The 166,596-nt window shown below is 38.7% G+C and carries 153 protein-coding genes, 4 tRNA genes, 1 rRNA gene, 3 pseudogenes and 4 riboswitches (1 of these 165 running past the window's edge); of the genes and pseudogenes, 125 read left to right on the top strand and 36 right to left on the bottom strand.

The annotated features are described in order from the left end of the window. From ACAN53_RS14600 to dnaA, 7 genes are all read right to left on the bottom strand, one after another. Positions 1-73 (bottom strand): 16S ribosomal RNA (locus tag ACAN53_RS14600); the annotation flags it as partial. A gap of 364 nt (positions 74-437) precedes the next feature. Next, positions 438-2,900, bottom strand: a complete 2,463-nt coding sequence (gyrA, locus tag ACAN53_RS14595; protein WP_379970850.1) for a DNA gyrase subunit A — start codon at positions 2,898-2,900, stop codon at positions 438-440. A 55-nt stretch (positions 2,901-2,955) separates the two neighbouring features. Then, positions 2,956-4,878: a DNA topoisomerase (ATP-hydrolyzing) subunit B gene (gyrB, locus tag ACAN53_RS14590; protein WP_379970883.1), complete on the bottom strand. Its 1,923-nt coding sequence runs from the start codon at positions 4,876-4,878 to the stop codon at positions 2,956-2,958. Positions 4,879-4,929: 51 nt separating this feature from the next. Further along, positions 4,930-6,042 (bottom strand): DNA replication/repair protein RecF, encoded by a 1,113-nt coding sequence (gene recF, locus ACAN53_RS14585; protein WP_379970849.1) that lies wholly within the window; start codon positions 6,040-6,042, stop codon positions 4,930-4,932. Positions 6,043-6,055: 13 nt separating this feature from the next. Further along, positions 6,056-6,271, bottom strand: coding sequence for a S4 domain-containing protein YaaA (yaaA, locus tag ACAN53_RS14580; protein WP_379970848.1), 216 nt, complete (start codon positions 6,269-6,271; stop codon positions 6,056-6,058). A gap of 242 nt (positions 6,272-6,513) precedes the next feature. After that, entirely contained in the window at positions 6,514-7,659 is a 1,146-nt protein-coding gene (dnaN, locus tag ACAN53_RS14575; RefSeq protein ID WP_379970847.1) for a DNA polymerase III subunit beta, read from the bottom strand. A gap of 172 nt (positions 7,660-7,831) precedes the next feature. After that, positions 7,832-9,178, bottom strand: a complete 1,347-nt coding sequence (dnaA, locus tag ACAN53_RS14570; RefSeq protein WP_379970846.1) for a chromosomal replication initiator protein DnaA — start codon at positions 9,176-9,178, stop codon at positions 7,832-7,834. Positions 9,179-9,725: 547 nt separating this feature from the next. Here dnaA and rpmH point away from each other — a divergent pair. The 9 genes from rpmH (at position 9,726) to ACAN53_RS14525 (ending at position 18,334) form a co-directional block, all read left to right on the top strand. Next, positions 9,726-9,860 carry a 50S ribosomal protein L34 gene (gene rpmH / locus ACAN53_RS14565; protein WP_379970845.1) on the top strand — a complete coding sequence of 45 codons (135 nt, stop codon included), beginning with the start codon at positions 9,726-9,728 and terminating at the stop codon, positions 9,858-9,860. Between the two features lie 74 nt (positions 9,861-9,934). Then, positions 9,935-10,306: a ribonuclease P protein component gene (gene rnpA, locus ACAN53_RS14560; protein WP_379970844.1), complete on the top strand. Its 372-nt coding sequence runs from the start codon at positions 9,935-9,937 to the stop codon at positions 10,304-10,306. A 31-nt stretch (positions 10,307-10,337) separates the two neighbouring features. Further along, a complete protein-coding gene (gene spoIIIJ, locus ACAN53_RS14555; RefSeq protein WP_379970843.1) occupies positions 10,338-11,099 on the top strand; it encodes a YidC family membrane integrase SpoIIIJ in 762 nt (253 codons plus the stop codon). 383 nt (positions 11,100-11,482) lie between these two features. Then, on the top strand, positions 11,483-12,859 hold the full coding sequence (gene mnmE, locus ACAN53_RS14550; RefSeq protein ID WP_379970842.1) for a tRNA uridine-5-carboxymethylaminomethyl(34) synthesis GTPase MnmE: 1,377 nt from the start codon (positions 11,483-11,485) through the stop codon (positions 12,857-12,859). Between the two features lie 20 nt (positions 12,860-12,879). Further along, positions 12,880-14,769: a tRNA uridine-5-carboxymethylaminomethyl(34) synthesis enzyme MnmG gene (mnmG, locus tag ACAN53_RS14545; protein WP_379970841.1), complete on the top strand. Its 1,890-nt coding sequence runs from the start codon at positions 12,880-12,882 to the stop codon at positions 14,767-14,769. A gap of 21 nt (positions 14,770-14,790) precedes the next feature. After that, positions 14,791-15,510 carry a 16S rRNA (guanine(527)-N(7))-methyltransferase RsmG gene (gene rsmG, locus ACAN53_RS14540; RefSeq protein ID WP_379970840.1) on the top strand — a complete coding sequence of 240 codons (720 nt, stop codon included), beginning with the start codon at positions 14,791-14,793 and terminating at the stop codon, positions 15,508-15,510. Between the two features lie 97 nt (positions 15,511-15,607). After that, positions 15,608-16,465 (top strand): nucleoid occlusion protein, encoded by an 858-nt coding sequence (gene noc, locus ACAN53_RS14535; protein ID WP_379970839.1) that lies wholly within the window; start codon positions 15,608-15,610, stop codon positions 16,463-16,465. 269 nt (positions 16,466-16,734) lie between these two features. Next, on the top strand, positions 16,735-17,496 hold the full coding sequence (locus ACAN53_RS14530; protein ID WP_379970882.1) for a ParA family protein: 762 nt from the start codon (positions 16,735-16,737) through the stop codon (positions 17,494-17,496). After that, the gene (locus ACAN53_RS14525; protein ID WP_379970838.1) at positions 17,489-18,334 is read left to right on the top strand and encodes a ParB/RepB/Spo0J family partition protein; all 846 of its coding nucleotides are present in this window, start codon (positions 17,489-17,491) and stop codon (positions 18,332-18,334) included. The genes ACAN53_RS14530 and ACAN53_RS14525 overlap by 8 nt, the downstream gene beginning before the upstream one ends. 48 nt (positions 18,335-18,382) lie before the next feature. On the opposite strand, the gene yyaC is transcribed toward ACAN53_RS14525, so the two are convergent. After that, a complete protein-coding gene (yyaC, locus tag ACAN53_RS14520; RefSeq protein WP_379970837.1) occupies positions 18,383-18,997 on the bottom strand; it encodes a spore protease YyaC in 615 nt (204 codons plus the stop codon). Positions 18,998-19,166: 169 nt separating this feature from the next. Between yyaC and ACAN53_RS14515 the strand changes: the two genes are divergently transcribed. The 32 genes and pseudogenes from ACAN53_RS14515 (at position 19,167) to ACAN53_RS14360 (ending at position 45,511) form a co-directional block, all read left to right on the top strand. Further along, positions 19,167-20,048 (top strand): mechanosensitive ion channel family protein, encoded by an 882-nt coding sequence (locus ACAN53_RS14515; RefSeq protein ID WP_379970836.1) that lies wholly within the window; start codon positions 19,167-19,169, stop codon positions 20,046-20,048. A gap of 20 nt (positions 20,049-20,068) precedes the next feature. Continuing rightward, positions 20,069-20,272 carry a DUF951 domain-containing protein gene (locus ACAN53_RS14510; RefSeq protein ID WP_379970835.1) on the top strand — a complete coding sequence of 68 codons (204 nt, stop codon included), beginning with the start codon at positions 20,069-20,071 and terminating at the stop codon, positions 20,270-20,272. 233 nt (positions 20,273-20,505) lie between these two features. After that, positions 20,506-21,606, top strand: coding sequence for a redox-regulated ATPase YchF (gene ychF, locus ACAN53_RS14505; RefSeq protein ID WP_379970834.1), 1,101 nt, complete (start codon positions 20,506-20,508; stop codon positions 21,604-21,606). Positions 21,607-21,845: 239 nt separating this feature from the next. Then, on the top strand, positions 21,846-22,133 hold the full coding sequence (rpsF, locus tag ACAN53_RS14500) for a 30S ribosomal protein S6 (protein ID WP_379970833.1): 288 nt from the start codon (positions 21,846-21,848) through the stop codon (positions 22,131-22,133). A gap of 32 nt (positions 22,134-22,165) precedes the next feature. Further along, entirely contained in the window at positions 22,166-22,669 is a 504-nt protein-coding gene (gene ssb / locus ACAN53_RS14495) for a single-stranded DNA-binding protein (RefSeq protein WP_379970832.1), read from the top strand. A 30-nt stretch (positions 22,670-22,699) separates the two neighbouring features. Continuing rightward, a complete protein-coding gene (rpsR, locus tag ACAN53_RS14490) occupies positions 22,700-22,936 on the top strand; it encodes a 30S ribosomal protein S18 (protein WP_379970831.1) in 237 nt (78 codons plus the stop codon). Between the two features lie 144 nt (positions 22,937-23,080). Next, positions 23,081-24,013 carry a YybS family protein gene (locus ACAN53_RS14485; protein ID WP_379970830.1) on the top strand — a complete coding sequence of 311 codons (933 nt, stop codon included), beginning with the start codon at positions 23,081-23,083 and terminating at the stop codon, positions 24,011-24,013. 59 nt (positions 24,014-24,072) lie between these two features. Then, a complete protein-coding gene (locus ACAN53_RS14480; RefSeq protein WP_379970829.1) occupies positions 24,073-26,046 on the top strand; it encodes a DHH family phosphoesterase in 1,974 nt (657 codons plus the stop codon). Next, positions 26,043-26,489 (top strand): 50S ribosomal protein L9, encoded by a 447-nt coding sequence (gene rplI / locus ACAN53_RS14475; protein WP_379970828.1) that lies wholly within the window; start codon positions 26,043-26,045, stop codon positions 26,487-26,489. Before ACAN53_RS14480 ends, rplI begins: the two co-directional genes overlap by 4 nt. 74 nt (positions 26,490-26,563) lie before the next feature. Next, positions 26,564-27,916: a replicative DNA helicase gene (gene dnaB / locus ACAN53_RS14470; RefSeq protein WP_379970827.1), complete on the top strand. Its 1,353-nt coding sequence runs from the start codon at positions 26,564-26,566 to the stop codon at positions 27,914-27,916. 246 nt (positions 27,917-28,162) lie between these two features. After that, positions 28,163-29,452, top strand: a complete 1,290-nt coding sequence (locus ACAN53_RS14465) for an adenylosuccinate synthase (protein WP_379970826.1) — start codon at positions 28,163-28,165, stop codon at positions 29,450-29,452. Positions 29,453-29,611: 159 nt separating this feature from the next. Continuing rightward, positions 29,612-29,686: transfer RNA gene (locus tag ACAN53_RS14460), tRNA-Lys, on the top strand. Between the two features lie 7 nt (positions 29,687-29,693). Beyond that, positions 29,694-29,765: transfer RNA gene (locus ACAN53_RS14455), tRNA-Glu, on the top strand. A gap of 2 nt (positions 29,766-29,767) precedes the next feature. After that, a tRNA-Asp gene (locus ACAN53_RS14450) sits at positions 29,768-29,843 on the top strand. A 39-nt stretch (positions 29,844-29,882) separates the two neighbouring features. Continuing rightward, a tRNA-Phe gene (locus ACAN53_RS14445) sits at positions 29,883-29,955 on the top strand. A gap of 217 nt (positions 29,956-30,172) precedes the next feature. Next, on the top strand, positions 30,173-30,880 hold the full coding sequence (gene yycF, locus ACAN53_RS14440; RefSeq protein ID WP_379970825.1) for a response regulator YycF: 708 nt from the start codon (positions 30,173-30,175) through the stop codon (positions 30,878-30,880). A gap of 3 nt (positions 30,881-30,883) precedes the next feature. Next, positions 30,884-32,805: pseudogene (gene walK / locus ACAN53_RS14435) on the top strand (cell wall metabolism sensor histidine kinase WalK). Next, positions 32,802-34,148, top strand: a complete 1,347-nt coding sequence (locus ACAN53_RS14430) for a YycH family regulatory protein (protein ID WP_379970824.1) — start codon at positions 32,802-32,804, stop codon at positions 34,146-34,148. The pseudogene walK and the gene ACAN53_RS14430 overlap by 4 nt, the downstream one beginning before the upstream one ends. After that, a complete protein-coding gene (locus ACAN53_RS14425) occupies positions 34,129-34,944 on the top strand; it encodes a two-component system regulatory protein YycI (protein WP_379970823.1) in 816 nt (271 codons plus the stop codon). The genes ACAN53_RS14430 and ACAN53_RS14425 overlap by 20 nt, the downstream gene beginning before the upstream one ends. Next, positions 34,941-35,735 (top strand): MBL fold metallo-hydrolase, encoded by a 795-nt coding sequence (locus ACAN53_RS14420; RefSeq protein WP_379970822.1) that lies wholly within the window; start codon positions 34,941-34,943, stop codon positions 35,733-35,735. Before ACAN53_RS14425 ends, ACAN53_RS14420 begins: the two co-directional genes overlap by 4 nt. A 57-nt stretch (positions 35,736-35,792) precedes the next feature. Continuing rightward, complete coding sequence (locus ACAN53_RS14415) at positions 35,793-36,998, top strand: S1C family serine protease (protein ID WP_379970821.1); 1,206 nt, start codon at positions 35,793-35,795, stop codon at positions 36,996-36,998. Positions 36,999-37,215: 217 nt separating this feature from the next. After that, positions 37,216-37,695 (top strand): 23S rRNA (pseudouridine(1915)-N(3))-methyltransferase RlmH, encoded by a 480-nt coding sequence (gene rlmH / locus ACAN53_RS14410; protein WP_379970820.1) that lies wholly within the window; start codon positions 37,216-37,218, stop codon positions 37,693-37,695. Between the two features lie 459 nt (positions 37,696-38,154). Beyond that, a complete protein-coding gene (locus ACAN53_RS14405) occupies positions 38,155-38,283 on the top strand; it encodes a hypothetical protein (protein WP_379970819.1) in 129 nt (42 codons plus the stop codon). 10 nt (positions 38,284-38,293) lie between these two features. Beyond that, positions 38,294-38,449 carry a hypothetical protein gene (locus tag ACAN53_RS14400; protein WP_379970818.1) on the top strand — a complete coding sequence of 52 codons (156 nt, stop codon included), beginning with the start codon at positions 38,294-38,296 and terminating at the stop codon, positions 38,447-38,449. Positions 38,450-38,888: 439 nt separating this feature from the next. Then, positions 38,889-39,593, top strand: a complete 705-nt coding sequence (locus ACAN53_RS14395; RefSeq protein ID WP_379970817.1) for a hypothetical protein — start codon at positions 38,889-38,891, stop codon at positions 39,591-39,593. Then, a complete protein-coding gene (locus ACAN53_RS14390) occupies positions 39,586-41,061 on the top strand; it encodes a putative sodium/potassium/calcium exchanger (protein ID WP_379970816.1) in 1,476 nt (491 codons plus the stop codon). The genes ACAN53_RS14395 and ACAN53_RS14390 overlap by 8 nt, the downstream gene beginning before the upstream one ends. Before the next feature lie 261 nt (positions 41,062-41,322). Next, positions 41,323-41,511, top strand: a complete 189-nt coding sequence (locus ACAN53_RS14385) for a hypothetical protein (protein ID WP_379970815.1) — start codon at positions 41,323-41,325, stop codon at positions 41,509-41,511. Between the two features lie 43 nt (positions 41,512-41,554). Beyond that, positions 41,555-41,782, top strand: a complete 228-nt coding sequence (locus tag ACAN53_RS14380; protein WP_379970814.1) for a hypothetical protein — start codon at positions 41,555-41,557, stop codon at positions 41,780-41,782. Between the two features lie 303 nt (positions 41,783-42,085). Next, positions 42,086-42,304 carry a hypothetical protein gene (locus tag ACAN53_RS14375; RefSeq protein WP_379970813.1) on the top strand — a complete coding sequence of 73 codons (219 nt, stop codon included), beginning with the start codon at positions 42,086-42,088 and terminating at the stop codon, positions 42,302-42,304. A gap of 75 nt (positions 42,305-42,379) precedes the next feature. Beyond that, positions 42,380-42,616 carry a hypothetical protein gene (locus tag ACAN53_RS14370; protein ID WP_379970811.1) on the top strand — a complete coding sequence of 79 codons (237 nt, stop codon included), beginning with the start codon at positions 42,380-42,382 and terminating at the stop codon, positions 42,614-42,616. Positions 42,617-43,399: 783 nt separating this feature from the next. Continuing rightward, positions 43,400-44,248: a hypothetical protein gene (locus ACAN53_RS14365; protein WP_379970810.1), complete on the top strand. Its 849-nt coding sequence runs from the start codon at positions 43,400-43,402 to the stop codon at positions 44,246-44,248. A gap of 486 nt (positions 44,249-44,734) precedes the next feature. After that, positions 44,735-45,511, top strand: coding sequence for a hypothetical protein (locus tag ACAN53_RS14360; protein ID WP_379970808.1), 777 nt, complete (start codon positions 44,735-44,737; stop codon positions 45,509-45,511). Positions 45,512-45,682: 171 nt separating this feature from the next. Here the strand turns inward: ACAN53_RS14360 and ACAN53_RS14355 are convergent, their stop codons facing one another. The 3 genes from ACAN53_RS14355 to ACAN53_RS14345 form a co-directional block, all read right to left on the bottom strand. Further along, positions 45,683-46,930, bottom strand: coding sequence for a DUF4153 domain-containing protein (locus tag ACAN53_RS14355; protein ID WP_379970807.1), 1,248 nt, complete (start codon positions 46,928-46,930; stop codon positions 45,683-45,685). Between the two features lie 71 nt (positions 46,931-47,001). Then, entirely contained in the window at positions 47,002-47,223 is a 222-nt protein-coding gene (locus ACAN53_RS14350) for a helix-turn-helix domain-containing protein (RefSeq protein WP_379970806.1), read from the bottom strand. Positions 47,224-47,233: 10 nt separating this feature from the next. Beyond that, complete coding sequence (locus ACAN53_RS14345; RefSeq protein ID WP_379970805.1) at positions 47,234-47,713, bottom strand: DUF2975 domain-containing protein; 480 nt, start codon at positions 47,711-47,713, stop codon at positions 47,234-47,236. 254 nt (positions 47,714-47,967) lie between these two features. Continuing rightward, positions 47,968-48,053: riboswitch (cyclic di-GMP riboswitch) on the top strand. A 100-nt stretch (positions 48,054-48,153) separates the two neighbouring features. On the opposite strand from ACAN53_RS14345, the gene ACAN53_RS14340 reads away from it, so the two are divergent. The 16 genes and pseudogenes from ACAN53_RS14340 (at position 48,154) to ACAN53_RS14265 (ending at position 62,451) form a co-directional block, all read left to right on the top strand. Further along, a complete protein-coding gene (locus ACAN53_RS14340; RefSeq protein WP_379970804.1) occupies positions 48,154-48,498 on the top strand; it encodes a DUF192 domain-containing protein in 345 nt (114 codons plus the stop codon). A gap of 19 nt (positions 48,499-48,517) precedes the next feature. Then, positions 48,518-48,685 (top strand): Flp family type IVb pilin, encoded by a 168-nt coding sequence (locus ACAN53_RS14335; protein WP_379970802.1) that lies wholly within the window; start codon positions 48,518-48,520, stop codon positions 48,683-48,685. 118 nt (positions 48,686-48,803) lie between these two features. Then, on the top strand, positions 48,804-49,307 hold the full coding sequence (locus ACAN53_RS14330; protein ID WP_379970800.1) for an A24 family peptidase: 504 nt from the start codon (positions 48,804-48,806) through the stop codon (positions 49,305-49,307). Then, positions 49,261-49,701 (top strand): TadE/TadG family type IV pilus assembly protein, encoded by a 441-nt coding sequence (locus ACAN53_RS14325; RefSeq protein ID WP_379970881.1) that lies wholly within the window; start codon positions 49,261-49,263, stop codon positions 49,699-49,701. The genes ACAN53_RS14330 and ACAN53_RS14325 overlap by 47 nt, the downstream gene beginning before the upstream one ends. Positions 49,702-49,720: 19 nt before the next feature. Then, positions 49,721-50,665 carry a pilus assembly protein TadG-related protein gene (locus ACAN53_RS14320; protein WP_379970799.1) on the top strand — a complete coding sequence of 315 codons (945 nt, stop codon included), beginning with the start codon at positions 49,721-49,723 and terminating at the stop codon, positions 50,663-50,665. A gap of 11 nt (positions 50,666-50,676) precedes the next feature. Continuing rightward, entirely contained in the window at positions 50,677-51,348 is a 672-nt protein-coding gene (gene cpaB, locus ACAN53_RS14315) for a Flp pilus assembly protein CpaB (protein WP_379970798.1), read from the top strand. Continuing rightward, on the top strand, positions 51,349-52,179 hold the full coding sequence (locus ACAN53_RS14310) for an AAA family ATPase (protein WP_379970796.1): 831 nt from the start codon (positions 51,349-51,351) through the stop codon (positions 52,177-52,179). It begins immediately after the preceding gene. A 323-nt stretch (positions 52,180-52,502) separates the two neighbouring features. Beyond that, positions 52,503-53,783 carry a CpaF family protein gene (locus ACAN53_RS14305; RefSeq protein ID WP_379970880.1) on the top strand — a complete coding sequence of 427 codons (1,281 nt, stop codon included), beginning with the start codon at positions 52,503-52,505 and terminating at the stop codon, positions 53,781-53,783. Positions 53,784-53,788: 5 nt separating this feature from the next. Further along, positions 53,789-54,781: a type II secretion system F family protein gene (locus tag ACAN53_RS14300; protein ID WP_379970795.1), complete on the top strand. Its 993-nt coding sequence runs from the start codon at positions 53,789-53,791 to the stop codon at positions 54,779-54,781. A gap of 4 nt (positions 54,782-54,785) precedes the next feature. Further along, a complete protein-coding gene (locus ACAN53_RS14295; protein WP_379970794.1) occupies positions 54,786-55,706 on the top strand; it encodes a type II secretion system F family protein in 921 nt (306 codons plus the stop codon). Between the two features lie 182 nt (positions 55,707-55,888). Then, positions 55,889-55,960, top strand: a riboswitch (cyclic di-GMP riboswitch). A gap of 132 nt (positions 55,961-56,092) precedes the next feature. After that, positions 56,093-56,713, top strand: coding sequence for a DUF3298 and DUF4163 domain-containing protein (locus ACAN53_RS14290; RefSeq protein WP_379970792.1), 621 nt, complete (start codon positions 56,093-56,095; stop codon positions 56,711-56,713). Positions 56,714-57,168: 455 nt separating this feature from the next. Further along, on the top strand, positions 57,169-58,467 hold the full coding sequence (locus ACAN53_RS14285) for an Ig-like domain-containing protein (protein ID WP_379970791.1): 1,299 nt from the start codon (positions 57,169-57,171) through the stop codon (positions 58,465-58,467). A 48-nt stretch (positions 58,468-58,515) separates the two neighbouring features. Beyond that, positions 58,516-59,121, top strand: a complete 606-nt coding sequence (locus ACAN53_RS14280; protein ID WP_379970790.1) for a WxL domain-containing protein — start codon at positions 58,516-58,518, stop codon at positions 59,119-59,121. Between the two features lie 139 nt (positions 59,122-59,260). Next, positions 59,261-60,277: a DUF916 and DUF3324 domain-containing protein gene (locus ACAN53_RS14275; protein ID WP_379970789.1), complete on the top strand. Its 1,017-nt coding sequence runs from the start codon at positions 59,261-59,263 to the stop codon at positions 60,275-60,277. A 143-nt stretch (positions 60,278-60,420) separates the two neighbouring features. Then, positions 60,421-60,687, top strand: a pseudogene (locus ACAN53_RS14270) (EamA family transporter); the annotation flags it as partial. Positions 60,688-60,894: 207 nt separating this feature from the next. Next, a complete protein-coding gene (locus ACAN53_RS14265; protein WP_379970787.1) occupies positions 60,895-62,451 on the top strand; it encodes an MFS transporter in 1,557 nt (518 codons plus the stop codon). A 197-nt stretch (positions 62,452-62,648) separates the two neighbouring features. Here ACAN53_RS14265 and acsA read toward each other — a convergent pair whose 3' ends face one another. Next, positions 62,649-64,370, bottom strand: a complete 1,722-nt coding sequence (acsA, locus tag ACAN53_RS14260) for an acetate--CoA ligase (protein ID WP_379970786.1) — start codon at positions 64,368-64,370, stop codon at positions 62,649-62,651. A 352-nt stretch (positions 64,371-64,722) separates the two neighbouring features. On the opposite strand from acsA, the gene ACAN53_RS14255 reads away from it, so the two are divergent. Both ACAN53_RS14255 and ACAN53_RS14250 read left to right on the top strand, forming a co-directional pair. Beyond that, a complete protein-coding gene (locus ACAN53_RS14255) occupies positions 64,723-67,575 on the top strand; it encodes a GW domain-containing glycosaminoglycan-binding protein (RefSeq protein ID WP_379970785.1) in 2,853 nt (950 codons plus the stop codon). 186 nt (positions 67,576-67,761) lie between these two features. Next, positions 67,762-68,511: a CPBP family intramembrane glutamic endopeptidase gene (locus ACAN53_RS14250; RefSeq protein WP_379970784.1), complete on the top strand. Its 750-nt coding sequence runs from the start codon at positions 67,762-67,764 to the stop codon at positions 68,509-68,511. A 158-nt stretch (positions 68,512-68,669) separates the two neighbouring features. On the opposite strand, the gene ACAN53_RS14245 is transcribed toward ACAN53_RS14250, so the two are convergent. Then, positions 68,670-69,242, bottom strand: a complete 573-nt coding sequence (locus ACAN53_RS14245) for a DUF1836 domain-containing protein (RefSeq protein ID WP_379970783.1) — start codon at positions 69,240-69,242, stop codon at positions 68,670-68,672. A gap of 182 nt (positions 69,243-69,424) precedes the next feature. Here ACAN53_RS14245 and trhA point away from each other — a divergent pair, with 182 nt between their 5' ends. From trhA to ACAN53_RS14215, 6 genes and pseudogenes are all read left to right on the top strand, one after another. After that, entirely contained in the window at positions 69,425-70,075 is a 651-nt protein-coding gene (gene trhA / locus ACAN53_RS14240) for a PAQR family membrane homeostasis protein TrhA (protein ID WP_379970782.1), read from the top strand. A gap of 1,205 nt (positions 70,076-71,280) precedes the next feature. Continuing rightward, complete coding sequence (locus ACAN53_RS14235; protein WP_379970781.1) at positions 71,281-72,093, top strand: MetQ/NlpA family ABC transporter substrate-binding protein; 813 nt, start codon at positions 71,281-71,283, stop codon at positions 72,091-72,093. A gap of 21 nt (positions 72,094-72,114) precedes the next feature. Next, the gene (proC, locus tag ACAN53_RS14230; RefSeq protein WP_379970879.1) at positions 72,115-72,918 is read left to right on the top strand and encodes a pyrroline-5-carboxylate reductase; all 804 of its coding nucleotides are present in this window, start codon (positions 72,115-72,117) and stop codon (positions 72,916-72,918) included. Then, positions 72,915-73,682 carry a VOC family protein gene (locus ACAN53_RS14225; RefSeq protein WP_379970780.1) on the top strand — a complete coding sequence of 256 codons (768 nt, stop codon included), beginning with the start codon at positions 72,915-72,917 and terminating at the stop codon, positions 73,680-73,682. The genes proC and ACAN53_RS14225 overlap by 4 nt, the downstream gene beginning before the upstream one ends. A 96-nt stretch (positions 73,683-73,778) precedes the next feature. After that, positions 73,779-73,991, top strand: a pseudogene (locus ACAN53_RS14220) (sugar-binding domain-containing protein); the annotation flags it as partial. A 158-nt stretch (positions 73,992-74,149) separates the two neighbouring features. Next, positions 74,150-74,875 carry a CAP domain-containing protein gene (locus ACAN53_RS14215; protein WP_379970779.1) on the top strand — a complete coding sequence of 242 codons (726 nt, stop codon included), beginning with the start codon at positions 74,150-74,152 and terminating at the stop codon, positions 74,873-74,875. 120 nt (positions 74,876-74,995) lie between these two features. On the opposite strand, the gene ACAN53_RS14210 is transcribed toward ACAN53_RS14215, so the two are convergent. After that, entirely contained in the window at positions 74,996-75,172 is a 177-nt protein-coding gene (locus tag ACAN53_RS14210) for an H-type small acid-soluble spore protein (RefSeq protein WP_379970778.1), read from the bottom strand. A gap of 186 nt (positions 75,173-75,358) precedes the next feature. Beyond that, a riboswitch (TPP riboswitch) is annotated at positions 75,359-75,471 on the top strand. 160 nt (positions 75,472-75,631) lie between these two features. Here ACAN53_RS14210 and thiC point away from each other — a divergent pair. The 3 genes from thiC (at position 75,632) to ACAN53_RS14195 (ending at position 80,857) form a co-directional block, all read left to right on the top strand. Further along, positions 75,632-77,395 (top strand): phosphomethylpyrimidine synthase ThiC, encoded by a 1,764-nt coding sequence (thiC, locus tag ACAN53_RS14205; protein WP_379970776.1) that lies wholly within the window; start codon positions 75,632-75,634, stop codon positions 77,393-77,395. Positions 77,396-77,928: 533 nt separating this feature from the next. Further along, on the top strand, positions 77,929-79,350 hold the full coding sequence (fumC, locus tag ACAN53_RS14200; protein WP_379970878.1) for a class II fumarate hydratase: 1,422 nt from the start codon (positions 77,929-77,931) through the stop codon (positions 79,348-79,350). A gap of 313 nt (positions 79,351-79,663) precedes the next feature. Beyond that, positions 79,664-80,857, top strand: a complete 1,194-nt coding sequence (locus ACAN53_RS14195) for a class I SAM-dependent rRNA methyltransferase (protein ID WP_379970775.1) — start codon at positions 79,664-79,666, stop codon at positions 80,855-80,857. Positions 80,858-80,916: 59 nt separating this feature from the next. Here ACAN53_RS14195 and ACAN53_RS14190 read toward each other — a convergent pair whose 3' ends face one another. Beyond that, positions 80,917-81,387: a hypothetical protein gene (locus ACAN53_RS14190; RefSeq protein ID WP_379970774.1), complete on the bottom strand. Its 471-nt coding sequence runs from the start codon at positions 81,385-81,387 to the stop codon at positions 80,917-80,919. Positions 81,388-81,499: 112 nt separating this feature from the next. Then, positions 81,500-82,732, bottom strand: a complete 1,233-nt coding sequence (pepT, locus tag ACAN53_RS14185) for a peptidase T (RefSeq protein ID WP_379970773.1) — start codon at positions 82,730-82,732, stop codon at positions 81,500-81,502. Positions 82,733-82,948: 216 nt separating this feature from the next. Between pepT and ACAN53_RS14180 the strand changes: the two genes are divergently transcribed. The 8 genes from ACAN53_RS14180 to ACAN53_RS14145 all read left to right on the top strand — a co-directional run bounded on the left by ACAN53_RS14180 (position 82,949) and on the right by ACAN53_RS14145 (position 91,321). Then, the gene (locus ACAN53_RS14180; protein WP_379970771.1) at positions 82,949-83,584 is read left to right on the top strand and encodes a TetR/AcrR family transcriptional regulator; all 636 of its coding nucleotides are present in this window, start codon (positions 82,949-82,951) and stop codon (positions 83,582-83,584) included. A gap of 12 nt (positions 83,585-83,596) precedes the next feature. Continuing rightward, positions 83,597-84,490 carry an ABC transporter ATP-binding protein gene (locus ACAN53_RS14175; RefSeq protein ID WP_379970770.1) on the top strand — a complete coding sequence of 298 codons (894 nt, stop codon included), beginning with the start codon at positions 83,597-83,599 and terminating at the stop codon, positions 84,488-84,490. Next, on the top strand, positions 84,487-85,284 hold the full coding sequence (locus tag ACAN53_RS14170; RefSeq protein ID WP_379970769.1) for an ABC transporter permease subunit: 798 nt from the start codon (positions 84,487-84,489) through the stop codon (positions 85,282-85,284). The genes ACAN53_RS14175 and ACAN53_RS14170 overlap by 4 nt, the downstream gene beginning before the upstream one ends. A 40-nt stretch (positions 85,285-85,324) precedes the next feature. Further along, positions 85,325-86,122, top strand: coding sequence for an ABC transporter permease subunit (locus ACAN53_RS14165; protein ID WP_379970768.1), 798 nt, complete (start codon positions 85,325-85,327; stop codon positions 86,120-86,122). Positions 86,123-86,396: 274 nt separating this feature from the next. Further along, positions 86,397-87,179: a Cof-type HAD-IIB family hydrolase gene (locus ACAN53_RS14160; protein WP_379970767.1), complete on the top strand. Its 783-nt coding sequence runs from the start codon at positions 86,397-86,399 to the stop codon at positions 87,177-87,179. Between the two features lie 42 nt (positions 87,180-87,221). Continuing rightward, positions 87,222-88,361 (top strand): hypothetical protein, encoded by a 1,140-nt coding sequence (locus ACAN53_RS14155; protein WP_379970766.1) that lies wholly within the window; start codon positions 87,222-87,224, stop codon positions 88,359-88,361. A gap of 388 nt (positions 88,362-88,749) precedes the next feature. Then, positions 88,750-89,766: a PTS sugar transporter subunit IIC gene (locus ACAN53_RS14150; RefSeq protein WP_379970765.1), complete on the top strand. Its 1,017-nt coding sequence runs from the start codon at positions 88,750-88,752 to the stop codon at positions 89,764-89,766. Between the two features lie 223 nt (positions 89,767-89,989). Further along, positions 89,990-91,321 (top strand): APC family permease, encoded by a 1,332-nt coding sequence (locus tag ACAN53_RS14145; RefSeq protein WP_379970764.1) that lies wholly within the window; start codon positions 89,990-89,992, stop codon positions 91,319-91,321. Between the two features lie 37 nt (positions 91,322-91,358). On the opposite strand, the gene ACAN53_RS14140 is transcribed toward ACAN53_RS14145, so the two are convergent. Together ACAN53_RS14140 and ACAN53_RS14135 are read right to left on the bottom strand one after the other, a co-directional pair. Beyond that, a complete protein-coding gene (locus ACAN53_RS14140; protein WP_379970763.1) occupies positions 91,359-93,308 on the bottom strand; it encodes a glycosyltransferase family 2 protein in 1,950 nt (649 codons plus the stop codon). Positions 93,309-93,554: 246 nt separating this feature from the next. Beyond that, a complete protein-coding gene (locus ACAN53_RS14135; protein ID WP_379970762.1) occupies positions 93,555-95,111 on the bottom strand; it encodes an ABC-F family ATP-binding cassette domain-containing protein in 1,557 nt (518 codons plus the stop codon). A 287-nt stretch (positions 95,112-95,398) separates the two neighbouring features. Between ACAN53_RS14135 and ACAN53_RS14130 the strand changes: the two genes are divergently transcribed. The 4 genes from ACAN53_RS14130 (at position 95,399) to ACAN53_RS14115 (ending at position 101,699) form a co-directional block, all read left to right on the top strand. Next, positions 95,399-96,709 (top strand): cytochrome P450, encoded by a 1,311-nt coding sequence (locus tag ACAN53_RS14130; RefSeq protein ID WP_379970761.1) that lies wholly within the window; start codon positions 95,399-95,401, stop codon positions 96,707-96,709. A 147-nt stretch (positions 96,710-96,856) separates the two neighbouring features. After that, positions 96,857-98,284, top strand: coding sequence for an ArnT family glycosyltransferase (locus ACAN53_RS14125; protein WP_379970760.1), 1,428 nt, complete (start codon positions 96,857-96,859; stop codon positions 98,282-98,284). An 11-nt stretch (positions 98,285-98,295) separates the two neighbouring features. Beyond that, positions 98,296-99,492, top strand: coding sequence for a class I SAM-dependent methyltransferase (locus ACAN53_RS14120; protein WP_379970759.1), 1,197 nt, complete (start codon positions 98,296-98,298; stop codon positions 99,490-99,492). A 26-nt stretch (positions 99,493-99,518) separates the two neighbouring features. After that, complete coding sequence (locus tag ACAN53_RS14115) at positions 99,519-101,699, top strand: DNA topoisomerase III (protein ID WP_379970758.1); 2,181 nt, start codon at positions 99,519-99,521, stop codon at positions 101,697-101,699. 125 nt (positions 101,700-101,824) lie between these two features. Here the strand turns inward: ACAN53_RS14115 and ACAN53_RS14110 are convergent, their stop codons facing one another. Together ACAN53_RS14110 and ACAN53_RS14105 are read right to left on the bottom strand one after the other, a co-directional pair. Then, positions 101,825-102,475, bottom strand: coding sequence for a trimeric intracellular cation channel family protein (locus tag ACAN53_RS14110; RefSeq protein WP_379970757.1), 651 nt, complete (start codon positions 102,473-102,475; stop codon positions 101,825-101,827). A 155-nt stretch (positions 102,476-102,630) separates the two neighbouring features. Next, positions 102,631-103,905, bottom strand: coding sequence for a glycosyltransferase (locus ACAN53_RS14105; RefSeq protein ID WP_379970756.1), 1,275 nt, complete (start codon positions 103,903-103,905; stop codon positions 102,631-102,633). A 250-nt stretch (positions 103,906-104,155) separates the two neighbouring features. Here ACAN53_RS14105 and ACAN53_RS14100 point away from each other — a divergent pair, with 250 nt between their 5' ends. The 16 genes from ACAN53_RS14100 (at position 104,156) to ACAN53_RS14025 (ending at position 122,769) form a co-directional block, all read left to right on the top strand. Then, positions 104,156-104,596 carry a MarR family winged helix-turn-helix transcriptional regulator gene (locus tag ACAN53_RS14100; RefSeq protein WP_379970755.1) on the top strand — a complete coding sequence of 147 codons (441 nt, stop codon included), beginning with the start codon at positions 104,156-104,158 and terminating at the stop codon, positions 104,594-104,596. Positions 104,597-104,618: 22 nt separating this feature from the next. Next, on the top strand, positions 104,619-105,254 hold the full coding sequence (locus ACAN53_RS14095; protein ID WP_379970754.1) for a nitroreductase family protein: 636 nt from the start codon (positions 104,619-104,621) through the stop codon (positions 105,252-105,254). A 267-nt stretch (positions 105,255-105,521) separates the two neighbouring features. Continuing rightward, positions 105,522-106,868: an O-antigen ligase family protein gene (locus tag ACAN53_RS14090; protein ID WP_379970752.1), complete on the top strand. Its 1,347-nt coding sequence runs from the start codon at positions 105,522-105,524 to the stop codon at positions 106,866-106,868. A gap of 80 nt (positions 106,869-106,948) precedes the next feature. Then, positions 106,949-108,043 carry a glycosyltransferase gene (locus ACAN53_RS14085; RefSeq protein ID WP_379970751.1) on the top strand — a complete coding sequence of 365 codons (1,095 nt, stop codon included), beginning with the start codon at positions 106,949-106,951 and terminating at the stop codon, positions 108,041-108,043. 31 nt (positions 108,044-108,074) lie between these two features. Continuing rightward, complete coding sequence (locus ACAN53_RS14080) at positions 108,075-108,821, top strand: WecB/TagA/CpsF family glycosyltransferase (protein WP_379970750.1); 747 nt, start codon at positions 108,075-108,077, stop codon at positions 108,819-108,821. Between the two features lie 528 nt (positions 108,822-109,349). Continuing rightward, the gene (locus ACAN53_RS14075; RefSeq protein WP_379970748.1) at positions 109,350-110,549 is read left to right on the top strand and encodes an MFS transporter; all 1,200 of its coding nucleotides are present in this window, start codon (positions 109,350-109,352) and stop codon (positions 110,547-110,549) included. Between the two features lie 192 nt (positions 110,550-110,741). Then, on the top strand, positions 110,742-111,455 hold the full coding sequence (locus tag ACAN53_RS14070; protein ID WP_379970746.1) for a LytR/AlgR family response regulator transcription factor: 714 nt from the start codon (positions 110,742-110,744) through the stop codon (positions 111,453-111,455). 120 nt (positions 111,456-111,575) lie between these two features. Further along, complete coding sequence (locus tag ACAN53_RS14065; RefSeq protein ID WP_379970745.1) at positions 111,576-113,651, top strand: carbon starvation CstA family protein; 2,076 nt, start codon at positions 111,576-111,578, stop codon at positions 113,649-113,651. Beyond that, on the top strand, positions 113,644-113,847 hold the full coding sequence (locus ACAN53_RS14060; RefSeq protein ID WP_379970744.1) for a YbdD/YjiX family protein: 204 nt from the start codon (positions 113,644-113,646) through the stop codon (positions 113,845-113,847). The genes ACAN53_RS14065 and ACAN53_RS14060 overlap by 8 nt, the downstream gene beginning before the upstream one ends. A gap of 203 nt (positions 113,848-114,050) precedes the next feature. Then, on the top strand, positions 114,051-115,103 hold the full coding sequence (locus tag ACAN53_RS14055; RefSeq protein ID WP_379970743.1) for a diguanylate cyclase: 1,053 nt from the start codon (positions 114,051-114,053) through the stop codon (positions 115,101-115,103). Between the two features lie 73 nt (positions 115,104-115,176). Continuing rightward, positions 115,177-116,178 (top strand): LLM class flavin-dependent oxidoreductase, encoded by a 1,002-nt coding sequence (locus ACAN53_RS14050; RefSeq protein ID WP_379970742.1) that lies wholly within the window; start codon positions 115,177-115,179, stop codon positions 116,176-116,178. A gap of 149 nt (positions 116,179-116,327) precedes the next feature. After that, positions 116,328-117,440, top strand: coding sequence for an alpha/beta fold hydrolase (locus ACAN53_RS14045; protein WP_463323070.1), 1,113 nt, complete (start codon positions 116,328-116,330; stop codon positions 117,438-117,440). Positions 117,441-117,553: 113 nt separating this feature from the next. Continuing rightward, positions 117,554-118,003: a MarR family winged helix-turn-helix transcriptional regulator gene (locus tag ACAN53_RS14040; RefSeq protein WP_379970740.1), complete on the top strand. Its 450-nt coding sequence runs from the start codon at positions 117,554-117,556 to the stop codon at positions 118,001-118,003. Next, complete coding sequence (locus tag ACAN53_RS14035; protein ID WP_379970739.1) at positions 118,000-121,179, top strand: MMPL family transporter; 3,180 nt, start codon at positions 118,000-118,002, stop codon at positions 121,177-121,179. The genes ACAN53_RS14040 and ACAN53_RS14035 overlap by 4 nt, the downstream gene beginning before the upstream one ends. Before the next feature lie 693 nt (positions 121,180-121,872). Beyond that, positions 121,873-122,052, top strand: a complete 180-nt coding sequence (locus ACAN53_RS14030; RefSeq protein WP_379970738.1) for a hypothetical protein — start codon at positions 121,873-121,875, stop codon at positions 122,050-122,052. 21 nt (positions 122,053-122,073) lie between these two features. Then, a complete protein-coding gene (locus ACAN53_RS14025; protein WP_379970737.1) occupies positions 122,074-122,769 on the top strand; it encodes an FHA domain-containing protein in 696 nt (231 codons plus the stop codon). 52 nt (positions 122,770-122,821) lie between these two features. Here ACAN53_RS14025 and ACAN53_RS14020 read toward each other — a convergent pair whose 3' ends face one another. After that, positions 122,822-123,118 (bottom strand): YolD-like family protein, encoded by a 297-nt coding sequence (locus ACAN53_RS14020; protein ID WP_379970736.1) that lies wholly within the window; start codon positions 123,116-123,118, stop codon positions 122,822-122,824. 188 nt (positions 123,119-123,306) lie between these two features. On the opposite strand from ACAN53_RS14020, the gene ACAN53_RS14015 reads away from it, so the two are divergent. The 9 genes from ACAN53_RS14015 (at position 123,307) to ACAN53_RS13975 (ending at position 131,568) form a co-directional block, all read left to right on the top strand. Further along, entirely contained in the window at positions 123,307-123,753 is a 447-nt protein-coding gene (locus tag ACAN53_RS14015; RefSeq protein ID WP_379970735.1) for a hypothetical protein, read from the top strand. Between the two features lie 111 nt (positions 123,754-123,864). Then, positions 123,865-123,966, top strand: a riboswitch (SAM riboswitch). A 93-nt stretch (positions 123,967-124,059) separates the two neighbouring features. After that, complete coding sequence (locus ACAN53_RS14010) at positions 124,060-124,236, top strand: hypothetical protein (protein WP_379970884.1); 177 nt, start codon at positions 124,060-124,062, stop codon at positions 124,234-124,236. After that, positions 124,217-125,122, top strand: a complete 906-nt coding sequence (gene metA, locus ACAN53_RS14005) for a homoserine O-acetyltransferase MetA (RefSeq protein ID WP_379970734.1) — start codon at positions 124,217-124,219, stop codon at positions 125,120-125,122. Before ACAN53_RS14010 ends, metA begins: the two co-directional genes overlap by 20 nt. 291 nt (positions 125,123-125,413) lie before the next feature. Then, on the top strand, positions 125,414-126,709 hold the full coding sequence (locus tag ACAN53_RS14000) for a homoserine dehydrogenase (RefSeq protein WP_379970733.1): 1,296 nt from the start codon (positions 125,414-125,416) through the stop codon (positions 126,707-126,709). Further along, a complete protein-coding gene (gene thrC, locus ACAN53_RS13995) occupies positions 126,709-127,767 on the top strand; it encodes a threonine synthase (RefSeq protein ID WP_379970877.1) in 1,059 nt (352 codons plus the stop codon). Before ACAN53_RS14000 ends, thrC begins: the two co-directional genes overlap by 1 nt. After that, positions 127,764-128,687, top strand: a complete 924-nt coding sequence (thrB, locus tag ACAN53_RS13990; protein WP_379970732.1) for a homoserine kinase — start codon at positions 127,764-127,766, stop codon at positions 128,685-128,687. The genes thrC and thrB overlap by 4 nt, the downstream gene beginning before the upstream one ends. A 172-nt stretch (positions 128,688-128,859) precedes the next feature. Further along, positions 128,860-129,672 carry an SGNH/GDSL hydrolase family protein gene (locus ACAN53_RS13985; protein WP_379970731.1) on the top strand — a complete coding sequence of 271 codons (813 nt, stop codon included), beginning with the start codon at positions 128,860-128,862 and terminating at the stop codon, positions 129,670-129,672. Beyond that, on the top strand, positions 129,669-130,583 hold the full coding sequence (locus tag ACAN53_RS13980; RefSeq protein ID WP_379970730.1) for an ABC transporter ATP-binding protein: 915 nt from the start codon (positions 129,669-129,671) through the stop codon (positions 130,581-130,583). The genes ACAN53_RS13985 and ACAN53_RS13980 overlap by 4 nt, the downstream gene beginning before the upstream one ends. Then, positions 130,576-131,568: an ABC transporter permease gene (locus ACAN53_RS13975; RefSeq protein WP_379970729.1), complete on the top strand. Its 993-nt coding sequence runs from the start codon at positions 130,576-130,578 to the stop codon at positions 131,566-131,568. The genes ACAN53_RS13980 and ACAN53_RS13975 overlap by 8 nt, the downstream gene beginning before the upstream one ends. 32 nt (positions 131,569-131,600) lie before the next feature. Here ACAN53_RS13975 and ACAN53_RS13970 read toward each other — a convergent pair whose 3' ends face one another. Continuing rightward, positions 131,601-132,830: an NADH:flavin oxidoreductase/NADH oxidase family protein gene (locus ACAN53_RS13970; protein ID WP_379970876.1), complete on the bottom strand. Its 1,230-nt coding sequence runs from the start codon at positions 132,828-132,830 to the stop codon at positions 131,601-131,603. 43 nt (positions 132,831-132,873) lie between these two features. Then, positions 132,874-133,350 (bottom strand): nucleoside deaminase, encoded by a 477-nt coding sequence (locus ACAN53_RS13965; RefSeq protein WP_379970728.1) that lies wholly within the window; start codon positions 133,348-133,350, stop codon positions 132,874-132,876. A 78-nt stretch (positions 133,351-133,428) separates the two neighbouring features. Here ACAN53_RS13965 and ACAN53_RS13960 point away from each other — a divergent pair, with 78 nt between their 5' ends. After that, positions 133,429-134,106: a uracil-DNA glycosylase gene (locus ACAN53_RS13960; RefSeq protein WP_379970727.1), complete on the top strand. Its 678-nt coding sequence runs from the start codon at positions 133,429-133,431 to the stop codon at positions 134,104-134,106. Between the two features lie 453 nt (positions 134,107-134,559). Here ACAN53_RS13960 and ACAN53_RS13955 read toward each other — a convergent pair whose 3' ends face one another. Beyond that, positions 134,560-135,384, bottom strand: coding sequence for a Cof-type HAD-IIB family hydrolase (locus ACAN53_RS13955; RefSeq protein WP_379970726.1), 825 nt, complete (start codon positions 135,382-135,384; stop codon positions 134,560-134,562). A 170-nt stretch (positions 135,385-135,554) separates the two neighbouring features. Between ACAN53_RS13955 and ACAN53_RS13950 the strand changes: the two genes are divergently transcribed. Further along, positions 135,555-135,791 carry a YwdI family protein gene (locus tag ACAN53_RS13950; protein ID WP_379970725.1) on the top strand — a complete coding sequence of 79 codons (237 nt, stop codon included), beginning with the start codon at positions 135,555-135,557 and terminating at the stop codon, positions 135,789-135,791. 55 nt (positions 135,792-135,846) lie between these two features. Then, entirely contained in the window at positions 135,847-136,215 is a 369-nt protein-coding gene (locus ACAN53_RS13945; protein ID WP_379970724.1) for a DUF423 domain-containing protein, read from the top strand. 36 nt (positions 136,216-136,251) lie between these two features. Here the strand turns inward: ACAN53_RS13945 and gerQ are convergent, their stop codons facing one another. Together gerQ and hemQ are read right to left on the bottom strand one after the other, a co-directional pair. Then, positions 136,252-136,668, bottom strand: coding sequence for a spore coat protein GerQ (gerQ, locus tag ACAN53_RS13940; RefSeq protein WP_379970874.1), 417 nt, complete (start codon positions 136,666-136,668; stop codon positions 136,252-136,254). A gap of 280 nt (positions 136,669-136,948) precedes the next feature. Further along, positions 136,949-137,692, bottom strand: a complete 744-nt coding sequence (hemQ, locus tag ACAN53_RS13935; RefSeq protein WP_379970723.1) for a hydrogen peroxide-dependent heme synthase — start codon at positions 137,690-137,692, stop codon at positions 136,949-136,951. A 209-nt stretch (positions 137,693-137,901) separates the two neighbouring features. Between hemQ and pta the strand changes: the two genes are divergently transcribed. Further along, positions 137,902-138,876, top strand: coding sequence for a phosphate acetyltransferase (gene pta / locus ACAN53_RS13930; protein WP_379970722.1), 975 nt, complete (start codon positions 137,902-137,904; stop codon positions 138,874-138,876). Between the two features lie 13 nt (positions 138,877-138,889). Here pta and ACAN53_RS13925 read toward each other — a convergent pair whose 3' ends face one another. The 4 genes from ACAN53_RS13925 to ACAN53_RS13910 all read right to left on the bottom strand — a co-directional run bounded on the left by ACAN53_RS13925 (position 138,890) and on the right by ACAN53_RS13910 (position 142,296). Further along, on the bottom strand, positions 138,890-139,456 hold the full coding sequence (locus tag ACAN53_RS13925; RefSeq protein WP_379970721.1) for a DUF1003 domain-containing protein: 567 nt from the start codon (positions 139,454-139,456) through the stop codon (positions 138,890-138,892). Positions 139,457-139,564: 108 nt separating this feature from the next. After that, positions 139,565-140,389, bottom strand: coding sequence for an octanoyl-[GcvH]:protein N-octanoyltransferase (locus tag ACAN53_RS13920; protein WP_379970720.1), 825 nt, complete (start codon positions 140,387-140,389; stop codon positions 139,565-139,567). Between the two features lie 54 nt (positions 140,390-140,443). After that, on the bottom strand, positions 140,444-141,463 hold the full coding sequence (locus tag ACAN53_RS13915; RefSeq protein WP_379970719.1) for a HoxN/HupN/NixA family nickel/cobalt transporter: 1,020 nt from the start codon (positions 141,461-141,463) through the stop codon (positions 140,444-140,446). Positions 141,464-141,618: 155 nt separating this feature from the next. Next, positions 141,619-142,296, bottom strand: coding sequence for an RsfA family transcriptional regulator (locus ACAN53_RS13910; protein WP_379970718.1), 678 nt, complete (start codon positions 142,294-142,296; stop codon positions 141,619-141,621). 203 nt (positions 142,297-142,499) lie between these two features. Between ACAN53_RS13910 and ACAN53_RS13905 the strand changes: the two genes are divergently transcribed. Both ACAN53_RS13905 and ACAN53_RS13900 read left to right on the top strand, forming a co-directional pair. Next, positions 142,500-142,724, top strand: a complete 225-nt coding sequence (locus ACAN53_RS13905; protein ID WP_379970717.1) for a YuzB family protein — start codon at positions 142,500-142,502, stop codon at positions 142,722-142,724. A 164-nt stretch (positions 142,725-142,888) separates the two neighbouring features. After that, positions 142,889-144,175: an HD domain-containing protein gene (locus ACAN53_RS13900; protein WP_379970873.1), complete on the top strand. Its 1,287-nt coding sequence runs from the start codon at positions 142,889-142,891 to the stop codon at positions 144,173-144,175. A gap of 35 nt (positions 144,176-144,210) precedes the next feature. Here the strand turns inward: ACAN53_RS13900 and ACAN53_RS13895 are convergent, their stop codons facing one another. Further along, positions 144,211-144,396, bottom strand: a complete 186-nt coding sequence (locus tag ACAN53_RS13895) for a 2-hydroxymuconate tautomerase (protein ID WP_379970716.1) — start codon at positions 144,394-144,396, stop codon at positions 144,211-144,213. Positions 144,397-144,520: 124 nt separating this feature from the next. Here ACAN53_RS13895 and ACAN53_RS13890 point away from each other — a divergent pair, with 124 nt between their 5' ends. Further along, the gene (locus ACAN53_RS13890) at positions 144,521-145,192 is read left to right on the top strand and encodes a site-2 protease family protein (protein WP_379970715.1); all 672 of its coding nucleotides are present in this window, start codon (positions 144,521-144,523) and stop codon (positions 145,190-145,192) included. Positions 145,193-145,210: 18 nt separating this feature from the next. Continuing rightward, a complete protein-coding gene (locus ACAN53_RS13885; protein ID WP_379970714.1) occupies positions 145,211-145,723 on the top strand; it encodes a YwhD family protein in 513 nt (170 codons plus the stop codon). Between the two features lie 332 nt (positions 145,724-146,055). Here ACAN53_RS13885 and ACAN53_RS13880 read toward each other — a convergent pair whose 3' ends face one another. Further along, positions 146,056-148,092, bottom strand: coding sequence for a transglycosylase domain-containing protein (locus ACAN53_RS13880; RefSeq protein ID WP_379970713.1), 2,037 nt, complete (start codon positions 148,090-148,092; stop codon positions 146,056-146,058). Positions 148,093-148,221: 129 nt separating this feature from the next. Then, entirely contained in the window at positions 148,222-148,953 is a 732-nt protein-coding gene (locus tag ACAN53_RS13875) for a glycerophosphodiester phosphodiesterase (RefSeq protein ID WP_379970712.1), read from the bottom strand. Between the two features lie 201 nt (positions 148,954-149,154). On the opposite strand from ACAN53_RS13875, the gene ACAN53_RS13870 reads away from it, so the two are divergent. From ACAN53_RS13870 to ACAN53_RS13840, 7 genes are all read left to right on the top strand, one after another. Further along, positions 149,155-150,087: a carbohydrate ABC transporter permease gene (locus tag ACAN53_RS13870; protein ID WP_379970711.1), complete on the top strand. Its 933-nt coding sequence runs from the start codon at positions 149,155-149,157 to the stop codon at positions 150,085-150,087. Beyond that, positions 150,084-150,890 (top strand): carbohydrate ABC transporter permease, encoded by an 807-nt coding sequence (locus tag ACAN53_RS13865; RefSeq protein ID WP_379970710.1) that lies wholly within the window; start codon positions 150,084-150,086, stop codon positions 150,888-150,890. The genes ACAN53_RS13870 and ACAN53_RS13865 overlap by 4 nt, the downstream gene beginning before the upstream one ends. A 23-nt stretch (positions 150,891-150,913) precedes the next feature. Then, complete coding sequence (locus ACAN53_RS13860) at positions 150,914-152,269, top strand: ABC transporter substrate-binding protein (protein WP_379970709.1); 1,356 nt, start codon at positions 150,914-150,916, stop codon at positions 152,267-152,269. Positions 152,270-152,703: 434 nt separating this feature from the next. Further along, the gene (speB, locus tag ACAN53_RS13855) at positions 152,704-153,582 is read left to right on the top strand and encodes an agmatinase (protein ID WP_379970708.1); all 879 of its coding nucleotides are present in this window, start codon (positions 152,704-152,706) and stop codon (positions 153,580-153,582) included. Positions 153,583-153,721: 139 nt separating this feature from the next. Then, positions 153,722-154,156, top strand: coding sequence for a YwiB family protein (locus ACAN53_RS13850; protein WP_379970707.1), 435 nt, complete (start codon positions 153,722-153,724; stop codon positions 154,154-154,156). Continuing rightward, a complete protein-coding gene (gene argS, locus ACAN53_RS13845; protein ID WP_379970706.1) occupies positions 154,153-155,823 on the top strand; it encodes an arginine--tRNA ligase in 1,671 nt (556 codons plus the stop codon). Before ACAN53_RS13850 ends, argS begins: the two co-directional genes overlap by 4 nt. A 51-nt stretch (positions 155,824-155,874) precedes the next feature. Then, positions 155,875-156,042 carry a hypothetical protein gene (locus ACAN53_RS13840; protein WP_379970705.1) on the top strand — a complete coding sequence of 56 codons (168 nt, stop codon included), beginning with the start codon at positions 155,875-155,877 and terminating at the stop codon, positions 156,040-156,042. Positions 156,043-156,256: 214 nt separating this feature from the next. Here ACAN53_RS13840 and map read toward each other — a convergent pair whose 3' ends face one another. After that, the gene (gene map, locus ACAN53_RS13835) at positions 156,257-157,000 is read right to left on the bottom strand and encodes a type I methionyl aminopeptidase (RefSeq protein ID WP_379970704.1); all 744 of its coding nucleotides are present in this window, start codon (positions 156,998-157,000) and stop codon (positions 156,257-156,259) included. A 161-nt stretch (positions 157,001-157,161) separates the two neighbouring features. Here map and ACAN53_RS13830 point away from each other — a divergent pair, with 161 nt between their 5' ends. The 4 genes from ACAN53_RS13830 to ACAN53_RS13815 are packed head-to-tail and all read left to right on the top strand — an operon-like array spanning position 157,162 to position 160,507. Further along, the gene (locus ACAN53_RS13830; protein ID WP_379970703.1) at positions 157,162-158,058 is read left to right on the top strand and encodes an ABC transporter ATP-binding protein; all 897 of its coding nucleotides are present in this window, start codon (positions 157,162-157,164) and stop codon (positions 158,056-158,058) included. Beyond that, positions 158,055-158,789 (top strand): ABC transporter permease, encoded by a 735-nt coding sequence (locus ACAN53_RS13825; RefSeq protein WP_379970702.1) that lies wholly within the window; start codon positions 158,055-158,057, stop codon positions 158,787-158,789. Before ACAN53_RS13830 ends, ACAN53_RS13825 begins: the two co-directional genes overlap by 4 nt. Beyond that, entirely contained in the window at positions 158,790-159,908 is a 1,119-nt protein-coding gene (locus ACAN53_RS13820; protein ID WP_379970701.1) for a sensor histidine kinase, read from the top strand. Continuing rightward, on the top strand, positions 159,905-160,507 hold the full coding sequence (locus ACAN53_RS13815; RefSeq protein WP_379970872.1) for a response regulator transcription factor: 603 nt from the start codon (positions 159,905-159,907) through the stop codon (positions 160,505-160,507). Before ACAN53_RS13820 ends, ACAN53_RS13815 begins: the two co-directional genes overlap by 4 nt. Before the next feature lie 53 nt (positions 160,508-160,560). Here the strand turns inward: ACAN53_RS13815 and ACAN53_RS13810 are convergent, their stop codons facing one another. Both ACAN53_RS13810 and cls read right to left on the bottom strand, forming a co-directional pair. Continuing rightward, positions 160,561-163,275 carry a DUF4084 domain-containing protein gene (locus ACAN53_RS13810; RefSeq protein ID WP_379970700.1) on the bottom strand — a complete coding sequence of 905 codons (2,715 nt, stop codon included), beginning with the start codon at positions 163,273-163,275 and terminating at the stop codon, positions 160,561-160,563. A 174-nt stretch (positions 163,276-163,449) separates the two neighbouring features. Beyond that, positions 163,450-164,640 carry a cardiolipin synthase gene (gene cls / locus ACAN53_RS13805; protein WP_379970699.1) on the bottom strand — a complete coding sequence of 397 codons (1,191 nt, stop codon included), beginning with the start codon at positions 164,638-164,640 and terminating at the stop codon, positions 163,450-163,452. Between the two features lie 210 nt (positions 164,641-164,850). Here cls and ACAN53_RS13800 point away from each other — a divergent pair, with 210 nt between their 5' ends. Then, positions 164,851-166,596: the 5' portion of a (Fe-S)-binding protein gene (locus ACAN53_RS13800; protein ID WP_379970697.1), read on the top strand. Its footprint extends 345 nt past the window's final position; 1,746 of the gene's 2,091 nt are visible here — the first part of the coding sequence; the start codon lies at positions 164,851-164,853; its stop codon lies off the right edge, out of view.

Genomic DNA, 166,596 nt, shown 5'->3' with positions numbered 1-166,596 from the left:
GGGTTCGCTCGACTTGCATGTATTAGGCACGCCGCCAGCGTTCATCCTGAGCCAGGATCAAACTCTCCATAAAAGTTAAAGTTTGTCTAAGCTATAAAAAATAAAACTGACGTTTGTTGTTTTGTTTAGTTTTCAAAGTTCAATATCGCGTTTCAGCGACTTTAATAATATAACACATTGTCATAATATCGTCAACTTTTTTTTGTGATTTATATCTAGCTGACTTGTTGACTTGACCTATTATAAAGACTTCTAATGTGAAATGCAACTTATTTCGTATAGAATTTCAAATAAAATATAGATTTCCTTAGAATAGTCTTTCATTTTCTACTTACACTTTCTCACCTATGCTATCCTCTTAAAGAAACGAAAAAAATAGGTCTCTATACATAAATCTGTATAGAAACCTATTTGTATTAAAATTAGAGAGGATACTCCTACTCTTCTTCTTGATCTACCTCAATTGCATCTTCGCGCTGCGCCTTTGTAACAGTTGCCACTTCTTCATTTTCTTTCAAACTAATAAGACGTACCCCTTGCGTATTTCGACCCATACGAGAAATTTGCTCAACAGGTATACGAATTAGAACACCCGCCACTGTAATAAGCATAATATCTTCTTCGCCCTTTACAGACTTTACAGCAACTAACTTCCCGTTTTTGTCATTTACATTACAAGTTTTCAATCCTTTTCCGCCGCGACTCTGAATACGATATTCTTCAATTGGTGTACGTTTACCGAATCCATTTTTTGTAACAATTAAAACATCTACATCTTCTTCGGCAATTTCCGTTCCAACAACTTGGTCATCATCATTCAACTTGATCGCCTTCACACCAGCAGCAGTTCTACCCATACTGCGAACATCTTGTTCGTTGAAGCGTATAAGCAACCCATCGCTAGTTCCAACAATAATATCTTTATCTCCCGTCGTTAATCGAACGGAAATGAGTTCATCATCTTCTCTAAGCGAAATCGCAATTAATCCATTATTACGGATATTGGCAAAAGATGAGAGCGGCGTCCGCTTTGCAATTCCTTGCTTTGTAGAGAAGAATAAATAATCATCATCAGAGAATTCTTGAATTGGAATCATAGCATTGATCCATTCATCTTTTTCAACTTCTAACAAATTGATAATAGGAAGTCCTTTTGCGGTTCTACTATACTCTGGAATTTCATACCCTTTAATGCGATATACTTTTCCTTTATTCGTAAAGAACAAAATATGATTATGAGTAGACGTAGTTAGTAAATGTTCTACAAAATCATCCTCATGTGTTCCCATACCTTGAACGCCGCGACCATTTCTATTTTGACTTCTATAGGTTGAAGTTGGAAGTCTTTTAATATATCCGTTATGCGTTAAGGAAATGACGATATTTTGTTCTGGAATTAAATCTTCGTCCTCAATGAATCCAAATCCACCAGGGACAATTTCAGTTCTTCGTACATCATTGAAGCGTTCTTTAACTTCCAGTAATTCTGTACGAATAATTTCTAGTACTTTTTCTTCGCTTGCTAGAATAGCTTTTAATTCAGCAATCAATTTCTCTAATTCTGCGTATTCTTCTTCAATTTTTTCACGTTCTAAACCTGTTAAACGTTGCAAACGCATATCTAAAATAGCTTGAGCTTGCTTTTCACTTAATTCAAATGTTTCAATTAAGCCATTGCGTGCTATTTCTGCTGTTCTTGAACCACGAATTAAGGCTATAACCTGATCCAAATGATCAAGAGCAATGCGTAACCCCTCTAAAATGTGGGCACGAGCTTCTGCTTTATCAAGTTCAAAAGCAGTTCGTCTTCGAATAACTACTTTCTGATGCTCTAAGTAATAGTATAAGCATTGTTTTAAATTTAAAACTTTTGGCTCGCCGTCAACAAGTGAAAGCATGTTAATTCCAAAGCTTGTTTGCAATGCAGTATGTTTATATAAATTGTTTAGAAGCACATTTGCATTTGCATCTCTCCGTACTTCCATTACAATGTGCATACCGCTACGATCCGATTCATCTCGTAAATCTGTGATTCCTTCAATTCTCTTCTCACGAACAAGCTCAGCAATTTTCTCTATGAGTCTTGCTTTATTTACTTGATAAGGTAATTCTGTAACAATAATCGATTGTTTTCCGTTACCTCGTTCTTCTATCGATACTTTCCCGCGAATTAGGATAGATCCTCGTCCTGTTTCAAAAGCACGACGAATCCCACTTTTCCCAATTATTTGACCAGCAGTAGGGAAATCCGGTCCGGGAATATATTCCATTAACTCTTCAATTGTAATATCAGGGTTTTTGCTAAGTGCTAATACTCCGTCAATAATTTCTCCAAGTTGATGAGGCGGAATATTCGTTGCCATCCCAACCGCAATTCCAGTAGCACCATTGACAAGAAGATTTGGAAATCTTGCTGGTAAAACAATCGGCTCTTTTTCAGAACCATCATAGTTATCTTGATAATCAATCGTATTTTTGGAGATGTCACGTAATAGCTCCATAGATATCTTGGACATTCTTGCTTCTGTATAACGCATAGCAGCAGCGAAGTCACCATCTACAGATCCAAAGTTACCGTGACCATCAATAAGCATATACCGTTGGTTAAAGTCTTGTGCCATACGTACCATCGTAGCATATACAGCTGCATCACCATGAGGATGATACTTACCAATTACTTCTCCAACAATACGAGCTGATTTTTTATGTGGTTTATCAGATACAATCCCTAAATCATTCATTGCATACAGTATTCTTCGATGTACTGGCTTTAATCCATCCCGTACATCTGGTAGGGCCCGAGAAACAATGACACTCATCGCATAATCTAAAAATGATGATCGCATTTCATGACTAATATTTATATCTCGAATCTGGGCTTGTTGCTCGTTATCTGACATCAACTAGCGCCTCCTCTTACATTTCCGTACAAATTAAAAGCAACAAAGTTGCAAATTAAATATCTAAGTTTTTAACGTATCTCGCATTTTCCTGAATGAAGTTACGACGTGGTTCTACTTTATCACCCATTAACATTTCAAATGTTTCGTCGACTTCAATCGCATCTTGTAGATTTACTTGAAGAAGCAAACGTGCTTCTGGGTCCATTGTCGTTTCCCACAGCTGTGCTGGGTTCATTTCTCCAAGACCTTTATAACGCTGAATGCTTGGTTTTGGCTGTGCAGGTATTTCCTTATAAATTTTCTCTAAATCTTTATCATTGTAAGCATATAATATTTTCTTACCTTGCTGCACTTTATATAATGGTGGTTGTGCGATGTACACATAGCCATGTTCAATAATTTTACGCATATAACGATAAAAGAACGTTAATAATAAAGTTCGGATATGTGAACCATCCACATCGGCATCAGTCATGATAATAATTTTATGATATCTTGCTTTTTCAATATCAAATTCTTCTCCAATTCCCGTTCCAATTGCAGTTACAATCGCTCGAATTTCGTTATTGGAAAGGATTTTATCAAGGCGAGCTTTTTCTACGTTGATAATTTTTCCTTTCAGCGGAAGAATTGCTTGGAAATGTCGTTCACGTCCTTGTTTTGCTGAACCACCGGCAGAATCACCTTCAACAATATAAATTTCACTGATAGATGGGTCCTTTGAAGAACAATCTGCAAGTTTACCAGGCAAACTTGAAATTTCCAAGGCATTCTTTCGTCTCGTTAATTCACGAGCTTTTTTTGCAGCTACACGTGCACGGGTAGCCATCATACCTTTATCGATAATCTTTCGAGCTATATCCGGATTTTCAAGAAGGAATTTTTCAAATGTTTCTGAGAAAACGGATTCCGTTATTGTTCTAGCCTCGCTATTGCCAAGCTTCGTTTTCGTTTGTCCTTCAAACTGAGGATCTGGATGTTTGATGGAAACAATAGCTGTTAACCCTTCACGCACGTCTTCTCCAATTAAATTACTATTTCCATCTTTGAAAATACCGCTCTTTCTTGCATAATCATTAATTACACGTGTTAAAGACGTCTTAAATCCTACTTCATGTGTACCGCCTTCATACGTATGAATGTTGTTTGTGAAAGATAAAATATTACTTACGTAGCCTTCGTTGTATTGTAAGGCAACTTCAACATAAATGTCGTCACGCATACCTTCTACATAGACTGGCTCTTCATGAACTACCTCTTTTGAGCGATTTAAGTGTTCTACATAAGATTTAATTCCACCTTCAAAGTGAAATTCTCTCTTTTGCTTGTTTTCTCTACGATCTTCGATTGTAATACGTAGACCACGATTTAAAAATGCGAGTTCACGCAATCTATTTGCTAACGTATCAAAATCATATTCAGTTGTTTCAGTGAAAATTTCAGCATCCGGTTTAAAATGTGTAGTTGTACCGGTCAATTCTGTTTCACCAACTACAGCCAAATCACCGACTGGAATACCACGTTGAAACTTTTGATAATGTATGTTTCCTTCACGATACACATATACTTCTAATACTTCAGATAAAGCATTTACAACAGACGCACCTACTCCGTGCAAGCCGCCAGACACTTTATATCCGCCTCCGCCAAACTTACCACCTGCATGAAGAACTGTCATGATAACTTCAACCGCAGGACGTCCAACTTTTTCTTGAATACCTACAGGAATACCACGACCATTATCCTTTACTGTAATACTGTTATCTTCTTCAATAAATACGTTAATTTCATTGCAATAGCCAGCAAGCGCCTCATCGATACTATTATCTACGATTTCCCATACAAGATGGTGAAGACCTTTCGCGCTTGTAGTACCAATGTACATACCTGGACGTTTTCTAACAGCTTCTAGTCCTTCTAATACTTGAATTTGACTTTCATCATATGCATCTTCTTGTATTTTCTTTTGTTCCATTGTCACAAAAATCACCCACTTTTCCATTTAACGGAAGAAATTAATCATGACTTAATCAATGACTATTCCATTTGTTACTTGAATTGTCTTTGCTTGTTTGAGTGTTTGATGTTCAACGCCATCAACACTAGTTGTCGTTACGAAAGTTTGAACTTTACCTTGTATTGTGTTTAATAAATGAGATTGACGATAATCATCTAATTCCGATAATACATCGTCCAGTAAGAGAATAGGGTATTCGTGTACTTCAGAGTGGATCAATTCAATTTCAGCTAATTTAAGGGAAAGTGCTGTCGTTCGCTGTTGGCCTTGCGAACCATAAATCTGCACGTTTTTTTCATTGACGAAGAAATGTAAGTCATCGCGATGAGGACCAATTAAAGTTGCACCACGAAATAATTCACGCTTTTTAATCGTTTGAAACGCATCATAGTATTCTTCTTTTATTTTCGACAAATCCATGGATTCTGATACATTTATACTCGGTTTATACGCAATTCGAAGTTCTTCTAACCCTCTACTAATGCCGTTATGTATGGGGGCAGCCCATTCTTGTAGCATACGAAGAAATTCAAATCTCTTAAGTAATATTTTCGCTCCATGCTCAACCAACTGAATGGTAAACACATCTAACATTGTTTCATTGTGTTTACTTTCCCCTTGCATCTTTTTCAATAAGTGATTACGTTGAATTAACACTTTTTGATATTGGCTTAATTCGTATAAATAGACAGGTGCAATTTGTCCCAGTTCCATATCGATAAAGCGCCTTCGAACTTGTGGACTTCCTTTTACTAAGTTCAAATCCTCCGGAGCGAACATGACAACATTCATCTCTCCGATGTATTGGCTTAGTTTGGATTGTTCTAATTCATTTACTTTAGCCCTTTTTCCTTTTTTGGAGAGCATAAGCTCTAGGGTGAGGGATGTGTTTCGTTTTTGAAGCTTCCCTTTTATTTTACCATACTCTGCGTCCCATTTGATAAGCTCTCTGTCATTTGAGGTTCGATGAGATTTTGCCATGGCTAATACGAAAATCGATTCAATTAAATTTGTCTTGCCCTGTGCATTCTCCCCGATAATAACATTTACTTTATCTTCAAAAGAGAGTGCAAGTTCCTTATAGTTTCGAAAATTTAGTAGAGCTAGCTCCTCAATATACAAAGGGATGCCTCCCTTACTTCGCCTTCACTTGGAATGTTCCGAATGATGGAACTTCAACCGTATCGTTGTTATAAAGCTTTCTTCCTCGTCTATTATCAGGTTCGCCGTTTATAAACACTTCATGTTCTTGTAAAAACCAACGAGATGCTCCTCCTGTATTTACTAGATCAGCGAGCTTTAAAAACTGTCCAAGCGTAATATACTCTGTAGAAATTGAAATAATTTTCATAAAAATCGCTCACTTTCTAAAAGTGTTCATTCTTTCATTGTACTAAAAAAAATACGTATCAACAATGATTGGGTATACAATTTCATTTTTTATCAATTTAGAAGCAAATTATACAGGATAAAAAACTGACAGACGAAATGGACCGTTACAAGAAGCATGATGTCTCATCATTCTGTAATCGGTCCATTCATATAGCATATTACTACTTCCAAGTGTAAAACTGCGCGAGTTCGATAAAGTAATTAATATGTTCGCACAGGTAATATTAATTGGACTATGCTGTCATTATCTAAAGAACGTATTAAAAACGGTCGCATAGCCCCTGTAAAACTTGTTTTTATTTCTGTACTATCAAGTACTTTTAGTGCGTCCATCATATATTTTGCACTAAAAGAAATTTTTAATTCTTCCCCTTCAATGCTTTCGCAGTTTACTTCTTCTACAACTTTCCCAATTTCAGGCGAATTAGATGAAATTTCAATTTGATTGTCTTCAAGTGTAGAAAGCTTAACGACATTATTTCTACCATCTCTTGCAAGTAAAGAAGCACGATCTATAGCTTGAAGAAATTCTCTTGTATTGATCAAAATGTCTGTTTTGGTTTCAGATGGAATAAGTCGTGATGTATCAGGATAGTTTCCTTCCAACAGACGTGAGTAAAATAGCAAATGCTTAGTTCTAAATAACACTTGATATTCCGTAATAATGATATCTACAGTTTCTTCGGTGTCATCTAATATTTTGCTAAGCTCGTTCAAACTTTTCCCGGGTATAACAACATTCGCTTGAAAGGATGCAGAAAGTGAACTTCCGGAAATAGTTGCTTTGCGAAGGGCAAGTCGGTGACTATCTGTAGCAACGCAAGTCAATTCGTTGTTATACACACTCCAGTTTACACCTGTCAAGATAGGTCTGGTTTCAGATGTAGAAACTGCAAATACGGTTTGACGAATCATATGCTTTAACAAATCAGTAGGGAGCATAAAAACTTGATTTTCTTCCAGTTGAGGAAGAAGTGGATATTCTTCGGGATCGGAACCATTTAAATTAAATTCTGACTTTCCTGATTTAATTTGCGTTGAAAAATGATTTTCTACTTTTATTTCGACGGTATCCTTTGGTAATTTCTTTACAATCTCACTAAAATATTTTGCCTGTAATACGATGCTGCCAGGTTGAATTATTTGTACAATTTCATTTCCATTTTCTTCAGTAGGGATGAAAGATTCAATTGAAATATCAGAATCACTTCCTGTTAAGGTGACACCTTCACTGTTTGCAACAATTTTAATCCCCGTTAAAATCGGAATGGTTGTTCGGACAGATACAGCTTTCATTACATCTTGAACACCTTTAACAAGCTGTTCTTTTTGAATGATAAAATGCATGATAAAAATACCTCCTGCGTATGGAATATATTTAATTAAATAATAATAAAAAATAGTAGTAATAGTAGTAATACTTGTGGATATGTGGATAAGTCCATTTTAGTAAGGAAAAAACAGTCTATCAACATGTGGATAGACTGTGAGTAAATAGTAAACTTTTATTCACATTATTCTATTGCTTCAAAATCTCACAGATTTCTTCAATTTGCTTTTGTAACTGCACATCCGTTTTGGCAAGTCGAGAAATTTTTTCGTGAGCATGGATGACAGTAGTATGATCTCTTCCCCCAAATTCTTCTCCGATTTTAGGAAGAGAGGAATCCGTTAGCTCTCTTGACAAGTACATAGCAACTTGTCGAGGGAACGCTACTGACTTTGTTCGTTTTTTTGCTTTAAAATCCTCTAGCTTTATTTGAAAAACTTGCCCAACTACCTTTTGAATATCATTAATGTAAATGACCTTTGGTTTTGAATTTGGAATAATATCTTTTAATGCCTCTGCCGCAAGATCGGCATTAATATCTTTATTAATTAAAGAAGAATAGGCTACCACTCGTATAAGAGCACCTTCTAGCTCACGAATGTTGCTATCAATTTGATTAGCAATATACAACATCACTTCATTCGGGATATCCAAACCTTCAGCTCGTGCTTTTTTTCGCAATATCGCAATCCGCGTTTCTAAATCTGGAGGTGTAATATCTGTAATGAGCCCCCATTCGAAACGAGAACGCAGCCGATCTTCCAGTGTTGGTATTTCTTTCGGCGCACGATCACTGGAAATGACAATTTGCTTACTTTCTTCATGAAGGGCGTTAAAGGTATGGAAAAATTCTTCTTGTGTTTGTTCTTTTCCAGCTAGAAATTGAATATCGTCAATTAAGAGAACATCAACATTACGATATTTATTTCGAAAATCAACTGCTTTGTTATCCCGAATACTATTAATAAATTCATTTGTAAATTTTTCAGATGATAAGTATACAACCTTTGCATTCGGATTATGCTCTATAACATAGTGACCGATTGCATGCATGAGATGTGTTTTCCCTAGGCCAACACCACCATAAATAAATAGTGGATTGTATGCTTTAGCAGGTGCTTCTGCAACAGCTAACGATGCCGCATGCGCAAAGCGATTGCCTGATCCAATTACAAATGTATCGAATGTGTATTTGGGGTTTAGCATACTTGGCTTAAACTGGTTCGGTTCATCGTTGTTGATCTTCCGTCGATTGGGCGGTGTATAGTCAAAGTCTTCTTCTGTCTGACTTTGTGGAATAATAAAGCGAACATCAAGTTCTTCTCCTGTGACATGATATAACGTTTCTGAAATTAATTCAGAATAATGAGATTCGAGCCAGTCTCTGGCAAATTCGTTCGGAGCGGTTATGGTTAAATCATTTTTTTTAAGAGAATAAGCTTTTGTAGATTTTAACCAAGTTTCGAAGCTAGGCTTACTCACCTTTTTTTGGAGCTGTTGTAAAGTCTGATCCCATAAGTCATCTATATTTTCCAAAGAGGTACCTCCTTCTTTCTATAATGGGTCCGAACTTTGTACAAGTTTTGTACAGAACATATATGAATAAATATTCAAAGTAAGAAAAAATGAAAGTATTGCAATATAACATGGAATACATGTATCGACAAAATACCATGCATGTGGACAAGTTGTTATTCACATGTGAAAAAATATGTCCACATGTTATGCACAGGTTGTGGATAACAACAGACTGTGGAAAACTTGTCCGAAGGTGAAAACACAAATATGATATCAAAAAAAGAGTGTAATATCAATTTGTTTCGTAAAGTTATCCACAAAAAGAACATTTCATACCAATATTTTATCAACAGGGGGGTCTTTTGTGTAAAAATCAAAAAATATCTGTGGATTATTTAATTTTCCTTTTTTTATTATCCACATGAGTATAGAATATTGAGTAAAAGCTTGTGGATGCGTGAAATAATAAAGAAAAGTATATTGGGGCATTGACATTTAGAGGGTATATTAACTATAATTTATTAGACTGTCTTTAACAGTTATTCCTCAGGGAGGTGTCATATACATGAAACGTACGTATCAACCAAATACACGTAAGCGCAGCAAAGTACATGGTTTTCGCAGCCGTATGAGTACTAAAAACGGCCGTAGAGTTCTTGCAGCACGTCGCCGCAAGGGAAGAAAAGTATTATCTGCGTAGGCCACTGATCGTTCAGTGGTCTTTTTTCTAATAATGTATCCTTTCCACTGGCGATATACAGGAGTGTTAAACAGATGAAGAAAAAAAACCGTATAAAAAAAAACGAGGAGTTTCAAAAAGTATTTAAATTAGGAGTATCGAATGCGAACCGCCAATTTGTAATGTATTCTTTACATAAACCAGGTCAAGAACATTTTCGTATCGGACTTTCAGTAAGCAAAAAGTTAGGAAATGCTGTTGTGCGTAATAAAACGAAGAGAATGATACGACAAGTATTTACGGAGTACAAAGATTGCATAGATTCTGAAAAGGATTTTGTTATAATAGCAAGGAAGCCTTGTGTAGAAATGACGTACGAGCAATTTAAGAGTAGTTTATCCCACGTACTTCGTAAATCTGGCATTAAACTGTCATGGCAAGAGCAGAAGAAGGAAGAAATACAATGATAGGACATACTATTAAGGGAGGAAATGGTACGTGAAAAAGAAAATTACTTTTCTGGTCATGATGATCGCACTTGTGGCTGTTGTCAGCGGCTGTAATCAAGTTAACCAGCCGATTACACCAGAAAGCACTGGTATTTGGAATCAGTACTTTGTATATCCGCTTTCTCAAGTTCTTACATTTTTTGCGAATCTCTTTAACAATAATTATGGATTATCGATTATTATTGTAACGTTAATCATCCGTACTGCCTTGCTGCCGCTTATGATTAAACAAACGAAAAGCACGAAAGCAATGCAGGCGTTGCAGCCAGAAATGGTAAAGTTACGTGAAAAACATAGTAGTAAAGATCAAGCTACCCAACAAAAACTGCAACAAGAAACGATGAAATTGTATCAACAAAATGGTGTAAATCCTCTTGCAGGATGTTTACCAATTTTTATTCAAATGCCAGTTTTATTTGCTTTTTACCACGCTATTATGCGTACGGCAGAAATTAAACAGCACAGTTTCTTATGGTTTGGTTTAGGAAGTCCTGATCCTTTTTACATCTTACCGATTTTAGCTGGTGTCACTACATTTATTCAGCAAAAAATGGCTATGACAGGACAAAACAATCCGCAAATGGCAATGATGCTTTGGCTGATGCCAATTATGATTGTTATTTTCGCTATCCAATTCCCGTCTGCACTTTCTTTATATTGGGTCGTTGGGAATATTGTAAGTATTGCTCAAACCTATTTCATTAAAGGTCCTACACCGCAAACTGCTCAAGTTGAGAGCTCTAAAAAATGACTGCATTGATAAACGGTTGAATTAGCAGTTTAAATAGGTTTAGCAGGCTAGGAACTCTGCTACATGAATTATTGCAGTGTTAGATGAAAAGGAAAAAAATTTATTTGTTAAAAAATGTAAAAATCGTTACCTTTCTATTTAGGTAACGATTTTTTTATTCCATTTTTTGTGGAAAAGTAGAAGGAAAATAGGACAGTGACTTATCCACAGTGGATAAGTTTACAGAAGATATCATCAGGATATAATATATTAAGTTAATATTCTTTTTTAGAAGTCATCAGTATGGTATGCTATTTTTTTAGTGGATAAAAATAAACTTAACATAGACAAAGTACGAAAACGTACAATGAGGAAGTTTAAAAGAGGTAGTGAGGTGAAATGAAATGGAACTGGATACGATAGCAGCAATTAGTACGGCACTTGGCGAAGGAGCCATTGCTATAGTACGGGTGAGCGGAGAAGAAGCGATTGCGAAGGTGAATCAGATATTTAAAGGATCAGACTTATTAGAGGCACAGTCCCATACAATCAAGTATGGACATATCGTGGATCCACATACAAATGTCACCGTTGAAGAAGTTATGGTTTCAATAATGCGCGCGCCAAAAACATTTACACGAGAAGATGTAGTAGAAGTGAATTGTCACGGTGGTCTTGTATCAGTAAATCGTGTCTTGCAGCTTATTTTAGCGCAAGGAGTAAGACTTGCAGAGCCTGGTGAATTTACGAAGCGTGCTTTTTTAAACGGGCGCATTGATTTATCTCAAGCAGAAGCGGTCATGGATTTGATTCGTGCAAAAACTGACCGTGCGATGAATGTTGCTATGAATCAAATAGAAGGACGCTTATCAAAGCTCATTCAGAATTTACGGCAACAATTAATTGAAACAGTTGCGCATGTTGAAGTAAATATTGACTATCCAGAGTATGATGATGTAGAGCAAATGACGCACGACGTACTGCTTACAAAAACAGAAGCAGTTCGAGCAGAAATTCGTAAACTGTTAGAAACGGCAAAACAAGGGAAGATTTTACGAGAAGGAATTGCTACTGCCATTATAGGACGTCCCAATGTAGGGAAATCTTCTCTTTTAAATAGTCTTATTCAAGAAAAGAAAGCAATCGTGACTGATATTGCGGGCACAACCCGTGATATAATTGAAGAATATGTGAACGTATTAGGAGTACCTCTCCGTTTAATAGATACTGCAGGTATTAGGGAAACAAAGGATATTGTTGAGAAAATTGGGGTGCAACGATCTAAGGATGTGTTGCAGAAGGCGGATTTAATCTTGCTTGTTCTTAATCAAAATGAGCCACTCTCGCTAGAGGATGTGGAGTTGTTTGCTGCTATTAAAGGAAAAGAAAGCATTGTTATCGTAAATAAAACCGATTTACCCAGACAAATTGATTTAAACCGTGTACAGGAATTATCTGCAGATGCTCCAATTATTGCAACCTCTCTTCTTGAAGAAAAAGGGATTACTGAGCTAGAACAGGCAATAGCCGCAGCTTTCTTTGAAGGAAAGATGGAGTCAGAGGATTTAACATACGTTTCAAATAGCAGACATATTGGACTGTTACAACAGGCCGAAAGAACAATTACGGATGCGATAGAAGCCATACAAAGTGGGATTCCCATTGATTTAGTGCAAATCGATGTTACGAGAACATGGGAGATACTTGGTGAAATTATAGGAGACACCGTACAAGATAGTTTACTTGACCAGTTATTTTCTCAGTTTTGTTTAGGAAAATAACGTAAAGGGAGGAATTCAAAATGGAATATGAAGCTGGTTCATTTGACGTCATCGTTGTAGGTGCAGGTCATGCTGGCTGCGAAGCAGGACTTGCTGCTGCACGTATGGGAGCCAAAACATTATTATTAACAATAAATTTGGATATGGTCGCATTTATGCCATGTAATCCTTCTGTTGGAGGTCCGGCTAAGGGAATTGTTGTTCGTGAAATTGATGCGTTGGGCGGAGAAATGGGACGCAACATTGATAAAACCTACATTCAAATGAGAATGTTAAATACAGGGAAAGGGCCAGCTGTTCGTGCGCTTCGGGCACAGGCCGATAAATTTGCGTATCAGCATGAAATGAAAAATACAATTGAAAATACACCTAATATGACACTTCGCCAAGGTATGGTAGAGCGTCTTATTGTAGAAGAGGGGCAATGTAAGGGAGTCATTACACATACGGGTGCTGTTTACAAATCCAAAACTGTTGTAGTCACTACTGGTACTTACCTTCGTGGTGAAGTAATTATTGGGGATTTAAAATATTCAAGTGGTCCTAACAACCAACAGCCTGCAGTTAAACTTTCACAACACTTAGAAGAACTAGGCTTTGAATTAGTGCGCTTTAAAACTGGTACCCCCCCACGTGTAAATGGACATACAATCGATTATAGCAAAACAGAAATACAGCCGGGTGATGATGTTCCACGTGCATTTTCATTTGAAACAACAACATTTTTGATGGATCAAATTCCATGCTGGCTCACTTATACAAGCGAAGAAACACATCGTTTAATTGACGCAAATCTTCATCGGTCTCCTATGTTTTCTGGTATGATAAAAGGTAGAGGTCCACGGTATTGCCCATCTATTGAAGATAAAATTGTTCGTTTTCACGACAAACCGAGACATCAGCTATTTTTAGAACCAGAAGGTAGAAATACGAAGGAAGTTTATGTACAAGGATTATCTACAAGTCTGCCTGAAGATGTCCAACGTGAAATTTTAAAAACAATCGCAGGTCTTGAAAATGTGGAAATGATGCGAACAGGATATGCCATTGAATATGATGCAATGGTACCAACGCAGCTTTGGCCTACACTAGAAACAAAAAAAGTTCAAAATTTATATACGGCAGGTCAAATTAACGGAACTTCTGGATATGAAGAAGCGGCAGGTCAAGGTATTATGGCTGGTATTAATGCTGGTTGCCGGGCGTTAGGTAAAAAAGAAGTAATCTTAGATCGTTCTGATGCCTACATTGGCGTTTTAATAGATGATTTGGTGACAAAAGGAACGAATGAACCTTACCGACTTCTTACATCTCGCGCCGAATATCGTTTGTTACTTCGTCATGACAATGCTGATTTACGTTTAACGGAAATTGGTCATGAAATTGGGATGATTTCAGATGAACGTTATGAACGTTTTATGGCAAAAAAGGAAAGAATTGAAAAAGAAAAAGCTCGCCTTTCCTCAACAATTATTAAGCCAACACCAGAAGTACAAGAACTTATTCGAAACGCAGGCGGAAGTGAGCTGAAGGATGGTATTCGTGCAAGTGATTTACTACGAAGACCAGAAATGACATACGCACATATCAACGCAATTATTCCTAGTGAAGAGCCAATCGAGGATGAAATCACGGAGCAAGTTGAAATTCAAATTAAATACGAAGGTTATATTGAAAAATCGTTACAACAAGTGGAACGTATGAAACGAATGGAGAATAAAAAAATTCCTTCGAATATTGATTATGAAGCTATCACAGGTATTGCAACAGAAGCTCGTCAAAAATTACAGGCAGTACGACCCTTGTCTGTTGGTCAGGCATCTCGTATTTCGGGAGTAAATCCTGCTGACATCTCAATTTTACTTGTTTATTTAGAACAAGGAAAAATTGCTAGAGTATCTAATCAATAAACAGGTAGGAGATATAAAGAGATGAACATGCAACTTTTCCAATCGATGTTAGAGGAGAAAGGGATTTTCCTTTCTCCTCTGCAGCTTAATCAATTTGAAATCTACTACCAACTGTTAGTAGAGTGGAACGAAAAAATGAATCTAACTGCTATCACTGAAAAAGATGAAGTGTATTTGAAGCATTTTTTTGATTCCATTACAGCTGCCTTTTATTATGATTTATCTAAACCTCTTTCCCTTTGTGACGTAGGAGCAGGTGCTGGGTTTCCTAGCATCCCCTTAAAAATCTGTTTTCCGCAGCTGCGAATTACCATTGTTGACTCCTTACAAAAACGAATTACGTTTTTAAATTATTTAGCATCATCACTTGAACTAGAGAATGTTGCCTTTTATCATGACCGGGCAGAAACATTTGGTAGAAAAGAAGGTATACGTGAATCATTTGATATTGTAACAGCTAGAGCTGTAGCACGTTTGTCTGTTTTGAGTGAGCTTTGCCTTCCTTTGGTAAAAGTAGGTGGCACATTTATTGCCATGAAAGGTGCTGCAGCTAAAGAAGAATTGGAAGCAGGCAAACATGCCATACAAGTTCTTGGAGGGGAAATTCGTGATAGTAGTACCTTCCAATTACCAATTGAAGAAAGTGAGCGAAACATCATCATTATTGAAAAATGTAGAAAAACGCCAAAGAAATATCCACGTAAACCCGGTATGCCAAATAAATTGCCTATTGAAAAGTAAATCTTATTCGAATTATGATGGAATAGTATAAGTAGCGCCCTAATGTTTCACGTGGAACATTTCTTGTTTAGTATTCAATAGGAGGTGGTGGAGTAGTATGAAACATACATTTTCTCGTCTGCTTGGCTTGGGAGATAAGGACGATTTACTAGGGCAAGATGAAAATAAAGACATACTCCGTGATGAAGTCGTTCAAATTCCAATAGAAAATATTATTCCCAATCAATATCAACCAAGAACTGTATTTAACGATGCTCGTATTGATGAACTAGCTTTAACAATTCGAACGCATGGAATGATTCAACCTATTGTAGTGCGAATGTATGAAGAAAATCGGTATGAAATCATTGCTGGTGAAAGAAGATTTCGTGCAGTTTCAAAGTTGGGTTGGGAAACAATACCTGCTATAATTAGAAATATGAACGATACGGAGACAGCTTCTGTAGCACTGATAGAAAATTTGCAGCGGGAAGAACTATCTGCCATAGAAGAGGCAATGGCATATCAAAAATTATTAGATTTACATAATTTAACCCAAGAAGCTCTTGCGCAACGTCTTGGTAAGGGACAATCTACGGTTGCTAATAAACTTCGTCTTTTAAAGCTTCCAGAACGAGTTAAAGAAGCATTATTAGATAAATCAATAACCGAACGACATGCTCGTGCACTTATACCCTTAAAACAAGAAGAATCACAGCTGAAAATTCTTCAAGACATATTAGATTTTCATTTAAACGTAAAGCAAACCGAAGAACGTGTTGCAAAAGTTTTACAGCCAAGTAATCCTAAGCCGAAACAAAAACGTAAGGCCGTAAGTCGAGATATGCGAATTGCAATGAATACGATTCGCCAATCGCTACAAATGGTTGAAGATAGCGGATTAAAGGTTGATTCCGAGGAACAAGAGTATGAAGAATACTATCAAATTACGATAAAAATTCCGAAAAAAAGCTAGTTTCATTCTCTATCGACCTCTTCTTAATAGAAGGGGCTTTTTTTCGATACGTAATAGGCTTACGTATCGATTATATTTTATTGAAATGTATGACAGAAGTTATTTTCTGTTGATGAGGATGATCCTATCATGGAAAGTTTCTAGCTTTTCATGATTTTTAATTGGAAATTTTGAAGTTTTATACAGAATACAACGGAAAATACTCATATTCATGATACAATGGGCTTACATCATACTCGTAGGGGAGAAAGTTGAAGGTAGGTGTTACCATGGGTAAAATTATTTCGATTGCCAATCAAAAAGGTGGAGTTGGAAAGACAACCACCGCCGTTAATTTAGGAGCATGCTTAGCACAACTAGGGAAGAAGGTTCTACTTGTAGATATTGACGCGCAGGGAAATGCTACAACAGGAGTCGGACTCGAAAAATCTGAATTAAAGCAGTGTGTATATAATATACTTGTTGAAGATGAGGATGTACGTGATATCATCAAGCCAACTGTCATGAAGGACTTATTTGTGATTCCTGCAACGATTCAATTGGCGGGAGCAGAAATAGAGCTAGTCCCGACAATTTCTCGTGAAGTGCGTCTCAAAAGAGCTCTTCAGCCAATTCGTGATGAATATGACTATATTTTAATTGACTGTCCTCCATCTCTCGGATTAATAACGATTAATGCACTTACTGCTTCTGATTCGGTTATTATTCCTGTACAATGTGAATACTACGCCCTAGAAGGATTAAGCCAGCTTTTAAATACGGTACGACTTGTTCAAAAACACTTAAATAAGAATTTAGCAATTCAAGGTGTACTATTAACAATGCTAGATGCAAGAACAAATTTGGGACTTCAGGTTATTGATGAAGTGAAAAAGTATTTCAGAGATAAAGTATATCGTTCCATTATTCCTAGAAATATTCGCCTAAGTGAAGCACCAAGTCACGGAAAACCAATTTTGCTATATGATGCTAAGTCCAAGGGTGCTGAAGTATACTTAGATTTAGCGAAGGAAGTGATTGCAGGTGGCTAAAGGACTAGGTAAAGGAATTCAAGCACTTTTCCCTGATTTAGAGGCAAAAGAAGAGGAAATTGTCCAAGACATAGAATTGAACCAAATTCGTCCAAATCCCTATCAACCTCGTAAATATTTTTCGAACGAAGCCATTCAAGAATTAACGGACTCAATCAAAGAACATGGTATTTTACAACCTATTATTGTTCGGAAGAGTATCAAAGGATATGAAATTGTCGTAGGGGAACGCAGATTTCGAGCAGCAAAGGAAGCAGAACTTGAAAATATTCCAGCAGTTGTTCGTGGATTAAATGATCAACAAATGATGGAATTAGCACTATTAGAAAATCTGCAACGTGAAGACCTTTCTCCAATTGAAGAAGCACATGCTTATCAGAAGCTTATGGAGGAACTTAAGCTCACACAAGAACAACTCGCAAAACGATTAGCAAAAAGTAGACCACATATCGCCAATCATATCCGTCTACTCTCTCTTCCTACATACGTTCAGGATTTTATCTCAGAAGGAAAACTTTCAATGGGACATGGGCGAACACTCTTGAGTTTAAAGGATCAATCTAAATTACAAGCTGTTATTAGCCGTATTCAAAAGGAAAGTTTAAATGTTCGACAATTGGAACAATTAATACAGCAAATGAATCAAAATGTTCCACGTGAAACAAAAAAGGTAAAAAGAGAACAGAATATTTATTATGTAGAGCAAGAAACTGTTTTACGTGAACGATTTGGGACAGCTGTAAAAATTAAAGAGAAGGACAACAAAGGTAAAATTGAAATCGACTTTTTTAATAAGGAAGATTTACAACGTATTTTAGATGTATTAGCAGGCGAGTAATATAAGGATGAGACATGCTAGAAAGAGGTGACTCAATGAGTAATTATTTTACTCCTTTTGAATCATCTCTTTCCTTTTTTTTCGAAGAGAAATAGCATAGTCCGTTTTTTGAATACTTGTAGCAATGACATGTGCCATTTTCATAACTAAATGTAATCTTGTATTTTGGAGAACAAAAAACTCCATAAATCCATGGATATTAACGATGCCATGGATGTGTAGGTTTCCTACGGATGGAAGGCTTTTATTCATTGCTGCGCCTGGTTTGCAAGGCCCTTTCCCAATAGAGATACTACCAACATGCTGGGCTTTACCTAAACAGGCATCAATCGCTATAATAAATGGATTGGTGTGCCGCTTTGTTATATGTAGCAAGGTTTCTTCTAAATTTAAAGCATGGACGGGTTTCTCAAGCGTGCCATATAGATGGAAATTTTCCATCTGTCTTTCAATTAACTTTGAACCGACTAAGGGGCCTAACGAATCACCAGTGGAACGATCGCTTCCAATACAAACTAAAACAATAGGTTCTAGTAGTTCGGAAGGAACAAATTCATCTAACGTTTTGCTAAGTCGATCACTCACATCTTGTTCGTCATAATATAGTGAATGGGACTGCTTATCAAGAAACGGAAAGGTAAAACGAAATGATCCTACGCTCACAAACATCCATCCCTTTATAGAATAGTATCATTATATCGGGAATCCAGACTTTTTATACTTCAAATAAGGATGAAAATATAAAAATGCAAACTATTTTAGTACAGAAGAATTAAAAATTTCTGTTACAATTATAAAATGAAATGTTCAAAAACTAAGGAGAGATTACGTAATGAGTTGGTTTGAGACTACCTATAATCAGCTAGTGAGTTTCTTATTAGATACAAAAATTTGGATTAATTTTTCAATAGGTGTTGTGAAAATTATCTTTATTCTTCTGGCAGCAAACATTACTGTACGAGTTGGAAAAGCAATTATCCGAAATGCTTTTAAAATAAACGCAAAGTCTCCACTTTCTATGTCTAAAAGAAGAACAACCACTGTTGCCAGACTGCTACAAAATATCATTACATATGTCGTATATTTCGTAGTTATTATTATGATATTAGGTATACTGGGAATTGAAACGAGAGGGATTTTAGCTGGAGCGGGCGTAATTGGGTTAGCAATCGGGTTTGGTGCTCAAAACTTAGTTCGAGATGTTATTACTGGTTTTTTCATTTTGTTAGAGGATCAATTTTCTGTGGGGGACTACGTAAAGCTTGGTAGATTCGAAGGCGTTGTACAAGAAATTGGATTACGGACTACAAAAATAAAAAGTTGGACGGGTGAGCTTCATATTCTACCGAATGGTGGAATTAAGGAAGTAACCAATTACTCTTTAAGTAATAGCGTAGCGTTTGTTGATGTTAGTATTTCATATGATAGTAATATTCATCATGTAGAGCGTGTATTGGAATCATTACTTGATGAGCTTCCAATGCGTTACGAGCAAATGGTAAAACGACCAGAACTGCTGGGAATTCAAAATTTGGGTGCATCTGATGTTGTTATGCGTATTGTTGCTGAGGTTCATCCTATGCAACATTTTGTAGTAGGGAGAGCACTTCGCAAGGAAATTAAGCTTCGACTTGATGAAGAGGGCATTGAAATTCCATATCCTCACATGATTTTGTATAATCGTCAAGAAGCAGAAAGTCAAAAAGCAAATTGACTGTAAGAGGTGACATTTGTATGGCAGAAAAAGTGTTTGCACTAAATGATATTGTAGAAATGAAAAAGGTACATCCCTGTGGAACCAATCGGTGGAAAATCATTAGAATGGGAATGGATATACGAATTAAGTGCGAGGGATGCGGACATTCCGTACTCATACCACGACGGGATTTTGAAAGAAAGATGAAAAAAATTCTAGTGAAACATGAAAGTGAAGAGTAAGCCATGTCTATGCTTTTCTAATGTTTCTTGCTTTCACTTGTCAAGTAAGTAGTTACTATCTATAATGATGAAAGATTACAAATACGTTTAGCTTTTTCACGAAGGTGCGAATTAGATTGAAATCATGTCGTAGCCCTCATATGTCAATAAAGAAGTATGGATGAGTTGGATTATTTACCATGACTTTGGAAAGACATATCGTGATAGATGCTTTCATTTAGGAGTGAGTGAGGATGGGATTAACAGCTGGTATCGTTGGTTTACCAAATGTAGGGAAATCAACGCTGTTTAACGCAATTACGCAAGCAGGTGCAGAGTCTGCAAACTATCCGTTCTGTACCATAGATCCGAACGTAGGTATTGTTGAAGTTCCGGATTCACGTTTAAATAAATTAACGGAGCTTGTACAACCGAAAAAGACAGTGCCGACCGTTTTTGAATTTACTGATATTGCTGGTATTGTAAAAGGAGCAAGCAAAGGCGAAGGGCTAGGTAATAAATTTTTATCACATATTCGTCAGGTTGATGCGATTTGCCAAGTTGTTCGCTGTTTTGAAGATGAAAATATAACGCATGTATCAGGGAAAGTAGATCCTATTTCTGATATCGAAACCATTAATCTAGAATTAGTTTTAGCAGATTATGAGACGATAGAAAAACGTATAGAACGTGTCGGAAAACTTGCTAGGCAAAAGGATAAGGATGCGGTAGCAGAGTTTAGCATTTTAGAACGATTAAAGGATGCGTTTGAAAACAGTCAACCTGCTCGTACAGTAGAATTTACTGAAGAAGAAATGAAGCTTGTTAAAACGCTTCACCTATTAACGATTAAGCCAATGTTATACGTTGCAAACGTAGGTGAAGACGATGTGATGGACCCTTCTGATAATGAATATGTTAAACGAGTACGTGAATTTGCAGCTATAGATAATGCGGAAGTAATCGTAGTATGCGCAAAAATAGAGGCAGAAATTTCAGAGCTAGAAGAAGATGAAAAGAAAGTATTCTTACAGGAGCTTGGCATTGAAGAATCTGGACTAGATCAATTAATTCGTGCTACTTATCACCTTCTCGGTCTTGCTACCTATTTCACTGCAGGTGTTCAAGAAGTTCGTGCTTGGACCTTTAAAAAGGGAATGAAGGCACCACAATGTGCGGGGGTTATTCATACCGATTTTGAACGTGGTTTTATTCGGGCAGAAACTGTTTCATACGAGGATTTGCTGCAAAATGGCTCTATGAATGCAGCTAGAGAAGCAGGTCGGGTTCGTTTAGAAGGAAAAGATTATGTCGTACAAGATGGCGACGTTATGCATTTCCGCTTTAACGTGTAAGAGTATGATTGTATATGTAAAATAATATTTAACATACAAATAATAAAAGAATGTTAGAAACATTTTGGGAAAATGACGTAAACAAAGAGGTATTTTCTTGTTTTGAGTCATTTTCTTTTTTGTATTAGAATAAAGTTGCTTCTAGTATATGACTATGCTATAATTTAATCTCGTGAGTAATTGATAAATTGCTCCTTGCCCATTAATTGGGCCGTTTAGTCCAAAAGGAGGTGACTGTGATGAAAAAGTATGAAGTTATGTATATCATCCGTCCAAACATTGAAGATGAAGCTAAAAAAGCTTTAGTTGAACGTTTCTCTAACGTGTTAACTGACAATGGTGCGGAAATTACTAACGTTAAGGAATGGGGTAAGCGCCGCTTAGCTTATGAAATTAACGATTTCCATGATGGTATCTACATGATTCTAAAAATCAATTCTGAAGCTCCTGCAGTTCAAGAATTCGATCGTTTAGCTAAGATCAGTGAAGATATTATCCGTCATATTGTTGTAAAAGAAGAAGAATAAGATTAATGAATATATAAGGGGAGTGGGTTCGGTTGATGAATCGCGTTATACTCGTTGGGCGATTGACGAAAGATCCAGACTTACGTTATACACCAAATGGAGTCGCAGTAGCTACTTTTACATTAGCAGTAAATCGACCATTTTCGAATCAACAAGGCGAACGCACAGCTGATTTTATTAACTGTGTTGTATGGCGAAAGCAAGCTGAAAACGTAGCGAACTATTTAAAAAAAGGCAGCCTTGCTGGTGTTGATGGCCGTGTTCAAACTCGCAACTATGAGGGACAAGATGGTAAGCGTGTATATGTAACAGAAATTGTTGCAGAAAGCGTGCAATTTTTGGATACGAAGTCTAGTAGTGATCAACGTGGATCGTACAATTCTCAACCTGCTGGTTCCGATTATGGAAACCAAGGACCACAAAACAACCCATTTGGATCGTCTAGCAACTCTAAATCGGGAAATGCTAAAAACGATGATCCTTTTGCAAATGCAGGTCAACCAATCGATATTTCGGATGATGACCTACCATTTTAACGTTTATAATATAAGAATGGAGGGATTATGATGGCTCCTGGACGTAAAGGCGGTCGCGCAAAACGTCGTAAAGTATGTTACTTTACTTCTAACGGTATTACACACATTGACTATAAAGATGTAGAACTTCTTAAACGTTTCGTTTCTGAACGCGGTAAGATTTTACCTCGTCGTGTAACTGGTACTAGCGCTAAATACCAACGTAGATTAACAATTGCAATTAAACGTTCTCGTCAAATGGCACTTTTACCATATGTGGCAGAATAAGAACTGTGAAAATGCACAGTAGGGAAATATCTCTACTGTGCATTTTACTATGCTCTTTATTAGATAGCTTCCATACTATTCATAGTTAAAATGAAAATAAGGATGGTCATTTTATAGTTTATGATTGAAAGATGAGGGAAAACAATGAAAAATATTAGGTGGATTACTGAAGGTGCCGTTCTTCTTGCATTGTATATTGTTTTACTTCTTGCAACACTTTATATGCCGATTGTTGGCATTATTCTTCCCTTTACGCTTCCAATTCCTTTTCTTATTTTTGCGATGAGACATGAATGGAAATATTCGTTGATTCTCTTAGTAGCAGCATCTCTATTGTCGATTGTAGTGAGCTCCTTACTTACGATTTCAACGGCTATTATGTTTGGTACGACAGGCATTGTTCTTGGAATTATGTATAAGCATAAAAAGAGAGCCTTGCAACTCCTAGTCGCAGGAGCGCTCATTTATACTATAAATTTGGTAGCTCTTTATATCATTAGTGTTACTTTTTTTTCATATAATTTTATTCAACAATCGCAGGAGCTCATTACGCAATCTATTGCATTTTCAGAACAATTTATGCGGGCTACGGGAATGCAAATAAATGAAAATCAGCTTGCGCAAATGAAGCAACTGCCGAAAATTATGGGTTATGCACTCCCGTCCCTAGTCATTATGGGATCCTTTATGATGTCCTGGCTAACGCTTATTATTGCTACGCCGATATTAAAGCGGTTACGGTTTGAAGTGCAACCGTGGCCATTATTTCGTGAAATTCAAATGCCCAAAAGTGTACTCTACTACTATGTTCTCTTTCTAGTTGTAGCAATGTTTATACAAGTACAAGAAGGCTCCTACTTATATATAGCTATCCTTAATTTAAATCTCATCCTGCCGATTATTATGACTATTCAAGGTTTTTCATTTCTGTTCCTTTACTGCTATAAAAAAGAATATCCAAAGTTCATTCCGATAGTTGTGGTTGTATTATCAATCTTTATACCGTTCTTATTTTCTCTTGTGAGTTTCTTGGGTATAATTGATTTAGGTTTTTCTTTGCGAAATCGATTGAAATAGTAATAAAGTAGGGAATGAAGCTGTAGCTTGGGGCAAGTTATCTTATAGGAGTTGAACGTATGCCAGAATTTTATAAGAAACAGAAGTTTCTATATCCTATTTATTCGTTAGCGTTCTTGACTCTCGTTACCATTACTGTACTTACGTATCACAACTGGATAGTCGGGATTCTGGCTTTTGTCATTTTTTGTTTCGTCATTTTCTTTTTAGTGAAGTTTGAACTACTTTTCCGTAAACATTTAAGACAATATACATCTAGCATGATTTCTAGAGTCAAAAAAGTAAACGATGAGGCATTAAACCAAATGCCAATTGGAATTTTACTTTACAACAAAGAGTATATAGTCGATTGGGCAAATCCGTATTTATCATCGTGCTTTGGATATCAACTACTTTCTGGTTGGCATTTATACGACTTATCAGAAACACTACTTCTCCGTGTAAAAGGAGAGACGGATGAAGATATAATTAATTTAAACAAACGAAAATTTCGTATTTTTGTTCGTCGTGAGGAAAAACTCGTTTATTTTTTTGATGTGACAGAGCAAACACAAATTGAGAAAATGTATGAGGAACAAAGAACGGTCCTAGCTGTCATTGTGCTAGATAATTACGATGAGGTTACACAAGGTTTAGATGATCAAGTTCGCATAACTATTACAAGTCACGTCACTTCCTTATTAAACGCTTGGGCGTTAAAATATGGACTGTATTTAAAGCGTGTTTCATCAGAACGATATTTCGCAGTATTAAACGAAAGCATACTTGTGCAGCTTGAAAAGAGTAAATTTGATATTTTAGATCAGGTTAGGGAAGAAACATCTAAGAAAAATATACCACTAACGCTAAGTATTGGATTAGGATCAGGAGCCATTCTTCTGCCGGAGCTAGGAAGTATTGCTCAATCAGGGCTTGATTTAGCACTAGGAAGAGGAGGAGACCAAGTCGCCATAAAACAAGCGGCAGGTAAGGTCAAATTCTACGGTGGTAAAACAAACCCAGTTGAAAAGCGTACGAGAGTGCGCGCACGAGTCATTTCACATGCTCTGAAAAATTTGGTGCTAGAGAGTAATAATGTCATTATTATGGGACATAAGCTCCCTGATATGGATGCAATTGGTGCTGCGATTGGTATATTAAAGGTCGCTGAAATTAATGATCGTGACGGATATATTGTAATCGATGAAAATGGGCTCGACAAAGGCGTAAAGCATCTTATCACTGAAATTAAGAAAAATGAAGATTTGTGGTCACGCTTTATTAGTAGGGATCAGGCTCTAGAACTTGCTTCGAAGGAATCTCTTCTTGTCATAGTTGATACACATAAGCCATCTATGGTTATGGAGGAACGCCTCCTTCACTCTGCTGAGAACGTAGTGGTAATTGATCACCATCGCCGGGCAGAAGAGTTCATAGTAGACCCGATTCTAGTATATATGGAGCCGTATGCTTCTTCTACAGCAGAGTTAGTAACCGAACTGCTAGAATATCAGCCAAATCGATTAAAAATGAATATGTTGGAAGCTACGGCACTTCTAGCTGGTATAATAGTGGATACAAAAAGCTTTACATTTCGAACAGGTGCCCGTACATTCGATGCTGCTTCCTTTCTTCGTTCACACGGAGCAGATACGATACTCGTACAGGAACTATTAAGAGAAGATATGAATCATTATTTGCGAATTGCTAGAACGATTCAACATGCATACATGTATAAAAATGGTATCGCCATTACAAAGGCTGCGGAAAATGAAATCTATGATCAAGTCCACATTGCGCAAGTGGCAGACACGCTTCTTTCTTTAACGAATGTAGTTGCTTCATTCGTCATTGCAAAAAGGGGTGAGCGAATGATTGGCATCAGTGCTCGCTCACTTGGTCAAATAAATGTGCAAATTATTATGGAAAATTTAGGTGGAGGCGGACATTTAACAAATGCAGCCACACAAATACAGGAAATCACGATTGCGGAGGCAGAACAAAGATTGCACCGTGTGATTGATGAGTATATTCAAGGAGGTAAAAGTTCATGAAAGTTATTTTTTTGAAAGATGTTAAGGGAAAAGGAAAAAAGGGTGAAGTAAAGAATGTAGCAGATGGTTATGCCCAAAATTTTTTAGTAAAGCAAGGGTTGGCGATTGAAGCTACAAACTCAAACGTAAATGTATTAGAAGCTCAAAAACGCAAAGAAGAAAAAGAAGCAGAGCTTGAATTAAAACATAGCCAGGATTTAAAAGAAAAGATTGAAGCCATTACGGTAGAATTAAAAGCAAAATCTGGAGAAGGCGGTCGCTTATTCGGCTCCATTTCAAGCAAACAAATTGCTGAAGAATTGCAAAAAGCTCATGGTATTAAAATTGATAAACGTAAACTTGAAATGGAAGACAGCATTCGTTCGTTAGGGGTTATGAATATCGTAGCGAAACTACATCCGAAGGTAACGGCAACGTTAAAGGTTCATGTTGACGAGCAATAAAAGAAAGCGAAATAGTAAAGGAAGTCTACCATCTGTTAGAATTGACTACATTTGCGTGAGAGGAGGAAGTGGTTATGACGGACGTATTTGCTGATCGCACCCCTCCGCAAAATATTGAAGCAGAGCAGGCTGTATTAGGAGCAATGTTTCTGGAGCAAGAAGCTTTAACAGTAGCATTTGAAATACTTTCTGTTGAAGACTTTTATCGTGCTGCGCATCAAAAAGTGTTTCAAGCGATTCTGACACTTTTTGATAAAGGAAAGCCGGTTGATCTTGTTACGGTTACTTCAGAATTAGCTGACCAAAACGTATTAGATGAAGTTGGTGGTGTTTCGTATTTAGCGGAGCTCGCAAACTCTGTTCCAACAGCAGCAAACGTAGAATATTATGCTCACATTATTGAAGAAAAGTCTATTTTACGTAGACTTATTCGAACGGCCACGACAATCGCAACGGATGGATATTCCCGTGAGGATGAAGTCGAGGACTTACTCAATGAAGCAGAGCGCAAAATACTAGAAGTATCACAAAAAAAGAATACCAAAGGCTTTCAAAATATAAAGGATGTGCTCGTCGCCACATACGATAAGATTGAATTGCTTCATAATCGTAAAGGCGATGTAACGGGGATTCCAACTGGGTTTACAGAGCTAGATCGAATGACAGCGGGCTTCCAAAAAAACGATTTGATCATTGTAGCTGCACGGCCATCGGTTGGGAAAACTGCATTCGCTTTAAATATTGCACAAAATGTAGCAACCAAAACAGATGAGAGTGTAGCCATATTCAGCTTAGAAATGGGAGCAGAGCAGCTGGTCATGCGTATGCTCTGTGCAGAAGGCAATATTAATGCGCAGCGTTTGCGTACAGGGGACTTAACTGCTGAGGATTGGGCAAAGCTCACGATGGCAATGGGAAGCTTATCAAACGCTGGTATATATATTGATGATACACCGGGTATTCGGGTAAGCGAAGTCCGTGCAAAATGCCGACGATTAAAGCAAGAAAGCGGATTAAGCATGATTCTCATTGATTATCTGCAGCTCATTCAAGGTAGCGGCAATCGAGGAGAAAATCGGCAACAAGAAGTATCTGATATTTCTCGGTCCTTAAAAGCACTTGCTCGTGAATTAGAAATTCCGGTCATTGCACTATCTCAGTTATCACGGGGTGTTGAATCACGTCAAGATAAGCGGCCGATGATGTCAGACATTCGTGAATCAGGAAGTATTGAGCAAGACGCAGATATTGTCGCCTTTTTATATCGGGATGATTACTACGATAAGGAAACTGAAAAAAAGGATATCATTGAAATCATCATTGCAAAGCAGCGGAATGGCCCAGTCGGTACCGTTGAACTTGCATTTGTTAAAGAATATAACAAATTCGTAAATATGGAACGTAGAATGGAAGAGCCAGGCGCATAACAAGAAGATTTATGTGGTTTGTTTCATTTGTTGGTTTGAAAAGAAGGAACATGTTGCATACTAGGACATGTTCCTTTTTTTATGAAAACAATAATTATAAAATCGCTTTCTTAGAAAATAAATCTTTCGTTCACGAACAAAAAATAAAAATATTTAAATAAATGTTCGTATTTATGTTGACTTCTCTTCTCGGTTTGATAAAATGATATTGTTTGAGTTCGTTTGAAAATAGCGGAGGTGCTAGGAATGTCTTCAGTAGTAGTTGTAGGTACACAGTGGGGAGACGAAGGAAAGGGTAAAATTACAGACTTTCTTTCAGAGCATGCAGAAGTAGTTGCTCGTTATCAAGGTGGAAATAACGCAGGTCATACAATTGTGCTGAATGGAAAGCGTTATAAGCTCCAATCAGTTCCTTCTGGCATTTTCTACAGTGACAAAATCTGTGTAATTGGTAATGGAATGGTTGTAAATCCAAAGGCATTAGTGGAAGAACTTACAAATATTCGTAACTTCGGATTTAGCATAGATAATTTACGTATTAGTAATCGTGCACATGTTATTTTACCGTATCATTTAAAGCAAGATGAGCTAGAAGAAGCAAGTAAAGGCGATGACAAGATCGGAACGACGAAAAAAGGAATTGGACCAGCGTATATGGATAAAGTTGGACGTATCGGCATCCGTTTTGCTGACCTACTAGATCGCGATGATTTTTATGCAAAACTTAAAAGAAATCTTGAAGAGAAAAATTGTTTATTTGAAAAAATATATGGTGCAGAAGGCTTCAAGATTGAAGATATTTTTGAAGAATATTATGAGTATGGACAACAAGTGAAACAATATGTAACAGATACTTCTGTTATATTGAACGATGCAATCGATGCAGGACGTAAAGTGTTATTTGAAGGGGCACAGGGATCTATGCTTGATATAGATCAAGGTACATATCCATTCGTTACGTCTTCTAACCCAGTTGCGGGTGGTGTAACAATTGGTTGTGGTATTGGACCAAATAAAATAAGCCGTGTAGTGGGCGTATGTAAAGCATATACAAGTCGCGTTGGAGATGGCCCGTTCCCAACAGAATTGATGGATGAAACAGGACAACAAATTCGTGAAGTTGGTCGTGAATACGGAACAGTTACAGGCAGACCTCGCCGTGTTGGATGGTTTGATAGCGTAGTTGTAAGACACGCACGTCGCATTAGTGGGATTACAGATTTAAGCTTAAATTCTATCGATGTGTTAACAGGTCTTCCAGTAGTAAAAATTTGTGTTGCTTATAAGCACAAAGGCGAAATTATTGAAGAATTTCCTGCAAGCTTCCGCATTTTATCTGAATGTGAACCAGTTTATGAAGAATTCGAAGGCTGGACAGAAGATATTACAGGTGTGAAGAGTTTCGATGATCTTCCAGCTAATGCGAGACATTATGTAGAACGTTTATCTGCACTAACTGGAATTCAATTATCCATGTTCTCAGTTGGACCAGATCGTAACCAAACAAATATTATTCGTAACGTATACGAAAATTAATATTGAAATGTAAGGAAAAAACAGCTATAGTAAAAACGAAAGAACCCATTGTAAGATGGGTTCTTTTTTGATGGGAAAATAAATAATATTAATACTTGCAATAACTTATTGAGATGTGATATTATAATTCTTGTCGTCATAAAAGAATATGACGTGTATGAGCCATTAGCTCAGTGGTAGAGCATCTGACTTTTAATCAGAGGGTCGAAGGTTCAAGTCCTTCATGGCTCACCAAGTATTTGGCCCGTTGGTCAAGCGGTTAAGACACCGCCCTTTCACGGCGGTATCACGGGTTCGATTCCCGTACGGGTCATTGGTTTCGTGGTGTAGTGGTTAACATGCCTGCCTGTCACGCAGGAGATCGCCGGTTCGACCCCGGTCGGAACCGCCATTTTGTTTTACCACATAGGTGGTTTTACATAGATAGTTTGGCTCGGTAGCTCAGTCGGTAGAGCAGAGGACTGAAAATCCTCGTGTCGGCGGTTCGATTCCGTCCCGAGCCACTTTAAAAGGATGCTAGGTGGGCCCACTTAGCATCCTTTTTCATTTTTCATATAGGTGCTGCGGTGATTTGAACTGTATATGTTTGTTGAATAGGAAAATGATTTCCATTTTACAAATATCGTTGTATCTTTTAGAATATAGAGTAAGACCGCCTCTAGCAGAAGCTAGAGGTTTTTCTATAAAAGGCATGAAATTCTCTTTTGGAGGAATGAATATATGATGGGAAAAAAAATCTTGGTCGTCGATGATGAAAAGCCAATTGCTGATATTTTAAAGTTTAATCTAGAAAAAGAAGGATTTGAAATTATTGTTGCGTACGACGGAGAAGAAGCAATCGAAAAAATAGAGAGCGAACAACCTGACATGGTTCTTTTAGATATTATGTTACCTGGTAAAGACGGTTTAGAAGTATGCCGCGAAGTAAGAAAAAACTATGAGATGCCGATTATAATGCTAACGGCTAAGGATTCAGAAATTGATAAAGTTCTTGGTCTTGAGCTTGGTGCGGATGATTATGTTACGAAACCATTCAGTACCCGTGAACTGTTGGCTCGTGTGAAAGCAAACCTGAGAAGACATCAGCAAGGAGCCGGAGCGGAAAAAGAAGAAACATCTGAAATAACAATTGGGACAATTGTTATTAACCCGAACGCATACAGTGTTACAAAACGAGAAGAAAACATTGAACTCACACACCGTGAATTTGAATTGCTACATTATTTAGCAAATCACTTGGGACAAGTTATGACGCGCGAGCATCTCCTTCAAACCGTATGGGGATATGATTATTTCGGAGATGTACGTACCGTGGATGTAACCGTGCGCCGGCTACGTGAAAAAATTGAAGATAATCCGAGTCATCCTACATTAATTGTTACACGAAGAGGCGTAGGGTATTATCTTCGTGACCCTGAACAGGAGTAACGTATGAAGAAGGTAGGATTTTTTCAATCTATCCATTTAAAATTTGTTTTAATTTATATGCTCCTCATCTTGCTTGCCATGCAAATTATAGGAATTTATTTCGTAAAACAGTTAGAAGATAAATTAGTCAAAAATTTTCAGTCTTCCATTACAAAACGAGCTGATTTATTAGCCTATAATTTAGAGCAAGAGTTTACGAAAGAACGAGATAAATCTGATTCTATTGATGTTGCTATAAAAAAACTGACGATGGAATTTAGCTCTAACGCTAAGGATGAAGTAAAGGAAGTGCGTTTTATAGATGAAAATAGTCGCGTTGTGGCGACCTCAGACCAGAATAATCAAGGAATTGAAGGAAAGAAAACAACAGAACCACTTGTGAAGAGAACCTTTATTTCCGGTGCTGAGGATGAACGAATTGAAGTAGACCCTACAACTGGGCAACGTATGTACGTAAAAGCTGTTCCTGTGAAAGTTAATGGAAGCACAAAAGGTGTTATCTATTCGATTTCATCAATGGAAGGCGTATACGCTCAGATGAAAGATATCAATCAAATTTTTGCTACCGGTACAGTAATTGCTTTGCTAGTCACAGCTTTCCTTGGAATTTTTCTAGCACAGACAATTACAAGACCGATTTCCGAAATGCGCAAACAGGCATTAGAAATGGCAAGAGGAAATTTTTCACGAAAAGTTAAAGTGTATGGATATGATGAAATTGGACAGCTTACACTAGCCTTTAATAACTTGTCAAAAAAATTACAGCAAGCGCGGTCTTCAACAGAGAGTGAACGACGAAAACTTACCTCAGTACTATCTCATATGACCGATGGTGTTATTGCTACGGATCGAAATGGATATATTATTTTGTTAAATGATCCCGCCGAAAAAATGCTGAATGTTTCACGTGAAACAGCTTTGGATCAACCCATTTTAGAAATACTAGGTATTCAAGATGAATATACATTAGATAATTTATTTGAAGAGCCAGATTCGGTTCTACTAGACTTTAGTACACGAGATGAAACGTATATGCTACGTGCGAGCTTTTCTGTTATTCAAAAGGAAACGGGGAAGGCAAACGGGTTAATTGCCGTTTTATATGATGTCACAGAACAAGAGCAAATCAACGGGGAACGAAGAGAATTCGTTGCAAATGTTTCACACGAATTGCGAACCCCACTTACGACCATGCGCAGCTATTTAGAAGCGCTAAGTGACGGAGCGTGGATGGATCCGAATATTGCCCCTAATTTTCTATCCGTCGCACAGGATGAAACAGAACGAATGATTCGACTCGTTAATGATCTTCTACAGCTTTCCAAGATGGATAGCGCTGAATATGTTCTTATGAAGGATTGGGTTGACTTTACCGAATTCTTTAGTAATATTATCGATCGCTTTGAAATGGCTAAGGATCAAAATGTAAGCTTTAAGCGAGCGTTTTCTAAAAAGGAACGTTTTCTTAAAATCGACGAGGATAAAATTACACAGGTATTGTATAACATTATTTCGAATGCCTTAAAATACTCACCAGAAGGTGGAACAGTTACCTACCGTCTTCGTGAACGTGGTGATTTGCTAGAAGTCAGCATTAGTGATCAAGGAATGGGTATTCCAAAGGAAAATGTAGATAAAATTTTTGATCGGTTTTATCGCGTTGATAAAGCGCGATCAAGAAAAATGGGTGGAACAGGTCTTGGCCTTGCTATAGCGAAAGAAATGATTGAGGNCGGTTTTATCGCGTTGATAAAGCGCGATCAAGAAAAATGGGTGGAACAGGTCTTGGCCTTGCTATAGCGAAAGAAATGATTGAGGCACATGGGGGTAAAATTTGGGCCAAGAGTGAAGAAGGAAAAGGAACGACAATTTATTTCACACTTTTAATCGATAAAGAAAATGAAAATGAGGATGACTGGGGATGAATACGGAAACCTTCAAAACCACTATTCTTATTAATTTAGTAGTTATCAGTTTGTTTTTAACCTATAGTTTGTGGACAATCAAACCACCATTAAATGCTGTACAAAGTCAAAAATATATTCAAGATGTTCCCACTATGACGAAAAAGGAAATTGCAAATCTAATCGCTCCTTATCGTATTCTGTATCATAAAGAAAATACACATATTGCAACAGAACAGAGTGCTTATGTTAATGCGATGTATAATGCGTTAGAAAAAGGAGAATTTCAGGATTTTAAAGATATTTCAACAAAAGTCGATAAGAACGCATTTCTTTCCTTTGTACATGGTAAGGATAAATTAGAAATTGTGTTTCCAACTGAAATACCGTTTGATACGATTAAAAAAGTTCAAACGATAAAAGAAAAAAACGTAAGTGATTATAGCTTTGATCGAATTGTTATTTCATTTCAGGGTATGCATGATGATGACATAAAGACGTATTTCGTTTCTTACGATACACAAAAGATATATGAAATGACCTTAAAGAATATTTCTGTAAAGGATTTAGAAAATTTACGAGATCAATACGTATTAAAATCAGGAATAGAATACACGGAGTATGCAACTAATGAAAACCATGCGATATTTTTGCCAAAGGAAAATGTGGAAATGCCGCGCATGCTCTATGTGACCTCGAAATTACAAGAAGATGTATTTCGAGATTCATTATTTAATGATACGCGATACGTAAAGAAGGACACATCCGAAATTGAGGATTCGTACACAGACGGAACGCGGCTGATGAGGATTTCAAAAGGGACACAAATGCTTACCTATATGAACCCTTCCATAACAAATACGATATATGATGATGGCACACTTGTTCAAAAGAGTATTGACTACACGAATAATCATGGTGGATGGTCAGATACGTATCACTTTTATTCAATGAATGCAAGGGAAGGGAAAACAACGTTTCGTTTGTATGCAGATAATAGTTATCCCGTTTTCAGCTCAAGTGGAATGGCAACTTTGCAGCAAGTATGGGGAAATGAGGAGCCGAGTCTATATAATCGTCCCTTATTTAAGCTATCATTTCGTGGGGAGTATGAAAAAACAGAATTACCATCTGGAACGTCCGTTATTTCTCTTTTAGAAAAAATGAAAGATGCAAATATGAATCAAATTACCAACATACAAATTGGTTATGAAATGAACCCGGAATCGAACACGAATAATGTTCAAGTAAGTGCAGTACGTTTAGAACCGATATGGATCATTTCATATGGGAACACGTATAAAAAATTAGATTGGAACCAGAACAATGGAGGAGGAGCTTTAGTTGGATTGGAGCAAAATTAAGATAATTTTCATTCTTACATTTTTTGTCCTAGATCTGGTCCTCCTCGTTCAATTTATTCAAAAACGAACGAGCAATCAGTGGGAGCTGATGGCAGTTACTTCTTTAGATGATCGGTTAGAAGCTGATAAAATTACCTACACCAATTTACCAAAGGAGCCGACAAAAGAATCGTATATTACCGGTAAAAGCAGAGAATTCAAAGAAGAGGAACTGCGTACATTAAAAAACCAATATGCTACTTTAAGTGACTCCAATACAATTATTAGTAAATTCAAAGATCCTATAGTTTTGCCGAAAAATGATAAAGGATATTATTTTGATGAGTTTCTTCGGACGTATGTGATAGATGGTGCAAAGTATAAGTATTGGAATACAGATGAAAAAGAAAAGAAAATATACTTTTTTCAGCAATATCAAACGAAGAATATATTTTATAATAAAAATGCAGCATTAGTCGTGGATTTAAATGATAAAAATGAAATTGTTTCATATACACAAACGATGCTAAGTGATGTAACGGATATGGGAGGGTCTAATACACAGGAGGATATCATTACTTCTGCAAAAGCCCTGGAAACATTATACCTAAAAAACCAAATAGCAGCGGGAAGTAAAATAACAAAGGTAGAAATCGGATACTATACAGTCGTCATCCCTTCATCCTTAGGTGTTCAAGTAATTGCACCAACCTGGCACTTTGTTGTAAACAACGAAAGTGATTATTTTGTTAATGCAATTGAGGGACAAGTCATTAAAAATGGTAAGGACGGCACGCAATGGAGTGAAGTAAAATGAGTTTACAATTTAGCATTCTTGCTAGCGGAAGTTCAGGCAATATTTTATATGTAGGAACCGACAAACAAAAGTTATTAGTAGATGTGGGACTGAGCGGAAAGCAGACAGAAGCACTAATGAACCAAGTACAAGCTAGTCTTTCTGATATTTCCGGAATTTTAGTAACGCATGAGCACAGTGATCATATTAAGGGATTGGGTGTTGTAGCACGTAAATATAAGCTACCCATTTATGCCAATGAAAAAACATGGAAAGCGATGGAATCCCATATTGGCACCATTCCTATGGAACAGAAATTCATTTTTTCAACAGGAACAGTTCAATCATTCGGCGATATTGAAGTAGAATCGTTTGGAGTATCTCATGATGCGGCAGAACCAATGTTTTATACCTTTCATCATGAAGGTAGAAAATTAGCGCTGATTACCGATACAGGATATGTAAGTGATCGAATGAAGGGTGTTATTAAAGGAGCCAATGTGTTTGTTTTTGAAAGCAATCACGACGTAGAAATGCTTCGGATGGGCCATTATCCTTGGAATATTAAACGAAGAATACTAAGTGATGTCGGGCATGTTTCGAACGAAGATGCAGCTCTTGCCATGTCGGATGTGATTACTGATGATACAAAGCATGTGTACTTGGCACATTTAAGTAAAGATAATAATATGAAAGAGCTGGCGCAAATGGCCGTCTCACAAGTATTAGAATCACAAGGTTTGCCAGTGGGACATGAATTTTACCTTCATGATACAGATCCAAATGTACCGACAAAAATTCAATACGTATAATCTATCCTTTTCGTAAACAATAAGAAAAATGTTTGCGAAAAGGATAGGTGAAACCATATGTCTTTCTTTGAAGAAGATGATTCAAATGAGCGAACTGGAAACCGATTTCTACAGAAAAAGGTTATATTCTCTGGGGTTGCCGGATTACTGTTAGGTGCAACATTGTTTGCCTTCATGGTACCTACGTTTACACGTATGGGGTGGATTCAAGAAAATGGGCAAACGGAAGCGAGTGAGTATCGTAACCTTGCCGCGGCTCCGAAATCCCAAAATGGTGTGAATGTAGACATCCGATCCGGCTTTGTCGATGCAGTTGATAAATCATCAGATGCCGTTGTCGGTGTCATTAATATTCAGCATGATAGCTTTTCTGAAAGCGATGCAGAGGCAGGAACTGGTTCTGGAGTGATTTATAAAAAAGAAAATGGCAATGCCTACGTTGTTACCAATCATCATGTAGTAGACGGAGCAACCCGAATTGAAGTAAGTTTAAGTGATGGGAAGAAAGTACCTGTTACGCTGCTAGGTAGCGATATTGTAATGGACTTAGCGGTACTGCAAATGGATGAAAAGTATGCAAGCAAAGTAATCGAGCTAGGCGATAGCAATACGGTAAAGCGCGGAGAGCCTGCAATTGCAATTGGTAATCCACTTGGGCTTGATTTTTCAGGAACCGTTACGCAAGGTATTATTTCTGCCAATGAACGCATTGTCCCTGTGGACTTAGATAAAGACGGTCACTATGATTGGCAAGTCGAGGTACTTCAGACGGATGCCGCCATTAATCCGGGGAATAGTGGAGGAGCCCTTATCAACGCAGCCGGGCAACTCATTGGTATCAATAGTATGAAAATTGCTGCAAAATCTGTCGAAGGAATTGGACTCGCTATTCCGATCACAAGGGCTATCCCGATTATTGATGAACTACAGAAAACGGGTAAAGTGCAGCGACCTTATTTAGGAGTAGAATTGCGCTCGCTTGATGAAATACCCGGTTACTATTGGAAGAAGACATTGCAATTGCCTGACTCGGTTACCTATGGTGTGGCTGTGTTAGATATGCGAAGCCCTTCGCCAGCTGTAACGGGTGGAATGAAGGAATATGACGTAATTGTTGCCGTAGACGGACAACCCGTTCATAATATCACTGAATTTCGAACGCTACTGTACAAAAAGAAGATAGGTGATAAAATGGGGCTGACCTTCTACAGAGGGACAAAGCAGGAGTCCATTACGGTTACACTGGAAAGCGGGAATTACTAATTCACAGGAGAGCTATCTCTCCTGTTTTTTTCTGGGTATAGCAGAAAGAAAAGAAATTCTTCACAGTGTGGATAACTAGGTGAAAAGCTGTGAATATCGTAAAAAACGTGGAATAGATATGGTGCCGAACATAAATTCCTACACAATATGTGGATGAAATCTGTGGATATGTTGATAACTTCTGTGGATAAGATGTTTGTAAAGAGGTGAATGTGTTGTGAATATCACAATTGTATCAGTTGGAAAGTTAAAAGAAAAATACCTAAAACAAGGAATTGATGAGTATAAAAAACGTTTATCTGCATATGCAAAAATGGATTTACTTGAGATATCTGATGAAAAAGCACCAGAAAACCTAAGCGAAGCAGAAATGGAAATCGTAAAAGAAAAAGAAGGCACACGAATTCTAGAAAAAATCGCGGATGACGCATATGTCATCGCCCTAGCAATCGAAGGAAGCATGAAATCATCAGAAGAACTCGCCGAAACCATCGACAAACTCGCTACATATGGGACAAGCAAAATAACCTTTGTCATCGGCGGATCACTTGGACTTAGTAAAGACGTATTAAAGCGGGCGAATGAGAAGCTATCTTTTTCAAAAATGACGTTTCCGCACCAATTGATGCGATTGATTTTGCTGGAGCAGGTGTACCGGGCTTATCGGATTAATCGGGGTGAACCGTACCATAAGTAAATGAGGTTTTTATGCTACAACAAACTTTTTCTATAGAATAATTAAGAAGAATTAATTATTATTAGTAGACCGCTTAAAAAGCTGGAAGAGGAATTATTAGATGAACGTTTGGTTCCCATAGAATCCCAACTAAAGGGGGATAGTAGGCAAAACATATCATTTGAACTTGTCAAAAATGTTATGAATAATTTTGTTGATAGCTATAAAAAGACTATTACAAAGGAACAGAGAAAACCGCTATTATGATTATTGATTAAACAAATAACAATCTCAAAGAACCGAAAGATTGATAAAATACAAATACAGTTGAATAACGCAGTAGTTAAGCATTTAGATATAAAGAAAGAAGGGCAATCATCTGATGAGGATGATTGCCCTTCTTCATTTTGTATATATATTAACTTATAAGCTAGGTAAATGATACGATAATACTAAATATGCGAAGATAGGTGATATAAAATGTTCATGAAGAGATCAACTGTATTTGTGTTTGATACAGAAGAAGAAAGACAAGCTTTTTTAAATTGGGTAACTGGACCTTCTGAACCATCAGAAGGACTAAACAATCTAAAACGCTTAATAGCATAAGCAAAAGCAATTGATGAAAAGCTTTGCTGCAAAACGTGCTTTAGCTTCACAGTTAGATAATCTTCATGACATGTTGAAACATGCAACACCATTACCAGTTGATGAAAACGGTAGTGTGATAGTAGATCCAAATAATCCTGCTCATAGAGATTGGATGGATGAATAAGTCTAGTAATCGAAAGATAACCATAGGTTTATAAAATACAGTAGAAGGCATTTGGCTTATAAGAAAGAAGGGCAATCATTTGATGAGGATGATTGCTCTTTTTCTTTTTCTATATATCGGTCTATAAAAGGTGGTGTGTTTCCAAATTGAATTATTTACAGCAGGGGTATTTTTGGGGATTACAGCCTGCTTTTATCAGAGTGAAGAAAAGGTAGATTAATTCTATGTAGAAAACATTACTTTTTGTTTATACGATGTATTGGTAAATAGGAATTCCTTTGCTGTAGAGTTTTCATGATTTAATGACTATGAACTAACCGATCCAGTAAATTGATAAAGGTAAACCCTAAAAAAGTTGATTTTCCACCCCGAATTCCACTTACTATGGAAGTGTATTTGCTCTACAATTATCTTATCGATATATGAAAGGGGTTATAACATGTCTGTATTCGAAGACAATGGGGAAATGAAACAAGGGATTCCAAGGAAGTGGTTTGCAATAGAATTCGCTAGTCTAGATTTTAATAACGATGAAGAACTTAACAATTTTCTAGAAAGTTGGGAACCGAAATACTCTCTTAATGTTGCATTTCCTGGTGATTGGTACAATATAAGGATGTTTGAATTTATACATAATCAGTTAGATAATGATGAGAAAATGAACTTAGATTGTAAAAGCGTAATTATGAAATATCGTTCTAAATTAATTCCATTCCAGTTGGAGATTCGCTCTTTTATCGATAGTTTTATTCAGACGGCTGAAATTAGTCGGCAGCAAACAGGAATAGTTAAGTTCATTAATATGGTAGCCCCAGAAAAAACTGAAAGATTAAATGAAATATTAAAGAAAATTCGGTTTTCTATTCAACCACAATTACTAGAGGGATATAAGATAGTCCAAGTTATAGCACCAGATTTTAAAGACTTTGAATGCTGTTTATACTACAACTTTATAGAGTATTTAAATACACATCATTCTGTTCTGAAATGTGCACATTGTGGACAGTATATTAGTAATCCAAGTCGCTATCAGTTAGCAAATTCTCAAAAAGGATATCCTACGGTTCACCAAAGTTGTCAAAGAGAATATAAACTTTCTAAAGATAGAAGTAGAAAATCGAAAGGGAGTGGGAGAAATGAATAATGAAAATCTATTCAATACAGGCGCTCATTCCATGAATCAATGGGCAGAGCAAAATGAATGGACAGAGCAAAATGAATGGACAGAGCAAAATGAATGGACAGAGCAAAATGAATGGACAGAGCAAAATGAATGGACAGAGCAAAATGAATGGACAGAGCAAAATGAATGGACAGAGCAAAATGAATGGACAGAGCAAAATGAATGGACAGAGCAAAATGAATGGACAGAGCAAAATGAATGGACAGAGCAAAATGAATGGACAGAGCAAAATGAATGGACAGAGCAAAATGAATGGACAGAGCAAAATGAATGGACAGAGCAAAATGAATGGACAGAGCAAAATGAATGGACAGAGCAAAATGAATGGACAGAGCAAAATGAATGGACAGAGCAAAATGAATGGACAGAGCAAAATGAATGGACAGAGCAAAATGAATGGACAGAGCAAAATGAATGGACAGAGCAAAATGAATGGACAGAGCAAAATGAATGGACAGAGCAAAATGAATGGACAGAGCAAAATGAATGGACAGAGCAAAATGAATGGACAGAGCAAAATGAATGGACAGAGCAAAATGAATGGACAGAGCAAAATGAATGGACAGAGCAAAATGAATGGACAGAGCAAAATGAATGGACAGAGCAAAATGAATGGACAGAGCAAAATGAATGGACAGAGCAAAATGAATGGACAGAGCAAAATGAATGGACAGAGCAAAATGAATGGACAGAGCAAAATGAATGGACAGAGCAAAATGAATGGACAGAGCAAAATGAATGGACAGAGCAAAATGAATGGACAGAGCAAAATGAATGGACAGAGCAAAATGAATGGACAGAGCAAAATGAATGGACAGAGCAAAATGAATGGACAGAGCAAAATGAATGGACAGAGCAAAATGAATGGGCAGAGCAAAATGAATGGACAGAGCAAAATGAATGGGCAGAGCAAAATGAATGGTCTGAACAAGACCTATGTCAAGAAAGGGTAAATAATGTAGAAATTTATGCAGATAAAATGAAAGGCTTTAGTGGTCATAATAGAATATTCCAGTATTGTAGTAATGACGCTAAAAAAGTGCTTGTTGATAACCAAAAAACTAATAATGCTAGCTTTGTGTCTTCTAATAATCCGATGTATCTGGTAGACGGCGTTATTTTTCGGTCTATGGGAGAGGTCCTTCTTTTTGAACCACTTAAAAAGGCTGGGGTTCTATTCTTTCCAAATTGTAGGGCCGTGTTGGGTTCATATAAGCGAGAGCCGGATTATTTGGTCATTCTAGATGGGAAAGCTGCCGTGCTCAACATTGTAAGTGATTGTACACATACAGTAGCTAAAGATGCTATCGCAAATAGGTGGTATCTAAATAGTGGGCTTCATGTGAGATCTTACACTACAGACGAATGTAAAAAATATCCTGACTGGGTCGTTGAGGATTTTCTTCTTTGGTTACGTGGCAATGGGTAAGTTTAAAGGAAGAGCTTCTAGATTGATAGTAGCCAAACAATCACACATACACAACAGAAATTTTGTGTCCACCTTTTGAAAGTGGTAAAAATTATTTATGTGAGAACAAAGGATACAAGTAATCTGAATATGGTATGAATGTTTTAAGTAAAAACATGGTTGTCCTTTCCCTTATTTATACTCGCTTCTCCAAATAAAGTACATGTTATGTATTTAATTTTATATTTCCAAGAAACTGTATGTTGTAGGGGGAGATATGATTTGACTTTGATGGAAATCGTTATTCTAATAACTTCAGTCATGTTTATTTCAATCATATACGTGATTATCATTACGAAAGGGAAGCCATTAGAACGACGATTAGATTTAGCAACTAAAGTTGGTGTTCCTCTTGGTTCCGTAATGTCTATTATCGCTTTTATATTAGTCAGATTTTATATACATATTTAAAAGTTTTCATGGTGTGGTGATAGAAATGAGGAAGAGAAGGAAAATGCGCAAGAAGGTAGTTAGAAAACCTATTCTTCCATCTTATTTAAATCGAAAAGCGCAACGTTCTGTTTCATCAGTAATACGAACACAAGAAATGAATGCTATGATTGCGGATGCATTTAACTTAAAGGAATTATTAAAAGATTCCAGAGTACTTCCAGTTAACGAAAAAGGTCAATATATTCTCGATCCAAACAATGCTTCAGATAGAGATTGGATTGAAGATTAGGTTTATAAAATATAGTTGTTATATAGGCTGCTTTTAATAGAATTAATGGGTTTAGATTATTAAAAACAATTTAGGCTTAATGCAATAGAAAGCAATTAGGCATAAAAAAAGAAGGGCAATTATACATAAGGATGATTGCCCTTCTTCTTTTTGTATATATATCGATCTATGAAAGGGGGTGAGAAGCTGATGTGATTTATTACCACTATACAAAGAACTAGAGATTTTACTTATCTGTAAATCCTGTAATTCTTTCTATTATACAATAGAAGAAACTATTCTATTAGTAGGAGGAGATATTTTTTGGATAATTGGATAATCGTTCTATGCTGCTTGATTATTATATATTCGACTCATTTATATGTAATGTCTATAACAAGAGGAAAGTCTTTTGAACGAAGATTACAATTAGCTACATGGATTGGAGCCACCGTAGGAGGAATACTGGCAGGTCTGGCTGTGCTAATAGGAGAACATTTGGCCCATTGGTCTTACATAACTAAACTACTAGTAGGACATTAATGTTATTTAGGTCATTACATAAACTATTACCACTTATCTGATTGTGAGGGGATGAAAATGAGGAGGAGAAGAAAAATGCGCAATGTTGCTCTTAAAAAGTCGCGATTTTCTTATGCGCCTAGTAAGAGATATAGATCATCATTAGTCAAAGAATTAACAACAGAAGAAACACAACGCATTAACAGAGCATTAGGTGCTCGATTAAATCATTTTGATGAAATGTTTAAAAATATACAACCACTACCATATGATGAACAAGGTATTATATTAGATCCCAATAATCCTGCTCACAGAGATTGGATGGAGGACTAGGTTTATAAGATACAGTTGTAATAAAGAATGCTTTTATTTAACAGAGTTAACAGGTTCAGGATATTGAAACAATCGGGGCTTTGTAAAAGGCTTGTTTTTATATTTAAATTCAAGGCTGGTTGATTTTTACTTTAGAACATGTAGTGGGAATACCCAAATGAATGTAGCTGATTTAAAATCAATAAAATATCTCTACAATTGAATCATGCAGTAGTAAAGCATTTAGGTATAAAGAAAGAAGGGCAATCATCTGATGAGGATGATTGCCCTTCTTCTTTTTGTATATATATCAATCTATGAAAAGGGGGTGAGGTGGTTTGACTCCAATTGAATTATTTACAGCAGGTGTGATTTTTGGGATAACAGCTTATTTTTCGGCAAAGAAGAAAAGATAGATTTGATCTACGATACTAAAAATGAGGTGAAAAAATGGGATATTTCCTATTAGGTGTTGGAGTTGGGATTGGAGTGAGTATTCTAGTAGAAATTGTAGAATCCAGTATCTTAGAAGTAGGGTAAGTGTTTAATATATCTGAGTGCATCGTTATTTTTATTTTTAACGATGCATTTGGAATAATTATATAAAGAATTAACTATGTACGCTAAATAGAACTTTTGAATAATAGTTAAATACGTCAAGTACTGTAAAAACTTGTTTAATAGTGAAATATTGGTTGTTATATTGTTATATTTTGCTAATATTAATATATGCATTGTTATAATGCAATACTAAGTAATATTTGTTGTCAGCAAGGATTATTCTATGGAAATAGGGGAGAAAAAATGAAAAAATTAGTTGTTCTTTTAGGAATCGTACTACTTTTTATAACAGGATGTAGTAATGACACTTTTAATAAGGCAGTAGAACAAGGAAAATTAGCTATAGCAAGCAAGGAATATGATAAAGCGTTAGCATCATTTCAATTAGCATTGGATGAGAAAAAAGATGATAAAGATACAAAAACTTTATATGAACAAACTAAAGAAATGGTACAGGCTATTAAGAGCCAATCAGATTCAAAAGTAGACGATGCAATTAAATCATTTGAACAAGTAGAGAAAACAAGTGGTGGTTCTGATACTTTGAAAATGCAAGCAAAAGATGCAAGGGAAGCTCTAGTAGCTCAAAAACAAAAACAAGACCAATATAATAATCAATTAGCAAAAGCTGACGAATTAAAGGGCAATCAAAAGTATGCAGAGGCAAAGGATATATTGAATACTATTGTGACAGAAACAAAAGATAAAGATTATCTTAAAGCGATTAATCAAAAGGCAACTGAAATGATTACTGCAATAGATCAAGAAGTAGCAAAAGTAGAATCAGACAAAGCAGCAGCTGAAGCTAAGAAAAAAGAAGAAGAGGCTAAGGTGGCTGACGCAGTAAAACAAAAACAACAGCAACAGCAACAACAGGTAGCATTTACAGGAGAGCAAGCTGTTTCATACGCCAAAAAGAAATATGATGATAGTAATGGTGATACATTGTATAGTTATTCTACAGATGTTAAGGAAGAGAACGGAAAGAAATACTACCAAGTTTTCTTAAAGTCGAAGTCTATGCAACAAGCAGGTGGAAATGGGAATCTATTTTTCGTTAAAGTTTTTGAAGACGGTACAATTATTGAATGAAAATTAACTAGATTAAATAAGCTAGTTCTTCTTTTTGTTAATAGATAGCTTAATATCCATTATAGATCTTTTAAAAGGTTTAGAATTTTAGGTCAAAAAAACGAGAGATTGATACAATACAAATACAGTTGAATATTGGGTAGTTAAGTATTTAATACAAAGAAAGAAGAGTGTAATTATCTGATGAAAGTGCCTGAGTTTGTAAATGTATGTAATGAAGTAAAATGTAATTTTTAATCCGTTTGTTTAATGTATCAAGGGGGACTATTTATGAACCAATTTGGAAGTCCTGTAAAGAAAATGATAAACTTGCGGCAATGTTTTATGGTCAAATTCTTTATAAAGTAATGATAGATAGACCTGAATCATGGTTGTTCGGAGATTATCCCCATGCTAAAGGTAAAACTTATTTTAAGCCTTCAACCCCAATTTAGCTCAATAAATTTAGAATTAGGATATAAATAATTCATATGAGAAGAGGATATAATGGCTAACAAGATAATTAAGTTCTTAATTGAATCAGGGGCAGAAATTACGGGTGCTTCAACAGGAGCAATAATTGGTACAACTATAGCGGGTCCAGCCGGTACAGTAATAGGTGCAATGGGGGGACTTGTTGCCGAAAAGGCTTTCACGAAATTAGGTGAAGAGATTCAAGGGAGAGTCTTATCTAAAAGAGAAAGTAAAAAGGTAGGTGCAACATCAACATATGCGCTAGAAAAAATAAGAGATAACTTATCTACTGGTAAGGAATTACGAAATGATGATTTCTTTGATTTAGACCAATCAGACCGTTCGGACGCAGATGAAGTTATTGAAGGAGTAATATTTTCAGCCCAAAGGGAGCACGAGGAAAAGAAATTAAAATACTACGGAAACATGCTTGCTAATATCGCATTCGATGAATCAATCAGCAAAGAGCAAGCAAATCAATTAATTAAAATATCTACTGAATTAACTTATAGGCAATTATGTATTCTACGTATGATTGTAATGAAGGATGCATTATCATTAAGAACAAGCGATTTTAGAGGTACAGGTATTTCAGGATTTCCTCTGATTTCATTATTAAATGAAATTTATGATTTGTATAATAAAGGTCTAATAAATTCTGGTGGGGAAGTTTTGTTGGGAATAACGGATGTAAATCCCTCCAAATTAGAAATTCAGGGTATGGGAGTATTACTTTATAATTTAAAAGAGTTATGGACAATTGAACAAAGTGAAATAATAAAAACAGCTAGTTTACTTTTCAACACTTAATGCAAAAACCTCATTTAGATACACTACGGTGAACCGTACCATAAGTAAATGAGGTGTTAGTTACAAAAATATAATAAGCCAATATACCAAGTTATGTATAAAGCTTGGTATATTGGCTTGTTTAAATTACTGAGTAGGAGACTATGCTTTTGTTACATAAATAGAGCCTTTCTATTTAAAAATGAAAGGAAAGGTAAATGTAACGAAAGCTGCCCAAAGTCCGTAGACCGGTAAATACTTAGTGATGGCATCTTGGATGGCAAAAGGTCCAGTTTTGTTTTGGAGAAAGCGTAAATAGGAGAGCATGATCCAAATAAGATTTGCCCAGATAAGTATGTTTACACCTAAAACAGCAAGTCTGTTGGGCGTTATCCCATAAGAAGAAAGTCTGAACACTATGGCTGACAAAGCCACACTGTCAATAATAAGGGCAAGAACAATTAGGGTAAAGTTTATATAATCTGAAATGTTCTTTTCCTCGTCTGTGTCACTTTCAGTTATGGAAAATATGGTGATGGTCAATACACCAAGGAGTATTCCGTTGAAGGATATAAGGAAATTGCGGTCCAAGAATGGGTTTTTTCCGACCCAAATAATCGTTATAAGATAAACCAACAATGTAGCTAGGACAAGAGGACTAAAAATTTTTGCTAAATATGGTGTAATATTCTTAGCAAGTTTTAGATTGCTTGATACAAGGTGGGTAGCCACAACAGCGAGTCCGGCAGCACCAAATAAAATGACATTTCTAAAATAGAAGTCTTTTATATTCAAGCCAACAAAGCTAAATAACTGCATGGTCAATGCTGCTAGCAGCATTCCGCTAATTGCCATGCTGGCGTATAGTATGCAAAATTCCAAATTAAATTTAAGATAGGCTAATCTTGTGCTGCCTTTTGAATATTCATTTCCTGTAAATGCAAGCCCTGTCAATCCCCATAAGAATATGGGAAGGTGTAAATAAACAAGGATAATACTGTCTTTATTATTTAATGGTAGCATATTAAGATAAAACCCGGAGATTAGGAACAACACGAAAAGGGTATAAAGAACGTTTTTTGGGGGACGATTTTTGTATACAAAATAGGCTGCAATAAAGGGAAGAATACTGAAAGCAAGGTTAATTGGAGCAATTGCTTGCTGTTCGACAAAATGGAAAATGATCCTAGCGCTTATCCCGGATAGAATGGCTAAAATGCACATAAATATGAAACCATTCTGAAGCAAGGAAGGTTTTTTTGTAGTTGTCGTCTCCTTAAAATGCAATCTTTCATACCAAACGGAAAGAACCTGCGAATCAGGGTTTTGCTCCCAAGCTTGCGAGAATGAATTTTTAAAAGCTTTTGGGTCTTTTCTAAACATTCTCTCCAGCTCATGGGGGTTTACAATATTTTCAATAATCAAATTGTTCATGTTCAAATTTATACCTCCTCTAATCATTGTCCTATTAAGTTCTACTTTCCTTTACAATGTTTATTAACCAAACTTTATTACCTTTGATTGTCTTCGTCGCCTTTGTATTCCAAAATATCCCCAGGCTGACATTCTAAAGCCTTGCAAATTGCCTCTAAAGTGGTTAATCGAATCGCTTTTGCTTTACCATTTTTCAATATAGAAAGATTTGCCATTGTGATTCCAACCTTCTCTGAAAGTTCCGTTACGCTCATTTTCCTTTTAGCCAACATCACATCAATATTGATTATAATTGCCATTATTTTCACCTCATATCGTTAAATCATTTTCTGATTTTATATCAATGGCATTTTTTAATAGCTTTTGAAGAACAGCAGCAAAGACTGCAATCACCACTGAAGCAAAAGGAACAACCAATCCGATAAAAATGACACCCGGGGCATCATCTTTATCCGCAAAGAGATAGAAGAGCGGCAAGACTAGCACATGCAAGATGCTGATTGTGATGGCGCAGTGTTTTATTTTCTTTAAGGCTATAACAGATAATTCGGAAAAGGCTTTATTTTTGTCAATATAGAGCAAAAGTTTGAAAGCCTGATATAAAGCAAAGTAAAAAGGTATTGCTGATGCATCAAAAATGAAAGAAACCGGGTATTTTATATAATCAACCTCTGGAAGTAATTTTGCTGCAATAGTAGCTAACTCAGGTACCAAAAATATGCACAAAGCAAGAACTGGAAAACCCAAAAGAATAACAACTAACTTTAAAAATAGTGTTTCTGGTTTCATAAAAAGCACCTCACTTATGTATTTTTTCTTTTGATTTTAACAAGTTATTTATCGATTTACAATAAATTTTTATCGATTTTAAGAATAGATTTTATGGTAATGAAGGCCTAAGTAATTTTTATAAAATCAAAAAATAAGAAAATAAATAAGAAAACAAATATAAAAATTGTGTAAATGTGTAGACATGCTTATATATAATTCATATAATTTAATTAAATTAATAGATTATCGGTTTTGTTTAAAAAAATGCAAAATCTCGATAATGGCAAACCTGGTGAAAACCAGTGACGCAAAGCTATAGGGACTAAAGCGTAAATCGCAATGTCAGCCAGCTACCGAAAGATGGGCGCACGCAATATTTGTGTGGATTTAAGCATGTTTTTTCACCCCCGCTTCGGTAGATGGCGGGGTTGTTTTTATTTTAAGGAGGTGGTGGTAGTTTGCGATTGGTCAACCTAGAGAATGCTCAAAACATTGCCGAATCGATCGAATCTGCGAATACCTTTTTTAAAAGGTTAAAAGGTTTGATGTTTAGGCAGGAATTATCCTCGGGTTCCGGTCTTTATCTTTATCCTTGTAATGCAATCCATACGTTTTTTATGAAATTTCCAATTGATGTCCTGTATATCGACAAAGATTGGAGAATTGTTGGAATGGAAGAACATCTGCAGCCTGGAAAAATAGGAAAAAAGTTTTCAACGGCTACTTCAGTTATTGAATTAGAGAGTGGTAGCATCCGGTTAAACAGCATTCAAAGAGGACAAATCGTAAAACTACTAAAATAAAAGTAAGGGGGAAGTAAACATGATGAAAAAGTTAAAAGAGTTATTTTTAGAAGAAGAAGGACAAGGTATGACCGAGTATGGATTAATTTTAGGCTTGATTGCAGCGGGAGTAGTAACAGTATTACTCGTATTTGGTCCAAAAATTACTAAATTGTTTGAAAATGTAAATAGTCAAGTAAATCCTTAATGAATGTTTCTTTAATTGAAAAATAGTACCGAATTAGATAGATATGATAAAAGCTCTGCGACATGTTGTTGCAGAGCTATTTTAAAAAAGTCCATTTTTTAACATAGGAGATATGTATATGTTCCTTAATCTACTATTAATCATGACGCTTGTGATATCGGTGTATACAGATCTTAAAAGCAGAAAAATATACAATAGGGTTATTTACCCTGTCCTGCTAGTCGCTATTTTTACTCACCTCATTTTTAACGGTGTAGAAGGATTGTACGTTTCCCTTATTGGGTTTTTTACAGGGTTAGGATTATTGATCGTTCCTTTTTTTCTGGGCGGGATAGGAGCAGGAGATGTAAAACTTCTTGCATTAGTAGGGGCTTTTAAAGGATGGGTATTTGTAATTTATACCGGGATTTATATGGGAGTCATCGGAGGACTCATTGCGCTAATCATCATTGCAGTTGGAAAAGGGATGTTAAAAAAAGTTACGCTCTTTCTGTACGGGATAAAAAACAAGCAACAAATGTCGTACCTGTTTAATAGACAAGTCACATATCCTTACGGGGTGGCCATTGCAGCAGGTGCCATTTTCGCCTTTTTCCTCGAAGGGAGAGTGGTGTTATGGTAAAAAATTTGTAAAGCTTGCCAAGCAGGAGCATGGGCAGTCACTTGTGGAATTTGCACTTATTGTTCCCATCTTTTTACTAATGCTGGTTGGTATGATTAATCTTGGCTTTGTGCTCTTTACTTATTTGAGCTTAAACATGACTGCACAAGAAGCCTCCCGCCTGGCAGGCCTCGGCAAAACGGATGCCGACATCATTCAATATGTACAAAATCAATCGACAGTACGTCATCCGGCCAATATTAGAATTACTATTACTCCTGATCAAGCTTCACGTATATCCGGGAGCTATACGACAGTTACTTTATCTTATCCGATGGCTGACATCACGCCGGTATTTGACCAATTTCTATCTCCTTACAACCTTCAGACACAATCCACAATACGTGTAGATTAAAAATAAGGAGGAAAAGAAGATGGATCAAAGGGACTTAGCAACAATAAAAAAAGGAACCATTTCTTTATTGCGAAGTGAAAAAGGAAATATAATCGTCCTTTTTGCATTTTCGATGGTATTGATCTTTGGCATGGTTGGACTTGTTGTCGATATTGGTATGGTTTACAAGGAAAAGAGTGACTTGAAAAAAATAGCAACGACCGCTGCATTGTCCGGTGCCCAAGAGCTGCCTAATGGGGATCCTGCACGAGTACAAGATGTCGTAGGTACCATTCTATCGTCTTATCAAGAACAATCTAGCTTACAAAATCTCCAAATTACAATGGACCAGCAAGTTCGGGTTTCATTAAAAAAAGCAGTACCTTTACTATTTGCTAAAATTTTAGGCTTTAATAGCATGACGGTGCAAGAAAGTGCCACGGCAAAGCTTGATCCAATTGGTAGATTACTTGGTGTTATCCCTCTGGGTATTGACGAATCCACAGCAATTACATATGGTCAAACCGTTTCACTTAAAGTTGGTGCAGGAGATTCGTCGACCGGGAATTTTGGAATTTTAGCACTGGCAGGTCCTGGTGCGCGTACTTATGGAGATACATTAAAATACGGCTATGACAAGATTGTTTCAGTCGGTGATGTTGTGCCTACGCAAACAGGAAATATCGCAGGTGAAACACAGGATAGCGTCAATTATCGTATCAATAAATGCCCGAATCCCAGTGGGGATATTACGGTTCGAAATTGTGATCGAATCGTTCCTGTTATTGTCTATAAAACAAATAGTTCAAATGGTCAAGTAATAGATAGTATCACCGTAACCGGGTTTGCCTTTTTTTATTTACTAGATCCAATGAGCTCCAAGGATACATCTATTAATGGAGAATTTATTGAACGCGTCGATATCGGAACATATGAAGCTGGAAGTCTAAACAGAGGAGCATATATGGCCCGGCTAGTGGAATAGGAGAATGTTAGATGAAAAAAAAGACAATATTTTTGATTTCAATCGTCATGGCTGGGTTGGCAACACTTCTTTTTTATCAATATACGAATCAATTATCACAGCAGTCCGGCCAGATGAAATCTGTTGTCGCAGCAGCTGTACCTATTAAAAAGGATCAGCAAATTACAGCCAAAATGCTGAAGAAAATAAATATCCCTGCAAAGAGTGTTAATGCCGATGCAGTTCAGGACGCCTCAGGTATCATTGGACAATATTCAGCAGACGATATTGCAACAGATGAAGTGATTTTAAAACACCATCTTCAATCATTAGAGGCAGCCACTACAATAGCAGGGAAGCTTAAAAGCGATGATCGGGCAGTAACCATTCCAGGAGGGAAAATAGAAACAGTTGCAAATATGATTAAGCCTGAAGATACGATTGATATTGTTTATACAGGACCTTCCTTGGATGGAGATACTACAAAGCGTGCTGATACAATGGTTTTACAGGAAAATGTAAGGGTTTTGGCAGTTGGAAAACAAATGAAAACAACAGATGCATCCGTCGAGTATGATTCAATAACAGTTGAGGTTCAGCAGAAGGACGCAGTAAATTTGATTAAAGCTGCAAGAAAAGGGGTTCTTAATTATGTTTTACATAGCAAGATGAAAACTGCTGAAACAAAAGTGGAGGGGTCGTAAATGGTAGCTCCGGGTATACAGAAACAAAGCCGGAAAGGAAAAATGGTTGTCATTTGCAGTGCAAAAGGCGGAGTGGGTAAAACAACTTTAGCTGTTAATCTCGCGATTGCTTTATACAAAAAAAAGTTGCAGATTGCATTAATGGACGGTGACTTCCAATTCGGAGATGTAAATGTAGCCATGGATCTTGAATCTTCCTTTTCTATCAGTGATGTTGCTGAAAGGATGGAGATATTAGATTCGTTCAGTTTAAATAATTATATGTACAAACATACAAGTGGTGTCCGTGTTTTGTCAGCCCCGAAAAGACCGGAATTGGCTGATTTAATTACGCCGGAAATTATCGACAAAGTATCGCAATTCATTCTAGAGGATTATCACTATCTTATTGTCGATACTGGGGTCGGAATAAATGACCAAACGCTCACGTTAATCGAAAAAGCAGATGTAATCCTTCTCTTAACGACACTGGAACTAATTTCTATTAAAAACACGAAACGAATGCTGCAAATCCTTCAAACTTTGGAAATGCATGAAAAGGTTAAAGTCGTTTTAAATCGATCTACAATGGAAAGTGTCATTCAAGCAGACCAAGTACCGCAAATTTTACAAATTGAACATCTCTACTTTATTCCAAATAATTTTCAGGTAGCTTCAAAATCGTTAAATCTTGGAATTCCTTTTGTTATTAATCAACCAAGCTGTGATCTTTCCAAAGCAATATTTAAAGTTGCTGAGCATCTAGATTCGAATGAGCCAATGGCAATGCCAAAAAAAAAGACAATACTGGAAAAGATGCTATCAGCAAATAGGCAAAAAAGGAGAGAGTAGGAATGGGACTATTAGAAAAAATGAAAGCAAAAACTAATGGTTCTTCAGCGGTAGGAGAGCAAAGCAGCAGTACGCCGCACGAAAGAATAGAGGAAAAGCAGGATGGAATGGAGTCTTTTCCACAAAAGAAACATGCAGTCGATGAGGGAACTTCCCTAAGTAAGCGATCAGATAAGAATAAAAGTGGCTGTATTAGTGATACAAATCAATCGAAGCAGGAAAAGCAGCCTATATCCGAAAGACAAGGAATAAACGTAAAACTAGAAAAAGAGCAAAAAGAAAAGGCAACGGAAAAAACGTTAAAAACGAAGTTGAATAGTAGTATGCCTACTAGCAGTGCCCCAATAAATGAAAAGAACCAAAAGCTAAAAGAAGAATTACAGAAAAGGATTTTAGAAGGGTTCGAGTATGATAGCAAGGAGGAAATCAATTCTAAACTTGATGGAATGGCAATCGAAATTATTCAGGATGATGAAGCATTGCAAGGGAGTGTTGACCGCCGGCTGGTCATTAATGAGTTAGTAAATGATATTACGGGCTTTGGCCCAATTAATCCTTTGTTAGCAGATCCTGATGTGAGTGAAATCATGGTAAATGGTCCAACCCAAGTATACGCAGAACGAAAAGGAAAGCTAGAAATAACGGAAATCACATTTAGAGACAACGAGCATGTCATGAATATGATTGAAAAAATTGTTGCCCCGTTAGGCAGACGGATTGATGAGAGCAGCCCGATGGTTGATGCGCGCTTGCCAGATGGTTCACGGGTAAATGCTATAGTGCCCCCTCTAGCACTAAATGGTCCGACTGTAACCATTCGGAAATTTGCTAAAGATCCGTTTACAATATCGAATTTAATTCATTTTGGCACACTAACAGAAGAAATGTCAGCATTTATCGAGGCATGTGTCAAAGCAAGGTTAAACATATTTGTAAGCGGAGGTACCGGCTCCGGAAAAACAACAACATTAAATGTATTATCCTCCTTTATTCCAAATGACGAGCGGATCATAACAATAGAGGATGCAGCGGAATTACAGCTTAGCCAAGAACATGTCGTTTCACTTGAAACAAGACCTCCTAATATTGAAGGCAAAGGTGCCATTACTATACGCGATTTAGTTCGTAACTCATTACGGATGAGACCAGAGCGTATTGTTATTGGGGAGGTTCGGGGAGCAGAAGCATTGGATATGCTTCAGGCAATGAACACGGGTCATGATGGTTCTTTGGCTACCGGTCACTCTAATAGTCCACGTGATATGATCTCCCGATTAGAAACAATGGTGTTGATGGCAGGAGTGGACCTGCCCATTCGAGCGATTCGCGAACAAATCGCTGGGGCACTTGATCTGATTGTTCAACAATCTCGGTTAAAGGACGGTTCCCGTAAAATAACGAATATCACCGAGGTGCAGGGAATGGAGGGCGATATTATTGTTCTCCAGGACATTTTTGTTTTCGAGCAGAGGGGTCTGGATGAAGATGGGAAAATCATTGGGAAGCTTGTACCAACAGGAGTGCGCCCTGCTTTTTATGATCGGTTAGAAAATGCCGGAATCCATATACCTTCATCTGTTTTCTTTGAAAAAGAGGAGGGATGATTTGCGTGTTTACCATAAATATATACTATTTTCTATTATTTTCATTGCTTGTTTTCTTCCATTTTTTCTTCTTACTTCAGCTATTTGCACAAAAAAACAAACAATTGGAAAAACGTTTGCATTTTTATTTAATCGAGGATCCTCAACCAGAAAAACTAGACGTGAAGCAAGGGAAAAAGCAGAAAATCATTAGCATAAAGAACATGATAAAAATGTACAACAATCGAATGAAAAAGCTAATGAATAAAAGGAAAACCAATGTAAAAGTAGAGCAGCTGCTCGAAAGTGCCGGGGCTAGTTGGTCGTCAGGGGAATATGTAGTATTTCGTTGGCTTTTTGGAATCATTTTCGGCGGAATTCTTTATTTAATCACGGGCCAGCTATTGGTTGTAGCGATTGGGTTTACTGCAGGGTTCTTGTATCCAAAGTTATTATTGAGTTTTAAAAGAAACAAACGGATTCGTAAATTTAATGATCAGCTGCAGGATATGATTACAACGATTATTAGTTCGATGCGAGCAGGTTATAGTTTTAATCAAGCATTAAAATCTGTAGCAGAGGAATCTTCTTATCCGATGAATAAAGAAATGGAAATCGTACTTAAAGAAATGCAATATGGAATTGGTATGGAAGATACTCTTCATCATTTATATGAAAGAGTGCCCAGCAAGGATCTGGATATAATGATCCAGGCAATTTTGATACAAAGACAGGTTGGCGGGAATTTGGCAACCGTTTTGAGCATTATAGTTGATACGATTCGAGAAAGACAAAAAATCCAAGCTCAAATTAAGACACTCACTGCTCAAGGTAGGATGTCGGGGGTTGTGATTGGAATCCTTCCATTTGCCTTAGGTACATTATTATATATGATCCAGCCTTCTTATATCGGACTATTTTTTACAGATAAGATTGGCATCGTGCTATTGTCTGCTGCACTTGGATCGGGTATATTAGGATTTTTGCTGATTCAAAAGATTATTAAAATAGAGGTGTAGTAATATGCTATATACAGCCTTTTTTTTCGCCATTTTCTTCTTTGTATTTGGAGTGCTGTTCATTCCAATGGACAAAAAGAATCAAGTAAAGCATCGAATGGAGCATTTACTAGGTGAGAATGAAACAAATCATGCAGATCTCGAAGAGAAAAGGAATAAGGAATCCTTTCGACACCGTGTTTTCTTGCCTCTCTGGATGGAAGCAAAAAAAAGTTTGTCCAAACGATTGCCAAGCAAACAAGCAGAAAAGCTGGATAAGCAATTAGTTCAAGCAGGTAATCCTTTTCACATGAAATCAGCCGATTATCGAATGGTTCAGTTGGCTTTTCTGATTGGAATGCCTCTTGTACTCCTTTTTTATGGATTATTACTAGGCTTTCAAGGTACGTCATTAATTATTTTTCCATTCATAGGATCAGTGATTGGTATTGTTTTACCGCGCTATTACATAAAAATGAAAATGGTAGAGCGTAAAAAACGTGCGTCGAAGGAATTACCGGATTTCGTTGATTTATTATCGGTAAGTCTTGAAGCAGGCTTAGGTTTTGATTCTGCGCTAAGTAAAGTAATCGGAAAACAAGATGGTGTACTCGCCAAGGAATTCCGTCGCTGCCTTGAGGAATTGCGGCTGGGCCTAACCCGCAAAGAAGCATTAATGGGCGTACGAGATCGTTTGGATGTAGAGGAAGTTTCCTCCTTTATCAATAGTGTATTGCGAGCGGAGAAGCTAGGTGTCGGAATGGTGCAGGTGCTTCGCATTCTTACTGTGGATGTCAGGGACCGCAGACGTCAAAAAGCAGAAGAAACTGCCATGAAGGCTCCTATCAAAATCTTGTTCCCTTTAGTGTTTTTTATCTTTCCGAGTCTCTTTATTGTTATCCTTGGTCCAGTTGCTATCCAGCTTATTCATCAATTTAATAAGTAGGAAAATTTTCTCTAATTAATATAAATAGATTTTTAGGGTGCGGGGGAGTGTTCTTGCATCCATTTTTTAGATACGAGAAATGACCGACAAATTACTGACGGTGCATGGTACGTAATGAAAAAAAATAATGTTCCTGCCCCTATTCTTCAAAAATACATGTAAGTATGAGTGAATTTTATGCCAAATGAAAAAGGTAAAACCATTGAAAGATGGTGACGCAAAGCTGCGAGCCTAAAGAACTGGCAGCCTTCATAAAATGGAGGCCACCGTTTTCGTTTAAATAGCTTATTGGTCCTTCCTATGGATTACTCCACGCTTTTGCCCTTGGCATACACCTACCTCTTTCAAGAATACAATGAGTATAAAATATTAAAGGATGGTTAAGTATGTCTAATTCATTCTCCGTAAGTATTAAGACGGTTAAAATCAGCAACGGACCGAATAAAACAGTCTTTTATCCCCAAGTAATTGGTATGCAGAATCAGGAATTGGAAAAATCAATGAATCAGACGATTGCCTGCCAAACCCAGCAACTCATCAATCAACAAATTGGGAATATGAAGGAAACAGTGGAGGAAATGATAGGGTTATATGAAATCAAAAACGACCAACGCCAGGTAGTAAGCCTATTACTCTCCAATTATACGTATCACCACCATGCTGCCCATGGTATGACGTATATAAAGTCTTTAACATTTGACCTAAAAAAGGGTAAGGTTTGTGAACTGAAAGACTTGTTTAAGCTTGGAAGTGATTATGTCAAAAGACTTTCACTCTCAATTCATACGCAAATCAAACAACGTGATATCCAGCTTCTCAATAGTTTCACAGCCATTCGGACCAATCAAGAATTTTACATTGCAGACAAAGTGCTTGTTATCTATTTTCAACTATATGAAATTACTCCATATGTCTTTGGTTTCCCAATGTTTCCAATCTCGGTATTTGATATACAAGACATCATTGACGAGGATAGCCCCCTCGGACGAATGGCTATTAATCATTAACCATCCTTCTCTCATGCCGGCTAAAGGTAGTTACAATCCAAAAGTAACAGAAGACTATGATACTCGGCATTTGATGAACGAATATTCTTAGATTAAAAAGCCCTATGAAGTGGAATTTTCCGTCTAGGCCTTTCTTTTTGAGAGGAAAGCCACCTCTGTATAAAAAATAGGAATTATATGTAAAATGCAGTACAAGTATGCCCTACCTTCTTTCGAGAAGCTAGGGTTATTTCCTTTTAGAATAAGTACCAGAGTCTTTAAGTAGAAAAAGAAATATAGTAAGAAGTCAAAATTCTGCAAATATTGTCGAAAATATGAATGAATCTCTAAAATAATATTAAAAATATTATGACAGTTTCAGTCGTAATATTACAAAAATATTAAAAAGGTGTAAAGTTAATATGTAGATTGTTAGTACTTAATAATCTAATCTGCTTTATAAAGGAGGGGTGTAGTTGCATACACTTTACTTTATAAAAAAAGCGATACAACTCTTACTTATGATTGCGTTTGTAATTATCATTGTTCTCACGCCTGCAATGGTATTAAATACCCCGAAATTAGATGGGACAATATTTCCAATTATGGGATATCAACGAGCTTTGGCGGTTGCTAATGTTGGAATTTTAGAAAACCAAACTTTGAATGGTTCCTATAATTCTAGTACTGGAAATCTTTCTTTGGTAATCACCGGAAGCCCACTACTAAATTTAGGCGTACTTAACACGGAAAGATTTGTTTATCAACTGCCGCAAGAATTGAGATTTATTTTGGATGATCCTCGTTTTAAACAAAATGCATGGATTGATTTTGAAGAGACATGGCTTTTAGGTTCAACTAACGATACTATTGATGGCAGTTTATTGACACTAAATGCTGTCGATGGAACTGTAACCGGTGTACGAAATGCTGGGCTCAATCTTTCCCTTGGCGCAACAGTTACTGTTACGCTGACGATTAAGCTAAGCGCTTTAGACGTTGCTAAATTACCACCAAGTCCTGATGGAAAACTGGAGTTTTATGGATTAGCAGCGAAGGATGCACTTATTGATTTAACTGTATTAGCAAGTGAAGGTTCTCTCTATACAATGGGAACGGATGTATTACCACCACCTCCAACAATTAATACCGTGAGTGACGTTGATACAGTGGTATCAGGGACAGGGGAAGCAGGAGCAACAGTAAATATAATCACTCCGGGTGGGAACTATCAAGGGCTAGTAGATGCAGGAGGATCCTACAGTATTACAATTCCAGCACAAGATGCGGGGACAACGATTACGGCAACACAGACTGTAGCAGGAATTGAAAGTGGAAAAGCTTCAATAACTGTAATTGGAGTAATTCTTGAATTTACGGTTCCAAGTGAAATACGATTTCAAAATACAACAATAAAACCGCAGGAAGTTACAATTTTGAGGGAAATATCCAATTGGTCGATTGTTGTTCGAGATACACGAGGACAAGGGTCTAAATGGGTCATAAAAGCGAAAGAAACGCAACCTTTGACGTCAAATAATGGGTATACACTTGACCCCAATGCTCTTGTGTATGTAATCAGTAACAATGTTAATTATTTAAAAGATCAGGTACTTATTTATGAAGGAACTACTGGAGTAGGACAAGACACAACAGTCCAGTGGGGAGAAAATGAAGGAATATTAATTAAAATGTCTTCTGCGGGTCTTTTCGATGCTCGGACAGATGGTGCGTATTCTACCACTATTAATTGGACTTTAGAAAATGCACCATAACACTAAGAAATAATGATTGCTTTTTCATAAAAAGAGGAGGGAGTTTTTATGAAATTATCAAGATCGATATTTATAGCAGCAATACCAATTCTATTCTTACCCATCTACACACAAGGAGCTTTAGCAGCAACAACATCTGCAGCGACAGTCCAATTTAATGCAGATCCTGTCGGTGCACTAAGCCTTGACTCTGTTTCAGATTTAGGTTTCGGCGCACAGGATTCATCTTTAACTGATAAAATTTACGAATCTACAAATCTTACCCCCGGGGTTCAAGTAACTGACGAGCGTAGCATTAACAATGCCACTGGATGGCATGTAACAGTAAGTGCTAGTCCATTTACTAGTACACCCTCTGCCAGTACATTGAACGGGGCAACCATAAATTTCAGTAATGGAGACTCTACTTCAAGCCTCAATTATATTAAACCAACAACAGCCCCTTTTGTATTAACAACAGATGGGGTCACTGGAACTGTTACGGTTGTTTCGGCACAAACAGGCGAGGGCCGTGGTACATGGAACACAAGTTGGCTACCAACTCAAGGCACCCCCGTTACGAATGATAGCGTTACCTTACATGTTCCAGGGGGTATTATGGTACCCGAAGCATATACTTCAACATTGACATGGACACTATTAGACACCCCATGAGGAAAATTTGCGTAAATAAGTCTCGAATAATAAGGTCTATCCTATTATTTGAGACTTATTCATGTAGGAATGAACACTCTATCTGTTAGGGCTTTTCTGTCCTCTGTGATAAATTAGCACGATTGTGAGGTACAATGCGATGAAACTATTTAAAAATATGACGTATATTTTGGCAATCATCATATTCGTTATTTTGGACATACCAATGGCAGTAGTGAATGCAGAGGATGTTGGTTATTCAGTTCGAGCAATTATACCTGAAAATCAGGTTGATAAGAATCAGACCTATTTTGATTTATTAATGAAGCCTAAGCAAAAACAAGTGATTCAAGTTGAAATTTATAATAAAGGAAATGAGGATATTGATATTGATATCCATATTACAAATCCAAATACGAATAGAAATGGATTAATTGATTATACGAATATCGAAACAAATGTCGACGAAAGTCTAAAGATTCCCATTACAAAAGTTGCTTCTATTGAAAAAATGACGGTTAGAGTACCTGCAAAAAAATCTCAAATTGTACCGATTCAACTTGAAATGCCAGAAGCGGAATTTGACGGTATTATTCTTGGTGGGATTTATTTTGAGAAGCATGCAGGTGCCGAGCAAGCGACAAAAGGACAAATTTCTAATAAGTTTGCATACGTAATAGGCTTGAAATTGATTGAAACGAATATAGATGTAAACCCAAATCTTCAATTGAAATCAGTAAAACCAGGTTTGGTTAATTATCATACTGCCATTATTGCAAATATACAAAATAGCGCACCGGTTATTGTCGATCATCTCACTTTAAAGGCAAACGTTTTTAACTCGAATGGTAAAGAGGTAAATCAAGTTAATGTAAAAGACTATAAAATGGCACCAAACTCTAATATGGATTTTGCTATTGACTGGAAAAACAAGGAGCTAAGTCCAGGAAAATATACGTTAAAATTATATGCCGATACAGGTAAACAGAACTGGAATTGGGAGAAAGAGTTTGTGATTCCCGCTAAAGACGCGAAGGATCTTAATAAAGCAGCTGTTGACATCAAAAAAGACTATACATGGTATTTTATTATTGGTCTTTCAATCATTATTTTGATTTTAATCTATATCATTTACCGTTTGATAAGAAAGAACAAACAGCAAGATTTGAAGAGATAATAAACAAAATGGAAGAATATACAATTACAATCCAAACGCCGATTTTTCCTTAATACGGGAAGAATCGGCGTTTTTAATGAAGCTATCAAATTGAATTTGTTCATCTACTATGATTCATTATAGGTTTACGTTGTGCAGGCTGTGCAGTTGGGTTTATCGTGCAAACCACTGCACAAAAGTATACGACACCAACTCATATAGGTCTGATTTTTTCATTAGAACCTGTTTTTGCAGCATTATTTGCATTTGCATTTGCGGGTGAACTATTCAGTGTGAAGGGATACATAGGCGCCAGCATGGTTTTATTAGGCGTAATAACGGCTGAGATCGATGTTAAAAGTTTACTGATGAAAGGGAATGCAGCAAAACGAATCAAGTTTATAGCTAGACAAGAAGAGAGAAAAGCTTAACAATTGCAGGAATTATACGAAAGCAGGAATTCAGAAAAGTCGTTAGCAATGCAGTGTAAAATACACGATAATGGATTTTCTATTACAAAGAAAGTAATAAGAAGTAAATTATTGACAAATAGCTATCTTTCAAAGTACTGTTTTATTAGCTAGTAGCACTTCTCGTTTTACTGATGACTAAATCCAAATATTGAGGAGTTGTTTTGTGTGACCGCTAACGAAAACAGTAAGATGACTTTAGTCATCGTGGCGATGGCTTTAGGTTTGTTTATGTCTTCCCTAGATAACACCATCGTATCTGCTAGCATTAACCAGGTTATTAAAGATATCGGCGGATTTGACAAGATGAGCTGGGTATTTACAGCATACATGCTTGCAACTACTAGCACAATGCTGATTTTTGGTAAAATGAGCGACTTGTTCGGACGCAAGCTGTTTTATTTGATAGGGGTCGGCTTGTTTTTGCTCGGTTCGTCCCTCTGCGGAACGGCACAGACGATTGATCAGTTGATTGTGTACCGAGTGATTCAAGGGGTAGGATCTGGAGCACTATTCCCGATTTCATTTACAATCATTTATGCTGTTTCCACAGACCCTAAACAAGCCGCAAAGATGTCTGGGGTATTTGCGGGTATTTTCGGGATTTCCTCGGTCTTAGGGCCTCAAATTGGAACGTGGATTTCGGAAACCGCTTGGCTCGGCTGGAGATGGTGTTTCTATGTCAATCTTCCATTTGGAATTTTATCATTCCTTGTCCTGATGTTCTCATTGAAAGAGTCTCGTTCTGAAACGAAACCTAAGGTTGATTATCTTGGTACGCTTCTTTTGATTCTTTCTACCGTTTCCTTGCTACTTGCTCTTGAGTGGGGTGGAAAGGATTACCCCTGGAGTTCGACTGAAATTATAGGCTTGTTTTTGTTCTCAGGGATATGCATTGCGTCCTTCTTATTTGTTGAGTCAAAAGCGAAGGAACCTGTTCTTCCACTAGGCATTTTTAAGAACAAAATTGTATCAGGAACAAGTTTCGTCGTGTTTTGCCAAGGGGCAATTATGTTCTCCGCAATCACGTATCTCCCAATTCTGTCTGTAGCAGTAATGGGGAATGCGAACTCTAACAGTGTACTAACACCTCTTATGTTCCCTATTATGATTGGAGCTATTTTAGGAGGGTTTGTGTCTACTAAGGTTTCATTCAGAACCATAATGGCTTTCTCGATGGGAATGGGAGTAGTTGCAGCTTACATGTTAAGCACAATCACTCATAACACGAATAATTTTATCGTGACGGTCGTTATGGTCGTTCTTGGCTTGTTCGTGCTCGGACCGCTTATGAGTGTATCCCAAAATGCAATGGCCCAATCTGTAGATTCGAAATATATAGGGATTGCCTCTTCTGTTGTTGGCTTCTGGCGCAGTATTGGAGGGGTTATGGGGGCAGCCATTACAGCAACGATTGTTAATAGTAATCTGAAGGACAAAATGACAGAATTTATTAAGGTCTCTCATCTACCCCAAGATCAAGTAGCTCAAATGGCAAAGCCAGAAGTATTGATGCAGGCGAAAGACAAACTTCCTCCTGTAGTCTTGGAATTTATACGTAATGCAATGGAATCAGCTCTGCACAATGGATTTATGGTAGGATTGATTGCCTGCTTATTGGGTCTACTTGTTTCACTATTCATTGGCGCCAAGGGTTACCAAGCTCGTAAACTTGAAGAAATAACGGAACCGGTAAAGGGGATACAGTCAGAGCAATCTGTATAGCAGAAAGCCAACAAATAATGGAACACTTACCTAATCCAATTATCGATGAACGCTAGCAATCCACGTAATGGAAAACAGTGCCAAACGTCGTTCTCCATTACGTGGGTCTGCAAGTTTTTATAAAAGTTAAACAAATATAGAATTCTTTAAGTCCCCATTTTCTAGTCTCGGGCCCTTGACCTTTTAAAATAGGAGAATCAATCTTCCATAGTAGATAAATCACCTGTTGGAAGTCCAAGCTCCCATGCTTTTAGAACGCGGCGCATGATTTTTCCTGATCGTGTCTTTGGGATCGTCTTACGTACTTCAAAGATACGAGGTGCTGCGTGAGCAGCAAGCTTTGTTTTTACGAAATTCCGGATATCTTCTAATAATTCTGGGCTTTCCGTATAGCCATCATGTAAAGTAATGAAGGCTTTGATTACTTCACCACGCACAGGGTCAGGTACACCGATAACACCGGCCTCTACAATGGCAGGATGCTCAACAAGCTTGCTTTCTACTTCAAACGGGCCAACGCGTTCTCCGGACGTGTTAATAACATCATCTACCCGTCCCTCGAACCAAAAGTATCCGTCCTCATCCTTATAAGCGGAGTCGCCTGTTACAAACCATCCATGTAAGAAGTATTGTTCATAACGTGCCGGATTGTTCCAAATTGTTCGAACCATCGCAGGCCATTTTGGTTTAATAGCAAGATTCCCCATATGGTTAGGTGGAAGCTCATTTCCGTTATTATCAATAACACTAACCTCAATTCCCGGTAACGGTTTTCCCATTGATCCTGGACGTATTGGATTACAACGGAAATTCGCACAAATCGAAGATCCTGTTTCTGTCATCCACCAATTATCATGAATACGTAAATGTAATGTTTCAAGTCCCCAACGGATTACTTCCGGATTTAATGGTTCACCAGCTGATAAAATGTGACGAAGGCTGGATAAATCATATTTGCTAGGAAGTTCATTTCCATTTCTCATAAGTAAACGGAAAGCGGTCGGTGCACTAAACCATACCGTTACTTTATATTTCTCTATCGTAGCAAACCATTCATCCGCGTCAAATCGTCCGCCACGTAGTACATTTGTTACCCCATTTAACCAAGGAGACCACATTCCGGCTGATGTACCAGTAACCCAACCAGGGTCTGCTGTACACCAATATACATCGTCTTCTTTCAAATCATATACCCATTTACCCGCTACATACTGATGAATCATAGCATCATGAACTTGCAACACGCCTTTAGGTTTTCCTGTAGAACCGGAAGTATAGATCAGCAACATGCCATCCTCACGGTCAACCCATTCGATTACATATTCATCGGAACTTTTTAATAGATCTTGGTATAAAAGTTGATAATCTGCTGTTGTTTCATCGGCTCCAACCAAAATGACATGTTGTAAATCTGGTAAATCCTGAACGGGAATTCTCCTTAAAAGTTCAGGTGTGGTAACAACTGCCTTTGCTCCGCTATCTAGTAATCTATCTTTAATTGCTTCTTCCATAAATGCTTCGAACATTGGCCCTGCAATGGCCCCAATTCTTAAGATACCTAACATTGCAATATATAATTCGGGACTACGTGGCATGAAAATAAAGACCCGATCGCCTTTTTCAACTCCATTTGAGCGAAGTCCATTGGCAAATTGGCAGGATAATGTTCGTAAATCAGAAAATGTATATTCTTCATTACGATGACTGTCACAATAGATAAATGCTTTTTTATCTCCTTTTCCTTCATCGACATGACGATCAATCGCTTCATATACCATGTTAACATTTCCTGTTTTTGACCAAGTAAACTGCTGTTCAATCTGTTTCCAATCCATTTCTTTTACAGTTTCATCATAATTTTTAAGATTTGCATTTGTATCAATTGTTTCTACATCGACTACCTTTAAGATCTCCTTCATTAAATAGCCCCCTAACAATTATTAGAAAATTTGTTATATAACAGATTATAGAATACTTTTATACTATATAACAATAGCCAATCTTAAAAAAAGTAAATTAAATTCTGAAAATTTACTAAGGTAGAATTAATTTTATATAAAAATTGGAATTTATTTAGGAAAAATTGTAGTAAATATATTATAATTGGTAATAATATTCAATTTTTTACATATCTTCTCGACAGTGATCAGTGATCTTATGAAAGAACTTTCTTCTTTTATATGTATGCATTATGGAATATAATTACAAATATAGAGAAATATTGATAGAATAAGAGGATGCAAGTAAAAATTCTACAAGGGGAATGAGCGTTTGAATACTAGGAGGATCAATTCAAAGTGGTGTGGAAAAGCAGTGGCATCGGTACTAGGTGTTACGGGTGCAATGGTAGTATTATCATCACCGGCGCTGGCTGATAGTCAGCCTGTTATAGATTTAACAACCCAGAATGTTCAGAGTACAAACGTACAAGGTGTTAAGGTTCCGCTTACCTTAGATGGGATGGTAACGAATGAAACAACTGTATTGGTAGGACATAATACAGCTGGGTTACAAATACAAGTAAGTAATGCTAATGGAATAAAAATCGGGGAAGGTATGGTTGGGCCGGATGGTACGTTTAAAATCTCGATTCCCAAACAAGTTGCCGGGGGATCCTTACAACTTGTTTCGGTTCATTCGGATTCAGCTGCAAATGAACATGTAAATGCTTCTGTGAAGGACATACACCCGAAAGTAGATCCTGTAACGAGTGATACTATTACGGGAACAGGATTAGTGAATGCAAATGTAACGCTATTTGGTGATAATAATCAGATTATAGATAAGAGTGTAATTGGATCGGATGGTCATTTTTCTCTAAAGCTAGCAACAAAGCCTGCTAGTGGTATAATTACCATTTCCTCTAGTATTACTAATAATAGTATGTTAGAAGAATCGAAGAGTGTTGTGAAGTTAAATAGTAATAATCCAACTTCTACTGATACTGCAGCAGTGCAAACAGCTCCAACTATACAAACTACACAAGCCGCACAAGAGCAAGCCGTTAGTATCGATGCTCTAATCGGTACGAAAACAGGTCATGGTATCTGGACACGACCATATGGCGAGGCAGCTGCAACATACTTAGGTGATGTAAGTTTATATAAAGGGACAATTGTTCATATAACTTCTCTTATTACAAGTGGGAATGTTAAATGGTACTACATACAAGTGAATGGTAAGCCTGTAGGATGGATTGATAGCCGAGCAGTTGATTCTATTCCTACTATAGATTCTATTGATGAAAATCAACTGGTAAGAAGAACGGCAGGTGATGGAATTTGGTCTATTCCCTATGGCTTAGATGGTGCATCGTACATCGGTTCCACGAATGATTATGTGGGAAAAGATATCAAACTATTTCAGAAAATGTCATTAAACGGAGTACAATGGTATCAATTTTCTGTAAATGGTACGGTTATAGGATGGTTAGATGGCCGTGTATTAAGTAGTTTGACCGATATAAAAGATATAAATCAAAATGCTGTTATGGGTGTTACAGGTACAAATGGCATTTGGTCTCTGCCGTATGGTGTAGATGGTGCAGAGTATGTAGATACAACCGATGCATATGCATACGGAGATCTTGTTCTTACAAAGAGTGCCCTAAATGGTTCTGTACAATGGTATCAGTTTTCGCTAGGTGGCAGGGTAATGGGCTGGCTAGATAGCGGGGCGTTAGATCATACCGGTGATGCTAAGGCTGTAAGTTTTTCAGTAACTATTGGAAGTACATATAATAATGGGATATGGTCAACACCTTATGGTATTAGTGCGGCTAGGTATGTTGGTAGTACGAATGACTACGCCTTTGAAAATGTACAGGTTGTGAAGACTTTGCAACGAGGTAATGTTTTATGGTATCAAATTCAAAAGGATGGGCGTCTGTTAGGCTGGATTGATAGTGGCTCGTCTTTGTCTGATATTGGAAATGTAAAAGAAGAGAATCATACGGCAGTAATAGGAGCATCTACAAAAGGTGATGGCATTTGGAGTGTGCCTTATGGGGAATACGGTGCTACTTTTCTTGGCCTTACAGATGAGTTTAGCTATCAACCGATAACCGTTATAAGAAGTATCACCAAAGGAACGACCTTATGGAATAAAATCAAGCTCGGAGATCAAGTGATTGGCTGGATTGATGCAAGTGTGTATTCAAATGTAACAAATGTTACTAATGAAAATAGATTGGCACTACTTGGAGATACAAATGGTAATGCCATATGGACAGCACCTTACGGGGAAAATGGTGCAAACTATGTTGGTGGTGCAAGTGATTATGTCAATCATCCCATTCATATTATTCGAAGCTTGGATAAAGACGGTGTGCATTGGTATTATTTTATGATCGATAATCAAACGATTGGTTGGATCGATTCACGTGCCATTTCAAATGCTACGAATGTTCAAATCATCGATAATATAGGACATGTAAGCAATGCCAGTAATAATGCGGTATGGACCGTGCCGTATGGGCTGCAAAATGCTCATTATGTTGGTTCAGCTGCCAACTTTATGTATAAAAATCTTCATTTAACCACAGTGATTAACTTAAACGGAGTAACATGGTATCAATTTGATTATAACGGTCAGGCAGGTTGGATGGATAGTAGAGCAATCAGCATGGGGGCATTGTATCCATTGCTTAATGTACCGATTATCACACAGCGTGATTTTAATAATCCGCAGCGTGACCTAGTTGCGGGCTGTGAAATTACAGCCGTAACGATGATGCTGCAATATGCAGGTGCAAATGTTGACAAGGTGCAGCTTGCGAATGAAATGCCTCGCTCAGATGATCCAAATCAAGGGTATGTAGGAGATCCTTATGGGAATGGATGGACCATTTATCCGCCAGCCTTAATGAATCTGGTGAGAAAATATGCAGGTAGCGCTGTTAATTTAACGGGTCAAGATGTAGAGAGTCAGCTAATGAAAAATCATCCTGTTGTAGCTTGGATGACGATGCACGGATTTTCGGTACATGCGATTACCTTAACGGGATTTGATGCCAATAACATATATTATAATGATCCTTGGACAGGTGAAAAGAATGCTTCCATGAGTAAGAATGATTTTTATAGCAATTGGTCCACGCAAGACGAACGAGCTATCTCGTATTAAGATAATAGATCCCTTCTTACATCTTAAATCAAACAAAGAAAAATCGTACCTTTTCGGATATAATGGTACGATTTTTCTTTGTTTGGCATGAAAAAAATAACACATGTATTGTGCTACATGGTGAAAGTAGTAGAATTTTAAATGAGATGGTTATGAAATACAATATCAAGACGAAAGGGTGAGGAAATGGGAAATATTTTTAAGTTATTACTGAAAATCTTAGGGTTAGAGTTATTAATTATCTTCTTTTTTACTGTAAACGGAGCTTATGCAACAATCAAAAATCCTTCAAACACATTTATGCAATATATTGGTCTTTTACCATTGGCGATAGGAATTTACTTTTACCTTACAAAAACGAAAAAATGGCGGAACTTCATTTCTAAGGATAGTCTTCGTTTAGATAAGAATAACATCCTACTCTGGTCTCCGATGTTGATAGTATTAGCGATATTATTAATTGGTAATGGAGGAGTACGCGTCACATCTGTAACCGAGTTATTACTGGTATTAGGAACGCAAATTCTCATTGTTGCTTTCATTGAGGAGATGGTTTTCCGAGGATTTATGATTGATATTCTGATTTCAAAGGGGTTCAAGGTTGCAGTTCTCACATCAAGTTTCCTTTTTGCTCTAACTCATTCCTTACAACTTCTTGGTGGACAATCTATTGAGAACACATTATTGCAAATCACCTATGCTTTCTTTATAGGGATGGTTCTTTCCTTGTTAATAGTGAACAATCAATCAATTATTATCGCTATTATTTTTCACGGTTTGAACAACTTTTTTATTATAACGGCACAAATTGATGGCTCTTCAATTTATAATTATGTACTCATCTCTGTTCTTGTTGTGCATTCCGCATTTTTATGGTCCAAAGCTATGCGGACCAATAAAATCAAAATAGATAACGTTAGTAAACCAGTGGTGTAATAAATACTTATTCTCAAATAAAATTCTTCAGCACCAGAAACTGTACTTCCATAAATATTGGAAGTACAGTTTTTTTATAATATCAACATCAAACTATAACAGAGCCTTAAGAAAAAAGAGTAAGTCTGAGTCAAGCTTGTAAAGTTTAATGAATAATGCTACTTTGTTTTCGTAGCATCATTCATTTCATCTACGAGTTTTTCTGCTAACCGTCGATACAAATTACTTATCGTGACGAAGGAGCTTATTAATAAAAATTGGTCTAGCTTTTCATCTTTACATGCTACCGCTTCTTCTTTTACTTCCTCTAGTTTGTTTTGTATATCATGTTTAAAGCTTGCTACGTTTTTTTCTGTGAGCGTTAGGTAACTATTATAGAGAGCATCTAGGTCAAAATCCTCATCACTCATTTGTTTTTGATTTAGTTCGTCGAGTAAGCTTTTAATATCATTAATGGAAAGGGCTCCCTTTAATTGGTGAATGAAGCTAATGAGAATGATATGTTCCTTCGAGTATTTTTTATTTTTTATAGGAAAAAATAATTTTCCCTTTGCATAATTGTTAATCATTGTTTTTGTAAGTACTTTTTCCTCTTCATTCCGAGTTGTCTGCTTATAGCTATTTTCAAATAGCTGCACAACTTGATCTACATATAAATCAACATTCGGAATATGTTCTAGTTTGATAATTTCATCTACATGTAAGGAGTCCATTGTATTTTTAAGTTCCATGTATATCCTCATTTCTATCTGGTGTTTTTGTTAAGTACACATAACCAAGTTTAATTATACTAGCAATCATTTTAATGGTATTACAAAACGTTTTGTTTGTAAATGTTGACTACGAAAACTAATACCTATATAATTTTATGTAGTTATTAAAACTACATGATGATATGTGAGGAGCTGTTATTGTGAATGCTTATGTCAGAGAACCCGTTAATGCATTAACACATTTAGCTGGTGTCATTTTTTCGATTGTTGCTCTTGTTGTCATGATTGTGAAGGCTTCGTTTATGATGCCATCACCTTCTGCTATTGTTTCAGTTATATTGTTTGGTGTGGGAATGTTGCTGCTATATGCTGCTTCTACGACATACCATTCGGTTATTGCAAAGGATCGTGTTATTTACTTTTTTAGAAGGTTAGATCATTCTATGATATTTGTCCTTATTGCTGGAACCTATGCCCCTTTTTGTTTAATAACCTTACGTGACGGAATAGGAACTCTCCTGTTTTGGATCATGTCTGCGATTGCGATTAGCGGAATCCTTTTTAAGATGTTTTGGTTTAATTGTCCAAGATGGCTATCGACAGTTATTTATATAGCTATGGGATGTATTATTGCGTTTTTTATTGGCCCTCTTGGAGAGAAGATGAGTGCAAGTGGTATCTTTTTATTGCTACTAGGCGGGGTGTTTTACATTATTGGCGGCGTTATTTATGCAGTTAAACCTAAATGGTGGATGAAATCCTCCTATATTGGATTTCATGAAATTTTTCATATATTTGTATTACTCGGAAGTCTTGCACATTTTCTTTGCATATATTTTTACGTGATTTAGTCGGCCGACCAGCTAAACAGATAAGATGAGACCAGGACAAAGATTCTGGTTTTTTTTGTTTTCATACCCGTGCATAAAATCAGATTAAGCGAGTGGGTTCAGATATAGATGAATAATACAGAACATACATAATAAAATCATGTAGGACTCAAAATGGATTGGTTTAACCCCCTTTGAGTCCTTTCTTCTTTTTTAACAATTGCAGAGAAAAAAAGATAATTTAATATTTTTACTATATTAAAAAAATATTATCGAGTATTTCTATTTCATTGACAGTTAGGCGTATATCTAAATTTTGTAAGTTTTTTTCACCTGTTCTGGTTGTTTAGCGTCAGAAATGAATACAGTAACGGAATCCTGTGTTACATACTAAGCAAGCACGATATTGAGACACCTCAACGTTTTTTTGCATTAGCAATTTCACGAATTTATCGATTTATGGATCGTATTTTCTCTTCATCTTTTAGTCCATTCATGTGCCAAATGCTTCATCTTTTGGGGTGAATTCCTCTGGAAAATGAATATAGAATAAATCGATATAACCTACTTGAAGTCATTTTAAGCTATGCTCGACACTTTGTATAAAAAAGGTGAATTATCAATTACAGTTTAAAATTTTTAACCAATTTTTAATTTCATTATACTTTTTTTACCATAGAAATATTTAGAAAAATAGGGAATGACATTTTTGTTTAATATACCCTTATTTATAAATTGAATGAAAATTAAATATAATTCTAATATAATATATTACGTGAATTTTTTGATTGACGATTCATTTTAGACGTGCTATTATCCTATTAATCCAATTATATAACTTGGTTTTAATATACAGAGAGGAAATGATTGACGAACTTATGCGGGAGTAAAGAACATCTTTTTACGGTGTAGTATAGCGTCGGTTTCTGTGTAAAAAAGACTAACTTGAAAAAAAAGGAACAAGAATTTTTACACAAACTAATATTCTGAAAAATTGTAAAATTTAGAATGAATTAACTTTCCATGCAATTAAACGTATACAGTTATTCTAGTCTTTTTATTTGACGATATACCTTTTACATAGGGTTTATCTGATTTGATAGATTATGTTTAAATGAAGCAATGTTTCACGAATTTTCTAGACCATATGATCTTATAGTTCTCAATGTAACAGACGAAGCCCTGCAACAATTTCACAATTCTGTATTTAAAAAGGAGACGAAGTGATGAAGAAGTTATTCCTTATTATATTAATTGGACTTGTATTAGTACTAACAGCATGCGGAAAAGATAAAGGTACAGAGGAAAAGAAAACCCTCACAGTAGGTTTTGGAGTTGGAACATATGAAGAGCAGTTCCGTAAAGGTATATTGCCAATTCTAGAGAAGCAAGGTTACAAAGTGAATGTTAAGACATTTTCTCAAAATATGCAGGTGAATCCAGCTATGAAGGAAGGCTCTATTGACGCTAGTGTGTTTCAAAGTACTGCTTATATGGAAGGCATTAATAAGCAATTAGATATGAATATGACTGGAATCACATTTGTTCCAAGTGCCCCACAAGGTCTTTATTCTACAAAGCATAAGTCTCTTAGTGAAGTGCAAGATGGTACAACAGTGGCGGTTCCAAATGATCCAGTAAACCAAGAACGTGCAGTCCGAATTTTAGAAGAACTTGGTTGGGTGAAAGTAAAAGCGGATGCAGGAACAACAACGTTCAGCTTAAACAGTGTAGAACCAGGGAAGTATAAAATCTCATTCAAAGTTCTGGATCCAGCTCAAATTTTAGTTTCTCTTCAAGATGTAGACTATGGTGTAGTAAACGGAAACTATATTGCAAATGCAGGAAAGAAAATTACGGATGCATTGAAAATTGAAAATACACCAAAACAACATCGAATTATTGTATCAGTTAATAAGAAGGACGAAAATACCCAATGGGCAAAAGATGTAAAAGCAGCTTATGAATCAAAAGAGTTTGAAGACTATATCAAATCTCAGCCAAAATATGATGGGTTCATTTTGGTTGATAAAAAATAGTAAGGGATGATTGAGTTGACAGTGAAAATCCATTTTATCGGTGGCGGGCAAATGGCCGAAGCGATAATCCGTGCTGTTGTGAACAACCAGGCTGTATCCGCACAACACATTAGTGTGATAGATATCAATGAAAAACGTATGCAGTTTTTAAGTGAGACATATGGAATTCAAGCACATGCGGGGCAAGAAGCTGCTGTTGCTGAGGCTGATCTAATTGTCATCGCTGTTCGCCCTCAGGATAATTTAAGCGCTATTGGTGAAGTGGTTCAAAAGTTCGCCGCGCCAAGTGCAGCAGTTTTATCAATTGTTGCTGGTGTGACGATTGAAAAGCTTGCCCATTTTTTCGGTGCTAAACGGCCCATTATTCGAATTATCCCCAATACTTTAACGGATACCGGTTTCGGTTATAGCGGGGCAGCATTGAATGCCTATGCTACGAAAGATCAGGTAGATGATTTCCTAAATGGATTCGGGAAAGTGCAATATCTTGACGAGTCACTTATTGATATTTTCACTGGCTTTGGTGTTGCGGGACCGAATTACGTATATTACTTTATTGAATCATTGGCTGACGCAGGTGTACTTGCAGGCTTGCCAAGAGAGCAAGCGTGGCAAGTAGCGCTTGAGAATGTTGCCGGTTCCGCTGCTATGCTGAAGCAAACCGGCCTCCACCCTAGACAATTATTAGATATTAATAATTCGGCAGGGGGCGTAGGTATTCATGCACTATACGAGTTAAACAATAGCGACTTTGCAGCTGGGTTGCAGCGAAGTGTTTTAGCGGCTGTTAAACGAACAACTGAATTAGGAAGGGATAATAAATGACAACCGTAAATTGGGATCATACCGTTCATTATGTAAATGACTTGGACAACGCCATTGAAACGTTTCATAATAATGGATTAATTGCGTTCCAAGGCGGCTCTCATAAGCAATGGGGCACATATAATGCACTTAGTTATTTTGGATTGTCCTACATTGAATTTTTAGGAATTGAAGACCGTGAGTTAGCGAAGAATGCTGATGCATCAAACCTTGTTGTTAAAGATTCGGTTACCTTGTTGCCAGCACATGAAGTGCTTAGCCGCGTTGCCATTCGAACGGATGATATTGATGATACCGCTGCTTCCTTACAAGCAAAAGGGTTAACCTTATCACCCATTATTGACGGAAAGCGTTTGGACACGCATGGACAACTTATACAGTGGCGCATGTTTACGATTGCCGGAGATTATCAGGGTCTTACTTATCCCTTTGTGATTCAATGGAAGGGTACTGATGAGGAGCGGTTGGAAAGTCTTACGAAAAGTGGTATTATTCAGTCTCATCCAGCTGGGAATACAACCATTCAAAGTGGTGTTTTCTACGTATCAGATCCATCAGCAGTCGCAGCGCATTGGCAGGCGCTATTTGGGCTAGCTGTTATAGAGTCCGATGAAACTTCTGTAACACTTGCTATTGGCGACAAGTCCTTTATTTTTAAACAAGGTGATGCTAACCAGTTAACAAAATTGTTGTTTCGTACAGAATCGTATGATCTGAAAGAAAAAACAATTGCAATTGGACAAGGGGAATACGTATTTTTATGATTTATAGTAATACGAGAAGCCTCCTCTAGTGGGAGGCTTCTCGTATTTCACTTAACAATCATTTTTACTTTTACAAATGTATGATGTACCTGTAATTATGGTAAAGATGGAGTGCTAGTCCATACTGGAATATCTGACCGAACAATTACAATTGACCTTGCTAAATTAAAACGGACGCGTTATTCCATTGGTGTTGCAGAATCCCTTAAAAAAGTATCAGGAATGATCGGAGCGCTCCGCGGCGGTTATATGAATGTGTTTGTAACTACAGGAGAGGCAGCCAAATGCATTTTGGAACAGACAGAGTAACACCTTGTTTTCTCTTCTATTATTTCCCCATTCCTGTAGGCTATTCTTTGATTGATTTGCATACATCATTTCCAATTTAGGAGCCACTTACCTAGAATCTCTTCTTCGCTATAGCAAATAATAAAAGTGAAAATAGTTCACGATGAAGGAGGGATTTAGTGAGGAGTTTTTGTTTTTTTTCAAAAATTGCGGTTCTTTCTATTTTTGTACTTGGGGTAAGTGGCTGTGGATATAATGCAAACACTGGAATGAACAATGCAGCCGACAATCGACAAAATATGCCTAGAAATGAGTTGGCACGTCCAGGTATTGATGGTGATAATGTACCAAAGCATGAATACATGCGCTCTAACACAGGTGGAGGATATATAACACCAGTTCCAGTTGCCTATTCTCCTCAAAGTGGTTCGAATACAGGATTATGTCCATGTCAAAATCAAGGAAATGCTATAGCACCAAAAGCACCAACGCCGAGCCAGACACCACCGACACCTTCTAATGCTGCAGTTGATAGTATGGAGGCGAAGGTTGTTCAATTAACAAATGATCAGCGACGTAAAAATGGACTTCCTGATCTTCAACTGGATACTACATTGGCCAGTATGGCTCAAGAGAAATCAAATGACATGCTTAATAAAAATTACTTTTCGCATACCAGCCCAACGTATGGGTCACCTTTTGATATGATGAAAATATTTGGGATTACGTATTCTCATGCTGGTGAAAATCTTGCAAAAGGACAACGCTCCGCAGAGGAAGTTGTACAAGCTTGGATGAACAGCACAGGTCACCGTGCTAACATTTTAAATGTGAACTACACAAAGATTGGTGTTGGTCATTCGTCAAGTCAAGACTATTGGTCACAAGAATTCATTGGGAAGTAAACCACTCACTGTCTTTGCGGATTTAAATATGGAAATGTAGAGTTAAATTATTAATCATTTAAAGATCAGTAACGTATAGAGAAGGACCATTCTACGATAGTAGAATGGTCCTTTTGCTATTTAGTGCTCTACCAAGCTGCTTACCGGGACACTTTGCTCTGCATCTGGCTCATGTAGAGGATAGATCCGAGCCATGGAATTATCATTTACTTCCTGGATATAAACGGGAATTCCATCAAAGGTAACGTTTGCCATAATGGGTGAAGATGCAATCTGTTTTGCTCGTTGATTGTTCAAACTTGTTGCCTCCTTGTATATCGGATATAGAAATCAGTCTAGTTTTTGAGGTTTAGTATGGATGTATACGTAGAACAACTTTTTCCTTATGTTAAAAAGTTATTCATATTGTTTATGTTGAAAATACTATTTCCTTTTTCTGAAAATTATGATATGTTTTACATGCAAACTTAATAGTAATACGTAAAGCTCTACTAGGGGTGCCCAATTGCTTGGACTGAGAAAAGAATGCGTAAATTCTTTGACCCTTTGAACCTGATCTGGATCATACCAGCGTAGGGAAGTAGTACGAAGGCGTCTTCTTTTGTTCAGCACGCCACTACTTTTTGACGATGAATCAGGTTCTGTGTATACAGAACCTTATTTTATTGTCTTTCCTTTACTTGATTGCCACTCAATCAAGCGGAGAAACTATGCTGTAGCTCCTAGGTCACAAAGCCATTTTAAGGAGGAAGTTACATGCAGAAGCAAGATGTAAACGTAGAATTAAAATCACAGTTTATGGGAAGTAAGAAAGTGTACGTGGAAGGTTCCAGAGGAGATATTCAAGTTCCTATGAGGGAAATTGAGTTAAGCCAGACGGTTACGTCCTTCGGGGAAGAAGAAAATGCTCCTGTTCGTGTATATGATACGAGCGGTCCTTACACAGACATAGATTGTGATGTTGACATTAGAAAAGGACTTCCGAAATTACGCAAACAATGGATTTTGGAACGTAATGATGTACAGACGTGTGCAGGGAGAGAAATCAAACCTGTAGATAACGGATACACAGAAGATGATATTCGTGCAAATCTTGAATGGTTTCCAAATCGAACGACAGCACCGCTACGGGCAAAAGAAGGGCAAAATGTAACGCAAATGCATTACGCAAAGCAAGGCGTGATTACCTCTGAAATGGAGTACATTGCGATTCGTGAAAATATGGATCCGGAGTTTGTTCGGGATGAGGTAGCAAAGGGACGAGCCATTATACCAGCAAATATTAATCACCCAGAAAGTGAGCCAATGATTATTGGACGTAATTTTCTAGTCAAAATAAATGCGAACATTGGGAATTCTGCTGTTAGTTCCTCAATCGAGCAAGAGGTTGAGAAAATGACGTGGGCTACAAGATGGGGCGCAGATACGATTATGGATCTATCAACAGGTAAAAATATTCATACAACGAGAGAGTGGATTGTTCGCAATGCTCCTGTTCCGGTTGGTACAGTACCTATTTATCAGGCACTTGAAAAAGTAAATGGCGTAGCAGAGGATTTAACATGGGATGTATACCGAGATACATTAATTGAACAGGCGGAACAAGGCGTCGATTACTTTACGATTCATGCTGGGGTTTTGTTACGCTATGTTCCGTTAACTGCAAAACGCACAACAGGGATTGTATCCCGCGGTGGTTCCATTTTGGCACAGTGGTGTCTAGCGCATCATCAAGAAAACTTCCTATACACACATTTTGAAGAAATATGTGAAATCTTAAAACAATACGATATTTCTGTTTCACTTGGAGATGGATTACGACCAGGATCATTAGCTGATGCCAATGATGAAGCACAATTTGCTGAGCTTGAAACGTTAGGAGAGTTAACGAAAATCGCATGGAAGCATGATGTACAGGTTATGATTGAAGGTCCAGGTCATGTGCCCATGCATAAGATTAAAGAAAATATGGATAAGCAGCTTGAAATCTGTCAAGAAGCACCGTTTTATACATTAGGACCGTTAACAACTGATATCGCACCAGGATATGACCACATTACATCAGCCATCGGCGCTGCAATGATTGGTTGGTTTGGAACAGCAATGCTTTGTTACGTAACGCCAAAAGAGCATCTCGGATTGCCAAATAAAGATGATGTTCGGGAAGGCGTCATTACTTACAAAATTGCTGCTCATGCTGCTGATTTAGCAAAGGGACATCCGGGTGCTATGGACCGAGACAATGCTTTATCGAAAGCACGCTTTGAATTTCGATGGAACGATCAATTTAACTTATCCCTCGATCCAGAACGTGCAAGAGAATACCATGACGAAACGCTTCCAGCTGAAGGAGCAAAAACAGCTCATTTTTGCTCCATGTGCGGACCAAAGTTTTGCTCGATGAGAATTTCTCATGACATTCGAGGAATGGATTGGGAAGGTTCTGAGGGGGAAGCAGAAGAAGGAATGAAACAAAAAGCAAAGGAATTTGTTAGCGATGGATCAAAAATTTATCGATAACAGTAGTTTGAAAGAAATACAGAAAATAAAAAGAGAAATAGAAATCATGCAAAATAGCATTCGTGATATGCAAGAAAAAGTCCATACCATGCAGGAGAACTGTAATCATATATTTATGGAAACTTCTATTATGAGGGTATGCCAGAAATGCGGTTTTTCTGAAAGTATGTATTATTGAGGCAATCTGTTACTAAATGTAGCCACCTTTTCTTAGAAAAGGTGGCTATTTATTTTCTTCATTTCTCCCGTGCGAATTCTACCTAATCTTATATAGTTCAGCAACTTCCCATGAATTGAAAACTCAATACACCTTTGGCTTTTATGGAGTAAGAGAAATAAATTCGATTATTTAACATTACATTATAATAGTTCCAAAGATTGTGTGGAACAATAATCCTATTTGGAACCTGTTATGTAAAATCATACGATCCTTATGGATGGACCGGTTAATCATGATGGGTAGGAAAGGCGGAATCCTGTTGAAATACAATGAAGATAAGGAAAGAAATATTATAAATCATGATGTAGGCGATTTGGTAGAAGGAGGAACATACCGCATTGAGGCTGATTCAATGGGTAAGGTGATGGTGCCAGCAGACCACTTGTGGGGTGCACAAACTGAACGGTCATTGCTTCACTTTTCTATAGGTGATGACCGTATGCCAAAGGCGGTGTACCGAGCTTATGGATATGTGAAGAAAGCTGCAGCCATTGTCAATTCTAATTCAGGTAATCTACAGTCAGAGGAGGCAGAACTCATTATTCAAGTTGCTGATGAGGTGATAACAGGTCAACTTGATAATGAATTTCCATTGTATGTATGGCAGACTGGTTCGGGTACACAGACGAATATGAATGTGAACGAGGTGATTGCAAACCGTGCAATCCAGTTGGCAGGTGGAACTTTAGGGACGAAAGATCCTATCCACCCAAATGATCATGTAAATATGTCGCAATCTTCAAACGATACGTTTCAGACTGCAATGCATATTGCGACGGTGCTAGAATTTGTTAATCACCTTATTCCAAATGTAGAAGCTCTCATTGACACGATGTGGGATAAGGCTGTCCAATGGGTCGAAATCGTCAAAATTGGACGTACACATCTTCAAGACGCTACTCCTCTTACTGTTGGTCAGGAATGGTCTGGTTACGTTACCCAACTTAAGGATTCGTTACAGCTTGTCAAAGCCTCTCTAGATGGATTATACAAGCTGGCTGCCGGCGGAACTGCAGTGGGAACAGGAATTAACACCCCACCAGATTTCGGCCCTGGTATCGCGGATGAGATTGCCCGACTTACTAATCATCCCTTTGTGACAGCTCCAAATAAATTCGCTGCTCAAGGCTCCCTTGATGCAATGGTGAACGCTAGTGCAGCGGTGCGTACACTTGCTGTATCAATAATGAAAATCGCAAACGACATCCGTTGGCTTGGCTGTGGGCCAAGGGCTGGTATCCACGAATTAAATATGCCTGCCAATGAACCTGGGTCTTCAATCATGCCTGGCAAAGTGAATCCAACTCAGGAGGAGGCATTGATCATGGTATGTATTCAGGTTATTGGGAACGACAACACAGTGGCGTTTGCTGGAACACAGGGTCACTTTGAACTGAATACAATGAGGCCAATCATCATTAAGAATGTGTTGCATTCGAGCCAAATCCTCGGTGATGCATGCGAGAAATTCTGTAATTACAGCATTAAAGACCTAACGCTTGATAAGAAAATGATTGATAAATATGTTGGCGAATCACTTATGCTTGTAACGGCACTAAGCCCAGCAATTGGTTATGACAAGGCTTCTGCTATTGCGCACAAAGCATTTGAAGAAAATACAACACTTCGTCAAGCCGCGATTGACAGCGGATACGTAAAAGCAGAAGACTTCGATAAGATTGTAAATCCGAAAAATATGGTAGGAAACCCACGCAAGGATCTTGGATTGATCTAATAAACAACTATTTACCCTACTAAACAATAAACATCCTGTGATACCTTCACAGGATGTTTATTGTTTAGTAGGGAAATTCCCTCTATGAAGGCGCCTTTTATAAATGGAAATACTTATTTCATAGGGGCAGGAATTAGTGAAGTAGCTGATAAGTGGGTACAATGGATGACAAGAAAACGAAAATCTGATGGAAATTGACTTATCCAATCCACCACAGTAATATGATTGAAGTACGAAAACCAATCAGACCGTTATCGTTTACATAAAAGGAAACGCATAGAATATACATACCCTAACAGAATGGATGAACGAAATGAGAAATGAAAAAACTGTACTTATTAAATCAAATTATGGTAATAAAATAAAACGAGGCTATCCGTTGCTGACGAAGGATGCATTTGTAAATAGTCATGCTCTTCTAGAAGAAGGAGAAATTCTTCGTTTGGTGGATGAGAAAAAGAAGTTTCTGGCAAAAGGATATTATGGGAAGCAAAACAAGGGATTAGGCTGGGTTTTGACGGAAAATGAGTCCGAATTAATTAATCAAACGTTTGTTGAAGAAAAATTACGAAAAGCAATTCAGCATCGCGCCGCCTTTTATAAGGATGAACAGACGACAGCATTTCGTGTATTTAATGGAGAAGGCGACGGAATTGGTGGTCTTATCATTGATTATTATGATGGCTATTATGTCATGAGTTGGTATAGCAAGGGGATTTATACGTTTAAAGAAGATGTACTACAGTCCTTGCAAAACATCGTAGAATACAAGGGGATTTATGAAAAGAAGCGGTTTGATACGAAGGGCCAATATGTTAATGATGATGATTTTGTTACAGGTGAAAGAGGGCAGTTTCCTCTTATCGTGAAAGAAAATGGCGTACGCTTTGCCGTTTACTTAAATGATGGAGCGATGGTTGGGGTGTTTCTTGATCAACGGGATGTGAGACGGACGATTCGAGATAAGTATGCGAGCGGAAAAACGGTGTTAAATATGTTCTCGTATACGGGCGCATTTTCTGTGTTTGCTGCGCTTGGTGGTGCGACAAAAACGACGAGCGTTGATTTAGCAAACCGTAGCTTAGCGAAAACAATTGAACAATTTAGTATTAATGAGATCGACTATGAGGCGCAGGATATTATCGTAGAAGATGTATTCCATTACTTTAAGTATGCTGCTCGCAAAAAGTTATCTTTTGATATGGTTATTCTTGATCCGCCTAGCTTTGCAAAATCGAAGAAATATACATTTAGTGCAGCGAAGGATTATACGAATTTATTAAAAGAAACGATTGCTATTACGGCTGATAAAGGAATCATTGTGGCATCTACAAATGCTAGTACCTTTGGCATGCATACCTTCAAGGAATTTATCGATACGGCCTTTCATGAAACAGGTACTACGTATAAAGTTTTAGAAGAATTTTCATTGCCAGCTGATTTTAAAACCATAAGGGAATATAAAGAGGGAAATTATCTTAAGGTTGTATTTATTCAAAAGATGTAAAAGAAAAAAGGGTCGTTCCTTCAAGGAACAATCCTTTTTTGTTACATATATTCTAGCAATTATGAGCGGCGTTTAAATCCCTCTTCATCCAAATAGCCGAGTGCTTGGTTATAAGAGACAAAAGTACCGTCCAGCAGATCTCCAGCATAGACATTCCACATATCCTCTTCTTCTATGAGGATTAGCGTATGACCTTCGCCGTTCACCCATTCTTCTGATTGATGTTCTTCAGTATGCTCTCCGGTAGTAGTAGATTTGGATAGGCCACGAATGGATCTTTCTATGACAGAGTGAAGTTCCTCTTTAGAAAAATCGCGAATGTTTACAAAACCTTTATCATTGGTTGCAAAGCCATGAATATGTTCTGCGTAGACAAAGCCATTTCCGTTTGGATGGAGATGATAGACAACGTTCTTCTTATCTGATGTACTTTCTTCATAATGAAAATTAATTCGTCCGAGTGAAACGTCTTTGCGTTTTAATTCAGGGAACGATGTAATAATAGCAAGTTTTTCTTCAAAAGTTAGCATATTGCCTCCGTTAATTGTGGTATTCAATTGTTTGTTCATTATAGCATATATAGTCTTGCGTGATAAATGAAGCTAGCCCAAATACGAGCTAGCTTCGTTTTATTTTGATTGGTTATGCACGTTTTTCAAACAATTGTGCAATTTCCATCACAACGTTCGTTGCTTTTTCCATCGTATCAACGGAAATGTATTCGTATCGACCATGGAAGTTTTCGCCGCCTGTAAAGATATTTGGCGTAGGAAGTCCCATATAAGAAAGCTGTGCACCATCTGTTCCACCGCGAATTGGACGGATGTTCGGCGTAATGCCTAAGTTTTTCATTGCTTCTGACGCAATGTCGATAATTTCTATTACCGGTTCTACTTTTTCCTTCATGTTGTAATATTGGTCTTTGAGTTCAAGTAGAATGCGGTCTTCTCCGTATTTTTGCTTTAGTTCATTTACAATGGCTTGCATCTGCATCTTTCTTGCTTCAAATTGCTCTTTGTCAAAATCGCGGATGATGTAGTAAAGTTTTGTTTCCTCTACATCTCCGTTGATGGAGAGCAAGTGATAGAACCCTTCATAGCCTTCCGTTGCTTCAGGACTTTCCTCTGCTGGAAGTTTGCTGTTTAGTTCCATTGCAATTTTTGTAGAGTTGATCATTTTTCCTTTGGCTGTACCTGGGTGAACATTCTTTCCTTTTATCGTAATTTTTGCAGAAGCTGCGTTAAAGTTTTCATATTCGAGTTCACCGAGCGGGCCGCCATCAACGGTATAGGCAACCTGAGCGTTAAAGGCTTCCACATCGAATTTATGCGGTCCTCTGCCAATTTCTTCATCCGGTGTAAAGGCAACGCGGATTTTACCGTGTTTGATTTCTGGATGTTGTATTAGATAATTCATTGCTGTCATGATGATCGTAATGCCAGATTTGTCATCAGCACCAAGTAAAGTCGTTCCATCTGTTGTTATTAATGTATGGCCTTTATAATTTGCAAGCTCTGGGAAGTGCTCTGTTGATAAGATAATGCCTTGCTCTTTATGTAAGACAATATCTTTTCCATCATAATTCTGGGTGATTTGTGGGTTCACATTTGTACCAGTAAAATCAGTTGCGGTATCAACATGAGCTAAAAATCCAATGGTCATTACATCTTTATCCGTGTTTGAAGGAAGAGTTGCCATCACATACCCATTTTCATCGATTGTTACTTCTTGCATACCAATTTCTTTTAATTCGTCCACTAGCATGTTGGCAAGTAACAGTTGTCCAGGTGTAGAAGGACAGACTTCATTATTTTCATTGGATTGTGTGTCTACTTTCACATAGGAAGTAAATCTCTCTATTAATTCGCTTTTCATTTTCTTTCATCTCCATTTAAAAAGTATAGGTATATTTTAACATGTTAATGGAATACAAACAGCATATACGAATAGGGGCTCTATGTTAGGATGACTTTCTGCGAAGAGTAACATTCACAAAATTGAAACAGTTAGACATACTGTGGTAATTGACTGAAGTAGTCAATGGAAATATAATGAAATTGACCAAATTGGTCAAAGAGAGCTTGGTGAAATATGGATGAGATGCTTACGAAATTTAGAAATCTGGATCCAGAAAAGCAGGAACGCATATTAAATGCGGCGATAAAGGAATTTGCGTATAAGGGATATGACCTTGCTTCGACGAATGAAATCGTAAAAGAAGCGGGGATTTCTAAGGGGCTACTCTTTCATTACTTTAAAAATAAACAACAGTTGTACTTATTTGTGTTTGATTATTGCGCTGAAAAGAGTGTAAGAGAGCTATACGATCACGTTGATTTTGAACAAACGGATATTTTTGCAAGAGTGCGCGACATTATGAAATTTAAATTGGTACTCCTCGGCAAATATCCAGATATGATGGAATTTTTAAAGAATGCAAGTGTAGATTCATCTGCGGTTAGTAAGGAATACGTAGCGGACCGAACGAGAGAGATGAGTGAGGCTAGCTATTCAAGGCTTTTTGATGGAATCGATATATCTAGGTTCAAAGAAGGAGTTGATTTAGAAAAGGCGATGAACATCATTATGTGGACCTTTGATGGATTTAGCACTGCTGAGCTTGCAAAAATAAAGGAAGCACCGTCCAAGATGATTGATTATGATCGTATATTTGCTGAGGCTGATGTGTACACGACTATGCTACAAAAAGTCATTTACAAAGAGTAGGGAGGTTGTCTTATGAATGTCATCGAACTGAATGGACTAACGAAAAGTTATGGTAAGGCAAGAGGAATCGAGGATGTCAGCTTTCATGTGGAAGAAGGAGAAATATTTGGATTTATTGGCCCGAATGGGGCTGGTAAATCAACAACGATTCGAACTTTGCTCGGACTCATTCATCCAACGAGCGGAAGTGCTACGATTTTTGGTAAGGATAGTGTGAAAGACGCTCCCGAAATTGCAAAGAATATTGGATATTTACCATCGGAAGTATTTTATTACGACAACATGAAGGTAATTGATTTATTAAACTACTCAGCAAGTTTTTATAAAAAAGATTGTAGCAAGCGAATCAAAGAATTAGCTGCCATTATGGAACTTGACCTTACAAAAAAGATTGATGATCTTTCCTATGGAAATAAGAAAAAAGTCGGTATCGTACAAGGTCTACTTCATGAGCCGAAGTTAATTATACTAGATGAACCGACGGGTGGCCTAGATCCCCTTATGCAACAGAAATTTTTTGATTTACTGAAAGGGGAAAATAAGAAAGGTACAACTATTCTGTTTTCCTCCCATATACTTAGCGAGGTACAAAAGCTGTGTGACCGAGTAGCTATTATTAAAGAAGGTAAAATTATAGAAGTAGAGAAAATGAGTACGTTAAAACAAGATACTTACAAAAAAATAAAGATAGAAACGGTATCGGATCAGGATGGAAAGCAATTTGAAGTTCCGGGGGTAACGAAACTTGTACAAGAGGATCATTTCATTAGCTTTCTGTTTAAAGGAAATATCAATCCAATTATGAAGAAAATTGCTGAAATGGAGATAAGAAATGTATGGATTGAAGAACCAAGTTTAGAAGAAATCTTCTTACATTTCTATGAAAAAGAGGAGGAGACGTTATGAATGTCTACTGGCACGAATGGAAGGCTTATCGAAAGTCAACAGTCATTTGGACCATTACATTAGTTGCGTTTCTTGCTTTATTCTTATCTTTATATCCTAGTTTTTATCACGATGCGGCTGATATGCAGAAGTTATTGCAAGGCTATCCGGAACCTGTTAAAAAGGCGCTTGGGCTTTCGGGAATGGACTTTGCTTCTCTTGTCAGCTTCTACTCCTATATTTTCGTGTATATACTCCTTTGCGGAGCAATTCAGGCGATGAATCTAGGAACATCAATACTGTCGAAGGAAGTACGTGAAAAAACGGCTGATTTTCTCTTAACGAAGCCGATAACCCGTTCGTCCATTATAACTGCTAAACTATTAGCCGCAGTAACGTCTATTCTTATTACGAATGTGGTGTATGTTCTATGTGCAACTATACTTGCATCCTTCGTAAAATTAGAAGAGTTTAATATGACTGTATTTTTAATGATTTCAGCATCATTATTATTCGTTCAGCTTATGTTTCTAGCACTAGGCGTTTTTGTATCTGTTGTCGTTTCAAAGATTAAATCTGTTATTTCCGTTTCATTAGGAACAGTATTTACTTTTTTCTTTATAAGTATGTTCAGTTCTGTTATCGGAGATCGTGATATGCGGTATATAACACCTTTTCAGTATTTTAACACGACGTATATTAGTCAGCATTCTTCATACGAAACATCATATGTGCTAGTAGCTCTTGGGTTTATTGTCGTTGCGATAAGTGCTAGCTATATTATCTATTCAAAAAAAGATATCCATTCTGCATAGATTGTTACGTACTTATATGTTAATAAGGAGGGCTTTCGTGATGAATTTATTTTGGAGAGAAATGAGAGCAAATCGGAAATCACTTCTCATTTGGTGTATCGGAATGATCGCCATGATGGCAGCAAGTATGGGAAAATATGCAGGCTATTCATCTTCGACGGGGTCAATCAATGACTTAGTGGCGCAAATGCCTAAGGCTCTGCAGGTCATGTTTAATTTGAATTACTTTGATTTATCGAAGGTAAGCGGATATTACGGCATGTTATTCATTTATTTATTGCTTATGACAACAATCCATGCATCTTTACTTGGGGGAACAATTATTACAAAAGAAGAAGAAGATAAAACTGCAGAATTTTTATTCGTAAAACCTGTTTCCAGAGCAATGATTTTAACATCGAAGTTAGCAGCAGCTATTGTAAATATTGTCATTCTCAATCTTGTTACTTTTTTCTCGTCTATTGTTTTTATTGCCCCGTATCGGAACGGGGAGGTAGTGAATGGAGATATTGCTAAGTTAATGATAGGTATGTTATTGATTCAGCTACTGTTTGTCAGTATTGGTGCAAGTGCAGCGGTATTCAGTAAGCATCCGAAATATGCTTCTTCTCTTTCAACAGGTATTTTGCTCGTTACATTTCTACTATCTCGGGCAATTGAAATCAATAGTAAGCTAGAATTTTTACAATATGTAACGCCGTTTAAATATTTCGAAGCAAAAACGCTTATGTACGGCGGTACATTTCAGCCAGTATTCTTAGCACTCACATGCATTATTATTGGGATATTAGGTATTACGATGTATAGTGTGTATCAGAAAAAGGATTTATTGGTGTAAGAGAGATTTACTTATAGAGTAGCCTGTATACAAAAAACTACGGTATCTTCCGTAGTTTTTTTGTATATGCCTAAGCTAATCAAACGTTTGATTAGTAGGTATTGTATCCTATAAAAGTGGAAGCGATATTTATATCTTGTATGATGAGCGGTATGTTAGAATAGAAATGTTGCTTAGATTTACGTAAACAGATTCGTTTCTAAAAAAATAGATATGGATTAAGTTAGAAAATTTATTCATATAGCGAATCATGCACAAAGGGAGGAATTTCAGTATGAGTTACAAGGCTGTTTTTTTAGACATTGATGGCACGCTTGTACCGCATGACAGAAGTATGTCAGCAGCAACGCAGCAGGCTGTTCAACGTTTAAAAGAAAAAAATCTCCATGTCATCATTGCAACAGGACGTGCACCGTACTTTGCTGAGTCCGTTGTAAAACAATTAGGTATTGATTCATTGATTTTCTTTAATGGTAATTTCGTCCTTCACGAAGGAAAAGTTATCCACCAGGCGCCGATTAAGAAAAATGTGCTTGAAAAATTGAATATACAATCGGATGAAAATAACCATCCACTCACATATCTTGCAGGATCAGAATTTCGTGTGTCACAAACTGAACATCCCTATGTACAAGAGGCGTTTCGAAATGACACGTATAAACCGAAGCAGGCTTCCACCTCATTTTGGTTAGAAAAGGATATTTATCAGCTGTTTCTTCATTGTGAAATAAATGAAGAACGTGCATACCAGCAAACCATTCCTGAATTATACTTTAGAAGATGGAGTCAGCCGGGTATGCGTACGTGTGATGTGAATCTTTCTAATGGAACGAAGGCAACAGGTATTGAGAAAATGCTAAAGAAAATAGGAGTTGCGCCTGATGAAGCTGTAGCATTTGGAGATGGATTAAATGATGTAGAGATGCTATCTGCTGTTGGTATGGGGGTAGCTATGGGAAATGCAAACAAGGAAGTCCAAGCCCATGCCAATATGGTAACGAAATCAGTAGAAGAAGACGGTGTGAAGCACGGATTAGAAATGTTAGGTTTACTATAAGCAAATAAATAATTATTTTTGACTAGTATAAGGAGTGAAACGATGATTGACAACATCCTGTTGCAGAAGCATGATAATTCTGCAACTCGTAAAAGGGTCCCTTTACTTGTACCATTTTTTGTGCATTATCTTATTATTTTGCTTGGAACATTGTTGCCATACTACAAAAATACAGAGAATATTCCGATGGCTTTTAATGCGAGGGCGGATACATGGCTGCAATGGGATAGTCTTTGGTATTTACAAATTGCTCATAAAGGGTACCAAACAACGACATCAACCGCATTTTTCCCGTTTGTACCTCTACTATTAAAAGCTGTAAATAATGTGTATGTCGTTCTATTTATAACGGCGATTGCTTTTCTTATTTGTATGTATTTACTCCAAGAATTTTTTAAACGAATGAATATGACCGATGAGCAAATAAGGATGGGTATTTGGTTGTTTGCATTAAATCCATGTGCATTTTATTACACAACACTTTATACTGAGCTATGGACTGTTCTGTTTTCTCTTGCTTCTCTTCATATGGCGATAAAAGGGAAATGGATCTATGCGTGCTTATTTGCTGCTCTGTTAACAACCACCCGAGCTACCGCCTTAATATTCGGAGTTTTTCCGCTCATTCTTTTTTTCATGTCGCTACGTAAGCAAGATTGGAAGACGGCTATAAAATCTGTAGTGTGGGGATTGAGTACGGCTGTTGGTTTGCTTAGCTATATGTTCTATTTATATATCACGTATAAAGACCCCATCATTTTTTCGACTACGCAGAAGGTGAATTGGGATCATTACTGGGAATGGCCTTGGATACAAATGGTGCAAGGGTTTTTTGGGACAATCTTTGCAGATATACGAGACGGAAGACAAGGATTATGGCTTGTTAGTATGCTGTTTGTTTATATAGGCCTATTTAAAATTTGGAGCATTCGTATTAATGTCCCGTGGGAGAGATGGGGAGTTATCCTATTTACGGTTGCGAATGTGATACTTGCATTTTCGTTTAATACGCGGGGTGTCCCGTTCTACAGTACATTTCGTTATGTAAGTGTCGTGTTCCCGATATACGGACTTATCGCGGTCGTATTACCAAAGAGGATGCAACATATTGTTCTTGGTTTATTTGCCATATTAGCATTTGTCGGGGCATGGACGTTTACCCATCACAATTGGTTTGCATAATTTGAACAGGTTCAGAATTTAATAGAGTAATAGCCCTTTTCAAGCATCTCGTTTTTTAATAAATAAAAAACGAGGTGTTTTTATTTTTAAGAAAATAAAAGAATTATTTGCGTATTCTGAATATTGGTGCTAAACTAACAAAAAAACAATATGAAATGAGGAAAATAAGATGGGATATATAAAGAATACCTATACTTATATAATTTGTTTATTATGCTAGAGGACTGAAACATCCATTGATAAAATAATGGAATTGTTTGAGTCCCATTGCCGTTTATAACAAGAGGCGCTCAAGCAATAAACAAAGCGCCCATCCTGAAACGGAAGGGTTTTTTATTTGTCAAAAGAGAAAATAGACAAAGTATTCATAAAGGGGAGTATAGAGATTATGAAAGAATATTTTATTGATCGTATGTATAAGGCATCTGCAGGGATTGCGAATGCCGTTTTGGTTACACTTGGAATTGGTTTGTTGTGCCAGACGTTTGGTAAGTTTGTAGGCTGGGATTCCTTTATTATGATTGGAGCAGTTGCAAAGGCACTGCTAGCACCAGCTATCGGAGCAGGGATTGCCTATCAATTAGGGGGAAATACATTAATTATCTACAGCGCAATGGTTACGAGTACGGTGGGCGGAAATGCAGCGCATGTATTGGCAAATGGATCGGTTGCACTTGTATCTGGACAACCTATTAGTGCGGTATTAACAGCACTCGTTACGGTTTGGGTTGGTAAACGCTTAGTGGGACGTACAAAACTTGATATGATGGCGATTCCAGTAGCAGCTATTTTTGTGGGGGGGATTGTTGGTGTTGGTCTTGCAGCCGTTACCACCCCATTTCTTCAATGGATTAGTAAAGAAATTACCACTTCTGTACACGGTTCACCACTGATCGCATCTATGGTTATTGCACTTGTATGGAGCATCTTCCTTATGTCACCTGCATCATCAGCAGCGCTTGCTATTGCACTTCAATTAGATCCAGTTTCTAGCGCAGCGGCTTTAATTGGCTGTACGGTTCAATTTGTAGGATTTACGATTATGTCATTACGTGAAAATGACATGGGTGGTTTTCTTGCACAATTTGTTGTTACACCAAAAGTACAATTTCCGAATTTAGTGAAAAATCCATTGCTTGTTATTCCACCATTTGTCGCAGCCGTTGTTAGTGCACCAATTGCAACACTTGGATTTCATTTTCAAGTTTCTTACGAATTAGCTGGACTTGGATTAAACTCATTTATTGCACCATTAAATATTCTAGCAACACAAGGAATGTATGGATTTATGGTATATCTCACAACAGGTATTCTTATTCCTGCAGCGATTACGATTGGTTTGCATTACGTGATTAAAGCAGTTGGCTGGGCTAAGGCTGGCGATTTACGCATGGAAGTTCAATAATATAATAGGGTACTCTTGCTTGGAATAAAAAGGCTTTGTCATTTTTGAGACAAAGCCTTTTTATACATTTCAAGTTTCATATTTTTCATCTAGGATTTTTTTTCTATTAGAAACCATTCTCATTTTTGTAAAGAGTGGTTTTTTGCCTTTTCTAAATTTGCGATAAATAGCTAAGAATTTTGGTAAGATAGAATATGCACATCTTAGAAAAGGACTGATCTATTTGAAAATAAATGAGAATCAAAGTGAGAATGCTCATCTTAAAAAGGAGCTTGGCTTATTAGAAGCCATTACAGTTGTGATGGGGATTGTAATTGGTTCAGGCATATTTTTTAAAGCATCCCCTGTGTTTGGACAAGCAGGTTCGGCTTGGATGGGGATGGCGGCTTGGATAGTAGGCGGTATTGTCACTATGGCATCCGCTCTAACGGTGGCTGAAATAGGTGCAGCCATTCCGAAAACGGGCGGTGTGTTTGTGTATTTAAAGGAGCTCTATAATGAAAAATGGGCATTCTTGTACGGATGGGTACAAACGCTTGTCTATACACCTGGGATTATTGCTGCACTTGCCATTGTGTTTGCTACGCAGGCTACTTATTTTATCCCGATGTCTGAGCTTCAGCAAAAGATGGTAGCGGCGTGTATGATCATTTTTGTCATGTTAATTAATACGATCTCGACAAAGCTAGGCAGCCGCATGCAAATCATTACAACATTTGCGAAACTTGTTCCAATCGTTGTTATTATATTCTTCGGCTTGCTTAAGGGACAGGCACATAGCTTAGCATCAGCTCCGCAGACGACATTTCATGCAGCGGGTTTTGGAGCTGCTATTCTCGGAACGCTTTGGGCCTATGATGGCTGGGTAAATGTGAGCAATATGGCCGGAGAGTTAAAGCGTCCGAAAACGGATTTACCTAGATCAATTATTCTTGGATTAACACTGATTATCGCGATTTATTTACTGGTGAATGTGGCGATTATTCAAGTTATGTCAATGAATGAGGTAGTAACTTCTCATAAAGCTGCTTCTGATGCTGCCGTTTATTTATTTGGTAACGCCGGAGCGGGATTTATTGCGGCGGGCATTATGATTTCTATTATTGGAGCGTTAAATGGATATATTATGACCGGTGTGAGAGTCCCGTATGCCATGAGCAAAGATGGGCTGTTTCCTTTTTCTTCTGTGTTTAGTCGTATACATAGGACGTTTCAAACACCTGTAAATATTTTCATACTAGAAGGAGTATTGGCATTTCTTTATCTTGCTAGCGGGTCATTCGAAACGTTAACGAATTTAGCTGTATTTGTTATGTGGATCTTCTTTGTTATGACAGTCGCAGGCGTATTTATTTTGCGGCATAAGTTTAAGCAAATCGAGCGTCCTTATCAAGTACCACTCTATCCGCTTATTCCTATCATTGGAATTGTCGGGGGAATCTATATTATCATTAGTACCCTTATTACGAGTACCCTCTATGCCGTTGTTGGTATTTTGATTACGGTAATAGGAATTCCAGTGTATATGATTGTGAAACGACAAGAACGAATCTAATGTTTGAACAAGAACGAGAAAATAGTTCTCGTTCTTGTTAATACTTACTAATATATTCTTGGTCGATAATCGTATAGCCTCTGGAATGGTCAAACACATATTGTATGACTTTCATAAATTCTGTTTTCTTTAAGGATTGAAAGAGTACCTTAAAGAAGAGACGATTGTCTTGTTCATAAATATCATCTACTACTCCCCGTACACCAGAAAGCTCAGGATTGGATATTTCAATTACGTCCCCTAGTTTAAATGCATCATTTCGGAAAAAATCATTTTTGTATAATAGAACTTGATTCGTGGACATTTCATGGATATTAAATGTTGATTTATTATGGGAGGAAAGACTTCGAATCCATACAAAGGCATTTTGCATTTGGATGTTTTCTTCATCTTCTGGCTTTGGCCTTTCCACACAAATAAGTATGCTGACGAAAATACCAACAATGTTATAGCAGCACCAAATTAAGTTGACGATAATGCTACTGTATGAATATAGATTGAAGTATAGATTGTATAGGCCAAAAATGATGGCAGCAATGGATGAAAAGAATAAGAGTAGATGCGGAAGTGCGAGAGTGAAATGAAAGTATTGGGAATCGATTTTCTTTTCTTTGGATGTTACGTTAAAGTCAAGTTGCTTGTTGAACAATAGCTCAGCAAATGCAGCAATGGCGAGATAAGGGGCTAGTGCAACTTCATAGATATTAGCCCAGTATAAGGTTCGGTTGTTGTTTGAAAGAAATTTAAAAACAAGGAAGGACGATGTAATAGAAGGTAGTGCAAATAATAATAAGTCATAGATATTGGTAGCCACGAAAGGGACGCCGGTAAGAAGAAAGACAATCGGTGCAATAATAAACATGAGCTTTTGCAGTCCGCAAAACCAATAGAGAATACCGCTAAAATAGATCAACCGCTGTGGGATGGATAATCCTTTTAGTTTAAGAGGTCCCCATTTTTTCAGAACTTGAATATTTCCCCGGGCCCAGCGTTTTCGCTGTTTGACTAAATCCCCGAATGTATCGGTGCTCATGCCGAATACCAGCGGCTCGTTTACCAAAACCGTTTCATACCCTTTTGCTTGGAGGATGATGCCAGTTGCTAGGTCTTCTGTAATACTACCTGTAGGAAATCCGCCAATACTTTCAAGAGCAGATCTTCGAAAAACCGCATTGGTTCCTACGTGAAGAACGACATTAAAGGAGGCCCGTCCGGCTTGAATGAAGCGCATAAAAAAATCTTGTTCGTTTGGGATATTTCGAAAATATTTCAAGTTGTTTTGAAAGGGATCTGAGTTGTAGAATACTTGTGGTGTTTGTACAAAAGCTACTTTTTTATTTGTTAAATATCCAATTGTTCTTCGCAGAAAGTAACTTTTCGGAATCATGTCTGCATCTAAAAGCATAATAAATTCTCCGCTCGTCAGCTTCATCGCATTATTTAAATTCCCTGCTTTGGCATGTTCGTTCGATTCACGGGTCAGATAGCCGACATCAAATTCTTCTGCTAGTAGCCTTACTTCCTCACGGTTTCCATCATCGCATATGTAAATGGCAAGTTTATCAGCTGGATATTGTAAGCTTCTACAGCCTGCCACTGTTTTTCTTAGTACATCAACCGGTTCATTGAACGTACTAATTAGTACATCCACGGTAGGTGGAGAGCGGAATAAATCCATACTTTTAAAGGGAAGCTTATATTCTTTTAAAAAGGTAAGACGATAGGTAATCGATTGAAAGAAATCGATACATTCAGCAGCAAATAACAAACAACCTAGAACAAGTGTAAGCGTATTAAAATATGGTATGGTTTCGAATCCTCTCCATGCAATATAGGCAGCATTACATAGAGTTGCCACAATCAGAAAAGGTTTCTTTAGCTTTCTCCATCTGCAGGCAAGTAAATAAAATACGAGTAAAAATAGAAATAAGAGAATCGTAATCACAATCTTAGCATTTCCATTTGTTATATGAAACATCATTTCCATCTTGTCCACCACCTCTTTTGATTTATATATACGAAGGGGGTGCTTGTCCCTATTCCAAGAAGTCTAGCAAAATAGGAAACTTTTTTTTAAAACGAAAAAGTCGGCGGAATGAAAGAGAGGGGGGCGATCCTGTCGAAGCCAGTAGCTTTGTGCTTATGAAAAGAGGTCACTGAAATATAGTACTTTTTCAGTGACCTCCTTATAGTGATATGGTTTTCACGGTGCCCGCTTTCGAATGGAACGAAATTACAATACTTTCGTTGTCCACGTCTCACAGTTCCAAACATCTGTTACGAGGCCTTCATAAAACTCCGGTTCATGGGATATAAGCAGGATAGTCCCTTTATACGCTTGTAGTGCACGCTTTAGCTCCTCCTTTGCATCAATGTCTAAGTGGTTGGTTGGTTCATCAAATACGAGGACATTGGTCTGTTTGTTGATGAGTTTACAAAGGCGAACCTTAGCCTTTTCTCCGCCGCTTAGTACCTCGATTTTACTTTCGATATGCTTTTGCGTTAGACCACATTTTGCTAGCGAGGATCGTACTTCATATTGTGTAAAGGATGGGAAGGCATTCCATACTTCTTCTATACATGTATTGTGGTTTTCTTGTTTGATTTCTTGTTCAAAATAGCCAACCTCTAAGTAATCACCGAGCTGTACGGAGCCGGAAATCGGCTGAATTTCTCCAAGAATACTTTTTAGTAATGTTGTTTTCCCTATTCCGTTTGCACCGACTAAGGCAATCTTTTGCCCGCGTTCCATGCTAAGCGTAAGTGGTCTAGAGAGCGGTGCATCATAGCCGATGACAAGATCCTTTGTTTCGAAAATAAGCTTTCCTGCCGTTCTGGCTTCTTTAAAGCGAAATTCTGGCTTTGGTTTTTCCTTTTCCAATTCGATAATATCCATTTTGTCCAGCTTCTTCTGCCGTGACATCGCCATGTTTCGCGTAGATACACGTGCCTTGTTGCGCGCTACGAAATCTTTTAACTCTGAAATTTCTTGCTGCTGCCTTTTATATTGTGATTCTAGCTGTTGCTTCTTTACTTCGTAGACAGCTACGAAATTATCATAATCACCGACGTAGCGATTTAATTCTTGATTTGCCATATGATAGATTAAATTGATTACACTGTTGAGGAACGGAATATCATGTGAAATTAAAATAAAGGCATTTTCATATTCTTGTAAATAGCGTTTTAACCATTCGATATGCTTTTCATCCAAATAGTTAGTCGGTTCATCGAGAAGAAGAATATCTGGTTTTTCAAGGAGTAGCTTTGCAAGCAACACTTTCGTACGCTGCCCACCGCTTAAATCATGCACGTCGCGTTCGAGACCAATATCATCTAAGCCAAGTCCACGTGCTGTTTCTTCTACTTTGGAATCAATAATATAGAAATCGTGGTTTGTAAGCATATCTTGCAGGACGCCGACTTCCTCCAGCAGCTTCTCTAGCTCCTCGGGAGTAGCTTCGCCCATTTTCACATACATTTGATTCATTTCTTCCTCAATTTCAAATAAGTACTGAAAGGCACCTTGCAGTACGGTGCGAATGGTCATGCCTTTTTCTAGAACGGTATGTTGATCCAAATAGCCAACGCGTACTTGCTTGGACCATTCTACTTTTCCTTCATCGGGCTCAAGCTTACCTGTAATAATGTTCATAAAGGTTGATTTTCCTTCGCCATTTGCGCCGACTAAACCAATATGTTCTCCTTTTAATAAACGAAAGGATACGTTATTGAAAATAGCACGGTCACCAAAGCCGTGTGTTAAATTGCTAACAGTTAAAATACTCATTCCTTATGCACCTTTTTCTTTGTATTTGGATAACGGGTTATTTCCGGTTATTTCGTATGAGATAGCTTTCTATGTTTAACAATAAAAGGGGGAGCTTCATCCCCTTTTTGATTATATCGGAGTTAGCAGGTACTGAAAAGACAAGGTTATCGTTCTTTTCGTAAATTGCATGTAAGAACCCAATGAATCCTCATTTTCGAGGCGTTTTATGTGTGTTAGGTAGGGGGGCTCTTTATAATAAAGAGTATGCACAATTTAATTTTCAGAGAAAAAAGAGGGATGATCATATGACGAAAATGGCGCAAATGGAAGGTTTGCAAGTTAAAAAGTATATTCGCTTTCGTAAAGATCCACTTACTTTTCTTTATGATACACATACATTAGGTGATATGGTCGCTATTAATCCAAGGGGAAAAAATGTTTCGTATATTGTCCATTCTCCGGAAGCGGTGAAAGAAATATTAACAACGAAGGAGCAAGCATTTATAAAAGGGGCATCAGCAAAGACGTTTAGCAAAACGCTTGGAAATGGGGTTTTGACGAGCGAGGGGGATGAGCATCAAAGACAGCGAAAACTCGTGCAGCCAGCCTTCCACAAAAAGAAGATAGCTTCTTACGCTGAAGTTGCGGTGAAGTATGCGAAGGAGCTTGTTGATACTTGGCAGGACGGAGAACGTATACCCATTCATACGGATATGATGAACCTGACGCTGCGAATCATTACAAAGACAATGTTTGGGGTTGATATGAAGGAAAAGTCAGCAGGCATCGCAGAGGCGGTAAATGCGATTATTGAAAAAACAGCAGCGACCCTTCTATCTCCGTTCCCGATTGTAGACAAGCTGCCTACGGAAAAAAACAGGAAGGGCAATCAAGCGGTTAAGGAATTGCATGCACTAGCCGATTGGCTTATGGAGGAGGCGGCGAAGCAGGACGAGGATCATATGCTACATATGCTTATGCAATCTACGCATGATGATGGAATGCCTCTTACTAAGCAGGAAATTCGTGATCAAGTCGTAACCTTTTTGATTGCTGGGCATGAAACAACGGCCAATGCACTCACATGGACACTCGTGCTACTCGCGAAGCATCCGCAGGAGGTAGAGAAGCTGAAGCAGGAGCTTTCCAGCGTACTGGGCGGCCGCTTGCCTACCTTCGAAGATGTGCCAAAGCTTACGTATAGTAGTCAAATTGTACAAGAAACATTGCGCCTCTACCCGCCGGCGTGGATTATTTTGCGAGAGGCAATCGAAGATGTAGAAATAGCAGGGGTTCCATTTTCGAAAGGGTCGACCTTTCTCATTAGTCCGTATGCGGTTCATCGTAATCCCCACTTCTTTGAGCAGTCCGAGGAATTTGTACCGGAGCGTTTTTCGAAAGAACGAAAGGAAGCTATTCCAAACTATGCGTATTTTCCATTTGGAGCAGGTTCGCGCGGCTGCATCGGCAGTCAATTTGCGATGATGGAGGCTGTTCTCATTCTTGCCGTTGTGATGCAAACCGCGAATCTATCGATTGTGGATGAAATGATTGCGACTGAGCCGCTCGTTTCTCTTCGCGCGCACGGGCCGGTGCCGATGACAGTTTCAAAATAGAAAGGATAAGAAAAGGACCGATCTCACACGTTTTGAAAATCATGGTTTGCGAGAACGGTCCTTTTTCTGTTACTCTTTTTAGAAGAAGCCTACTTATTATACTTTTTTCTGCCATTCTACCCATATATAGCTTAGGAGACAGAGGACATGAATAAACCTGCATCGATTGCAATGAAAATAATATATGTGCTAGCGATCGTCTTTTTCCTAGCTGCCTTTTTAAGTACGCTGCTTGATTTTTCCTCTCTCGTTGGTCAGAAACGAGACGTTTTATTTATGGCACTTATTGCAGTCGCTGCAATTTGTATGGCTGTTGGAATAGGTGCCATAGTCGTGGCTATGACACGAATGTCATCACGTTCTTATGTCTGGGTCATACTTGGACTTGCAACCGTTGTCCGCCTTGCGTGGGTATTATGTATACCAACGACCATTTCATCCGATTTTGCCGAAATGTATACTGCAGCTAGACAGGCGGCTTCAGCAGACTTTAGCTTTAGTAGCAATCCCTATTTTAGCGCTTGGGTCTATCAAATTGGCTTTACGATGTATGAAGCAGGTATCATCAAGCTATTTGGTGATCATGTTCTTTTGCTCAAAATCCTAAATATCATATATAGTTCGGGAACAGTCTTTCTTATCTACGGAATCGCAAGGAAGTTCCATGAATCAGCAGGAAGAATGGCTGCACTTCTGTATGCAGTTTATCCACCTGCCATCATTATGTGCTCAGTATTAACCAATGAACATATGGCCATTTTCTTCATATATGCTGGGTTGTATGTAATTATTGAATATGGAATAATTAAACCACGCGTTTGGCTGTATGCCGGTATATTCCTAGCGCTTGGCGATATGATACGACCGATTGGTAGCGTTGTTTTACTAAGTATTGGCTGCTATGTAGCATTGCTGCTTATGATAGAAAAGGTTCACCGCAAAGCAATTGTAAGTAGATTACTTGCTATTGTCATCGTATTCTTTGCCCTGCATAATCTAGTAAGCTATTCCTTACAGTTTGCGGGTGTAACGAAGTATCCGTTGACGAGCCGTGAACCATATTGGAAATTTGTAGTTGGCTTAAATGTAAAAACGAATGGTCAATATTCGGCCGAGGATGAGAAATATGTCGCCCAGTATCCTATTGGACCAGAGCGAAACGAGGCGGAGTGGCAACTGATTTCACAAAGGCTTACCGATACGACTCAAGTTGCAAGGTTACTAGTAGAAAAGTTTAAAATTTTGTGGGGCGGAAATGATGCGTCCCTTTACTGGAGTATGGAGGGCTTAGACTATCCAAGGCTGAAAGAATGGCTCTTTACATATGAACGTCTGTTATATAGTAGTATACTTTTATTTGCAGGACTCGGCTCGTTTGCTACGCGAAGAAGAAACCAGAAAGATCCTGTTCTTATGCTCGTGTTCCTTATTCTTGGATACGCAGCTATTCATCTATCTATAGAAATTCAGACAAGATATCGTTCCTTCCTGCTGCCGTCCTTTGCGATTTTGTTCGGCTATGGTCTCTCGTATATAAAAGAAAAATGGCTCCCTTATTACCGGAATACTCCTTAGGAGGATGCAACATGAACCATGAAAAAATTGAATCCATTTGTAAGGAATTACATCATACACTTGAAAAATATCATATTCCCTATATGTTTACAAAAGAAGTATCTCTTATGCTGCAGGGCGTTACTATGAATGAACCCTTTCCGGTAACGATCGAAGTACAGTGGGACGTGTTCTCTTCTGTGCGTGAGCATTTTGATGTTTACGCCCCATCGGAAATAGAGCGTACGAAGCTTGAAGCACGCTTTCAGTTTCGCATGGACGATGTCAAGGTGATTATCTACTGTCATTTTAATACAACTGTGCGCACGAATCCGTACCGGATGGACGTAACGTATCAAGACGTAGTATTCCCTTGTCATTCTCTTTATGCCTATTTATATTTTCCGCAAACTGCATATAGTGAAAGGATCCATGAAGCGCTGTTACGTCAGCAGCAACTTCTAACTGCGCAAAATGAGCGTGCATGGAATCAGAACAATTATGAGGCGCTTGTGCATCGGTACGGGGAGCCAAGTAGCATTGCCAAGAAAATTAAAGAGAATCCCGAGTGGCGCCTCTATCCATTCTATAAATATATGAACGATATAGAAGGTAAGAAAGTCATGCATTTGATGGGGTCAAATGGGGTGAAAGCAGCCGCTCTATCCTTGCTCGGGGCAGAGGTAACGGTCGCTGATTTTTCACTAGAGAATCAGGCTTTTGCAACGGCAATTTCTAAGGAAGCGGAAGCACCTTTTTCGTACATTGTGTCAGACGTTCTTTCGTTGCCGAATAAAGTAAAACTAGCAGAGTATGATATTGTATTAATGGAGCTTGGCGTGCTTCATTATTTTATCGATTTAAAGCCACTCCTCCAAGTTGTAAAGATGTTGCTTTGTCCAGGCGGAAGATTTATTCTCCATGAATTTCATCCGATTTCTACGAAGCTGATCACATCAACTGGAAAAAAGCATAATGTAGTCGGAAATTATTTTAACCCAGCAGTTGAAAGTGGCAACGTTGCCTTTACGAAGCATGTAGCGGATGAAAAGAAGGAATCCTTGGAAAAGGTCGTGCAGCGCAGATGGACAATGGGCGAGCTCATGACTGCCGTAGGGCAGGAAGGATTAATGATAGAAATATTAGAAGAGGAACCGAATCATAAAATTCATGATATCGGCTTACCGAAAACATTTACTTTGATAGCAAGAAATGTGAACCTAGATTAGGTAAGGATAGAGGAAAGGATGTTTCGATGAGTAAAACAGTTGTACTGGCGGAAAAGCCATCAGTAGCCCGCGATATTGCGCGGGTATTGAAATGTAGTAAAAAAGGAAATGGATATTTAGAAGGCGATACGTATATTGTGACATGGGCGCTTGGACATTTGGTTACCTTAGCGGACCCCGAGAGCTATGATGATAAATATAAATCATGGAGAATAGAAGATTTGCCGATGCTTCCATCTACTCTAAAGCTTGTTGTCATGAAGCAAACGAGTAAGCAATTTCACGCGGTAAAGGCACAGCTGCTTCGTAAGGATGTGAAGGATGTCGTCATCGCAACAGATGCAGGACGAGAAGGAGAACTTGTTGCAAGATGGATATTGGAAAAAGCACAAGTGAAGAAGCCACTTCGTCGCCTTTGGATTTCTTCGGTAACAGATAAAGCCATTCAAGAAGGCTTTCGAAAATTGCGTGATGGAAAAGAATACGAAAATTTATATCTATCTGCCGTAGCGCGTGCCGAAGCAGATTGGTTTGTTGGATTAAATGCAACGCGTGCTCTCACATGTAAGCATAATGCACAGCTATCATGCGGTCGCGTGCAAACTCCGACAGTTGGTATGATTGCAAAGCGCGAAGAAGAAATTAAAAATTTCAAGCCAAAGCCATTTTACGGCGTTGCTGCAATGGGAAAAACCATCAAGTTTATTTGGCAGGATGCAAAAACGAAGGACGTTCGCACCTTCTCCAAGGAACAATGTGACGTAGTACTTAGAGCCGTTCGCAATCAACAGGCGAAAATCGTCGATGTGAAGAAGGCACATAAGAAAGTCTATGCGCCTCATCTATATGATTTAACTGAATTACAGCGGGACGCCAATCGTATTTTTGGATTTTCAGCGAAAGAAACCTTATCCATCATGCAAAAGCTATATGAACAGTATAAAGTGTTAACCTATCCGCGGACAGATTCTCGTTTCCTTTCAACGGATATGGTCGATACATTAAAGGACCGCATTGCAGCAGTTAATGTAAAGCCTTATGCAAGAATTGCCTTTAAACTCTTGCAAAAGCCGATTCAAGCGAATAAATCGTTCGTTGATAATAGCAAAGTATCCGATCATCATGCGATTATTCCAACTGAGGAAACGGTTTTATTAAGCTCATTAAGCGATAAGGAACGAAAAATTTATGATTTAGTTGTGAAGCGCTTTTTGGCCGTTCTCTCCCCCGCATTTGAATATGAACAAGTAACGGTGACGGCTGCAATCGGAAGCGAAACCTTTATCGCAAAGGGAAAAACCGTACTAGCACAAGGATGGAAGGAAGTATATGACAATCACTTTGATGATGAGGAAAAGAGTGATGGATCTGAGCAAGTCCTTCCGCAAGTAACGCAGGGCGAAGTAATTCCGATTTTAAACGTTGTGCAAACAAAGGGAGAAACGAAACCGCCTGAACCTTTCAATGAAGGAACGCTGCTTACTGCAATGGAAAATCCAGCTAGTTATATGAAGAATGAAAGCAAGGATTTAATTGCTACAATCGGAAAAACAGGCGGACTTGGAACGGTAGCAACACGCGCTGATATTATTGAAAAGCTATTCCACAGCTTCTTAATTGAGAAAAAAGGAAAGCATATTTACATTACATCTAAAGGAAAGCAGCTATTAGAACTCGTACCAGAAGGGCTGAAATCTCCCGCACTCACAGCAGAATGGGAGAAAAAACTAGAAGCCATTGCCAAGGGAGCTATTTCAAAGAATGTATTTATGAAAGAAATTCGTGACTACACGAAGTCAGCGGTTTATGAAATTAAAAATAGTACTCATAAATTTAAACATGATAATGTATCGACTACGAGATGCCCGGACTGCGGAAAGCCGATGCTTGAGGTAAATGGGAAAAAGGGACGCATGCTCGTTTGCCAAGACCGCGAATGTGGCCATCGTAAAATGTTAGCAAGAGTATCGAACGCAAGATGCCCAAATTGCCATAAAAAGATGGAGCTACGCGGCGAAGGAGAAGGGCAAATTTTTGCATGTAGCTGTGGCTACCGCGAAAAGCTTTCAGCCTTTAAAGTACGTACGAGTAAAACGAAGAACAGTAGTGCAACAAAACGCGATGTAAATCAATATTTAAAGAAGCAAGATGACGAACCAATTAACACCGCGTTAGCCGATGCACTTGCAAAACTAAAATTAAAGTAAAACATGCTCTTTTTCTATTAAATGCAAGTAGAAAATAGTGTGAATCATCACGAAACAAGCATCCGAGTATAGGTACCCGGATGCTTGTTGTCATTTTCATTGCAATTTTGTTAGTCATACTTTTTTTAAGAACTCTTGCTATGTTCTTTTGGAATGCTCCTTACATGCAATTTCATGCGAGTGACTGGGAAATGAACGTTTCGCATGTAGGAAACGACCCGAACGATAAAGGTTACGAATAAACATATATATAAGGACAAAATATGAGGGACTTTGTCATAGGTTATGAGAAAGCTAAAGGCACCTACAATCGATGCGACAGCGTATACTTCCTTTCGAAATACATACGGAATATCCTTTGCAAAGACGTCACGTAAAATTCCGCCGCCAATCCCCGTGATAACGCCCATAGACACAACGAGAAATGAACCGTGAATTTGGCTTGTAATGGCTGCATTTGCCCCGACCGCCGTAAATACGCCGAGACCGACTGCATCCGAAAGCATAATCACATTTTGGAGTTTGGAAATTCGTTCGTAAAATAAACAAGTAATGAGGGCTGTAATACCGCTTACGAAAAAGTAGACAGGCTTAATAAACGCATCAGGAGGTAAATGTCCGATCAAAATATCACGAATAATCCCGCCACCAACTGCGGTTGCGACTGCTAGAAAAATAACGCCGAACCAATCCATTCTTTTCTTCATCCCCACTAATGTGCCAGAAATAGCCGATGCAACGATGCCGATGAAGACAAATATATTAATTAAAACCATTCTCCCGATCCCTTCTTTGTTTCAATCTTTATAACAGACAAAATATACAACAAAGTCAGGGAAATAACAATCATTGTTTCATGACTTATTAGAAATGGTTTATACGGAATGGGAGAGCGTTTCATAATAAAAAACGATCCATCTTGGACCGTTTTTTACTTTCGTCTATTTAGTTCATTTTCGATTTTTTGGAATTGTTTCGTCCAAGTTGTCTCTGCTAAGAAAGATTGCAACGCTTCGTGATCCATTGTACCTATTTCATCATATATCGACCGAATGGTTTGCTCTGCTTGCTCGAACGTTTCACAATGATAGACATATGGATATGTACCGATATGTGGAATGCCAGTTGAAACGGTAGGTAATCCAAAATATAAGTATTCATATATCTTAATTGGATCGACGGCTTCGGATAATTTACTTTTCTTAAACGGAATGATTCCGACATGCCACATTCTTGCATATTCATGAAGTTCACCTGGATGGACTTTTCCGTAGAAAGTAATATTCGGTATTCTCTCAACCTTCTTTAGAATAGTTTCCGGTGCGCCATGACCTATCAAATGAATGTGAATATCAGATTGCTTAGCTAAGTGGAACAATAAGTCCCAATCAAACCAAGAAGGTGTCATATGACCAAAATAGCCAATATGAATAAGGCCATCTGCACGTTTGGTTTTGTTGGAAATGTTCGGATGCTTCGATATGTTTTCATCATATCCATTTCCTACGACTAGAATATCCCCTCGAATATGGGAATACTTTTGGCGAAGTGGGGAGGATACGGCAGATACAACATCTGCTTCAGTAATGAATGCTTCCTCCACACTACGTTGATACCAAGATGCTTCTCCCGTTTTGAAAAACTCTTCCCATTCGTCCATAATATCATACTCAATTTGAAAGCCCTGCTCCTTCAGTAATGGAAGCATGGAATAGAATGTTTTCGCAGGAAAGGTACTAATAAATACTTTTGTTTTTATAGGACTAAAAATGGATAGTTCTTTTTTACTATATACATAAGGATATAAAGGAATTTGGTATAAGTTAGAATATACATGCTGGAAGCTTTTCTCTTGCTCCTCCATTTCATCGTATTGCCATGTAATGTATAGAACACCATACTTTCGCTTGGCTAAATATTTTGCAAAGTTAATGGTACGTTGGTTATACAGTTCGTCGAATTCCATACCTGAACTGATAATGGCAACACCCTTTATTGCGCCGCTGTTATAGGAGGCAAGAACCTCTTCATATATAGCTCTCACACGTTGATCGCTTTGATGGGTACCTTTCATCATGTTCCACTGCGTTTTTACGCGCTTTTGAACTTTACGGAACGTGGTTGAAATCCCTTGCGCCTGCATATGAGCGAACACTTTCTTTACGTACATCCATCCAGTTTGTAATTTTTCATTTAAATTTGACATAACAGGTACCTCTTTTTATTCTTCAAGATTCATTCAGGTAAAGACGCTCCTGCTCAAATTAACTATATCATACCTAACTTTATGAAAAAACCTTTTCCATGTAAAAGATGGGGAAAACAAAATGAGCTACTCTTTCAGACGGATGAATTGCTAAGGACTTGCCTTTTTAAAAATGTTATAGTATATTAGTTGATGCGTCAATTATTGATAGGTCAATGAATTTGTTTCGTAAGATGAATGGAGGTATTATTTGAATTATTCATGTTCTATGCAATCGCAAATCCTATATTTATTGCGAGATCTTAACAATCAAATTAGTCCGAAATTCGAACGGTGTACAGGAATAAGTCAATCTCGTCTGGCATTGTTATCCTATCTTTATAAACATGGTGAGATCAGTCAGACTATTCTCCAAAAAGAGATAAACATTGATAGTGCAGCTATTACGAGACATGTAAAGCAACTTGAAGCAGCTGGGAAAGTTTCTCGTCGTAAAAGTACCGACGACAATCGAGTAACGCTCGTTCGCCTCACTGATATTGGTTACGAAGAAGTTGTATCCTATAAGAATGAGAGAGACAGTTTCGTCGCTAGTATGCTGAAAGATTTTAACGAAGAGGAACTTCAAATATTGTTTTATATGCTAAAACGTATGCAACAAAACACGAGTGAAATTGAAGAAAAATCTTAATATATTAGAGGAGAATACAGAAATGCAAACAACAAAAGTAAATGACTTTAATGAAATAATAACAGGACGTCGTTCTATTCGCCACTATGATACATCCGTAAAAATTAGTAAAGAAGAGATGACAGAAATACTTGAAGAAGCAACGCTTGCACCTTCTTCCGTAAATATGCAACCGTGGCGCTTCCTTGTCATTGAAAGCGAAGAAGGAAAGAAAACTCTTAGTGAGCTTGCTCGTTTTAACCAATCGCAAGTGCAAACATCTTCTGCTATGATTGCGGTATTTGGAGATTTAAACAATTTTGAAAATGGCGAAGAAATATTTAGTAAAGCTGTTGAACTTGGATATATGTCTAAAGAGATAAAAGAACAACAAATGGCAGGGATTACGGCTTACTTTGCATCCTTAGAAGATGAAGTAAATAAGAATAATGTATTAATCGATGGCGGTCTAGTGTCTATGCAATTAATGCTTGTAGCACGGGCTCATGGATACGATACATGTCCAATAGGTGGATATGATAAAGAGAAAATTGCGGAGGCCTTTGGCTTAGAGAAAGATCGCTACGTTCCGGTTATGCTAATTTCAATTGGCAAAGCAAGTACAGGTGGTCATATTTCGTATCGTCTTCCTGTTGATAAAATTGCCCAGTGGAAATAAGTAGACCACATATAAGTAATTATGTACGCATGGAAAAAGGAGTCTTTCTATAGGAGAGGCTCCTTTTTCTTCTGTGTTCCTTACTCTTGAAATAAACCGGAGCCACCTTTTGAAGTATGCTATAATGTGAAAGGAATCTTGCAGTCTGGCGATTGGTTACTACATTTACTACACGAATCAATTGAATGTAAACTTATATTTATATAAAGTTACCGTTATAGATTTTTTGCTATAACGTTTAATTTACATAATCTTAGGAGGCTCTGCATGCTAAAGAATTGGGATATTTTAGAGAGTCGGTTCGAAATCTTTTTACTCCTATTTATTATTCTTCAACCGATTCTAGATTTAATAACATCATTTGGTATCATTGTTTTGAAAACAAATGCAACGGTAGGCATATTTGCCCGTTTCATTGTAATGATTTTGGGAATTTTGTATATTGTTTTGCAAGCTCGGCAAAAGCAAGGGCGTAACTACTTATATTATCTAGCGATGTTAGCTGCTGTGCTTTTGATTGGTCTCTTCATTAATAAAATGGTAAAAACACCTATATTATTTGGAGAAGAGATTAAGTATGTCGCAAAAACACTGTATACCTTTGTCATGCTAGGATGTTATATACTTCTATTTCAATCCTGGTTACGTAAAGGAAAACAAATTGACAAAGCAATTACATATGTTGTGTATGCAACGGTACTTATAAATATCGTTATGGTGCTTTCCATTGTAACGTCAACGGATTTCAATAGTTATGAATATTTTAAAACAGGTTCACGTGGATGGTTTTATGCAGGCAATGAATTAGGTGCTGTTCTAGCCATTAGCTTTCCTGCTGTTCTCCTTTTTTCAGTAGAAAAAACAAAGCGTACGAAGGATATTGTGTTTTGGATTCCTACTCTTCTCTCAATCTTTTCCCTATTTGCAGTCGGAACAAAGGTTGGATTTGGTGCCATTTTGCTTGGATTAGGAACCGTAGTAGTGCTCTGCATCATAAAAAGCATCTTTCGTAAAGAAAACAGAAGGGTATTGTTATTGAACGGGGGGGTTGCAGCTCTTCTATTAGCGGCTGTAGCTTTGTATACACCATATTCCCCCATCGCAAATAATACGAAAGTACACATGAAACTGATTGAGGAGCAAAATAAGAAACAGGCAGCTGAGCAAAATCTATCTCCTGATGATTTGCCGAAGGATCAGGTTGGTGATCTTGTTTTCAGCGGTCGTGAGATATTTTTAAATATGGAAAAAAATCAATTTAAAGAGGCACCGTCAGCACAAAAACTTTTTGGTATGGGGTATGGGGGAAACTTTAAATCGGAACCGAAGTTGATTGAACGTGATTTTCACGATTTATTTTATGCTTTTGGGTATATTGGTTTCTTCTTCATCCTCTTACCTTTTGTGTATTATGGTGTGAAAATAGCTCGAACATTTGTTGTGAAATGGAGAAAGCTTACTACTGTGCCTTACGCATTATTAGTAGTAGGTATGGCACTTGGCCTTGGTATTGCGTACACCGCAGGGCATGTCCTAACGGCTCCGGGCGTCAGCATCTATTTTGTAATTATATGGGCATATTTATTTGTAAAGGCAGATAGCGAACAAGGATGAGCCATCTTTATGAACGGGATTTCTGAATTTGAAAAGCTAGCCTTGTTGGTAGCTTTTCTTTTTGCTAAGGAGAGTTGCATATGAAGGTATTACACGTAAATGCGGGAGCAGAAACTGGCGGTGGAAAAACACATATTCTTTCACTTTTGTCGCAGCTACCCATGAATGAAGTAGAGCTGGCCGTATTTGAAGAGGGAGAAATTTCGAAAGAAGCGAGAGAGCTTGGCATTACCGTTCATGTTTTTAAGCAAGCATCACGCTATGACTTATCAGTTCTTAGAAGACTTACAGCTTTCATCAACGACAATCAATATGATATTGTTCATACGCACGGCGCACGTGCGAACTTTTTTGTAGCTTTATTGAAATCTCGCATTCATGCAAAATGGGTCACAACTATACATAGTGATCCGCTACTGGATTTCATGAAACGTGGCTTTAAAGGCTGGCTGTTTACGAAGCTGAATCTTCGTGCTCTTAAAAAAGTGGATTTATTCTTTGCGATTACGGAACGATTTAAGAAAAATCTCGTTTCGCTAGGTCTTCCTGCAGGAAAAATAAAGGTGATTTACAATGGTATATATTATACGCAGGAACCAGCTACTCCGTATGACAAGCAAGAAGATTTGCATATTCCAGCTGACAGCTTTACGGTCATACAAGTTGCTAGGTTACATCCGGTGAAAGGACATGAAATTTTACTTGATGCCTTGCAAAAGGTGAATATTCCGAACTTGAAGGTTCTGCTCGTTGGGGATGGACCAAGCGAGCAACAACTAAAAGATATCGTGAAGGAACGTGAATTAACAGATACTGTTTTGTTTTTAGGATTTCGCCGAGATACCGATCGTTTGTATGCTACAGCAAATATAAGCTTACTAACATCTTATAGTGAAAGCTTTCCCCTTGTATTGTTAGAGTCTGCCAATCAGCGTGTACCTTTTATTGCAACGGATGTGGGAGATATGCATAAGTTGCTTCCTAATTCATCCTATGGATGGGTGATTAAGGCCGGTGATAGCGATGCTTTGGCGGCTGCGTTGGAGGAAGCTTATCTGACAAGACATGAACTAGCTGTAATGGGAGAACACATGTATCAATACGCTTCATCACGTTTTTCTCTCGAAAAGCTAAGCCGCGATACGTATGAAAGTTATGAAAGCCTACTACGTTAAATTTTTTATAAATAGAGAGGACAGCATATCTATGATGAGACAAACAGTTGATATACTTGGAATTCCTTTTTCTTCTATGAAAATGCAGGAAACAATTGACTATATTTCAAAGCAACTCTATGAACGTGAGACGGCTTTTCATATTGTAACTGCCAATCCTGAAATTGTAATGTGTGCGAAGAAAGATCCGCAATTTAAGGAATCCTTACTACAGGCAGATTTAATTACACCGGATGGTATCGGTGTCGTAAAGGTAAGCGGCTGGTTTGGAGAACCGATTCCAGAACGAGTCGGCGGCTTTGATATGATGAATCAGTGGTTAGGGCAATTTACAAAAGAAGATGCGGTGAAGCTGTATCTTCTCGGGGCAAAGCAGCATGTGGTCGAGAAGGCAGCTGCTGTTTTATCCGAAACGTATCCAGGGGTAATCATTTCAGGTTATCATAATGGCTATTTTCGAGATGAGGAAGAGGAAGATATTATCCAGAAGGTGCAGGAGGCAAAGCCGGATATTTTGCTTGTTGCACTGGGATTCCCGCGGCAGGAAACGTTCATTATGCGTAATAAACACCGCATGGGAGCCAAAGTTGCAGTAGGTGTAGGAGGCAGTTTTGATGTATGGGCGGGGGAAGTAAAGCGGGCCCCGAAATGGATGCAGGCCATTAATTTAGAATGGTTTTACAGACTCATATCTAATCCGACTCGTTGGAGAAGACAAATCGTGTTGATTGAATTTTTGCAAGAGGCAATACGTGCACGGAAGAAAAGGAAATCGTAAGGAAAAGGCAGCTCTTGTAGTTGCTTTTTTCAAATGTTTGTTTAATCAGGATTTATATACGGGTAAGTTTTAGAAGAGGAGTAAAGAAGTATGTTTACTCATTTTGCATTTTGTAACGTTTCATCCTATGATATAATGAAAAACTGTGAATTGTATTTCATACTCGGTAAATAAAGCAATAGCCCTAGCATAGTTGCAATAAGCAATGAGGGGGCTATGCTAATTTTAGGTTTGTGCGTGTTTTCACAAGTCTTTGGACAGATCTACATTATTGTTAGTTCACATTGGTAAGCAAGAATTACTAGGGTAGGAATGGGTCGAACTGTTTTGTATTAGAGGTGCTGAAGTAAGATGAATTATCAGTAAATACAATCTATTTCGAAATATCTGTATACAAATTCTAATCTGCTAAAGAATAGGAAAACATACAGATGAAGAAGAAATTGGGCTCCATTTGGTTGACATGAAAGGAAACGTGGATTGTAAATGAAACATTGCAATGAAATAATTTAAGGGGGAGAAGATACAATGAGCATGGGAAGTATCACATCGAATCGTAAGCTTCTTGGTGTAGCTGGTTTCGGCTGGCTATTTGACGCCATGGATGTGGGATTGCTTTCTTTTGTAATTACAGCATTACAGAAGGAATGGCATTTAAATAGTCAGCAGATGGGCTGGATTGGAAGTGTGAACTCAATTGGGATGGCCGTGGGTGCACTATTATTTGGACTTTTAGCAGATAAACTAGGTCGTAAGGTCATTTTCCTCATAACATTGCTTCTATTTTCAGTAGGAAGTGGGGTATCTGCACTCGCACCGACACTTGCAGTATTTCTATTTATCCGCTTTTTTATTGGGATGGGTCTTGGCGGAGAATTACCGGTAGCATCTACATTAGTATCGGAAAGTGTACCAGCAAAAGATCGTGGTAGAATTGTTGTTTTACTAGAAAGCTTCTGGGCTGGCGGCTGGATTGTATCCGCGCTTATCGCCTACTTTATCATACCAGTGTACGGCTGGAAGACAGCGATGGTAGTGAGTGCGATTCCTGCATTCTACGCTTTATATTTACGTTTACGTTTACCAGACTCGCCTCGTTTTCACACGAGTGCTGAAAAGCAGCCTTGGCTGGAAAAGATAAAAGTTGTTTGGACTGGCTCTTATACGCGTCCTACTATTATGCTCTGGGTTTTATGGTTTACTGTAGTCTTTTCGTATTATGGTATGTTTTTATGGCTTCCGAGTGTGCTAACTCTAAAGGGATTTACATTAATTAAAAGCTTTGAATATGTGCTATGGATGACGTTGGCACAGCTTCCAGGCTACTTTAGTGCTGCATGGCTAATTGAACGGACAGGTAGAAAGTTTGTACTCGTTAGCTATTTGTTAGGAACAGCGGTTAGTGCCTATTTCTTTGGTCAAGCTACTACGTTATCTATGCTTATAACCTTTGGCGCTCTTCTTTCGTTCTTCAACCTTGGTGCATGGGGTGCATTATATGCCTACACACCTGAGCAATATCCAACTGCAGTTCGCGGAACTGGTGCTGGTATGGCTGCTTCGTTTGGACGAGTTGGTGGAATTTTAGGACCGTTGTTAGTTGGCTATTTGGTCGCGGCTAAGGTTCAAATTTCAACCATTTTCTTTATTTTTTGCATTAGCATTGTAATCGGAGTACTTGCTGTCGTTTTTCTTGGAAAGGAAACGAAGCAGCAGGAGCTTGTATAACTCAACTCGTATGCAAATTATATATTTTTTCGTAAGTATTTAACTCCTTTGGCTAGAATCAATTTCCTTCCAAAGGAGTTTTTCATTACAAAACGTTTTTTGGGTATGTTAGTAAAGGAATATGTCATTTTAAGTAGAATATATGTTGTATGACGTCGTCAGTATAGAAAACATTAGGGTGGTCTAGAAGAAATGAAAATCTTACTTGTTAGTGAAGAAGAGCAACTTCAATTCATGAAGAACGTATTCATTCGTGATCTAGAAAAAGTAGAGATAATAGAAGCAATAAGGGGTCTAGATGCGATTAAGCTTGCCAAGCGTTACCATCCAGAGTTTATTTTTATTGATATAGGATTACCAAATGAAAACGGATTAGAGCTTGCTACGCTGATTCAGCAGCTAGAACTTCAGACAAATATCATTCTCATTGGGAATGACGAAAGGTATGCATTAGATGCGTTTCGCATTCGTGCATTTTATTATTTATTACAGCCTCTTACGCGGGAAGATATGACTGTCCTTATTGATTTGATTCAAAAGGAATATAACCAAAAACGGTATTCAGCGTTACGTAAGCTACCAATTGAAACGAACGAAGGGATTTCCTATATTGCTCCGAGCGAAATTATATATATAAGTAAAAATAAAGAAAATAAAACAGTTTCTATTCATACGAAGGAAGAAATGTATCTTTCTACTTATACATTACAGGATTTAGAACAGAAGCTATTGTCTTACCATTTTTTGCGAGTACACAAAAGCTATTTAATGAATCTGATTTATGTGAAGGAACTGAGACCATACTATAACGGTACATACAATATTTATTCATCTATTTTTCCAGATGAACCAATTCCTGTTAGTAGAAATTATATTCGAATACTGCGGAAAAATTTAGAAGTATAACAACTTATGAAAAAGAAACCGCATGTTAATACAGAAAATAATCATCATAAGGTGTTATACAACACAATGTTCAGAAAAATTAGTATAATCCCTCTATGACAAACTTAGGAGGGAATACATGTGAAAGGGTTAAAGTCGGTTTTGCTTTGGGGAGTTATATCCGCACTAGGAGCTGCTGGATTTGCTGTATTGGGATTAAGTCGCGGGGAATCAGTTAATGCGATTTGGTTGTTAGTTGCAGCAGTTTCTGTTTATGCAGTTGCTTATCGCTTCTATAGTAAGTTTATTTCACAAAAGGTCTTTGGATTAGATGATAATCGCAAAACACCTTCAGAGCTTTTAAACGATGGGAAAGATTATGTTCCGACTAATAAATGGGTGTTATTTGGACATCACTTTGCAGCTATTGCAGGTGCAGGTCCTCTTGTAGGCCCGATTCTTGCAGCACAAATGGGATATTTACCAGGGACCATTTGGATTATTGTCGGAGTAGTAGTAGCAGGAGCAGTACAGGATTTTATCATTTTGTTTGCATCTATTCGTCGTAACGGAAAATCGCTTGGAGAAATTATTAAGGATGAAATCGGACCTAAAACTGGACTTATTGCTATGATCGGTATTCTCGGTATTATGATTATATTATTAGCAGTATTAGCACTCGTTGTAGTAAAAGCTCTAGTTGGTAGTCCATGGGGTATGTTTACGATTGCTGCGACCATTCCAATTGCACTACTTATGGGTGTGTACATGCGTTATATTCGCCCAGGACGTGTAGGAGAGGCTTCAGCTATTGGTATCGTACTTCTTATTCTTTCCCTTATATTTGGACAGTACGTTGCACAAACACCAGAAATTGCGAAGCTATTTACATTTAAAGGTGAAACAATTGCAATTATGTTAATTGTATATGGATTTATCGCATCTGCAATGCCAGTATGGCTATTGCTTGCACCACGTGATTATTTAAGTACATTTTTAAAAATTGGTACAATTGTTGGATTAGCAATCGGCATTATCTTCGTTGGACCAAGCTTACACATGCCAGCAATAACGAAATTCATCGATGGAACAGGTCCTGTATTTTCGGGGAATCTTTTTCCGTTCTTATTTATAACAATCGCATGCGGATCAATTTCAGGATTCCATGCTCTCGTTTCATCTGGAACGACACCAAAAATGATTGAACGAGAAAGTCATGCCCGTGCAATTGGATACGGTGCGATGTTGACAGAATCACTCGTTGCAATCATGGCGATGATTGCTGCGACTGTGCTTACACCTGGAACGTATTTTGCAATCAATTCTGCACCAGCTGTTATTGGTACAGATGTTGCACAAGCGGCAAAAACAATTAGTTCGTGGGGATTTGTTGTTACTCCTGATTATTTACAAACATTAGCGAAGGATGTAGGCGAACAAACGATTCTTTCTCGTACAGGCGGGGCCCCAACGTTAGCTATTGGGATGGCTTATATATTCAGTAACGTTGCCGGCGGTAAAATGCTTATGGGATTTTGGTACCACTTTGCAATTCTTTTCGAAGCTTTGTTTATTTTGACTACAATTGATGCAGGGACTCGTGTGGGTCGCTTTATGATACAAGATGTACTTGGTCAAGTGTACAAGCCGTTAGGAAAAACAGATTCTACATTTGCAAACATTGTTGCAACAACTCTTTGTGTATTAGGTTGGGGATATTTCTTATACCAAGGTGTAATTGATCCGCTCGGAGGCATCAATACACTATGGCCGTTATTTGGAATTGCCAATCAAATGCTTGCTGGTATTGCACTTGTTGTCGGAAGTACGATTCTATTCAAAATGGGTAAGAAAGCGTACGTATGGGTTACGCTACTTCCAACGACGTTTGTTCTCATCGTAACGATGACAGCAGGCTTTCAAAAGCTATTTAGTAGCGATGCAAAAATTGGATTCTTATCACATGCAAAGGTTTTCCAAAATGCTTTAAACAATGGGAAAATATTAGCACCTGCAAAAAATGTGAATCAAATGCATCAAATTATCACTAATGATTATGTCGATGCTGGGTTAACCGCTCTTTTCATGATTGTAGTAATTGCCGTACTTATTCCTGCAATCAGACTTTGGATTCAAATTTTACAAAATAAGAAAATTGAACTTAAGGAATCTCCTTATGTTTCTCGTAAAGATGAAGAGGTGCGCAATTATGCGTAATACTTTAGCAAAGATTATGAAATGCCGAAAAGAGTTCATTTCTTTATTGGTAGGTGTGCCAAGCTATGAGAAATATGTAGCTTATATGAAGGAACAGGCCGCGGGGCAACCAATTTTATCGGAGCGGGCATTCTTTGACGAAGTACAACGAGCAAAGTTTGATGGAAAAAATGGAAATATAACACGATGTTGTTAAAACTAATTGAAAACATCCGACCTTTTGAGGGTCGGATGTTTTTTTTATTTTGTGGCGATTTTGCTCCCCATATAGTAATGATGGAAGGCCTTCTTAGTTTTCAATATATCTACATAGATGTTATATTCACTTTAAAACCTATATAGTACAATATTATAGGATATGTTTTTTAAAGTTATTAGGAAATAGAAAGGCGCTATTTTATGCTTAGTAATGTTTTTATTAATATAACGATTCTACTTTCATTTATATTTGTAGTGGGGCAAGTATTTAAAGATAGAACATTGCATGATTCGATATCATTGCGAGGTAAGTTATTGGTTGGTGTTATTACAGGTATATTAGGGATTATCCTAATGAAATATAGTTTGCAGATGAATAACTTTATTCTCGATTTACGCCATTTAGCTATTATTATCGCTGCCATTGCAGGGGGGCCTCTTTCTATTGCAGTTGCGGCTATTATTATAAGCGTGTCACGGCTCGTTTTATTTCAAACCTCGTCGGTGATTAGTACCTTAGCTGCTGTTAGTGTCCTTGTTGTAGGACTGGGCTGTTCTATTATCTTAAACTATGTGTCTTCATGGACGAAAAGATGGATTTGGCTTACGCTGTTTTGTATGGTGATGGCCTGTATTACGCTAGTATTTATGACGTTAAACATAACCATTTATATCATGTATTGTGCTGCATTTATGGTCACAGCCTATATTGCGTATGTAAGTATTACATACGTCGATCAATCGAATGGAATGTCTCGGTTTATGGAAAAACAAGCAACTGTTGACTTTTTAACAGGATTGTTAAATGTCCGCCAATTTGATATTTTATTAAATCAATCCATTCAGCAAAGTGAAGAAAGAGGGGAGGCTCTTTCTCTTCTTATGTTAGATATTGATCATTTTAAAAAGGTTAATGATACTTATGGCCATCCAGCTGGGGATGCGGTTTTGCAGCAAATTGCTACTGTTTTAAAGGAACATGCGATTTCAAATTTAGCCTTTCGTAAGGGCGGGGAAGAGTTCTCTCTTCTACTCCCTAACTGTACGCTCGTTACAGCGATGGAAATTGGAGAAAAGATAAGAAGTGCGGTGCAGCGGCATCGTTTTGTTCTTCCCGATGAGACGACGATTTCTGTAACGATTTCAATAGGGGCTTCTGTATACTTGAATTCCTCGGATGAGTTTATTCGAAAAGCGGATGAAGCTTTGTATTTCTCCAAGCATCTTGGAAGAAATAGGGTGAGTATGCTGTAATATCGTAAGCACTTTTCTCGCCTATTGGAACGTAGCACCTTATAATACAAACCAATGAAAGAGAGGTGCTACGATGATTACATTAAGTATTTTAGATCAATCGCCAATTCCTGAGGGGAGTAATGCGGTGGAAGCATTGGCTAACACGGCTTTGCTTGTGCAGGAGGCAGAAAAGTTAGGATATAAGCGATTTTGGGTTTCTGAACATCATAATACGAACAGGCTAGCAGGCTCTAGCCCTGAAATAGTAATGGCTCATCTAGCAGCGAAAACATCCCAGATTCGGATTGGGTCCGGTGGTGTGATGCTACCGCATTATAGCGCCTATAAGGTTGCAGAAAATTTTCGTTTGTTAGAAGGATTGTATCCAGGCCGGATAGATGCTGGGTTTGGTCGTGCTCCTGGCGGGATGCCTATTGCAACACGGGCACTGCAGGAAGGGAAAGTATATACGATAGATCGGTATCCCGAGCAAATAGATGATTTTGTTCATTATGTTTCGGGTTCCTCATCAGATGATTATAAATATGCTGGATTGCAGGCAACGCCTGTCGTTCCTACTATTCCTGAAGTATGGCTTCTTGGTTCGAGTGGGGAAAGTGCGATGATTGCAGCTACGCGCGGCGCTGCATTCGTATTTGCTCAGTTTATTAATGGTGAGGGCGGTTCACGTGTAGTGAAGCGATATCAAGAGGTCTTTCGGCCGTCGGTTTTACTAGATAAACCGAAATCAATGGTTGCTATTTTCGTGATTTGCCAAGAGACGGAGGAAGAGGCAAATAAGGTCGCATCGAGCTTAGATTTATCCATACTTAAATTAGAACAGGGAAAACGATCTGCTGGTACCCCTTCTGTTGAAGAGGCAATGAATTATCCCTATACACCGTATGATCGGTTGCGAATTCGCGAAAATCGCAATCGTATGATTGTTGGAAATCCAAATCAAGTGAAGCAACGTATTCTAGATTTAAGCGAAGAATATAATACAGAAGAATTTATGATCGTTACGATCACATATGATTTTGAGGCAAAGCTGAAGTCTTATCGTTTATTGGCAGAAGCGTTTAACTTATAAAGATAGGCAGAAGAACCAAGGGATAAATCCTCGGTTCTTTTTTTATGAAAAAAATAACATTTATGGAATAAATGTTATTGCAATCCTGTAAAGATGAATGGTACAAAAGAGATAGTATTACTTCAAGCCTGAGAGAGAGGATGGTACAAATGCTTGTAACGAAGCGTGTTTTTTCTTTACCAAGCTATTGCTTTGAGAATGGAATGTGTATCCCCGTTGAACTTGGCTATGAAACGTATGGCGTTTGTAATGCAGCGAAAGATAATGTGATTCTTGTGAGTCATTATTTTAGTGCTACGAGCCATGCTGCAGGAAGATATAGGGAAGAGGATGAACAACCAGGGTGGTGGGATGAGCTAATTGGAGAGAATAAGGCAATTGACACAAATAAGTTTTTTGTTATTTGCATGGATCATTTGTGCAATGTACAAGCGAAGAACCCCTTAGTCACGACAACAGGTCCGGCAACCATTAACCCTCATACTGGAAAGCCATATGGTACTAGCTTTCCCTCTTTTTCATTTCAGGATATCGTTCGTATTCAAAAGGAGTTATTACATTCTCTAGGTATTACAAAGCTTCATGCAGTGATTGGTCCTTCCGCTGGTGGAATGATTGCACTATTATGGGCTGTCATGTATCCAGAAATGATACAGCGATGCATTGGGGTGATTACGAATGCACAGAATCCAATTCGGACTTCCTTTAGTGCATTGCAACATGGCATGCGTGCTATTATGTTAGATTCGAACTGGAATAACGGCGATTATTATGGGCGATGTGAACCTGTAGAGGGGCTCTCCCTAGCCATGCAGATGATGCAAGCAGAGGCTTATTCCCCGATTTGGTATGAAACGGCTTTCCCTCGACGTAGACAGGAAGCAATGCTTTTTCAAACGCTAGGCGCGCAGGCTTCCTATGAAACAGATATGGATGAACGAGTCCGTGTTAGTATACCTATCTGCGATGCCAATCATTGGCTTTATACATGTAGAGCGACTATGCATTATGATATTTCGCGCGGATATACATCTATGAAATCGACGTTACAGCGCATCACAGCAAGCGTATTGCTCATATCGTGTATACAGGATTTATTACAGCCAGCAGCATTCAGTGAGCAAACCATTCAAACGCTGCAGCAACTTGGCAAACAAGCATCCTTCTACTCATTTGCGAGCGAGCAAGGTCATATGGCAGGAGTAACTGAAACACATCGTTTTCAAGATCAAATCATTACATGGCTTCAAAACAAGTCATAAGGATTGAAAAAAATGCAAACGATGTTTATACTTTACTTGTCGAATAGTTCATGAATTGAACTATTCGACAAGTGAACTTAGTTAAAGAGAAAAGCTACAAAAAGGAGGGTACGATGGACGAAAGAAAACTAGATAGCCTGATTCGTAGATACGAAGAAGTGTTTATTTTCGCAAATAAAAAACTGGGTGCAATTCTTACGGAACGACTTTCAGGTGATATTACATTAGAACAATATGGAACACTTCGTCACATTGGCCAATATGGACCGTGCCCAGCCAGTACTGTGGCTGAGTATAATTGTGTGAATCGAAGTGCAACAACGGCAATGATTGATCGCCTCGTTGCGAAGGGATACGTTGAACGAATTGCAAACCCAAGCGATAGACGGGTGGTCCTGTTACAAGCGACCGCAGAAGCAGAGCAAGTCTTAGTTGTCGTCGAAGAAAACTTACGGTTGTTTGTTCATTCGTATTTAGAGGAACTGGAAGAGGATGAAGTCGAGCAATTCATTCGTACGTATGAAAAAATATGGAGAATTATTAACGAAAAGGAAGGTAAATGACAAAAATGAGAGCAATATTAAAACTCAGATGGTTATTGCTTCTTTTATGGATTGCTCTAACGGCTGGGATGCTGATATTCGCGCCAAATATGGAGCAGCTTATTCGCGACAAAGGGAATATTACCATTCCAGATACCTATTCCTCTCAGGTTGCGAAAAGCATTTTAGATCGTCATAAATCAGCAGACAGCAATAAGGATTCTATCATTCTCGTATTTCATGATAAGCAGGGTATTTCATCTACGGATGAACGTGAAATCAATCACGTTCTTGATGCGCTGCAAACGAACAAAGAAAAGCTGGGTATTACCTCGTTAACGACTTACCGAGATAGTGAAGACATTCGTAAACAGGTCATTTCAAAGGACAATCAAACGATGATTACATCGATTGAAATCGATCCGAAAAAACGAACCGTTGCTGAAATTCGCAGTGATTTAGAGAAAGTTGTTGGAAATCCCAAAATCGAACATTATTTTACAGGAAACGATTTTATCAATGAGGATGTGGTGATAAGCTCTCAAAATGGCTTGCACAAGACGGAATTGATTACGGTCGTATTTATACTACTCGTACTTATTTTAGTATTTCGCTCAGTTGTTGCACCACTTGTCCCTCTCTTAACGGTGGGTATTTCGTATGTAGTCAGCAGTGCGATTGTTGCATTTCTTGTAGATTGGTTTAGTTTTCCTCTCTCTAACTTTACGCAGATTTTCATGGTAGCTGTTCTTTTTGGAATTGGTACGGATTATTGCATTTTGCTTCTTAGTCGTTTTAAAGAAGAACTACCCAAGCATGAAACCGTAGGAGATGCCATTGTCAAAACGTATCAAACGGCAGGAAGAACCGTGTTTTTTAGTGCGCTAGCCGTTTTAATTGGTTTTTCCTCTATCGCCTTGTCTAAATTCTCGTTATATAGATCGGCGACAGGGGTTGCTGTAGGAATCGCCGTATTACTTCTTGCATTACTAACAGTCGTCCCGCTATTTATGCGCCTGCTTGGTCCACATCTATTTTGGCCATCCAAGTCTGTGGGGGGACATGGGGATAGTAAAATCATGGGCGCTTTTGGACAATTCTCACTTACGAAGCCATTTCGTGCTTTGTTAGTTGTGGCTGTGATCATCGTCCCATTACTTTTTACCTATAATGGTAAGCTATCATTTAATTCATTGAATGAAATTGGGGAAAGTTACGGTTCGGTTAAGGGATTTAATACGATTGCAGATAGCTTTGGACCTGGGGAAGTGATGCCGGTTCAGGTTATTATAGAAGGTAAGGATAAGCTAGATACACAGCAGGCGCTCGCTACGATTGAAAAGGTAAACCGCGAAATTGCGAAGCTTCCTTCGGTGGAAAAGGTGCGTAGTGTTACCCGTCCGCTTGGTGATCCATTGAAAGATTTTTATGTGACGAACCAAGCAAAATCGCTCTCAGACGGTGTAGGTAAAAGTACCGATGGGATTACGCAAATTCAAGGTGGTTTAAATCAAGCAAAAGATCAGCTTGCCACATCAGGTCCGCAATTAACTACAGCAGTATCAGGCATTGATCAGCTGATTGATGGAACGAAGCAATTGCAAGCTGGCGTTAGTCAGGTGCAAACGGGGCTTATACAAATTGAGCAAAAAATCCGAGAAGGATCTATGGGTGCTGGTGAGATAAAGGCGAATCTCGAAATGATCACGCAGCAGATTCAAGATTCAAAGAGTCAATCGGATCAAATGATTGCGCAGTACGATCAGCTTGTAACAGGACTTCAGCAGCTTCATGATAACTATGCAAGTATGACTACCAATCTGCAGTCTATGTCATCCGGACTTGGACAAGCGAAAACATTGCTCGATTCACTCGGAGCACAGTATAAAAACACGGATACGAACCAACTATTAGCTAGTGATCCGCGATACAGCGGGGCGGTGCAAGGACTAGCTAGTTCGGTACAAGGTTTGCAGGCAATGACAGCTGGAATGACATTGTTAAATGAGAATTTGAATACGGCACAAGAAGGTATAGCGGTTGGGAAGAAGCAGCTGGAAGATTCTCTGAAAAAGCAAGATGATCTAGTAAACGGCCTGAAGCAGATCGCGCAAGGGGCTGGTAAACTGCAAAACGGCAATGCGATGCTCGCAGATGGACAAAATCAAGTAATCGGCGGTCTACCTGTGCTATCAGATGGCCTTGGCAAGATAACTGATGGTCAAACGCAACTGAAGAATGGCTTTGCTCCTTTAACTAGTCAGCTCGGACAGTTGCAATCGGGACTCGGTCAAGGGGCGGATGGTCTTGGTCAAATTTCCTCGGGTCTGAAATCTGCACAAAATTATTTAGGAGATTTAACGAATGCTCCGGATAAGGAGATGACAGGTTTCTATATTCCTAGCGCTGCACTTGAGAGCAGTGACTTTGGTCAAGTATTTGATAAATATTTATCGAAGGATAAGCAAGTGGCAAAGATTGATGTCGTTGTGAAATACAACCCGTATAGCAACGAAGCAATTGGAGCAACAAGTGCGATTCGTGATGCAGTCAATCGTGGTTTGGCAGGGACAGATTTGAAGGATGCTAAAGTAGGGATTACCGGCGTTTCAGCCATTTCATCCGACATGCTATCTGCGTCAAACAGCGACTACACACAAACGGTTATTTACATGCTAATCGGGATTGCGATTATATTAATTGTTTTGCTTCGCTCTCTTGTAATGCCGTTGTATTTACTTGTTTCGCTCTTGTTATGTTTCTACTCATCGCTTGCTATTAATCAATTAATCTATGTAAATATTCTTGGCTATGATGGAACGAACTGGACAATGCCATTTTTCGGGTTTGTTATTCTAATGGCACTGGGGGTTGACTATAGTATCTTCCTCATGGACCGTTTTAACGAGAATAAAGGCATGCCAGTGAAGGATGCGATGCTTCTTGCGATGCGTAATATGGGAACCGTTATTTTCTCAGCTGTTCTCATTTTAGGGGGAACATTTGCGGCAATGTTCCCATCTGGGGTACTTTCCCTAATGCAAATTGCAACGATCGTGTTAGGTGGTTTGGTTCTATACGCCTTTGTATTTTTACCATTCTTTGTTCCAGTTATGGTAAAACTATTCGGCCGGGCCAACTGGTTTCCGTTTGATCGGAATCTACCGATTGAAAAACACGAGGACATTGGGCAATAAATGAATGTAGATAGAAGGAGAGGGCACTGAAACGGAAGGATGTTTCAGTGCCCTTTTTTGGCATGCGGGGAATGGTGTACGGGAAGAGAAGAAAAGCAGAGGGCGGGAGCGATAACGCTCGGTTGGTGCCCGAGTGCGAGAGAAAAATTGTCGTAGCGGTAACCAAAGGAACGGGATGGTGCCCGCAAAGGAGAAGCAAGCAAAATAGCGGTAACCAAAGGACCAGATTGGTGCCCGGAAAGGAGAAGAAAGTAAAATAGTGGTAATCAAAGGGCCGGATTGGTGCCTGCAAAGGAGAAAAAACCGGAACAGCGGTAACTAAAGGACCTTGAGCACCCCCACAGCTATCACAGCAAAAAAAGGACCACTAAAATAATTTCAGTGGTCCCTGCTATATTATGTGATTAAATCGTTTCTAGCTTTTCTACCTCATATTTGCGGTGTGCACCGTGATGTGGATCCATTTCGTTTCCTTAGTTTGATCTTTTATACGGTGATAGAATGTAGATAAGTTCCCTATTATTGTATCAATATTGCTAAAAAGTACAAATGTTCATACACTTTGAAACATCAAATGGCTTGACCAGAAATTTTTTGAAAATTATCATTGAATTATCATTGTTTTTCTATTGAGGAGATCAAGTAACTTTCATACAATGCTAAGTAAACGAGGTATTGTAAGGAGGCAAACATATGCGTAAAATTATGATTACGCTACTTGCTGTTCTGATAGTAGGACGTGGATGGGAATGGTACATACAACAAGCATCTACGAAGCCGTTACCTGAAGAATCTCGATTTTTTAGTGAAGACGACATGTTACATCATCCCATTCGCATCGCAGAACAGATAGGTATGTATTTCGATAATTGAAGTATTGAGGGATGAGTATGTATGAATCAAATTCAAAATTGTCATAAATTGATTTTAAAGCAGGGTGATCCGTTTCAAGCAGGTTCGTTTATTTATTTAGATAAACCACAAACAATTATTGGTCGTGCGAATCCATCCTATGACCCGGATTTCTCGATTCATAATCAGTTTGTTTCACGAAAGCATTTCGTTGTTTTTGTTAAAGATGGCATAATGACGATTCAGGATTTAGGTAGCAAGCATGGAACGGAATTAAATGGAGAAGCACTTATTCCGTTTGAAATATATCGGCTACACGATTCGGATACAATTACATTGGCTAATGGGCTAATTGAGTTACAGATGGAAAAAGACTATGATGAAACGATGGAAATTCCAGGTGAACTCCTGGCTTATCATTTACATAAAGATCGGCTTGACCTAGATGATATTGCCCAAACGGTTTATTTCCATGACGCGAGCATTAAATTATCGCAAAAGGAATACGCCTGCTGCAAAATATTGGCTGAGAATTTAAATGAGTTTGTCAGTAAGCAGCAAATTATTGACGCTGTATGGCCTGAACGTACCTTATCATGTAATGTGTATGTAGGAACGGAAGAAATGAATTCTCTCATTTACCGTCTTCGTATGAAAGTTCGAGGTTATTTGAAAATAGAGTCTGTATTACGAAAAGGATTTCGAATGTCTAGAAGTGATGTGCATGAAATTGACTAAGGAAAGAGACACATTTGGTTGTGGTCTCTTTTTTTATGGAGTAGATTTCACTTTACCACTCCTTGCAAATTTCTATGTGGACGACATTTGCTGTATATATAAAACGAGCTTTACCAGCGGTATCGATAATCTGTAATCGTTGATTTGTTACATTGTAATGATGAATGCGGCCTGTTATATGAAAAATAACACCGCGATGACGATAGTCAAAGGATACAAAGTTATGGTGCTCCATGGCTTCACATAACATCATTTCAATATGTTCATCGGGCTCCTGTGGTTTTGGTAGTTGAATGATCTCTTCCCATTCAAATGTACCTATTTCCCAATTTTCGTTTATGAGTTTCACAGCAATCACTCCTTTTAATCGAACATTTGTTCTTATTTTACCCTTTTTTATAGGAAGTATGCAAGTGTTTCTACGCTGTAAAATGAAATAGAGACAAACAATTTTTTGTAAAAATATTATTAAATTGTCATAGGAAACGTCAGCTAAGATAACAATTTTGATACGATGATAGATAGGAGGGGATTAGCGTGAATCAAGAAACAGAGTGGTTGTTTATTGTGAAGGATCCTGTCATTATGAGTGATTTGTATTTATTTTATTCCAATGGGCGGACGGGGCTGTATGTTGATTATGGAAGTGCATTGGATGTTGCTAGGTTTTGCTACGAGAAAGATGGGTTAAAAGGGTTAGATGATTTTAAAACAACGTTCTTATATAGAAAAGAAGAGTTAGAGGAGGCGGTTACGGCTGTTGTTAGTTCCTCTGAAATGGCAATGGAGTTGTTTCAACGTGCGTTGCAAGAACAATATGAAACAACGTTTGAACGTCCTTTTTTATATGTAAAGGAAGACGGAGCGATTCAAAATATGTTTGTTAATAATGGAACAGGCGATAGCAGTGACAAAACGGCAGAAAAGCTGGCGAATGAGCATGAACAAGCCTTTCGTGAGTTTGTGTTTACAAGTATTGTGTAGGGTTATATGAGAAGGTTACGATTTGAAATAGATCTCTTTTTTAATTCTAATAATTCAGAAAACGAGTTGACATTCAGACGATAGTTTTATAGAATGTAGATAATTTCATATGTCTTATCAAGAATAGGTGGAGGGACAGGCCCTGTGAAGCCTTGGCAACAGCCGGAAATCGGAATTGTGCCAAATCCTGCAGTGTACTCTGGGAGATAAGAGATATTCAGCCATGTGCGAGTTCGGGCTGCTTCTTTTACCTTTAGGGTAGGAAGCAGTCTTTTTATTTAGAAAGGAATAGAAAGGGTGATGAGCATGGGAGAAACATGGAAGGAAGGTACCATCTGTGATCAAGGAGGCTATGCGCCTAAAAACGGAGAACCACGTGTGCTACCACAATATCAAAGCACAACGTATAAATATGATACATCAGAGGATTTAGCAGCTCTTTTTATGGCTGGAGGGAAGAAACATGCCTATTATCGTGGATAAGGATTTGCCAGCACGTAAGATCTTACAAAACGAGAATATTTTTGTCATGACGAAGGAGCGTGCCTTCTCACAAGATATTCGACCGCTCAAGATTGCAATTTTAAATCTAATGCCAACGAAGCAAGAAACAGAAGCACAGCTATTAAGATTACTTGGGAATACACCGCTTCAAGTAGATGTGCAATTCTTACACATGGCATCACATACATCTAAAAATGTGTCACAAGACCATCTTACAAGCTTCTATTCGACTTTTCGTGATGTAGAGAACCAGCGATTTGATGGGCTCATCATTACAGGTGCTCCTGTAGAACTTATGCCATTTGAGGATGTAGACTACTGGGATGAACTAAAGCGTATTATGGATTTTTCTGTAACGAATGTTACATCTACGCTTCACATTTGCTGGGGTGCACAGGCTGGCTTATATTATCACTACGGAGTTCCGAAATATACGCTAGGGCAAAAGATGTTTGGTGTTTTTCAACACGAACTACAGGGACAACATGTAAATCTAATTAGAGGGTTTGACGAACAGTTTTTTGCACCGCACTCTCGCCATACGGAAGTACGAGCGGAAGATATTGAACGTGTACCAGGGCTACAACTATTAGCACAATCTGATGAAGCAGGGGTGCATCTTGTTGCAGATCGTGGAGGGAAAAATATCTTTGTTCTCGGTCATAGTGAATATGCCCGTGATACGCTGAAGTTAGAATACGAACGTGATATAAGCCGCGGTGTTCCAATTACTATGCCGCAGCATTATTTCAAGAATGATGATCCAAAGCAAAAACCATACGTTGCATGGAGAAGTCATGGTAGTTTACTTTTTTCCAATTGGTTAAATTATTACGTGTATCAAGAAACACCTTATCAAATTTAACGAGAAGCAAGCGGTGAAAACGGTGTAAACTGTTTTCTCTTTTTTTTATGGATAAGTATGCCTATTTTTCAGAAATATGTTTTTAAAAGAATGTAAACTACAAAAAATGACACAAAATGATTCTGAAATTTCATAAAACGTTGTTTTTTAAATTTTCAGCTTATATAATTGCATATAAAGTGAAACTTCTATAAAGTAATTCTTTTAACAGATTTCTTTATGGAACATATAAAAATCTAACACACAGTTAGAAACAGAAAAAAACACGATAGAAATAGGGGTGGACGATCAGTGAGAGAGATAAAGGTAGGATTGTTAGGGCTCGGCACAGTCGGTAGTGGAGTGGTCAAAATCATTGAGGACCATCAAGACCGGTTACGTCATCAACTTGGCTGTCCTGTAAGTATTGCAAAGATACTTGTACAAAATATAAATAAAGAACGGGACGTCCGTATTACCCCGACCATTTTAACCACTGATGTAAATGACATCATTTATAATAAAGAAATCGATATTGTAATTGAAGTTATGGGCGGCTTGAAGCAAGCTTACGATTATGTACTTACAGCGCTTGCCAATGGCAAGCATGTTGTAACAGCTAACAAGGATTTAATGGCTCAATACGGTGCAGAGCTTCTAGCAACGGCGAAGGCAAATCATTGTGATTTATTTTACGAAGCAAGTGTTGCTGGCGGTATTCCAATCCTCCGAAGCATCGTGGAAGGCTTTTCGTCTGATCGTATTACGAAAATGATGGGGATTGTTAATGGAACGACAAATTTCATTTTAACGAAAATGTCGAATGAAGGAAAAGCATACGATGATGTATTAAAGGAAGCACAGGCGCTCGGGTTTGCAGAGGCAGATCCTTCCTCAGATGTAGAGGGGCTAGATGCAGCTCGTAAAATGACGATTCTTGCATCACTTGGTTTTTCGACACATGTAGAGCTTGCCGACGTCAAAGTAAAGGGCATTACATCCATCACAGAAGAGGATTTAGCATATAGTACAGAACTTGGGTATACGATGAAGCTAATCGGCATTGCAAAACGCGATGGAGAAAAGCTAGAAATTAGCGTAGAGCCGACACTTCTTCCGAATCACCATCCACTCGCATCCGTACAAAACGAATTCAATGCCGTGTATATTCACGGGGAAGCAGTAGGAGAAACGATGTTTTACGGACCAGGAGCAGGAAGTTTACCGACGGCAACCTCGATCGTCTCTGATCTTGTAGCCGTTATTAAAAATATGCTTCTTGGTGTAACCGGAACGAGCGCTGTAACTGCACAATATCCGAAAATCTTGAAGAATGATACAGAAATATTTACAAAATATTTCTTGCGGCTTCATGTGAAGGATGAAATAGGTGTTCTTGCAAAAGTAACATCCCTATTCTCTGAAAATGAAGCAAGCTTTGAAAAAATTATTCAAATGCCGCTTGAGGAAAAAGGAGCTGCAGAAATCGTAATCGTTACACACCGTGTAACGCTTGCAAATTATAATGCATTGCTAGCTGCATTAAGCAGCGTAGAAGCTGTGAAATGTGTGCAGGCAAGCTATCGAATTGAGGGAGATGAAAGATGATGTGGAAGGGTCTATTATCACATTATAAGGAATTTTTACCAGTAACAGAACAAACACCAGAGCTTACATTAAACGAAGGGAACACTCCACTTGTGCATTTAGATACATTATCAAAAGAGTGGGGCATTGACCTATATGTAAAAATTGAAGGTGCAAATCCGACGGGATCTTTTAAAGATCGTGGGATGGTAATGGCAGTAGCAAAGGCAAAAGAAGAAGGAAGCAAAACAGTGATTTGTGCTTCAACAGGTAATACATCAGCATCTGCAGCAGCATATGCAGCACGTGCTGGATTAAAATGTATCGTTATCATTCCAAATGGGAAAATTGCTTATGGAAAACTAGCACAAGCGGTTATGTACGGAGCAGACATTATCAGTATTGATGGAAACTTCGACCATGCCTTGCAAATGGTACGCAAGCTGAGCGATTCTTCACCAATCGCACTCGTTAATTCAGTAAATCCATACCGTATTGAAGGTCAAAAAACAGCAGCATTTGAAATTTGCGATGCCCTAGGAAAAGCGCCGGATGTTCTTGCTATTCCTGTAGGAAATGCCGGAAATATTACGGCGTACTGGAAAGGATTTAAAGAATATAACGAAAAGAAAGGAACTGGACTTCCTGTTATGCGAGGTTTCCAAGCATCAGGAGCAGCACCGATCGTTCGTGGTCATAAAATAGAAAACCCTGAAACAATTGCAACGGCTATCCGTATTGGGAACCCAGCAAGTTGGGATAAAGCGGTAGCAGCAGCAAATGATTCTCATGGTAAAATTGATGAAGTTACAGATGAAGAAATTTTAGACGTGTACCAGTTGATTGCAAGTAAAGAAGGTGTGTTTGCAGAGCCAGGCTCTTGTGCTTCCATTGCTGGGGTTCGCAAACAAGTATTATCAGGCGAAATTCCAAAGGGAAGCCGCGTTGTAGCGGTTCTTACAGGTAACGGCTTGAAAGATCCAAACACGGCTATCGATACAAAGCATATTCAACCAATCGTATTGCCTAACGATGAAGGCATGGTATTTGCACACATCGAAGGAGTGGTTATGAAATGACCAGTCCCATGTTCACCGTACAAGTACCAGCTAGTACAGCAAATATAGGGCCAGGCTTTGACTCAATCGGACTTGCGGTGGATAAATATTTATTCGTTCGTGTATGCAAAGATACATCTTGGCGTTGCGAGGCAAAATCCACGCTTTTGAAGGATACGCCGACTGATGAAAGTAATTTACTCTTTCAAACAGCTATTCAGGTAGCAACGAAATACAATAAGACACTCCCTTTTTGCAAATTAGAAGTATCTAGTGATATTCCACTTGCAAGAGGATTAGGAAGTAGTGCTTCCGCGATTGTGGCAGGGATTGAGATTGCTAATGAGCTATGTAACCTTCAATTGTCACTCCAAGAAAAGCTTGATATTGCTTGCTCGGTAGAAGGGCATATGGATAATGTGGGCGCTTCGCTTTTCGGCGGACTCGTAGTGGGTATGTATGACGGGGACCACGCAATGCTAGTAAACAAAGCATTGCATCAGGTGGAGCTCGTTGCCATTATTCCTTCATACGAATTGAAAACATCAAATTCTCGTAGCGTTTTGCCAGCAAGTCTTTCTTATGGAGAAGCAATCCAAGGTAGCGGAATTAGTAATCTACTCGTAGCAGCGCTATGGAAGGAAGATTGGAGTGTGGCTGGTCAAGCCATGAAGAAAGATCTCTTTCATGAGCCGTATCGCACGGCGCTCGTTCCGGAATTACAATGCTTGAAGGAAATGCAAGACGTTCCGTTCATGTACGGCTATACACTTAGTGGTGCAGGTCCTACTGTACTTTGCTATGTCCATAAGGGTAAAGGAAAAGAAATTGCAGACGAAATGCAATCCCTATTTCCTGATTGTAAGGTAGACTTGCTACGCGTTATGAACGAAGGAAGCAAAGTTCTGCACTATTCAACAGAGCATATTGAAAGTATATAATTATGTGACAAAACAATAACGAATCGAGAAAAAGTATCCCGCTATCAAGGGATACTTTTTTTCTTTCCCTTCTTACAGGTGGTATAATATGGGCGTTAGTTGATAAGCAAAGACTCTTGTTGAATTTCAAAATCTAATTCCAATGATTTATAAAGAAGGATGGTGGCCATGCATGAGGTCCAAAATCGTCAAATTTCTCTTAGCCGTAACAACAGCTGCACTTGTATTATTTGCATTTGGGTTCACCATTGCAGTGAAAGATGTTCTGAATCCCAAAGCATCTGCGATAACGAAGCAGAGCGCAGTAACTGCTGAGACGAAAAAACCGGATACGCTTCAAATTATAAGCTTGGGCGATTCGCTTACGCGTGGTGTAGGGGATAACGAAGGGCTTGGCTATATTGGTAGACTAAGAAGTAGCTTGGAAACCGATTATAAACAAAAGGTGGCTTTAAATAATTTAGCGGTCAGCGGGGCAAGAACACCAGAATTACTTAAGCAACTTTCCGATAATGGTGTTAGATACTCAATTAGTAGGGCCAATGTAATTATGATTACAATTGGCGGAAACGACGTATTTCCAGGTTGGCAGACCATTGGGGAAACGGATTTAACACAATTTCATCCAGATGTGGCAACGTTCCAAGAGAATGTGAAGAAAATTATTACAGAGATTCGAGAAATTAATCCCGACAGTCCTATTTATTGGCTCGGTTTATATAATCCGTTTGAAGATGTACCAGAATTAAAAGGCTCGGGTTCTGTCGCTATTGACTGGAACAATGCATTGATTAAATCAACGATTGATTCCAAAGGTGTGTATATTGTACCGACATACGACTTATTTCAAGGACGAACGAAAGACCTTCTTTTCTCGGACCATTTTCATCCGAATAATAAGGGATATACGTTGATGGCAAACCGTCTGCTCCAAGATGTAGTCAGTCAATTTAATATTGCAGCGAAAGGAGCAACGAATCCATGACCTCTGTTCTTTCTGTTCAAGGACTTACGAAAGTAGTCGGTAAGAAAACACTAGTAGAAAATATTGCATTTGATGTAAAAGCAGGGGAAGTGTTTGGCTTTTTGGGACCGAACGGTGCAGGAAAAACGACAACGATACGTATGCTAGTTGGGTTAATCAAGCCAACGAAAGGCAGTATTGCAATCGGCGGTTTTGATGTGAAAACCAGGTTTCGAAAGGCGATGCGACAAATTGGTAGCATTGTAGAAAACCCTGAGCTTTATACTTACTTAACTGGCTGGGAAAATTTAAAGCAATTCTCACGTATGCTCGGAGGCATTCCAGATAAACGCATTATGGAGATTGCAAAGATGGTCCATCTTGATCAGCGCATTCATGATAAGGTAAAAACATATTCTCTTGGAATGAAGCAGCGTCTAGGGATCGCCCAAGCCCTGCTTGGCAGTCCAAAGTTATTAATACTAGATGAGCCAACGAACGGTCTAGATCCTGCAGGTATTCGTGAGCTACGTGAGTTTATTCATATGCTTGTTAAGGAGCAAAACATTAGCGTATTCATTTCGAGCCATTTACTAAGTGAAGTGCAGTTAATTTGTGATCGTGTTGCGATTATCGACCACGGAAAAATGATAACAGTAGCAACGATTGATGATCTTGTTAAAAAAGCGGCAGACCGAGTGGAATGGACCGTTACGCCGGTAGAAAAGGCAGAAGCCTTGCTTCTAAGTACAGGAGTGAAGGAAGTAACACATAATGGCAATAAGCTCTTTTGCCGCATGACTCTAGCAAGTGTTAGCGCCTATACAAAAATGTTTGTGGAGCAAGAAATTGCAGTACATGGTGTGAAGGAACTTGTATTTACATTAGAGGATCTCTTTATGGAACTTACAAGGGGGGAAGAACATGCGTGAGTTTGGCGGATTACTCTATAACGAAGCAGAAAAGATTTATCGAAAGAAGCGCATCGCTGTTATCGTGTTAATCCTGCTTGTACTAATACCTATTTTTGTTTACGCGCAGTATCGCCAAGTCGAAACCACGCAGCAACGTCTAGGTACAAGTGATTGGCGTGTATCCTTGCAGCAGCAAATTGTTGATACGCAAAATCGGCTGAATAATTCCCGTTTGCCGGATGAATGGAAAACATGGCTAAAGGTACAAGTGTCGCAGCAACAATATTACTTGGATCACAACATCAATCCGAATGCCCCTGGTGCCCCGACCTTTGTACGGGCATTCATTGAACAAGGAATTACCTTATTTGTTCCACTACTCGTTATGATAGTTGCTATCGATATTGTATCAGGTGAACAGAGTGATGGGACGATCAAAGCGTTGCTCACCCGGCCAATTCGCAGGTGGAAAATATTACTTAGCAAATATGTAACTATGCTTCTGTTTGTATCGCTTATTTTGCTTATTATTGGCGTGGTGTCTTATCTTATATCGGGTATTGTCTTTGGTTATTCGGGATGGAGTCTTCCTGTTCTTACAGGCTTTATTACGCAAAACGATAGCTTAAATACAAGCTTCGTTCACCTTATCCCGCAATGGCAGTACATTTTAATGGCATATGGGTTAGCTTGGTTTGTAGCGGTTGTAGTTGGAACGATTTCCTTTATGGTTTCCGTGCTCATTCGCAATACGCCGGCAGGGATGGGCGTGATGTTATCGGGTCTGATTGCCGGAAATATTTTGAGCGGATTTGCAACGTCTTGGGAAGGAGCTAGATATATATTCAGTGTGAATTTATCGCTCACTGATTATTTATCGGGGCAATTGCCAGCACTGAAGGGATTGTCGATGAGTTTCTCTCTTATTACGTTATCTGTTTGGGCAGTTGTGTCACTGTTGATCGCATTTTTTGTTTTTACACGACAGGATATTTCCAATTAAGAAAAGCAGGGTCTAGTTTAGACCCTGCTTTTCTAGTTGCTTCTCCGTTTTAAAAAAACATTTTTACCTTGTGTAAAAATCGTTTGTACGAGTGATAGCCAAACGTTGTAGGTCGGATTTGGTTGTTTCCCTTTCCCGATTCGTTCTAGTTGCTGCTCATACCAAATAAATTCGAGCATGGCACCTTCATCAATTCGCTTCACTCCTGTTACAATCGGCGCAAGAGTGCGAACCGATTCGTCGCCTGTGAGCAGCTTATTTGGTAAATCAGGTTCAACAGCGAGCGGGCGGGCCAGTCCAACCATGTCGGTAGCACCTTCCTCAATGGCTGTTTGCATTCCTTTTGCAGAGCGGAATCCACCTGTTACGACGATAGGGGTGGAGACAAGCTGGCGAACGTGCTCGGCATACTCAAGAAAATAGGCTTCCCTTTTGATGGTGCTTTCCTTCCTATTTCGTCCGGTCATACTTGGATTTTCATAGGTGCCGCCAGATATTTCAATCAAATCAATGCCTGCGTTTTCAAGCTCTTTCACAACGAGCATGGATTCCTCTTCTGAGAACCCACCACGTTGAAAATCTGCTGAATTGAGTTTTACACCAATCGGGAAGGCAGAGCCTACCTTGTGACGGATGTTGTAATACACCTCAAGGAGAAATTTCATTCGATTTTGCAGACTTCCACCCCATTCATCTTCTCGGTGGTTATGATGAGGGGATAAAAATTGACTAATTAAATAGCCGTGGGCTGCATGAATTTGAATCCCGGTAAATCCCGCGCGCTTGGCAATTGCTGCCGCGTTGCCAAATCGCTCGATTAATCCCTGAATTTCCTCGGTAGTAAGTGCACGAGGCGGGGCAAAGAAGGATTGCATATTTTCTGCAAGAGGGATGGCGCTTGGTGCTAATGATTCCTTCGCAAGGGCGCGCATCGTTTGCTTGCCGGGATGGTTCAGCTGCATCCAAAGATGGGTGCCATGCTGCGTTCCAGCTTTTGCCCATGAGCGAAGTAAATCGAGGTCATGCTCATTCTCCACCACGACGTTGCGTGGTTCCCCAAGGGCATGGCGATCAATCATCACATTCCCTGTAACGACTAGACCCGCTCCGCCCTTTGCAAAGGTTCCGTAAAGCGTTGTAAGGAGAGGGGTAGGACGATGCTCCTTACTTGCCAGCCCTTCACTCATCGCAGATTTGAAAAAACGGTTTTTAATAACAACGCCGCATGGAAGGGTAAGCGGACGTTCAAGAGCAGAACTCATTTCCATCGGTATCATTCCTTTACGAGAATAGGTGTATTTCTACTTAATACTCTATTTTATCGTTCAGCTGTGTCCATACGACAAATGGGTTTTCCTCAGGCTTTAGGGGAACAGTTACTTGCATAGCTGGAATACTTCGAGCTGATGGTTCGAGAGGCAATTCTTCATAGATAAACGCATCGTCAAACCCAATTCCTGCGGCTTCCTCCCGCGTAAAGCAATAGTGTACTTCCTTGAAACGCGCCCAGTAGATTGCGCCGAGACACATCGGGCATGGCTCGCAACTCGTATAGAGAATACAGTCGGTTAATTGAAACGTTCCAAGTGCATCACATGCCTTTCGAATGGCCTGTACTTCTGCATGGGCGGTCGGATCGTTTGAAGTGGTAACTTCATTTGTTCCTGTGCTAATGATTTTTCCATCTCTTACGACTATGGCAGCAAAGGGACCACCTGAACGGTTTAATATATTTTCCAGTGCAGCTTGAACGGATGTTTTGATATATGTTTTGTGATCCATATAAATCTCCCTCTTTCCCTATAGTGAAAAACTAAGTACAATTTTACTAGCTAGTATATTGAGATAGGACGTGAAGAAATGGTAAGTACGCTACAAAATGAATGGGCATCCCTCCTCCAAGATGAGTTTGAAAAACCATATTTTAAAGAGCTGCGTCAATTTCTACAGAATGAATATAAGGAGCATACTGTATATCCGCCCAAAGACGATATTTTAAATGCCCTGCGGCTTACTAATTATAGTGATATAAAAGTTGTGATTTTAGGTCAAGACCCGTATCACGGACCGAATCAAGCAGAGGGGCTTAGTTTTTCAGTTAAGCCTGGCATGAAATTACCACCTTCGTTAAAAAACATATACAAAGAACTATATGCGGATATGGGCTGTGACATTTCTACTAATGGCTCTTTGATCAAATGGACACAGCAAGGTGTTCTTCTCTTAAATACGGTGTTAACTGTACGACAAAGCGAACCGAATTCCCATAAAGGCAAAGGGTGGGAAATATTTACGGACCGGATCATCGAGCTTATTAATGAACGAGAGAAACCGGTTGTATTCGTACTTTGGGGCAAACACGCACAGACAAAAAAAGCATTGATTACGAATGATCGGCATTTTATCATTGAGGCACCGCATCCGAGTCCCTTTTCAGCGAACCGAGGTTTTTTTGGTAGCAAACCCTTTTCTACTTGCAATGCGTTTTTACGTAAGCAAGGTCAAGAGGAAATCGATTGGACGATTCCGAGTATTTAGTATGATAGGGATTCGACAAGAGGATGTCATTTTCCTGTGAGAAATTGGTAGTCGATTTCGCAGATAGCGGGAACCAAAGAGGTGGAATGAAGCCCGGAACCCAAAGATTTCGCAGATAGCGGGAATCAAAGAGGTGGAATGGAGCCCGGAACCCAAAGATTTCGCAGATAGCGGGAATCAAAGGGAGGGAATGAAGCCCGACGCCCAAAGATTTCGCGGATAGTGGGAATCAAAGGGAGAGATTGAAGCCCGTCCGCCCAAGGATTTCGCAGATAGCGGGAATCAAAGGGAGAGATTGAAGCCCGTCCGCCCCAAGTTATCATAGATAGCGGTAACCAAAGTATGAGATGGCTGCTCAACGGTCATTGTTTACTTCATAAAAAAACAGGTATGCTTCTCTTACAATGTCTAGAGAAGCATACCTGTTCATGTTTAGGTGCTCTTGAAATCGGCTTAGTTCGCTTGCACTGCCGTTTTTAAAACGAACGATTCCACAACTTTTGCCACGCCGTCGTTCATATTTGTATCTGTAACATAGTTCGCCTTCGCTTTTATATCATCAGGGGCATTGCCCATGGCAACGCCAAGACCTGCAAATTCAATCATGGCAAGGTCATTGTAGCTATCGCCCATGGCGATGACTTCTTCTTGCTTAATTCCAAGCTTGTTGATCAACTGTGCAAGGCTTGTCCCTTTTGTAACGCCATTTTCTGTGAATTCTAAGAAGAATGGTTTGGAGCGCATAACGCTAAGCTCGCCGCGAAGTTCTTCTTGTAATTTTTTCTCCACAACGGCTAGTCGTTCTGGATCTTCAAGCATAAGAATTTTCACGACTGGTTCTGTTACGGCTTCTTTAAAGCTAGTAACCTCAGAAATTGGTAAACCCGTAATAATATGCTCTGTTTCGGTATGCTTACATATTTCATCCGTAACAATGGAATCTCCTACATAAGTAAGAATCCATACGTTTTCGCGCTTACTAATATCGTATAGGTGATGGACGGTTTCAGGTGTTAGGGTGCTGCTGAAGAGCTCTTCGTTTGTTTTGCAGTTCGTAATCTTGGCACCGTTAAAGGACAGCAAAAAGCTGCCGAATTCTTCTAAGTGTAATTCCTTTGCAATAGGGCGCATTGCGTACGTCGGACGTCCGGAAGCGAGTACGACCTTTACGCCTGCTTCTTGGGCCTTCATTAAAGCCTCTTTCGTGCGTGGTGATATGGTGTGGTCATCACGCAGTAATGTATCATCTAAATCGAGAACGATCATTTTGTATTCCATAATTATGAGTCCTTTCTGGAATGGATTTCACCCTCTTATCCTATCAATATTAGAAAAGTAGTGCAACGAAAGTCCTATTCTATTTTGTAGCTTTTTTGTGAAAGGAGTGGGTGACATGATATGATGAAGAAAGAGAATGCGCTTACGATAACACGGATGAGGTGATGAATATGCAAGTATCGATCGAAGCAATTTTAAACAAAATGCAAAGTGAACTTTCTAGGGCAAAACAGCAGCAGGACGATGTGCGAGAGCATGTGGCTGCATTGCGGGCGCTATGCGATCTTGTGCTTGATACAAAGAAGGAGCCTACACTTTCAAAGCTACCGCCAACTTCAATAAAAGAAACACAACGTATCTATGAAGAGGAAGAGGAGGCCAACGGAAATTCTTTACTCGATTTCTAAAGGTGGCATCTTTTCTGAATTTTCTTTATCATAAAATAAAAAAGGGTGATTACATATGAAAATATTCTTTTTGTTAGGATGTATCATGGCCTTCTTAGCTGTTGCACTTGGTGCATTTGGGGCCCATGGATTAGAAGGAAAAATATCTGCAAAAATGCTGGAAATTTGGAAAACAGGTGTTACGTATCAAATGTTCCATGCAGGTGGATTGTTTGTTGTGGCATTTTTGATGACAAAGGTAAATTCTTCGCTTGTTTCAACAGCAGGGTGGTTTATGGTGGCGGGCATTCTTCTTTTCTCCGGAAGCTTGTATGCACTTAGTACGTCAGGTATAAAAATACTCGGTGCGATTACACCACTTGGCGGAGTTGCCTTTTTAACGGCTTGGACATTGCTCGCAATCGCAGCAATCAAAGGGTTGTAAAACATAGAAAGCTGGCAGGACACCCTGCCAGCTTTTTTATCTCGATGTATATGTTGCGGCTTGCGTTTGTGGAAAATAGGTGATTTCACCAGGAAATTCTACATAGTCCAAATATACCATGAGCAATAAATAACGTTTGCCAGTTGTTGGATCACTAATGACAATATGATCGCGTCCGGCTGCCTCGATAATCCCTGTATATTTCTGCGTACCCATCTGACTGCCGCGCTCATACGTCATGTAAACTGTTGCCGTTTTGCCTTTATTCAGGCGAAGGATGTTTTCAATGTAGGATTGCTCAAGCGGTAGCATGCCTTGTGATATTGCTAGCTGTGCTTGCGCAGCCTGAGCAGTTTGCGGCGGACTGTACTGTGTTTGTGGGTAAGAAGGAATCTGTCCTCCGGCAGGCTGATAATAGCCAGATCCGTAATATGGATTTTGACTTGCCATTATATCCCTCCTAGTTAAATGGAATACACTTTCATACAATCGTGCAAGCGAAATATTGCTTTCCCTCACACAAGTGATCTAACCTTTTTGAGAACCCTCGTAACCTAGTTTGTTACAAGGAAGAACAAAATGTATAATGCCTTTTCAATTAAATATATGAAATGGGGAGAAAAATTAGTACGACGAAGAATAGGTAAAATGGGGAAGTAACAGTATGGAAAATTAAGAAAATAATACAAAAAGGCCCGAGACGTAAAGGAAACGTCTCGGACTTTTTATTTTTTTACACATATAAAAATTTTGCTACTTCATCAATTGGAAGAATGTTTCCAACGAAGAAAGAGCCGAATTCACCGTAGCGCGCACTTACTTCGTCAAAACGCATTTCATAGACGAGCTTCTTGAATTCAAGAACGTCATCTGCAAAGAGGGTAACGCCCCATTCGTAGTCATCGAAGCCAACAGAGCCTGTGATGATTTGACGAACTTTACCAGCGTATCCGCGGCCGATTTTGCCGTGGCTTGCCATAAGTTCTCTTCTTTCTTCCATTGGAAGCATGTACCAGTTATCATTGCCCTGACGACGTTTGTCCATTGGATAGAAACAAACATATTTCGTTTGTGGTAGTTCAGGGTATAGACGTGATAATATGCGCGTATTTTTGTATGGGTCTTCATCCGCAGGTAAGTAGTTGCTAAGTTCTACGACGGATACATATGAATACGCAGGGATTGTGTACTCGGCAAGCGTCGTTTTATTGAATTCATTTTCAATTTCATTTAATTCTTCCATCGTCGGACGCAAAATCATAAACATGATATCTGCTTTTTGACCAACAATGGTGTAAATTGCATGGCTACCTGTATGCGCTTCCTCAGTTTTGTTCCATTTTTCGGCAATATGTAAAAACTCAACAATTGCAATTTGGCGTTCATCGCTTGTTAACTGCTTCCAAGCTGCCCAATCAATTGAACGGAAATCATGTAAACAATACCAACCATCTAACGTTTTTGCTGCTTCACTCATTTTAACAGTCACCTCGACATTCTCATGATATACATCTTTACTATAGCATAATCTAGCAAAAAAGCAGAACCGGTAATCAACCATGTAGAAATTTGTCATAAATCTCACAAATAATTCTTCTCTATTCTGCTAGGGAAGTGTTTAAAATAAGATGAAATACCTATTTTACAAAATGATGTAAGTGTATATAAATCCAGGGGGTTATTCGCATGAGCGACTTATTTCAAGAGATAAAAGAAAAGCTACCTCGTAATCTGACCATTGTTCTTCCAGAAGGAACGGACGAACGGATTTTAGCTGCCGCGCAGCAACTGAGTGAGGAAGGAATCATCCAGCCAATCCTGCTCGGTAAGGAAGAACAGATTATGAAAAGAGCACAGGAACTAGCGATTTCACTACAAGGAATTCGCCTCTATGATCCGTCATCGTACGCAGAGATGGATGCGATGGTGGAAGCATTTGTTCAGCGACGCAAAGGGAAAGTGACAGTGGGGGATGCCCGCTCCCTGTTACAGGATGAAAACTATTTTGGTACGATGCTTGTTTACTTAGGAAAGGCGGATGGCTTAGTAAGCGGAGCTGCCCATACAACGGCAGATACAGTTCGCCCAGCCCTGCAAATTATAAAAACTAAGCCTGGCTGCGCAAAAACATCCGGTTCCTTTATTATGGTACGGAAAGAGGAACGCTATATTTTTGGTGATTGTGCGATCAATATTTCCCCTTCGAGCCAAGATTTAGCGGAAATTGCGATTCAGTGTGCAAAGACGGCTGAAATGGTTGGTTTAGAGCCGCGCATTGCACTTCTTAGCTTTTCGACGAAGGGTTCGGCAGTTTCTCCGGAAACGGAAAAGGTAGTAGAGGCAACCGCTATTGCAAAGGAGTTAGCACCCGAGCTTTGTCTTGATGGAGAATTTCAATTTGATGCAGCCTTTGTTCCTTCTGTAGCAGCGAAAAAGGCGCCGGATTCTGTGATAAAGGGTGATGCGAATGTTTTTATTTTTCCGTCGATTGAAGCCGGAAATATCGGTTACAAAATTGCTGAGCGCCTCGGCGGGTTTGAAGCGGTGGGACCAATCTTGCAAGGGCTAAATAAACCAGTCAATGATTTATCGCGCGGCTGCAATGCAGACGATGTCTACAAGCTTTGTATGATTACAGCACTTCAAACGCAATTTCATTAAAAATAGACGAGCATCACTCGTCTATTTTTTTTGCTTGTTTTTCCTTTCGCATCTCCATGAGCAATTGTTTAATTTCCGTCATCTCATTTTCGATGCGGTGTAAATGGCTTTGCATATCATCAATTTCTTCTTCAGCCTTATAGTTAATCGCAAAATCGACGATGGATTCATGCTTATCTCTTGCGGCTTGTCGGTTTTGACTCATCATAATGATGGGGGCTTGAAAAGCAGCAAGGAAGGATAGACATAGATTTAACAAAATGAATGGCTGCTCGTCGAAATGGAAGGGCTTCGTGTAAGTAAGACTGTTCCAGATCATCCAACAAATTAAAAGCACGCCAAAAACCGTGATGAAGGTCCAGCTTCCGCCAAACCTTGCAATATTGTCGGCTAACCGATTTGCTGGTGTTGTTCGAATATTATATTCCTCATCAATTTGCCGCAAGATATGCTGCTCATAATGGTCAACGAGATGGTCAATTCGAGTAAGACTTTCATTGTTTAAATCAATATCAAATCCTTGAATTTGGGATGCTTCGGGTACGTTTTGCTTCTCCTGCTTGCTGAAAAAAGATTTCACGCTTGTTCTTCCTTTCCTGGCAATATAGTTCTTTTCTCTACCATACAATGGATTCGGATGGAAGGGAAAGGGAGGAATAAGAAAAAAGCTAGTTTCTGAGAAACTAGCTTACGAAAATGCCTCTTCATTTCGTTTGGTTATACGCTGTAAATAGGATTCATATAGTGGAATTTCCTCTGGCATAAGCTGGGAAGAGATAAGTGTCGTACTTTTTTGCTGCAAGGCTTGTAGCAGACGATGCATACAGTTGGAAACAGAAATCGACTCGCCGAGCAATTCAGAAAGAGACGCCATTGTGCTTGGAACAATGGTAGGATAGACGAATTTTGTTTGTTCTCCTTGCCGTGCCACCTCATAAAAATCCCGAACAACGGAAGCGCGCTCCTGCCCACTTCCTGCTAAGCATAGATAAATTTGTACGGCTACGCCGCTCTGCATACGCCGCTGTGAAATCCCTGCAAATTTTTTATTTGCAATGCTTAAATCATAGCTACCTGGGCAATAGGATCCGACGATTTCCTTTGCTTCAATCGTTACTCCGTAGTCTTTAAACATTTCTTTGATAAGCTCCCACATCGCATCGTAGCCGGAATGAATGTCGATTCCTTTGTCCATTTCGCGAAAAATGAGAGAGATATTTAAAACCCCTTCATCAAGAACGACAGCTAAGCCACCGGAATTTCGAACAATGACGTTATAGTTATGCTTCTTCAAAAACGCGACCCCCTCATGCAAATGAGGAAGCTTCGTGTCTTGAATGCCGAGCACAATTGTCTTAGGATGAACCCAAGAACGCATCGTAGCGGGGGCGAGCCCCTTTCCTACAGATTTGCATAGCGTATCGTCCATGGCAAAGGAATGCAGGGCAGGCTCTCTTAGACTGGACTGGTCAAGGATGCGCCACTCTGGTTGATACAGAATAGATTGGTTCATACAAATTACTCCTTACGTTCAACTTTTGCCTATTATAGCAAAAAAGAAGGATTATCATGTATGTTTTTGGCTCCATCTTTCTTCAATATGAAAAAATTTCCATGCAAAATACGAGATTCCCCATACTAAAATAAACAAAATGACGAGAATATAGCCTAAATTTCCAAGTTCCAGATTTTCGATATAGCCCCAAATGCCGCCTTGTAGTCCAATATACGGAATAGCAATCTGGGCTAACTCGATCATACCGATGAATAGTGCTGCAAAAACGGAGATGGCGGTGACCGTTAAATTGTAATAGACTTTCCGAATCGGTTTATCAAACGCCCATTTATAGCTTGTTGTCATGAAGATACCATCAGCCGTATCCAGTAGACTCATCCCAGCAGCAAATAGAATCGGTAAGGAAAGAATTCCATAGATAGGAAGAACATGTTGTGCTGCCCCGGCTGATAGTGTTAGTAAGGCCACTTCACTTGCCGTATCAAATCCGAGTCCGAACAAAAAACCAATTGGATATACATGCCAACTTCGGTTTATAAATGCGAATAAAGGCTGCACAAAGCGCGATAGAAAGCCTCTTGCTAGCAAAAGCTGCTCCATTTCAGTTTCTTTATAATGTTTTTCCCTCATGGAGAGAAAGACACGAAAAATATCAAAAAGGATGATTAAATTTAAAACACCAATCAGAAGGAGAAATGATCCGGATACAATTGTTCCGATATACCCGCCCATTTCCTTCATCTGTGGGAGCTTTTGTCCTACCCATTGTACAGAAAAAGCAGTGAATATTGTGAGTAATACTACTACCGTACTATGACCAAGTGAGAAGAAAAAGCCAACTCCAATAGGATTCTTCTTTTGTTCTACTAATTTTCGAACGGTGTTATCAATGGCTGCAATATGGTCTACATCAAACGCATGTCGTAGTCCTAACGTATAGGAAAGAATTCCCATACCTAATAGGACAGGATGATTGGGCATGGAGAATAATAGTCCAGTAATTCCTGCTATATGAAGAAGAGTAACAATGAGTATGTAGGGAAACGAAGAATACTTTTTCTTTTTTGGCATATAAATTTATCCCCTCTGTCAACTAAGTTCGCAAATTTTACTATTATTTTAGCATAGGTGTTGAGGAGACATATGGAATTTTCTGTGAACACAATGTGTCTAGGGCGGACATACATACAAAAGGAGATAGCATTTGCGCCATCTCCTTGTTCTTCTTACTCTGCGATCTTTTCTAGATTTCCGTTTCGATCCATCCGAAACGCTGTGCTCGGTCTTTCGTCATCTTCTGTTAACGCAAGCTTACGTGCCCGATTCATAATTTTTAAAATCGTTTCGTAGTCTTCTTGAATCGTTGACGATTGATGCTCCATTTGCTGAATCTTTTTTTGCAATTCTTGATTTTGCAGTGTATATTCAGTAAGCTCTCTTTTAAGCCTCTCATTCTCTCTTTCCAGAGCCGTCGCCTTCACGTCTGAATAATCGAGAGTCTGTAGAAATGTAATGACATCTTGCATCGAAATAGATTGCGAAGCGTAGATAGGGATTGGTAGTGCCTCGCCCTCTAATTCCTTTTCTATTTCATTTGGAAGAGGGGCTAGCGGAGCCGCGAACGAAGCAGGCGGTGAATAGAGCAATTTTTTCTTGGATTGATCGCCATTTGCTGCTCTCATTTTTTCCTTGCGATGTTTTTTTGCTAGCTGCAACGCTTTATCAAAATTGTAACGAACAACTGCATTCCAACGAAAGCCACACGCTGCAGATGTACGATTCAGCTTATCTCCTACCTCTTCAAATGCATTTAATTGGGTGCTCCCTTCACGCACATGACGTAGCACCGTTTCTGCTAATAATAAATCATCTTCATCAGTCCAAGCATCTTGTCTTACTTTCATAGATTCATCTCCTTTTCCCCATTGTAAGAAATTACTATTTTTAGAATAGCCCAAAGACATTTATTTTATACAAACCTTTCAAAAAATTGGTAGATTGTATTGGGGAACTTGCATACAAGCACAAAGAGCGGTAAAATACCTTTTAGTTAATATGCTTATTTCACTGTTCTTGTTAGTTTTATATAGAGAAGGGAATGTGCTAAATGGCAAATGAATTCCGCGTTTGTGACGATTGTCAGGCAACGAATCTAAAAACATTGCTACCGCGTCTGCAGAAATTAGATTCGCAAGCAGACATTGTAATTGGTTGCCAATCTTATTGTGGTCCCGGCCGAAAGAAATCGTTCGCATTCGTCAACAATCGTCCTGTATCCGCTATAAATGAAGAGGAATTATTGAAGAAGATTGAGAGTAAATTAAATAAGTAATAGGATTTTAGAGAGCACTTCGCCGAAAATGAAGTGCTTTTTTTGAAATTTTTGTATAATTATTACTATATATACATACTGATAATTTAAATTCATGTGGTTGTTCTATATAATGAATATAAAGAGTAGAAAGGGGGTTATGTTTCTTGTATCCGAATAACAAGATGAGCGAGAAAAAAGTATTTAAAGACCCTGTACATAAGTATGTTCAAGTTCATGATAAATTAATTTGGGATTTAATAGGTACGAAGGAATTTCAGCGGTTGCGTCGTATTCGTCAATTAGGAACGACATTTTTTACGTTTCATGGTGCGGAGCATAGTCGTTTTAATCATTCGTTAGGCGTGTATGAAATTGTTCGTCGTATGGTTGATGATATATTTGATGGAAGACCAAGTTGGAATGTAGAAGATCGTTTGTTATGCCTATGTGCTGCATTACTTCACGATGTCGGTCATGGTCCGTTTTCTCATTCCTTTGAAAAGGTGTTTCACCTTGATCATGAAAAGTTTACGCAGGACATCATATTGGGAGATACGGAAGTAAATAAGGTGCTTCGCCGCGTGGATGATTCGTTTCCAAAGCAGGTTTCGGATGTTATTGCGAAAACTTCCGATAATAAGCTGGCTATTAGTATGATTTCTAGTCAAATTGATGCAGACCGTATGGATTACCTACTTAGGGATGCCTATTTTACCGGCGTTAGCTATGGTAATTTTGATATGGAACGCATTTTACGTGTGATGCGTCCGCATGAACATCAAGTGGTTATTAAAGCGAGTGGGATGCATGCGGTAGAGCATTATATCATGAGTCGGTATCAAATGTATTGGCAAGTATATTTTCACCCGGTTACGCGCAGTGCGGAAGTTATTCTCACAAAAATTTTGCACCGGGCAAAGACACTGTATAAACAGGAATACAAATTTACATATAAACCTGTACATTTCTACTCACTATTTGAGGAAAATGTGACATTAGAAGACTATTTAAAGCTAGATGAAAATATTATGTATTACTATTTTCAAGTATGGCAAGAGGAAGAGGATAGCATTTTAAGTGATTTAAGCCGGCGTTTTTTGAATCGGAATCTATTCAAATATGTTGATTTTGCTGATAAGCAACATGGCCTAAACAACTGGGTGGAATTAAATTCGTTGTTTAAAAAAGCAGGAATTGATCCGGACTATTATCTTGTGATGGATAGTACCTCTGATTTGCCCTATGACTTTTACCGGGCAGGGGATGAAGAAGGAAGGATACCCATTTTATTGCTCATGCCAAATGGAGAACTGCGGGAGTTATCACGCGAATCCGAAATTGTCGAAGCCATTTCCGGTAAGAAACGGACGGATCAAAAGTTGTTTTATCCACATGACTTTTTATATGAAAACGGCAGAAAAGGGAAGATAAAGGATAAAATTATCAGCCTGTTAAACGGGAATAATTAAAAAAGCAGCCTAAGCTGCTTTTTTAAAGAAAATGCTTATTTGTCGCTCATGCGTTTGCCAGCAACCGCATAATGGTTTTTGGACATTTCATCGATAAAAACAGTAACGTTTGCAACAGGAGCACCTGTTGTTTCACTTACTGCAGCTGTTACCTTTTCTACTAACGCTTTTTTTTGTTCTTCTGTGCGGCCTTCTAACATTTTTACTGTTACATATGGCATAGGTATCGCTCCTTTTTCATTTAGCTGTACCATCTTATTATAGCGAATTGTAATCGGTAAACATACATTTTACAAAAAATTCTGCTATGCTAATGATAATAGATGTGTGTAGAGGAGAGGAAGAATGGACCATTTATTTGTATACCCGTTAAAGGATATTCCGTTAGTTGCAATTGCGCTTATGCTAGCCTTTTCTGTGCATGAATTCTCGCATGCTTTTGTCGCGTATAAATTCGGGGATCCTACTGCACAGAAACAAGGGCGTCTAACGCTGTCGCCGTTTGCTCACTTGGATTTGTTCGGAACACTGGCAATCTTTTTGCTTGGCTTTGGCTGGGCGCGTCCGGTACCGGTAAATCCATATTTCTTTAAAAAGCCAAGATTAGCCGGCATTCTTGTTTCTGTAGCAGGACCTGTTAGTAATTTGCTTCTTAGCGGGATTGGCTTACTTATTTGGTATACGCTCATTAAGGTAGGCGCGGCAGATACTTTGCCGGTCGCAGTGGGAGATACCTTATATCGTTTCTTTACCATTTTTATTAGCTTAAATGTTGTGTTGTTTGTATTTAATTTGATCCCGTTACCACCGCTAGATGGCTACCGGATTGTCGAAGACTTGATGCCAATGAACGCACGTGCAAAAATGACACAATTTGAAAATTACGGTGCGATTATTTTTCTCATTCTTGTCATCACACCATTGGATCGATATACAATTCAACCTATTTTTAACACGATTGTACCTTTCGTCGCAGGCTCGCTTGAAAGTGTCATTCGGCCCCTATTCCATTTATAAGGTAAGGAGGAACAGAACATGGAAGAACCACGTAAAAAGCAACCTGGTTTTACGATTTTAAAAAATGATTCAACAAGTGGACACGGTGGATATGGAGTGGGCGTACTTAGCTTAGAAAATGTATCTCCCGTTATTGTCGATGTCGCAGAAGGTACGGCAGTTGTCGATATCGCTGCCATGCATGCTCGCAGCGAGGTGGAAAAAGGGATTAAATTTTCCCCAAATAAAGAGGAAGTCGTAAATGGTAAAGCCTATTGGCTCGTTTGGGTAACGATTGAACAACTCCAAACAGGTGCTTATTATGCCGGTGTTACTGCATGTGAAATGATCATCGATCGCGAAGCACGCCGCGGTTATAAGCTACTTCCTGAGCATGTAAACCGAATGGATAAATCATTAAAACGTCATATTATCGTGGATCATATGGATGAACCATCTAAAATCGTACTGGGACAATTTTTGAAGCAGCACAACCTAGGTATGTGGAATGCTTCTAGTGAGAAGCTGAAGAAAGAACTTCTTGGAGAATAAAGGAAAAGCAGCGTACTTGTATAAGCTACGCTGCTTTTTTACGTTGGGGTATTGGATTTGCTGGGAGAGTGTAGAGAATAAAGGCGGAAAGCAGTAATTTAACGGCGGGAACGGCAAATTTAACGGCGACCCCCGCAGGAATAAAGGCGCCGGTGGATAGAAGTAGGAAGAAAAAGAACGCTTGGTGGAAAATAAAGGCGGGAAGTAGTAATTTAACGGCGGGAACGGCAAATTTAAAGGCGGTCCCCGCGGATTTAACGGCACACCCTAATCAACGTAGAATCAAATGATTCTCTTCAAAAAAGAAGAACCTCTGTGTAGAGGTCCGACTCTTACCATGGTATATATTTTCTCCACCATTGCTGCTCCTGTTTCGGTTTTGGTTTTCCGATGTCTGGTTTTTTTCCATCCTCTACGCAGTATTCAGTAGGTTCTGTTCCTTTTACGAAGTTCATGCTAACGGATGGGGCGCATCCATTTGTGACGATTTTTCCAGTTTTCGGATCTACGTCTACCGTAATGATTTGGGCTGGTTTTTCAAATTCTTCTTTTGGCTTGTCTTGTAGTCCTTGTTCCATAATTTGAGCCCATATTTCTTTGGCGTATTTTTGTTCGTCTACATTGGTTATTTCCTTTTCCCGGTCATAGCCAGTCCAGACGGTGGTGACAAGACTTGGGGTAAAACCGATCATCCAGCTATCGGTTTTTGTAGATCCGGATTTGCCTGCATATGTTCTTGTTAGTCTGTCTGCAATCCCTTGACCTGTTACGTTTGCGTATCCGTCTAGCTTTTTGTTAAACATACCCGTCATGAGACTTTGCATGACAGAAACGTGGTTTGGATCTAATACTTGCGCTTCTTTAACATGGGAGTCATATAAAATCTTTCCGTCTGGGCCGACAATACGGCGAATAAAGATAGGCGTCACCCGTTTGCCTCCATTTGCAAACATACTGTAGGCGCCGGCCATTTCAACGGGTTTTACAGGTGATGTTCCTAAGGCAAGGGATGGATTAGCGCGCAGTTCACTTGTAATACCGAACTGCTTCGCTGTTTGGACGAGCGTGTCTGCACCTAAAAATAGATGGGTTTTCACTGCATATACATTATCAGATACAGCAAGTGCTTGCGTCATTGTGACGAAATCATTGGCATAATAATTATTGTAATTGGATGGCTTATAGGTGGTGCCATCGTCTAATGGGAAGGTGGTAAATTCACTTTTTAGCCGAGTAGCCGCTGTAAATCCATGTGAAAGAGCTGCATAGTAGAGAAAGGGCTTAAAGGTGGAACCGGGCTGCCGATAGGCTTGCGTGGCGCGGTTAAATTGGCTTTGTTTATAATCCTTTCCCCCCAGTAATGCTTTTACTTCTCCCGTTTTCGGATCCATCACAACGACCGCAGCTTCGAGTGCAGTTGTGCTGGGAATCGTCTTTGCTACGGTTTGCTCAGTAAGCTGTTGTAGATTTCTGTCGAGAGTGGTGTATATACGAAGTCCACCACGCATGACTTGTTCGTCTAATTTCGTATCACTAAGCAGAGATTGCAGGACGGCATCTTGAAAATAAGGTGCTATTTCGTCCTCTTTTTTTTGTATTGTGGCAAAGACTAATTTTTGCTGACTTGCTACTTGTTCCTCTGTTTTTGAAATGTAGCCTTGCCGCTCCATTTCAGCTAATATGAGATGCTGACGACTTGTAACGTCTGCTAAATTTGTATACGGGGAATAATTACTTGGCCCCTTTGGAATGCCAGCAAGTAAACTTGCCTCGGCAAGAGTTAGGTCTTTAGCATGTTTATTAAAATAGAGCCGCGACGCTGCCTCGATTCCGTAGGCACCGTTCCCATAGTAAATGGTGTTTAAATAGCCTTCTAAAATTTGTTCCTTGCTATAATTTACTTCTAAGCGAATTGTATAAAGAGCCTCCATCATTTTGCGAACCCATGTTTTATCGTGGCCTAAATAGAGGTTCCTTGCATATTGTTGTGTAATTGTACTAGCTCCTTGTACCATAGCCATCGCTTTTATATCGGCTACAGCGGCACCAGCAATACGTTTTACATCAAACCCGCTATGATCGAAAAAGTGCTGATCTTCAATCGCAATCGTTGCATCTTTGACGTAAGGGCTTATATCACTCATTGAAGCCCAATACCGGTTTTGCCCTGTATGACTTTGCCCGATTATGGAATCGTCATTTGCGTAGAAGACGGACGTTTGCATAACTTTGATGGGCGGCGGACCGGCAATCTTAGCAGCCAAAATAAGTATGGATAGTGTGACTACTAGAATAAAAGAAACGGTTATCGTAAGTGTGCTTAGCACACGAATGATCTTCGCCGGTTTTTTATTGGTAATAAGCTCCATAGATGCTCCCCCTCAAATGCTTTTTCTTACTAGTATTGAGGACTTTGCATCTTTTTAAACGAGATAATTGGAAAAAAGTGACGACAACCCTTATGAGTTGTCGTCACTTTTTTCTTGTAGCAATTTCTATCATTTATGTAGCAATGATAAAGCTTTACTAGGCCAATCTGTGATGATTACATCTACTCCAAATGAGATCATTCGTTTTATATCTTCTTCTTCATTAATTGTATAGGGACGAAGCTTAAAGCCTTGCGATTTCGCTTCGTCTACGAATTCCTTCGTTAGTAGCTGAAAGTTTGGATGAAGGCCGGTCGCATGATGAAGGCGTGCTTCTCCAACGGCATCTTGCAGTGGAAAGTGATATAAAATCGCTCTCTCGATATCCGGTGCAAGATCAGCAAGCACAGCAACCGATCTATGGTTAAAGGAAGAGAAGATGACGCGTTTTTCTAGACCGAATTCACGGACTAGAGCCACTACCTTTTGCTCTAACGCTACATAGTGGATGCGGTCATTTTTTAATTCAATGTTAATGAGAAGTTTGTTGCCGCGTAGCCATGCAAGTACTTCGCGAAGGGTTGGGATGCGCGCTCCTTGAAATGCACTGTTAAAATGGGAGCCTGCATCAAGCTTCTGTAGTTCTTCAAGTGTATGTTCACATACGAGACCGCTACCGTTCGTCGTCCGGTTAAGTGTTTCATCATGAATAATGACGACTTCTCCGTCCTTAGAAAGGTGAACATCAAATTCTATTCCATGCGCACCAGTGCGCGCTGCTTCTTGAAATGAGATCATCGTGTTTTCGGGGTGAGTACCTCTTGCCCCGCGATGTCCGAAAATGAGAGATTGATTTTTCATATGAAATTCTCCTTATCGTAGAATCATTTATACCGTTTCCATTATGAAACCGGAGGCGACATGCTCACAAGTAAATTGATGAAATTTACAAACTTTAATACTTTTTTTGGTTTTTTAATAGATTCTAAACAATCGGTGGCATTTTTGTTAACAATCAATTGATATACTCGCTATTGGCAAGAGAGTTAGGAGGGGAAAGCGATGCAGCCTGCAATCGAAGCAGAGCAGAAGTCCGAGGTTCGGATAGAGACAGAACGAGCCAAATCAGTAAGTGCACAAATATGGAAAAAGATTGAGCCGTTTATATACTTATTTCCGGCATTTCTGATTTTTATTGTGTTTGTGTATTATCCATTTTTCAAAACAATTTACTTAAGTTTTCATTTGACGAACTTAGTGGGAAGAGCCGTTGAATTCGTAGGCCTTGATAATTACAAAGAGCTATTCGAATCACCGGAATTTATGAACAGTTTACTCCTTACATTTAAATACGTTATTTTTACTGTTATTCCAGCAATCGTAGGTGGATTTGTGCTAGCATTGCTCGCACAGAAGAAAGCAAAGGGTAGTAGCGTTTTGCGTGTGCTCTATGCGATGCCGATGGCGGTATCAATTTCATGTGCCTCGGTTATTTGGATGCTTCTTTATCATCCAACGATTGGTCTTATAAACTACTTAATTGGACAACAAATCGGCTGGCTAAGTGATCCAAGCTGGGCACTGATTTCCATTGCGATTGTTACTGCATGGATGCATCTGGGCTTTAATTTTATCTTATTACTAGCTGCATTGAATGGTGTTCCGAAAGAGTTCTATGAAAGTGCTGCAATTGACGGGGCAGGTTATTTTCAAACGCTATTTAAAATCACGCTTCCCATTATATCACCGACGTTATTCTTTGTTTTCGTTGTGAATATTATCGATGTCTTTCAAGCGTTTGGACAAGTCAATATTATGACACAAGGTGGTCCTGCGAATTCAACGAACGTCCTTGTCTATACGATCTATCAACAAGCGTTTTTGAATAATCGCTTTAGTCTAGCTAGTGCATCATCAATTATTCTGTTTGTCATTATGCTAGTCGTAACGCTCATTCAATTCCGCTATGAAAAGAAGTGGGTGCATTACCAATGAAGATCATTTTATTTCTCTTAAAATTGATGGTAGGGCTTATCGTGATTATTCCGCTTCTTTATGCGATAAGTGTTAGTTTTATGCGACCAGACGAAGTGTTTGCATCTCCGAAAGTGCTGTGGCCGGGTAGTTTATACTTCGATAATTATACGCAGGCCTTATCTGCAGCACCTTTGCTTACGTTTATAAAAAACAGCTTCATCGTTTCTACCGTTGTAACGATTGGACAAATTATCATCTGTAGCTTGGCTGCGTTCGCGTTTGTCTACTTCCGCATCCCATTTAAGAATTTACTTTTCTTATTTGTTTTAGCAACGATGATGATTCCTGGTGAATCCATTATAATTGCCAACTATATGACGATCGGTTCATGGGGCTGGATGGATACCTTTAAAGGATTAACGTTTCCGTTTCTAACTTCTGCAATGGGGATCTTCCTCATGAGACAGTATTTCATGACCATTCCTAAAGAATTATATGAAGCAGCAAAAATGGATGGCTGCAGCAATTTCCGCTTTTTTATACAAATTCTGCTGCCATTATCGAGACCAGCCATTGGATCTCTGGGTGTTTATACATTTTTAAGCACTTGGAATCAATACATGTGGCCGCTGCTCATTACTAATAAAGACAGCATGCGCACCGTCCAAATTGGTGTCGGAATGCTGCAAAACGCAGAGTCACAGTCGTTCGGCATTATCATGGCCGGCATCGTACTCGTGTTAATTCCATCTACACTGATTTTCATCTTTGGGCAAAAGCAGCTCGTATCCGGGATCACTTCTGGTTCTGTGAAGGGCTAATCTATTATAAAAGGAGATTTATCATGAAAAAGAGATTGTTAATCATCATCATGGCAATTTTCACCTTTGCCACAGTGTTAGCAGGGTGTAGCTCTAACCAAAAAACAGCTACAACTGCAACAGACAGCGGAGCTCCTGTTGAAATTACATTCTGGCATGCAATGGGCGGTGCCGGCGGCGAAGCCATTAACAAAATGGTAGAAAACTTTAACAATTCCCAAAAGAAAGTACATGTTACTGCACAGTTCCAAGGTACGTATGATGAAGCTATCAATAAATTAAAGAGTTCTGCCAAAGGAAATGCAGGTCCTGATGTGATGCAAGTATACGATATCGGAACTCGTTTCATGATCGATAGCGGTTACGCTGTTCCTATGCAAAAACTAATTGACGAGCAAAAATTTGATACTTCTTCTTTAGAACCAAATTTACTTGCTTATTACACAGTAGATAAGAAATTATATTCAATGCCTTTTAACTCTTCTACACCTATTATGTATTACAACAAAACAGCATTTAAAGAAGCTGGCTTAGATCCTGAAAAAGCTCCAAAAACTTTCGATGAATTAATTGACACTGCAAATAAATTAACGAAGAAAAATGGCGATAAAGTAGAACGTAACGGCTTAGGATTGGCATCTTATGGTTGGTTCTTTGAACAATTACTTGTTAAACAAGGCGCTAACTTTGCTGACAATGGTAACGGTCGTACTGACAAAGCAACAAAAGTTGAATTCGATACAAACGGTGCTGGACAAAAAGTATTTGATTCTTGGAAAAAATTATATGACAGCGGTGCTGCTGTGAACTTAGGCCGCAAAACAGACGATACAAAGAGCGCATTTATCGCTGGTAAAGTTGCGATTACAATGGATTCTACTGCATCTTTAAAAGACATCATGAAGGGTGTAGGCGATCGTTTTGAAATTGGAACAGCTTACCTTCCAACTGTAGATCCGAATAAAAACGTAGGGGTATCTATCGGCGGTGCATCTCTATGGGCAATGGATAAGAAAGATGATGCAAAACAAAAAGCAGCATTCGAATTTATTAAATATATGGTATCGCCTGAACAACAAGCATTCTGGAGTCAAAGCACAGGTTACTTTGCTGTAACGAAGAAAGCATATGACATCCAATCTGAGAAAGATTATTTACAAAAGTATCCACAATTCCAAACAGCAATCAATCAATTACATGATTCACCAAAAACAGCTACAGGTGCTCTTCTCGGTGTATTCCCAGAAGCTCGTCAAACAGTTGAATTGAATCTTGAAAAAATGATTAAAGGTGATTCATCATCTACACAAGCAATGCAAGATGCAGCAAAAACAATCAATACTGCAATTACAAACTACAACAAAACGAATGTAAAATAAATAATGTATAGGAAGAAGCTCCTGAGAAATCAGGAGCTTTCTTTAATGTGGTTGTGTAAGACTATTTGTAACTCGTGCTATTAAACTGTCACAGAAACCGCTTGTATCTTCTATGTCTCCGGTAAGCACCTATTCCTTTCTCATATCATGGCTCCCACATAATTCCCCCTTTTTCACTAAAAATGTATACATGTTGCAAAGTACATGGGAAGTTTAAAATCTTTTTTCTTCAAATTTGCTATACTTTTAGGATGATTTGTTTTATTTTGTATAGGGAACATTATGTTTATTCTTGGAATTGTAGCGTGAAAAGCAAGCGCACGTTACGTACAATCCACGAGATGGTTTAGAAATTTTCCCGATTACCAAGTAACTTCATAACGCAGTTGATGAAGCTCATTGGTGATTTATTGAAATAGAGGAGGAACACTTATATGAGATTTGATGAAGCATACTCAGGAAATGTATTTATAAAAAGTCACCCCAATTATGAGGAATCAGAAGTTGTCATTTACGGGATGCCGATGGACTGGACGGTTAGCTTTCGACCAGGCTCTCGTTTTGGTCCAGCACGTATTCGTGAGGTTTCTGTTGGCCTTGAGGAATACAGCCCATATATGGATCGTGAACTTGATGAAGTGAAATATTTCGACGCAGGCGATATTCCATTGCCGTTTGGTAATCCGCAGCGCAGCATTGATATGATTGAAGAGTATATCGATGGATTACTTGCTGATGGGAAGTTCCCGCTTGGACTCGGCGGCGAACATTTGGTGACATGGCCGGTTATTAAGGCGATGTACAAAAAATATCCGAACCTTGCGATTATACATATGGATGCACACACTGATCTTCGCGATTCGTATGAGGGGGAAGCACTTTCTCACAGTACACCGATTAAAAAGGCGTGCGATTTAATCGGACCGAAAAATGTGTATTCATTCGGGATTCGTTCCGGCATGAAGGAAGAGTTTGACTGGGCAAAGGAAGTCGGTATGCCATTGTTTAAATTCGATGTGTTAGAACCACTTAAGCGTGTATTACCAGAATTAGCAGGGCGTCCTGTTTATGTTACGATTGATATCGATGTATTAGATCCCGCTCATGCACCTGGAACGGGAACGCTTGAAGCGGGGGGCATTACCTCGAAAGAATTGTTAGCATCTCTCGTTGCCATAGCAAACTCTAATATTCAAGTAGTAGGGGCAGATGTGGTAGAGGTTGCACCTGTCTATGATCATAGCGAGCAAACACCGATTGTAGCTAGCAAGCTTGTCCGCGAAATTTTACTTGGATTTGTTCAAAAGGGATAATCGGAAATAGAAGAAGAGACCGCCGGGTGCAGGGTGCAAAGGCGGTCTCCTTTTGTATGAAAACAAAGACGCACGGCATTTTTTTTGATATGATAAAAGAAGTGTGCATATAGAAGAAAGTAAGAAAGGTGTGCCATAAGTGAACGCGCAAAGCATCCCGATTCAAGTCAAATTTGTTACTGAAATTCATGATGGACCGCGCAAGGAAACTATTGCATTTGAAACAATTGGTCTATACTATGATAAGGGTCAAACAACATATGTTACGTTTCAAGAGCCAAATGACCAGGGTGAAGTGAAAACCATGCTGAAAATTAAGCAAGATGAAGTAATAATTACCCGCGCAGGCGCTGTAGTAATGCGGCAAATTCATAAAAAGGGGCAGCTTACAACTGGTACTTATGAAAGTCAGCTTGGTAGCTTTTCGTTGCAAACCAAAACAGACAATGTTCATTTTGAATGGTCGGAGAAAAACCGAAAGGGACAGCTGTTTCTAACATATGCCTTGCAAATTCAGGAAAATAATGCAGGAAGATATGCAATCACGATTACGTTTAAGGAGGAGATAAAATGAATTCTCTCGAGCAAATCAAGGACTTAATTAAAGAAGAAATTACAACTGCTATCGTACAGGCAGGCTTAGCTACAGAAGAACAAATTCAACAAGTTATTTTAGAAATTCCGAAAGACAAAGCAAACGGTGATTATTCTACGAATGCAGCGATGCAGCTTGCACGTATTGCCAAAAAAGCACCTCGTATGATTGCAGAGGAAATCGTTACTCACTTTAATAAAGAAAAAGCGTCTGTCGAAAAGATTGAAGTTGCAGGACCAGGCTTTATCAATTTTTACATGAATAATAGCTATTTAACTGATTTAATTCCTACGATTCTAGAAGCAGGAGATTCATATGGCAGCAGTAAATCTGGAAATGGACAACGGGTTCAAGTAGAGTTCGTATCAGCTAACCCAACAGGCGATCTTCATCTCGGGCATGCCCGCGGCGCAGCAGTCGGTGACACTTTATGTAATGTTCTTGCAAAGGCTGGCTATGACGTATCTCGTGAATATTATATTAACGATGCCGGTAATCAAATTCATAATTTAACGAAGTCTGTAGAAGCACGCTATATGCAAGCACTTGGACTAGATAAGGACATGCCAGAAGATGGCTACCACGGCGTAGATGTGAAAAACATCGGCGCGAAGCTTGCTGAAACATACGGCGATCATTATATGAAAGTGGAAGAAGAGGAACGGTACAGTTTCTTCCGTGAACATGGGCTACAGCTAGAGCTAGCAAAGCTACAAAAAGACTTAGATAGCTTCCGTGTACACTTTGACGTATGGTTTTCTGAAACTTCATTATACAAAAACGGTAAAGTTGCCGAAGCACTTGCTGATTTGAAAGAGCGCGGCGAAATTTATGAAATGGACGGTGCAACTTGGTTCCGCTCTACTACATACGGCGACGACAAAGACCGTGTTTTAATTAAACAAGACGGTTCGTATACCTATCTAACACCAGACATTGCGTATCACCGTGACAAAATCGAACGCGGCTTTACAAAGCTTATTAATGTGTGGGGAGCCGATCATCATGGCTACATCCCTCGTATGAAAGCGGCCATTCAAGCACTTGGACACAATAAAGATACGTTAGAAGTGGAAATTATCCAAATGGTGCAATTGTACCAAAACGGAGAAAAAGTGAAGATGAGCAAACGGACAGGGAAGGCCGTTACACTTCGTGAATTGATGGAAGAGGTTGGCGTTGATGCGATGCGTTATTTCTTTGCGATGCGTAGTGCCGATTCCCATCTCGACTTCGATATGGACCTTGCCGTTTCAAAATCAAACGAAAATCCAGTTTTCTATGCGCAGTACGCTCATGCACGCGTATGCAGTATTCTTCGCCAAGGCGAAGAACTTGGCCTGCATACATCTGGAAAAGCAAACTATTCGTTCGTTTCTACCGAAAAAGAATACGACCTATTGAAAAAACTCGGCGAATACCCAGCAGCCATTGCAGAAGCTGCAAACAAACGGATTCCGCACCGCATAACAAATTATGCATATGACCTATCCTCTGCACTTCACAGCTTCTACAACGCAGAAAAAGTATTAGATAAGGAACATCTAGAAAAAAGTCAAGCACGCTATGACTTAATGAAAGCCGTTCAAATCACCTTGCACAGTGCACTATCAATAATTGGTGTATCAGCTCCTGAAAAAATGTAATCGTATTTTGAGAAAAAGCTTCGTTTTCCAAGGGGAAACGAAGCTTTTTTTATGGAATCGGTAGAGGGGGATGCGAGCGGAACCCCAGGGGAAAGCAACCTTCTGAGCGGATCAGAAGCAAATGTGAGTGGAAAACCCGAGGATGCGATCGAAAAAATAGAAGAAGCGATCGGAAAAGGGGCAACTACGAGCGGAAAGATAGAAGAAGTAATCGGATAAAGGCGGTACCCTAAGGTTTAACGGCGGAAGGAAGAAGAATAGCGGCGGGAACCGATCATTTAACGGCGGATCGCCAGGATAGAAGAAAAAAAGAGAAGAGAAAGAAGAAAATAAAGGCGGTGCCCCAAGGTTTAACGGCGGAAAGAAGAAGAATAACGGCGGTCCGACAAGATAGAAAAAAAACGAACCCGCAAAGGATTCGTTTTTCTTCTACTTACAACTCCGTTAATACGATCGGTTCGCCTCTTGTTACGACAATTGTATGTTCACATTGTGCAACTGGGCTTCGGTCCGGTGTGACGAACGTCCAGCCATCCCCTGATTCCACGATGTACGTTGCACCGTTTGCAACGAATGGTTCAACGGCAAGGACGAGGCCGTCTTTCAATAGCTTGTTATCTAATGGGTCAAAATAATTGAGGACATTTTCAGGTGCTTCATGAAGGCTTTGACCGATACCGTGACCTGTTAGGTTCTCAATAATAGTAAGACCTTTCTTTCTTGCAGAGTTCATAACTGCACGCCCGATTTGATTTTGTCTAGCGCCAGCTCTCGCTTTTTTGATGCCAGCCCAAAATGCATCTACAGCTGCTTGACATAGCTTTTCCTTCAGTTCATCGTGGCCGAGAACGAACGAAATACCCGTATCTGCATAGTATCCGTCAAGTGCTGCGGATACGTCGACATTTACGATATCGCCTTCTTGTAAGACGCGGTCTCCTGGCATCCCGTGCGCGACTTCTTCGTTTACGCTAATGCAGGTTACGCCAGGAAAATCATACTCTTGCATCGGTGCAGAGATGGCGCCGTGCTCATCGAGTACGCTTTTTCCAATCAAGTCAAGCTCTTTTGTTGTCATACCGGGCTTTGCTTGCTTTTTCATTTCTTCGCGTGCTAATGCCACGATCCGTCCGATTTTTCGTAATCCTTCTAAATCCTTTTCATTTTGAATAATCATTTTGACACTTCCTTCTCGTAGGTATCCTCAAATGATAGTAACACTTTTCCTCATTTACTTCAAAAAAAATCATGACTATTGTCATCTTAATCCGGTGACATTCCTTACTGTTATGGAAAATGTATCCATCATAGAATGGAACTATAACCTGGAGGTGGAACATGGAAAAGATAATTGAAGTGAAGCAGATTACAAAGCGGTTTAAGGATAAAGTTGCCGTGCAGAATGTTTCGTTTTCGATTGAAAAAGGAACAGTAACTGCAATTTTGGGTCCGAACGGTGCAGGGAAGACGACGATGATCTCGCTGTTGCTTGGTCTACTTACGCCCACAGAAGGAATGGTTGAGATGTTTGGTAAAAATCCAAAGGCTGTTCGCCAGCAGCTTGGAGCGATGCTGCAGGAGGTCAGTCATATGGATGGAGTAACGGTAGGAGAAACAATTGAACTGTTCCGTAGCTATTATGAAGCGCCCCTTCTAAAGGATGAGCTGCTGCGTCTTGCCGATTTAGAAGCAGAGGAGAAGAAAATGGCAGATAGCTTGTCGGACGGGCGAAAACGCCGCCTCGGCTTTGCGCTTGCTCTTACTGGAAATCCGGATATTCTCTTCTTAGATGAACCCACGGTAGGGATGGATATTACGTCGAGAAAGCATTTTTGGGATGAAATTCGTCAGTTGGCGAAAGAAGGAAAGACAATTATTTTAACGACGCACTATTTGGAGGAAGCGGACCAATTGGCAGATCGCATTATATTATTTACAAACGGAAGCATTGTTGCGGATGGTACCCCTGAAGAAATGAAGGCGAGAATTACGAAGAAGTCTGTGACTGCATCGATGAAAGAGCCCATTCCGGTTTCCTTGCTTGCATCGATTCCACATGTGTCTGATGTAGTAGTGAAAGGAACGCGCATTTCTTTCGTGACGAACGATACGGATGCGGTACTGAGGGCCATATTTGAACGAAAATTAAATATTTACGATATCGATGTAGAGCGCGGTAAATTAGATGAGGCGTTTGAGCAAATTGTGGAACAAACAAAGGAGGAGGTTATATGAATGCGATGATGATGCAATGTAAAGTGGAGGTAATGAGAACGTTTCGGAATAGAAGATTTATCTTTGCTTCCCTCGTGATGCCGATTTTATTTTATTACCTTTTTACGAATATGGTGACAGGGGGAAATGCGGATGCAACCTGGAAGGAGCATTATCTCGTATCGATGGCTGCCTTTAGTGTCATCGGAACGGCTATCAATACGCTCGGGCTTCGGCTCGTTCAGGAAAATTCACAAGGCTGGTCTCGTCTTATGCGAATTACGCCGCTCCCAAATGGGGTGTACGTGGCAGCAAAAATGATTGCACAGTCGCTTGTGAATGCCCTTTGTATTATTGTTGTGTTTGTAGCTGGGTTTTTGATTAATCACATTCAACTGAGCATGTGGCAATGGGTTTCAAGCTTTTTCTGGATTTTAATCGGTGCCATGCCATTTTTAGCTCTCGGGACGGTTATTGGGACGATGAAGAAAATTGACACTGCATCTGCGGTAGCAAATATTTTGTATTTAAGCATCTCTATGCTCGGCGGATTATGGATACCGCTTGAAATTTTCCCAACTACGCTGCAAACAATTGGGAAGATTCTGCCGACATACTCATTTGGCAATGGTGCTTGGAATATCGTAGACGGAAAGGCACCAGATCTAGGTAACGCTGCTCTGTTGGCAGGATATCTCGTTGTATTCGTCGTATTATCCATCTATATAAGAAAAAGACAGGAAGCGGTGTAATTGGGAGAAAAGTTCAGATTGTTCCCGGAGAAGTATGGATATTTTCCGTATATATGGCTTATCTATCTCGTGTTTCCGATTCGATATTTAATGCTTGAAACGGATGTAAAAAGAATTGTCGGCTATTTGTTGCTGGCAATTTTTGTTGTGTCATATCGACAAGCGTATGCAACGACGAAAACCTTTGAAATCTGGCTATTGTTACACATTGGGATTATCTTTATCTATTCCACCTTTTACAATATTAATTATTTGTTTATGAATTTTTATGCTGCTTCTTTTATAAGTTACGCTCGCACGAAAACACGCTATTTACAGCTATATGCTATTTTTGTCATAGCTGTAATTACGCCGTTTTTCTTTACACTGGATACATGGGTTAATCAAGATATTTATTATATGCTTCCCTTTATTGTGTTAATGATGGTGTTTCCTTTCGGGATGCGCATGCAGGTGAAGCGTCGGCAGCTTGAAAATGAACTACATGCGGCAAACGTACAAATTAACGAGCTTGTGAAACGCGAGGAGCGGCAGCGAATTGCGAGGGATCTTCATGATACGCTCGGTCATACGCTATCACTGCTTACGTTAAAGAGCCAGCTCGTTGAACGAGTCGCAGCAAGTGATCCAGACCGTGCCAAGCAGGAGGCAAGGGAAATTCAAATGATTTCGCGCACTGCCCTTAAACAAGTGCGCCAACTTATTGCGGATATGCGCAGTAGTTCGATTCAGGAGGAGATGGCTCAGGCAAAGGGAATCTTGCAGGCGGCAGGGATTACATGTACGTATGAAGAGGAAGGGGAGCAACAGCTTCCTTCGCTATTGCAAAATACGATAAGCATGTGCTTGCGTGAGGCTGTAACTAACGTTGTGAAGCATAGCAAGGCGTCCAGATGCGAGATAAAAATCGAACAGGAGAAGAGTCAAATTCTACTTACGGTTAACGACAACGGGATTGGGATTCAGGAGAACGACGGAGCAGGCAATGGGATGAAAGGGATGCAGGAGCGACTTAGCTTTCTAGATGGGACGCTGACTTGTTCTACAGGGGAAACCGGAACATGTCTGATTTGCTCGGTTCCACTTGTCATTCGCGGAAAGGAAAGGAATCGAATATGATTACGATTATGATTGCAGAGGACCAACGAATGCTAAGGGGCGCACTTGGGGCGTTGTTGGATTTGGAGGATGATTTGCAGATCATCGGGCAGGCCGCAAATGGGGAAGAAGCGATGGATAGGATGCGAGCCCTGCAGCCGGATGTATGTATTCTGGATATTGAAATGCCGATTTTTAGCGGATTAGATGTTGTTGAAACGATGAAAAAGGAAGCCTTCTCTTGCAAGACAATCATTCTGACGACTTTTGCAAGACCGGGTTACTTTGAACGTGCGATGAAGGCGGGGGTAGATGGCTATTTGCTAAAGGATAGTCCGATTGAGGATCTAGCCAATTGCATTCGCAATGTGATGAAAGGAAAGCGGGAAATTTCTCCCGATTTAATGTTTGGTCTGTGGCAGGAGGAAAATCCTCTCACGGACCGAGATAAGGAATTGCTCATGCATGCAAGGGAAGGCTATACGACAGAGGAAATCGCAAAAAAATTGCATCTGTCACCAGGCACAGTGCGCAATTATATGTCGGACATCTTGAACAAGCTTCAGGTGCGCAATCGCATCGAGGCGATTGCCAGGGCGGAGGAAAAGGGCTGGATGTAGTGGTTCAAAAAAAGAGCGAATCACCATGAAAAAGGATGATCCGCTCACTTTTATTAAGCAAATGCTTTGCCGCTAATTGATAAATTGCCATTCCTTGCTTCTAGCAATTTCCATACGTAATCTGAGGCTATAGGCTTGCTGACAATAAATCCTTGAATTTGATCGCATTTTTCTTTATCAAGAAATGACCACTGTGAGTCGTTTTCGACGCCTTCTGCGATGACGGTGAGGCGCAAGTTTTTTGCCATGGTGATGATGGTTGATACAATGGCTGCTTCTTGTGGATTGTTTTCGATTTCTCGAATGAACTCACGCGCGATTTTTAATGTATGAATTGGATATTTTGTTAAGTAGGACAAGGACGAGTAGCCGGTTCCAAAGTCATCAATGGAGATTTTTACTCCGATTTCATGAAAGCTTTGTAGCTTACGTATGACCTGTTCTTCTTTATTCATGGCCACGCCTTCTGTAATTTCTAAATCTAAATACTCAGGTGGCAGTTTTGTTTCTTGTAGCGTTTTTGCTACGAGCTGGACGAGATTTGGTTGTTTAAATTGCATGGGTGAAAGATTGACACCAACTTTTAGTTTATATCCATGTTCGTGCCATAGTTTTGCCTGTTTGCAAGCTGTTTGCAGCACCCATTCGCCAATTGGTACAATGAGTCCTGTTTCCTCTGCCAATGGAATAAAACGAGCAGGGGAAACCATACCGAATTTTGGATGGTTCCAACGAAGTAGTGCCTCAAATCCGATAATCTGATTCGATTTGACATCTACTTGTGGCTGATAGTGAAGAATCAGCGCATGTTCCTGCAATGCTTTGTTAAGCTCTCCTTCTAAGAAGTGCCGTTCATCTTCGACGTCGCTCATTTCAGAAGAGTAAAACATAAATTTATTTTTCCCGCTTGATTTCGAACGGTACATGGCAATATCTGCGTGCTTCATCAGCTTCGTTACATTCGTCCCGTGGGAAGGGTAAAGCGCAATTCCCATACTAGGCGTAATTTTTAGTTCATGATCGCGAATATGAAAAGGTTCGTTTAGCGCATCAAGAATTCGCTCTGCTACATGAACGACGGTTTTCTTTGAGAATACATCGGTTAGAAGAACAGTAAATTCATCTCCGCCCTGTCTTGCCACAACATCCTTGGAACGTAAGGATGTTTGTAATCTTTTTCCTACTTCGACAAGTAATAAATCCCCTATATCATGCCCAAGACGATCGTTAATTTTCTTAAATCGGTCTAAATCAATGAAAAGAACAGCAGCCATTGTTTCCCGTTTGTTTGCCGTGATGAGCGAATCATCGAGACACTCTGCAAACCTTCTTCGATTGGCGAGTCCAGTTAAGGCATCATGAAATGCCATATGTTCGATTTGGCGTTGGTTTTGTTTTAATTCAGTTGTATCTTTTGCTATGCCGTACATTCCGATTGTTCGATCTCCAACAACTGTTGGAATGAGAGTGATGTGTAGAAAGGAATACAAATTTTCTGATCGAATTGCTCGGGCTTCGAACGTCTGCAGCAGCCCTTTTTTTGCCTGACGCATATGATCACGCGTTATATATTGATCGTCTTCTATAATGAAATTTAAGAAGGATTGTCCTTGTAATTGCTTTTGATTGTGTCCAAGTAACATCATGCACGATTTATTTGCCATTTGGAAATTCCCGCTCACATCTAATGAAAATACAGCGTCGGGATGATCTTCAAATAGGGAGCGATATTGCTGTTCCTGCTTCGCTAAAACATGAATGCCTTCATCCACCTTTTCTTCCAATTTCTCATTTAATCGGTAATAGGTTTGCAACAGTTTTTTGTTATCCTGCCAGAGAAGAAATTGTCGAATCATTAGCAAAATGATGGCTAATCCTAACCCAGGAAGAAGGTTTTTTTCATTTGATATGTCTTGGTATACCAAATCAAAAACTATGAAAATAGAAACATACGGCAAATACAGTCTTACATAATCAATTTTATTATCTGGTAGCTCGTCAGTAGAAGTATGTTCTGAAACATACCCGCCTTCTGTAAACATGGAACCGACAATCCCGATGCATAAAACCGAGAAAACGTGAATTATTACACCAATCTCAGGTCCAATTATTATGTTTTGAAGATATTCATAAAAATAGAAGTAATCAAACAAGAGTGGCGCTGCGAATCCTACAACTAGCAACTTTCTGGATAGTAAGGGAAGCTCCTTGGAATAACGATATACACTAAAACTTCCGTACAGTGCCATAGAAAGAGAGATAAAATAAAGACTTATCATGGTAGCATTCATTTGTAGAGTGGGTTGCTTGATAGTATCTAAAATCCAAGATGAAATCAAATAAAAGCTTACGATAATAATGAATACTGCATCAAATAGAAATTGCAGGACGAAGATCAGTCTGTTTTTTTTAACAATCTTGCTTGCAAATGCTAGAAAATAAAGAAAGTATGGAAAGATAAAAAAAGGAAATAAATGATGGCTAAAATACATTTCTTTATGAGCAAATAATAACGAAGGAAGTGCCAATCCTTCACTTACGTAAAACGATAGGGTTGCAAGCAATAGCAGTAGCCAAAATAGATGATCTTTTTTGCCTTTTCTAAAGGCTTGAAAAAGCCAAACACCGGCAACGATAGAAGCAACTTGCAAGAAAAGAAAGGTTACCACGGAACGAGCATTATAATTTGAATAAAATATTACATGCATGAGAAAAATGCTGCAAAAAAATCCAGCAAGTACGAGTATATATTTATTTGCCAAAGACATAGAAGTCTCCCCTTCTTCAATAAGGCCTATACTCATAAATAATATTATAGAAAAGTAAATATAACGTTAAAAGAATATTATATTTGGTTTAAGTATAGTGAAATTTAGATGTATAAAATTAGTGATTAATGGAATGTAACCACTATTTATTCTCAAAAAATCATATTTTCTTCTTTAAAGAAAGGGAGAAATAAGTGTGGCAATCCATTCTTTCCATTTTAAATGAAAGGGTAATGAGTGTAAGTCTTTTTCAGAAATAAGCCGAGAATGCTGTAAATCCTGTTTGCATTTTTCTTTAATAGAAGTGATAAAAGCAGGGTCATAAATGAGACAGTTCATCTCATGATTTAAGAATAAGCTTCGTAGGTCAAAATTTGCCGTGCCAATGTCACAGATAGAATGATCGATAAGCACGATTTTGGCGTGATAGAAACCGTTTGTATATTGATACAATTTACATCCCGCATGATGAAGTCCCCGTAAATAACGAAGACGTGCCTCACGAACGAAAGGATGATCTGCCTTTTCTGGTACGAGAATAGTAATGTGCACGCCGCGCTTTGCTGCGAGAAGCAAGGATTTCTGCAATTTCGTACCTGGTATAAAGTAAGGTGTCCCAATGAAAATTTCGTGCTTTGCTTGCTCAATTAGTTCGAGAAAGGTTGTTTGTAAAAAGGCTCCGTCAGTTGGAATGAAACGATGACAAATGTTTCCTTTTTTTATTTCAGGATAGTAAGTTTTGTTCTGAATAAGATTTTCCTTTGTCTCATCGCGCCAATCGTGGAGAAATTGTTCTTGTAAATCACATACACCTTCCCCTACTAAACGTAGATGATAATCACGCCACTTCCCTAAATTTCGGTCATGTCCTAAGTATTCTTCTCCAATATTAAAACCACCTATATAGCCAATTTTGCCATCCAGAATGGCTAGCTTACGATGATTGCGTTCATTCATGGAATAAAACAAAAAGGGGGGCTTAATGAGATGGCAAAAGGAAAAATGAACACCACTTTCCCTCATATGACGAATGCTATTGCTAGATAGGCGATTGCTTCCAATTCTGTCTAGCAATAGTCGAACCTCGACTCCCTGTTCTGCCTTTTGTTGAAGTAACTGTAGAAAGGAGGAGCTGATTTCGTCATTTTTTACGATAAAGAACAAGATATGGATGTGATGCGTTGCTTGTTTTATGTCATGAAATAGCTGCTTATACAGCAGGGATCCGTCTGTAAATGTTTGAAAATCACTTTGTCGTAGCGGCATAGTACGGCGTTGCAACCCTCGTACATGCATTCGTCTTCCTAACCAAAAATCGAAGTATGCCCATAAGACTAAGGTAAGGAAGAGGAAGAAAAAACCCATCGTTAATCCCTCCCATTTCATTCTTAGCCTAGTTTCCACAATTTTTACAAAAAAAATTCGTCAATATATGGATAAAAGCATTGACTGAACGCTCGCTCATTCATTATGATAGATATAGAAGAAAATTAAGAAAATTCCAATGTTTCTATTTTTTTCTAAATAAGGAATTCGCGAATTCTATTCTAATCATAGCTAGAAAGGGGATAGAAGATGAACTACTTGCTTTTGTTAAATTGGATCGCATTTGTTGCAATAACGGTTTATGGTGTATATCTATTCGTCTACCTCGTTCAAACAAGGATGGCCTTTATTAAACTCGGAAGAAAGGTCGAATTTGACAATAGGCTGAAAGAACGATGGGAACGCTTGAAAACGAATGTGTTTGGACAGAAAAAATTGTTAAAGGACAAGAAAAGCGGCACGATTCACGTTATGTTTTTCTATGGTTTTATTCTCGTTCAATTTGGAGCTATTGATTTCATATGGAAAGGTCTCGCACCTGGTCATCACATACCTCTCGGACCGATCTACCCTGCCTTTACATTCTTCCAAGAAATTATCACACTTATTATTTTACTTGCTGTATACGGAGCGTTTTACAGACGCTATGTTGAAAAGCTTGTTCGTCTCAAACGCAATTTTAAATCCGGCCTCGTCCTCATTTTTATTGGCGGATTGATGATCTCTGTTTTGCTCGGTAATGCTGCTGGCCTTATCTGGCATGGAGAAGGGCTGACATGGAGTGAGCCAATCGCCTCATTATTGGCCATTGCATTAGCTGGAATGGGAACATTTGGTTCTACTGTTTTATTCTACATAGCATGGTGGATTCACCTTCTCCTCTTGCTCACTTTTTTAGTGTACGTGCCTCAATCGAAGCACGCTCATTTAATAGCTGGTCCTGTAAACGTTTTCTTTAGTCGGTTAACGAATCCTGGAAAGCTAGAAAAAATTGATTTTGAAGATGAAACGCAGGAGTCCTACGGTGTAGGAGCAATTCAAGATTTTAAGCAGACGCAGCTAATTGATTTGTATGCGTGTGTAGAATGTGGACGCTGCACAAGTATGTGCCCTGCAACTGGAACAGGAAAAATGCTTTCTCCAATGGACTTGATTGTAAAGCTTCGAGACCATTTAACGGAAACAGGAGCTGCTGTGACATCGCGCACGGCTTGGGTACCATCCTTTGTGTTTCCAAATCAAGTACAAGTGGGAGCCGGTAGTCAGGAAACTGCAGCTAGTCTGCAAACACCGCAATTGATCGGTGAGGTTATTACGGAATCAGAGATATGGGCGTGTACTACTTGTCGTAATTGTGAGGATCAGTGTCCGGTTATGAATGAGCACGTGGATAAAATTATCGATCTTCGGCGTTATCTTGTCTTAACCGAAGGAAAGATGGATCCAGATGCGCAGCGGGCGATGACAAACATTGAACGACAAGGTAACCCGTGGGGACTGAACCGGAAGGAACGCGAAGCATGGCGCGATATGCGGGAAGATGTTTCGATTCCTACTGTGAAAGAAATGGCAAAAGCAGAAGAGGAATTTGAATATATGTTTTGGGTGGGTAGCATGGGCTCCTACGACAATCGCAGCCAGAAAATCGCACTCTCTTTTGCCAAGCTCATGAATGAGGCCGGTGTGAAATTTGCCATTCTCGGAAATAAGGAAAAGAACTCGGGTGACACGCCAAGACGTTTAGGAAATGAATTTCTGTTTCAAGACATGGCGGCAAAAAACATCGAAGAATTTGAGAAAGCTGGCGTTACGAAAATCGTGACGATTGATCCGCATGCTTATAACACGTTTAAAAATGAATATCCAGATTTCGGCTTACAAGCAGAAGTGTTCCATCATACGGAGCTGCTTGCAAAGTGGGTGCAGGAAGGCAAATTAACGCCAAAGTATGAAGTAAACGAAACGGTTACGTATCATGACTCCTGCTACTTGGGC

The organism is Ectobacillus soli (genome assembly GCF_042610425.1).
Classification (GTDB): Bacteria; Bacillota; Bacilli; order Bacillales; family Bacillaceae_G; genus Ectobacillus.
This window is presented reverse-complemented; position numbering and strand designations above follow the sequence as displayed.

Bases quoted from the DNA above. Each gene is read 5' to 3' on its own strand.
- hemQ (WP_379970723.1), bottom strand. From the start codon at position 137,692: ATGAGTGAAGCAGCAAAAACGTTAGATGGTTGGTATTGTTTACATGAT.
- ACAN53_RS14335 (WP_379970802.1), top strand. From the start codon at position 48,518: ATGATGAAAAAGTTAAAAGAGTTATTTTTAGAAGAAGAAGGACAAGGT.
- thiC (WP_379970776.1), top strand. From the start codon at position 75,632: ATGCAGAAGCAAGATGTAAACGTAGAATTAAAATCACAGTTTATGGGA.
- ACAN53_RS14345 (WP_379970805.1), bottom strand. From the start codon at position 47,713: ATGAAACCAGAAACACTATTTTTAAAGTTAGTTGTTATTCTTTTGGGT.
- ACAN53_RS13960 (WP_379970727.1), top strand. From the start codon at position 133,429: ATGGTAAGTACGCTACAAAATGAATGGGCATCCCTCCTCCAAGATGAG.
- ACAN53_RS13965 (WP_379970728.1), bottom strand. From the start codon at position 133,350: ATGGATCACAAAACATATATCAAAACATCCGTTCAAGCTGCACTGGAA.
- ACAN53_RS14060 (WP_379970744.1), top strand. From the start codon at position 113,644: ATGCGTAATACTTTAGCAAAGATTATGAAATGCCGAAAAGAGTTCATT.
- dnaN (WP_379970847.1), bottom strand. From the start codon at position 7,659: ATGCATTTTATCATTCAAAAAGAACAGCTTGTTAAAGGTGTTCAAGAT.
- yaaA (WP_379970848.1), bottom strand. From the start codon at position 6,271: ATGAAAATTATTTCAATTTCTACAGAGTATATTACGCTTGGACAGTTT.
- ACAN53_RS14275 (WP_379970789.1), top strand. From the start codon at position 59,261: ATGAAACTATTTAAAAATATGACGTATATTTTGGCAATCATCATATTC.
- ACAN53_RS14430 (WP_379970824.1), top strand. From the start codon at position 32,802: ATGAATACGGAAACCTTCAAAACCACTATTCTTATTAATTTAGTAGTT.
- ACAN53_RS14390 (WP_379970816.1), top strand. From the start codon at position 39,586: ATGAATAATGAAAATCTATTCAATACAGGCGCTCATTCCATGAATCAA.
- ACAN53_RS14070 (WP_379970746.1), top strand. From the start codon at position 110,742: ATGAAAATCTTACTTGTTAGTGAAGAAGAGCAACTTCAATTCATGAAG.
- ACAN53_RS14365 (WP_379970810.1), top strand. From the start codon at position 43,400: ATGAAAAAATTAGTTGTTCTTTTAGGAATCGTACTACTTTTTATAACA.
- ACAN53_RS13815 (WP_379970872.1), top strand. From the start codon at position 159,905: ATGATTACGATTATGATTGCAGAGGACCAACGAATGCTAAGGGGCGCA.
- ACAN53_RS13895 (WP_379970716.1), bottom strand. From the start codon at position 144,396: ATGCCATATGTAACAGTAAAAATGTTAGAAGGCCGCACAGAAGAACAA.
- ACAN53_RS14120 (WP_379970759.1), top strand. From the start codon at position 98,296: ATGAACCATGAAAAAATTGAATCCATTTGTAAGGAATTACATCATACA.
- ACAN53_RS13875 (WP_379970712.1), bottom strand. From the start codon at position 148,953: ATGAAAAATCAATCTCTCATTTTCGGACATCGCGGGGCAAGAGGTACT.
- pepT (WP_379970773.1), bottom strand. From the start codon at position 82,732: ATGAAAAGCGAATTAATAGAGAGATTTACTTCCTATGTGAAAGTAGAC.
- gyrA (WP_379970850.1), bottom strand. From the start codon at position 2,900: ATGTCAGATAACGAGCAACAAGCCCAGATTCGAGATATAAATATTAGT.
- ACAN53_RS14380 (WP_379970814.1), top strand. From the start codon at position 41,555: ATGCGCAAGAAGGTAGTTAGAAAACCTATTCTTCCATCTTATTTAAAT.
- ACAN53_RS13910 (WP_379970718.1), bottom strand. From the start codon at position 142,296: ATGAAAGTAAGACAAGATGCTTGGACTGATGAAGATGATTTATTATTA.
- ACAN53_RS14150 (WP_379970765.1), top strand. From the start codon at position 88,750: ATGAAAGAATATTTTATTGATCGTATGTATAAGGCATCTGCAGGGATT.
- rpsF (WP_379970833.1), top strand. From the start codon at position 21,846: ATGAAAAAGTATGAAGTTATGTATATCATCCGTCCAAACATTGAAGAT.
- ACAN53_RS14160 (WP_379970767.1), top strand. From the start codon at position 86,397: ATGAGTTACAAGGCTGTTTTTTTAGACATTGATGGCACGCTTGTACCG.
- ACAN53_RS14515 (WP_379970836.1), top strand. From the start codon at position 19,167: ATGAGTTGGTTTGAGACTACCTATAATCAGCTAGTGAGTTTCTTATTA.
- argS (WP_379970706.1), top strand. From the start codon at position 154,153: ATGAATTCTCTCGAGCAAATCAAGGACTTAATTAAAGAAGAAATTACA.
- metA (WP_379970734.1), top strand. From the start codon at position 124,217: ATGCCTATTATCGTGGATAAGGATTTGCCAGCACGTAAGATCTTACAA.
- ACAN53_RS14280 (WP_379970790.1), top strand. From the start codon at position 58,516: ATGAAATTATCAAGATCGATATTTATAGCAGCAATACCAATTCTATTC.
- gyrB (WP_379970883.1), bottom strand. From the start codon at position 4,878: ATGGAACAAAAGAAAATACAAGAAGATGCATATGATGAAAGTCAAATT.
- acsA (WP_379970786.1), bottom strand. From the start codon at position 64,370: ATGAAGGAGATCTTAAAGGTAGTCGATGTAGAAACAATTGATACAAAT.
- thrC (WP_379970877.1), top strand. From the start codon at position 126,709: ATGTGGAAGGGTCTATTATCACATTATAAGGAATTTTTACCAGTAACA.
- ACAN53_RS14035 (WP_379970739.1), top strand. From the start codon at position 118,000: ATGACAAAAATGAGAGCAATATTAAAACTCAGATGGTTATTGCTTCTT.
- pta (WP_379970722.1), top strand. From the start codon at position 137,902: ATGAGCGACTTATTTCAAGAGATAAAAGAAAAGCTACCTCGTAATCTG.
- ACAN53_RS14010 (WP_379970884.1), top strand. From the start codon at position 124,060: ATGGGAGAAACATGGAAGGAAGGTACCATCTGTGATCAAGGAGGCTAT.
- rsmG (WP_379970840.1), top strand. From the start codon at position 14,791: ATGAACATGCAACTTTTCCAATCGATGTTAGAGGAGAAAGGGATTTTC.
- ACAN53_RS13890 (WP_379970715.1), top strand. From the start codon at position 144,521: ATGGACCATTTATTTGTATACCCGTTAAAGGATATTCCGTTAGTTGCA.
- ACAN53_RS13860 (WP_379970709.1), top strand. From the start codon at position 150,914: ATGAAAAAGAGATTGTTAATCATCATCATGGCAATTTTCACCTTTGCC.
- mnmE (WP_379970842.1), top strand. From the start codon at position 11,483: ATGGAACTGGATACGATAGCAGCAATTAGTACGGCACTTGGCGAAGGA.
- thrB (WP_379970732.1), top strand. From the start codon at position 127,764: ATGACCAGTCCCATGTTCACCGTACAAGTACCAGCTAGTACAGCAAAT.
- ACAN53_RS13865 (WP_379970710.1), top strand. From the start codon at position 150,084: ATGAAGATCATTTTATTTCTCTTAAAATTGATGGTAGGGCTTATCGTG.
- ACAN53_RS14025 (WP_379970737.1), top strand. From the start codon at position 122,074: ATGAATCAAATTCAAAATTGTCATAAATTGATTTTAAAGCAGGGTGAT.
- ACAN53_RS14190 (WP_379970774.1), bottom strand. From the start codon at position 81,387: ATGCTAACTTTTGAAGAAAAACTTGCTATTATTACATCGTTCCCTGAA.
- cpaB (WP_379970798.1), top strand. From the start codon at position 50,677: ATGAAAAAAAAGACAATATTTTTGATTTCAATCGTCATGGCTGGGTTG.
- ACAN53_RS14170 (WP_379970769.1), top strand. From the start codon at position 84,487: ATGAATGTCTACTGGCACGAATGGAAGGCTTATCGAAAGTCAACAGTC.
- ACAN53_RS13885 (WP_379970714.1), top strand. From the start codon at position 145,211: ATGGAAGAACCACGTAAAAAGCAACCTGGTTTTACGATTTTAAAAAAT.
- ACAN53_RS14235 (WP_379970781.1), top strand. From the start codon at position 71,281: ATGAAGAAGTTATTCCTTATTATATTAATTGGACTTGTATTAGTACTA.
- ACAN53_RS13905 (WP_379970717.1), top strand. From the start codon at position 142,500: ATGGCAAATGAATTCCGCGTTTGTGACGATTGTCAGGCAACGAATCTA.
- ychF (WP_379970834.1), top strand. From the start codon at position 20,506: ATGGGATTAACAGCTGGTATCGTTGGTTTACCAAATGTAGGGAAATCA.
- ACAN53_RS13840 (WP_379970705.1), top strand. From the start codon at position 155,875: ATGGAATCGGTAGAGGGGGATGCGAGCGGAACCCCAGGGGAAAGCAAC.
- ACAN53_RS14030 (WP_379970738.1), top strand. From the start codon at position 121,873: ATGCGTAAAATTATGATTACGCTACTTGCTGTTCTGATAGTAGGACGT.
- ACAN53_RS14125 (WP_379970760.1), top strand. From the start codon at position 96,857: ATGAATAAACCTGCATCGATTGCAATGAAAATAATATATGTGCTAGCG.
- ACAN53_RS13980 (WP_379970730.1), top strand. From the start codon at position 129,669: ATGACCTCTGTTCTTTCTGTTCAAGGACTTACGAAAGTAGTCGGTAAG.
- ACAN53_RS14165 (WP_379970768.1), top strand. From the start codon at position 85,325: ATGAATTTATTTTGGAGAGAAATGAGAGCAAATCGGAAATCACTTCTC.
- ACAN53_RS13810 (WP_379970700.1), bottom strand. From the start codon at position 163,275: ATGTCTTTGGCAAATAAATATATACTCGTACTTGCTGGATTTTTTTGC.
- ACAN53_RS14080 (WP_379970750.1), top strand. From the start codon at position 108,075: ATGATGAGACAAACAGTTGATATACTTGGAATTCCTTTTTCTTCTATG.
- ACAN53_RS13870 (WP_379970711.1), top strand. From the start codon at position 149,155: ATGCAGCCTGCAATCGAAGCAGAGCAGAAGTCCGAGGTTCGGATAGAG.
- ACAN53_RS14180 (WP_379970771.1), top strand. From the start codon at position 82,949: ATGGATGAGATGCTTACGAAATTTAGAAATCTGGATCCAGAAAAGCAG.
- ACAN53_RS14420 (WP_379970822.1), top strand. From the start codon at position 34,941: ATGAGTTTACAATTTAGCATTCTTGCTAGCGGAAGTTCAGGCAATATT.
- ACAN53_RS14295 (WP_379970794.1), top strand. From the start codon at position 54,786: ATGCTATATACAGCCTTTTTTTTCGCCATTTTCTTCTTTGTATTTGGA.
- ACAN53_RS13945 (WP_379970724.1), top strand. From the start codon at position 135,847: ATGAAAATATTCTTTTTGTTAGGATGTATCATGGCCTTCTTAGCTGTT.
- ACAN53_RS13985 (WP_379970731.1), top strand. From the start codon at position 128,860: ATGAGGTCCAAAATCGTCAAATTTCTCTTAGCCGTAACAACAGCTGCA.
- ACAN53_RS14360 (WP_379970808.1), top strand. From the start codon at position 44,735: ATGGCTAACAAGATAATTAAGTTCTTAATTGAATCAGGGGCAGAAATT.
- ACAN53_RS14105 (WP_379970756.1), bottom strand. From the start codon at position 103,905: ATGTCAAATTTAAATGAAAAATTACAAACTGGATGGATGTACGTAAAG.
- ACAN53_RS14225 (WP_379970780.1), top strand. From the start codon at position 72,915: ATGACAACCGTAAATTGGGATCATACCGTTCATTATGTAAATGACTTG.
- ACAN53_RS14140 (WP_379970763.1), bottom strand. From the start codon at position 93,308: ATGGAAATGATGTTTCATATAACAAATGGAAATGCTAAGATTGTGATT.
- ACAN53_RS13830 (WP_379970703.1), top strand. From the start codon at position 157,162: ATGGAAAAGATAATTGAAGTGAAGCAGATTACAAAGCGGTTTAAGGAT.
- ACAN53_RS14395 (WP_379970817.1), top strand. From the start codon at position 38,889: ATGTCTGTATTCGAAGACAATGGGGAAATGAAACAAGGGATTCCAAGG.
- ACAN53_RS14050 (WP_379970742.1), top strand. From the start codon at position 115,177: ATGATTACATTAAGTATTTTAGATCAATCGCCAATTCCTGAGGGGAGT.
- rplI (WP_379970828.1), top strand. From the start codon at position 26,043: ATGAAAGTTATTTTTTTGAAAGATGTTAAGGGAAAAGGAAAAAAGGGT.
- ACAN53_RS14290 (WP_379970792.1), top strand. From the start codon at position 56,093: ATGTCTAATTCATTCTCCGTAAGTATTAAGACGGTTAAAATCAGCAAC.
- ACAN53_RS13920 (WP_379970720.1), bottom strand. From the start codon at position 140,389: ATGAACCAATCTATTCTGTATCAACCAGAGTGGCGCATCCTTGACCAG.
- rpmH (WP_379970845.1), top strand. From the start codon at position 9,726: ATGAAACGTACGTATCAACCAAATACACGTAAGCGCAGCAAAGTACAT.
- ACAN53_RS14135 (WP_379970762.1), bottom strand. From the start codon at position 95,111: ATGAGTATTTTAACTGTTAGCAATTTAACACACGGCTTTGGTGACCGT.
- ACAN53_RS14085 (WP_379970751.1), top strand. From the start codon at position 106,949: ATGAAGGTATTACACGTAAATGCGGGAGCAGAAACTGGCGGTGGAAAA.
- ACAN53_RS13900 (WP_379970873.1), top strand. From the start codon at position 142,889: ATGAGCGAGAAAAAAGTATTTAAAGACCCTGTACATAAGTATGTTCAA.
- ACAN53_RS13825 (WP_379970702.1), top strand. From the start codon at position 158,055: ATGAATGCGATGATGATGCAATGTAAAGTGGAGGTAATGAGAACGTTT.
- ACAN53_RS13950 (WP_379970725.1), top strand. From the start codon at position 135,555: ATGCAAGTATCGATCGAAGCAATTTTAAACAAAATGCAAAGTGAACTT.
- ACAN53_RS14195 (WP_379970775.1), top strand. From the start codon at position 79,664: ATGAGAAATGAAAAAACTGTACTTATTAAATCAAATTATGGTAATAAA.
- ACAN53_RS14465 (WP_379970826.1), top strand. From the start codon at position 28,163: ATGTCTTCAGTAGTAGTTGTAGGTACACAGTGGGGAGACGAAGGAAAG.
- map (WP_379970704.1), bottom strand. From the start codon at position 157,000: ATGATTATTCAAAATGAAAAGGATTTAGAAGGATTACGAAAAATCGGA.
- ACAN53_RS14480 (WP_379970829.1), top strand. From the start codon at position 24,073: ATGCCAGAATTTTATAAGAAACAGAAGTTTCTATATCCTATTTATTCG.
- ACAN53_RS14245 (WP_379970783.1), bottom strand. From the start codon at position 69,242: ATGGAACTTAAAAATACAATGGACTCCTTACATGTAGATGAAATTATC.
- ACAN53_RS14115 (WP_379970758.1), top strand. From the start codon at position 99,519: ATGAGTAAAACAGTTGTACTGGCGGAAAAGCCATCAGTAGCCCGCGAT.
- rpsR (WP_379970831.1), top strand. From the start codon at position 22,700: ATGGCTCCTGGACGTAAAGGCGGTCGCGCAAAACGTCGTAAAGTATGT.
- ACAN53_RS14370 (WP_379970811.1), top strand. From the start codon at position 42,380: ATGCGCAATGTTGCTCTTAAAAAGTCGCGATTTTCTTATGCGCCTAGT.
- ACAN53_RS13970 (WP_379970876.1), bottom strand. From the start codon at position 132,830: ATGAGTTCTGCTCTTGAACGTCCGCTTACCCTTCCATGCGGCGTTGTT.
- ACAN53_RS14530 (WP_379970882.1), top strand. From the start codon at position 16,735: ATGGGTAAAATTATTTCGATTGCCAATCAAAAAGGTGGAGTTGGAAAG.
- ACAN53_RS14090 (WP_379970752.1), top strand. From the start codon at position 105,522: ATGCTAAAGAATTGGGATATTTTAGAGAGTCGGTTCGAAATCTTTTTA.
- ACAN53_RS14155 (WP_379970766.1), top strand. From the start codon at position 87,222: ATGATTGACAACATCCTGTTGCAGAAGCATGATAATTCTGCAACTCGT.
- ACAN53_RS14075 (WP_379970748.1), top strand. From the start codon at position 109,350: ATGAGCATGGGAAGTATCACATCGAATCGTAAGCTTCTTGGTGTAGCT.
- ACAN53_RS14330 (WP_379970800.1), top strand. From the start codon at position 48,804: ATGTTCCTTAATCTACTATTAATCATGACGCTTGTGATATCGGTGTAT.
- ACAN53_RS13975 (WP_379970729.1), top strand. From the start codon at position 130,576: ATGCGTGAGTTTGGCGGATTACTCTATAACGAAGCAGAAAAGATTTAT.
- yycF (WP_379970825.1), top strand. From the start codon at position 30,173: ATGATGGGAAAAAAAATCTTGGTCGTCGATGATGAAAAGCCAATTGCT.
- ACAN53_RS14415 (WP_379970821.1), top strand. From the start codon at position 35,793: ATGTCTTTCTTTGAAGAAGATGATTCAAATGAGCGAACTGGAAACCGA.
- ACAN53_RS14405 (WP_379970819.1), top strand. From the start codon at position 38,155: ATGTTCATGAAGAGATCAACTGTATTTGTGTTTGATACAGAAGAAGAA.
- ACAN53_RS14175 (WP_379970770.1), top strand. From the start codon at position 83,597: ATGAATGTCATCGAACTGAATGGACTAACGAAAAGTTATGGTAAGGCA.
- rnpA (WP_379970844.1), top strand. From the start codon at position 9,935: ATGAAGAAAAAAAACCGTATAAAAAAAAACGAGGAGTTTCAAAAAGTA.
- ACAN53_RS14250 (WP_379970784.1), top strand. From the start codon at position 67,762: ATGGGAAATATTTTTAAGTTATTACTGAAAATCTTAGGGTTAGAGTTA.
- ACAN53_RS14040 (WP_379970740.1), top strand. From the start codon at position 117,554: ATGGACGAAAGAAAACTAGATAGCCTGATTCGTAGATACGAAGAAGTG.
- ACAN53_RS14510 (WP_379970835.1), top strand. From the start codon at position 20,069: ATGGCAGAAAAAGTGTTTGCACTAAATGATATTGTAGAAATGAAAAAG.
- dnaB (WP_379970827.1), top strand. From the start codon at position 26,564: ATGACGGACGTATTTGCTGATCGCACCCCTCCGCAAAATATTGAAGCA.
- ACAN53_RS14055 (WP_379970743.1), top strand. From the start codon at position 114,051: ATGCTTAGTAATGTTTTTATTAATATAACGATTCTACTTTCATTTATA.
- ACAN53_RS13880 (WP_379970713.1), bottom strand. From the start codon at position 148,092: ATGGAGCTTATTACCAATAAAAAACCGGCGAAGATCATTCGTGTGCTA.
- ACAN53_RS14045 (WP_463323070.1), top strand. From the start codon at position 116,328: ATGCTTGTAACGAAGCGTGTTTTTTCTTTACCAAGCTATTGCTTTGAG.
- noc (WP_379970839.1), top strand. From the start codon at position 15,608: ATGAAACATACATTTTCTCGTCTGCTTGGCTTGGGAGATAAGGACGAT.
- ACAN53_RS14130 (WP_379970761.1), top strand. From the start codon at position 95,399: ATGACGAAAATGGCGCAAATGGAAGGTTTGCAAGTTAAAAAGTATATT.
- ACAN53_RS13915 (WP_379970719.1), bottom strand. From the start codon at position 141,463: ATGCCAAAAAAGAAAAAGTATTCTTCGTTTCCCTACATACTCATTGTT.
- ACAN53_RS14320 (WP_379970799.1), top strand. From the start codon at position 49,721: ATGGATCAAAGGGACTTAGCAACAATAAAAAAAGGAACCATTTCTTTA.
- ACAN53_RS13955 (WP_379970726.1), bottom strand. From the start codon at position 135,384: ATGGAATACAAAATGATCGTTCTCGATTTAGATGATACATTACTGCGT.
- speB (WP_379970708.1), top strand. From the start codon at position 152,704: ATGAGATTTGATGAAGCATACTCAGGAAATGTATTTATAAAAAGTCAC.
- ACAN53_RS14305 (WP_379970880.1), top strand. From the start codon at position 52,503: ATGCCTACTAGCAGTGCCCCAATAAATGAAAAGAACCAAAAGCTAAAA.
- ACAN53_RS14110 (WP_379970757.1), bottom strand. From the start codon at position 102,475: ATGGTTTTAATTAATATATTTGTCTTCATCGGCATCGTTGCATCGGCT.
- ACAN53_RS14485 (WP_379970830.1), top strand. From the start codon at position 23,081: ATGAAAAATATTAGGTGGATTACTGAAGGTGCCGTTCTTCTTGCATTG.
- ACAN53_RS14095 (WP_379970754.1), top strand. From the start codon at position 104,619: ATGCAAACAACAAAAGTAAATGACTTTAATGAAATAATAACAGGACGT.
- cls (WP_379970699.1), bottom strand. From the start codon at position 164,640: ATGGGTTTTTTCTTCCTCTTCCTTACCTTAGTCTTATGGGCATACTTC.
- ACAN53_RS14350 (WP_379970806.1), bottom strand. From the start codon at position 47,223: ATGGCAATTATAATCAATATTGATGTGATGTTGGCTAAAAGGAAAATG.
- ACAN53_RS14310 (WP_379970796.1), top strand. From the start codon at position 51,349: ATGGTAGCTCCGGGTATACAGAAACAAAGCCGGAAAGGAAAAATGGTT.
- mnmG (WP_379970841.1), top strand. From the start codon at position 12,880: ATGGAATATGAAGCTGGTTCATTTGACGTCATCGTTGTAGGTGCAGGT.